This window comes from Reichenbachiella versicolor (assembly GCF_003171675.1).
GTDB lineage: Bacteria > Bacteroidota > Bacteroidia > Cytophagales > Cyclobacteriaceae > Reichenbachiella > Reichenbachiella versicolor.
Window position 1 is genome coordinate 173,015 of record NZ_QFZQ01000006.1, and the last position, 230,686, is coordinate 403,700.

180 protein-coding genes and 1 tRNA gene (1 of these 181 only partly in view) are annotated in these 230,686 nt (G+C 37.9%); 80 read left to right on the forward strand and 101 right to left on the reverse strand.

Annotated elements, in window-relative coordinates:
- The 7 genes from DKG80_RS13400 to DKG80_RS13430 all read left to right on the forward strand — a co-directional run.
- Positions 1 to 243 carry the 3' portion of an RNA polymerase sigma-70 factor gene (locus tag DKG80_RS13400; RefSeq protein WP_109831864.1) on the forward strand. It extends 336 nt beyond the left edge of the window, so the window shows 243 of its 579 coding nt (coding positions 337–579); its start codon lies off the left edge, out of view; the stop codon is at positions 241 to 243.
- A gap of 176 nt (positions 244 to 419) precedes the next feature.
- Positions 420 to 1,421: a FecR family protein gene (locus tag DKG80_RS13405; protein WP_109831865.1), complete on the forward strand. Its 1,002-nt coding sequence runs from the start codon at positions 420 to 422 to the stop codon at positions 1,419 to 1,421.
- Positions 1,422 to 1,435: 14 nt separating this feature from the next.
- Positions 1,436 to 4,048 (forward strand): TonB-dependent receptor, encoded by a 2,613-nt coding sequence (locus DKG80_RS13410; RefSeq protein WP_221409130.1) that lies wholly within the window; start codon positions 1,436 to 1,438, stop codon positions 4,046 to 4,048.
- A 10-nt stretch (positions 4,049 to 4,058) separates the two neighbouring features.
- The gene (locus DKG80_RS13415; RefSeq protein ID WP_109831866.1) at positions 4,059 to 4,886 is read left to right on the forward strand and encodes a DUF4249 domain-containing protein; all 828 of its coding nucleotides are present in this window, start codon (positions 4,059 to 4,061) and stop codon (positions 4,884 to 4,886) included.
- Positions 4,887 to 5,143: 257 nt separating this feature from the next.
- Positions 5,144 to 6,271, forward strand: coding sequence for a serine hydrolase domain-containing protein (locus DKG80_RS13420; RefSeq protein WP_109831867.1), 1,128 nt, complete (start codon positions 5,144 to 5,146; stop codon positions 6,269 to 6,271).
- A gap of 585 nt (positions 6,272 to 6,856) precedes the next feature.
- The gene (dcm, locus tag DKG80_RS13425) at positions 6,857 to 8,098 is read left to right on the forward strand and encodes a DNA (cytosine-5-)-methyltransferase (protein WP_109831868.1); all 1,242 of its coding nucleotides are present in this window, start codon (positions 6,857 to 6,859) and stop codon (positions 8,096 to 8,098) included.
- A 38-nt stretch (positions 8,099 to 8,136) separates the two neighbouring features.
- Positions 8,137 to 8,853: an Eco47II family restriction endonuclease gene (locus DKG80_RS13430; protein ID WP_109831869.1), complete on the forward strand. Its 717-nt coding sequence runs from the start codon at positions 8,137 to 8,139 to the stop codon at positions 8,851 to 8,853.
- A 96-nt stretch (positions 8,854 to 8,949) separates the two neighbouring features.
- Here the strand turns inward: DKG80_RS13430 and DKG80_RS13435 are convergent, their stop codons facing one another.
- Positions 8,950 to 9,312 (reverse strand): hypothetical protein, encoded by a 363-nt coding sequence (locus DKG80_RS13435; protein WP_109831870.1) that lies wholly within the window; start codon positions 9,310 to 9,312, stop codon positions 8,950 to 8,952.
- Between the two features lie 390 nt (positions 9,313 to 9,702).
- Between DKG80_RS13435 and DKG80_RS13440 the strand changes: the two genes are divergently transcribed.
- The 4 genes from DKG80_RS13440 (at position 9,703) to DKG80_RS13455 (ending at position 11,913) form a co-directional block, all read left to right on the forward strand.
- Positions 9,703 to 9,942, forward strand: coding sequence for a helix-turn-helix domain-containing protein (locus tag DKG80_RS13440; protein ID WP_109831871.1), 240 nt, complete (start codon positions 9,703 to 9,705; stop codon positions 9,940 to 9,942).
- Between the two features lie 232 nt (positions 9,943 to 10,174).
- Entirely contained in the window at positions 10,175 to 10,690 is a 516-nt protein-coding gene (locus DKG80_RS13445; RefSeq protein WP_109831872.1) for a hypothetical protein, read from the forward strand.
- A 136-nt stretch (positions 10,691 to 10,826) separates the two neighbouring features.
- On the forward strand, positions 10,827 to 11,393 hold the full coding sequence (locus DKG80_RS13450; RefSeq protein ID WP_109831873.1) for a Crp/Fnr family transcriptional regulator: 567 nt from the start codon (positions 10,827 to 10,829) through the stop codon (positions 11,391 to 11,393).
- A gap of 64 nt (positions 11,394 to 11,457) precedes the next feature.
- Positions 11,458 to 11,913: a DoxX family protein gene (locus DKG80_RS13455; RefSeq protein WP_109831874.1), complete on the forward strand. Its 456-nt coding sequence runs from the start codon at positions 11,458 to 11,460 to the stop codon at positions 11,911 to 11,913.
- Between the two features lie 220 nt (positions 11,914 to 12,133).
- Here the strand turns inward: DKG80_RS13455 and DKG80_RS13460 are convergent, their stop codons facing one another.
- Both DKG80_RS13460 and DKG80_RS13465 read right to left on the reverse strand, forming a co-directional pair.
- A complete protein-coding gene (locus DKG80_RS13460) occupies positions 12,134 to 12,502 on the reverse strand; it encodes a hypothetical protein (RefSeq protein WP_162555877.1) in 369 nt (122 codons plus the stop codon).
- Positions 12,503 to 12,698: 196 nt separating this feature from the next.
- Complete coding sequence (locus DKG80_RS13465) at positions 12,699 to 13,130, reverse strand: hypothetical protein (protein WP_109831876.1); 432 nt, start codon at positions 13,128 to 13,130, stop codon at positions 12,699 to 12,701.
- Positions 13,131 to 13,561: 431 nt separating this feature from the next.
- Between DKG80_RS13465 and DKG80_RS13470 the strand changes: the two genes are divergently transcribed.
- The gene (locus DKG80_RS13470; protein WP_109831877.1) at positions 13,562 to 13,969 is read left to right on the forward strand and encodes a MoaF-related domain-containing protein; all 408 of its coding nucleotides are present in this window, start codon (positions 13,562 to 13,564) and stop codon (positions 13,967 to 13,969) included.
- A gap of 99 nt (positions 13,970 to 14,068) precedes the next feature.
- Here the strand turns inward: DKG80_RS13470 and DKG80_RS13475 are convergent, their stop codons facing one another.
- Both DKG80_RS13475 and DKG80_RS13480 read right to left on the reverse strand, forming a co-directional pair.
- Positions 14,069 to 16,354 (reverse strand): FdhF/YdeP family oxidoreductase, encoded by a 2,286-nt coding sequence (locus DKG80_RS13475; RefSeq protein ID WP_109831878.1) that lies wholly within the window; start codon positions 16,352 to 16,354, stop codon positions 14,069 to 14,071.
- A 75-nt stretch (positions 16,355 to 16,429) separates the two neighbouring features.
- On the reverse strand, positions 16,430 to 17,233 hold the full coding sequence (locus tag DKG80_RS13480) for an alpha/beta hydrolase (RefSeq protein ID WP_109831879.1): 804 nt from the start codon (positions 17,231 to 17,233) through the stop codon (positions 16,430 to 16,432).
- Positions 17,234 to 17,436: 203 nt separating this feature from the next.
- On the opposite strand from DKG80_RS13480, the gene DKG80_RS13485 reads away from it, so the two are divergent.
- The 4 genes from DKG80_RS13485 (at position 17,437) to DKG80_RS13500 (ending at position 21,296) form a co-directional block, all read left to right on the forward strand.
- Complete coding sequence (locus DKG80_RS13485; protein WP_109831880.1) at positions 17,437 to 18,282, forward strand: AraC family transcriptional regulator; 846 nt, start codon at positions 17,437 to 17,439, stop codon at positions 18,280 to 18,282.
- Between the two features lie 182 nt (positions 18,283 to 18,464).
- Complete coding sequence (locus DKG80_RS13490) at positions 18,465 to 19,622, forward strand: cytochrome P450 (RefSeq protein WP_109832054.1); 1,158 nt, start codon at positions 18,465 to 18,467, stop codon at positions 19,620 to 19,622.
- Between the two features lie 110 nt (positions 19,623 to 19,732).
- Positions 19,733 to 20,041 carry a 2Fe-2S iron-sulfur cluster-binding protein gene (locus DKG80_RS13495; RefSeq protein WP_109831881.1) on the forward strand — a complete coding sequence of 103 codons (309 nt, stop codon included), beginning with the start codon at positions 19,733 to 19,735 and terminating at the stop codon, positions 20,039 to 20,041.
- 4 nt (positions 20,042 to 20,045) lie between these two features.
- On the forward strand, positions 20,046 to 21,296 hold the full coding sequence (locus DKG80_RS13500; protein WP_109831882.1) for an NAD(P)/FAD-dependent oxidoreductase: 1,251 nt from the start codon (positions 20,046 to 20,048) through the stop codon (positions 21,294 to 21,296).
- A gap of 50 nt (positions 21,297 to 21,346) precedes the next feature.
- Here the strand turns inward: DKG80_RS13500 and DKG80_RS13505 are convergent, their stop codons facing one another.
- The 3 genes from DKG80_RS13505 to DKG80_RS13515 form a co-directional block, all read right to left on the reverse strand.
- Positions 21,347 to 21,985 (reverse strand): MOSC domain-containing protein, encoded by a 639-nt coding sequence (locus DKG80_RS13505; protein ID WP_109831883.1) that lies wholly within the window; start codon positions 21,983 to 21,985, stop codon positions 21,347 to 21,349.
- Between the two features lie 15 nt (positions 21,986 to 22,000).
- The gene (locus DKG80_RS13510; RefSeq protein ID WP_162555878.1) at positions 22,001 to 22,480 is read right to left on the reverse strand and encodes a hypothetical protein; all 480 of its coding nucleotides are present in this window, start codon (positions 22,478 to 22,480) and stop codon (positions 22,001 to 22,003) included.
- Positions 22,481 to 22,929: 449 nt separating this feature from the next.
- Positions 22,930 to 25,485, reverse strand: coding sequence for a methyl-accepting chemotaxis protein (locus DKG80_RS13515; RefSeq protein ID WP_109831885.1), 2,556 nt, complete (start codon positions 25,483 to 25,485; stop codon positions 22,930 to 22,932).
- A gap of 295 nt (positions 25,486 to 25,780) precedes the next feature.
- On the opposite strand from DKG80_RS13515, the gene DKG80_RS13520 reads away from it, so the two are divergent.
- Entirely contained in the window at positions 25,781 to 27,745 is a 1,965-nt protein-coding gene (locus DKG80_RS13520; protein WP_109831886.1) for a PQQ-binding-like beta-propeller repeat protein, read from the forward strand.
- A gap of 112 nt (positions 27,746 to 27,857) precedes the next feature.
- On the opposite strand, the gene DKG80_RS13525 is transcribed toward DKG80_RS13520, so the two are convergent.
- Together DKG80_RS13525 and DKG80_RS13530 are read right to left on the reverse strand one after the other, a co-directional pair.
- The gene (locus DKG80_RS13525; RefSeq protein ID WP_109831887.1) at positions 27,858 to 28,406 is read right to left on the reverse strand and encodes a carboxymuconolactone decarboxylase family protein; all 549 of its coding nucleotides are present in this window, start codon (positions 28,404 to 28,406) and stop codon (positions 27,858 to 27,860) included.
- 102 nt (positions 28,407 to 28,508) lie between these two features.
- Positions 28,509 to 29,327 (reverse strand): helix-turn-helix domain-containing protein, encoded by an 819-nt coding sequence (locus DKG80_RS13530; RefSeq protein WP_109832055.1) that lies wholly within the window; start codon positions 29,325 to 29,327, stop codon positions 28,509 to 28,511.
- Positions 29,328 to 29,856: 529 nt separating this feature from the next.
- Between DKG80_RS13530 and DKG80_RS13535 the strand changes: the two genes are divergently transcribed.
- Positions 29,857 to 30,048, forward strand: a complete 192-nt coding sequence (locus DKG80_RS13535; RefSeq protein WP_109831888.1) for a cold-shock protein — start codon at positions 29,857 to 29,859, stop codon at positions 30,046 to 30,048.
- A 107-nt stretch (positions 30,049 to 30,155) separates the two neighbouring features.
- On the opposite strand, the gene DKG80_RS13540 is transcribed toward DKG80_RS13535, so the two are convergent.
- From DKG80_RS13540 to DKG80_RS13570, 7 genes are all read right to left on the reverse strand, one after another.
- Positions 30,156 to 30,545: a hypothetical protein gene (locus DKG80_RS13540; RefSeq protein ID WP_109831889.1), complete on the reverse strand. Its 390-nt coding sequence runs from the start codon at positions 30,543 to 30,545 to the stop codon at positions 30,156 to 30,158.
- 209 nt (positions 30,546 to 30,754) lie between these two features.
- Positions 30,755 to 32,131, reverse strand: coding sequence for an NAD(P)(+) transhydrogenase (Re/Si-specific) subunit beta (locus DKG80_RS13545; protein ID WP_317048735.1), 1,377 nt, complete (start codon positions 32,129 to 32,131; stop codon positions 30,755 to 30,757).
- 2 nt (positions 32,132 to 32,133) lie between these two features.
- Positions 32,134 to 32,439, reverse strand: a complete 306-nt coding sequence (locus DKG80_RS13550) for an NAD(P) transhydrogenase subunit alpha (protein ID WP_109831891.1) — start codon at positions 32,437 to 32,439, stop codon at positions 32,134 to 32,136.
- A 96-nt stretch (positions 32,440 to 32,535) separates the two neighbouring features.
- On the reverse strand, positions 32,536 to 33,630 hold the full coding sequence (locus tag DKG80_RS13555; protein WP_109831892.1) for an NAD(P) transhydrogenase subunit alpha: 1,095 nt from the start codon (positions 33,628 to 33,630) through the stop codon (positions 32,536 to 32,538).
- Positions 33,631 to 33,855: 225 nt separating this feature from the next.
- Entirely contained in the window at positions 33,856 to 35,802 is a 1,947-nt protein-coding gene (locus tag DKG80_RS13560) for a YgiQ family radical SAM protein (protein ID WP_109831893.1), read from the reverse strand.
- A gap of 441 nt (positions 35,803 to 36,243) precedes the next feature.
- Positions 36,244 to 36,843, reverse strand: a complete 600-nt coding sequence (locus tag DKG80_RS13565; protein ID WP_109831894.1) for a hypothetical protein — start codon at positions 36,841 to 36,843, stop codon at positions 36,244 to 36,246.
- Positions 36,844 to 37,180: 337 nt separating this feature from the next.
- On the reverse strand, positions 37,181 to 37,834 hold the full coding sequence (locus tag DKG80_RS13570; RefSeq protein WP_109831895.1) for a hypothetical protein: 654 nt from the start codon (positions 37,832 to 37,834) through the stop codon (positions 37,181 to 37,183).
- Positions 37,835 to 38,837: 1,003 nt separating this feature from the next.
- Between DKG80_RS13570 and DKG80_RS13580 the strand changes: the two genes are divergently transcribed.
- The gene (locus tag DKG80_RS13580; RefSeq protein ID WP_109831897.1) at positions 38,838 to 39,596 is read left to right on the forward strand and encodes a sulfite exporter TauE/SafE family protein; all 759 of its coding nucleotides are present in this window, start codon (positions 38,838 to 38,840) and stop codon (positions 39,594 to 39,596) included.
- A 116-nt stretch (positions 39,597 to 39,712) separates the two neighbouring features.
- Positions 39,713 to 39,991 carry a SelT/SelW/SelH family protein gene (locus DKG80_RS13585; RefSeq protein ID WP_109831898.1) on the forward strand — a complete coding sequence of 93 codons (279 nt, stop codon included), beginning with the start codon at positions 39,713 to 39,715 and terminating at the stop codon, positions 39,989 to 39,991.
- Between the two features lie 38 nt (positions 39,992 to 40,029).
- Here DKG80_RS13585 and DKG80_RS13590 read toward each other — a convergent pair whose 3' ends face one another.
- The 9 genes from DKG80_RS13590 to DKG80_RS13630 all read right to left on the reverse strand — a co-directional run bounded on the left by DKG80_RS13590 (position 40,030) and on the right by DKG80_RS13630 (position 58,390).
- Positions 40,030 to 41,391, reverse strand: a complete 1,362-nt coding sequence (locus tag DKG80_RS13590) for an FG-GAP repeat domain-containing protein (RefSeq protein WP_162555879.1) — start codon at positions 41,389 to 41,391, stop codon at positions 40,030 to 40,032.
- A gap of 234 nt (positions 41,392 to 41,625) precedes the next feature.
- Positions 41,626 to 42,504, reverse strand: a complete 879-nt coding sequence (locus DKG80_RS13595; protein WP_109831900.1) for a DUF1735 domain-containing protein — start codon at positions 42,502 to 42,504, stop codon at positions 41,626 to 41,628.
- A gap of 19 nt (positions 42,505 to 42,523) precedes the next feature.
- The gene (locus DKG80_RS13600; RefSeq protein ID WP_109831901.1) at positions 42,524 to 44,311 is read right to left on the reverse strand and encodes a RagB/SusD family nutrient uptake outer membrane protein; all 1,788 of its coding nucleotides are present in this window, start codon (positions 44,309 to 44,311) and stop codon (positions 42,524 to 42,526) included.
- Positions 44,312 to 44,324: 13 nt separating this feature from the next.
- Complete coding sequence (locus DKG80_RS13605; protein ID WP_109831902.1) at positions 44,325 to 47,159, reverse strand: SusC/RagA family TonB-linked outer membrane protein; 2,835 nt, start codon at positions 47,157 to 47,159, stop codon at positions 44,325 to 44,327.
- A 25-nt stretch (positions 47,160 to 47,184) separates the two neighbouring features.
- A complete protein-coding gene (locus tag DKG80_RS13610) occupies positions 47,185 to 48,981 on the reverse strand; it encodes a RagB/SusD family nutrient uptake outer membrane protein (protein ID WP_109831903.1) in 1,797 nt (598 codons plus the stop codon).
- An 11-nt stretch (positions 48,982 to 48,992) separates the two neighbouring features.
- Positions 48,993 to 52,157 carry a SusC/RagA family TonB-linked outer membrane protein gene (locus DKG80_RS13615; RefSeq protein WP_109831904.1) on the reverse strand — a complete coding sequence of 1,055 codons (3,165 nt, stop codon included), beginning with the start codon at positions 52,155 to 52,157 and terminating at the stop codon, positions 48,993 to 48,995.
- A gap of 489 nt (positions 52,158 to 52,646) precedes the next feature.
- Positions 52,647 to 54,149: a PKD domain-containing protein gene (locus DKG80_RS13620; RefSeq protein WP_109831905.1), complete on the reverse strand. Its 1,503-nt coding sequence runs from the start codon at positions 54,147 to 54,149 to the stop codon at positions 52,647 to 52,649.
- A gap of 478 nt (positions 54,150 to 54,627) precedes the next feature.
- Positions 54,628 to 56,448 (reverse strand): hypothetical protein, encoded by a 1,821-nt coding sequence (locus tag DKG80_RS13625; RefSeq protein ID WP_109831906.1) that lies wholly within the window; start codon positions 56,446 to 56,448, stop codon positions 54,628 to 54,630.
- 256 nt (positions 56,449 to 56,704) lie between these two features.
- On the reverse strand, positions 56,705 to 58,390 hold the full coding sequence (locus DKG80_RS13630) for a sulfatase family protein (protein WP_109831907.1): 1,686 nt from the start codon (positions 58,388 to 58,390) through the stop codon (positions 56,705 to 56,707).
- A 470-nt stretch (positions 58,391 to 58,860) separates the two neighbouring features.
- Between DKG80_RS13630 and DKG80_RS13635 the strand changes: the two genes are divergently transcribed.
- A complete protein-coding gene (locus tag DKG80_RS13635) occupies positions 58,861 to 61,308 on the forward strand; it encodes a glycoside hydrolase family 2 TIM barrel-domain containing protein (RefSeq protein WP_109831908.1) in 2,448 nt (815 codons plus the stop codon).
- A 53-nt stretch (positions 61,309 to 61,361) separates the two neighbouring features.
- Here the strand turns inward: DKG80_RS13635 and DKG80_RS13640 are convergent, their stop codons facing one another.
- From DKG80_RS13640 to crtD, 3 genes are read right to left on the reverse strand one after another with little or no spacing between them, the layout of a single operon-like run.
- Positions 61,362 to 62,501, reverse strand: a complete 1,140-nt coding sequence (locus tag DKG80_RS13640) for a lycopene cyclase family protein (protein ID WP_109831909.1) — start codon at positions 62,499 to 62,501, stop codon at positions 61,362 to 61,364.
- Complete coding sequence (locus DKG80_RS13645; RefSeq protein WP_109831910.1) at positions 62,494 to 63,156, reverse strand: carotenoid biosynthesis protein; 663 nt, start codon at positions 63,154 to 63,156, stop codon at positions 62,494 to 62,496. The genes DKG80_RS13640 and DKG80_RS13645 overlap by 8 nt, the downstream gene beginning before the upstream one ends.
- Positions 63,140 to 64,618 carry a 1-hydroxycarotenoid 3,4-desaturase CrtD gene (gene crtD / locus DKG80_RS13650; protein ID WP_109831911.1) on the reverse strand — a complete coding sequence of 493 codons (1,479 nt, stop codon included), beginning with the start codon at positions 64,616 to 64,618 and terminating at the stop codon, positions 63,140 to 63,142. Before crtD ends, DKG80_RS13645 begins: the two co-directional genes overlap by 17 nt.
- Before the next feature lie 76 nt (positions 64,619 to 64,694).
- On the opposite strand from crtD, the gene DKG80_RS13655 reads away from it, so the two are divergent.
- Genes DKG80_RS13655 through DKG80_RS13680 form a run of 6 tightly spaced genes read left to right on the forward strand, consistent with a single transcriptional unit; the run spans position 64,695 to position 69,143 of the window.
- Positions 64,695 to 65,171: a flavin reductase gene (locus DKG80_RS13655; RefSeq protein ID WP_109831912.1), complete on the forward strand. Its 477-nt coding sequence runs from the start codon at positions 64,695 to 64,697 to the stop codon at positions 65,169 to 65,171.
- Entirely contained in the window at positions 65,168 to 65,440 is a 273-nt protein-coding gene (locus tag DKG80_RS13660; protein ID WP_109831913.1) for a TIGR03643 family protein, read from the forward strand. Before DKG80_RS13655 ends, DKG80_RS13660 begins: the two co-directional genes overlap by 4 nt.
- Complete coding sequence (locus DKG80_RS13665; protein WP_109831914.1) at positions 65,437 to 66,903, forward strand: cryptochrome/deoxyribodipyrimidine photo-lyase family protein; 1,467 nt, start codon at positions 65,437 to 65,439, stop codon at positions 66,901 to 66,903. Before DKG80_RS13660 ends, DKG80_RS13665 begins: the two co-directional genes overlap by 4 nt.
- Entirely contained in the window at positions 66,903 to 67,538 is a 636-nt protein-coding gene (locus DKG80_RS13670) for a flavin reductase family protein (RefSeq protein ID WP_109831915.1), read from the forward strand. Before DKG80_RS13665 ends, DKG80_RS13670 begins: the two co-directional genes overlap by 1 nt.
- Entirely contained in the window at positions 67,531 to 67,665 is a 135-nt protein-coding gene (locus DKG80_RS13675; RefSeq protein WP_185140169.1) for a DUF2256 domain-containing protein, read from the forward strand. The genes DKG80_RS13670 and DKG80_RS13675 overlap by 8 nt, the downstream gene beginning before the upstream one ends.
- Positions 67,662 to 69,143, forward strand: coding sequence for a cryptochrome/photolyase family protein (locus DKG80_RS13680; protein ID WP_109831916.1), 1,482 nt, complete (start codon positions 67,662 to 67,664; stop codon positions 69,141 to 69,143). The genes DKG80_RS13675 and DKG80_RS13680 overlap by 4 nt, the downstream gene beginning before the upstream one ends.
- Positions 69,144 to 69,147: 4 nt before the next feature.
- Here the strand turns inward: DKG80_RS13680 and DKG80_RS13685 are convergent, their stop codons facing one another.
- Positions 69,148 to 69,822, reverse strand: a complete 675-nt coding sequence (locus DKG80_RS13685) for a hypothetical protein (protein ID WP_109831917.1) — start codon at positions 69,820 to 69,822, stop codon at positions 69,148 to 69,150.
- Between the two features lie 216 nt (positions 69,823 to 70,038).
- On the opposite strand from DKG80_RS13685, the gene DKG80_RS13690 reads away from it, so the two are divergent.
- Together DKG80_RS13690 and DKG80_RS13695 are read left to right on the forward strand one after the other, a co-directional pair.
- Positions 70,039 to 70,230 (forward strand): cold-shock protein, encoded by a 192-nt coding sequence (locus DKG80_RS13690; RefSeq protein WP_109831918.1) that lies wholly within the window; start codon positions 70,039 to 70,041, stop codon positions 70,228 to 70,230.
- Between the two features lie 437 nt (positions 70,231 to 70,667).
- Positions 70,668 to 72,830 (forward strand): PKD domain-containing protein, encoded by a 2,163-nt coding sequence (locus DKG80_RS13695; protein ID WP_109831919.1) that lies wholly within the window; start codon positions 70,668 to 70,670, stop codon positions 72,828 to 72,830.
- A 499-nt stretch (positions 72,831 to 73,329) separates the two neighbouring features.
- Here the strand turns inward: DKG80_RS13695 and DKG80_RS13700 are convergent, their stop codons facing one another.
- The 14 genes from DKG80_RS13700 to DKG80_RS21175 all read right to left on the reverse strand — a co-directional run bounded on the left by DKG80_RS13700 (position 73,330) and on the right by DKG80_RS21175 (position 90,678).
- Positions 73,330 to 74,271, reverse strand: a complete 942-nt coding sequence (locus tag DKG80_RS13700) for a DUF5655 domain-containing protein (protein ID WP_245907012.1) — start codon at positions 74,269 to 74,271, stop codon at positions 73,330 to 73,332.
- Between the two features lie 3 nt (positions 74,272 to 74,274).
- On the reverse strand, positions 74,275 to 77,550 hold the full coding sequence (locus tag DKG80_RS13705) for a DEAD/DEAH box helicase family protein (protein WP_109831920.1): 3,276 nt from the start codon (positions 77,548 to 77,550) through the stop codon (positions 74,275 to 74,277).
- A gap of 10 nt (positions 77,551 to 77,560) precedes the next feature.
- Positions 77,561 to 77,971 (reverse strand): GxxExxY protein, encoded by a 411-nt coding sequence (locus tag DKG80_RS13710; protein ID WP_109831921.1) that lies wholly within the window; start codon positions 77,969 to 77,971, stop codon positions 77,561 to 77,563.
- 21 nt (positions 77,972 to 77,992) lie between these two features.
- Positions 77,993 to 79,396 (reverse strand): restriction endonuclease subunit S, encoded by a 1,404-nt coding sequence (locus DKG80_RS13715; protein ID WP_109831922.1) that lies wholly within the window; start codon positions 79,394 to 79,396, stop codon positions 77,993 to 77,995.
- Entirely contained in the window at positions 79,393 to 81,462 is a 2,070-nt protein-coding gene (locus DKG80_RS13720; RefSeq protein WP_109831923.1) for an HsdM family class I SAM-dependent methyltransferase, read from the reverse strand. The genes DKG80_RS13715 and DKG80_RS13720 overlap by 4 nt, the downstream gene beginning before the upstream one ends.
- Positions 81,452 to 81,631, reverse strand: a complete 180-nt coding sequence (locus DKG80_RS13725) for a hypothetical protein (protein WP_109831924.1) — start codon at positions 81,629 to 81,631, stop codon at positions 81,452 to 81,454. The genes DKG80_RS13720 and DKG80_RS13725 overlap by 11 nt, the downstream gene beginning before the upstream one ends.
- A 475-nt stretch (positions 81,632 to 82,106) precedes the next feature.
- Positions 82,107 to 82,772, reverse strand: a complete 666-nt coding sequence (locus DKG80_RS13730) for a hypothetical protein (RefSeq protein ID WP_109831925.1) — start codon at positions 82,770 to 82,772, stop codon at positions 82,107 to 82,109.
- Positions 82,773 to 83,427: 655 nt separating this feature from the next.
- Complete coding sequence (locus DKG80_RS13735) at positions 83,428 to 83,919, reverse strand: helix-turn-helix domain-containing protein (protein WP_109831926.1); 492 nt, start codon at positions 83,917 to 83,919, stop codon at positions 83,428 to 83,430.
- A gap of 1,294 nt (positions 83,920 to 85,213) precedes the next feature.
- Positions 85,214 to 85,627 carry a hypothetical protein gene (locus DKG80_RS13745; RefSeq protein WP_109831928.1) on the reverse strand — a complete coding sequence of 138 codons (414 nt, stop codon included), beginning with the start codon at positions 85,625 to 85,627 and terminating at the stop codon, positions 85,214 to 85,216.
- 395 nt (positions 85,628 to 86,022) lie between these two features.
- The gene (locus tag DKG80_RS13750) at positions 86,023 to 86,235 is read right to left on the reverse strand and encodes a helix-turn-helix domain-containing protein (RefSeq protein ID WP_109831929.1); all 213 of its coding nucleotides are present in this window, start codon (positions 86,233 to 86,235) and stop codon (positions 86,023 to 86,025) included.
- 883 nt (positions 86,236 to 87,118) lie between these two features.
- Entirely contained in the window at positions 87,119 to 87,481 is a 363-nt protein-coding gene (locus DKG80_RS13755) for a hypothetical protein (protein WP_109831930.1), read from the reverse strand.
- Positions 87,482 to 87,491: 10 nt separating this feature from the next.
- Positions 87,492 to 88,511 carry a DUF6973 domain-containing protein gene (locus DKG80_RS13760; protein WP_109831931.1) on the reverse strand — a complete coding sequence of 340 codons (1,020 nt, stop codon included), beginning with the start codon at positions 88,509 to 88,511 and terminating at the stop codon, positions 87,492 to 87,494.
- A 505-nt stretch (positions 88,512 to 89,016) separates the two neighbouring features.
- Entirely contained in the window at positions 89,017 to 90,378 is a 1,362-nt protein-coding gene (locus DKG80_RS13765) for a tetratricopeptide repeat protein (protein ID WP_109831932.1), read from the reverse strand.
- A gap of 132 nt (positions 90,379 to 90,510) precedes the next feature.
- The gene (locus DKG80_RS21175) at positions 90,511 to 90,678 is read right to left on the reverse strand and encodes a hypothetical protein (RefSeq protein ID WP_162555881.1); all 168 of its coding nucleotides are present in this window, start codon (positions 90,676 to 90,678) and stop codon (positions 90,511 to 90,513) included.
- A gap of 612 nt (positions 90,679 to 91,290) precedes the next feature.
- Here DKG80_RS21175 and DKG80_RS21180 point away from each other — a divergent pair.
- Together DKG80_RS21180 and DKG80_RS13770 are read left to right on the forward strand one after the other, a co-directional pair.
- Positions 91,291 to 91,596 carry a hypothetical protein gene (locus tag DKG80_RS21180; protein ID WP_162555882.1) on the forward strand — a complete coding sequence of 102 codons (306 nt, stop codon included), beginning with the start codon at positions 91,291 to 91,293 and terminating at the stop codon, positions 91,594 to 91,596.
- A gap of 348 nt (positions 91,597 to 91,944) precedes the next feature.
- Complete coding sequence (locus tag DKG80_RS13770; RefSeq protein WP_109831933.1) at positions 91,945 to 92,145, forward strand: hypothetical protein; 201 nt, start codon at positions 91,945 to 91,947, stop codon at positions 92,143 to 92,145.
- 548 nt (positions 92,146 to 92,693) lie between these two features.
- On the opposite strand, the gene DKG80_RS13775 is transcribed toward DKG80_RS13770, so the two are convergent.
- From DKG80_RS13775 to DKG80_RS13785, 3 genes are read right to left on the reverse strand one after another with little or no spacing between them, the layout of a single operon-like run.
- The gene (locus DKG80_RS13775) at positions 92,694 to 93,506 is read right to left on the reverse strand and encodes a hypothetical protein (RefSeq protein WP_162555883.1); all 813 of its coding nucleotides are present in this window, start codon (positions 93,504 to 93,506) and stop codon (positions 92,694 to 92,696) included.
- Between the two features lie 56 nt (positions 93,507 to 93,562).
- A complete protein-coding gene (locus tag DKG80_RS13780) occupies positions 93,563 to 94,390 on the reverse strand; it encodes a hypothetical protein (protein WP_221409131.1) in 828 nt (275 codons plus the stop codon).
- A 47-nt stretch (positions 94,391 to 94,437) separates the two neighbouring features.
- Positions 94,438 to 95,253 (reverse strand): hypothetical protein, encoded by an 816-nt coding sequence (locus DKG80_RS13785; protein WP_109831936.1) that lies wholly within the window; start codon positions 95,251 to 95,253, stop codon positions 94,438 to 94,440.
- Positions 95,254 to 96,281: 1,028 nt separating this feature from the next.
- On the opposite strand from DKG80_RS13785, the gene DKG80_RS13790 reads away from it, so the two are divergent.
- The 14 genes from DKG80_RS13790 (at position 96,282) to DKG80_RS13855 (ending at position 107,577) form a co-directional block, all read left to right on the forward strand.
- The gene (locus tag DKG80_RS13790) at positions 96,282 to 97,703 is read left to right on the forward strand and encodes an SLC13 family permease (protein WP_109831937.1); all 1,422 of its coding nucleotides are present in this window, start codon (positions 96,282 to 96,284) and stop codon (positions 97,701 to 97,703) included.
- Between the two features lie 2 nt (positions 97,704 to 97,705).
- Complete coding sequence (locus tag DKG80_RS13795; protein WP_109831938.1) at positions 97,706 to 99,079, forward strand: ATP-binding protein; 1,374 nt, start codon at positions 97,706 to 97,708, stop codon at positions 99,077 to 99,079.
- A gap of 4 nt (positions 99,080 to 99,083) precedes the next feature.
- Positions 99,084 to 99,557, forward strand: a complete 474-nt coding sequence (locus DKG80_RS13800) for a response regulator (RefSeq protein WP_109831939.1) — start codon at positions 99,084 to 99,086, stop codon at positions 99,555 to 99,557.
- A 124-nt stretch (positions 99,558 to 99,681) separates the two neighbouring features.
- Positions 99,682 to 101,022, forward strand: a complete 1,341-nt coding sequence (locus DKG80_RS13805; protein ID WP_109831940.1) for a hypothetical protein — start codon at positions 99,682 to 99,684, stop codon at positions 101,020 to 101,022.
- 83 nt (positions 101,023 to 101,105) lie between these two features.
- On the forward strand, positions 101,106 to 101,681 hold the full coding sequence (locus DKG80_RS13810) for a Crp/Fnr family transcriptional regulator (protein ID WP_109831941.1): 576 nt from the start codon (positions 101,106 to 101,108) through the stop codon (positions 101,679 to 101,681).
- An 88-nt stretch (positions 101,682 to 101,769) separates the two neighbouring features.
- Positions 101,770 to 102,141 (forward strand): SnoaL-like domain-containing protein, encoded by a 372-nt coding sequence (locus DKG80_RS13815; RefSeq protein WP_109831942.1) that lies wholly within the window; start codon positions 101,770 to 101,772, stop codon positions 102,139 to 102,141.
- A 55-nt stretch (positions 102,142 to 102,196) separates the two neighbouring features.
- Positions 102,197 to 102,628, forward strand: coding sequence for a GlcG/HbpS family heme-binding protein (locus DKG80_RS13820; protein WP_109831943.1), 432 nt, complete (start codon positions 102,197 to 102,199; stop codon positions 102,626 to 102,628).
- Between the two features lie 13 nt (positions 102,629 to 102,641).
- Positions 102,642 to 103,505: a 4,5-DOPA-extradiol-dioxygenase gene (gene ygiD / locus DKG80_RS13825; protein ID WP_245907013.1), complete on the forward strand. Its 864-nt coding sequence runs from the start codon at positions 102,642 to 102,644 to the stop codon at positions 103,503 to 103,505.
- 153 nt (positions 103,506 to 103,658) lie between these two features.
- Positions 103,659 to 104,930: a sodium:proton antiporter NhaD gene (nhaD, locus tag DKG80_RS13830; protein WP_109831944.1), complete on the forward strand. Its 1,272-nt coding sequence runs from the start codon at positions 103,659 to 103,661 to the stop codon at positions 104,928 to 104,930.
- A gap of 4 nt (positions 104,931 to 104,934) precedes the next feature.
- Entirely contained in the window at positions 104,935 to 105,438 is a 504-nt protein-coding gene (locus tag DKG80_RS13835; protein ID WP_109831945.1) for a cupin domain-containing protein, read from the forward strand.
- Between the two features lie 77 nt (positions 105,439 to 105,515).
- On the forward strand, positions 105,516 to 106,082 hold the full coding sequence (locus DKG80_RS13840) for a PhnA domain-containing protein (RefSeq protein WP_109831946.1): 567 nt from the start codon (positions 105,516 to 105,518) through the stop codon (positions 106,080 to 106,082).
- 19 nt (positions 106,083 to 106,101) lie between these two features.
- On the forward strand, positions 106,102 to 106,914 hold the full coding sequence (locus DKG80_RS13845) for a mechanosensitive ion channel family protein (RefSeq protein ID WP_109831947.1): 813 nt from the start codon (positions 106,102 to 106,104) through the stop codon (positions 106,912 to 106,914).
- Between the two features lie 116 nt (positions 106,915 to 107,030).
- Positions 107,031 to 107,342, forward strand: coding sequence for a thioredoxin family protein (locus tag DKG80_RS13850; RefSeq protein ID WP_109831948.1), 312 nt, complete (start codon positions 107,031 to 107,033; stop codon positions 107,340 to 107,342).
- Positions 107,323 to 107,577: a DUF6952 family protein gene (locus tag DKG80_RS13855; RefSeq protein ID WP_109831949.1), complete on the forward strand. Its 255-nt coding sequence runs from the start codon at positions 107,323 to 107,325 to the stop codon at positions 107,575 to 107,577. Before DKG80_RS13850 ends, DKG80_RS13855 begins: the two co-directional genes overlap by 20 nt.
- A gap of 79 nt (positions 107,578 to 107,656) precedes the next feature.
- On the opposite strand, the gene DKG80_RS13860 is transcribed toward DKG80_RS13855, so the two are convergent.
- The 11 genes from DKG80_RS13860 to DKG80_RS13910 all read right to left on the reverse strand — a co-directional run bounded on the left by DKG80_RS13860 (position 107,657) and on the right by DKG80_RS13910 (position 119,794).
- Positions 107,657 to 107,884, reverse strand: coding sequence for a hypothetical protein (locus DKG80_RS13860; RefSeq protein WP_109831950.1), 228 nt, complete (start codon positions 107,882 to 107,884; stop codon positions 107,657 to 107,659).
- Positions 107,885 to 108,077: 193 nt separating this feature from the next.
- A complete protein-coding gene (locus DKG80_RS13865; protein WP_109831951.1) occupies positions 108,078 to 108,800 on the reverse strand; it encodes a LytR/AlgR family response regulator transcription factor in 723 nt (240 codons plus the stop codon).
- Between the two features lie 7 nt (positions 108,801 to 108,807).
- On the reverse strand, positions 108,808 to 109,809 hold the full coding sequence (locus DKG80_RS13870) for a sensor histidine kinase (RefSeq protein ID WP_109831952.1): 1,002 nt from the start codon (positions 109,807 to 109,809) through the stop codon (positions 108,808 to 108,810).
- Between the two features lie 158 nt (positions 109,810 to 109,967).
- A complete protein-coding gene (locus tag DKG80_RS13875; protein WP_109831953.1) occupies positions 109,968 to 110,318 on the reverse strand; it encodes a cupin domain-containing protein in 351 nt (116 codons plus the stop codon).
- 2 nt (positions 110,319 to 110,320) lie between these two features.
- A complete protein-coding gene (locus DKG80_RS13880) occupies positions 110,321 to 110,857 on the reverse strand; it encodes a GNAT family N-acetyltransferase (protein ID WP_109831954.1) in 537 nt (178 codons plus the stop codon).
- A 1-nt stretch (position 110,858) separates the two neighbouring features.
- The gene (locus DKG80_RS13885) at positions 110,859 to 111,302 is read right to left on the reverse strand and encodes a DinB family protein (RefSeq protein WP_109831955.1); all 444 of its coding nucleotides are present in this window, start codon (positions 111,300 to 111,302) and stop codon (positions 110,859 to 110,861) included.
- A gap of 393 nt (positions 111,303 to 111,695) precedes the next feature.
- The gene (locus DKG80_RS13890) at positions 111,696 to 113,456 is read right to left on the reverse strand and encodes a sulfatase-like hydrolase/transferase (RefSeq protein WP_109831956.1); all 1,761 of its coding nucleotides are present in this window, start codon (positions 113,454 to 113,456) and stop codon (positions 111,696 to 111,698) included.
- Between the two features lie 255 nt (positions 113,457 to 113,711).
- A complete protein-coding gene (locus DKG80_RS13895) occupies positions 113,712 to 115,133 on the reverse strand; it encodes an alkaline phosphatase D family protein (RefSeq protein ID WP_221409132.1) in 1,422 nt (473 codons plus the stop codon).
- A gap of 58 nt (positions 115,134 to 115,191) precedes the next feature.
- Entirely contained in the window at positions 115,192 to 116,622 is a 1,431-nt protein-coding gene (locus DKG80_RS13900; protein ID WP_162555884.1) for a S41 family peptidase, read from the reverse strand.
- A gap of 8 nt (positions 116,623 to 116,630) precedes the next feature.
- Positions 116,631 to 118,490 carry a S41 family peptidase gene (locus DKG80_RS13905; protein ID WP_109831958.1) on the reverse strand — a complete coding sequence of 620 codons (1,860 nt, stop codon included), beginning with the start codon at positions 118,488 to 118,490 and terminating at the stop codon, positions 116,631 to 116,633.
- A gap of 1,232 nt (positions 118,491 to 119,722) precedes the next feature.
- Positions 119,723 to 119,794 (reverse strand) — tRNA-Arg (locus tag DKG80_RS13910).
- An 88-nt stretch (positions 119,795 to 119,882) separates the two neighbouring features.
- Here DKG80_RS13910 and DKG80_RS13915 point away from each other — a divergent pair.
- Both DKG80_RS13915 and DKG80_RS13920 read left to right on the forward strand, forming a co-directional pair.
- Positions 119,883 to 120,365 carry a hypothetical protein gene (locus tag DKG80_RS13915; RefSeq protein ID WP_109831959.1) on the forward strand — a complete coding sequence of 161 codons (483 nt, stop codon included), beginning with the start codon at positions 119,883 to 119,885 and terminating at the stop codon, positions 120,363 to 120,365.
- 157 nt (positions 120,366 to 120,522) lie between these two features.
- Positions 120,523 to 123,243, forward strand: coding sequence for an outer membrane beta-barrel protein (locus DKG80_RS13920; protein ID WP_109831960.1), 2,721 nt, complete (start codon positions 120,523 to 120,525; stop codon positions 123,241 to 123,243).
- Positions 123,244 to 123,334: 91 nt separating this feature from the next.
- Here DKG80_RS13920 and DKG80_RS13925 read toward each other — a convergent pair whose 3' ends face one another.
- The 8 genes from DKG80_RS13925 to DKG80_RS13960 all read right to left on the reverse strand — a co-directional run bounded on the left by DKG80_RS13925 (position 123,335) and on the right by DKG80_RS13960 (position 131,369).
- Positions 123,335 to 124,597 (reverse strand): hypothetical protein, encoded by a 1,263-nt coding sequence (locus DKG80_RS13925; RefSeq protein WP_109831961.1) that lies wholly within the window; start codon positions 124,595 to 124,597, stop codon positions 123,335 to 123,337.
- A 75-nt stretch (positions 124,598 to 124,672) separates the two neighbouring features.
- Positions 124,673 to 125,224: a hypothetical protein gene (locus tag DKG80_RS13930; protein ID WP_109831962.1), complete on the reverse strand. Its 552-nt coding sequence runs from the start codon at positions 125,222 to 125,224 to the stop codon at positions 124,673 to 124,675.
- Positions 125,221 to 125,757, reverse strand: a complete 537-nt coding sequence (locus tag DKG80_RS13935) for an RNA polymerase sigma factor (protein ID WP_109831963.1) — start codon at positions 125,755 to 125,757, stop codon at positions 125,221 to 125,223. Before DKG80_RS13935 ends, DKG80_RS13930 begins: the two co-directional genes overlap by 4 nt.
- A 365-nt stretch (positions 125,758 to 126,122) precedes the next feature.
- Positions 126,123 to 126,875 (reverse strand): PP2C family protein-serine/threonine phosphatase, encoded by a 753-nt coding sequence (locus tag DKG80_RS13940; RefSeq protein ID WP_162555885.1) that lies wholly within the window; start codon positions 126,873 to 126,875, stop codon positions 126,123 to 126,125.
- Between the two features lie 84 nt (positions 126,876 to 126,959).
- On the reverse strand, positions 126,960 to 127,427 hold the full coding sequence (locus DKG80_RS13945; protein WP_109831965.1) for a chemotaxis protein CheX: 468 nt from the start codon (positions 127,425 to 127,427) through the stop codon (positions 126,960 to 126,962).
- Position 127,428: 1 nt separating this feature from the next.
- Entirely contained in the window at positions 127,429 to 127,791 is a 363-nt protein-coding gene (locus DKG80_RS13950) for a response regulator (protein ID WP_109831966.1), read from the reverse strand.
- A gap of 10 nt (positions 127,792 to 127,801) precedes the next feature.
- Positions 127,802 to 129,889, reverse strand: a complete 2,088-nt coding sequence (locus tag DKG80_RS13955) for a type IV pili methyl-accepting chemotaxis transducer N-terminal domain-containing protein (RefSeq protein ID WP_109831967.1) — start codon at positions 129,887 to 129,889, stop codon at positions 127,802 to 127,804.
- A 463-nt stretch (positions 129,890 to 130,352) separates the two neighbouring features.
- The gene (locus tag DKG80_RS13960) at positions 130,353 to 131,369 is read right to left on the reverse strand and encodes a homoserine O-acetyltransferase family protein (protein WP_245907014.1); all 1,017 of its coding nucleotides are present in this window, start codon (positions 131,367 to 131,369) and stop codon (positions 130,353 to 130,355) included.
- A gap of 113 nt (positions 131,370 to 131,482) precedes the next feature.
- Between DKG80_RS13960 and DKG80_RS13965 the strand changes: the two genes are divergently transcribed.
- Positions 131,483 to 132,664, forward strand: a complete 1,182-nt coding sequence (locus DKG80_RS13965; RefSeq protein WP_109831969.1) for an O-succinylhomoserine sulfhydrylase — start codon at positions 131,483 to 131,485, stop codon at positions 132,662 to 132,664.
- A gap of 37 nt (positions 132,665 to 132,701) precedes the next feature.
- Here the strand turns inward: DKG80_RS13965 and DKG80_RS13970 are convergent, their stop codons facing one another.
- Positions 132,702 to 133,037: an MGMT family protein gene (locus tag DKG80_RS13970; RefSeq protein WP_109831970.1), complete on the reverse strand. Its 336-nt coding sequence runs from the start codon at positions 133,035 to 133,037 to the stop codon at positions 132,702 to 132,704.
- Entirely contained in the window at positions 133,037 to 134,074 is a 1,038-nt protein-coding gene (mltG, locus tag DKG80_RS13975; protein ID WP_109831971.1) for an endolytic transglycosylase MltG, read from the reverse strand. The genes DKG80_RS13970 and mltG overlap by 1 nt, the downstream gene beginning before the upstream one ends.
- A 94-nt stretch (positions 134,075 to 134,168) precedes the next feature.
- On the opposite strand from mltG, the gene DKG80_RS13980 reads away from it, so the two are divergent.
- From DKG80_RS13980 to DKG80_RS13990, 3 genes are all read left to right on the forward strand, one after another.
- On the forward strand, positions 134,169 to 134,798 hold the full coding sequence (locus DKG80_RS13980) for an L-threonylcarbamoyladenylate synthase (RefSeq protein ID WP_109831972.1): 630 nt from the start codon (positions 134,169 to 134,171) through the stop codon (positions 134,796 to 134,798).
- Positions 134,795 to 135,403, forward strand: coding sequence for a WbqC family protein (locus tag DKG80_RS13985; protein WP_109831973.1), 609 nt, complete (start codon positions 134,795 to 134,797; stop codon positions 135,401 to 135,403). Before DKG80_RS13980 ends, DKG80_RS13985 begins: the two co-directional genes overlap by 4 nt.
- Before the next feature lie 105 nt (positions 135,404 to 135,508).
- Positions 135,509 to 138,064, forward strand: coding sequence for an ATP-dependent Clp protease ATP-binding subunit (locus DKG80_RS13990; protein WP_109831974.1), 2,556 nt, complete (start codon positions 135,509 to 135,511; stop codon positions 138,062 to 138,064).
- A 78-nt stretch (positions 138,065 to 138,142) separates the two neighbouring features.
- On the opposite strand, the gene DKG80_RS13995 is transcribed toward DKG80_RS13990, so the two are convergent.
- The 4 genes from DKG80_RS13995 to DKG80_RS14010 form a co-directional block, all read right to left on the reverse strand.
- Positions 138,143 to 140,329, reverse strand: coding sequence for a hypothetical protein (locus tag DKG80_RS13995; protein WP_109831975.1), 2,187 nt, complete (start codon positions 140,327 to 140,329; stop codon positions 138,143 to 138,145).
- A 516-nt stretch (positions 140,330 to 140,845) separates the two neighbouring features.
- Positions 140,846 to 141,397, reverse strand: coding sequence for a hypothetical protein (locus DKG80_RS14000; RefSeq protein WP_109831976.1), 552 nt, complete (start codon positions 141,395 to 141,397; stop codon positions 140,846 to 140,848).
- Positions 141,398 to 141,463: 66 nt separating this feature from the next.
- A complete protein-coding gene (locus tag DKG80_RS14005; RefSeq protein WP_109831977.1) occupies positions 141,464 to 142,342 on the reverse strand; it encodes a DMT family transporter in 879 nt (292 codons plus the stop codon).
- Between the two features lie 75 nt (positions 142,343 to 142,417).
- Positions 142,418 to 145,165, reverse strand: coding sequence for a FlgD immunoglobulin-like domain containing protein (locus DKG80_RS14010; protein WP_109831978.1), 2,748 nt, complete (start codon positions 145,163 to 145,165; stop codon positions 142,418 to 142,420).
- 123 nt (positions 145,166 to 145,288) lie between these two features.
- Between DKG80_RS14010 and DKG80_RS14015 the strand changes: the two genes are divergently transcribed.
- The 11 genes from DKG80_RS14015 (at position 145,289) to DKG80_RS14065 (ending at position 153,340) form a co-directional block, all read left to right on the forward strand.
- Positions 145,289 to 146,287 carry a glycerophosphodiester phosphodiesterase gene (locus DKG80_RS14015; RefSeq protein WP_109831979.1) on the forward strand — a complete coding sequence of 333 codons (999 nt, stop codon included), beginning with the start codon at positions 145,289 to 145,291 and terminating at the stop codon, positions 146,285 to 146,287.
- On the forward strand, positions 146,287 to 146,787 hold the full coding sequence (locus tag DKG80_RS14020) for a hypothetical protein (protein WP_109831980.1): 501 nt from the start codon (positions 146,287 to 146,289) through the stop codon (positions 146,785 to 146,787). The genes DKG80_RS14015 and DKG80_RS14020 overlap by 1 nt, the downstream gene beginning before the upstream one ends.
- A gap of 7 nt (positions 146,788 to 146,794) precedes the next feature.
- Complete coding sequence (mltB, locus tag DKG80_RS14025) at positions 146,795 to 147,778, forward strand: lytic murein transglycosylase B (protein ID WP_109831981.1); 984 nt, start codon at positions 146,795 to 146,797, stop codon at positions 147,776 to 147,778.
- 125 nt (positions 147,779 to 147,903) lie between these two features.
- On the forward strand, positions 147,904 to 148,416 hold the full coding sequence (locus tag DKG80_RS14030) for a Crp/Fnr family transcriptional regulator (RefSeq protein ID WP_109831982.1): 513 nt from the start codon (positions 147,904 to 147,906) through the stop codon (positions 148,414 to 148,416).
- 57 nt (positions 148,417 to 148,473) lie between these two features.
- A complete protein-coding gene (locus DKG80_RS14035) occupies positions 148,474 to 149,607 on the forward strand; it encodes an FAD-dependent monooxygenase (RefSeq protein WP_109831983.1) in 1,134 nt (377 codons plus the stop codon).
- Positions 149,604 to 150,041: a DUF3995 domain-containing protein gene (locus DKG80_RS14040; protein WP_109831984.1), complete on the forward strand. Its 438-nt coding sequence runs from the start codon at positions 149,604 to 149,606 to the stop codon at positions 150,039 to 150,041. Before DKG80_RS14035 ends, DKG80_RS14040 begins: the two co-directional genes overlap by 4 nt.
- A 191-nt stretch (positions 150,042 to 150,232) precedes the next feature.
- The gene (locus DKG80_RS14045; RefSeq protein WP_109831985.1) at positions 150,233 to 150,832 is read left to right on the forward strand and encodes a Crp/Fnr family transcriptional regulator; all 600 of its coding nucleotides are present in this window, start codon (positions 150,233 to 150,235) and stop codon (positions 150,830 to 150,832) included.
- 52 nt (positions 150,833 to 150,884) lie between these two features.
- Complete coding sequence (locus DKG80_RS14050) at positions 150,885 to 151,604, forward strand: hypothetical protein (RefSeq protein ID WP_109831986.1); 720 nt, start codon at positions 150,885 to 150,887, stop codon at positions 151,602 to 151,604.
- A 20-nt stretch (positions 151,605 to 151,624) separates the two neighbouring features.
- Positions 151,625 to 152,209: a Crp/Fnr family transcriptional regulator gene (locus DKG80_RS14055; RefSeq protein WP_109831987.1), complete on the forward strand. Its 585-nt coding sequence runs from the start codon at positions 151,625 to 151,627 to the stop codon at positions 152,207 to 152,209.
- Between the two features lie 159 nt (positions 152,210 to 152,368).
- Complete coding sequence (locus DKG80_RS14060; protein WP_109831988.1) at positions 152,369 to 152,722, forward strand: YciI family protein; 354 nt, start codon at positions 152,369 to 152,371, stop codon at positions 152,720 to 152,722.
- A gap of 72 nt (positions 152,723 to 152,794) precedes the next feature.
- Entirely contained in the window at positions 152,795 to 153,340 is a 546-nt protein-coding gene (locus DKG80_RS14065; RefSeq protein ID WP_221409133.1) for an SRPBCC family protein, read from the forward strand.
- Between the two features lie 374 nt (positions 153,341 to 153,714).
- Here DKG80_RS14065 and DKG80_RS14070 read toward each other — a convergent pair whose 3' ends face one another.
- Positions 153,715 to 154,983 (reverse strand): hypothetical protein, encoded by a 1,269-nt coding sequence (locus DKG80_RS14070; protein WP_109831989.1) that lies wholly within the window; start codon positions 154,981 to 154,983, stop codon positions 153,715 to 153,717.
- A gap of 524 nt (positions 154,984 to 155,507) precedes the next feature.
- Between DKG80_RS14070 and DKG80_RS14075 the strand changes: the two genes are divergently transcribed.
- The 3 genes from DKG80_RS14075 to DKG80_RS14085 all read left to right on the forward strand — a co-directional run bounded on the left by DKG80_RS14075 (position 155,508) and on the right by DKG80_RS14085 (position 158,041).
- The gene (locus tag DKG80_RS14075) at positions 155,508 to 155,861 is read left to right on the forward strand and encodes a helix-turn-helix domain-containing protein (RefSeq protein WP_109831990.1); all 354 of its coding nucleotides are present in this window, start codon (positions 155,508 to 155,510) and stop codon (positions 155,859 to 155,861) included.
- A gap of 354 nt (positions 155,862 to 156,215) precedes the next feature.
- Positions 156,216 to 157,052, forward strand: coding sequence for a helix-turn-helix domain-containing protein (locus DKG80_RS14080; RefSeq protein ID WP_221409134.1), 837 nt, complete (start codon positions 156,216 to 156,218; stop codon positions 157,050 to 157,052).
- Positions 157,053 to 157,486: 434 nt separating this feature from the next.
- Complete coding sequence (locus DKG80_RS14085; RefSeq protein ID WP_109831991.1) at positions 157,487 to 158,041, forward strand: YbhB/YbcL family Raf kinase inhibitor-like protein; 555 nt, start codon at positions 157,487 to 157,489, stop codon at positions 158,039 to 158,041.
- 151 nt (positions 158,042 to 158,192) lie between these two features.
- Here DKG80_RS14085 and DKG80_RS14090 read toward each other — a convergent pair whose 3' ends face one another.
- The 5 genes from DKG80_RS14090 to DKG80_RS14110 form a co-directional block, all read right to left on the reverse strand.
- Positions 158,193 to 158,876: a DUF2461 domain-containing protein gene (locus DKG80_RS14090; protein WP_109831992.1), complete on the reverse strand. Its 684-nt coding sequence runs from the start codon at positions 158,874 to 158,876 to the stop codon at positions 158,193 to 158,195.
- A gap of 437 nt (positions 158,877 to 159,313) precedes the next feature.
- Positions 159,314 to 159,613, reverse strand: coding sequence for a GIY-YIG nuclease family protein (locus DKG80_RS14095; protein WP_109831993.1), 300 nt, complete (start codon positions 159,611 to 159,613; stop codon positions 159,314 to 159,316).
- Positions 159,614 to 159,922: 309 nt separating this feature from the next.
- Complete coding sequence (locus tag DKG80_RS14100) at positions 159,923 to 161,797, reverse strand: ATP-binding protein (RefSeq protein WP_162555886.1); 1,875 nt, start codon at positions 161,795 to 161,797, stop codon at positions 159,923 to 159,925.
- Positions 161,798 to 161,879: 82 nt separating this feature from the next.
- A complete protein-coding gene (locus DKG80_RS14105) occupies positions 161,880 to 162,248 on the reverse strand; it encodes a hypothetical protein (protein WP_109831995.1) in 369 nt (122 codons plus the stop codon).
- A gap of 1,675 nt (positions 162,249 to 163,923) precedes the next feature.
- Entirely contained in the window at positions 163,924 to 164,640 is a 717-nt protein-coding gene (locus DKG80_RS14110) for a Crp/Fnr family transcriptional regulator (RefSeq protein WP_221409135.1), read from the reverse strand.
- 616 nt (positions 164,641 to 165,256) lie between these two features.
- Between DKG80_RS14110 and DKG80_RS14120 the strand changes: the two genes are divergently transcribed.
- The 3 genes from DKG80_RS14120 to DKG80_RS14130 all read left to right on the forward strand — a co-directional run bounded on the left by DKG80_RS14120 (position 165,257) and on the right by DKG80_RS14130 (position 168,168).
- Complete coding sequence (locus DKG80_RS14120; protein ID WP_162555887.1) at positions 165,257 to 166,966, forward strand: SulP family inorganic anion transporter; 1,710 nt, start codon at positions 165,257 to 165,259, stop codon at positions 166,964 to 166,966.
- A 106-nt stretch (positions 166,967 to 167,072) separates the two neighbouring features.
- Positions 167,073 to 167,324 (forward strand): hypothetical protein, encoded by a 252-nt coding sequence (locus DKG80_RS14125; RefSeq protein WP_221409136.1) that lies wholly within the window; start codon positions 167,073 to 167,075, stop codon positions 167,322 to 167,324.
- A gap of 262 nt (positions 167,325 to 167,586) precedes the next feature.
- The gene (locus DKG80_RS14130; protein ID WP_162555888.1) at positions 167,587 to 168,168 is read left to right on the forward strand and encodes a hypothetical protein; all 582 of its coding nucleotides are present in this window, start codon (positions 167,587 to 167,589) and stop codon (positions 168,166 to 168,168) included.
- Between the two features lie 69 nt (positions 168,169 to 168,237).
- Here DKG80_RS14130 and DKG80_RS14135 read toward each other — a convergent pair whose 3' ends face one another.
- The 3 genes from DKG80_RS14135 to lepA form a co-directional block, all read right to left on the reverse strand.
- Entirely contained in the window at positions 168,238 to 168,819 is a 582-nt protein-coding gene (locus DKG80_RS14135) for a 7-carboxy-7-deazaguanine synthase QueE (RefSeq protein ID WP_245907015.1), read from the reverse strand.
- Positions 168,820 to 168,990: 171 nt separating this feature from the next.
- Positions 168,991 to 169,860 (reverse strand): bifunctional 5,10-methylenetetrahydrofolate dehydrogenase/5,10-methenyltetrahydrofolate cyclohydrolase, encoded by an 870-nt coding sequence (locus DKG80_RS14140; RefSeq protein ID WP_109832001.1) that lies wholly within the window; start codon positions 169,858 to 169,860, stop codon positions 168,991 to 168,993.
- A gap of 1 nt (position 169,861) precedes the next feature.
- Positions 169,862 to 171,649 carry a translation elongation factor 4 gene (gene lepA / locus DKG80_RS14145; protein WP_109832002.1) on the reverse strand — a complete coding sequence of 596 codons (1,788 nt, stop codon included), beginning with the start codon at positions 171,647 to 171,649 and terminating at the stop codon, positions 169,862 to 169,864.
- 245 nt (positions 171,650 to 171,894) lie between these two features.
- Here lepA and DKG80_RS14150 point away from each other — a divergent pair, with 245 nt between their 5' ends.
- Positions 171,895 to 172,407, forward strand: a complete 513-nt coding sequence (locus DKG80_RS14150) for a DUF4924 family protein (protein WP_162555889.1) — start codon at positions 171,895 to 171,897, stop codon at positions 172,405 to 172,407.
- A 112-nt stretch (positions 172,408 to 172,519) separates the two neighbouring features.
- Positions 172,520 to 172,789, forward strand: a complete 270-nt coding sequence (locus DKG80_RS14155; RefSeq protein WP_109832004.1) for a hypothetical protein — start codon at positions 172,520 to 172,522, stop codon at positions 172,787 to 172,789.
- A gap of 84 nt (positions 172,790 to 172,873) precedes the next feature.
- On the opposite strand, the gene DKG80_RS14160 is transcribed toward DKG80_RS14155, so the two are convergent.
- The 7 genes from DKG80_RS14160 to rsfS form a co-directional block, all read right to left on the reverse strand.
- Positions 172,874 to 173,920, reverse strand: a complete 1,047-nt coding sequence (locus tag DKG80_RS14160; RefSeq protein ID WP_109832005.1) for a potassium channel family protein — start codon at positions 173,918 to 173,920, stop codon at positions 172,874 to 172,876.
- Positions 173,921 to 174,054: 134 nt separating this feature from the next.
- Positions 174,055 to 174,774 (reverse strand): DUF6048 family protein, encoded by a 720-nt coding sequence (locus tag DKG80_RS14165; protein ID WP_109832006.1) that lies wholly within the window; start codon positions 174,772 to 174,774, stop codon positions 174,055 to 174,057.
- Positions 174,749 to 175,249 carry a DUF6452 family protein gene (locus DKG80_RS14170; protein WP_109832007.1) on the reverse strand — a complete coding sequence of 167 codons (501 nt, stop codon included), beginning with the start codon at positions 175,247 to 175,249 and terminating at the stop codon, positions 174,749 to 174,751. Before DKG80_RS14170 ends, DKG80_RS14165 begins: the two co-directional genes overlap by 26 nt.
- Positions 175,249 to 176,055, reverse strand: a complete 807-nt coding sequence (locus DKG80_RS14175) for a hypothetical protein (protein ID WP_109832008.1) — start codon at positions 176,053 to 176,055, stop codon at positions 175,249 to 175,251. The genes DKG80_RS14170 and DKG80_RS14175 overlap by 1 nt, the downstream gene beginning before the upstream one ends.
- A complete protein-coding gene (locus DKG80_RS14180; RefSeq protein WP_109832009.1) occupies positions 176,048 to 176,812 on the reverse strand; it encodes a UDP-2,3-diacylglucosamine diphosphatase in 765 nt (254 codons plus the stop codon). The genes DKG80_RS14175 and DKG80_RS14180 overlap by 8 nt, the downstream gene beginning before the upstream one ends.
- A 51-nt stretch (positions 176,813 to 176,863) precedes the next feature.
- A complete protein-coding gene (gene ftsH / locus DKG80_RS14185) occupies positions 176,864 to 178,960 on the reverse strand; it encodes an ATP-dependent zinc metalloprotease FtsH (protein ID WP_109832010.1) in 2,097 nt (698 codons plus the stop codon).
- A 41-nt stretch (positions 178,961 to 179,001) separates the two neighbouring features.
- Positions 179,002 to 179,373: a ribosome silencing factor gene (gene rsfS, locus DKG80_RS14190; protein ID WP_109832011.1), complete on the reverse strand. Its 372-nt coding sequence runs from the start codon at positions 179,371 to 179,373 to the stop codon at positions 179,002 to 179,004.
- A gap of 41 nt (positions 179,374 to 179,414) precedes the next feature.
- Between rsfS and DKG80_RS14195 the strand changes: the two genes are divergently transcribed.
- The 7 genes from DKG80_RS14195 to fabF all read left to right on the forward strand — a co-directional run bounded on the left by DKG80_RS14195 (position 179,415) and on the right by fabF (position 191,578).
- Positions 179,415 to 180,179 carry a biotin--[acetyl-CoA-carboxylase] ligase gene (locus DKG80_RS14195; RefSeq protein WP_109832012.1) on the forward strand — a complete coding sequence of 255 codons (765 nt, stop codon included), beginning with the start codon at positions 179,415 to 179,417 and terminating at the stop codon, positions 180,177 to 180,179.
- 479 nt (positions 180,180 to 180,658) lie between these two features.
- Positions 180,659 to 181,960: an adenosylhomocysteinase gene (ahcY, locus tag DKG80_RS14200; protein ID WP_109832013.1), complete on the forward strand. Its 1,302-nt coding sequence runs from the start codon at positions 180,659 to 180,661 to the stop codon at positions 181,958 to 181,960.
- Between the two features lie 134 nt (positions 181,961 to 182,094).
- Positions 182,095 to 184,830, forward strand: coding sequence for a hypothetical protein (locus DKG80_RS14205; protein ID WP_109832014.1), 2,736 nt, complete (start codon positions 182,095 to 182,097; stop codon positions 184,828 to 184,830).
- Between the two features lies 1 nt (position 184,831).
- The gene (locus DKG80_RS14210) at positions 184,832 to 187,054 is read left to right on the forward strand and encodes an APC family permease (RefSeq protein WP_109832015.1); all 2,223 of its coding nucleotides are present in this window, start codon (positions 184,832 to 184,834) and stop codon (positions 187,052 to 187,054) included.
- 222 nt (positions 187,055 to 187,276) lie between these two features.
- The gene (gene rimO / locus DKG80_RS14215; protein WP_109832062.1) at positions 187,277 to 188,596 is read left to right on the forward strand and encodes a 30S ribosomal protein S12 methylthiotransferase RimO; all 1,320 of its coding nucleotides are present in this window, start codon (positions 187,277 to 187,279) and stop codon (positions 188,594 to 188,596) included.
- A 65-nt stretch (positions 188,597 to 188,661) separates the two neighbouring features.
- Positions 188,662 to 190,218 carry a bacillithiol biosynthesis cysteine-adding enzyme BshC gene (bshC, locus tag DKG80_RS14220; RefSeq protein WP_109832016.1) on the forward strand — a complete coding sequence of 519 codons (1,557 nt, stop codon included), beginning with the start codon at positions 188,662 to 188,664 and terminating at the stop codon, positions 190,216 to 190,218.
- A 112-nt stretch (positions 190,219 to 190,330) separates the two neighbouring features.
- The gene (gene fabF, locus DKG80_RS14225) at positions 190,331 to 191,578 is read left to right on the forward strand and encodes a beta-ketoacyl-ACP synthase II (RefSeq protein ID WP_109832017.1); all 1,248 of its coding nucleotides are present in this window, start codon (positions 190,331 to 190,333) and stop codon (positions 191,576 to 191,578) included.
- 90 nt (positions 191,579 to 191,668) lie between these two features.
- On the opposite strand, the gene DKG80_RS14230 is transcribed toward fabF, so the two are convergent.
- The 3 genes from DKG80_RS14230 to DKG80_RS14240 are packed head-to-tail and all read right to left on the reverse strand — an operon-like array spanning position 191,669 to position 198,566.
- Positions 191,669 to 193,471, reverse strand: coding sequence for a hypothetical protein (locus DKG80_RS14230; RefSeq protein ID WP_162555891.1), 1,803 nt, complete (start codon positions 193,469 to 193,471; stop codon positions 191,669 to 191,671).
- Positions 193,472 to 193,483: 12 nt separating this feature from the next.
- Positions 193,484 to 195,394 carry a RagB/SusD family nutrient uptake outer membrane protein gene (locus tag DKG80_RS14235; protein WP_162555892.1) on the reverse strand — a complete coding sequence of 637 codons (1,911 nt, stop codon included), beginning with the start codon at positions 195,392 to 195,394 and terminating at the stop codon, positions 193,484 to 193,486.
- 19 nt (positions 195,395 to 195,413) lie between these two features.
- The gene (locus DKG80_RS14240; RefSeq protein ID WP_109832020.1) at positions 195,414 to 198,566 is read right to left on the reverse strand and encodes a SusC/RagA family TonB-linked outer membrane protein; all 3,153 of its coding nucleotides are present in this window, start codon (positions 198,564 to 198,566) and stop codon (positions 195,414 to 195,416) included.
- Positions 198,567 to 198,890: 324 nt separating this feature from the next.
- Here DKG80_RS14240 and DKG80_RS14245 point away from each other — a divergent pair, with 324 nt between their 5' ends.
- Positions 198,891 to 203,063, forward strand: coding sequence for a hybrid sensor histidine kinase/response regulator transcription factor (locus DKG80_RS14245; RefSeq protein ID WP_109832021.1), 4,173 nt, complete (start codon positions 198,891 to 198,893; stop codon positions 203,061 to 203,063).
- A 431-nt stretch (positions 203,064 to 203,494) separates the two neighbouring features.
- Here the strand turns inward: DKG80_RS14245 and DKG80_RS14250 are convergent, their stop codons facing one another.
- The 9 genes from DKG80_RS14250 to DKG80_RS14290 all read right to left on the reverse strand — a co-directional run bounded on the left by DKG80_RS14250 (position 203,495) and on the right by DKG80_RS14290 (position 226,254).
- Positions 203,495 to 203,902 carry a hypothetical protein gene (locus DKG80_RS14250; RefSeq protein ID WP_109832022.1) on the reverse strand — a complete coding sequence of 136 codons (408 nt, stop codon included), beginning with the start codon at positions 203,900 to 203,902 and terminating at the stop codon, positions 203,495 to 203,497.
- A gap of 38 nt (positions 203,903 to 203,940) precedes the next feature.
- The gene (locus tag DKG80_RS14255; RefSeq protein WP_162555893.1) at positions 203,941 to 206,610 is read right to left on the reverse strand and encodes a WD40/YVTN/BNR-like repeat-containing protein; all 2,670 of its coding nucleotides are present in this window, start codon (positions 206,608 to 206,610) and stop codon (positions 203,941 to 203,943) included.
- A gap of 65 nt (positions 206,611 to 206,675) precedes the next feature.
- The gene (locus DKG80_RS14260) at positions 206,676 to 209,861 is read right to left on the reverse strand and encodes an Ig-like domain-containing protein (protein ID WP_109832024.1); all 3,186 of its coding nucleotides are present in this window, start codon (positions 209,859 to 209,861) and stop codon (positions 206,676 to 206,678) included.
- Between the two features lie 89 nt (positions 209,862 to 209,950).
- Complete coding sequence (locus tag DKG80_RS14265) at positions 209,951 to 213,508, reverse strand: T9SS type A sorting domain-containing protein (RefSeq protein WP_109832025.1); 3,558 nt, start codon at positions 213,506 to 213,508, stop codon at positions 209,951 to 209,953.
- 212 nt (positions 213,509 to 213,720) lie between these two features.
- A complete protein-coding gene (locus tag DKG80_RS14270; protein WP_109832026.1) occupies positions 213,721 to 214,560 on the reverse strand; it encodes a hypothetical protein in 840 nt (279 codons plus the stop codon).
- Positions 214,561 to 215,236: 676 nt separating this feature from the next.
- Complete coding sequence (locus DKG80_RS14275; RefSeq protein WP_109832027.1) at positions 215,237 to 216,895, reverse strand: hypothetical protein; 1,659 nt, start codon at positions 216,893 to 216,895, stop codon at positions 215,237 to 215,239.
- A gap of 20 nt (positions 216,896 to 216,915) precedes the next feature.
- Positions 216,916 to 218,817, reverse strand: coding sequence for a RagB/SusD family nutrient uptake outer membrane protein (locus DKG80_RS14280; RefSeq protein WP_162555894.1), 1,902 nt, complete (start codon positions 218,815 to 218,817; stop codon positions 216,916 to 216,918).
- Positions 218,818 to 218,849: 32 nt separating this feature from the next.
- Positions 218,850 to 221,945, reverse strand: a complete 3,096-nt coding sequence (locus DKG80_RS14285) for a SusC/RagA family TonB-linked outer membrane protein (protein ID WP_245907016.1) — start codon at positions 221,943 to 221,945, stop codon at positions 218,850 to 218,852.
- Between the two features lie 229 nt (positions 221,946 to 222,174).
- Positions 222,175 to 226,254, reverse strand: a complete 4,080-nt coding sequence (locus DKG80_RS14290; protein WP_162555895.1) for a hybrid sensor histidine kinase/response regulator transcription factor — start codon at positions 226,252 to 226,254, stop codon at positions 222,175 to 222,177.
- A 449-nt stretch (positions 226,255 to 226,703) separates the two neighbouring features.
- Between DKG80_RS14290 and DKG80_RS14295 the strand changes: the two genes are divergently transcribed.
- Positions 226,704 to 228,335: a tetratricopeptide repeat protein gene (locus DKG80_RS14295; RefSeq protein ID WP_109832030.1), complete on the forward strand. Its 1,632-nt coding sequence runs from the start codon at positions 226,704 to 226,706 to the stop codon at positions 228,333 to 228,335.
- 112 nt (positions 228,336 to 228,447) lie between these two features.
- On the opposite strand, the gene DKG80_RS14300 is transcribed toward DKG80_RS14295, so the two are convergent.
- The gene (locus DKG80_RS14300; protein WP_109832031.1) at positions 228,448 to 229,386 is read right to left on the reverse strand and encodes an alpha/beta hydrolase; all 939 of its coding nucleotides are present in this window, start codon (positions 229,384 to 229,386) and stop codon (positions 228,448 to 228,450) included.
- Positions 229,387 to 229,744: 358 nt separating this feature from the next.
- Here DKG80_RS14300 and DKG80_RS14305 point away from each other — a divergent pair, with 358 nt between their 5' ends.
- The gene (locus DKG80_RS14305; protein ID WP_109832032.1) at positions 229,745 to 230,449 is read left to right on the forward strand and encodes a hypothetical protein; all 705 of its coding nucleotides are present in this window, start codon (positions 229,745 to 229,747) and stop codon (positions 230,447 to 230,449) included.
- The last annotated feature ends 237 nt before the right edge of the window (positions 230,450 to 230,686 follow it).

Below are 230,686 nucleotides of genomic sequence, written 5' to 3' on the forward strand. Positions count from 1 at the left end.
CTAGAAGCTTCCGATCTTGCTCAAAGTATCCGTGTGGCTATTTCATCTTTACCCGAGAAAACAAGAGTTGTTTTTCAAATGAGTAGAGAGCATGAACTGTCTTATGACCAGATAGCTGAGGAACTAAATATCTCTTCCAAAACAGTCGAATACCACATGACCAATGCTTTGAAACTACTAAGAGAATCTCTGAGCCCCTTAGGATATTTATCCTTGATTATGACCATCTCTTATCTTTGGTAATATAAAATCAGCCCAAGAAGAAAACCACCTAACTCACTCTTTTTCAAAAAATTGAACATTAATCCCCTACCGTTTTATAGTCTTAGTTAAAATTTTTTCAAAAAAATTCCATTAATAGACTAGGGTGAGTTTCCAAAAGAGGTATTGCTACTTCGGAAACCAAAACTTAATGTCAATTGGAACACGAAAATTTAAACTTGTTAGTCAAGTACCTCAGCCATGAGTTGAACTCAGAAGAGGAAAAAGCTTTTGAAGCATGGCGACTTTCAAGTGATGCTAACGAAAAGATTATTGCAGATGCTGAGAAAGTATGGCAACAAAGTCCTGATCCTATCTCAGATGAAGAACTAATAATATCGATTGGAAGTGACAAGGAGAAAGTATGGGCAGGCATCGCTCAAAAAACCAAAGACAATCAGATATGGATATCTTCTAAACCACAAAAATGGTATTATGGAATCGCGGCTTCGATTGCGCTTTTGATTGGTTTTTTCATACTTCAAAACCAATGGGTCTCTTCTGACTCTGCACATCTGATCTCAGTCTTAGCCAAAGACAGTATTCGTCAAGTAACACTTCCAGATAGTAGTGTAGTATGGCTACAGGCTAACTCTTCATTGAGCTACTATGATTTTGAAGGTAAAGAATCTAGAGATGTTATATTGGATGGACGAGCTTTCTTTGAAGTTAAAAGAGATGAATCTAAGCCATTTTCGATTGAGACTAATAACGCATTGGTCACTGTTCTCGGAACTTCTTTCGAACTAAGTTCTACTGGAGAACTAAATGCTGAAGAACTCATTGTGACTACTGGGAGAGTGGCTTATAGTCCTCTAGAGAATAGGTCCAAGAAAATAGAACTGATCAAAGGAGAACGAGCAGTATTGACTGGCACGAATAGTCTTCCTTCAAAATCTATCAACTCAGATCGCAACTACCTTTCTTGGAAAACTGGAATCTTGACTTTTGAAAATGACCCTCTAGAAGTAGTAGATCTAGCACTGTCCAACCATTACGATGTTGATATTCGACTAGATGCATCATTACCTAGTGACAAGAGGCTGACGGCAAGTTTCAAGGACAAAGAGCTTGATCAGGTTCTCGATGTCTTATGTGCTCTCTACAACATGAAGTACAAATCTCAAAACGGAATCATTAACCTATATGTACAGCGCTAAGCGCTACTATCATCATGAAATCAAAATTGATCATATTAGCTATGCTCCTACAGGTGTTGAGCAGTGTAGCGCAGAAAAAGGATATAAGTGAGCTCCAGATCTCACTCAAGGGAAAAGGAAAGCCGACAGTGGGCTCCGTAATATCTCAGCTTCAAGATAAACACAATATAGAATGGGCATATGATGAATCATCATTAGACCTATTGTTGGCTACGAATTTGCCGACTGGCAAATCTATGAAGGTGAAATCAGTACTCAATGACTTGACGAATGTCACAGGTACTTCTTATCAAATCATGAGTAATCAAGTGATTTTGAAGAAAGACCAAACAGTCGCTGGAAAAAAATTCACCATCAGTGGACAAGTCGTAGATACGAAAACTGGTGAAGATTTAATCGGTGCCACTGTAAGAGTAGAAGGGAAAACACTAGGAGTAGTTACTAACCTATATGGCTTTTACTCATTGACATTGCCCTCAGGTTCGTACAATATATCCTGCTCATATGTAGGATATCAGAAAAAAGTTCAGACGGTTCAACTCACCAAAGACGTAGTTGTCAAGTTTGATCTATCCAACGATGAAGAAGTGCTGGACGAAGTCGTGGTAGTGGCTACGAGAGAAGAAGATGAAAATATCACCTCGGTAGAAGCTAGTGTGGAACAGGTGAATATCGAAACAGTCAAAAAGATGCCTGCGCTATTTGGCGAAATAGATATTATCAAAACGGTTCAGCTACTACCGGGCGTCAAGACCTTTGGAGAAGGAAGTTCAGGATTCTTTGTTCGTGGAGGAAATGTTGACCAAAACTTGGTACTCCTAGACGAAGCTCCTATCTACAACGCTTCTCACCTATTTGGATTCTTTTCAGCATTCAACCCTGAAGCGATCAAAGATATGAAGCTCTACAAGGGAGGTATCCCTAGTATGTATGGTGGTAGACTATCGTCAGTATTGGATATTAGAATGAAAGAAGGAAACTCAAAATCATGGGGAATGGCCGGGGGTATAGGAACTATGATGACTAGACTAGGCGTAGAAGCTCCTGTAACTAAAAAAGGTTCCATCATGATAGGTGCTCGTCGTTCGTACCTAGATACATTTGGTAAAGTATCCAACTGGGTACGAGGTAGAAAAAACAATCCTGGAGAACAATTCTTCTTCTATGACCTCAATGCCAAAGCCAACTACAGATTCAGCGACAAGGATAGATTGTTTATCTCTGGGTATTTTGGACGCGATGTGATTGCTACTGAAATAGATCAAAACAGCAAAGTCAGACTAGAATGGGGAAATACGACAGGAACGGTTAGATGGAACCATATTTTCACGCCAAAACTGTTCTCGAATGTAACTTACTACTATAGTAACTATGACTATTTCTTAGATTTTTCAGATGATGTACTTGCCGTAATCTGGGAATCTAATCTAAGTGAACACAGTGTGAAGCTTGATTTCGGAGCGTATTTAAACCCTAACAACACGCTGAAATTTGGAGCACAGACTATTCAACATGCGATCAGACCCGGTAGCATATCTATCGACACTGAAGAGAATGGATTGGACAAATATATCATTGAGAAAAATCTCTCTTATGAATCTGCTGCCTATGTCAGCAATGACCAGACTCTTGGCAAACTTAGACTTGACTATGGTCTTCGATTCTCAACACTTCAAAATGTAGGACCACAGGAAGAATACAAATTAAACTCGGAGTACGTGGTTACGGACACCGTTAAGCATAGAAAAGGAGTATACAACAGTTATTACAACTTCGAACCAAGGTTGAGTGCTAGGTATCAGTTGAACAAAACGACTTCGATCAAGTCTAGCTACAATAGAACAGCTCAATATATACAGCTCGCTTCTAATGGAAACTTTGCGTCTCCGTTTGACATCTGGTTCTCTAGTAGTCCTCAGGTAAGCCCTCAATTAGCAGATCAAGTAGTGCTAGGATGGTTCAAGAACTTTAGCAATAACTCTATCGAATTCTCGGCTGAGTTGTATTACAAGTATTTTCATAATGCCATCGACTTCAAGGATCAGGCAGAGCTTCTATTCAATGAAAACCTAGAAGGTGAGCTTCGCAAAGGAGTAGGAAGAGCCTATGGCCTAGAGTTAATGCTCCGAAAAAACAAAGGAAAGTTGACCGGTTGGGTGAGTTACACGCTTTCTAAGGCTGAACGAAAGACAGCTACTATCAACAATGACAACTGGTACAATGCCAAACATGACAAACCTCATGATCTCTCTATCGTAGCGACATATGAAATCACTCCAAGGATTTCATTGGGTACCAACTTCATCTACTCAAGTGGTGGAGCAGTTACATTCCCTACAGGAAGATACTACTACAGAGGGGCTGCCGTACCGATATACTCGGAGAGAAACGGAGAGAGATTACCAGCTTATCACAGATTAGATGCATCTCTGATCCTTAAGAACAAAAAGAACGCAAACAGAAGATTTCAAGGCGAATGGGTGTTCAGCGTATACAATGCCTATGCTCGCAAAAATGCCTTCACGATACAGTTTAGACAAGATGAAATTGACCCCAATGTCACCTATGCTCAGAAACTGGCCATCTTCAGCATCGTTCCTTCAGTCACTTACAACTTTAGATTTTAATACCTGACAGATGAAAAATATTATAATAACAATTTTGGTAACCACTGTCCTATGCTCATGCTTTGAGGACAGAATAGACTTGGATCTCAATGCCGAAGATCCCAAACTAGCTGTGGAAGGCTGGATTACAGACCTCGACGAGCCACAGTTCATCATTCTATCACTCACGGTCAATTACCTAGGTGATCAAGACCCTAACTATGTCTCTGGAGCACAGGTCACCTTGAGTGACGAAGTAGAATCCTTTACCATGGAGGAGAGAAATAAAGGACACTATTTCTTGCCATCAGACTGGGAACCTAGAATAGGTGATACCTATTCCTTAGAGATAACATATGAAGGGCAAACCTATAGAGCTACGGAAAAGATGCGAGCTTGTCCTGAGCTACAAGACCTAGACTACAAAGAGGATGATTTCGATGAGCTATTCGAGGATAATGAAGTATTTCCTCAATCATATAGTGTATCATTTTCTTTTCAAGATCCTCCAGGTATAGGTGAAGGATATTACGTCTGTGACTATGTATCAGGAACAGATGAGAGAGATTTCTTTATTAACTGGGGATATACCAACGATGAATTCTTTGACGGGGACTTCGTAGAAGATGTAAGTGCCACGTTCATAGATTACCCTCTTTTCATTGGGGATACAGCAATAGTAGAAATGTTTGCTGTCAGTACTGAAGCATCAAAATATTTAGGAGAAATAGAAAATGAGCTCTTTGGTAACGGTCCATTCGATTCACCACCGGCCAATGTAATGACCAATATATCGAATGGTGGAGTTGGATACTTCATGATAGGTGCAGTCCAACGAGATACCATCGTCTTAAAATAGTTGTTTTTTGTGAATACAAAAGGTGTGGAATGGGATCCTTCCAGTTCCTGTTCTCACCTTTTTTTAAGAGAACTTAACAGCTTAGAAGTATCCCTTCCGCGATTTCCTTTTTACCGACCGAAACAACATTAACCCATTATATGGGATCCATAAGATAATTACACAAAAAGTACGTTTGAACGGCTCAGATATAGATTTTGATAAGTCTCTCAAACGAACTTTATATAACAATTTGACAAATTAAAAATCTGTTGAAAATGATAACTAGTAAGCAAATCATTAATAATGCAAGTCTACTATTCACTTTGCTACCTCTCTTGATAGGTCTAATAAGCTGTAGTGAAGATGAAGATAGTTTTGAATCTAGCACCCTCAAAAGTGACATCTCCAATCAGACTTATGCTAATATTCTGGAGAGTAAGTTTAACAAGCTACCCAATGAAGCTGAAGTAGCTATAGCACTGGTACACGACGGAATCACCGAATACCTCGGAGTAATAAATGACAACAAAGTCCTAAAGGGTATCAATAATGAAAACAGCGTATTTGAGATAGGCTCCATTACCAAGGTATTCGCTAGTATTTGTCTCTCTGAAATGGTATCCTCAAATGAAGCCTCTATGAATGAGACGCTTCAAGAGCAGTTTGATTTTCAACTAAAGGCAGGTGGTAATATCACGCTAGAGCAACTAGCCAATCATACATCTGGCTTGCCTAGATTACCTTCTAATCTTGGTGAAATCCAAAATTTTGATCAAGAGGATCCCTATCTATCCTATTCATACGACAACCTCAAAAGCTATCTGAAAAACCATGCGGAACTAAATAATCCAAGTGGAACGAAGTATGAATATTCTAACTTAGGAATGGGTGTTTTAGGGTATTGTTTGGCTCAAAAAAAGAATACTACTGTAGAGGAAATGATGCAAAGTATAATCTTTAGCCCACTTGAAATGACCAGCACTACCACCATACTTGACAATGTAGATGCATCTAAACTAGTGGAACCAAGAGACCCAGATGGCAATATCGTTTCTCACTGGAATTTTGCCGAAACTATGTCCTGTGCAGGATCAATCAAGTCTTCAGTAACTGATATGGCCAAGTTCATTCTTAAAAACATCGAAGACGATGCAGTGTATAATTTACCTCAGAAAACAACCTTTGAAATAAGTAAGAACCTATACATGGGACTTGGTTGGCATATAGAAGAAAATGACAATGCCACTATACATACGCACAGCGGAGGTACTGGAGGTTTTGCATCTACCATTATGATTGACAAGGACAAAAAAACAGGTATCATCGTACTATCCAATGTAGAAGATTATCATAATGCTATTATCCCTGTTTGCAATGAACTGATGGCAGAAATTGGTAAGTGATCCGAGGCAAACAGAATTATCACACTAATTACCTGATAGCTTCGGATTATTTGATGGCAAACGATAGCATTATTCTCATTCTAAGAATAAATCAGCGTCATTAAATGACCATACGCTATAATTCTGTGGTCATTCGCTAAAAAAAATGACTCTACGCACTTTTGGAAGGGGTATTCGCTGTTTTGGAAGGCCCATTCGCACTTTTTTATAGCCATTCGCATGCGAATACCCCTTTAAAATCAGCGAATGGCACTCAAAAAACCGCGAATGGCCCCTGAAAATGTGCGAATGACCCCAGAAAATCTCCGTAGAGTCATTTTTTTCAGCGAACAGCCATTTTTTCTGGGTTTTTATAACTCAAAACCACTTAGCGCCATTTCTTTAGAGATTTGGTTTTTCATAAGAATAAATATTGTAAATACCTAGCTTGTAAATACTTAGTATCGGTTTATGTCATTGAACATTTAATATACAACAATTTATAACTCGATAGTCATATTGCCATTTAAAAAATAAACCCTTTGAATCAATACAAATCTCTAAACAATAAACTTAAGTTTGTAACCATGTATAAGGTTGTGCAATATGGTTATTAAGAAATATTACACTATTTCGGAAGTTTCAGAAGTTCTAGACAAAAACAAAGAGACAATTCGTAGATGGGACAGGGATGGCAAATTAAATGCTGTACGTGAACCTATGAGTAACTATCGAGTTTATAAAAAAAGTGACTTAGAAGTATTTCCCGAATTTCAACGATTGTTTAATAGTGATGAACAAAGCAATGCTGTTAAACCTTTAAAAAACTACTCAGTTTTAGAGCTATTTGCAGGTGCTGGAGGCCTAGCCATAGGTTTGGAAAAAGCAGGGCTAAATTGTGCAGCACTAAATGAAATTGATAAGTGGGCGTGTCAAACATTAAGGAATAATCGACCAAAATGGAAAGTTCTTGAAGGAGATGTTCGTAACCATTCCTTTAACGAATATAAAAATAACGTAAACGTAGTTACGGGTGGTTTCCCTTGTCAGGCGTTTAGTTATGCAGGTAAAAAACTTGGATTGAATGATGCAAGAGGCACACTATTTTATGAGTTTGCACGAGTGGTAAAAGAAGTTCAACCAGATATATGCATTGGAGAAAATGTCAGAGGACTTCTTAGTCATGACAAAGGAAAAACTTTAGAAGGAATGATTTCAATTTTAGATGAAATTGGATATCGCGTAGTATCACCAGTAAAGGTTCTCAAAGCTATTCATTACAAAGTCCCTCAAAAAAGAGAAAGACTAATCCTAGTAGGAGTTCGAAAAGATCTAGTTCAAGAATATGAATACCCAAAGCCTTTTAGTAAAATCTATAACCTCGAAGATGCCTTAAAAAAAGGCTCATTATTTAGTGTAGACGTACCTCATTCTGAAGGAGCCAAATATCCTGATCACAAGAAAAAAGTTCTAGACCTTGTTCCTCCTAAAGGCTACTGGAGGGATTTGCCATTGGATATACAAAAAGATTATATGCAAAAAAGCTTTTATTTAGGAGGTGGTAAAACAGGAATGGCAAGACGAATTGGATGGGACGAACCAAGTTTAACTTTAACCTGTAGCCCTGCTCAAAAACAGACTGAGAGGTGTCACCCAGATGAAACTAGACCCTTTACAGTACGAGAATATGCAAGAATTCAAACATTCCCTGATAAATGGGAGTTTTCTGGATCTATTTCTCAGCAGTATAAACAGATAGGCAATGCTGTCCCAGTTAACCTTGCAAAAGAAATAGGGTACTCAATTATCCGTTTTTTAAATGACGTTTATAAACAAGCCTCTGAATAACAATTTTGGTAGATTTGTTTCTTACTAAAGTTACAACTATGCCAAAATTAGAATGGATAAGCGATGTCGATTTAGAGAAAGCTGTTTCCTTCCTACTTCAAAAAGCAACAGAAGCTAAAGAGAAAACTGATAAAAATTTTGGCAAAAATGTAATTGATCCTTTTTCAGCAATATTTGAAATCGCAGGATTTCAAATCGATTATGATACCTGGGTAACTAGCGAAAAAAACAGGCAATCTCAAAAAACATTACAAAATCACATTGGTGAATTTCATCAAAATGTACTTGGTTCTGTTTCAAATTGGGAAAATATGAAGACTGGTAATGTCATTGACCTAGTTTCAAATAAACATAAAATCATTGCAGAAATTAAGAACAAGTACAATACTATTTCAGGTGGGAAACTTGCAGATTTATACTATTCATTAGATGGTCTTGTAATGCCAAAAAATAGTATCTACAAGGATTACACATCATATTATGTAGCTGTGATTCCTAAGAAAAAAGAACGGTACAATAAAGTGTTTACACCATCTGACAAATCTAAGGGAGCTAAATGCCCACCAAATGAAAAAGTTAGAGAAATCGACGGAGCTAGTTTCTATGACTTAGTTACGGGAAAAGAAAATGCTTTAGATGAAATGTATAGTGCCTTACCTGAAATAATTGAAAAATGCACAAACGGAAAATGTAAAATTCAAGATACTGATAAACTCAAGGTATTTTTCAATTCTGCATTTGAGAATATTATATAACAATTCAAAATTCAACTCTTAAGCACCGAAAAAATACACCCCCGACGCCATGGAACGAGGCAATCGAGGGCGATCGGTTATCAGCCTAATATTTTGCTAACGAAAAAGTGCTACTCCTAGAGTGCTGAAGTTCAACTCGTCAGTATCGAAATACGCAGATATATCCCATACAAATAGCCTATTGATATCCCAACTGTACAGCGGGTGATATTGAATTATTCTGATATTCGGATGACTTTGATAGACATGCTTAGCCAATTGAAGCTTATTCGTCTTGGCATCTATCTTGTAAAAAAAGCTGATCAACAAAATGTCTACAGAGTGGCTTTGTAGATACTGACATACTGAAAGACCATCGCTAGGTACCTCGACTACCTCGTACGCTCCTATCTTGGAAAACTCTACTTTGAAATGACTAGAGAGAGCCCCATTGCTCTCCAGTAATACAATCCTCTTCATACACTCACCTAACACGAAAGGCCTTAAATAAAATAAGGGTGAAACTTTAACTTGTCCGTTCAAGAGGCATTCGGAAGCCCACACCACAGACAAGCAAAGCTCACCCTATAAGGTGAGCGTATGCTTACTATATTCTTGTGGTGACGAAAGTTCCGAATTTTCTTGAACAAGAATAATACAGCTTACGCTATAATATTTTTAATAAATGTATTTCTCTATATGCTACGTATTTTGCCGCAAACATACGTAAACCAGAGAATAACTAATATTTTTTCAATCCATACCACACATCATTTTAGACTTCAAACAATAACGGTTTTAAGCAAGATAGGAAAAATCAGTGTGAGATCGCACACTACTCTACGATTTTTATTAGATCAAATTTGTTAGGTGCGAATTGATCTTAGACATAAGGATTTCTTAATCGCTTTTGGAAAGCGAATAGAAAAGTTACGTAATTCGAAAGGATGGTCCCAGTATGAATTGTCCTACAAAACGAACATCGAACGATCATCTCTTATTAAAATAGAAAAAGGAACTATAAATACTGGCGTTGCAGTACTTCCAGAATTAGCCAAGGCCTTCGACATCTCAATCCCAGAGCTATTGTCATTCGACTACGAGAGTTGATACATCACTCACTCCCCAAAAAGCAATAATGTTATTTCCCCCTTCCAAAACGAGGGCGACTTGAGAAGTAATACAAGTCAACCAAAGCCTAAGATTAAAAACCTACTTAATCTGTTTTGCTTTACTAAAAGCTTAGAAATAAATTCCTACTTGTAAATTAGATACCCTCAAGATTAGTATTGTAAATCCATATAATACATGATCTATCGTGGACTAATATACTTCTACTAGCATGAAATTAACTGACAAGCAAGACGATAACCAAAATGGTATTTTTTATCTAAACCATAAACAGGAATGGATTGATACCTCATCCATTTTCAAAATAACTGAAGAAGGTGGGAAACTCAGAGTACAAAACAACAACGTCAACTGCTTGTTCACCTCACTGACACCTGAATCATTTGACAATCACTACAACAAGTATGCTCAGCATTTGAACCTTGACTTTGAACCTTTAGAAATTCAGAGTGCTATTTATCAACTTTCGAAAACCGAACAAGAGCAACTAAAACAGAGCATTATTACTTACTGGATGTATTTCTATTCAGTGAACAATCCCAACATAAAAGTTATAAAGTCTGATTTCGAGCACCCTTGTATGGTCGATCAAGTGTTAGAAGTTTTAGATGTCAAGTATGGACCTAATTCGTCCGTAAGTCTAGCACTCGGAGCAAAAATACTAAGGCAGTCACTTAACCAATATACCGAAACAGTCAATCAAAGAAAACGGCATTATGACCGATAATACGGGAATTAAGTCCTTGAAAAGAGATATACAACTATCTAAATTAAGCTCCCTTAAACATTAATAAAAGACCAACTTAAAAACTGAATCTATTATTATATTAGGGATATAGTCATCAAACTGAAACCCCTGAAGAATGGAAGAAATTAAACAGTTCATTGACAGCATCCATCCAATGAGTGATTCTGATTGGAATCTATTTTCTTCAAAGCTCCACAAGGAAAAACTAGGGAAGAACGCTCCAATTATAGAGATGGGAGCCATCGAAAACTACTTATCCTTTATATCTAAAGGGATAGTAAGGTTTTATATCCCACATATCGAAAACGAATTGACTTTTGGATTTCTATTTGAAAATGAATTTGTGACTGCCTATGACTCTTTTATTACCCGCACTCCTTCTCCTTATCAGATAGAAACACTGTCCGACACTACGCTATGGCGAATATCATTCGACGACCTTCAAGAAATCTATAAAGAAACCAAAAGTGGAAATTTGATAGGCCGTAGAATGGCAGAGAACATGTTCTTGATCAAATCCAAAAGAGAACTGTCCCTACTCAACAAAACCGCTGAAGAACGCTATCTAGACCTGTTCCAAGAGCGACCCAAATTACTCCAGCAGATCCCATTAAAGTACATCGCATCATATATAGGTGTCACTCCTCAGGCTCTCAGCAGGATTCGCAAACGCATTACTTAACCTAGGTTCATTGTCTACTCTAATATGATTTATTCCCTTTGTAATCGAATCAAAAGAAGACAAAATGAAACCATTAGTAGTACTCCTATCAAGCTTTGTGATTGCTGTTTTTGTGATAAAACTGATTAGCAAAGATTATAACTTTACCTTATCAGCCAGAATAGCCATGTCTGTTATGCTGTGTTTTACGGCCATCGGACATTTCATATTTACCAAAGGAATGTCAATGATGATCCCGCCATTTATTCCATTTAAGACAAGCCTAGTTCACCTTACAGGACTATTCGAAATTCTTTTAGCGATTGGCTTACTCGTACCAAACCTAAAAATGGTAAGCGGATGGGCATTGATCATATTCCTAGTATTGATGTTACCAGCCAATATTAACGCTTCGGTTCACCACATCGATTATCAAAAAGGAACATTCGACGGAAATGGCCTTTCCTATCTCTGGTTCAGAATTCCATTACAACTCCTCTTTATTGCTTGGACATACTTGAGCTCTATACAAATTTTTTAAAGTAGAAATAATCTATCTTAAAATACCTTGAAAATTAAATGTCGTATTAAGGAATAAGACTACCATTACACAATGGTTCGTAGAGTAAGATGAAGGTTAGATACCAGAAACGCAATTAAATAGACGATATTGAGATTAAAACCAAAAGAGTAAATAATATGGAGCAATTGAATTCGGATCAAACGTGAATTCTTATGCAAATTAGAAAACATCTCAACTATCAAAAGTCAAGTAATAAAACAACATTGTAGTTATCATTATTGAGTGTTGTCTCAATATACCATTGAATTCCATCATCCAAGTAATTTAAACTCCCTTCACCTTCTATTGTATTTTTCCCTGCCCCAAAGCACTTCGTATCGAGAGAGTTAATCATCTGAAGTTTATAAGTTCCTTTGTTTTGGACGACTAGTATCAAATAACACATGAGATAATTATTGTCATTACTATAAATTGTAGTTACAAAACCTCCTCCATTTGAATCAATTGTTACAGGGTAAATAGGATCGTTATTACTTTGGTACCCATTTATAGTAACTAGGTTAGAAACTGTTATGCTACCTGACAGTGAAGAGAGATTATACACCATAAACTCAATTCTAGCTTCATTTTGTCTGGGTCTATACCTCTTGACAATTAGGACTGAGATAGCAACTGCACAAAACATCAGTATTAAACAGCGATATCTACAAATAATAATCGTCCTCATTGAGAATTATAAATACAATAGCCATGATTCAAATTATCAAACTTGAATCATGGCCGATCTATTCTATTGTAAAAGCTTAATCACCAACACGTGCCACGCTAACATTGATAACATAAGACAGGTCAGTTATTTGAGTTTCAAAAGCCCAAGTAAACCCTTCCCAGATGTCTGTTGTACTACCATTGTCGTTTAGTTTATACGAAGGTCCGCCATTTCCTATTTGAAAAGATGCGCTCCTTTCAGACATAGAGTTATTGAATTTTACGCTACATCCAGGGATTTCTTGAACTACGTAATTCACTTTCCCAATTATACCTTGACGAGAGGAAGTAGCTGCTCCTTCTACAGATTCCTGTCCACCGTTTGTACCTACATTCATTGGAAAATCACCTTGAGGTGTTGTTATTTCTCCTTGAGTTGCAGAAGCATTAGTAATAGACATTGTAGCAGGGTGGCCTGCTGTAGTTTGATTGGTCATTTGAACAGTTACTGTTCTTAAATTGCTCATTATTATTAAGTTTAAAATTTGCCCTACTCTATTTATTACAGGCTTTTCGGGTTCTGCCCTGTATTCAAATACAATTAGTAGCTACCGAATTGAGTATTGTTTTTGATTACGATTCAAGGTTAAGGCCTGAAGGGAGGATAATGAAAATTAATGTATGAACATCAATATATTCTGTGTGAGTGTCCGTCTTTACTGTATGTGAAGAACATATCCATTGCTAACGGTATAATCTGTAATCCATATAAGTATACTTCTACGGTAATGTAAATTCACCTTGTTTACTCAAGACAAGTAAAAAGAAACTATTACATAGTAATGAAGCTCTCTAGCCAAAGTATACAGCATATCTTTGGGATTTTATTTAATGTTCGCTCCAAGAGGTGGGGAATTAAACACAATGACCGCCCTGCGATTAAGTAACAATTGAGAATATGAAAAGAATACTTTTTGCACTGATGATCTTAGCTGCAATGGCTTCATGTAAGCGTCAGAATCAAGTCAAAAATGAACAAGTAATTGAAAAGGTAACGACCGAAAGCATAATCGATTTACCCGGAAAGACGCTAGAGTATGATTACGGAGATTATGTCTATCAAATAGACTTCAAGTCGGACAGCATCCTACACTGGGAATGTATCAAGGGAGATGAAAAAGGAGCCAATGCTGATGAAAACTATGCAACGCAGCGTCTAAATGCCCATACATTCTTCATCTCTTGGGTTGAGGAAAGTGGTCTAGGTGTAAGCCAAGTCATTAACTTAAAAGAAAATGTAATCAACTGCTACTTGAAAATAGACAAAGACATAATTCCTCTCGAAGGAAAAATTCGTGAAATATGAAATTCACGAAATGTGCTAGTAAGTACATCATGAGCTAATATGCTTATGATGTACTTATCCACTTTGACTTAATTCAAGACCAAGGTTAAACACTTTAAATCAACTAACCTTCTCTATCCTCACCTTCACTGACTTACTTATAGGTGTATTACTTTTATCCGCAAACTGATCATGAGGGATCAATACATTAGCCTCGGGGAAGTAGCAAGCTAAGTTGCCTTTTGGAATATTGTAAGGAATCACTAAGAAGTTCTCTGCTCTACGAACTTGTCTATCATAGGTACTAGTCAAATTGACCACATCAGACTTTTTCAACTCTAACTCTTTTGCTTCATCAGCATTGATCATGACTACCCTCCGTTCATTGAAGATACCACGATAACGATCATCCAGCCCGTATATAGTAGTATTGAATTGATCATGTGTTCGGATTGTCATCAACAAAAATTCATCCTTATCCAGATCATGAGCAGGTAGCGGTGTCACACTAAATTTAGCCTTTCCACCTGGCAACTTCGAGAAGTCCCCCGTTCTAGTATGATTTGGAAGGTCAAAGCCTGCCTTCTTAGCCCGCTCTGAATAATTGTCAAAACCATTAAAAACTTGTGATATTTTCTCTCTAGTCAGATCATAGTTGATCCCCAACTCCAGCCATTGGATCTTCGACTCATCACCGAAGTAAGCCTCAGCCATATTGGCCACTATCTCTGGTTCGCTCATCAAGTTATCAGACGCAGGCTGCAACCTACCTTGCGACTGATGAACACGCCCCATGCTGTTTTCCACTGTCACAAACCTCTCCTTACCGTTAGTCTTATCCGCCTCTGATCTACCCAGTGTAGGCAAAATCAAAGAAGTCTTACCTGGCACCAAGTGTGTTCTATTGAGTTTGGTACTAATTGACACAGTCAGATTACAATTCATCAATGCCTCTCCAGTGTAAATAGTATCAGAAGCCGCTGACAGGAAATTCCCTCCAAGCGCAACAAAAACCTTAGCATCTCCCTCATGCATCGCTTTGATACTATGCACTACATCCAGCCCTTCCTCAGCTGGCGGTTGAAAATCAAAAACTCTTTCAAAGGACTCGTTCAGTTTCTTAGAGACATGGTGTGTGATACCTACCGTTCGATCACCTTGAACATTGCTGTGACCACGAACGGGACAAGTTCCTCCTCCCTTGATACCTATGCTACCTTTGGCAAGAAGTAAGTTGACACAAGCCTTGATGTTATCCACACCATTCTTGTGCTGAGTAAGCCCCATCGCCCAACAGATGATAATTCGCTTATTGTTAGCCAATAGCTCTACGCATTCATCAACCTTCTCAGCGGATAGACCAGTCAACTCAAGTAACTCATTCTCCGAATATTGATCTAGCTCTGCCAGTACTTCTTCAAATCCTTGAGTCTTTTCTTCTATGAATTTATGATCAAATACACCACCCCTTTCAACATCTAAATCCGCCAGTTTTTTCAAGAGGAGTTTCAAAAGCGCTACATCTTGATTGATACGAACCTGTAGAAACAGATCCGTAATCGCAGTTCCATTAGCGATTATCCCTTTGGGTTCTTGCGGATTTTTGAATCGCACAAGCGCAGCCTCTTCCAAAGGATTTACAGTAATTACCTTACCACCCTTAGCCTTCAGTTTCTCCAGCGCTGACAACATCCTTGGGTGATTAGTCCCTGGATTTTGCCCAATGACCATGACTACCTCAGCATCTTGAAAATCATCCAAAGTCACAGACCCCTTACCTATACCGATAGTTTCGAACAATCCTGCACCACTAGACTCGTGACACATGTTAGAGCAATCAGGCATATTATTAGTACCGAATGCTCGAATGAACAGACCGTATAAAAACGCAGCTTCATTACTAGATCTCCCAGAAGTGTAAAACACGCCTTGATTAGGATCATCAAGTTGTTTCAATTCATCAGCGATCACCTGAAAAGCCTCCGACCATTCAATAGGTTCGTAGTGGTGACTTCCCGGACGTAGGATCATCGGGGCAGTGATACGCCCACTTTTACCAATTTGAAAGTCAGTCCAGTTAGACATTTCAGTGATAGAATACTTCTTGAAGAATTCTGGAGTCACCCTTTTGTTAGTAGCCTCTTCAGCAATGGCTTTCACTCCATTTTCACAAAACTCTCCTAGAGACGAACGGTGCGTAGGATCTGGCCAAGCACACCCAGGACAATCAAAACCTCCTTTTTGATTCAGCTTCGACAGAGTAGCAATAGACTTTGCAATCCCCATCTCTTTCATCGCATGACCCAAGGCTATTTTAACCGCAGGAAGTCCAGCAGCATAGTCCTGCGGTTCTTCAATTTTAATATCTGTAAAATCTGTAGGCCCTACGATGTTGATGTCTCTCATTTAATGAAAAGTTTGAAAGTCTATAAAATTAAAAATAGATGCTGATCACCTTTAAAGGTATAGTGAAGGAATACATCACTTAAGTTGGTCAAAGAAAACAAGAGTATCCACCAAGTGCTCTTGCCAATACTCCCACTGATGTCCTCCTTCAAATTCCTCGTACGTATGATCGATGGCCGCCTCAGTCAAGTCTGCATGTAGCTTTCGGTTATACTCGATAAGCTCATCTGCATTACCACAATCAAATCGCACAGGAGGAAGAGTATCAAGATTTTCCTTCATACAAGTGAAAACATCTTCGTCTTGCCTATCACTTTGGTGATAATGCTCAAGAGGCTCTTCCACAAAAATCTTCATCTGTTCAATCTCCGTGATGCTACTATGTCCAGATATCCCAGCGTACTGCTTACCATACTTAGCCCCTACTCTCAGAGCACCGAACCCTCCCATTGACAATCCTGATATGAAAAGCTTCGACTGGTCTGAGGTCTGAGGGATATTCTCTCTGACTGCGGTAGGCACATCTTCTGCAATCCACTTCTCAAAATGGAACCCATCATGAGCATTGTAAGCCGAACCATCTCCCCAAAGTCCATCAGATGGCATTGCCAATACGACAGGTTGGATTTTACCTTCGTCTATCAATCGCTGAGTAGTAATATGAGCCGCACCCATCATCGCCCAGATCCATGCACTCCCATAGACCCCATGCATCAGTGTAACTATAGGTAAATCTTTATGCTCTCCTTTAGGAACAAATACACAAATATCTCCACGACCTTTGAGATTTGGCGTTTTGACCGTAATGAAACGAAGGCCATTATCAGCTTCAAATTTCGGGTTGGACAGCTCTGTAGTTTTAAATTTTGACTGGGTCATTTCTCAAGTTTTTTGGTTGTCGTGTCTTTGCAAATTTACGAGCCCGCTCGTGATGATCTAGGAAACAGACACAGTTTACAGCACACAAAAGAGGTCTACTACTCATTCAACCTCTTTCTTTATTTTGTTTAAAAAGTTATCTTTTCTGTTTTGTTAATGATTTTTATCATACAATTGAGAAAAGAATACACAACTATTGAGCTATGAAGGCGGTACTGGAGAAGGTAATTACGGAAGATGAGTCCTCTATCCGAGCATTCAAATACTCTGCTGATGAGTTTGATGCCCCATGGCATATTCACCCTGAATATGAACTCACCTACATCCTGAAAAGCACCGGAATCCGCTATATAGGAAACAATATTTCTGACTATCAGACGGGCGAATTAGTCTTAATAGGCCCCAACCTACCTCACTGCTGGAAAAACGAAGAACACCAAAACGAAAAAGCTGAATCATTAGTCATACAGTGGCCTGCCGAACTCTCAAATTCCCTTCTTCAATACAGAGTAATTCAACATGTAATGAGTAATTCGGGCAGAGGAGTTCTATTTAGAAATGCTGATAGCATCGAAATTGTAAAAAAGATGCAAGCCATCATTGACGCAAGTGGTCTCAATCGATTTGTGAGATTTGCAGAATTGCTTCAAACAATGGATCAATTAAAGGACAAAGTCATACTCGCTGGAGAATCATATGCCTATGACCAGTCCAATGAAACCACTGACCGGATAGAAACTGTACAGAACTATGTCGACCAGCACTTTTCTCAAAAAATCAAGTTGATCGATGTAGCTAACCAACTCAATATGACGGAGCAGTCTTTTTCCAGATTCTTTAGCAAAATCATGCAAAGACCATTCTTTGTCTACCTCAATGAATACCGGGTGAATAGAGCCAGTAGATTACTACTAGAAACAGATTTACAAGTCGCTGAAATAGGCTACAAATGCGGCTATGAAAGTTTACCCTTCTTTTACCAGCAGTTCAAAAAATTCAAAGGTTACTCACCCCTAGGTTTTAGAAAGATGTACCGAAGAATCAAATAGGGTTTTCTCAAGATTTCATCCTGCTTTTTATCACACTTTACATGATTCAAATCATAATCACGACAAAATACTTACTTATTAAACTAAAATAAAGAACGATCATCGCATTTGATTCTACGTCTTTTGTATCGTCAAGTGGCTAGAAACTTGACCAACCGAAAGACAATATCAAAATGAGTGAAATGAATAAAAGTGAATTTCCTGATCCATTTGAAAAAGCGCGTGAAGAACGAGGATTTGGAGAAGTAAACGATCAGAACGATCCAGTCAAAATGTTGCTCAGACTCAAGGACGTTCGTAAGACGGCGCATAATTGGAAAACTTTCCAGTCTGGCGCTGAACCTGGTCGAATTGTTGTTCCTTCGGAAGTAAACATCAGAGACACTCGACAAATACCCTTTGAGGTAGACCCACCTGAGCACAAAGGATATAGAGACCTAGTCGAACCTTGGTTCAAAAGACCTCTCGAGGCTGAATATCAAGAAAAACTCACTGAAATCATCAGTGGTGTAATAGATGAAGCCCTAGAACAGGAAGAAGTAGAAGTAGTAGAAGATTTTTCTCTAAAACTACAATCCAGAGCACTAACATTGCTTTTAAACATCCCCTATGAAGAATCCGAAGTATGGATCGGCTGGGGAAAGCACGTATTTAGAAGTGAAGACACTGACCTAGATGCTGACAAAGCCAATATTCTATACGATTACCTAGACAAGCAAATCGACAAAGCAATGGAAAATCCCGGCGAGGATTTGTATTCTGTGCTTTTAAACTCTGAAGTTGATGGTAGAAAACTCACCAAAGAAGAAGTAAAAGGTGTAATGATTTTGACATTCGCTGGAGGAAGAGATACAGTGATCAATGCAGTCACTAATTCAATCGCTTACTTCGCCGAGCATCCCAAATCTTTACAAAGACTAGCTGCCGAACCTGAGATCATAGGCAAAGCCGTGGAAGAACTGGTGAGATATTTTGCTCCATTGACGCACATGGGTCGTGTCGTCACAGAAGACACACAAGTATGTGAGCATGCTGTCAAGGCTGACTCAAGAGTCTCTCTATGCTGGGCTTCGGCCAATAGAGATGCTAAAGTATTTGAAAACCCAAACGAAGTTGTAATAGATAGAAAAGTGAATCCTCATGTAAGCTTTGGATTTGGAACTCACAACTGTCTAGGCGCCACTCACGCCCGTCAAATCTTAGCGATTCTTTGTAAGGTATTAGCTGAAAAGGTTGGTTCTATGGAAATCACCAGCGCAGACGAAAACATTGAAGACTGGGACGAATTCAAGCGCAAAGTGGGGTTTGACAGTATCAATGTGAAGTTTAATAAGAAATAATATTTATTCCGTCACTTAGATAGGCTTAGCGAACGCTAGACTTTAGCAGATCTCTTTATAAAGTCCTCCTCTTTATTGGCGAAATTGAAGAAACATAAAAAATTACTCAAATGGCAAAAATTACATTTATAACTAGTGACAACGAAACTATCGTTGCAGAAGCTGACTCAGGATCAGTAATGGAATTGGCAGTAGCCAATAGCGTTTCAGGTATTGACGGAGACTGTGGTGGTGTGTGCTCATGTGCTACATGCCATGTCCATGTAGATCCAGACCATGTTTCTAAGACTGGCGAAGCAAGTGAAATCGAAGCTGACATGCTAGAACTAGCGGACAATTACAATGAGAGAAGCAGACTATGTTGTCAAATAGAAGTAAGTGACAAGTTGGACGGTGTAGTCTTACACGTAGCTAACTAAACCAATGTCAACAAGTACTAATGATCAAACTTGCGTCATCATAGGCGCAAGTCATGCTGGAGTCAACTTTGCATTTGCTCTGCGTAAAGAAGGCTGGGAAGGCGATATCATCATCTATGATGTAGACCCTGTATTGCCATACCATAGACCTCCTTTATCCAAGGCTTATCTTACTAGTGATGACGGAATTGAAAAAAACCTTCTCAAATCAGCAGAAAGCTACGAGAAAGAGAGTATTACACTCAAACTAGGATCTTGGGTAGAATCAATAGATCGTGAGGCCAAAAAAGTGTCTCTCAAAGATGGCGAAAAACAGCACTATGATAAACTAGTCATCGCCACAGGAGCAAGACCTATCATCCCTCCCATAGAAGGGCTGGCTGATGCACAAAATGTATACCCTCTCAGAACTGCAGCAGATGTAACCAATATTCGTCAGGCTATCAATGAAGGTGCCCAAAAAGCAGTCATCATAGGAGCAGGCTATATTGGGTTAGAGATCGCAGCTTCCATGAAGAAACTAGGTGCAGATGTGACCGTCATAGAACGTGAAGATAGAGTCTTGGCAAGAGTGACCTCTCCTGAAATGTCTAGCTTCTTTGAAACTCTTCATGCTGACAACGGCGTCAAAATAGAAGTTGGTAAAACAGTCAACAAAATAAAAGCTGGAGACTCTGGTAATCTTGTAATCACTAATGATGACAAAGAATACAAGGCCGATGTCATAGTAGTAGGAGTAGGAATCAAGGTCAATACCGAACTAGCAAAAGAAGCAGGTATCGAAATAGACAACGGAATCAAAGTCGATTCATCAGCTCGTACCAGTGATCCTCATATATATGCTATCGGAGACTGTACCTACCATCACAATCCCCACTATAATAGATACGTCAGACTAGAATCTGTTCAAAATGCAGTAGACCAAGCCAAAATCGCTGCGGCTTCGATCTGTGGCAAAGAAGTTAAATATGATGCCATACCATGGTTTTGGTCAGATCAATTTGATGTAAAACTCCAAATGGTGGGACTAGCAGAAGGCTACGACGAAATCCTAATCCGAGAGGAAAATACCGAAGGGTATAAATTCTCCACATGGTACTTTAAAGGTGACGAATTACTAGCAGTAGATGCTGTAAACAATGCAAAAGCATATGTAGTTGGCACCAAGTTCATCAAAGATCAAAAAGTCATCGACAAAACCAAGTTGGTTGATTCATCCATTGACTTTAAGCCAGCAAATCTGCTAGCCGAATAAGACAGTAGTAATAAGTAGTAATAGTTTTGAGAGCGAGTAGGTAGAAATATCTACTTCGCTCCAAACTTCTCCAATAACCTTTCACGCTTCTCTTCATTCAAGTGTACGTCCTCAGCCAGCTGTAGCAATGTATCCTCATCTATAGAACTAGCATATAACATCTTATAGACATCCACTATACTGATACCATCAACATACTCTACCAGTTCCATCTTATCACCTGCTTTGACCTCTCCCTCTTCCAGTACTCTCACATATACACCACTGTAAGTAGAATTGAGAAAGTGCTTCAAGACACCTTGATCGTCAAATCTAATTCCTAACTTAAAACACGGCTCTCGTGGCTCAGACACTTGGACCAATGCCCCTCCGATTCGATAAGTAGATCCTATCGTTATTTCAGTTTCATCCAGCCCTTCTACAGTCAAATTCTCACCAAACATCCCAAAAGGCAATTCCTTCTCAGGGTATAATTCCTTCCAGTGAGTATAATGCCCTGCACTGTAGAGATAGCATGCCTTGTCATAGCCACCATGATATTTTCTATCAATCACATGATCCCCCTTCACATCACTACTACCTAGGTAAATACCCTCTTCTACTGATTCTTTAAATATACCTGTTTGAACAGGCTTACCACGCCAGATCACTTCACGCTTCTGACCCACATTCGTCGATACGATTTTCATATAAGTAATTTAGTACTACTTCGCATTGGGATACAAAATTTGCTCAGAATTGCTCCCGTTCATTACTCCCAGATCCATGATCTTAATAGTCCCATCATCTAGTTTCATTTCACCAGATTTCAAATCAAAAGTAAGCGTCTCATTTAAATAAGCCTCACACTGATCACCATTGGCATAATGAATCAATATCACATTAAACTGAGGCGGATAGATCATAGTGATCACTTCTGGCCATAGCAACTCAAAGCTATGAGGCTCACATCCTCCTCCATACCCTACCTCCACTAATAAATCCGTACCTTCGATTCGAGCATCCATCATTTGAAAAGAATCAGAAACTTTTTCCCCATTACTTATCTTGGTCGCTACATCTCCATATAAAGACTGCCCTATTGCAGTAGACCGATCATCCTGATCCGTCTGTGAGGTAGAATCATCACATTGACTCATTGCTGCCGCCAATACCACTGCAAATACTATTTGTAAGAAATTCATACACTTAGAAATTATCAACATCATAAAGATCGCTCAATCAAACATAGTATTCAAGCTATGAATCTATACAAGGATTAAATACTCACACCCATCCACAACAACCTCCATGAATAGTCCTAAAAAACAACACTTACAACACCCTAAAGCATACTTTAATCTCCCGAGACCACACTTCAGATTCCCCAAAGCATACTTCAAATTCCCGAGACCATACTCCAGATTTCTCAAAGCACCATTCATCTTCCCATTAGCGCACTTTCAATTCCCAAATCCATACTTCATTTGCCTATTAGCTCACTTCCTATTCCCGAAATGATACTTTATCATCCTATGAGCATAATACACATCACTAATAGCATACTATCAGTATCCAAGGGCATACTTTAAAAATCAATGCTTATAATCAAAGAGGAAAATCAATTCAGAAACTATGCATTAGTCAACACAGATCATACAGCCTCAAACTCTTCCCCGTCCTTAGATTTCTTATTCTTAGTCCAATCCTCTTCATTCTTTATCTTGTGATTGATATCTTTTTCAATATCAGCCACGATATCCAAGGAGGTCTTAGCAATAGTTTTCGATGGTGCTTCTAAACCCTTTGCCCTTTCACTCAATGATGGATTAGCTTTTATTTCTATAGTCGGACCTTGTTGTGAGGGTAGCTTAAACGAAGCTACTTTATTATTGAGACCTTTAGCCACTGACGATAATTCATTAGTTCGGTCATCGAATATTTTCATACTAGAGCTCATCTGAGAAGCTGAAGCAGCTACTTCTTCAGTACCAGCAGCAGTCTGCTGAGCTACCACTACGATACTTTCAATATTATTAACAATCTCTTTGATCTCATTTTTTTGATCTTTAGTATTAGCCAAAATATCTTCAGACATACTCAAGGTATCTCTAGAAGCCATCTGCATCTCTTCAAACACCTTTCTAGCATTTCCCGAAGTCTTAGTTCCTTCCACTACATTATCGTTCATTTCCTGTATAGCTGCCGCGGCCAGAATAGTATTCTTTTGCACTGAATCGATCAGTAACTCTATATCCCGAACAGAACTTCTAGAATCATCAGCTAATTTCCGAATTTCTTCAGCCACTACCGCAAACCCTCTTCCTGCATCACCAGCCTGAGCAGCTTCAATAGATGCATTTAGAGCTAAAAGGTTAGTCTGAGAAGCAATATCCTTAATCAGTCCTAGGACTTTTGCAATTTCACCAGATTGCTTTTTCAACTTACCAATTGCCTCTGAAGTATTTTCAGAAATCACACTCATTCTGTCAAGTGTCTTTGCTACCTCATTAGACATTTGTGCGCCTAGTTCAGAGTTTTCCACCCCCTCAATAGCCGAATCATGAATACTTCTTGATTTCTCGATCATGCCTTCATAAGAATTCAAAATACTTGAAACTAAATTTGAAGACTCATCTACCTTATTCACCTGCCTCATGGCTCCAGTACTTATCTCTGAGATTGCAGCAGAGATTTCTTTCATGCTAGAGTTTATTTCTTGACTGCCCTCAGTCATTTCCTCAGATGAACTATCGACAACATTGGAAGTATCTGATATGCTATGAATCAACTCTCCTAAATCGTGTAGAGATTTATTCAGTTTGTCTTTTATTGCCTTGATATCTCCACTTGCATTCGACTCGTAGCGAACGGTCAAATCCCCTTCCGCAAGGCCATTAGCGATTTTTTCTATGGAGGAAAGAGGTTGTGCCAACGTCATGATTAGATTATTGATTCCAACGGACAACTTCTCCCATGCTCCTTGTTTGCCATCAGTATCAATTCTTGCTTTCAAACTGCCCTGAACATCTACCTCTTTGACAGTCATCTTGATTTCCTCAAGTACAGATTCGAGGTTATTCTTCATGGACAATAAACTATGCCCCAACACATCCTTTTCACTCAAGAGATTCAGTTCCATATCAAAACTTCCCGAACCTACTGCCTCTGCAAATGCAGTCTTTTCTTTTAAACCCTGAGTCAAAGTATTTAAAGCAAGGTGAGCACGTCCCAATTCATCCTTTGAGTTTACTTTTTCCTCATTAGGAATCTCTCCCTTTGCTAGCATTACCGCACTATGATTAATACGATTAATATTTTGAGTAATCTTATACACATGCTGTGTCAAAATAAAAATCCCTGTAGCAATAAGGATAACAAAAAGCCCTACTAAGCCTAATAGATTTCTTTTGATCTCAGCACCGATAAATTGATTGTTTTTTGAAATAAAGTCATCCACATAGGGTGAAAAATCGTGAATTGCGTTTCTCAACTCTCCATGCAGACCATCGTTTTCGTTCAGTCCAATCTCTTTTTGCAACCCAACGACTTTCATAAAGTCTTTTTCGTAATTGGCTATCAAAGCCAAAATCTCATTTCTCTGTGCCGGATAGTACCTCCCCACTTTATTGATATGTTCTTCAAAGTCTTTTACTCCAACACTAAACTTGTCAACATACTTTAAATCACTCCTCAAAAAGAAGTCTTTCTCATGACGACGCAGCATTAGCATATAAGCCTTGTCGTACTTCATATCCATACCTTCCACATTATGAATAGCAGATCTCAACTGACCAATCAATCCATAATCCTTGAAACCTTTAGCCCTTATCAGCTTGGCCAAATCATTGAATATAGTGATGTAGTTGTTCAGCAGTAGTTTCATACTATCTGCCTTGACCTCTGAAATAGTATGATGTTCACTTATACCATCTATCTTCAGAACAATATCTTTGGATAATTGATTAATAGAAGCCAGATAGGCACTTTCTCCAGTTTCAAGATACACTGGATTCTTTCCTTCTCGGACCAGAAAGTCCTTTTCGTATTTTCTTAGCTCAAGTGTTTCAGATTTAATCACATGCAGTACTTCTTTCATAGCATGTAAATCCAAAATACTCTGGATCGTAAAATACGTCCAAATACCAAAAATCAATGTAAGAGCATACGGAATCAAAAACTTCCCCGTCAACCCTCTAAACAAATCCATAAGCTAGTTATTATTAACTCAATAATATAGCACAAAACTAACATCGTATTAATACTATAGAGTTATGCAATTGTTAAGCATAGAAATATTATTTGCTTTAAAAAGGTTATTTTTTATCATTGACAAAAAAATCTTAGATTAGTAACATATTATAACCTCTCAAAAATGATTAACCGATCCAAACCCTTTACTAGAAACAGTAAATTGGTACCTTTTCAATCAAGAACTATATCTAATTTCTTATGTGTACTTACACATGGGGATTTTTTATACTAACTAAAATCAATTTCAAATTATGAAACAAATACACAGACTTACCTCTCTGGTCATACTACTTGTTATGACGCTAAATGTCTCTGCCCAGCAAAAAGTATGGGAAAGAGATATGACAGATTTCGCCTATCAAGTAGGCTGGATGGAACAAACCAATGATGGAACTATAATCGCTGCCGGAGCAAAAGGCCTCTTTGCCATGGACAATAAAACCGGTGCTATCAAATGGGGCAATGAAACATTGAAAGGAGTTCCAAAACAATCATTTCAAAACATCGCTTCTTTACCGATTTTCCTTGTTGACGCGCCACTGAAAGGAATAGAAGAATCTCTTTCAGGAGGTGTTGAAGCAATGAAATCAACTGCAATAGATTTACTGGCATCTGGCGCAAGAAGTGTTATCATCAATTCTGCGACTGGTAGAATCGTGTATGATACTCAGGAAACAGGCTATAGAATTAAAAACTATAGATTCCTTGAAGATAAGCTTTGCCTTCTTTTTGAAATGACTTATGAAGGCGATGCCTATATCATGAAGTTTGACTTGAAAACAAGATCGGAAGCATGGAAGACTAAAATCGGCGGTACGGCTAAAGGTGGTTTAGGCAAAGCTCTAAACACATTAAAGGCTGGAGGGTATATCAAAAACGACATCATGTTTACTAAAAGTGGAAACATGGTTTTTTGGGCAACAAATCTACTTCCATCGGAAGAAGGTGGTAAGAATGACCACATCGTAGCACTAAACTTCGAAACTGGAGAAAAAGCATGGATTACTAACCCTACAAAATGGATTGCTAATTTAGTTTACTCTCCTTTGAACAATCAACTTTACATGGGTCGAGCCTTAAGTAAAAAGTTGGTTGTTTATGATCCAGAGACGGGGAAAGATATCACTCCTGACAAGCTAAAGTTAAGAGGACAACTGATCGATGTTATTCCTGACATTGAAGGAAGAGACAACTTAGTGCTTGTTGAGACTGAAGGATTCAACCTAATAGATCCTAAATCTAACACCTTTAAGTGGAAAAAAAGTTTCAAGATCCCTGGCATGACAGAAGTTGTTCCAGATCCTAAAGGGTACATAGCTAACGGACCGACCAAAAAAGGTTCTGAAATTTCATTAGTTGATACTGATGGAAAATCTATTTGGGATAGTAAAGTAAAAGGACTTAGCTACTACGTTACTCCTTCTCCAAAAGGAGTTCTTTACATCACTAACGAAAGGTCAAACATCCTTGATTACGCAAAAGGTAAGGATTATTGGAAAAAGGATGTGAAATTTAGAGCTATTCCAGCAGTAGCATATGATGATAAAGAAGACGTAGTTATGCTTTTTGAGAATAAAAAAGGCTACAAATTTGATCTTAAGTCAGGAGATATCGAGCAATTCGCCGAAGATGTAATTTTAGAAGATGTAAACAAAAAAACACCTTTGGAAGCAGAAGCTATCGATGCGGGTTACTTTATCTATGATGATCAGCACGTGTCTTTGGTAGATAGAGATGGCAAGTTGATTTACACTAGCTATTACAAGCCTCTTAAGAGTTTAAATTATCTAGCTCTTGCTTCAAGTGTTGCGAAAACTATGGGATATGACATCGATCTTGAAGGAGCAATGGAAAATCTAAATAAATTGAAAGCTATCTCAGCTGGAGCAAAAGCACCTATGGATAAACAAGGTAGTGCTGCTAAAGTAACGAAACAATACGGCGGATCAGTAGAAGTAGATGGCAAAACTGCAGTTGCGTTAGATATCTCGGTAAGCCGATTCTTCAATTCTCAGCAAACTAAGGAAAGTGCTTTTTTAACTTCTAAAGATGACCAAGGTAAAAAGAGTATTTTCATGATTGACAAAGCTTCTGGAAAGGAAATAGGAACTATCGAATTGATAGAAAAAGAACCTGATTACGTGATTGATGAAGTTGACAACCTTGTATTTGTTTGTGAAAAGCAGAAAACAATTAAAGCATATAAAATGAAATAAACTCATTTTGATAAAATATATTAAAGCAGCTCTAATGGGCTGCTTTTTTCTTTTCAAAGAAAACCTCGAGCATACACTCGAGGCTATTCTCAACTAACCTAAACCATATATCTTAAGCTGAAGCCTCCTCCAATTCAGGAGCAGCAGGAAAATCTACAGGCACCTGAGTCGCACCATGTAAAAAGTTGCTTACCGTCTTTTCGCCTATTAATACAATCGTATCAACCAAATTCGCTTTGCTATAACCTGCAGATAAGAAGCTATCCACCACATCAGCATCAGGTTTACTTCTATTGATTACTGCATTTTTCACAAACTTTGCTAGAGCATCAATTTTCGTATCGAAACTAACTTCTCCACTTCTAATTTCTAAAATCTCCTCGTCAGAGAATCCATTCATCTTACCAACAGCTGTATGAGCTGCTAAACAGTAAGCACAAGCATTTACTTCACTGACAACTAGATTTACAACCTCTTTTTCTTTGTTAGTAAGAGTAGTCTTTCTGCTTGCAAACCCTAGATAGTCACCCAAAGCAGTTTCAGAGTGAGCGTATGATGCATATAAATTAGGAACGAATCCTAGTTGATTTTTCAAATTATCGAAGATCGCTTGATTTGCTGGTGATACTTCGTCTCTTGTAGGTACATTAAAAGTTGCCATATTACTATCAGTTTTTGTTGTGTTTAAAAGTTTTATTTTCTGATAGTATTAACTCCAGTTGTCGTGCTAGGTAAGAGGACATTTTTCCCTAGGAGTTGGTGATTATTCCTGAATTATAGATTTCCTATAATCTATTGGTGAACTTCCTGTAACCTTCTTAAACATCTTAGTGAAAGACGAAACATCTTCAAATCCTAAATCAAATGCGATTTCTTTCACAGTCATATTAGTCATGGTCAGCATCCGCTTACCTTCCAGTACGATCCTTTCATGAATTATCTTTAATGGAGTTTTCTGATTGTACAGTTTAAAAAGATTAGAAAGGGTCTTAGGAGACTTGAACAACAAATCTGCATATTCTGATACTTGCTTCAGTTCCTTGTAATTTTTATCCACTAACACATTAAACTTTCTGACAATATCTATTTGATCATTTTTCAATTCCCTAGTAATCAATTGCTCTTTTGCTAATCGTGTGCATTTAATAATCAAACGCTTCAAAAGCATCTGCAACATTTCTCCTTGAATATTATCCTTCGTTTGAAACTCATCAATAAAGACATTTAGCAAAGTCTCAAGCTTTCCTTGTTCTGTCTCATCCAATGTTAAAATAGGAGTATCCTGAGTACCAAAGAAAATTATTCCATTGCACGACACTTCTTCATCATGGTCTTGAATACAGTAAAACTCCCTATTGAATGAGAACACTAATAATTGAGAAGAATTATCTACCCATACATTCTGTAGAAAAGTACTAGTTGTTAATTGATTGGATTCTAGTTCTATTGGGACATTATCTACCGTGATGAGCTGCTTCTTACTACTCCTATTCCAATAAATATGAATGTAGTCGTTCTTAGGGATCTGATCATTTTCTGTAATTAATGATATCTGATCTGTGAGCCTAAGACTAGACTCCATAGGACGCCCTTTGTATTCGTAAAACATAGTTTCTTTAACTGAAGAGTGCGAATGTAAGTTCAATTCTTGTCTTAAAAGGCCAAGAGTTGAGTATTAAACATTGATATTCAAAGTTTAGCATTAGATATTCAATATTTCGGCCTACCTTCGCACTTAACCTAAAACTGGGTGCCCCTCTTTAGAAATACTTAATTCGTTTCTTAGTAGCTGTATCGATTTTTATGTTACAAAGACTGACTAAGTCAGAATCGAAGCTATTGAACCAAAATGAATCTCGTTTTTTTCCTTAGTATTTTGCCTTAGTCAATTGTTGATTTTTAACAATTAGTATGGCTAAATCGAATAATAGCTTTAGGAAGAGACAAAAAGCAGAGAAAAAAGAGAGTAAAAAAAACTCAAAGAAAAATAGATAAAAAAGACCAAGAAACTAGCGGAAGCCTTGAAGACATGATAGCTTACGTTAACGTAATTTGGCAACATAGTAGACGAACCAACTAAAGAACCAAAAGAGAATTAATATTTTAGAATTATGAACACAGGAAAAGTAAAGTTTTTCAACGACGAAAAAGGATTTGGATTCATTAAAAGAGATGACAACGGACAAGATATCTTTGTTCACGTGTCTGGTCTTGTTGATGAAGTAAGAGACAATGACAGCGTTGAATTCGAAATTGAACAAGGAAAAAAAGGCCCAAATGCTGTACGTGTACGCGTAGTATAAGTACAGAATATAAGATTTATTCCAGCCCTGCTTTGGTTATTCAAAGCAGGGCTTTTTATTTCCCTTCAGTGACTATGATGTATACTTGAAGCCAGAGATCTAAGTCTTTAGCACCCTTTCACACAATACTGATAGTCTGAACTTAATTGTCCTTCTTCTAAAAACTGAAATTCTATTCGATTGACATCATACTTGTTTTCAACTAAACTCTTAATATTAGTTCCTAGTTGATTCAAGATAGTTTTTGTTGGCGCAGTTTTACTATCTGCAGAATAGTAATTATAAACTTTGACGGTCAACTTAGTTCCGGACTTATCAATATCTGCCCATATCATCTCAGCATCTATATCTCCTAAAATATTAGATAAAGAAACTCTATCTGATCCAGTAAATCTTTGAGAGACTTCTACAAATTCACTTTTGAGAGTACTGGCCGAGGCTAATGATAAAACAATAACTAAAGCCAGAGCAGCTTGGGAAAGCTTACAGATTTTCATCTTTTACGATTTAGAATGTTTATGAAATTTTCAACTGGTGGTTTCTATTTCTCACATTCCACTATCAAAAGTAAGAATTTTATTCTAATCCTAAAAAACGAAAAAACCCGATAGTTCTCACAACCATTAGTAGTAGAGAACTATCAGATTTCTATTCCTGATCAACAATACCTTTTGACCTTTGGATGTTACTCGAAAGCAACTAGACATTAGTCCATTGACTTAACTTCGTCATTCAATGCTTCAATAGTAGCCTTAGCATCTCCAAATAGCATTTTAGTCTTGTCATGGAAAAATAAAGGATTTTCAATTCCTGAATAACCTTTGCTCATACCCCTTTTCAATACGACCACTTGTTTTGAATTAAGTAGCTCTAGTACCGGCATCCCATATATCGGGCTGCCTGGATCATCGAGTGCAGATGGATTGACTACATCGTTGGCTCCAACTACTAGGGAAACATCCGTGTCAGGAAATTGACTATTCGCATCCTCTAGATCTTTTAGCTTGTCATAGGAAACATCAGCCTCAGCTAATAATACATTCATATGACCTGGCATACGACCAGCGACTGGGTGAATCGCATAGTTTACATTCACTCCTCTTTCGGTCAATGACTTATCTAGTTCCTTAGCTGCTTTTTGAGCTTGAGCCACTGCCATACCATATCCTGGGATGATCGTTACATTCTTAGCATATCTCATCATAATCGCAGTATCGTTTGCTGTTGTTTCTTTCACAGTACCTTGATCTCCACCTGCTGCTGAAGCTGACGAACCTCCAAAACCACCTACTATTACATTGATCAAAGATCTATTCATGGCTTGACACATGAGTACTGTCAGGATAGTTCCTGAAGAACCTACCAAAATACCTCCTAGAAGCATCACCATATTTCCATAAACAATACCAGCTAAAGCTGCAGCTACACCTGTCAAGGCATTGAGCAATGATATCACAACTGGCATATCAGCACCTCCAATCGGCAATACAAAAGTAAATCCGTAAATCAGTGAAACACCTAAAATTATGAATGGTAGGTAACCGATTTCCCCAGTCATAATCACTTCATAAGCCATCAATCCAAGACATAGAGCCAACCAGATTAGATTGAAATAGGATGAAATTCCACTTCGCCAGTCTTTTACTTTTCCTGATAATTTTCCATATGCTATCAAAGACCCCGTGAATGCTACTCCTCCTATGAATAATGCTAGATACGTAGTAGCTATATAGCCTTTAGAGACGTCAGCAGTAAAATTGCTTATCTCTACCATGGATATTGCAACTGCACAGGCTCCCCCAAATCCGTTGAAGAGTGATACCATCTCTGGAATGGCTGTCATTTCTACTTTCTTGGCTACGACAAGACCTATAATAGATCCTATAGCTAATGCTATCAATATAAGAATGTAATTTCCATGGTCGTTTTCAATTGGCTCGACCATAGCCGTAAGGATTGCCAGTCCCATTCCGACTGCAGCAATTATATTCCCTTTGGCCGCAGTAGCTGGACTGCTTAGCCTTCTTAGCCCTACAATCAAAAGTACTGTAGAGACAATGTATAATAAACTAAGGTGCTCCATAATTATTTCTTCTTAAACATTTCCAACATACGATTGGTCACTGCATGACCTCCAGCCACATTGATCATAGCTAGTACTATACCGATGAATCCAGCGCCCAAAGCAACGTAATCATCTGAGGCTGATTGTCTCATTAGTACTATTGCACCTATGATGACAATGCCACTAATAGCGTTTGAACCGGACATTAATGGAGTGTGAAGAACTGTTGGTACTTTGGAAATCACTTCGAATCCTAAAAAAATGGTGATGATCCACAAGTTTATAGTCAATACATTATCTGTTAGATAATTTAGTATCTCTTGCATAATAAAATGAATTAGTAATGAGCGACTAGTATTAAAATCGAACTATTAGCACATTTCACCAATAGCTGAATCCAAAACCAATCGCGATAAGATTAGTTAAGCTACTACAGCCTCTTTGACTGGTACTAGTAGTGTATTTGCGACGATTTCATTGTCATAGGGTATATTATCAACACCTTCCTTCATCACAAATGACAAGAAATTGAAAATGTTGTTGCTATACACGAAACTTGACTGTGTTCCCATATGGTTATGCAGTTTGGAATCTCCTATTACTGTCACTCCTTCTACTTTAACAGTTTCATCGTCTTTGGATACTGCTACGTTTCCGCCACTGGCAGAAGCCATATCGACGATCACAGAACCTGCTTTCATGGCTTTCACTGTTCGCTCCTCTATCAAAAGAGGTGCTTCTCTTCCTGGAATATTCGCTGTAGTAATCACGATATCAGCTTTCAATGCAGTCTCGTGAATGAGCTCTTTTTGCTTAGCGATGTACTCTTCAGACTGCTGTACGGCATATCCCCCGGCACCTTTATCTTCTTGAGCTCCTTCTACTTCTATGAACTTAGCTCCAAGGCTTTCTACCTCCTCTTTTACGGCAGATCGTACATCAAACGCATCTACCATAGCGCCGAGACGCTTAGCCGTAGCGATAGCTTGAAGACCTGCAACACCTGCTCCTAGGATCATAACTTTAGCTGGAGGAATAGTTCCTGCCGAAGTAGTCATCATCGGAAGATATCCTGCAAAGTGATCTGCTGCTAATACCACAGACTTATAGCCTGCTAGTGAAGCCAAAGAAGACAATACATCCATAGACTGAGCGATAGTAGATCTAGGAAGCAGGTCTAGGCTAAAAGCCTTGAGCCCTGAGTTCTTCAATGCAGTCAATAGTGGAGAATCCACTCTAGCATTGAACTTCCCTACGACAAATGCCTCTGGGTTGAATTGCTTGATTTCATTGATCTCGATGCCACTGACTGTGGCGATAATAGAAGCTGTATAGATTTTTTCTCTAGAGACGATTTTCGCTCCAGCTTCTTCATACTGTTGGTCGGTGTAGTTAGAAGCCAAGCCTGCGCCTTTCTCCACCCATACTTCGTAATCGCTTTTTATATATTTGGCGACAACTTTTGGTACCAAGGCGACCAAATTCTCCTCAGTACACTTCAAAACACCTATTACCATTGCTACTGTTTTAAGGTATTATAAATCATACGTTACTGCCCCCAATAGATACCTCCTGTACCTGAAAGAGCGGGCGCAAAGCTATAGGTAATTCACTTAAAACTACGTAGTTAACGCAGATTTATTTATGATAACAGGGTGCTAAACGACCAGTAAACAACTGTATATCTGTAAGTTAATAGAAAAACATGATTTTAATTATCTGCGTCTGAATGACAGGAATTGTTATCGTCTTTTATTAAAGTTTTTTCGTTTTTTGGAAAAATTTGACTTCCCGTTTCGCTTGCTTGAAGCTTTTCCTGCTTTGGTAAATGGCTGCTCTTTCATGACATCATTGACAATTTGTTTGCCGAGTAGTTTCTCTACTAAATCTCTGCGCCCTTTGTTGAGCAGCTTATCTTTGATACGTTGTTGATATTCTTTTTTGTGCCAGAAGAAGAACATGTGTTGTGAGCGCTTTTCTTTCTCTGTTTTTGGCACATACATACGCTGCATGGTGTAAGGATGATATCCAGAATAGTAAATCACCGTAGCTACAGTCATTGGTGTGGGTGTGAAGTCTTGTACTTGCTCTAGCATGAACCCCATATCTTTGGTCTCTGCTGCAAGATTAGCCATGTCTTGTTCTTCACATCCGGGGTGACTAGAAATAAAATAAGGAATCAAAGGCTGATTCAACCCATGCTTTTTATTGACTTGGTCGTATTTCTTTTTGAAATCATGAAAGTGCTTGAAGGATGGTTTACGCATGATTCGTAGCGTATCATCTGCTGTATGCTCTGGTGCAACTTTGAGGCGACCTGATATGTGGCGACTGACTACTTGATCCATGTATTCGTCTATGCTGTCGTTTGCTTCTTTGTTGAAACTCTTGACTAGAAGGTCATAGCGAATACCACTTCCTACAAATGCTTTTTTGACTTTTGGATGCTTATCTACCTTTCTATAAAGTTCGGTCATCGGTGTATGGTCGGTATCCAAGTTGCTACACACTACTGGGTGAATACATGATGGGCTTACACACTTGTCACAAATCTCTTGTACTTTACCTTTTAAGCCATACATATTGGCAGATGGACCTCCAAGGTCTGAGATATAGCCTTTGAAGTCTGGCATACTGGTCACCTGATCAACTTCTTTCATAATCGACTCCTTACTACGACTAGCGATAAACTTACCTTGGTGTGCCGATATGGTACAGAAGCTACATCCCCCAAAACAGCCTCTGTGCATATTGATCGAAAACTTGATCATCTCATAGGCAGGAATGGCTCCTCGCTTCTTGTACTTTGGATGTGGCATACGGGTGTATGGCATATCAAAAGACTGATCGATCTCTCTTTCTGTCATCGTATAGTACGGCGGATTAATGACTACATTGTAGTCTCCTGCTGCCTGTACGATTCGGTCAGCCTTCAACTTATTGGACTCTTGCTCTACATGCTTGAAGTTGGAGGCGTATGCTTTTTTATCTCTTAGACACTTCTCGTGGTTGTTGAGTGCTACGGTTTTCCATTCACTATCGGGAATAGGTTCGTGCCTTGGTGTCAAATAACTGGTCTGAGGAATATTTTGTATTTGATCGAACGGTACACCTTTACCTACCAGTCTCAATAAGTCCCTCAAGGGTTGTTCTCCCATTCCATATACTAACATATCGGCTCCACTGTCTACCAAAATCGAAGGCATCAGTTTATCTGACCAATAATCGTAGTGCGTCACTCTTCTGAGACTAGCTTCTACACCACCGATTACTACTGGTACATCTGGATAAATTTCTTTTAGGATCTTGGTGTAGGTGATGGTCGCATAGTCTGGTCTGAATCCTGCCTCTCCTCCTGGGGTGTAGGCATCGTTGCTTCGTTTACGCTTGTTAGCCGTGTAGTGATTGACCATAGAATCCATACAGCCAGAGGTGACACCAAAGAAGTATCTTGGTTTACCAAACTTCTTAAAGTCTCTCAAATCATCGCGCCAATTAGGCTGAGGGATGATTCCGACCCTTAGACCTTCGCTTTCTATGATACGTCCTATCACTGCTCCACCAAAAGCAGGGTGGTCAACATAGGCATCTCCAGAGATGATAACGACATCGAGTTCGTTCCACCCTTTTTCTTGCATTTCTTTTTTGGTGATGGGAAGCCAGTCTGTGATTGGGCGATTTTGCTGCATTTTGCAAAGGTAGCTAGATACTTGACTTATTGGTTACTGTTCACGACCAAGGGGTGAGAAATAAGGTTGGATATTTGAATTTAAGACTAAGCCATCGATATCCAACTCTTCACAGTAACGTAACTTACCCTTCTAAAATTAATTACAAAAAATATCTGATTTTACACTTCATTTAAAATAAAACAATAATAAAACTGTAACGAGAGATGTTGATATCTGATTCGATAGCTTACTTTATTCTTATGTACTCTTTAAGGTTTTACAGCAAATGAAGTTAGAAGTGCAATCTCAATAGATGCCAGAAAATACTGTTGGCATTAAATTGTAATTACTAGACGTTCTATTAAATCGAGAATTTACAAGATAGGATGCAGAAATTGAATTCCTCAATCTTGAATTATTTTCTAGGTTAAACAGATTTTCCGTTGGTTATACTTAACTTCAAAAATTAGAGTCATTGTTAATTAATTGAATATCATTAAAATTAACATAAAATTCATTACTTAAAAGACCACTATAATTATAGTTTGTTCGGTCTCTACTCCAAGTTCTAGTTTTGAAGTCGTACTTATCAGACTTAGGTGGATTAGCTATTTCATATCGAGGCATAATAGAAACCCATAAATGTTCTCCATGTCGTCCAGCTTCGGTCATCGAAGAGTCTTTATCAAGACAAATTCCAACAAACGAAGATTGCTTTTTAAAAAAGAATTTCTCATGAACAGAATTAACTCTACAGAAATCTACTGTATCCTCTCTTCGATACTTAATTTGTCGTTGTTCGTAATCCTCAAGCTTTCTTCGACCCTTTTTGTAGAATTTTAATTGATAAACGTTCTTTTTTACAAAAATGGAATCCCCAATTGTCAGATTATTCCATTCATTAATTAGTTCAGACTTGTACTCATTATGAATGCTAGATCCCCAACTTACAAGTAAGACGAATATTGCAAATATGCTAAGAGTAATAATTAACAGAGGCTTTCGATAGCTATATCCTAATTCTAAAAGTTCTTTAATAAATAAAATGTTATCTAGCATAAAAGATAAGTTTAGACGTCTAAATCGATTCGAACTGGTTTTACTAAATTTTATAATCTCCCAGAATTAAAATAATGAAACCTAATCAAATCATACACAACTTGTTCCCTTTAAAAAAGTAGTCGAATTCAACCCTTAACTAACTGAATTTAAAATATTTATAATCACACTCAGAATAACGATTTGTTGATAAGGTTCGTGCTTCTCAATTCTATTCAATTTTAATTACCTCAATATCAAAAATGATCACTCTGAGTAGAGCTAAGTTTCTGAAATAAGCCTAAATAAATATGCTCTTGTAGAACCTTCTCCCTACTCAGAATGATGATAAACCTACTTACTCAGACGGCTCAACTATACCAAGTGCTTCTAGCATCTGAGGTTGTTGCTCTAGAGCGATTCGGGCGAAGACTTTGAAGTCCGACATCCAATCCATGAGTTCCTCAAGGGCATTATCTCTTAGTTGCGTGGCTTGCTGGGCTTCACCTACTTCTGTGTCTCTGCTAGCTAAGTTTTTGATCAATTGATCTACTTGGACTCTGAAGTCTTCGAAATCCTCTTGATTGATACCAAACTGTGCGTAGGTCTGCAAGAAGTTGGCATCTTCTAGGACATTGTGTACGAACTTAGCAGCCTGCTGTGTGAAGGCTGAGTAGGTTTGTAACACACGCCCTTTGATACCAAGAGCGTTGAGCGCTTTGATATCGTCTTTGAAGATGACTCTTCCGATCTGTGCGAACTTGATTAACGTTTTTCTCAATTGTGCTTGCTGGCTCTCTATTTGTCCGGTTAGGTCATATTGCTCTGCATATTCCTTTTGCTGATTGGCATGCTTGATCTTGGTATCATCGAGCATAGCCTTAGCGGCGAGAAATTTAGTCTCATCGTAGCCGTAGATTGCCATAGCAGTCTTAATAGCCTCGTTAGTGAGCGCATTGGTCAGGGTAATCTCCGTCGCTAAAAGTTTTGAATCTATCGATTGATTGTTCATAAATTGTTTGGTTAAATGAATAAAAATTATGTCTTTATTTTGTTTGTTATCTTCCAATTGTCCCTAGCTGTACTACAGTGTTCGTCTCTTAACTTTTATGCACTGCAAAGCTGATTGTATCAATTCTTCGAAGCTAAAAATGGCTCTACGCAGTTTTTGAGTAGGCATTCGCTAAAAATTTTGACTCTACGCACTTTTTGAAGGGGTATTCGCTGATTTGGAAGGGGTATTCGGGCTTTTTAGAGGCCATTCGCATGCGAATGGCACTTAAAAAACCGCGAATGGCACCCAAAAAAGTGCGAATGCCCCCTCAAAAACTGCGAATGGGGGCAGAAAAACTGCGTAGAGCCATTTTAAACAGCGAATGGCCGTTTTTTGGGCGTCCGATGCCGTTCAAAAGCAGTATTTGTTATTCTAAATAAGTAGGAGCTTAGTACACTTAGCAGGTAAACGGTATGATTTACCTCTCCTTCTAAATGATTTTGACTATGTACTTTAGAAAATGTGTTTCTTAACAGTGTTACTTGAAACTTGAAAAATTGAACTATCTGTACTTTTACTTGATACAGATGTTTATCGATTCTACCTAATAAAGTAATAGGATTTGATCGTAGGTTAATAAAGAGTTCAGTCATGTTAATATTAATTAGCTGGTGGCAAAGTTGGTTGACTTCTCTGTAATGCTGACACAATTTTGGTCAATTTCTGGGAAAAGATCAAGGAATACCTAAATATAATTCCGTTATTTGCTATAGAATGTATCTAATTGTAATTAAAGAAGGTGTTATTCTGCTAGATCTATTAAAAAAGAATGACATGGCCAGTTGAATCAATCCAATGTCGGTTGAGTAAGCTTCTAACCTATTGCCATCTCGGTGAGAGAATTGATTTTTCAAGGCAAGAATTATAGCTCCCTAATTTAATGAGCTAACACTTTACCATTAAACTATAGGCTTTGATGTCTTTGATTCCCATAATGAATAATCTTTGATATTTTCGCTGAATGTCACTAGATCAGACTTTACCACTTATATTCTTTTTCATCGCACTGCTATACTCTAGTATCGGTTTTGGTGGAGGGTCTAGTTACTTGGCCATCCTTAGCTTGACTTTGACCAATTTCTATGAAATCCGATCGACTGCTTTAATTTTGAATCTGGTGGTAGTCTCGATAGGGTCGATTGCTTATTTCAAAAACAAAGTATTTGACTGGAAACAGTTTTGGCCTTTCTTAATTCCTAGTATTCCTATGGCATATCTTGGTACTCAGCTCAGACTGTCTCAAGCTATGTTTTTTATGGTTTTGGGGCTGTTACTCTTACTTTCTGGAATAAGCCTTCTATACAAATTCTATCAATCGGCGTTCAATTCAAGGGATTTCAATAGGTTCAAAAGACTGACAATAGGAGGCGGAATCGGGTTCTTTGCTGGCTTATCTGGAATTGGCGGCGGTATTTATTTATCTCCTATTCTGAACATGATCGGCTGGAAGGATGCAAAGAAAATAGCATCACTTTCTTCAGCATTTATATGGGTCAATTCTCTAGCGGGATTAATAGGTCTGGCATACGCCAATACGCTTAAATTCAATAGTTCGTTGAGTTGGAAACTGATACTGGGTGTGTCTATTGGTGGACTAATAGGGGCTTTTTTATCTAATCAGCGTCTTAATAATAAGGCGATTGGTTTCATCACAGCACTACTTGTCATCTATGTAGGCGCCAAGCTAGTTTTAAAATACTCTCTAGGAATTCTTATTTGAATATCTGATCGTTCTTGATTTAGGTTCAATTAAAGAAATGGTTTTACTTATCTAATTAGGCTTTTAAATCTTCTTGTACTCAAGTCTGGTTAATAGACTCACTATATTTTTGCGATATGAATAAAGTTCAAATTACATATTGTACTCAATGTAGGTGGTTGATGCGCTCGACTTGGATGAGTCAAGAGTTGCTGACGACTTTCGAACAGGAGATAGACGAACTTTCATTGAGGCCTAGTACTGGTGGAATATTCGAGGTTCATGCCAATAATCAGCTTGTTTGGTCAAGAAAAGAAAAAGGACGTTTTCCTGAAATCACGGAACTAAAACAAGTAGTACGGGATGTAATAGCTCCTGATAAAAGTCTTGGTCACTCTGATAAGAAGAAAGTGTAAATAGAAATCTAATAGTCATAAAAGCTCTGAATTGTATCTCAATGACTAGTCTTATTCTCTAGATACACTACTGGATATCGCTTGTCGTTGGATTTGTCTTCTTTTCCCCAATCAAAAGCTCCTAATACAATATCTTCATCTCCATCCTGATCAAAATCAGACTGACTCATAGTAATCCATCTTCCTTTGATGTTTTGATCTAATTTGAACGGTTCATATCCATTTTCTTGATTTAAATAAACTAAGAATGAGGGTTGGTTCTGATCTGGGAAAAAGGAGATCACTGAAAAATCTAAGTCTCCATCGAGGTCTATGTCACTCGGTATTGCTTTATATATTCCTGGGATAGGAATGAATAGTTCTTCTTTTTTATTGAATTGATAATTTCCTTGATTCAAATAGATTCTTAATCCATGATAGGGCTTAGTAAAGTAATCTACAAAGTCTCCATTATCTCCTGCGGTTACTAGAATGTCATCTAATCCGTCGTCATTATAGTCAAAGAGTTTCATATAACTACTGCCATAGGTAGACGGAAACTGGATTAACATTCTCTGAGAAAATCTTCCTTGGCCATCATTGACGAATAAATATATGGCTTCACGAGCTTGTGCTAACAAGGCCATCACATCCAAGTCTCCATCCTTGTCAATATCAACCAACTCTGTACATATTGCTCCAGGCAATCCAATAATTTCATGCTTTTTATATCCATCAGAAGTATTTTCCCACCAGCCCAGTGAACCAGACCATTTTCCAAATTCACAAATGACAATATCTTCTTTAGTGTCTCCATTTATATCTCCAAAGTTTGCATTTACTGGTCGCTGTAGTCTTCCTATTGGATAGCTTAGTTTTTTAGTGACGTCTTTGGGGTATTTAGCCATCCCTCCAAGTGGTGTATCTGTCCCTATAAATACAGGGCCTATCATTGTAGTCCAAAAGGCATCTTTTCTCTCGATAAATTCGAGCACTCCCATTCCTACACTATCATACTTTGTGACTTTAAGTTGATCATTTAACTGGAACATCATTCCTGTACTATAATCAGCTACCATCAACTTAGAAGGAGCAAGAAAGTCTACCATGCTAATGGATGATTGTGGTAGATTCAATGATATGGGCTTCGTTTCGAACAGGTTTATAGACTTTACGGTACTGAAGTCATAGGCTGGCTCAATTTTTTCTGGAGATCTGGACAGGTAATATTTCTGGATAGCCATCCATTCCTCTCGGCTGATCTTAGGTTTCTTTTGGCCAAAGTAGATCGAGTTTTCTTGTATTTCTTTTCCTTTGGGATAATCCTTGAAAGAAGGGTTGTTTTCATCAATAGAATCTCTAAAACCAAGCAGATAACCCATTCGAGGAAGGACACTGTTTTTCCAAATTCGTCGTTCCAATTCTTCAGGTTTTGGTATCATATGGCAACTTACGCAGTGCATTTGAGCTAATTCTTCCCCTCTGCTTGTAGGTTGAGTTTCGCGTCTTGAGCACGATACTGTTAACATAGTTACCAGTACTATTAAAACCGAAACATTTGTAATAAGGCTTCTCATGGTTTGAATATAAAAAACAAAGGCCGCTTAAGTGCGGCCTTTGTTCTACTTGTGATAATTATTATAAACTACTCATTACTATTCTCCCCATTCTTCAAAGGACAAACCATTTTGTAGGTATACCAATGAATCTTTGACCGGCACATCAGCACCTCCGTTACTTGAATAGGTGTATTCATAAACGATACTCTTGTTGTCGTGAACTTTACCAGTCAAATCTTTTATCTCTAATACACCTGGCTTTTCTACTATCAAGTCTCCAGTAACACTACCATCATCAGCTATTGCCAATACAAGAGTCTCGCCCGGTATTTTAAGCCCTTCTCCTACATTAGGCACCGAAATTGAATCCACGCTCACTGTACTTACTTTAAACTGCGTAAACAGCCCCAAAGAATCAGATAGAACGTTACCTCTACCTTCATTGTAAGCATAAGCTATGGTATCCTCAAACCCTAGCTGAAAATAATCACCATGATATTCATTAATGTACTTAACCATTACAAAAGTTTTGCTTTGATCAACTAACAAAGTATCGGTAGTATACTGCACGATTTCCAATGGAATCACGTAGTTGTTACCTGTAGACTTAGGGTCGTCAAAGAAAGCTTGTGTAAAAGTGACTTCAAATACACCATTAAAATCACCTGCTTTGATCTCTATCAATGAATCAGATGGTAAGTTCATTCTGTAATGTGTATCTGGTAATAGTTCACCACCATCTGGAATTTGATCTTTTATCAAAGAGATGTAAGCAAATTCATTGACGTCAGAGTCCCTTTTACCACCCAAAACAACACCAATTTCAATAGTTGAGTCTGGAAGCACTACAGTCCTAACAGGCCTCTCAAAAGGAAAGTAAACCGAACTCGTATCAAAATTGTCTTTATAGTCATCATAGCAAGCAGTAGCTACTACCATGATTAGACCTAATATTACATATATTGTTTTCTTCATGTTTTTAGTACTTTATTATTTACCAACCTTCATTTTCTGTCAATGTTGGAACTTTCAACAATTCATCAATTGGCATGGGACCAAACTTCATGTGCTCATCGAATTGAGGAGTGAACAATTCTGAGATATCGTAAGAATCAGTACTTCCTGATCTAGTAATAGTCATTTTCTCCACAGTGGTATTTAAGTCACTTAAATCACCTCCCCATCTTCTCAAGTCAAAGAAATAATGTCCTTCGAAGCATAGTTCTATTCTTCTTTCATTTCTAATAATCTCTCTGACCACACTCTGGTTTGAACTGTTATCTGTTAAGTAATCATCAGAGAGAATACCACCTCTTCTTCTTACTTCTGCGATAGCATCTACTGCTGTCAAGCCGAACCCTTCTGGATCATTTTCAGGACCATATGCTTCGTTCATTGCTTCTGCATAGTTGAGGAATACTTCTCCCTTTCTAATCAATGCGAAATAATGAAATGCGTTAGTTCCCTGCCCTATGTCAGCACCTTTAGCTAACCACTTTCGTAAATAATATCCAGTACGGCTAGAATTACTTTCATTTGCTACTCCTGTAGCGCCTCCTGAAACATCTTTTCCTCCTTGAAATAAATCAACAGTTTCACCATTTTGGAATGTTACTCCATTATGAAAAACTGTTAAATCCAATCGAGGATCTCTACCGGCATATGGATTAGTAGCGTCATATCCACTTGATGGATCTGAAATTGGATAGCCATTGTCTGCCATAGGGAATGCATCTACTAGATTTTGCGTAGGATTTGTTTGCCCTTGTCCTCCAAAAGATGGCGGAAAGTTTCTAGTTTCTATGCTCCTATTTTGACCACCAATCCTAGCCATGATCATTTCAGCATTCTCATAGTTAGTGAAATACGCATCATAATCAGAATTACCAGCATCACCGTAGACATTTGGAAGAGAAGTTCCTACCTCATCCATCACTTTAGCAGCATATGCAGCAGCCATTTCATTCATTTCAGTTCTATTGTCCTGTTCATATAGTTCACTCCCTGCATAGAGATAAACTCTGGACAATAAAGCATTTGCCGCTACAGATGTAGGTCTACCATATTCTTGAGCACTATAGACAATTAAATCAGCGCCAGCTGTACCATCATAAGCCGCTGGTAAAGTATCAGCTGCTATTTTCAAGTCGGTAGCTATCTGATCGATTACTTGCGAAAATGTAGCTCTTGGAAGACTTTCTATATCTTGAGGGTTTTGAAGCTCCGTTATTAATGGGACTCCCATTACTTCTCCTGATTCATCAATACCGGCAAACCTTTTAAGCAAATCAAAATAGAAATAACCTCGTAGGAAATGTGCCTCTCCAGTCAACCTTTGTCTAAGTTCTGCATTGATGATAGAATCCTCTTCTGATGGTCCCTGAAAAAAGATTAGCAATGAATCTTCTCTCAATTCAGACCCAACAGGCTTTAATCCATAGGTAATAAACCTATTGACCGACTGGATACCTTTATAGGTATTATTCCAGTTATTCAATGGATTAATAGCCGCCTGCCATGTTTGTTCTATAGTTCTACTCAGTGCCGTATTCAAATTATTACGCACTGCATTTTGAGTAGCACAATCCAAAAAACCTCCGTAATGATCGTGGCCATTTGGAAGTACATTGTAAGCATTCATCAAAAACCCTTGAACAATTTGAGGGTTTCCTATGATCTCCTCAAGAGTCTGCTCATTTGAATACTTTGGTTCAAAGAACTCCTCTTGACAGGCACTTAAAACAATAAGTGCCATGAATAATGCATATATATATTTTTTCATTGTTATCAAGATTTTAATAAGATAGACTCAACCCTAGAGATACCGTTTTCATCAATGGACCATTACTGATACCTGAATTCATATTGTCCGCATTAAAATCTGGGTGAGATGAAATCGACAATAGATCAGTTCCTCTTGCAAATACTCTTAGCTCAGAGGCTCCTCCCAATGCATTATTAACTGCTGCGGGGAATGTGTAACTTAACTCTATGTTCCTAAGGGTAAAGTAGTATGCATCTTCTACCCAATAAGATGAAGTCACATAACTATGTGTGTTATTTGTGGAGAGTCTTGGGTGAGATGCATCTGTATCCTCTGGACTAGACCAAGCATTCAAGGCATTGGCCGCATATTTATTGTTTCCAATACCTCTATAACCAGCTACACCTAACATGTTTCTATCATACCCAGCAGCTCCTTGTCCTAATACGTATAGATTAAAGCCCTTGTAATTCAAATTGACGTTCAAACCAAAACGATATCTTGGCAATGAGTTTCCAAGCGTAGTGAAATCTTCAAAGTTGATAAGGCTATCTTTCTTCAAATCAACATATTTCAAATCCCCTCCTACGGCATTACCGTATGATGACCTATTTGGGTCTTCTTCATACTCCTCTGCACTATTATAGAAACCTGTAGAAATCAATCCTGCTATTCTATCAATTGGCTGTCCATCTAGGTTCAAATTCTCAGAAGCGAAAACAAGTCCTGTTTTCTCAAATACTGCTTCTGTGAACGTCATATAACCTCCTACTGAGTAACTCAAGTCATTGACCTTTCCACTATAGGCTAGTTCAATCTCAACTCCATGGTTACTAGCTTCACCAAAATTGATAAAAGGAACATCTTCTCCTAAATAACCTGGGAAAACTGTCTCTGGTTGAAGGGGAATATCTGATCTGTACTCGTTGAAATAATTAAACTCAAAAGACAGATTATTGAAAACCACAGCTTCCAAACCGATATTATATTCTGTCAACACTTCAAAACCAATATCTGGATTACCTGAAGTTGAAATGGTGTAGCCACTTGTACCAGGCATACTTGGACCTTGTGGACCAAATCTTATAAAACCTTCAGTATTGTAAGCACTTCTATATTGGTAGTAGCCTAGTCCTCCGTCGTATCCCATCTGACCACCACTCACTTTGAGTTTTAAATGGTTGATTTGATCAATGGATTGTAGAAAGCTTTCATTACTCGCTACCCAAGCTAAACCTCCAGCAGGGAACAATCTAAAACGATTTCCTGCTTCTAACTTATTTGATCCCATATAAGAAAGGTCTAATTCAGCTACATATTTGGAATCAAACATATAATTCAACCTACCACCTAAATTGATGTTTTTGTTAGGTTGTGCCGTACCTGTTCTTTCTCTTTGTTGGATTATAGTATTTGCGTTAGCTAAAAGGGCATGCTTGTCAAATACTCTGTCATAGGTAAGTGATGACGTGAATCCATAATTTCTATAAAACTCATCATCAAACCTCTCCACAGAAGATGTAGGATCTTCAGCAGTTACCTGTGAACTATCTTGTAAATAAGAATTGTAACCTATTTGCTTACCTACTCTTACTCTAGATAAGGCATCAGCTGATATATAATTATTCCAAGTCAACCCTTCAACTCCTATAGCAGAAAAATCAATAGTTCCTCCTAAATTCAGCTGGGACTGTCTAGTTTGGTTTTCTGTATAGCCTGCTGCTAGGAGTTCTCCTTCTACATTAATACCATCATTAGAATCGTTTGTTCCAAAGCCAACAGTACCATCTGGAGCTGTAAAGTATATCGGATATGCATTAGGTCTAGTGGAACTCAATTCATTGAAGAAACCTGTTTTTGTATTATTATTTCTAGTCCAAGTTTGATACGTCATTTGATTCGAACGAGAAAGTTCGATTCTACTAGCCATATCCATTCTCATCTTCAGCCATTTGTTTACCTGCATATCTACATTACCTCGGACATTGAATCTTTGATATTTTGTTCCTTCTCCGATGGCTTCTAACCCATCTTCCGTCAGGTAACCTGCAGAAACGAAATATGAAGTTCGATCTTTAGTATTAGTATAAGTACCAAAAACCCTTTTAAATGAAGTCATTGATTTTAAATACCTATCATAATAATCCACATCTGGTAGTGAATCACTAATTCCCGCAGTTCTAAAGTCATTAAGTACTTCTTCGGAATAAAGTGGATCTAAACCATCATTTTCTAATGCTTGATTATATGCTCTAGCATAATCGTATGAGTTCAAAAAATCAGGAAGGTGGGTTGGTTTTCTAAATCCAACTTCAGCATTGAAACTTGCTTTTTTCTCTCCTGGTTTCCCCCTTTTAGTAGTCACAAGTACAACACCATTAGCTGCCTGTGCTCCATAAAGCGTTTTAGCAGTAATATCCTTTAGTACAGTTATTGACTCAATCTCATAGTAATTCAATGACTCAAGGCGTCTATTGGCTATTCCATCGATTACAATCAATGGATTACTGTTGTTTACCAAATTGCCATTGTCATTTTGTCTAAATGAGTGAAAACCGCGAACTCCTAACCAAGAGTTATCACCTCCAGGAGCAGCCGCTCCTTTAAAAACCAATACACCCGCAGCCTTACCGATCATAGCTGATTCTACATCTAAATCAGCAGTAGCGATTTGGTCTTGAGTGATTAGGGAAGTAGCCCCTACCACTCTTTCCTTATCAAGTTTGGCAAAGGGAAGATTTACCTTCTCTTTTTGCGGAATAATGGTCGTATCCATTTCCACAATCACATCAGCAACCTGCCCGTACGTCACTCCAATAGAGGTAGCCATCGTACAGATTGCTATTAAATATTTTATATAGTTCATTTGATTCTATTTATCGATTGAGAAATTACCATCCCGGATTTTGCACAAGATTCGGGTTGTTTTGTAATTCAGTATTGGGTAATGGGTACCAGTAGTGTTTATCCTCAAAGATCCTTGCTCCTTCTACCTCAGCCTTTCCAAAAACAAGAATACCTCCATTGTCTACCAAGTCCAGTCTATAAATTTTAGAAAGAGCTTCCTTAGCTATTCTCCATCTCCTGATATCATGCCACCTGTGCATTTCATGATATAATTCTACAGCTCTTTCGTTTCGGATACGATCTCTGAAGACTTCTGTAGAACTGGTATAATCAGTATGAACATCTGGTAGTCCATCTACTCTTCTCCTTACTTCATTGATTGCAGCGACTGCAGTCCAACCTAACCCATCAGGATCTCCATTTGGTCCATAGGCTTCGTTCGCTGCCTCAGCTAAATCCAAATAGACTTGTGCCAACCTGATAAAAGGAAAATATCGATTTCTTCCAGCCACTCCATCAGTATTGTTGGAACCATGCCAGTTGTGTTTCTTATGTACATAACCTGTCCAGACACCATTCGCACTATGTTTCAAATATTGATCAGAGCCATTTACCGCATCTAAGGTTACTCCTGGATCTGTAACTAAAATTGATTCTCCATGATGATAAATATGCTGATAGAATCTAGGATCTCTATTTACGTATGGATCTTGATCATTATAACTAGGGTGGTCCTCAATAGCTTTTGCTTCCCCGCCCTCTACATGTTCAAACCAATCTACAGCGTTTTGAGTAGGAGATACAAAATTACCCCATCCTCCCATCACTCCTGGAGGATCTAACCAACCGTCTCCGACATTGGCTGCACCAGGTCGGTTATTATTACCTATAGACGGAGCCCATACTGCTTCTGTTGATAAAAGAGCTGTTTCACTATACCAATTTTCAGTATACTCACTCCAAGGATACATACTATAATATCCGCTAGCATTAGCTTCCTGTATAGTCTCAGCTGCAGATTTTGCGGCTCTTTTACAGTAATCAAGGTTATAACTATCGTCTCCATTGTCTGCAAAATTCATATTTGGACTAGCAGCATATAGTAAAACCATAGTTTTAATTGCCAAAGCAGACGTTTTAGTAGCTCTTCCTTCAAAATCAGATTCCCATCTTACTGGTAATAATTTGTAACAAGAATCTAATTCGGATACAATCCACTCAGTACACTCAGAATAAGAAATACGTTCTGGAGTGAATGGAGAGTCAGGAGAAATAGGCTCATCTATAATAAATAGACCTCCATACCTTCTTATTAATTCAAAGTGATACCAAGCTCTTAGTATTCTGAATTCTCCTTCCATATATTGGATGATTTGCTCTTTAGAGATTCCTCCAGGTAACTGAGGGACATCTTCTATCTGATCTAATCCCTCTTGTAAAGCAAGATTAGCCACTCGAATACCTACTACTGCTTCTCCGGCTGGAGTCATATCAATTCTCTGAACACGATCTTCGTTATATTCAAATCCAAACTCTGCTCTATTTCCATCTAGCCAAACTCCTTTGTTGTAAACAGTAGGAATAGGTCCAGTAAAAGATGCAGACTGAGATTCATCACTCAACGAACCTATTTCAGAGTCCCAATCTGTAGGGTGTGCTACATAGTTGTGCATTGCAAAATAGCATTGACCTAAATATTGCTGTACTGATTGGAAATTGGTAAATACCACATCTTCAGTCACCTCATCATCTGGAACATAATCCAAATATTCTTCACATGACGATATCGATGCCATTAGCATAATCACCGTCATATAGGACAAAAATTTTCTAAGTTTCATATCAATATCGTTTATAAGTTTAACCTAAACCCTACATTGAATCTTCTAGCTATAGGATATACCTCTACTCTTCTTGATTCTGGATCGAACGCGTCAGGTAGACTAGTCCATGTCCATAAATTGTTTCCATTTACATATAACTGTAAACTACTTATTGCTTTCACACTATTCATTGGCACTTGATAAGCCACCTCTACCATCTGAAGCTTCAAATAGTCTGCTTTTCTTATATAATATGAGCTAGTCTCATTACTATGCACATGACGAGTGGCATGTAGTGACGGGTGCTTTGCTCCTGGATTTTCAGGTGTCCAATGATCCTGCATATCTGAATAGGTATACAAGAAACCTTCTTGACTTCTTGATTCCCATTCCCAAAGGTATGATCGTGATAAAAGCTTATCCATACCAAAAACACCATTGAATCTAGCTGTTAGACTAATACCTTTATACTGTACTCCTCCTGAAAATGCATATGATTTAGTAGCAAACCTACTGTTACCAATAGCTACTCGATCCAGTGCGGATACAATACCATCTCCGTTAAAGTCAATATATCTCATATCACCAGGGATAATATTTTGCATATCAAATCCAGAACGTGGATTGTTATAAACATCATCCCAACTTTGATATAACCCATCTTGTATGATTGCGAATTGAGTGCCTATAGGATGCCCAGCTTGCTTCTGGTAATCAGGAGCTCCGAGTGGATCATCCTCTAGCAAAATTCTATTTTCGGTAATACTAAAGTTACCTTTCACCCAATAAGACCAATCAGCATTGATTACATCTCTCCAACCTAGGTCAAATTCTACACCTTGATTTTTAGTTTCTCCTGTAGTAGTTTCTGGCTTTTCAGGATACCCAGCAAAGACTGAAATTCTATCTTCAAGCTCGAAAGGAATGTCTGTTCTAGATTCATTGAACATATCTACATTCAATGTCAACTGACTCTTAAAAAATCCAAATTCAATACCTAGATTTTGCTTAGTACTTTCTTCCCATCCTGCCTTCTCATTGGCAATTCTTGCTTCATTCAGCTTACCAATATTCTGCTTATTTGGTCCAAAGTATACACCTCTATTATTATTGGTGTCTTCAGTAAAAGTAGTTCTGTATCCAAATCTGTTTGCATTTCGATCATTTCCTGATATACCATACGAATACCTAAACTTTAAGTGATCTAACCAGCTTTTTGTACCTTCCATAAATGACTCATTGGTCAATATCCAGCCGACAGCTGCAGAAGGAAATAAACCCCAGCGGTAATCAGGACCAAATTTATTTGTTCCTTGATAGGCTCCATTAATCTCTGCGAAATACCTAGTATCAAAATCATATGTAGCTCTACCTACATAACTCTCGATTCTATCTGGCCAAAGATTATCAGCTCCATTAACAGATTCCTGACGATAAAAAAGAGCCATACCAGTAACTGTATGCTTACCGAACGTGTTATTGTAATCGAAACCTCCTTCGTAATACAGTCTTTTGTTATATTTCTTGATCGTCTCGTTTTGTAGTTTAGGACGATTCTGAACTGACTGAGCATCTGCACCTTCAATTCTTAGACCAAGCCCTACCAAATTTCCATCTTCATCAAAAGTTCTATCTTCTGGTGCTGAAGAGTACTGTAAAGTAGTCAGTTGCATTTTTTGTTCGTACTGAACGTAGTTGTTGACAGCAAACTTTGCTCTAAGTTTCAACCCTGGAACTAAATTTTTCAAATCCTGATTTAAAGTAAAGTCAGTCCATAAACGATTAGATCTTTTTTGCACGGAACCTGACTCCTGTAGTTTAACTAAGTAATTAGCATTCGTTTGTGAATTTTCTTCTCTACTAAACTCACCTGTTGAAAACTGAGGCTGAGGTCCTACTTGCGGCCAACTATAAAATTGATTCAACTCAAGGTTATAATTTGGATCCTGATTTCCTCCTGGCGAAAAGCCAAGACCATCTCCAGTAGCTGTCATAGGATTACCATTCCAATTGGTTACCTCTCCGGCGAGCTTAACTCCTAACTTGGTGGTCTTAGTAAGCTTGAAGTCAACGTTTTGTCGAAAATTAAACCTTTTTTGTGTAGTTCTAGGATCATAGTCAGGTTGTTTCTCTAACTGGAATAAGTCACCATCATTATTGTGACCTAAGGAAGTGAAGTAAGTTACGAAATCATTTCCTCCACTAATATTCAAGTTATATGACTGATTATATCCTGGACCTAAAAGCTTTCTAGGCCAATCAGTATATGAATGTGTATCAGGATTTCTATTTGGATCTTCCCATTCTGCAATTCTAGATTCTGCTACTAGTTCTGCGTAGCGTTTATCATTAATCAATCCAATATTTTTAGCCCTCAAATTTTCTGGAAATGGGGTTAAAAAGTCAAAATCTGTAGTAGGAAGTTTTACACCAAAATTAGCAGTAAAACTTACTTTTACCTCTCCTTTTTTACCTGACTTTGTTGTAACTATAATAGCTCCATTAGCAGCTCTTGACCCATATACAGCCGTAGCAGAAGCATCTTTTAATACTGTGACTGATGCTATTTCATTTGGATCAATATTATTCATGTCACGCTCTACACCATCAACTAATATTAGTGGAGCACTATCTCCCCATGAAGCTTTACCTCGTATAAGAATATCAGCTTGAGAAGCTCCAGGTATACCTGCATTTTGCTGAGTAGTAACCCCTGGTAATAAACCAGTAAGTGCCTCAGATACGGTAGTTACACCTCCGGATTGAACAATATTTTCGCCTTTGGTGGTAACAATAGCTCCCACTACACTTGCTTTTTTCTGTTCGGAGAAACCTACTACTACTACTTCTTCCAGAGACTCTACATCCAACACCATCCCCACCTCTATTCTGGAACGACCCGCAGTGGAAACTTCTTGAGTTTTATATCCTATAAATGAAAAAGACAAAACAGCCCCTTCATTCAAACTCAATGTAAACTCGCCATCAATATCAGTAATTGTACCTGTAGCTGCTCCTTTAATTAAAACATTTACACCTGGCAGTGGATCACCGTTCTCATCGGATATTTTTCCGGATACTGTCACCTGCTGTGCTATTGCACTCTGAGGCAACATCGAAGCGAGTAAAAATAATATCATACAACATGCTCCCCATCTTGAGAAGTCACGAAGTAACTTAGTCTTTTCACGCATTTAGTTATTCTTAAGATTCATAATTGTATTTAGTCGATAAGAGTTTTGTCGTGTCTTCTTTGTGGTTCAAAAAAGTGAATCATTAGTTTTAATAAATTCATCAAGAAGACGAGAATTCCCTTAATCATCATTAACAAAAATATTTTATCCCCCCTCCAATCACCATAGATATTCTACCCGTTAAACGGGCTAAATTCGCTCTAATGATCACATTTTAAGCTATTAAGAGGGGGTATTATGTATTTTGAATACAGTTTGTATAATTCTGCATTCATTATTCACTTTATGTTTTGTACTGATAAAAGACTCACATTTAAGAAATAAGAAATCTGATCTATGAAAATAAGCCCATGCTATACGAACATAATCGAGGACCTAGATATTAAATACCATAATAATTACAGTCCAACTTAACTAGTGTTATACCTACAAACAAAAAAGGCTATCTCAGAGGGTGAGATAGCCTTTAAATTTTATTCTATAGTATTTTTATTCCTTCTTAACTCTCATATAATCGAAATACCATGTTCCCGATTGCTGCACAATTCTAATTCCTACAACATACTCTTTTCCAGCACCTAGAGCCTTTGCTCCACTAGCAGTCCATACTAGATCACCCCAAGCATTATTATATGCAGTACCAGTAGCAGGAGAACCATTTCTATTCACCCAAGAGCCTGTATTTTTTGTAACTCCCCAGTTGGTTTGAACTACTCCATTGATAACTTCATAGAAACCTACATTCACTTGAGCTACAGCACTTTCACCTCTCAGTCCAACTTCCATTTTATAATTAGACGTTCCATCTGCTATAAAAGACTGCCCAAACACAACTACTGAACTAGCATTCTTAACGTACTTAACAACACCTGTTCTTCCTTCATAAGTATCTAGGTGCTCGATTCCTGCGCTCTCCGCAATCACCACAGCTCCACCTCCATCTTTATAGGCAATCCAATCTGCTGTTAACTTTTCTTTCTCTACTGTACCATCATTCTTTGCTTCGAAATTACCACACCCAATCAAATTATCTCCTGAACCTCCACATGCTTGTATACCTGGAAAAACATGTACCACAGCCTTAGTTTCAGTTCCTGTAAATTCAGGTTTCGTGTCTTTAATACCCGAAAAGTAAGAAGTTAAAGTAACATCATATCTACCCGCTTCAAAGTAGCTAATACCAGTTACTTCTGGACCCGAAGCCGTAGCGGTTGTCGATCCCGGAAACTCCCACTCATATGTATCCCGAGTTCCTGTGCATGTTTCTAAAAAGTCCATGCTCCCCCCTACGTCAATCATATATACTGGGTCAATAGCTCCTCCATTAAGGGTACCAGATTCAAAATTAGCGGTTACGGCTACAACTGGTGTTACAGTCACCAAACCTGTAATAGTAGAATCCATTTCCATACCGTCCAAATTCCTAGAAATCTTCAATCTTACGTTGTACTCACCTTCCGTTTCATAGGTTACAGTAGGATTTTGCTCCGAAGAAGTTTCTGGATTTCCTCCAATAAAAGTCCATTCATAGGAATCTGGTTCTCCTATTGACAAATCCGTAAATGTTATTGGCAACGTTTCTGCGATAGAATAAATACCATTATCCACATCAGCATCAGCTTCTATTGCTACTTGTAAATCAGGCAAAACACTAATAGAAACTTCTCTTGCCGACCTATCTCCAGATTCATGATCTACTGTCAGATGTGCTACAAAATCACCAGGTTCCTCATAAGTAACATATAGTGTATCTATTGTTGAAGTTTGTGGATCTCCGCCATCAAACGACCATAACCTACTCAGAACGTCAGAACCCTCGTGCTTAAATTTAACCGAGTCTCCTTTAGGAATTCTTATTCGATCTGCTACTACAGCATCGACTTTTCTTCCTGGGGCTGTTCCACCTCCCGACTCTTCTTCATTACAACTCGATAAATAGACAGCAAATACAATAGCTGCCCATATCGATATTTTCAATAAAGGCTTTTTCATTACATATACAATTAGATGTCCACTAGAAAAGAATAATAGAAACGTTAAAAATGAACTCAATTAACTGCTCATTTCAACCAAACAATACTAAATTGACTAGAGCGTCTTTACTCTATCAAAACAGCTCACATAACTATATGTGACTCCCAATCCGTTGAACATTATTAAACATAAATTGCTTAGATAATGACTCACTACATTTTTAAACCGAATTCAATATCGTAAATACAAAACAAAAACAAGGTCGTAACATCAGATAATCAATGAATTTTACAGATTAACCTACCAAATTGATATAATACCCCCCTCTAACCTTCATGTTTATGAATTCATTATACAAACAAATAGCAAAGACCATAAACAGTCTTAGAAAGTAGATCTTGTAGTTAATTTGTTACTGACATAAGTCACATTTTTATTAACATGTGACTTAAATATCTCCTCTTCTCTTTAGATCTAAATTAAAAAGAATTCCTCATCAATTTAATGGGGCAGAGATAGTCTCTACATTGACATTTTCATACTTCACACAATGATTTCCTGAAGTCTTGTGACCATATCCATTGTGTGCATGACTGTATTGAGAAATAATAAGCTTACCATCCTCTTTACCATCTACAGTGTAATCATACTTAGTAAGCTTTGTTTGTCCATCGAACTCTTCTTTGACCTCTTTGACTCTTAGCCCTCCAAACAGAAAAGGAGTAAGTTCATGATCCTCGCGATTAGATTCTGCTACTTTTTGCTCAAAATGATCTGAAATCTCTTGATCAATGTGGTAAAACTCTTGATGATCAAAAGTGTATGTTACTACTCTTCCATCTCCGTACTTAATACTTTGTAAAACAGCTTCCGTTATGTGATCAAGAGAGTAGTGTTTGCTTCGATTTTCATGTTGAAGCAATTTCTCTGGTTGACTGTAGTTGAAATAATCTGAAGGAGTAATATTATACAGATCCTCTTCTCCATTGTAAAATCCCCATATATCTCTTGCATGACTTTCTTTTGGTATTATCCCAAACTTATCCTTGTAAAAAAACTCGTTTGTTTGCTGAACGCCATTGGTATTTAATACAAGCTTATCCAGCTCTAATCGTGAATAAACTGATGGCAAAATCTCTTCATCGTAGTTCCAAAAATAGGAATAAGAAAACGATGCTTTTTGAACTCTATCTCCGTTTTGATTGATAATAATAGCATCCAATTTTTGCCGTGCTTTACCGTCTCCTAAATCAGAAAATAGACGGTTTGACTTACTCATCATACCTAATTTGGGCTTAATATGATCTTGTTCTGAAAATATAAAATTGGCCGTGTATTCTCCAATATTTATTGACTTAAGATATACATCTTTATACTGACTCTGAGATATAATTTGGACATTCTCTACTTCCTCTGGAAAACAATAAGATGAATAGTGCACGTCCCAAACATCTTCATCATTAATATTCATTTTTTGGAAAGTTCCATCGCTTTTGAAGTCAGTGGCATATTCAAATTCTGCTACCACTCCGCTGGGTGAAGTGACTTTATCCAAATGCCAAGTAGAAGTGGAATTTGACTCCTGCACATCAAATTTCAACTTGTGTGAATTGTGCTTGTAATCAAAATAATTGTTCAAACAGTAAGTAGTAGATCTAGTAGAAAAATCATAAACATACCCTTCTTGATCCTCAATCTGCCAACGATTTGATCTCAAAAAATATTTTGCTGTCATGTTTTTCGGGGAAATCAACTCTACATCAATGTATTCTTTGTCAGAATCATGATCGGGAGTTAACAAAAATTTACCTTTCATCCCTAAAACATCAAAAAAGAATATATCTGGATCAGAATCTATTTTACCCTCACAAACTCCTGCATGAAAATCATCATTTTCGTTTTCCTCACAATCGTCGAAACACGGTTTTATATGCTCAAAAGGATACCCTTTAGCTTTATTTTGATCTGGAAAATCAAATAACCCAAAATCGTTTTCTCCTCTTACTATTCGAGTAATAAATCCACCAGCTTGTAAATACCATCCAAGTCCTACCCATGAAGCTTCTTCTTCTACACGGATACCTAGTGGATGATAACTCAATTGTATTGGAATCTCTAAATCTCGATCTTTCAGTGTTTGCATTGAATATTTTATATCTGGAATACCATATTCAATACCCACAGGGTGATCACAGTACTTTATTATAGCTGCAGCATCAAACGGTGGCGGTACAGCTTTATCTATTCTGAGTTGGGCAAATACAGAGGTAGAAAGGATAAGGAGGAAGAACATTGATAAAATCTCTTTCTTACTCATGATTGTTTAATGGGTCTTTTACGATTAAAAACAAAAAAGCTGTCTAGAAAGCATGAAAGTAATTCCATTTACAGAAAATAGAATATCAACTTTGATAACAGGCTTTCAGGACAGCTTATAAAATAATCACAAAGATATAGCTAGAAATTGCCAATTGCTTCCAGCGTTGTCCAAAATATTATGATATATGTCAGGTGAATAAAAAAACAGTTCAGAAATTGCTCCCTGAACTGTTTTTGCTTTCTTTAAAAGATTATTAATCGTCCCAGTGTTCATCAATAACCTTTTGAATATGAGGATAATTAATATCCTCTTCATTCAATTCTTTTCTTTTAGCAGCTAATTGTTCTTTAAGATCTGCAATGATATCTGTGTATGCAGGATCAGCATATGCATTATTCATTTCCTTAGGATCGTTTTTTAGATCGTAAAATTCCCAAGCCACAGGCGTATGTATAGTAAATGCATTACCCCAGCTTTTCTTGTTCCAATCTGCGTTCGGATCATCAGTATCCACCCAATACTTACCATAAAAGAAAATCAACTTATAATCTTTGGTACGAATACCAAAGTGTGCGGGATTTTGATGTCTATGAGCCAAATGCATCCAATATCTATAATAAGTTGACTGCTGCCACCCTTCTGGTTCTTCACCTTCATTTTCTAAGATATACTTGAAACTATGCCCTTGCATATATTCTGGCACAGTACCTCCTGCAAGTTCAATCATTGTCGGTGCAAAATCTGTATTGTTTATAATAGCGTCTGTTCTAGAGCCAGACTTGATCGAAGGTGGGTATCTGACTATAAATGGCATTCTCATAGATTCGTCATACATCCATCTTTTGTCAATGTAATCATGTTCTCCTAACATAAACCCTTGGTCACCTGTATAGATAATAACAGTATTATCCATCAAACCTTCTTCTTCCAAGTATTTGAACAGTCTTGCCAAGTTATCATCTACTCCTTTGACGCACCTTAAATAGTATTTTATGTAGTCTTGATACACCTTGCTTGTATATTCTCTTTCCTTAGGGTCACTATGATCAAATGGAACAAATTCGCCCTCTAAAACCTCTGCTGCCACGCCATATGCTCTTGACTCTTCAGTTCCTTTGTAAATATTATTTGCTTGTCTTCTGATTAAATTTCTATGAGAAACTGAAGAACCAACAAATCTGGTTAAAGAATCATTTACGCCTCTAGTAGCAACAGAACCATGATTCCCATATTCATACAAACTTTCCGGTTCAGGAATAAAAGTATCGGCTAAATAGTCCTCATATCTAGGCGCATATTCAAAGTCATCATGAGGGGCTTTGTAATGGTGCATTAAGAAGAATGGTTGATCCTTTTTTCTTCCATTTTTCAACCAATCTAATGTTAAATCAGTAATCACGTCACTCGAATGACCTTCTGTTTTGATTGTACTATTTGGCCAAGGCTTGTCTCCTCTTACTCTGAATTTAGGATTAAAATATTTACCCTGTCCAGGAAGAACTGTGTAAAAATCAAACTCTGATGGTTCTTCATGCAAATGCCATTTACCAACTATTGCAGTTTGGTAACCAAGCTTCTTCATTTCCTTTGGCAAATATTGTTTCTCAGGAAGTATATGTCCTTCTAAGTCCAAAACTCCATTTGCTTGACTATACTGACCGGTAATAATAGCAGCTCTACTAGGTGTGCAAATTGAATTCGTGACATAACAGTTATCAAAAACAATACCTTCACTTGCCAACTTGTCCAACGTTGGAGTTGGGTTTAACGAAGCCAACCTACTCCCATACACCCCTATTCCTTGAGTAGTATGATCATCTGACATGATATAAATGATATTGGGTTGCTTAGGTGCCTTCTCCTTGGTAGAACAACTCATTTGAGTCATTGCCAATAGGCCCATTACCAATACGTGAAGGACTTTAATCTTGTATTTCATAATTAGTATAATTGTCTATAATGCTTTGATCAAAGTTAGCTATGAGTAGAAACAAAAGCAGCGCATGATCGGGGGATCAGATGCGCCGCACTAAAAAACTACTATATACTTACTATTTCTTTTTATCATCTTTTCCTTTCGGAATATGCATATGTTGTTAGATGATTTCTTTAAACAAAGTTATCTCCCTACCCGTTGATCTTGGGAAATAAAAAACACTGAATAGAGGGGATAAATTATTTCAAAAGCAGAGAAAAAGAATATTTTCTCCTACTCAAAAAACCTTTCTTAGAGTTATAATGGACCTTAACACGTCATATGCTCACTAAACATGCCGTTGATCAGGGGCAAAACAGTGTTAAAACAGACCTCAAATGAAAGCAACTTGGCTTGAACCAATATGCGAGAAGACTCTGGTCTTAACTTAGTAATATAATTTTAGACTAGTAACATATAAAATTTCATAACAAATGAGACTATTATGGCATGCGGTCATCGTCCTATTAATGGGTCTTACGAGCTGCTCTACCACCTACCAACCAAACACTATTGAAAACTTTGACTTTGACTGGAAGTTTGCCAAAACCGACATCAAGGGTGCTGAAGCTATGACCTTCCAAGATGAATCTTGGGAAGATGTGGAATTACCGCATGACTGGAGTATTTCAGGTCCGTTTAGCAAAGAAAATCCTTCATATTCCAGAGGAGGGTGGCTTCCTACGGGGAAATGTACGTATCGAAAGACTTTTGAACTGTCTCCAGAAAAAAAAGGACAACGTATCTTAATTTACTTCGATGGAGCATATCGAAATTCAAAAGTTTGGATCAATGGAAACTTTCTAGGGGAACGACCTTATGGTTACGTGGCTTTTTACTATGATATGACAGAACATATCAACTATAGTGGAAAAAATACCATTACTGTAAAACTTGACAACTCTGAGCAACCAGGTTCAAGATGGTACAGTGGAACTGGTATTTATAGACATGTAAAATTGATTTCTACGAATAAGCTATACATTCCTATATGGGGTTCATACTTGGTAGCAAACGACTGTAATACAGAAAATGGAACACTAAAGGTAGAAACAACAGTAAAAAATGATTTCTCCGAAGTCAAAGATTTCACTATTAAGTATAGCCTAAAAGACCCTAGTGGTAATATAGTAGCAACTCAAGAAGGAAGTGGTAATCTATCTACTAGTGAGTCTAAAGTTTTCTCTGAAGTTATAAATGTCTCTTCTCCAAAACTTTGGGATACTGAAAACCCAAATCTTTATACTCTTACTACTACATTGATCAGTGAAGGCCAAGTTATTTACACCAAAGACAACAAAACTGGCTTCAGAAACATGCAGTATAACAACGAAAACGGTTTCATTCTCAACGGAAAGACCACTAAACTAAAGGGAGTATGCCTGCATCATGCAGGTGGGCCATTAGGGTCAGCAATACATAGGAGAACGATCCAAAGACAAATGGAAATTCTAAAAGAAATGGGGGTAAATGCTGTCCGTACCGCTCACAACCAGTTTTCAGAAGAATTCCTTGAGGTGTGTGACGAAATGGGAATGCTTGTAATGAATGAAGCATTTGATGAGTGGGAAGTTGTTAAAAAACCAACAACTTTCCACGAAGACGGTGAAAAAGAAAGGATTCCAGTTAAGTTCTATGCTCATTTGTTCAAAGAGAACAGTGACAGAGACCTGACAGACATGGTTTTGAGAGATCGAAACCATCCTTCTATATTCATGTGGAGTATTGGAAACGAAATCGATCAAATGAGAGATGAAGATGGACCTGTAATTGCCAAGCATCTTCAGGATATCATTCACAAATATGATTATCGTCCGGCTACTTGTGGGGTAAATGGCTACGCATGGGGCCAATTCCCTAATGAGGAAGCTATGTCAATAATGGATGTTGCTGGTTATAATTATATGAAAGATGAAAACATTTTGCAGCAGCGTGAAACTTACCCGGAACGTAAAATGATCATAACTGAGTGTGGTTCAGCAGTGCCATTTAGAGCAAGAGGTGAGTTCTACTTACCCTCACAGAAAGAAGGCAATACAATACTACCTTATTCTCATAAAGACACTAAAACTTTCCTAGACAGAAGAGAGGAATATGAGGCTGGTATGTATGCTTGGAGAATTGTAAGAAACAAGCCATATGTAATGGGGCAATTTATTTGGACAGGATTTGACTACTTAGGCGAGGTAATCCCTTATAGTTGGCCGGCTAGATCATCTAGTTTTGGTCCAATTGATCTTTGTGGTTTCCCTAAAGATGCGTTCTATTACTACCAAGCTCAATGGAAAGACGGAATTGATATGGTTCACTTAGCTCCTCACTGGAACTGGAAAGGTCACGAAGGAGAGATTGTTCCAGTGACAGTATTTACCACTGGAGATGAAGTTGAACTTTTCCTAAATGGCAAATCTTTAGGCACTAAGCATCACGATATCACTCAAGCAGATGCGCTATACTGGGATGTTAAATATACTTCTGGAGAATTAAAGGCAGTTGCTAAACGTGATGGCAATGTGATCGCGGAAAAATCAGTGGTAACCACAGGTGCCCCAGCTAAAATCGAGCTATTTTCACGTAGATCTACGATGACTGCTGATAGTCAAGACCTAATTTATGTAGAAGTTTCAATTCTCGATACAGATGGTAATTTGGTTCCGCTGGCTGATAACTTAGTCAACTTCGAACTTGAAGGTGAAGCTACAATTGCTGGAGTTGGCAATGGATTTAATTTAAGCCATGAACCTTTTCAAGCTGATTATAGAAAAGCTTATAATGGAAAGTGTCTTGCTATTTTAAAATCAACTAAAAAAGCAGGAGAGATCAAGCTAACCGCAACATCTAATGGTCTTAAATCAGCTATTTTAGGATTAAGTTCAAAATAAAATTCTTAAATCACAGAGCACCATCAAAATGAATAGTGCTCTGTGGTTTTAAATTATTTCTTACCAAAGAGATACCAGTTAAAAAAAGCTTTCATAAAAGGAACGGGCTTAAAAGAATTCATTATTCTAAACTCTTCAACGAAAGACGTGTTCTCATCTAAAAATTTAAAGATCAAATCGGCCTCTATTTTCCGGTAAAGTGTATCAAACAGCCGTTCACCTTTACTATTATCAGAATACAGTTGATAGAGCAATAAAGTATCGTAGATCTTAAACCTTGATTTAAAGAAGCCAGAAGATGCTTTTCTAGACTCTTTTAGATTAATCAGTACTTTATCAACAAAAATCTCTGTTCTCTTGAATGAATACCCCGTAGAAGCTTTCACCCAACCTCCAGCAGTACCAATTCGAGTATAATGCCTTCTATTATCTTCTTCAAAAGGGAAATTACTCATGGGGATTTGACCGACCTCGGTCTCTGTTATTTCAAAAGATTTAATACCTAAAGTACCTTCTATATATTCTTTTAAGATTCTGTCATACTCGGATTCATCTATAGTCTCAGGACTAAAAAAAGTATATTCGATCAGTGCAGTCTTCGAATCAAAAGGAAGCACATAATTGAACGCTGTATACTCAGGGTGTCTAATTCTATAATCCATCATGGTGAATCTCGACGGATCAAAAACAGGATCGTTGGATTTAATTACCCATCCTTTAAAATGCTGTATCAGATTTATACTCTTATCAGAGTTTTGAAATAACGGATTTAATCTACTATCGAATACCTCCTCGGCGCTCAAGCTTTCTCCATTGGATAAAACGAGTTTATTTCTACCAACACTTTCTACTTTTGCCTTTATCCACTCTACATTGTTGCATGTGGAGAGTTTGGACTTAGCAAATGAATAAAAATCTAGAGATCGTATCATTTTATAGACATACCCATTCATAGCCAGCTCAATGGAACCATTAGAAGAAAAGAAATCACCTTTTCTCCAACTACTCGAGACTATTTCATCCCACCTGCCTTTGCCTTTTTCCCAAAAACAAAAGGTTTTTTCATTAGTATTTTTATTGTCAGGCTCAATAATAACAATCTGATGATGCTTAAAATACTCATCCTCAGAAAGAGCAATGGCTAATTGTAGACCAGATACTCCTGCTCCAATGATAGCAATATCTTTATGCATACAAGAGATAAAAAAATCCAAAAAAGACTACCTGAACTAAAAAGGTATGAATTGACAATTGCTTATCTCCTTGTATTTTCTGTCCCATCAAAAACTGAATTAAATAAGCTATTAAAAACCATGAAATATAGTTTTCTAGAGGTGCTTTGTCAGTAGAAAATTCCCAAAAATCAAATTTGGGAGCAACCGGCTCAATGAAAAAATCAAGAACAACCATCAAAAATGAAGCTATTCCATACCTAATCCATTTTGAAACGTTGACCAATTTAGACAAGTCAGATGTGACTAACGATAATACCACCCAATTGATACCAATAACCAATGGGACGTCGAAAAGTTTAATCCCTAAATTATTTCCATAACTATACTGTCCAAAAGGAAATGAAGTAGCCACTCCTATAATTTCTACCAGCATTCCTATGCTAAAAGGAATCAAGAATATAAACGCTTTCCTAATGGAATTAACTTGGAAAGAATACATAGTTATTAGAAAAACTAAAAGAAGATTCAATGGAGTTTTGGTCACAAACCATTCATGATAGCCAATGGAAATTCCAATGATAGCAGATATGTGAAATAGCCAAAGAATGAATATCCCGAGAAGAATATTTTTATTTTGAATTGAAATGAGTCTTTTTTTAAGGGTGAGGAACATTTTCGGCGACTATTTTAGCAGATAATAAACATAAAGGGATACCTCCTCCTGGATGGGCTGAGCCACCGCAGAAATATAAATTCTTTAGACGAGAGGAGAAATTTGGATGTCTTAAAAAGGCTGAAAACTTAGAATTACTAGCAGCCCCATATAAAGATCCCTGATAAGAGCCGGTTTGAGTCTCAATTTTCACAGGATCCAAAACATCTTCTACATCAATGTGAGAAGCAATATCCGTTTTCAAAACGCGGCTAATTTTAGCTATCACATTTATTCTTACTTCCGTTTTTATTTGATCCCAATTTTGTCCAATATTCGTTGGGGCATTGACCATTACAAACCAATTTTCACAACCATTGGGGGCATCTGTTTTTTCTTCTTTGCTGGTAATATTGATGTAAATCGTAGGATCAGAATACATCTCTTTCTTTTCAAATAAAGACTTAAATTCCTCTTTATAGTCATCGCTGAAAAGAATATTGTGCAAATCAAGTTCTGGATATTCTTTATTGACACCCCAATAAAAAATTAATGCCGAACTACTGCGTTCACTATTTAAAACTCTTTTAGGTTCAGCTATATCAGGTAACAACTTTCTATAAGTAGGTACGACATCAGCATTAGAAACAACAATATCAGACGACTCAAACCCTTCACTGGTCTCTACTCCATTTACTTGATCGTCAATATATGAGATTCTTTTCACAGGTTCCGAAAAACGAAAGGATACACCTTTTTTCAGTGCTAGTTTATAAAGGCTTTGCGCTATGGCATGCATTCCTCCTTTTGGGAAAAAAGTACCTTCATACATCTCCAAATGTGGAATCATAGACATAATCCCAGGCGTCTGGTACGGAGACGAACCATTATAAGTCGCATAGCGATTAAAGAATTGAATTAAATTTTTGTCCTTAAAAGCCTTCCTGTTTACTCTATCAAGAGTACTATTGATCCCTAAAGATCCTATAGAGAGGATCGATTTCATCACATTTGAATGCTGATAAGTCTTGAGTTTGTGTAAAGATCTTTCTAAAAATATCGGGGCAGTTAAGTTATACTTTTGTTTTGCTAAGTCTAAATAGCTTAGTACTGTTGACTGGCTTACGTCAAAATTTTCTGCTGCCTTTTCTGAAAACTTTTGAATGTCTGCTGGAGCTGAGAACCTTTTTCCATCCTCCCAAAAATAATTGCAAACTATATCCTTTCTGGAATATTGAAACTGACTGATCTCTTCACCTGCTAACTGAAAAAGTTCAGTAACAAAATGAGGCATAGTAAATAAACTGGGTCCTGTATCAAACCGATAATCACCTAATCTTTTGACACCCATTTTACCACCTGGCTGATCAGATGATTCAAAAACAACTACTTCATACCCTAATAGCTGAAGCCTAATGCTTACAGCCAGACCTCCTATGCCTGCTCCTACAACTATTGCTTTTGGCTGTTTTGATTTTCCCATTAGACCGATTTACGAACGTTTAAGTTTTTATGTTCGAAAGTTAAACAAAACTTAGCATCAACTCGTTAGCCACTGCATGCGAAAACCTTGGAATTTGGTTAATCATCCAGTGTACAGCTTGGCTACCTATGATCATGATGTGAATATGAATATCTGCACATATGTTACACCAATTAGCCTCAAACCTAAACTTTTCTCCATAGCTGTTTACCAAAATACGAAGACGCTTGTTAACCTAAAGACTTTTAAAAAAAGAAGTGTACTTCAATATCTATCTACCGACCACCTTGATTTAATTAAACCTCTAGGTAAAAAGTCAGGAATAAAATTCGATAAAGCATCTTTTTTGACCAAAAATGATCGACTTACACATTGGAAGAAAAATCAAGTATTGAAAAACTGCTTAGCCTATGTAGAACTTGAATTACAAGATATAATTGATACTAATGGTGATCATGAATTACTACTATTCAAAGCAGCAAAAAGTGAGTCCTTCGATAACAATCAAGGATTAATGTTTCAAGATTTAATAGACCATGGACTGATCTTATGAAGAGTGAAGAAATTGATAGAGTGATAGAAATGGCTTGGGAAGATAGGACTCCTTTTGAAGCGATTGAAAAACAATTTGAACTATCAGAGGCTGATGTGATCAAATTGATGCGAAAGCATCTTAAAAGAAAGTCGTTCGAAAGGTGGCGAAAAAGAGTTCATCAGCACACTAAACTTAAACATCTTCATATAAGAAGTGCAGAGATAAAGAGGTTTAAATGCTCTCGTCAAAGGTCAATATCAAAAAATATGATTAGTAAAAGAAAATGACAAAACAGACTCTGGATATTGTCTGGCTCAAAAGAGATATACGACTTGACGACCATGCTCCACTCTATAACGCTGAACTGTCATCAAATCCTTATCTTATTATTTACATATTCGAAACTTCAATTATTTCCCACCCTGACACATCAGACCGACATTTGCAATTTGTCTATCATTCATTATTGGACATGGACAACCAACTTAAATACTATAACCGATCAACTACGAAATTCTATGCAGAAGCTATTGAAGTCTTTGGATATTTTGAGGAGCATTATCAAATTGGAACTGTATATTCTCATGAAGAAAATGGGATTCAAAAAACATGGCAAAGGGACCTTGAAATATCTCGCTTCTTCAGAAAACACGGTATTGTCTGGAAAGAATACCAAAGAGATGGAGTGATCAGAGGAGTGAAAAATAGAGATGGATGGGACAAAAACTGGTACATCACTATGAATCAACCAATTATTGAAAATAGTTTTTCTAAGTCCTCAATTGCTTTTTCTAATCCATTTCCTCTTCCTAAAAATTTCTTACTTAGAGTTCAAAAATACCCCAAATCCTTCCAACCCGCAGGATCTACTAATGCTTGGAAATATTTAAAATCGTTTTGTGAGAAAAGAGGTCATTTTTATCATATTCATATCTCTAAGCCTCGACAAAGTAGAGAATCATGTGGAAGAATATCTCCGTATTTAGCATGGGGAAATCTAAGCATAAGACAAGCCTATCAATTCATTAAATCTCATCCAAACCTTGAATCACACAAAGGTGCTAGAAGAGGAATTCTTACTCGATTGAAATGGCATTGTCACTTTATCCAAAAATTTGAAGTAGAATGTGCATATGAATACCGATGTATCAATAAAGGCTATGAACTACTGCAACGGGATAATTCACCTGATAAACTAAATGCTTGGAAAGAAGGAATGACAGGGTACCCAATGGTAGACGCCTGCATGAGAGCTGTCAAACAAACAGGTTGGATAAATTTCAGAATGAGAGCCATGTTAGTTTCCTTCTTATGTCACCATCTTGATCAAGACTGGAAAAATGGAGTGTATCATCTAGCACAGTTGTTTCTAGACTATGAACCTGGAATTCACTATCCTCAATTTCAAATGCAGGCAGGTACTACTGGAATCAATACTGTAAGAATTTACAATCCTGTCAAACAATCTATAGATCATGATACAGATGGTTCTTTTCTTTTGAAGTGGCTACCTGAACTCCAGAAAATACCAGTACAGTACATCCACGAACCTTGGAAAATGACCTCTATAGAACAAGAGCTCTACGACTTCCGAATAAGTCATGATTACCCAGCTCCGATAGTAGACTTAAAAGAAAGTGGTAAGGCAGCAAGAGATAAAATTTGGGGACATCGAAAACATCCATTGGTCAAACAAGAACAACAAAGAATTTTACGAACTCATACAAGAAGACAGAAAACTACAGATTGATGAAATTCACTAGAAAGGAAATAGATAAACTAGAACACTTAAAAAAAATCAACCTGATCAACTCAATTTCAGGTATAAAACCAGCTAATTTAATCGGAACTAAATCTGATATAGGCCAACCCAATCTGGCAATTATCAGCTCAGTAGTTCATCTAGGCAGTGCACCGCCTCTATTTGGTTTCATCATGAGACCTACAGAAGATGTCCCTAGGCACACTTACGAAAACATTAAACAAACAGGATACTATACTATTAATCATGTAAATGAATCCTTAATTGAAAAAGGCCACTACACATCAGCAAAATTCGATCGTGAAGTTTCTGAATTTGAAAGATGCAATATCGAAGATGAATATTTAGACAATTTCCATGCTCCGTTTGTAAAGGATAGCTCTGTAAAGATTGGTTTAAAGCTGGTCGAAGAACTACCGATCGCCATCAATGGAACAATAATGATCATTGGTGAAGTACAGATTATTGATATCTCCGATGATTGCTTAATGGATGGATATCATTTAGACTTATCCAAGATTGGCGGGGTTGGTATTTCCGGTCTCAACTCTTACTATGGACTAAATAAGCTACTTGATTTACCCTACGCTCGACCAGCTGAAACACCTGTTTGGGATGATTAAAAAAGGAGACTTACCAAAGAAAATATGTCCAGTCTGTGAAAGGCCTTTCTTCTGGAGAAAGAAGTGGAAATACATCTGGAATGAAGTCAAATATTGCAGCGAGAAATGTAGAAGAAATAAGAAATGAAAGAAGCTATCATCCTTTTTCCTCATCAATTATTTGATAAACTCCCTATGCTATGCTCTGGAAATCAAATTTTCTTGATAGAGCATCACCTATTTTTTAACCAATACTCTTTTCACAAAAGAAAACTGGCTTTTAATAGGGCTTCAATGAAGAAATATGAAAACATGCAGAAGAATAAAGGTCTTGATATACAATATATTGAAGCCCAGGATTCAAAAAACGACTGTAAAGTTCTATTTGAACATTTCAAAGAGCAAGGAATTGAAAAGGTTCACTGGATTGACCCTACAGATGACTGGTTGTCTTCAGAAATAAGAGAATCACTCAAAACCTATGGCTTAGATTCTCATTCATATGAAAATCCTAATTTTTTAAACAGCTTAGACGATTTAAAAACATTTTTCAAGCCCAATAAAAAATCATTTTTTCAGACGACTTGGTATAAACAACAAAGAGTAAAACGAAATATACTAATAGATCAAAACCAACAACCTTTAGGTGGCCAATGGACATACGATGTTGACAACCGAAAAAAATATCCTAAAGGTAAAACTCCCCCGAGTATTCAATTGCCAACTTCAGACGAATATTGGTCAGAAGCTGTAAAGTATATAGAACATCACTTTTCAGGTAATTATGGTTCGTTAGATACTAATCCTATTTACCCTACAGATTCAGAATCAGCAAAAGGTTGGCTAAAAGAATTCATCTCAGTAAGGCTTCTAGAGTTTGGGGATTATGAAGACGCAATAGTCAGCCAAAGTAATTTTTTACATCATAGTATACTGACTCCAATGCTAAATGTAGGACTACTGAGTCCTAATCAAATAATCGATCTCACATTGGAACAATCAGCAAATCTCGATATCCCAATTAATTCATTAGAAGGATTTATACGCCAAATCATTGGTTGGAGAGAGTTCATTAGAGGAATGTATGACAGTAAAGGCCGGTATTCACGGACTAGAAATTACTGGGGTTTTAAAAGAAAAATTCCTCAGAGTTTTTACGATGGCACCACGGGAATTCCTCCTATAGATCAAACCATTCGAAAAGTATTGGAAACTGGATATTGTCATCATATCGAAAGGCTAATGATACTTGGGAACTTCATGCTTCTCTGCGAGTTTGACCCAAATGAAGTTTATCGGTGGTTTATGGAGCTCTTTATCGATGCATACGACTGGGTAATGGTTCCCAACGTGTATGGTATGAGTCAATTTGCCGATGGAGGCCTATTTGCAACTAAGCCTTATATAAGTGGGTCAAATTATATCATGAAAATGAGCAATTATCCTAAGGGCGAATGGCAAACAATCTGGGACTCACTATTCTGGAGATTCATGGATATCCACAGGACATTTTTTATCAAAAACCCTAGATTAGGAATGCTAATCAAAAACTACGATAAAAAAACTCCTTCCCAACAAAAAATGCTCCACCAAACAGCAGAGCATTTTCTAAGTTCATTAAGGTAATTGGTCAATTATTGTAGATCTCTATGGACTTTCTAAGTCTTTTCTTGTAAGGAATTCTTATCGCAATAGAAGTTGCCATTATAGTAAGCCCAGGATAAAATATTGGAGAAAAGTTGGAGCTGTTATCACTCACTGCAGCGATGGAATGAACTATCCCTCCTGCAATCAAGGCTGCACCTACACCAAACCCAATTTTAGCTAATCGGTTCATCTTTTCAGTTTTTTCAAGATACGCTCTAGCTGCTGAATTCCCTTCCAGAGCTGGTAATAGGTTTAAATAAGAAATGGATTGCATTTCTTGATTTTGTTTCTGAAAATATCCAGCATGCTTATCCCTTACATCATCAGCAACAGTTCTATCTTTATAATACCTCTGATCTACTCGGCCATAGGTAGAAATTTCCCCTTCGGAAAATCTTACTACTCTAAACCCAGCATCAATAACAGGCATTAAATACCATTTATAATACCCCTCTTCATTTTGATAATAAGAAACCTCATCAGGACTAAACCTATCACAGTCAGCTATTAAATAAACATCATCGTAATAAATTTTATCCAAAACAATTACAGAAGGTGTTAGAACTTTCCCTGATTTTAAACCTACTTCTAGTCTCTGTGCATTAACTGTAAACGCGAAAAAAAACAGTACCCAAGTAAGTATATATAGCCTCTTCATTTTTGATTAATCTTTGTTTTTGACAAACATAACTATTTAAGACGTGCATTCTCAAAGCACTCGCGACTACTGTTGTCTTGAGAGCTTACGTAGATTAGCTTTTACCCTTTGGTAACAATTACAAAACATTGACTTTCAAAAAAATAACTGCAAACAAATTGTATCGCACAAGATTCGAATTATATTACTGACTTTATTATCAATTATTTTTATTTAATGAGTACAGGAACAGTAAAATTCTTCAATGAGTCTAAGGGATACGGATTCATCGTAGACGCAGACTCTAAGAAAGAGTACTTCGTTCACATTTCAGGTTTAGTAGATGACGTGAAACAAGGTGATGAAGTAACGTTCGAGTTGAAAGAGGGGAAAAAAGGTCTAAATGCGGTAAGCGTTAAGGCTGTCTAATAATATAAGAAGTATATATTTTAGAATGCGATCCCGACTTGCTAAACAAGTCGGGATTTTTTATTGCATCTGCATAAGGTAGACTTTATATTTTGTATTCAATTAATTATTGGATTTTCGAATACAAAATCACGAACACAATTATTGGAATAAGTTGTTCGTTGAAACAAATAAATGATCTCCTGAGTATTATACAAATGGAGAACGACACTCATAATCAAGCACCTCCAGACTTTTCTAGAGCCAGATTGAAGAGTGAGATTTCGTAATTTGAATGATTAAAAGCACTGCCAATTAGGTTTGGAGTAAGGTGAAAGAGGGGTAAATATTATCTTTCATAGCAGGGTGAATATAGACACACTCAGTATACCCCCCGCTCTCTCTTATGTTCATTCTTATATTGTCCTTGCAATTGTGTGCAATTTAATTTTTATAAGATGAGACTAAAAACGATTAAACTATCCGTAATGCTGATGCTGGGTATAACCCTATCAGTATTCCTTAATTCCTGTGATGAGGAAGAAAACCCCACTACTTCTGTCATAAATGTAATCGACACATTAGACCTAGTAGTAGATTTATCAATCGATAATGACACCATTTATATAGGAGACGTAATTGAATTTGACTTTGGTCAAGATACGTTAGCCGATTCATTTGATTTTGTATGGTTATTAGACGGTGGTGACCCTGACAGTACTTCCGAAATAGCGCCTTCAGTAAAATATGCTGCTTCGGGCATCTATGATGCCAGTGTAAGACTTACTAGAAAAGAAGACGGCAGAAGTTTCTATGGAAGCCTTTCTGAAGACGCCCCAATCGTAGTATACGATACGGCCCAAGGATCATTCTTACCAAATGAAGCCTTTACTATCAATGATGGAGAAGAAGCAACTTTCTCTACTGGAGATATAACATCTGAAAACCTTAAATGGATTTTGCCTGGTACTGAACTAGGAGAAATAGATGGACTTGCTACGGAAGTGACTGTCAAGTATAATCAACCAGGTATACATGATGTGACTCTTGTTTCATCACTTAACGGCTACGATGTTACTAATACTATAGAGGACCTTGTTACGGTTAATCCTCTGGCTAGCATTGAAGGAACAGTTTCTGGAAGTACAGGTTCATCAGAAGCCGATTTCCCTTCTGCGACGATTACTCAAGGACAGACTATAGACTTTACAGGATTGGTATCAAATGCGGTCGTATCATGGACATTTGACGAGGCTGATGATTCTAAAGATAAATCATCTACCGAAACGAACCCTAGTATTAGATTCGAAGAGCCAGGAACATTTGCTATTTCAGTAAGTTCGTCCGTACCAGATGATGGACTTAGCGCTAATGCTAGTGCGACACTAACCGTTGTCCCAGTTGTTTCAGAGATAGCAATTCCTGCAGGTGTAGATTTATCTGACTTACCTAGAGGAGCTTCACCAGCGCTTACTCTAAGTAGCAGTAGTACAGTTGACGCGACTTATCAATGGATATTGACGGACAAAGGAGATATGTCAGAAACAACAATCGGAACAGCTGCTACATTGACTTACTCTTTTGAGACAGAAGGTAATTACAGCTTAGTTTTAATTACTAGCATTCACGATATCACTGTCACCTCTGCTGCAGAAGACATTACAGTAGTAGCTCCTAAAGATGCCACTTTAAGCATTGCAGAATCTAATATAGTTGGTGATCAAATATTATTGATATTCGATCAAGCTATCGAAGATCCATCTTCGGAAAGTACTAATATCACAGTAAGTGTAGATGGTGGAGCAGCAGAAAGTATTGAGTCTGTTGCCTATGGAGACAACACTTCTACTTTGGTGGTTAACCTTACAGAAAGGTTTGCAGAAGGAACTACGGTAACTGTTTCATACAATCCTTCTATCATGACTGGAGCTGGTACTAACATGCCTACTTTGACGAATGAATCAATCACTAACAAGTCTATTGATAACCTAATCGAAAGAGCAGGGTTTGATTATACTTTTGACAACAATGGTGTTGGCTGGTCGATTTATGAATCTAAGACTAATGGAATGACGGCTGCTAACGTTACCTATGGAGACACTCCTGAAAGTGTATCTGCTATGAGTATTCGCCTACCAAATGATGGCTCTGCTTCGTTAAACCCTGGTGTGCTAAGAACAGCAGATCTAGGGGCAATTCCTGCTGGAGACTACACGTTAGAAATGAAATTCAGAAACGTCAATCCAATAAGTGACCAAAATAATGCTGGATCATTAGAGTTTAGATGGTATTTCACTGAGTTTGATAATAACTATGGAAATAATGATAACATCATCGGAGCCTTTAAGAAAGGTGGTATAAGTGCTGGTGGTGCTGTTCCAAATATTACATCTGGAACATTTACTAAGAACTTTGATGGTGAAGCCACACCATACTCTGATGGATGGACTGAAATAAGTGGTATGAGTAAATGGGTAGTAGTTAAACTAGACTTTACTGTAAACACTGAAATGAGTACTGGATCTTTCGTAGTTCAAGCTAAAATTGGAAAAGAACATGCCGCTGCCGAAAGCACAGATATGATCTTTGAAATTGATTATATCATCATAGATGAAAAATAATAGCAATCAGTCTGCCACTTAGTGGTCAGTTAGCTTAAGAAAAACAGCATTGGAAATACCAATGCTGTTTTTTTATGCCCTAATGTTTAATCAATAGAAATCCTAACTACCTGTCTGTACACCAAATAATTAGCTATTTTAAATACCTAGGAGTAGGTAAATGAATAATTATTCTTGATTGAAAATTGAACTATGGAAATAATTGAGTTGTGATTCCTATTGGATAAAAATCTAAGGGATTTTTGATCTGCATGGAACTCGAATTAGCTACGTTAATATAAATCTCGGTAGATCCAGTCGAACTGCGTCCCAGTAAAATTTGGTCATCTCCCTAAAAACCATTTCCTATCAAATAATCAGTGGCACTAGCATATTGATTGAGTAAGTTAGATTTGAGGAAAGTCAAGCTTATTCATAGCATTTAATCATTGGAAAGGGCTTCATATGAAACCAATGGAAATGTTCTGTGAATCGTAAGCAACAAGCTAGAGGATGACTATTAATTGACTGCCTCTTTTATTAAGCTTAAAATGTACTCTAACTGGCTATCGTCTTTTATATCAATTTCATAGTCACCATATCCGTAGTGTCCTTTGTTCGATACATCATTGGCAATGCCTTTGGGTTCGTTGATTTCACTCCATTTGGCATTGAGCCAAATCTTGATATTCTTCTTTTGTAAGTGCAGGTAGCAGAAGTTCTTTTTATCCTTTCTGAATGCGATATACATTTTCTGAGGTATTACCTCTATATCATCCGCAAGCGTCAGGATTCTATTTCGTACTAACTCGTAGAGTTCTTTTATTTCTTCTGTTGGCTTAATGAGGTGGTCTTCTTCTGTATAGACCTTTATTTCGTCCTGTACTGCCTTTAGTTCTTTGTTTTGCTGTGTTAGTGGCTTGATGCTTTCTGCTGATTTGGACTTTTTTATTGGGGTGATAGAAACCGTATCATTTTCAAATCGCTTAACCTCCCATAGCTCAATGGCAATGTCTTTGAAATTGGTCGCCAACTTTTGGTTTTCCGTGAAGCTGGTAGATACAAATACTACTCTGGTCTGAGACCAGTCTACTTCATCTCTTTTTAGTTGCTTCTTTAGGGATTCATTGTATTCTACTATGAAGTCCGCTTTGTTCTCCAGCATTAAACTCAGGTAAGTAAAGCCCTGATCCACTACGCTTATGTTCTTATCCCTTTTGTATTCAATGATGATGAAAGCCTTATTTTGAGCATCATACGCCAAAGAATCAATCCGTTTGTTTTTGATGGAGAACTCAGACTTTACCAACTCCAATCCCATTATGGTATTGAGATTGGATTCAAAGAGTTGCTGTATTTCCTTTTCTAGCTTGAAAGGCTTTTCTTTGATCTGGGCAATGGTTCCGTTCTTGTTAGCGTATATTCCCATTATTTTTATAGACCCTTTAAAAAGGTTTAACATTTACTATTTTTCAGTATAAAGTGATCGTTCAAAGTCATCACATAATTGATTTAGGTTGTCCTTGGTTTCTCGTAGAAAGAAGTCGCCTAAGTCTTTGTTCCTGATGGTATATTTCCTGTAAAGTCTGGAAAAGTCTGAGTAAATCTCTTCTTGTGAAAAGGCTGAACCATCATCATTGATTTTAGCGATCAATCGCTGACCCGTTTCATCTGCTTTGATGAACTCAAATAATCCACTGATTTTACTTTCGAAATCTGCAATCAATTCGGCAATAGCCTCTTCTTCCTGATTCCGTTTTTCTATGACCTTTAGAATGTTGTATTTGTACTTATTCGGTTGGTCTGAACTTGTTGGACTTGGGTTCTTGGGTTTATTTGGTTTGTCTTTTGGTTCTGCTGGGGCTACTATTCCTATCCTGTTGTCAAAGTATATCTCTACATCATCAATAATCTCGTCCTGCTTATTGATCTGATTGTAAAGCAAGTTGTATTTACGCCAAAACTCCAAGCGTAAGCTCTCACTATATTTCGGGTCTAAATCAATTACAAACTCTATCAGGTTAAGGATTTTGAAGTATTTCAAAACCTTCTCTTTCAGCTTTTTCGCTTCCTCTTTTGAATTTCTGATGTAGTTGTCTAATCCATCTTCAATTGCTCGAATCAAAGCAATATCAGGATTGTCCGTCTGGTACTCTTTGAACTGAGGGAAATGCTGTGTGAAGATGGAGTGAGCGTTCAGCTCTGCATATAACTCTGCTAACTTATCTTCATCACCTAACGGGTCAAAATCAGACACTACCACATTACTGAAATGCTCAAAAGCAGACTTGATATTTTTTACATTGACATTCTTGTAGGAGAAGTCAACAATCTTACAATCATTCTTATACTTGGTAGTCCTGTTTACCCTTGAAATGGTCTGAATGGCATTGATACCTCTGATCTCCTTGTCTAAGAATAAAGTATGCAGCTTGGGTTCATCAAAACCTGTCTGTAGCTTATCTACGACTATGATCAGTCCATTTTTTTTGTTCGCAAAGTTCTGTAATACCTTCTCCTCGCTTAGTCCACCATTAAGGCTATTTGTACTGCCATGTTCCTGACTGTCCGAGAATACAATGTATATCGGAGCATCAGCGAAACGCTCATACTTTTTATGCTGTGTGAGCTCAGCATAGTATTTCTTGATAAATCCTACATACTTTTTGGCAGCTGGTATAGAAGATACTGCCAACATACCTTTGGCTGAACCTCTGATGTTGTGATAGACGGATGAAAGGAGTCTTTCAACAACGAATTTCGAAATGGCTTCAATCCTCTGAGTGTTGAGGTATATTCTCTTCTTTCGTATGGCATACTTCTTTCCATACTTATCTATACCTGTATCGGTGTTGTCAGGTATCTCTTCAAAACCATAACCAAGGTCACCTTCAAAGCCTTCCAGCTCATTGTCTGGAATTTCAAAGTACATCTTTGCAGAAACAGGAACAATCCCTCGAATGGGATTTAGGATGTAGCCATCTTGTATGGCTTCGCGCATGGTATAGCTGTCAAATGGAATCCAGATTTTTTCTGATTCTGCGTATTTGTTGAACTCTCCAAAACGAGCTAAAACCTTATCATCTGGAGTTGCTGTAAACCCGACAATTAAATTTTTCTTTATTTGAAGATTTTGGTACTCTTTATTGCTGTCGAAGTTGTTTTGCAACTCTTCAAACGTACTTACCATCTCTTCGTTTTGAACACCGCTATTGCTTCTATGAATTTCATCAATTAAGAAAGCTACACGATAATCACTTAGTCGCTTGATTGATTCGTAATCAAGTATATTACTGACACTAGAGAACTTTTGTAAGTTGACAACTACCAAGCGTTTGTCGCTGCTCAAAGCAGATATGAAAGTCTTCTTGTCAGTTGCTTCTATGAACATTCCTTTTTGAATATTCATGTTATGCAGTTTAGAATCTAATTGATCTCTAAGCTGCAAGCGGTCAACTACTAGCATCACCTTGTCATACACATAGAGTCCCTCTCTGCGAAGGTCTTTGAGCTGCAAGGCTGTCCAGCCGATAATATTACTCTTACCAAACCCTGCTGCATATTGTAGCAGGAGGGAATAGACGGTCTTATTGTTTTGGTACTTCTGACGTTTGGCAATGAGTTCTTTAGTTTGGCTCTCACCAATGCCCTTTTCTTTTAACTCAGCCTCTAACTTCCTGATAAAGTAGTCTGGTTCATCTTCATGCTCCAGAAACTCATTGATCTTAAATAGTACTTTGTCTGTTCCAAATTTTTGCTTGGGTCGTGGTGCTATCAGCCTACCATCATTGTGCTTATATTCTTTGGTTTTGCTGCCTTCCTTTTTGATGAATTCACGCTCTATGAAGTTGTAGTAGAGAATTTCTTTCTCTATCATCTTCTTGTCGTAGAGTGCCTTGAACACCTCCTCAAATCGCTCGGTTTTTGTGGCTTCCCTGCTCCGAAGTGGGTAGGGCTTGAAGTCCTTTAGGACTTTCTTTTCATAGTTTTCAAAATCATAGCTGCCACTGGCTACCGTGTTTTTGATTTCATCAAAGTGATTGGAAATATTTCGGGTGACGTAAGTCTCTGAAATATCTGTAGAGGTAATATGTATGGCTTTCTCAAATACTTTCAGAAAGTCCTTTCGGATGGTTTGAGAGAAATCATTTTTATTAGCAATGGTCAGGTATTCCTGTACAGCATTTAAGTAGTCTTTACTTACTTTCTTTCTGCCGTTCTTTTGAGCCGTTTGGTTTGTCCAGTTGCTCTTTAACTCACTATATCCTAAAAAGATACCATTCAGGAAAAAGGACAAATCAGGGCGAAATGAAAAATGCTGCTTGCCCTCATAGCGAAAGATGTAGGGCAACTCCTGGACTACTGAGAATACATTTTGGTCAAATAACTTGTCTTCTTCAAACTCACTACCGCTTGGGTAAAAGAGGTGCAGCTTGATTCCTTCAAATGTGACGGACTTATTAGTATTGATGAAAATAGCCATGTTCATGGATGACTTTATCTTCTCATCCAGGAATTGGCAAAAGGCGTTTAGCAGGTCTTTTTCGCTTGGAAACTTTTTTAGGAGCTTTCGGTAATTGCTCTTATTCAGGTCTGTTTCCGAAATGAAATGCTTTAGGTCTTCTGTGATGAAGAACAAAGGCGAAACGGTATTTGCCTTTGCTTCCTTGTAGCGAAGGCCGTCAGGTCTTTCGCAAAGGAAGTTGACGAGGTATTTATCTTGTAGGTCTAATTCATTCATATTGTCAGAATCAGGATTTATTGATTTTAGGATTTAGAGGATGCCCTTTAGCATGATAGACTTTCTTGAATTGAAGACTCGTTGCTCCAAAGTTGATCAGCAACCCTACAGGCAACTGATATGCCACCAGATAGTTCTTGGCTTGAGCCAGATGTACGTTTTCAAGGTTGACCAATGCTTTTATTTCCACCATCACCTCATTTTCTATGATAAAATCTGCCCTTCGAGTGCCTACTTGAATACCCTCATAGTAGATCGTTTGATCTTGCTCTCTCACATATCCCAGACCAGCTTTCTCCAATTCAATTGCTAAACATCGCTGATAGATCACCTCTTGAAATCCATTCCCTAATGTATTGTGTACTTTCATAGCGCAGCCATTGATCTTGTAGGTGATGTCGTTGAGTTCTTTTTCTGTCATTACTTATTCATGTTGTCAGAATCAAGATTTAATCGGATGTATTTGATTTTCAGGATGAATTGAATCCTGCCCATCTTTTAATCCTACTGATCCTGATTCAGACACTTTTATTTTTCCTGTCACCACATCATTGATAAGCGTTTTTCTCAGCTCTTTGAGTGTGATGATTTGAGTCTGTATGTTCTTAACAATTTGATCAATTTCGGATGTCTTTTTCTCCAAGTAATTTGCAATGTCCTTCTGTTCATTTTTTGGAGGTAAACAATAGAAAAATTTCTCAAAAACATTCTGATAGAGATGTAGAATGGTTGTACCATTCTTGTTGAAGTCAACAAAATCAAAAAAGACTCTTGAATTAAGAAGCCAATACATGTATTCGTTAATATATTTCTCATGACGAGGGCGAGTGACGAAAACACCACTATTAAGAGTCGCAGGTTTAGGCAAGTTTTGAACAATTGCTGTTTTGCCAATCGAGCCATCTTTTGTTATTAGCAAGTCTCCCTCTTTAATAATGATTTTTTTATCCTGATCAAATCTTTCCTTTTCTACATGGTAACAATTACTCCAATCAATTTTACCATTAAGAAAATCAGTTCCCGTAACACAGTAGTAATCACCGCTCAACTCAAATTCATCACTTCTAAGTCCTTGCCAGCCAATTCTGGCTTTGACATAAGTGTAATCCTTAATTCTCCTAAATTCCCAATGCTCTGGTATTTGACCAATCCAATCAATGCCACTGTCTTTGAGTTTTACATCCTTATTCAGCCCTTTTGTTACTGTTTCATTAATCAGACTTTTCCTCAGTTCTTGATAGTAGGTGATCTTCTTTTCTAAAAGTTCTACTTTCTTATCAATGGCCTGAGTCTTGGTGTCAAGGTAATCGGCTATGGTCTCCTGTTCAGCCGGAGGTGGAATGGGAACACTTATAGCTTCAATAGTGCCCAGATATATACCTGGCTGGGCAGAATAATTCGTGTTTGACCAAAGGTTTTTTTGGAATCTGTTGCCTTGTATAAAATAGAACAAATATTTGTTAAGTAATACTCTCTCATTTACCCTTATAGTTGCTATACTTCTTTGGGTTGCAAATGGTTTGAGTTTTGGTACTAATGCAACCTTACCCATTGTTGCGCCAACTATTGCTAATTGTATGTCTCCTTCCTTAACTTTAAAAGACCGAACAATTGACAGGTAATCCTCTTTGGAAATCATACTGTCATCTTTCAAGTTGACAAACTTGTTATCAACAATGTTCCGGACACTTAATAAGGGATAGCCACTATCTACTCTTTGAAACGATCCATGAGTACCATCTTTAATTAGTCTACAAACTCTTTTTAAATGACTATCAATCCAATGAGTAGGGATATTACCTAACCAATGTATTTCAGAATCTCTATATGAGTCATATTTCATCATAGAGCCAATTCTTTTTCTAAGTTGGTTAAATCATCTTCCAATGCTTCCAGATCAGAATTGATTGCAGAAACTTCTCTCAACTTCTCGGGTGTGTAGAACACTTTATTGAAGTTTACTTCCACACCGATCACATTGTCCAGGTACTCGAAAGGCTTGGAGATGTATTTAGCCATGAAATCAGCGATCCATTGAAGATTCTCCGTTTTGTCAGGAGAGTAAGGAATAATCTCATAGTCTTTTTGCAGGTCTTTGGTGAGTTCTGCCGTTATGACAATACTGGCCTCTTTGGTCTTGGTAGCTTTCTTGTAGCTGGATTTGATAACTATTTTACCACAACCCAATTCTGTTTGTTTGCCTTCCGTTTCTTCTATGAGTGTATCCTTGTCAGTGTCATACCAATAGGTGGACTTTTCAGTCTGCACTTTCAAAGTTTGTTCCTTATAGTCCAATGATGCAATCATTGGTTTTACTTCCTCACCAAAACGCTGCAGTAGATTTTTGTATGTGGTTTTGTCAAAGTCGGTAATCGTAAACTCAGTGATCTTAATGTTTTCCTCGTCCTCAACTGTAATCTGAGTAGGAGACAGCTTGATTGATTTGGCTTCTACCTGCTCTCCTTCATTGTTTTCTTTTACAGGCATTTCAATGTGCTTTCCATTTTCATCCACATTGGTCAGCATGATACTCTGGCGATTGTAGTAGAAATGCCACTTGTCAAATACCTTGGAGAAATCGTTATCCTTAAACTCCGTGAAAGCCTTAATGATCTCTGCTCTGTTGTCAGGGTTCATTTGCTTTCGCTTCTTACCCTTACTTTTCTTTAGAGGTTCATTTAGCTCACTTGCATTGACGAGTATTACTTTGTCCTTTCTGTCAGCAGGTTTGTTCTTATTGAAAATCCATAGATAGGTATAAATGCCTGTGTTGAAGAACTCATCTGTTGGCATTTGGATAATACCTTCTACCCAATCATTGTCAAAGAAGTGCTTGCGGATATTGCTTTCACCGCTCCCTGCATCACCACTAAATAGCGTAGAGCCATTGTGAACAACTACGGCCATTCCTTCACTATTCAGTTTCCAGAGAATGTGTTGGGTAAATAGGAATTGTCCGTCAGAGATAGAGGGGAGTGAAACGAAACGATCAGTCGTATCATTCTTGATGTCTTTGGCATATCCTTTCCAGTCCACTCCATACGGTGGGTTGGCTACTGCAATGTGAAACTGCTTGTCAAAGAACTTACCTATCTCTGTGAGTGTATTGCCGTATTCTATCTGAGTGTCTTTTCTGAAACGGCTTTCAATCTTTGCCAATGCGAACAGGGCATCACTCCATTCTTGCCCATAGGTAGCTGTAGGTCGATTGAACATTTCCTGTATCTTATCTTCTACACCAAAGAGGAGGTTTCCACCTCCACAAGTCGGATCATAAATGGTAAGGAACTTGCCATTGTCCTCAATCTTGGAGGCAATCAATTCAGAAATCAAAGAGATAATATCATCTGGAGTATATTGCTCTCCTGCTGTTTCTGCTGATATATCTGCCCATCTACGCTTGATGTGTTCTTCAAGCGTAGTAATTTCTGAGTTGTTGAATGGAGTCAAATCAACTTCACTCCACGCCTGTACTGTCTCGAATAAGATTCGTTTCTTTTTGAGCTGTCCGCTAATGCCAGAAATGTCCAGGAACTTTTCTTCTTCTGTTCCTTTATCCACACCCAATAAGTATTTGGTTTCTGGATCAAATGATTTCAAGTAGAGGTGAAAATCAGAATCAAAGGCTTTGTCATTCTTACAAATGTCTTTTAGGGATTTGCCTTGGCGAATGATATAATCATTGTAGCCAAGTCCAGCAAGCTGAAACTCTTCTACAAAATCATCAATGTTATCCTTTCCAATTTCTTCTTCCAGTCTCTGGGCTTCCCTGATCAATCGGCTCTCTACCATGAGCAAAGCGAAATAGGGCATCATGTATTTAGGGAAATCACTCTGCTTGATTCCTGCACCTATGAGTAAGTCGGCTGTTCGCCAAACGTCTGATTCGTATTTGAGGATGTTAACACTCATCTTTCTTAATCTCTTTACTTATTATATCCAAAGCCCCATTAGCCAATGGCTCATCTTGTATCACATCTTTTATTCTATCAGCCAACCATCGGACTATGAGATCCTTTTCATTGGCTTTAGTACAGTGACAATCTTTATGATATGCTCTCGCTGTGCTCTTCTTTCTCAATTAGAGCCGTCTCTATATCAATCTGGGTTACTACTTGTCTAAGTAATAAGCCTTGTGAATTACCTAGCTCTCTGAGTCTTGTGTCGAGATAGTTCATTATCTTTTTATTGCCTTGTCACTTTCTGTCGTTGGTGTTAAATTTTGATTCCAATTCAGTCTTGATTTTTGAAAAGACAATAATAAAATCACGTGATGAAGAAAAATATTTAGCATCATTTTAGACTGAAATATATTAGTCAATTTAAATCTTCTCAAAATCCGCCTCAAGTTGCTAAAAACAGGCATAAGAGACAAGGCTTATGAAATCTAAAGAATATCTCACTATAGCTAAAAGGCGGGGTGTGTTAATGATGTCTTAAGGATGAATGGAGATATTTATCTAATATATTGAACACTGCTCTATTTCTTTACCTATTAGCTATGACACATATATTACTTCTCAATCCTTCTTTAGTCCTGTGAAGCCAACTATCTTCTAAAAGCTATTGATTATTTGAGAAAATCCTCCTTGCCAATCACCGTAGCAAGCAAATAGATAGACAAAAATAGCTATCAATACAATCGGAAAATAAACATCTCCAAATTTATCTTTTAGAAAAGAATATTTTAAAAACTGCCAAACATACACTCTAAATCCAAGTATTTTAATTAATCCTATTTCAATTGTTTCTGTATGACCTTTTTCGTTAGAAGAGTAATACCCATCAATTTTAATCTTTAGCAGAGAAACCGGATCAATTCCTAACCCTATATTTTTAAAGGATAATTTTTCCTCAAATCCGTCTATTTCTATTGTTTCTTTAAAATGCTTGGACCAATTACTTTTAAAATAGGCATGTATTTTATCTTTAATGTACTTAGTGAACCCTTTTCGAACTTCTTCTTTTTGGAGTTTGGTAAAATATCTCCAAACAAAAAATATATAAATACAATATAGACCTATATAAAATCTGCTTATCTCTGTTATCTCTAGTCCCAATCCAAGTAGGTTGAACTTGGTGATCTCGACTCTTGAAAAGGCAAGAAATATAATGACTACACTTAGTATGTTGAGGTTCTTGCGGACTGATCCAAAAGAGATATCAAAATCGCCGCTTGAGTCGGAGTTTACAGTTATATTGTTTCGTATGGGTCTAGACATAGATCAATTAATTTTTAAAAATTCGAAGTTCTTAAAATGAACGTTAAGTGCAAAGAACTTAATAGAAGAAAAATGAAATCTACCTTTTGACATTTTTAGAACTCAAGATTTATTCATTTCGAGTAGGCAAGAAGAAGTAGTTTGTCTCTTAAGACCTCTACGCTCCTCTCGGATGACAGGATTTATATAACGTAGACCGTAAGTGTCTCATCTGAACAAACACTCCCCCTTGACAAGGGGGCTGGAGAGGATTCAATTTATAAATCCAGAAAGTAGAACTACTATATCAAGAACCTTACTTGTACTTGTGTTTCTTCCCAAATCCCCCTTACCCCCTTTGAAAGGGGGAATATGAAAACTTGTTCATCATGAGCTCCCATCTCATTCGAAACAAAACATACAAAGCGTAAAATGGTAATTATCACTCCTATCCTCAAGCGAAGGGGCTTCTAAGGCCTTAGCTAGATATTTCGTGCTGCTCAACATAACTGCGTTTTTGCATCTGAATGCAGCGTCATCACAAGCAAAGTGCGGCGATCTTTTTAGGTGAGGTACTGCCTCATTTTGGCAGATTACTTCACTGCGTTAGTAATGACGTTGAAGACTCAGAATCAAAAAGCGTTATCAGTAGCAGAGCGAAAGATCTATCGAGGTCCTATCCCTGTGTTTTCTCCAGTAGTTTCTTCTGAAGTTCTATAATGGTATTTTGACAATCAAACAGTTGCTTGTTCAAGTCCTCTTTTGATTGGATCAATGCTTTGAGCATCTTCTTTAACTTATCCTCAGAGATATCGTCTAGGTATCCGAATCTTTCTCTTTCGGTGATGAAGTCAGTCTCTCTTACGTCCTTGTTATTGGGCTGTGTTGACGTTGCTCCTTTACTCACATCATGAAAGGCCATATCTAATCGAATGAATTTATTATGGTCTAGATTGTATTGAGACATGATTTCATCAAACTTTTCTATTTTCATCGCAGTGCCTGATTCATAAGACTTGATATTTTCACGAGTCAAGCCAAAGTACTCACCGAAGACCTCCTGAGACAATTTGTGTTGTTCCCTTAGAGTCTTTAAGTTCTTGCTGATATAGTTGTTTTGATTATGAATATCGGACGAAAGGTTGTGATGAGTATTTTTTGATTTCACAGAATATAGTTATCAACGATAAATATTTTACTTATTAGCATTATCAAAACTAATATAATTTTCCATGAAGACTGATATAGTTATCACCGGGATTTGCTATTCTACTTTCAAAGCAGGGATAGTGGGTCAATGGAGTTGGTAAGTAATAAAGGCCAAACAAAACATCACATATAGATCTTTACCTGAGTCCAGATGATAAAAGGAAGTGATACTTCAATCAAAAAGCTTCGTCATAAGCAGGAGGATCGACGAAGTAATCTTTCAAAGATAACAGCACCTCACCCGAAGAGATCGCCACGCTCCACTCGCGAAGACGACTATTTGTTGCTATTCATTACTCCGTCATCCCAGAAGGTTTTCTCACAATAGTGAAGAATACTATCAGGGATCACGCAGATCTAGTATCAAACTAATCATAATTGACAACAGCCTTTCTCGAAAAGATCGCCGTGCCGTGTTCGCGACACAACAATTCATAAAATACTCCCCCTTGAAAAGGGGGCTGGGGGGATTAATTTCTCAATCCATGAAGGAAAGTAATAAGCCTTGTTTGAGTTGTATTACTTCCCAAATCCCCCTTACCCCCTTTGGAAGGGGGAATTAGAAGTTGTAGTATCTGTTCAAATAATCTACCCAATTGAAGCCGCGCTGTGCTCGTGAAGACGGTTTTCATTGTGGGGTGTTTTCTATTCTTGTACTAAAAAACAACGTCTTTACGAGGAGGCACGACGAAGTAATCTTTCAAAGATAGCAGTATCTCACTCGAAGAGATCACCACGCTCCGCTCGCTAAGACGACTATTTGTTGCTATCCATTACTCCGTCATCCCAGAAGGTTTTCTCACGATAGTGAAGAATACTATCAGGGATCACGCAGATCTAGTATCAAACTAATCATAATTGACAACGGCCTTTCTCGAAAAGATCGCCGTGCCGTGTTCGCGACACAACAATTCATAAAATACTCCTCCTTGAAAAGGGGGCTGGGGGGATTAATTTCTCAATCCATGAAGGAAAGTAATAAACCTTGTTTGAGTTGTATTACTTCCCAAATCCCCCTACCCCCTTTGGAAGGGGGAATTAAAAAGTCGTAGTATCTGTTCATATAATTTATCCAAATTAAGCAATACCTTTCCTCAAATGACACCTCGAAAAGACACAACAAATCATTACCGTTAATAACGGTATGACAAACTGTAAACAAAAAGTCGCCCCCAACTTCAGCGAAATATGGGGGCATAATGGAACATCGAGTCTCTATAAATACTACCTAGACCCGAGAAGTACTTTAACCATCAAGGAGCAAGAAGCGTTCCTATCTCTACGATTTTTTCTTCTCTATACTGCTTCTGAAGCTTCAGCTCATCTATATTCACCTGCTGTAGATAAGCCTCTTCGTCAGTCAATACATTTCTACCTTTGGTCTCAGAGTCAAGCTTAGACTTTGTTTTATCTATCATAGACTGTTGTTTGTCAATCATCTGCTGAGGAGCACTAGTAGTGGTGAGGTGAGACATTAACTGTTCGGCATTGAGCAAATCATCCTTTAAGCCATCGATTTCTACTTGATCGATTTCCTGCTTAGCCAGTCTAGTGGTCAATCTATCCTGAGTACGGATGATATCACGATCCAGTTCAATAACCTCCGCAGACATTTTTTGCTTCAAATAGGTTAGTTGCTGACTATCCATTTCATTTAAAATTATCATAATTATAAAATTTTAAGGGTTAAAAATTAATTCTCCCGCTCCTTCGTGGATCGGGCATACTTAAGCGATTATTTATGTAGACGACCGCAGTCGCATATAAATAATGATTTGTTGCGTATCATTTTGATCCTGATCAGGTTTGGAGCATACCAAACTGAAGCCACGAATCCTATATCGGAATGGCTACAGTTCTTCCTCCATCTCAATGACAAACAAGAAATGTTTTGATTGTAGGGCCGTAGCCCTTTATGCAAATTCCTTAACTCTTAGGGTGAGCTTTTGCAGTACTCAGAAGATGTACTTTAATACCCTCCTGAATATATCGGTTAATTAGCATCACACTTAACGCACTAAGAACCTGTCGACTAATGTCTCGGTGCTTAGAGTAGAAGAAATTAACGAGCTAGTCTAGCCAAATCAGCAAAACTTGTATTCATGTATTCTTCTAAACGTTTCAAAACTATCGGACTAGGAAAATGTTTTGCCTGTTCTACCTTAGAGATAGTAGACTGATTGACTCTTAGTTTGACGGCTAGTTGTTTCTGATTTAGTTTTCGGAAATTCCTTACGTACCTGAATATTCTGGCACTGGCTTGGTTTGTAGTCATAGCTAATTGATTAACTGGTTGAATTAATTATGCGAATTAAGTAATGATTTCATTAAAAACAGGCCTCCTCGACAACTTTTTTTACTTTTTATTAAATATTTAATATGCGTGGTTAGGTTTTGGAAAAAAATATGCGTAATCAAGATTTAGAAAAAAATATGCGTGGTTAGGATCTGAAATAAAATATGCGTGGTTGAGTTTTGAAATAAAATATGCGTGGTTGGGATTCGAAATAAAATATGCGTGGTTGAGATTTGAAATAAAATATGCGCGGTTGAGATTTGGAAAAAAATATGCGTGAGTGGGTTTGAAAAAAATATGCGTGGTTGAGATTTAGAAAAAAATATGCGTGACTTAAAAATGAACCACGCATATATGCGTGACCACCTTACGCATATATGCGTAAATGAAAAAAAGCAACCACGCATATTTATTTCGTTGCCAAAAAAATATGCACGACTCAAAAATGATTTTTAGGCACAATGAAACTTTAAAGCAGTTAGTAGAAGAATACTATTACATATAGAGTTTCATTTTATGGTTTGTCTCATCCTCTGAACAAACACTCCCCCTTGACAAGGGGGCTGGGGGGATGTAATTAACCAATCCAGAAAGTAGATTCATATCAAGTGCCTTGCTTGACTTGTGTTTCTTCACAAATCCCCCTTACCCCCTTTTATAAGGGGGAATAAGAAAACTTATTCATTACTAACAGAGTCAGGCAGTAACTCACCTGATCAGATCGCCGCGCTCTGCTCGCGATGACGGCTCTTTAAGACTGTGCTGTTCTGGCTTCGGACACAACGAATAACCAACTAGGTTACTCAAAGTAATCTAGTTGGTTTTTTATTATGAGATCTCAGATAGTTACCTTACGATTTCTTTATTCTTGAAAGCTATCTAAGTTGACATATATACTGTCATCAGTCATGGTCACCCACAATGGCCCTTGTAAATAAATATTTCCATTAGAATAATACCCTTGAGTAGACCTCATATCTCCTACAATAAAATCAAATGACCCCTCACCTTTGGTATCTGGTGATTTCCAAGTGTAACTGACCGTATCTTCTGATTTGATGGACAATTCTAAAACGTCATTACTCAAAGTTGCTATGACTTTGAGTTCTTGTTCACGCTCTGATACATTTCTAATCCTTAATTCTAAATCTTTGGTAACATTATCATCCTTACAAGAAACGATAGCACTAAATACTGCTAAGAGTAATAAAATACTTTTTTTCATAGTTAACCTTTTATCTAAAATATACTAAACGACCTGAACTGACTCTCCTAACGGAATTAAGATCCTCGGAAACTTTAACTGCAATATCAGCCTTGAACTTTATTGAATTTTTCATAGACTCGTCACTAGGAGCTTCGAGCCATTTTTTTGTAAACCAAAAGCGTCTTTTCTTTCTCTTGATCTTACCTACTCCTTTGAAATAGTCCCGACCCACATGATTATTATGATAATCCATCTCTTGGTCATAAGATGGTGAACCTTGATCAGCATTACACTCTTCATGCCTATTGGTAAAACCTTTAGCTAAATCAATGCCCTTATCTATACTCTTCTTTTTGCCTGCATAATATTTAGCTATTAATGCATTCCACATGGCATGCCTAAACGCATCACTTCTTGTTTTGCCAGTCCTTTCTCGGTATACATTATCAACGAATTCCCATGTTTTATCAGTTGCTTTTTTTACTGCACTAGCGGCAGTTGGTCTACCAAAGAGATACCAAAACTCTTTATTACACAAACCTCCAGGATAGTACATCGCTCTTTCGTTATTAGCAGTCTGAGTACCAAAATCTGGAGTTGAAATGATATGTTGAAAAACATCAAATTGTAGATTACTATCATAGTATTTTTCTATTATCTCTATATTCAGGGCTATTTGCTCGTCAGATAGAGTTGGAAAATCATTTCGAATTAGTTCTAAGTCAGAATCATCCATTCTATGAACATCTGGGTACTTTGTCATTTCTTCTTCTTCGATCTCAGCCATGAAATCTAATGTAGGATACTCTACATTTTCTAAAGTTGCATTTGTTTTCCCATTAGAAATAGAAAATTTTGATAGATACTCACTTTTATAATCTTCTAGATTAGTAGTTAGAGCTAGTGAGCTTCTTTTTCCGTGTTTAACTTGAATACCTTCAAAATTAATTAATCCCTCTTGCTGATTTTCGAAAATGCTTATTTGATCTGAACAAGATAAGACCGTTAGACTGATTACAGTCATAATAAACAATTGAATTGTTTTCATTTTGCTATACATTTTATTTGATTACAAACACCTGACCAATAGCTTATATAGCCATTGAATTAGCGTACTTGTCCTTAGAAATTATTTTAAAGCCAATATATTTATTTTTTTCACAAACAACGTTTAGTGTTTGTTTTTAATTGTACTCTTACTATGACGTAAGTATATTTCGTCATTACGAACGCAGTGAAGTAATCTGCCAAAGTGAAGCAGTGAACAAACACTCCCCCTTGACAAGGGGGCTGGGGGGATTTAATTAACCAATCCAGAAAGTAGATTCATATCAAGTGTCTTGCTTGACTTGTGTTTCTTCACAAATCCCCCTTACCCCCTTTAAAAGGGGGAATAAGAAAACTTATTCATTACTAACAGAGTGAAGCAGTACCTTACCTGATCAAATCGCGGCGCTGTGCTAGTACGAAGGGTTTTTAAGACTGTACTGTTCTAGCTTCGGACACAACGAATAACCAACTAGATTACTTTGAGTAACCTAGTTGGTTTCCCCCTACAGTATATCCTTGAACTTTTTTGTAGCAGATCGCTGATTGAGTACTTCGGTCAAGTATTCAAAGTTTAGATTATATAGACTCTTGATCGCTATCAAAAACCGATCTCTTTCTTTGAGATAATCTACCGTGCGGCGCAGTGACGATCTCCTGTGTCTGAGCTTGATCGCATAGTAGATCAATATGACCAATGCCAAAGAAATCAATAACACTACAGTGATAAGAGACAAAACTTGGATTTGAAGAGTTATGGCTTTTTTCTCCGCTATTATCTTTTCATGCTGAATATGTACACGCTCTGTCCTGAAAGCCTCATATTGTTCTACTTGTAGTGCTATTTTCTCATCTTCGACGATAGATGCTTCATTGCAAGTTTTACTATAGTGATAAGCTGTCGATATTTCGTCCCTTCCCTCATGGTAGTCTCTTAGCCTCATGAGTGCTTCCTTGTATATTCGAAAATCTACCTGAGTAGGGTCTAGTGTAGAAGCCTTGGTGTAGTAATGTATCGCACTGTCTTGATCTCCAACTCCAGCATGAAGATCTCCTAAATCTAAAAAAGTAGCAATAATATACGGGTTACCTATTGGTACAGACAGATATAGCTCTTGATGAAAATAGCGCTTTGCTAAGTCATACTCTTTTTTCTCAAGGTGACAGGCTCCCAAATTTCCATATATTCTAGCCATGTGGGTAGTATCCTGTAATAAGTCGGCCAGGACGAGAGCATTTTGATAATAGTAGTTCGCCGAATCAAATTGGTCTCTTTTTAGAAAGCAATTTCCAATATTCAACCTTGCCATCATTATATAAGATGTCCTATCTAGACTTTGATTGATAGCTAGTGACCTGTGTAAGTAATACTGTGCGGAGTCATACTGTTCAAGACTCAAAAGAGAGATACCCATATTCATATAGCAAGATGATTCGCCTTTCTTGTCTGCTAATTCCTTTCTGATATCTAGTTCCTCTATGAAACTTTGAAAAGCTGTAGGATAGTTGTATGTCTCTAAATGGCAAATACCAATACTACTCATAGACTTTGCTAGTTGTTGATATTCATCGGTTCTTGTAAACAGCTCAGCAGCATTGTAATAACTCACCAGTGCCTGATCATATTCTTTCAATACTTTTCTTTTTATAATACCTTCTAGGTAAAAAGATTTACCAAGAAGACTGAGATTACCTGATGATTCCGCATCTTTTTTTACGCTATCGATGATCTGCAAGGCGGAGTCAGGGTGTTGGTCATAGATTTGATGTGCATGGTTAAATAGATCGTCAGACTCTGAGGTACGATCACATGAAATTAGACTTGCAAGTAATGCAAGCCACAAAAAATAAAGCGGGTTGATGTTCATTTAGCGTGATTTGATGTTGAATAAAAATGATAGAGTCTCAAATGATGCTGTCTGCAAGTTAACGGTTTCACGTTAAATAAAGTAAAGTTTACAAAAAGTTGACTGACCGAGTAGTCAACTTTTCAACCCTATTTATCGATGTCTACCATCTGGGTCTGCTGGTTTTGAATTTCTAATTCTTGTAGATCGTGCTTCTTCTATTTCTTGTTGATCTGGATCGAAATCTTCAAAGTCATCTTGACATGATGTAGCTATAGTGACTAATAGAAATAGGGCGATTTTGAAAATTGAATTTTTCATAGTTTATGTATTTAAAATATTGATTGTTTACGAGTTGATGTTGAGTGCTTGCATATATAAGGTATACACGGATGTCTAGAGCCTAGTAAAAACGTAGCTCGCTAAGATAACAGAATAGGGTCTTTTGAAGTTGACGGTTTGAGGTCTAGTGCTATAGAATTCTTAAAGAGGTGCTGCTTTACTTTGATAGCTTATGTAGACAGAATCTAAGACTTCTAATTCCCCCTTCTAAAGGGGGTAAGGGGGATTTGGTAAGTAATACAACTAAGGTTATGACTCTTACCTTCTTGGATTGAGGAATTAATCCCCCCAGCCCCCTTTTCAAAGGGGGAGTATTTTTATATTATGAATTGTTCGTTACGCACAGCACAGCGATCTATTCGGGTGAGGTACTGCTTCACTCTGACAGATTACTTCGTCGTGCCTCCTCGTAAAGACGTTGTTTTTAGTACAAGAATAGAAAACACTCCACAATGAAAACCGTCTTCGCGAGCGCAGCGCGGCGATCTCTTCAGGTGAGGCCGTTTGCCAATTATGAGTAGTTTGATACTAGATCTGTGTGATCCCTGATAGCTTTTCTTCGCTGCCGCGAGAAAATCTTCTGGGATGACGATGACAGGTAGTAGTTATGTACCGATCGACGTAACCGTCATCTCGGAAGGTTTGATAGCGAGAGCGTTCAACCCTATCCGAGATCTCAAAGTCAGAGGATGCAATAGCGAAGAGATCCCTGATAGCTTTCCTTCACTGCCGCGAGAATATCTTCAGAGATGGCGGTGTATGATTCCGGATCACTTCACATTATTAGAAGTATTCTCGAAGTGTAGTTTGTCTCATCTTTTCGGACAAGTAATAGTTAATGGTAATTTAATGACCGTATTAATAGATAGACTGGGTGTCACGTCTAGCACAGACTAGTTCATTAGAAAAAACGAACTAAAAAACCAGATCTCTAACAAATACTGCTATTAAAACATTTAAAGGCTATTAATAAGTGTCGGGTAGCTATCAGATCAAAAGGTGTTATTGACTAAAATTGTTTTTCCATTTCAAAAAAAGATCAATATATGTTTTGATAAAAAGGTAATAAAATTACCTTTGGCATTACCAGTGGCATTTGAGAGAGTTAAGTTCCATTATTATTTATGATAAGCTAAGTATAGTTGGTAACATTCCCTAGGTACGAAGGGTGACCATCTAATATTTACTTATTAGCAAAGTGGCGGCGTACCCCGCCCACTTATTGATTTTTCAAAAAATTAGTGAATGAATACCGAAAGCTTTATTGAAAAGCTCTTAGAGCTATATTCAAGATTGACGTTTTACAACATGTTTTTTAGAAACCTACCTGATCATGAGAAACATTACCTAGAGTGCGAAAAGCGTCTGGCTGAATGTGAAGCCGAACTACTTTCCTATGTCCCCGATGCTATTAGCCATGAAATCAATGAAATGCAGAATGTTTGATAGATCCACATCCATAATGAGATAAATAATGATTGTTGTAAATGGATACTCTCCGACCCAAAAGGGTTGGAGTATCTTTTCGAATCATTTTTTCGCTATTTTATGCTTTGGACTATATATACAGCCAAGTGAAAACCGAATACAACACAAAAGCCCGATAAAAAATTGACTGGATTTTGCATAAAAGGTTTAATGAAGATCCTGAAAATGCTTTCGGACAATATATTGATTTGAATTTTGGATATAATTTCATCAAGAGATGAAGGAACTACTCAGTTTGATTTACTTTCTGAATCAAAAACAGTTTTAAGCTTGACACTTTTTGTGTGGTAATGAAATTTATCGCTAAACTTCATTGTATCTGATCATCAAATGAAAGGTTTAAAATTTTACCTCTTTCATTACGAACACTGTCCCTTGTACTTAGAAAATAGCTGTAAATGGAATTTGACTACTATTGATGACTGATTGAACAAATAAAAACGGCCTCTGATTAACTTATGCTAACCAGAGGCCGTTCACTTTTGACCTTTTAATAAATTGAGTTATCAGTTTTTACTGATCACATTCAATTCTTCATCTAGCTTCATCCTAGTTCCATCTTTAAACCAGAGATCATAAAATGTATCTTCTGGTTTAGACACCTTTTGAATCCAACTAAAGTTCTCGATACCTCCTTTTTCATCTACAAAGAAAATAAGCTCGAAAGGTAGCTTGGTGTAATCTCGCATGTAGATATTCGTAGATACCCATTGTCCATCGGTCGTATAGGTTACTCTTGCCTCTTGATTGACAGAATTATCTCTTCTATACAAAATGTAGAATTGTGGATAGTTACCACTTGAGTAGCCTGTCAATATCACAGGGTCATCAAAACGATGTTTTAAGTCTTTTCGAACAGCTGGGGTCAATTCAACACCTTTGTCCATCACTCCTCCTTTAATACGGTGATAGTTGTCGTCAAACAATACAATATATTCCTTGACATCTTTTATGAAGTAGTGATTTTGTCCATCAGCTCTCTCTACGTATTGGATATTGTGAATCTCTTCTAACCCTGCTTTTTTCGTTGCATGAGCCAACTCTTTTGACAACTCATCTTTAAGGTAAAACCTTGTTTCTTCCCACTGATTTTTTCGAGAAACACCAGCGCTACTATGAACATAGTTGCCAAATTTTTTACTTCTAAACTGAATATTGTAACCTCCCCAGTTTCTAGCACTTGCACTTTTAATAGTGGCTTCGGGGTATTTTTCTAATATTAAAGCCTTGGCCTTTTCTAGTTTTGGGTCCTGACTCTGTGCCATAGCAGTAGATGCCATAAAAACCAAAGCCATCATGATTAGTTTAATTTTTCTCATTGCTTCCATAGTTATTGAATTCCTCAATTGCCATACTTCAACGTCAGAATAATCCTTTAATTGTTTATTGGATTCAAATTTTCGTCCAATTTTAATGTGGTATTATCTTTAAACCAAAGATCATAATAGGATTCTTCTGGAGAAAAATATTGCTGAATCCAGTCGAAGTTTTCAATTCCTCCTCGTTCTTCGACAAACATGATCAACTCTAGAGGTAGCTTCACATATTCTTTCATATATACAAATGTAGAGACCCAATCACCGTCTAAAGTATAGATGACACGGCCTTCTTGATTATAAGAATTATCTAACCTATAAGTGATAGATAGCTGAATATCAGTTTGTCTACCAGAATTAAATTTTTTACCCGAGAGGATAAATGGAGAGTCAAACCTATGATGCAAATCTTTCTTTATTTTCCCTGTTAACTTCAACCCCTCTTCCATCGGTCCCATACGCAACCGTTTGAAATCTTCATTAAAGAGAACAATCTTATCCTGAATATCTTGAACCAAGTAGTAGTTTTGACCATCTGCACGTAGTGTGAAATTTTTCTTTTTGATAGTCTTCAGGCCTAGAGACTTTTCTCTATCTACTATCTCTTGAGGAAGCTTCCATATCCAATAAGAGATTTCTATTAGCTCTCCTTTTTTATCAAATGATCCAGAAGCTGAGCATCTGCCCCATTTTGTTTCAGAGGTTTTAAATTGAACAGAGTAGTCTCCCCATTTTCTCTGGACAAAGTTTTTAAATTCTGCATCTGGATGATTTTGCTTAATGTATTGTTTGATTTTAGTCTCCGCATCAGTGCTGTTCTGAGCGGTAGCCTGATTCATTAAAAAGCAAGAAAACAATAATAGAAATACTCTTATTTTACATTTCATAATTCAATTACAATTGTTGTTGGTTAATGTTTTTGATAATCTATTCTCTAATTTTTACTTAAGTCATTTAATCCTTCATCCAGCATTAGAGTAGTCCCATCATTGAACCATAGTTCGTAATAAGACTCAGTAGGAGAAAACCTTTGCATGATCCAACTGAAGTTCTCCATTCCTCCTCGCTCATCTACAAAAATGATTAGTTCTAAAGGTAATTTTACGTATTCACGCATGTAAGCTTGGGTAGAATACCACTCCTCATCCCTGTACACTACTCTTCCATCCTGATAGTAGGAGTTATCCAATCTATAAACGATATCTAACTGCATAAGACCCTGATACATCTTTCCTTCGATGATATATGGGGATTCGAACCTCTCTTCAAGGTCTTTTCTGATCTTTTCGCTGATAACCAGCCCCTCTGATAATGGACCTTGCTTTAAGACTTTATAATTTTCATCAAATAGAAGCACCTTATCACTTATGTCTTGAACTTTATAATAATTCTTGCCATCAGGCCTTTCTGTAAAACTGCCTTTCTTTACTTCCTGTATTCCTTCTTTCTTAAGTTTTGCTGTTAGTTCTTCAGGGAACTTTTTTTGTACCCAATACATGGTTTTTATCCATTCACCAGTCTTAGAGAAGTCAGCCGCAGCTGAAGCCTTTCCCCATTGTGATTGTTCGGTTCTAAAACTAGTCATGTAATCTCCCCATTTCTTTTTCTCAAACCTTTTGAACTCCGCATCAGGATACTGAGTCAAAATAAAATTCTTAATCTTAGTCTCCATCTCAGCATCAGCCTGAGCAAAGACCAATTCTCCAACAGCCAAAAAGGCCACTAGAAAAGTAGTAGTTAATCTAATCATCCATCTAAAATTTAATAATCAAAAAAATCGGTCAACCCGACGAGGTAATAAAGGTAATACTGGATTTACGAGATAATAGTTTTCCGAAGTGAATAGCAAGATAATAATAATCAACGAGTTATCCCGCCTTGACAGTAACATAACTAGCCGAATGAACTGATCATAGTCAAGAAATTGTTCTCATGTCCAGTACGTATCTAGGAAATGTAGGGTCTAAAAAGTCCAAACGCCCCGCTGACACTTTTGTCAGACGAGGCGCAGGCAACCAATCAACTAGCTTCTTAAATATTTTTAAATGTCTAAAAATGGTCAATCAAGGATATCGCTTTGAGTAGACCTTCCTCAACCGACCATTTTACAAACTAAATCTAACATGCTTCTTTAATTCTGTGCTGGTAGCTGGATCGAAGCTTATGAGTGCTCGGTATAATTGCCCGATCCAACTAATCACAAACTAAGACTATCTAAACCAACAATACACTGACCTAGATTAGGGTCTACAAATGATCTTCGTTAGGAATTGACCTTACTAAACAATAAATCAAACTAAATCCATTAGTCAAAACACATTCCAGAGCTTCTACACACTGAATATCAAATTATTACAGAATTGAATGGTCGTATCGCTCCAAGAAATACTGAATACAATATTCGCCTTGAGTAAAAGTGATTTGTGAAAAATAATTCTAAAAAGCAGCCTATCCACTCTATATAAACTCCATTCTCAACCCAATAATTAAAGAGCATTTTGTGGAAAATTTCTTCATTAGGCTATTGTGTAATTAGAATGATAACATCTCAAATGTGATAGACTGATCGGAACGAATTTTCCAAACTTTTGCCATACCTATCAGTTGTTACTTTACACGTTACTGTGTAAGTCACCTATACCTATATACATATAAATTCTCTAAACTACTTTAAAATCAAGCTGATTAAGGTCAGTCGTTGAAATGACTTGTGACACAGTCCTCAGTATGGCTCAAGTCTACTTTTGCCTTATCATTTATAAACAAACACCGCACGTCATGATCAACAAAAAGACAATTATTTGGATCATTTCACTAGCACTTCCAATTATAGTACTCTTATTACCGACCTCTTCTTTTCCTATAGAGGGTATGACAGTAGTGGAGCAGCGAGTGATTGCACTATTCGTACTAGCAGCACTTTTCTGGATATTGGAACCTATTCCGATCTATGCTACCTCCATCCTAATTATAGTTCTTGAACTTATCATGATATCGGACAAGGGACTCAATTTTCTTATTGCTGATAAAGATGTAGAGGGCTTTGGTACGCTACTCAGTTATAAATCCATCTTCGGGACGTTCTCTTCACCGATCATCTTACTATTCATGGGAGGCTTCTTCCTAGCGATGGCCTCCACTAAATATAGACTTGACCAAAACCTAGCTAGAGTTCTTTTAAAGCCATTTGGCACTAAGCCTAGTATGATAATCATGGGACTAATGGCTATTACAGCTGTATTTTCAATGTTCATGAGCAATACGGCAACCACCGCTATGATGCTTTCCATCATCGCTCCAGTTTTGGTATACTTCGATCAAGACGACCCTGGACGAATTAGTCTAGCTCTTTGCATTCCTGTAGCTGCAAATATCGGAGGCATGGGTACTCCTATCGGTACTCCTCCTAATGCTATCGCATTGAAGTACTTAACAGGGACAGATGCTATTAGTTTCGGTGAATGGATGGCGTTTGGTGTACCGTTTGTATTGGTATTGCTGACCATAGGTTGGGTATTGCTGAACACATTATTTCCTGCTAGAAAAAAAGAGATTAAGCTTGAGATCAAAGGTGAATTCCTGAAGACTCGTAAAGCAATCATAGTTTATATCACTTTCGCTGGTACAATCTTAATGTGGTTATTTGATTTCGTACATGGAATGAACTCATACATAGTCGCCATGATCCCTGTGGCTGTATTCTTGATGTTCAACATCATTACCAAAGAAGATTTAAAGAAAATAAGTTGGGATGTACTCTGGTTGGTCTCTGGTGGTATTGCCTTAGGCTTGGCTCTAGGTAAAAGCGGATTGGCTGAAAATGCTGTAAATAGTATTCCATTCTCAGAGTTCCCTGCGCTTCTGATCATCGGTTTTGCGGCTCTTTTAGCTACTACTATGGCTAATTTCATGTCTAACACTGCTACTGCCAACTTGCTACTTCCAATTATCGCAGCGGTCGGAACTACTGTGATCAGTATAGAACCTCTAGGCGGGTCTAAAATGCTCGTATTAGGAACTACACTAGCGGCTTCATTAGGGATGGCGTTGCCTATAAGTACTCCTCCTAACGCTCTTGCTCATGCTACTGGGGCAATCAAAACTGGTCAAATGGCTAAAGTTGGATTGATCATGGGGGCGATTGGACTGGCTGCGGTATTCGGTTTATTATACATTTTGAACATGGTCAACTTCTTTTAAGTATGACAGACGCTCAACATATCAAGGAGCATGATGGACCAAGTCAAAGTTGGTTGAAAGAGAATTTATTCTCCAACCCTGATCAACGTATGGTACTCGAAAAAGGGGATATCATATTGACACAGGGAGTCCAAAACCAAAGACTCTATTATCTGGAATCTGGTCAGTTATCGGGGTATTATCAACCAGAGAATGATGAGGTCATGAATCTCTTCACGATCAAACCGCATATGTTGGCTGGCATTTATAGTTTTTTCTATTCAAAAGGCTCCAGCTATACAACTGTAAAAGCTGATAAACCAAGTATCGTTTATTACTTCGACAAGTCTGATCTATCGGAAGAGGGTAGTGAACAACACAATGAATTTTTGAAACATATCTTACCGTCGATTGTCAATGAGATCTACTTTAGACAAATGCGTCTGGTGCAAAGTACGACTGAAAAACACATTGCACTGAAGCAGTTGTATAAGGCGGAGAAAATGGCCACTTTGGGTCAATTGGCTGCCGGTTTAGCTCATGAACTGAACAATGCCATCGGGGTACTTCACAATAAGACCAATTGGATTACTGAAAAAGTAAAGGCTTACTTCTCTTCTCAACTGGACAAAAATGTTTACAAGTACTTTGAAAAAGGGTTACAAAACGGGCAAGAACTTTCTACTTCCGAATTAAGATCCAGAAAAAAGGCCATTCAAAAGAAAGTCAAGATGGATGATATTGCTGCTAAAAAAGCAGCTCGTCTGGATATTGAAGATCAAGAATTAAATCAAATAATCCATAATGGAAATATTTCTGATCTAGAGCAAATGAGCAACTTCTGGGAAGTTGGCCTTGCTCTGCACGACATGTCTATTGCTGCTGATCATACAAGTCATGTCGTAAAGTCTATCAAGGAACTGGGTGCTCAAGATCATAAGAAAGCTGAAGAATTTGATCTCAATGTGAGTATTTCAAAAGCTCTGGCTTTAGTAAAATCGCTTACTAATAATATAGAGGTAAAACTGGATTTGGAAACCAATATGCTCATCACTGCTAATGAGGGTAAATTCATTCAAGTCTGGATCAATTTAATCAAGAATGCTGCCGAGGTACTCATCCAAAATAACACCACCGATCCAGAAATAACCATAACTAGCCTAACACGAAGTAATGAATACGACATATTCGTACACGACAATGGCCCAGGTATCCCTACTGATATTATGACCAACATATTCCAACCTGAGATGACTACCAAAGTCAGTGGCATCTCATTTGGCATGGGCCTAGGACTGTCTATCGTCGAACGTATAGTCGTCGCAGCTGGAGGAAGCGTGACCGTTTCTTCTGAGCCAGGTAATACAACATTTAAAGTCTCTATTCCAAAATCTTAAAGTCATGGAAAAAATATATATCCTATGCATCGAAGACCAATCTGAAGTACTACACTCAGTACTAGAGCATCTTTCGTTTTTCGAAGGCCATATAACTATCGAAGAGTGTGAGTCTACTGCTGAGGCTAAACAACTGATCAACGAAATAGATGGTGAAGGTGACTATGTAGGTGTGATCGTCTCTGATCATGCTATGCCAGTTCAAACTGGAGTCGAATTCTTAATCGAACTTAACAATGATTTCCGATTTGTTGACACAAAAAAGATTCTTTTGACTGGTCAAGCCACTCACATGGATACTATCCAAGCTATCAATCAAGCGGCTATCGATAAATACATCGAGAAGCCTTGGAAAAAAGAACATTTGGTTGAATTAGTAAGTACTATGCTGACGGAATTTATCATTAAGAAGGGGATTCCATACGAACCATTCCTTCAAGTATTAGATAAGCCAAGGTTATTCGAGCTACTGAAATAATATAAATACATCGTGTGCACTATCTTCTATGTCACCTCTCCAAAGAGATGGGTGTAGAAGTGTAGTGCCTTAGAGTCCGATCCAACCTTGTTTTTCAATCTATCACATTCAAAAAACAAACATCATGACCATATCATATGCGAAGCGACTCATTTTCACTATAGTCTTATTCGCAATACTTGTACTAATTGGTTTAAGCCAAAAAGCAGCGGCTCAGTATAGAGATACTTACAAACTACCTTCTACTCAAATAGGAGACCTTGGTAAAATAAAGTACTTCATCGGTACTCAGCTCTGGATGAGATACACCGACATGAACCCTGGTACTACCATAGGCGAGGAATCGGTCAACCAATCATTTGATATCTCGATGAGAAGATTCCGAGTTAATGCAAGTTCACAAATGGGAGATATCTACTGGAAAGTTCAGTTTGGCATCAACAATATGAACCAAACCTATAATAGACATGAATTATGGCTATTAGATGCTTATGCAAAGTGGACAGCTAAGAAGTACTTCCAAGTTGGACTTGGGAAAAGCATGTACTATGGACTAAGCAGATATTCTGCTTTAAGTACGAGTACTATGATAGCACTCGAAGTGCCTCTTACCGCCTTAGCGACTATCAATAAAACAGACGATATCATTCGAAGAAATAGCTTATTCGTAGAAGGTCAGGTAGGAAAATTCGACTATTGTATGGTTTTTGCAAAGCCTTACATGTCCCCTGTTTCTGCTCCATCTCCAGAGCCAAAATTTGAAAACCCTGACTACTATAGACACGATGGGTTTCAGCCTTCTGGATATTTCGTGTACCGATTCAAGGATAGTGAGGCCATGGGGTCAGCTGCTCCCGGGTCATATCTTGGCAAAAAAACGCTTATAAATCTTGGTGCAGGATTCTTGTTTGAAGATGAGGCCATGTGGAGTGCTAGTCAAGAGGGGGATGTATATGATACTCTTACCAACGATATCAAACATTGGGCGGTTGACTTCTTAATAGATATGCCTCTGGATGCTGACAACAACACCTCCTTTACTTTCTATGCGATGTACCTGAATACCGATTACGGCAAAGGCTATGTAAGAAATTCTGGTACTAATAATTTTGCAACTGGATCAAACGGATCTGCTTTCAATAATAAGGGCAATCTATATCCGACTATGGGTACTGGAGATGTTGTTTACGCTCAAGCTGCGTATAGATGGAAAGCTAAAAGCATAGAAAAAATGGACTCATTCATGCCTTTTGCTACTATTAATTATGGCAATTTCGATGCGCTATCAGACCCTTCCATACTATACGAATATGGAATCAACTTTCTACTGAGAGGACACTCTTCCAAGTTGAGCCTAGGAGTTCAACACCGGCCTATTTTTGAAGCAAATGAATCTGGGGATTTAAAGCAAACAGATTATAAAATGTTAGCGGTACTTCAATATTCAATCGTCTTAAAGTCTTAAAGATCATACTTCTATATTTAACACAAAGCCTTCGCAGCGATGGGAAGGCTTTTTCTGTTTCTACAGATTGACTAGATTCGAAAATGTCAATTTCGTCTCTAATCGATCACCTTCAATCTAAAGTCTCCCTTTCTGCTCTAGAAGAAGAGCATATCAAATACGCTTTTGAAGAGTTTCAACTACACAAAAAACAACGACTGCTATCCGCTGGAGACCACTCTAGGTACGCCTATTTCATTACTAAAGGTTGTATGCGTTCTTTCTTTATTGACGAAAAAGGTGTAGAACATGTCTCACAACTGGCTTTTGAAAATCATTGGATATCAGACTTACATGGTTTTTTAACTAGCTCGTCTGCCACTCACTTTATCGACTCCATAGAGGCGAGTACCATTCTTCGAATTTCATTAGACCGATTAGAAAAATTATACCTAGATGTACCTGCTATGGAACGTTACTTTCGACAACTTTTCCAGTCTGCGTATGTAGCTACAGCTCGTCGTCTGGACAAATCACTGACAGAGACGGCAGATATACGATATGCTAAGCTCATCAAAGAACAACCTGATATCGCACAGAGAGTACCTTTAATCCATATAGCATCATATCTTGGAATCACACCAGAAAGCCTGAGTCGAATACGTAAGGTTAATCGATAAGCCTAAATCTGCTTTCTTAACATACATCAAAAAATCACTCTAACGGATTATTCACCTTTGTTTCATCACCAATCAAAAAAGTGAAACAATGGAAAGTAAATTAATCGACACAAGTCTAAAAGATAGAGTAACAGCGCTCAACAGGATGATCATGAATGGAGAAATATTGACCGCATTTGACAAATTCTATGCAGAAAACGTCACTATGCAAGAGAATGAAGACCAGCCTACTATAGGAAAAACTGCTTGTCGTATAAACGAAGAAGTATTCGTAAAAGGAATCACAGAGTTCAGAAGTGCTGTAGTCCAAAACGTAATTATAAGCGATGAAATATCAGTTGTAGAATGGAAGTTTGACTTCACCCACAAAGACTGGGGAACTCGCAACTTCACTCAAGTATCTATACAAAGATGGTATGACGGTCAGATTGTCAATGAGAAATTTTACTACAATAAATGATCACACGGTCTCAAAGCTGGCCTAAAACCAACTTTGAGACCTAATTCAACTACTAATGCTGAAACTTAAAGAAGCAATATCACTTTGTGATAAAGTAATAGCCTACGGAGAACACCGTCAATACAACCCCTTGACAGCAGTAGTACTCGACAGAGGAGGCCATATATTATGTACTCTCAGACATGAGGACTGTGGCATCCTGAGATTTGATATAGCGTATGGAAAAGCTTGGGGAGCACTAGGGATGGGATTTGGTACCAGAGGATTTGCCAACATGGTTCAATCTTCAGAAAAGATGCAATCATTTGTACATTCACTATCTGTGATGTCTGGAGGTAGAGTCGTCCCCACCCAAGGAGGCGTACTAATAAGAAATAGTAATGGAGATTTACTAGGTGCTATAGGAGTCAGCGGTGATTCATCAGAGAGAGACGAAGAATGTATACTTCATGCGGTTCGTTCTATGGGAATGATTGCTCAACCTTAAAATTTTTCAAGTAATGAATAGAATTGATTTTATAAAAACGATGGGGGGCACAATATTGACAGGTATAGGTGTGAAAGGACTAGCGAAAGCAGCTGAAGACTGGGGTGACACCCCAAAAATGCCTGCATTCTTTGTAGGACATGGTAACCCTATGAATGCGATATTAGAAAACGATATCACGATGGGGTGGCGATTGATGTCCAAAGGTATGCACCCAAAAGCTATAATGTGTATTTCAGCGCATTGGGAAACTAAAGGGACTAAGGTCACAATGGTAGAACGACCAAAAACCATTCATGACTTTGGAGGTTTCCCAAAAGCTCTATTCGACATGCAATACCCTGCTCCTGGTTCGCCTAATATAGCTCAATCTGTAATTGACAAAATACAATACCGAACAGTAGAGGAAGATCATGAATGGGGTCTTGATCATGGCACTTGGTCAGTACTAGTCAAAATGTTTCCTGAAGCTAACGTACCCGTTTTTCAACTTAGTCTTGACTACAGAATGTCTCTTGCTGAACATTTCGAACTAGCCAAAGAACTCGACTTCTTAAGAAAAAAAGGAGTATTGATAATCGGAAGCGGAAATATTGTACACAATCTCCCTTATGCAAAATGGAACTCTGACGAACCTTATGACTGGGCCATAGAGTTTGATCAAAAAATTAAAAACTCTATCGATCAAAGAGATATTAACAGTTTAATACAAATAAACAAGTATGGAATGAGTGCAAAAATGTCTGTTCCTACGATGGAACATTATTTACCTATGCTCTATATAGCAGCTCTTTTACAAGAGTCTAACCAAGTTCATTATTTTAACGAGTCAATAGAAATGGGGTCAATGTCTATGAGATCTTTTATTATATCTTAATAACACCACAATATTCATTAAACCAACTCCAATCACGAATAGAGAAAAAGTTTATAAAAACAGCTCTATCAACGTTTTTAATGGAATTCATCATACTATCAACTATGTAGTTTTGATAGCTTTGCGACTTCATTTTACTACTACATTATTTAAATGAATCCATCTTCTATCATTCTCATCGCCATTTTTGCGATTGGCTTTCTATTTATCGCTCTCGAACACAAATTTGAAATCAACAAAAGCTGGATAGCTCTATTCATGGGGGCTACTATGTGGATGGTCGTCGCGTATGGCGAAACCCATGACGAACTTCATGGTCCCATCAAACATTCTTTTGCGGAAATATTTGAACTGGTTTTCTTTCTAATGGGAGCCATGACTATTGTAGAAATGCTCGGTCACTTCAGGTTCTTTACTTGGGTAGAGGTCAATCTGATGAAGTTCAATATCTCGAACAGGCTACTATTTTGGATACTTGGTTTGATCGCATTCTTTGCATCTGCGATTCTTGACAACTTGACGAGTACTTTAGTCATGATCCATATCGGACGATATCTGTACATCAAAAAAGAGAACTTCAACATATTCGTGATCAACACTATCATAGCTGCCAATGCTGGTGGAGCCATGTCTCCAGTTGGTGATGTCACCACAATTATGCTTTGGCTGGCTGGTAAGTTCACCGCTTGGCAAATTGTGATTTACGGAATCGTACCTTCCTTAGTAGCATGGATCGTTCCACAAGCCATATTAACTGCACAGGTTCAATATGAAGAGCGCGAAGGACAGGATCACAATAAAGACTTACCTACTCAATGGGGATTGATTATCGCCGGTTTTGCAACATTTGGCATTGCAGTTTTGATCAATATACTTCACTTGCCTCCTTTCTTTGGCATCATATTCGGCATGGGGATCGTAGCGATAGTGATCGACTATAGATTGAAAAGAGGTAAGCTCAAGAAAAAGGCTGGAGATATTGTCAACCTTGTAAAACACATAGACATGGCTACCATATTTTTCTTTGTAGGAATATTGTTGGCAGTGGATGCCTTGAAGTATGCAGGTATTTTAAATCTTATCGCTGACGGTATTTTTGGAAACAATGTTCTTAATGATCCAAATGCCATCATAACAGGACATACAACGTTGGGTCTTTTATCTTCTTTATTTGACAATGTGCCTTTGACCGCGGCTGTGATCAAAATGCTACCTGAGGGGATCGACTTCATATATTGGATTTTACTAGCTATCACAGCTGGTACTGGTGGTAGTATCTTGGTGATAGGGTCTGCTGCTGGTGTAGCTGCTATGGGGCAAGTAAAATCTCTGACTTTTAATGAATACCTAAGAAGAGGTTCTATTCCAGCATTGTTAGGATATCTTGGAGCTGTCGGTACTTGGTATTTAATGTATTATCTCTAGAATTATGACTAATAAAATCAACGAAATTGTAAAAACGCTAGATCTCCTTCCTCATCCTGAGGGAGGTTTTTACAAAGAGACTTATCGTAGCTCTGGAATTATTAATCCTGCAGACCTTCCCGATACAATCACCGAAGAGAGAAACTATTCTACTTGTATTTACTTTTTACTCACCTCAGAAAATTTCTCGGCTTTCCACAAAATCAATCAAGATGAAATCTGGCACCATTACAAAGGAGGTAGACTAACGCTTCATATGATCTCTCCAGAGGGTGTATATTCATTTGTACACATTGGAAAATTCATTAGCGATGGTGAAGTTCCTCAATTTGTCGTACCTGCTGGATATTATTTTGCGGCTGAGATCCCCGAGAAAGACTCCTACGCTTTGTGTGGATGTACTGTCTCTCCAGGTTTTGATTTCAGAGACTTCTCGATGCCAACTCGTGATAATATGCTCAAACTATACCCTGAGCATCAAGACATCATTGCTCGCCTATCAAGATAATTTAGCTTACAGATAATTTCGATGACATAGTCATTACTCATTTCCGCTTGGTAGATTTGTCTATCTATCAATAGAATATGAGTTTAGAAAAAGAACTAAAACAACGAAGTTCAGTATGTGAACTTTGTGGTAATGTTGAAAAGCTTACCGTACATACCGTTTCCCCTAAAAAGAACGACCAACCAAATCACAGTGCCTTGATTTGTGAAACTTGTGAGCATCAAATCAAAGATCCTCAAAATATTGAAATCAACCACTGGCACTGTCTCAACGAAAGTATGTGGAGTGAAATACCTGCTGTTCAGGTATTGGCATACAGAATGCTACACCATTTGCGATCTGAAGGCTGGGCACAAAATGCTCTCGAAATGCTATACCTAGACGAAGATACACTTGAATGGGCACGGGATGGAATTACTGATGAAAATACTCCTGTGTACAAAGACAGTAATGGTGTCATACTTCAGCATGGTGATTCTGTTGTCGTAACTAAAGACTTACCAGTCAAAGGAAGTAGCATGGTAGTCAAGCGAGGGACTGCAGTTAGAAACATTACCTTAGCTCACGATGACCCTACACACATCAGTGGAAAGGTCAACGGACAAGAAATCTATTTAGTCACCAAATACTTAAAAAAACAATAATCCACTAAAACTAAAACATATGGACCTTAACAACTTAATACAAACTTTCATAGAATATGCTACAGCATACTTGCCCAAAGTAGCTGGAGCCTTAGCTGTTCTTATCATTGGATTGATCGTAGTGAGTGCTATCACTAAAGGAATATCTGCAATCATGAACAGCAGAGAACTGGATGGCTCTTTGAAGTCTTTCATTACCAGTCTTGTATCGGTACTACTAAAACTAATGCTTGCTCTTGCAGTAATGGGGACGCTAGGTATTGAGGCTACTTCTTTTGTAGCAGTACTTGGTGCAGCTGGCTTAGCGGTAGGTATGGCACTCTCTGGAACTTTGCAAAATTTTGCTGGTAGTGTAATGATCATGATCTTCAAGCCATTCAAGGTTGGGGATTTCATCGATGCTCAAGGGTACATGGGTAGCGTAAAGGAGATTCAAATCTTCAATACCATCTTAACTACTCCTGATAATAAAACTATAATCATTCCGAATGGAAGTTTGGCTAATGGATCAATGACTAATTTCTCTACAGAGCCTACTCGAAGAATAGATTGGGTATATGGAATTGGGTATGGAGATGATGTCCAAAAGGCTAGAGAAATCCTAGTGAGACTGGCTAATGAGGACTCAAGGATCTTGAAAGACCCTGAGTTCTTTGTAGGGCTTGGTGAACTTGCGGATAGTTCGGTCAATCTTACAACTCGTGCTTGGGTCAATGCAGGTGACTATTGGGATGTTAACTTTGAGATGAACGAAAAAGTTTACAACGCATTCAATGCAGAGGGAATAAATATCCCATTCCCACAGATGGATGTCCATGTTCAAAATCAATAAGATTGGACTATTCTATTTTCATATTTACAAAATCAATTAGGAATGACGGCAGTATATGAGTTACTGCCGTTTCTTTGTATTAGAAATTAATTGATAGCCATTAACACACTAACAATATGATAGAATTAGCAGAAGATAACCTAGACCAAATAGTAGCAGAAAATGAAATAGTAATGGTTCAGTACGGTGCGAGCTGGTGTGGCAACTGCCGATTGACTAAACCAAAGTTCAAAAGACTGTCTGGTGAAAACACCAACATCAAATTCGTATATGTAGATGCTGAGAAGCTACCGAAGTCAAGAGATTTGGCTGAGGTAAATAACCTCCCGACATTTGCAGGATTCAAAGGAGGAAAATTGGTGCAACAAGCACAAGGAAACAAAGGTGAAATCATAAACGAAGTTCTGAATGCGGTTACCTCTAATTAAGCATGTAGTCCAATTCATCGAAGAAAATGATGAGGACTGGGTGAACGAATCCATCGAGCTTTTGGAGCATCTGGCTGATGCTCCTGGTATTAAAGACGAAGAGCTAGATGTAATTGGCGAGTTATTATCAAACCTATATGGGTCTATTGATGTAGCCAAGGAAATCAAATCTGGTGCAAGTCAGAAAGAGGCTTTGAATTCATTTATGAAAAGGGTCACAGGATCAATTTCATAAGTAATTGAAATTGAAGAAATAAAAATGCCCCGCATCAAATTGATACGGGGCATTTTTTATATTCTTATATTGATATTAATCAATCGTATATCATAAACTTGGTCAACTCAACTCCCTCAGCAAGATCATTATCAAGCAAGAAGTCTACCAAGTCGGTAACCATTTTCTTGATCAAAACTTTTACATTAGGGTCTTTCACATTAAGATATAGTTCAGAAACTAGTTCTAAACTACTGACGACTTCGTTGGCTGTCGAGCCTATCTGAGCGTCTTTGACGGTCTTAAGAATGTCTTGCTGGTCTGACATAAAAATAAGATTACAAATGGATATAGTTAGATTTTACAAAGGACAATAATAAATGAATAATTTCAATAATGAAATTCCTTCATGTTATTATTTTATTAGTTAACACACTGATGTGCAACACCTTGACTATTAAACCATTGAAAAAGCGTTCAAATAACATTTTATTACCACTTTTTGAAGATCCATACTTTTTTTAACTCACCCCGAACATATTCATTACCTCAGATCGATAGCTACTACCTACTGGAAGTCTTAACTCTCCTACTTCCAGCATATTACCCTCGAGACCTGTGATATCTTGAATAGATACAATGTAAGATTTGTGGATTCTAATAAATTGATCGGATGGTAAGGATTCTTCTAATTCCTTCAATGACAAAAGTGCCATGACTTTCTTCTTAGCATTCGTATGAAAAGTGACATATGCTTTTTGTCCTTCTACATATATCAAATCGTCAAAGTTGATCTTGTAAAGCCTTCGATCTGCTTTCACTGTCAAATAAGTCTGCTGAATACTCGCTTGCGACTCTATTGGTAATAATGGCTGCTCTTTTTGGTTTTCAAATTTGTCAATGACTTTATTGACGGCTTGAAAAAAACGCTCAAATGAAAATGGCTTGAGCAAATAGTCAACTACGTTAAGATTAAACCCTTCTAGTGCATATTCCTGATAAGCTGTTGTAAATATGATTTCAGGTACAGCCTTGAGACTCTTGACGAACTCTACTCCTGTCAAACCAGGCATCTGAATATCCAAAAACACTAAATCAACTTTTCCAGATTTAATGAGGTCCATTGCTTTGAGTGGAGAATTAAAGCTATCAAGCAAGTGAAGTTGAGGTACTTTATCTACATAATTTTTCAAGTAATCTCTTGCCAGCTTTTCATCATCTATTATTAAGCAGTTAATAGTCATGGCTTTCTTAATTCAAGTCTATAGTTAAAGCTACCAAATACGTATTTTGCTTTTCTGAATTACTCAAACTGTATTTGTTTGGGTAGATGATCCCGAGTCGGTGTTGTACATTTTTAATGCCCATTCCACTACCAGCCTGAGCCCTATTAGATGGGATACTATTTACACTCAAAAAGTTTAGCCTGTTGTCATTCACTTCCAAGGTAATTTCTACAAAAGCGTCTTCATCTTCTTCTATTCTACTATACTTAAATGCGTTTTCTATAAATGGAATAAACAACATTGGTGCTACTTGTACCTGACCTATTCCTTCACTGAACTTACATACTATATTCTGGTCATGGTCTGACTTCATTTTTTGAAACGCACTAAAGTTCTCAATGTATTTGTACTCAGAAGCTAGTGGTACTTTGTCCTTGCTACAGTCGTAAAATACGTATCTAAGCATCTCTGAAAGTTTCAACACTGACTCCGGCGCATTATCCGCCTTCATATAGGTGAGTGAATAGATGTTATTGAGTGCGTTGAATATGAAGTGCGGATCGATCTGGGCTTTCAGTAGTTTCAGTTCAGTCTCCAGTTTTTCTTTCACAAGTTCCTTTCCTCTTTCTTCTAAATTTCGATTTCGCCTGTACATCACGAAAAAGGTACCAAAGAGATATGCTACGATATTCATCATGAATAGCCTGATGAAATGAAAGGTCATACCACGAGGCTTTTTCAGCATTCTCTTGGGATGAGGAAGATATTCCATCTCTATCAACATATATACTGAGGTGATGGCCAGAATTACAAATAGAGAAATTAAAATGTATACTGTTAAATTTTTATGGAACTTAGGATATACCCAGTACACATTAGTCATGTAAGATATTGCTAGGCAAACTGAGGTAGCAAAAGCAAAAATAGCCGCCGATTCCATAGGCATAAACCGACTATTTAAACTCAAGAATAATCCTAGGATCACTAACCACCCTAGCACTCCGTACCAATTTTTATTTACTTTCATGTACTACATTGTAATTCAGACATGTAAGTAAACATTCTCATGCCAAGTATCCCATTTTAATGAACGAAACTGGGAATTTCCTAAACGAACGGACTTGCAGTATCTATGGATAACAGAATCGAATGCTACCTACAAGAATATCTTAACTATGAATATCCTTACTTTTCGAATGGTTCATCAATTCTATCTCCTCGGGTGGTAGGACTAGATATAACAATGAATTCTAGCGGCACATCGCCATTATTCAGGATTTTGTGCTTGATCTCTGGTTTAATGTGGAAACCTTCTTTTTCATGGATCATGATAGTCTCATCTTCCAGCTCAAAAGTTGCGGTTCCTTTTAGAATCTGAAAGAATTGCTGGGCAGTTTCATGATAATGTTTTACCTCTTCTGTCCCTGGAGGCATTCTTTCTTCGATGATGCTTAGTTCTGATGACTTGACTAAATGCCAACCTTCACACCCATCTCCCCAATAGTAGTGCTGGCTATTTTCTTTAGTTCTTTTCAATTCTAATTACGGTTTATTTCATAGAGTACACAAGTCTCTAATTCCTTATATTGAGAGAGTAGTGGGTGATTAAAAAAACCCACTTTCTTCATTCCTATCTTTTTCATCACACGCTCAGACCTTTCGTTTGTAACTGGACAAATAGATTTGACGCTATCTAGTCCAATCTCATCGAATGCGTATTCAAGACATCTTTTTGCGCCTTCTGTTGCATATCCTTTTCCCCATTCTCTCTGGGATAGCCTCCACCCTATGTCGACGCATGGAGTAAAATCGGCCTCAAAGTTCTGTTCTGAAATTCCTATAAAACCTATGAATTCATTATCATCCAATTTGTCTACTGCGAAGTAGCAAAATCCATTTTTAGCGAATTGATCTTTCATTTTATCAATGAATTCATCCGTTCGTTTTTGTGTCTGAACAGCTGGAAAATACTCCATTACGATAGGATCTGCATTAATCATACCCAACTTGGGGTTATCACTTTCAATCCAATTCCTAAAGCCCAGCCTTTCTGATTTGAAAATGTAATTCTTCATTTTAATGCATGATTTGCTTGAGGTGGTGTACAAGGTGGTCTACATAATCGACCATGAGGAACCTCAAATCAGAAAAAGTATCTTTTTCCAATTCAATTTGATAGTCCAATGTTTCTTCGGTTTGAATTTTCATTAAGTACATAATTCGATTATTAATTGAATTCCAAAAGTCAAGCATCTCGTTGATTTCTGCATTTTGATAATCATTGGCTATTACCAAATCATCTTGATTGTACTTCCTGATTGGGTAAGGTTTATCTTCAAATTGAATTTCTGTAAACCTCTGAAGGTTATTAACAGCCGAGTCTATCAAGTGCCCCACTATTTCTTTTTTTGACCACTTTTCTGGAGACACTTTATCTATCAGTTCAGATTCTGAGACTTGGTTTACATAAGTAGTTCCTTCTCTTAAAGCTTCTTTTAGCCTGTTTATAGATTCTGTCATATTGGAGTTGTTATAAATTCATTAGTTGTAGCTCATTAGTACAAGTAGATTTCCGAACAAACTTACCCCAAAAGGTAAAAATTGCAATTATCTGTAGCCTTGCCCTATATGGCTAGCAGTACGCTAAAGACTTTTATTAGTTGAGCTCTTAACAAGCTAAGTATAGAAAACAGCTTTGTACAATCAAAAATGGTTTTGAAAATTGGTTGTACAAGCATTGATAATAAATGGGTGTACAACGGAATTTCAAAATGAAAATCCATTGTACAAGACTTGTACACCCAAAATCCATTTTGAAATTTCGGTGTACAAATCAGGGATTAAAAAACCCGAGCAAGTCGGGTTTTACTTACATCTGTAAAGGCTAGAAAGTTGTCAGAGTTATTTATTTGATCAATGACTTTTACCTCTCTTAGAATTTTTCACGAGTTGTTTTAAAACATCATAGTCATCAGGAACAGGGATTACTCCATTCTCTTTTTGATAGATGTGGTATGCCTTTGATAGTTCATCAACAAGTTCTGGAAAATCAGCTACTAAATTATTCATTTCCGAAGGGTCTTTAACGATATTATATAGCTCCCATTGACCTGTCCCTTTAGTTCGTGGATTGAAAACAAGTTTATAGTCACCTTTGAACACCGCTCTACTTCCTGCTAGCTCAAATCCAATAATCTCCTCGTCAGCATGCACTGTGACTTCTTCTTTCATAGCGCTCCACATGCTTGTTCCTGTAATTGGGAAAATTTTCTTTCCTTTATATGTGCTACCACTGTTTTCTATTCCTGCGATTTCTAATAGAGTTGGTGCGATGTCTTTCACGAAAGCGAACTGATTAGTCACTTTACCTGCTTTTAGCAATTTAGGATACCAAGCGATGAACGGAACTCTCAATCCACCCTCAGTAGAGAACATCTTGTAATAACTATTAGGTGTATTGGACGCTGCTGCCCAGTTAGGCCCATAATCGGAATATGATCCTTTTTGTCCTACGGCATTATAGTCCTCTTTGTAATCTTCAAAAGATGAATATTGATACTTTTCTTTGTACCAAGATTTGAATGCTGGATTTAATGGTAGTTGATTAGGGTCTGCACCATTGTCTGAAAGGAATATGATTAGTGTATTATTATATTCTCCTATGTCTTGGAGGTGTTGCAGCAGCCTGCCAATGTTGTAGTCCATATTGTCTGCCATTCCAGCATAGGCTTGCATTCTTCGGGCGTTGAATAGTTTTTCCTCCTCAGATAATGATTCCCAGTCTGAAAGTTTCCATCCTGATACGGAGGTAGCTGAATTTTCAAAGTTCAACTCGACACTCTGAGAAACTATGCCAAGCTCTTTTTGTTTTTTCAAACGTCGAGTTCTGATTTCTTCCCATCCATTGTCATACACTCCATTGTATTTGTCAATGAAAGACTTGGGTGCTTGATGAGGATAGTGTACTGCTTGATAAGACACATAGGCGAAAAATGGTTTTTCATCGCCCTTATTTGAGTCTATGTAGCTCATAATTTTGTCAGTATAATAGTCTGACGAAAAGTAGTTTTCTGTAGGAAGACTTACTTGCTTGTTATCTTCAAAGTAATGAACCTTGTCATTCAGAGGAAGGTATGGCTGCTCTACCCAGTTGTCCGCTCCACTCTCCATCAAAGCAAAAGATCGTTCAAAGCCTCTTGCATAAGGGATCGTTGTCTTTGACTTCCCTAGGTGCCATTTGCCTGTCATATATGTATGATAGCCTCCATCTTTTAGTCGTGTAGCTATTGAAACGACATCATTGTTTAGATAACCTTCATATCCAGGCTTTCCAAACTGATTATCTGCTTGGATTTCTACTAGATTACCTATCCCTGCCCTATGATTGTCCACACCGGTCATTAACATGGTTCTGGTAGGTGAGCACGCAGCTCCTACATGAAAGTTAGTGAACTGAATACCTTCATTGGCTAACTGATCTATGTTTGGTGTACTTATTTCACTTCCATAAACTCCTATGTCCCCATAGCCCATATCATCTGCCAAGATGATTAGAATATTAGGCCTTTTCGATTCGTTTTGCTGACTACTTTCTTTTTCAGCCTTCTTAATAGAGGACTGACAACCTACAAGAAATGAGGCTAGTAGGAAAATTGTGATTTTGAAAATTCGCATAGAATTGACTTTTGATTTTTAAGATATCTTTTCAGTAGTAGTAACAAATCGTACGGTGCTTTTTCATAAACACCGACGCTTTGGTACGAGTCAAAAAACTGATAGTTTCAATTGATAACACATAATTCGATGATTCATTTAGAAACGAACAACCTTTAACAAATTATCTACCTGATAAACAGGTATTAACTCTCTTAACATGATTTTGATCAGAATAAGATATTTCTCAACCTTGCTTACTTAAGATAATAGTGATTAATCAAGTCTTCTTACGATCGATTCTTTGTTCACCTCATTACCTTCTACATCGTAATGAATGAATTCAGCTACCGTTTTAGTCTTTGATTTACTAGATACCTTCACTGCCAAAAAACCACCCTTGACTCTTAAAAACTTATGTTCTGGTTTAAGGTCATTTTGATTCCAACCTTGAGCATGATAGTCACTTACTGGGCCTGCACTGAACTCCATCAAACCTGATGCTCGATCTTGAGATACGTACTGCCAATGTCTATCTCCATTTACAACCAAAACATCCTGATCGGCCAAATATTTTCGCAACCACTCTCCTTCGGTTTGGAAAGAATCATTGGAGTGATTGTCAATTTTACCTTTTTTGCGATCTGGACCTACAATGGGTGTAGCCGATACTAGAATCTTGAAGGTGGCATCTGATGATTCTACGGTTTCTTTGAACCACTGAATTTGTTCCTTTCCCCAAATAGTCTTGTTGGCTCCATCTGCTGCGTGATTATCGCTTCTGTATTCTCTATTTTCTACCAACCATATTTGAAGATCCTTTCCCCATCGCTTTGTACGATATGGTTTGTCTACGATGGGAACTTGTTCTCTCCATATGGCCAAGCCATCTTCATAGGTCAATTGTCCAAATGGAGTTGAATAAGGTGTAGCATCGTCCTTTAATAAATCATGGTCATCTTTTTGAAGATACGTAGGTACCTGACTGTAAAAATCTCTTAATGATGGCCAGGAATTCATAGCATGCCACTTGTGTCTAGCCTTCTCTACAGTGTTAGCCATTGGCCCAGGTTTGTCATAGTAGACATAATCTCCCGTCTGACAGTGAAAGGCTGGGTCTAACTCTAACATACTATCATACATTTTAAAACCTCTGAGACTGTCATCATGAGACCAGTAATATTGACAAGTAGAAACTGTGAACAGAATCGACTCTTCTTCATCTTCATTCGGAGCAGTTTTAAAACTTCCTTTTATTTCTGTAATTGGAGCTTCTCTTGTTTTTCTACCATAGATCGTGATTTGGTAATTTGTATTCGGCTTGAGTCCAGTTATTTTTTTCTTGATGGTAAAGTCCCGATAGGCTGAGACATATTCCCAATCTGTACTAATAGTGTCTTCAGAAACAAGAGTAATTTTTACTTGACCGGCTGAGCCTTGAACTGCACCATCCATTTTCTCCACAGGCATGCTATTGTCAAAACGAATCGGGTGCCTGAACTTAATGTCTTTACGTTGGTGCCATGTAGGAATTGATTTAGGAGATTTATTGAGGCGAGTATGTATCACTACTGAAGAGGAGGTGACTTCTCCCATCTTAAAGCCAGTAGTGAAATAGACCTGACCATTCTTTTGAGCATAGATGCTTTGCAAAAAAATGAATGATATAAATAGGCTTAATGAATGTCTTGTCTTCATAGATATATTCTTTGGCACTAATTTTCTAATTTCTATTTATGAAAAATAGCTAAGCTTTTTATTTGCTATCAATTTGCTTCAAGACATAGTTCAACTGAGTATCTCTCCCTCGAATCAAGTCTTCTACAGTAAGGTATACTTCGTGATCTGGAATGATTCCCTGACCTCTTTTGATCGTTCTATCTTTTACAAATCGGGCAATTTTCACGAAAGATATCAATATTTTGATCTGAGAGTTGGGCAAGGTGTATATCATAGGATATCCTCCTGTTTGGGTGTAATACCCTCCGCCTGTTTCTTCCCCGATCAGTGAAATCCCTTCATTCTTGCAGAACAATGCAAAGCTAGAGCCTGCTGAGAATGTTTTCCCGCCAATCAAAACATATACCTTACCTTCAAATTTCTTTTTGTTTGGTATCATGAAGGGTTCGTTTTCATCCTGATCAAGTATCCATTTACCTTGCTGTCTTTTTGCATCCTTATAATATTTATTGAAAAAGCTCTCATAGGTAAATCCATTGACCAAGTTTTGGCTGTAAGGTTCCTCTGGCAAAGAAGCAGTAATAACCTCAGAAGATAGTCGTTGCCTGAATGGTTGACTAGCGATGTAGGAGAAAGAATTGATGGCATTCAAAGGGTATCCACCTTCGTTTTGCCTGATATCAATGATCAGATGATCACTTTTCCTTTGCTTGATCTCTTTAAAAATGTCTTTTAAGGCTTCTTGAAACTTTTCTCCATCCAAACTGAAGGTATTCATTGTCAAAACAGTAGTATTCAATGAATCTATGAAGTATAAAAATGGCTCTTGCTTGCCCAGTGTTTTCTTACCGAAAAATGAATTTCTATTACTATAACGCTTGCCTATGCTTTCAAAAGTTTGGCTTTCGACACTCCTAACTGTTTCTTGATTAGAAGGGGTTTTATACTTCACCTTGTATCGAGATTTTTCCCCGAATTCATAGAAATGTAGAATACCAAACTCTCTTTCTACTTGCCTTTCTTTTTTGGATGTATTGAACCCATCTGAGGGGGCATATTTCATAAATTTCTTTATGAGTTCAAACCCATCTACTCCATCGATAGATACTATTTCTGAACCTAATGGAATTCCAAAATCTTCTGTATCTGTATACAGTTTGTCATTTATTATTTTCAACAACAAAGGGAAAAGTTTGGGAATAGAAGTCAGTTGGGGACGCATGATGATCAAGTGTCCATCTCTGGCATAGTCGGTTAGTTCAGTAATTGATTTGTACAAGTCATTGTCGCTATGTATGGTCTTTATTTGGTTCTGTTCGAAATTTGTAAACAGACTGTCCCACTCATTTTGAGAAGTATATTCATACAAACTAGGATATCCCTTTGTCAGAATGTTTTTTAGAATTTGATAGTCTTCAGTGACCTGTTCTTTAGTTAAAGAGTTTTGACCAAAGACTATATATGGAAATAGTAGTGCTAGGAGTAAGGAATAAAATCGAAGTGTCATTTGAATCATTATTTATCTACATAATGATTGATTAGGTCTACTAGTTCGTTCAACTGAGAATCTTCTTTCCACAAGACTTGTGACAGTTTCGGTTTAAGTTCTATGTCTGGTTCTGTACCAAATCCGTCGAGGATATTGCCATCTTTCTGAAATGAAACCATGGTGCTGATTTTTACCTTGATCCGTGAGTTGGACAAATAGAAACTCTTACTATTTCCACTAGACCCATCAGTAGATACACCTACTAGAGTGACATTAGGAAGTCCTTTGAAAACTGTCGCCAACACGGATGATGCGCTAAAACAACGTTCGTTGACCAATATATAAACAGGTTTATCGTAATAATACCCATCTTCTTTTCTTAGTTTATTTCCATTGAGAACGAAGAAGTGTGGGGCACTAAATTTCAAAGAATCTAAGTCATAGATTGGTTTAAATTGACTTAAAAAAACATCAATTTGACTCTGTTCTTGTTCATCAAATTCTTCTTTTGGAAACAACCTACGGTAATCAAGGGCTCCCTTATATTCTTTTGATAAAAGAAGGGAACCTCTTTGTTGAGCTACATTCACTACATGAATAGAATCTGGAGAAACTATGTACTTAGCCAATTCAATAATGAGTTCTCGATTGCCTCCAGTGTTACTCCTGATATCTATAATAAGCGCTTTGCTATCTTTTGAAGTTTTCATAAATTCATTAAACTCTTCAAAAAATATAGGCGCTTGTTCTCTATTGCCCATAGATGGAAATCGAGCATATGCGATGTTGTCCCCTTCCATTCTGAAGAGATGACGGCAAAGGGTTTTATCATTCAGGGCTTCGTATTTCTGTCCATAAAATCGAGCAAATTTTTCTTCCCACGGAATGGCTCTATTTCTTATTCCCCCCATAGATATATTGACAACTGTATCCTTGACCTGATTTCCAAAGGTAAAACTCACTTCATTGGTAAGCTGCTTTTTAAGTATCTCATAATTTTGTTCTATGTAGTGCAATTGCTTGACACCGCGAGTAAAAAATGCAGCAGCTGGTGCCTTAGCTTCTTCAAGAGAAATTTGTTGTATAAAAGTTCTAATTGGTATTCCATCAATAGCTGTTAAAAAAGGGTACTTAGGAAATAATGGGACGTGAACTGAGTCTTCTTCTATGTAATCAAGTGCTAGCACTTTCCCATCAAACGGCGCTACACTAAAAGGCAAAAAACGTTTATTGGGCAATCCAAAATTCCAAACATAAGAATGTCTATCTCCTATTTGTCCAACTACCTTCATTAAGAATAAACCGAAATCCATATTCAGGATGCTGTCACCCAAATTTGATTTGAACTGCTGTACTTCTTGGAGGACATTATATCCATTCAGCCCACTGTAAGAGGAGTACTTGTTTACTATAGTCTCGAATTCTTCTAGGTCTTCTAAAGTCTGCGCTCTACTCAAGTATCCTATGATAGGCTTCCTGAATTCTTTATTTAAACTATCTCTATAGTCTTTTATTCTGGATCTATTATCTCTGGTAAAAGTTCCAAAATGAACTGTCGATTTACCATTTGTCTTGAGTAACAGCTCAGCATCATCTACTATTGGTATTCCCATTGAAAGCAATACTTCTAGGAGGTCTTCCGAAAACCTTTTTTGCCATCTTGATGAGTAAGCCTTTTTACAATATGCTATGATTTCATCTTTCGATACTCCTTCTATTTCCTCGAATTCATACCAAGAGTTTTGAAATCTGACCAACGGGGTTTCATTTCTCCATTGTACCCCTGTGAATATTGATCTCTTTACTGAAGGATTTCTCTGTTGACCATATAGGCTAGTATACAGTTGTAGAAAGATTATTAGTATAATCGGGAATTTGCTTATCATATTTTAAAAATAATGAAGCCTCCAATCCTAACTCTTAGGGAATTAAACCTAATAGGATATCGCCCTGCGATTAGACCTAACATTTCCCCTTATGAAGCACCTACTGCTTACTAAGACTTGCTTTCAACTTTTATCAGGATGCCTCTCAGCCTCTGCTATTGTCTGTGTGTCTTGTGCTTATCTCGACTTATGGTCGATACTAGCCGACAGTAGTACTAATAGTGTCGACTTCTAAAAATATGCGTAGTCAAGATTTACAAATAAATATGCGTGGTTAGGTTTTTTGAAAAAATATGCGTGGTTGACTTTTCAAAAAAATTATGCGTAAGTGTGTTTGAAAAAAATATGCGTGGTTAAGACAGGGTACGCATATATGCGAGGTGTTTAGGGTACGCATATATGCGAGGTCAATATGGGTCGCATAATTTTAAAAGGTCAAATTTATTTTATGCGTGCTATAAAGGGGTCGCATATATGCGAGGTAGGTAGGGGTCGCATATTTTTTTCGCCTGAAAAAAGATATACGTGGTTGATCTCTGAAAAAATATGTCTAGTCAGGAGTTCAGTTTAATCATTAAATAAGTTTACAGAATGAACTCCTCGGCCTAAGACAAGGTATCCTTGGAAACTCACTTAAGCTCTTTCCCGCTGGTGTGAGATAAACAGCCTTACGTATTCATTGTTTTGAGAATTTCTCCCTACAATTCTCTTTCCATTCTTTGATGGCTAAAAAGTTTTGCCCTTTCTCTCGCACGCATAGAAAATTGTATTCCTTCCTAATCCTATGCGTCAGAACTCTATAATTAACTGAAATGAAGGGTTAAAAAAGAATCATCACCTTTCCAGGACGCCTCAAACTATCTCCATGTCTGGCATGAAGGGTGTTGTACTCGACATGGAGGGGTCAAAGTGTAACATGGAGGGTAGCCTTACGAACATGGAAGGCTCATATACCTACATGGAGGGTGTCGTACTCAACATGGAGCTTACTTATGGTAACATGGAGGGTTAAACATTTGCATGGAGCTTAATATAGAGTGAAATAGGTAGCTTAAACTGGCTTTAAACTTAAGAATCATGACTTACCATCTACGAATGTGTCCATTTCGTTCACAAACAGCTTGATATAGATTCTGATCACGTTGATTCATAAAGAAAGGGTGTTGGTACATTAAATTTCTCTCTACCAATTATTTGCGTGAGTATTACATTGAGATTCACGGTCAGAATAGTGGCCCCTCCAGGACTCGAACCTGGATCTAAAGTTTAGGAAACTTCTATTCTATCCCTTGAACTAAGGGGCCTGATTTTCAAGAAGTGAAATTTAATATTTATTGACTAAAAGCGAATAGGAATATCGCTTGATCATGTAAAACCAAAAATGTAATCAATATGAAAAAGACTCTTTTAATGACAACGATGATGGTAATAGTTGGTCTTGGTGCAATGGCTCAAGGCCGCCGAATGGATCCAAAAGAAATGGTAGCGCGCGAAAAACAAAATATATACAAGAAGATCACCGACTTGAGTAAAGATCAAAAAACGCTCATTGATGGTATATATGATGAGCTGGCTAAGACGATGGACGAAAACATCAAAAAGATGCGAAACGGTGATATGCCTCGTGAAAAAATGCGCGAAACTATGATGAAAACTCGCGATGAGAAAGATCTCTTGATGGCTGATGTTCTTAATAAGGATCAGATCAAGATATATGATGAGCTAATGGCTGCCAACAAGAAAAGAATGGAAGAAATGCGCAAAAAAAGACAGCAACAAGGAGGGTCTGGTGGGCCGAATGGACAGAGACCACAAGGTAGAGGCCAAGGGAACTCAGGATCTCAAGGTCAGGGAACACCTCCTCCAGGACTTTAATCACAGGGAATTTACCTCTAGGTGGATCCCATTTATTTTTCTTGAGTTATTCTTTCAGTCACTCGGTCAGCGCTAAATCATCTGGTAGTCTAGATACAAAAATGCTATGTACTGAGTGACTGTTTATTCTACTTCCTACAATTAAACACTCCCCAAGTTGAAAAAAACGCTTTCTTCCATATTTACCTTGCTAGTAATTCATGGTCTAGCTCTAGGACAAGCTGCTAACATTTCAGGGGCGCTATTTGATAGCTCCAACGATGAACCCATCGTAGGTGCTACTGTCCTAATGCTGAATATCAAAGACTCTACTCTATCCAAGTATTCAATCTCAGATGCTGAGGGGCGTTTCATCATTCAAAACCTTGATAGGGCATTTTACAAACTACAAATTCAAAGTGTGGGGTACATCACGTACAGACAGGTGATGAGAATTCAAGGTATCGACGCCAATCTGGGCTCAATCAAAATCAAGCCTGATGTAAAAGTTTTGAGTGATGTGAAAGTACAAGGATTCATAGCTCCTGTAGAACAAAAAGGAGATACTATTCAATACAATGCTGCTGCCTACAAAGTAAATCCAGACGCTAATACTACCGACCTTGTGAGTAAAATGCCTGGTATAGTGATTGACCAAACAGGGGTCACTGCTAATGGAGAGAGTGTGCAACAGGTACTGCTGGATGGCAAACGTTTTTTTGGTCAAGATCCGCTGCTTTCGCTCAACACTATTCCTGCTGAAATTGTAGATAAGGTTGAAGTATTTGACCAACAAAGTGAAAGATCACAGTTCACGGGTGTAGACGATGGCAATACGACCAAAACCATGAATGTAGTGACTAAAGAAGATAAACGAAATGGTCAGTTTGGTAATGTATATGCTGGCTATGGAACCGATGATCACTATAGAGCTGGTGGTACAATCAATAGTTTCAAAAAGGATCAAAGGTTGACTGTACTTGGTATGAGCAATGATATCAATCAACAAAACTTCAGCTCAGAAGATTTAGCAGGTCTTAGTGGACAAAGAAGAGGATTTCGAAGGGGTGGCAGCAACAGTCTAATGGTAGGGACTCAAGATGGCATCACTCAAACTCACGCTGCTGGGGTTAATTTCACAGATGACTGGGGAGACAAAGGAACATTCGAAGGAAGTTATTTCTTCAATCAGTCTTTCAATGATAATGACCAGTTAACCAATCGTGAAATATTTCAAAGTGATAGTACTCAGTCTTATTTAGAAGACTTAGACTCTTACTCTGAGAATCTTAATCATAGACTACGAGCAAGGGTAACTTACAACATCAATGAAGACAATAAGGTTATCTTCAGACCTAGCATTAGCTATCAAGACAATATGAGTCGTCAATACACTTTGGCGAATACAACTAACGAAAGTGGAAGCCTTATCAACCAAACGGACAACAATTACCTGAGTCAAAATACCGCATTCAATCTCAACAACTACTTGAGCTGGCAACATAAGTTTGAGAAAATAGGTCGCTCTATGATGATAGAGATTCAGACTCAAAACAGAAATACTGATCGTGAAAACTACTATGAAGACATGGTTCAGGACTCAGTCACACAATATTTAACCGACGAAATCAACAATAGCATATCTACTAAAATAGAGTTTTCCGAACCGGTTGGATTAACTGGACAGCTTTCTGGTAGCTACAAAATCAAATATGATCAAAGAAACTCTGATAAGCGAACCTATTTGATTGATCCTAACACTGAAAACAAGGCGCTCAGTTCAGCACTATCCAATGATTTTGAAAGTGCCTACATCACGCATACTCCTGAGGTCTCTTTCACCAATAACAACATGGGGAAATTCATGAGATTCAGTTTGGCGTATCAACATGCTACACTTAATAATGATCAACTTCTTCCTGAGCAGACCAATTTTGAACGCAGCTTTAATAATTTCTTACCCATGGCAATGGGTAAAATAGACTTGAAAAACGGACATATATTCTTGCGATACTCTACTTCTACTACTGCTCCTTCTGTGACTCAACTTCAAAATGTCATCAACAACTCCAACCCAATATTCATTTCACTTGGAAACCCTAGTCTTGATCAAAGCTACTCTCATAGCTTCATGATGAGGATCAACGCTCCTAATACTGACAAGAATAGAACCTTTGCCAACTTCACCAGAGCTACTATGACGAGCAACTATATCGGCAATCAAACAACATTTGCTCGACGAGATAGTGTCGTGGCTAGCAGTGTATTCATACAACGAGGAGCACAGATCTCTCAACCTATGAATTTCGATGGCTATTGGAGCATTATGAACAATTCGACTTACAGTATTCTCCTTGAAAAGCTAAAGTCTAACATCAACCTTTCGCTTCGACTAAACTATCAGCGCATTCCTGGGATGACCAATGGTATTAGCAATATCGCAGACTCTTATTCTGGAAATACTAGAGTATCATTTGTCAGCAATATCAGTGAAAAAGTCGACTACAATCTCTACTATCAAGTCAGTGGCAATCAAACCATCAATAGTTTCCAAGAAAATTCAAACACTAGCTACTATACCCAAACTATTGGATTAAAGTCCAACTTTATTTTCTGGAAGGGATTGGTATTTAGAAACAACGTGTTTTTCGAAAAGTATAACGGTATCAGCGATTCTTTTAACTCAGCATATATTCTTTGGAATATGAGTGTGGCTAAGAAGTTTTTGAAAAATGATGAAGCGGAAATTGAGCTATCTGTCTACGATCTTCTAGGTCAAAACCAAAGCTTCTCCCAAACGGTCGGGGCAGGGTATGTAGAAGAGATTCGGACGCAAGTACTGAGACAGTACTTCATGTTGACACTTACTTATCAGCTAAGAAGGTTTAAGACTAAATAATGTAAAATATAAACTATAGTGGAGCGAAAAACCTGAATTTAGACTTCAAACCTAATTCACTTTCAGGTAATTCGCTTCACCCAATATCCTATCACAAATTCACATTACAGAATGGGCAGTTGATCGTTACTTCTATAGCATCTCCAGACCCAGAGCGCTTCTTATAGAAACCATCTGACTTCTTCTCTAAGTCTCCTTCATTACGAACATTCGTGAATTTACCATCATTGATGTATACATCCATATTTTTAACATTCCCAGTCCCAAGACTTACTGAGGCATGGGAATTCTTGACTTTCACCACCTTGATATTCTCTCCTAGATCTTCTACCGAAATGTTGGAGTGACTGGCTGAGATGACTACTGCATCTGTTATTTCTTCTACTGAAATATTGCTGTGAGAACCTCCTCCGACTCTTAGACTTAAAATGTTCTCAAGCCTAATCTTGCTATGCTGAGTTCCATCTACTTGTACATCCCCTGCATTTTCCATGATCAAACTTGAGTGCTGAATGGTATTTGCTTCGATGTTTTTGACATTCTCAGCACGAAGTGTTGAATGTTGAAGGCTACTAACTTCTATATTTCCTGCGTCTTCCATTTCCAGTGTAGAATGCTGCATATTCACCTTAACATTCCCTGACACCATATCCAAATTCAAAATACTGTGCTGAGCAGAAAGAGTCATACCACCTATCTTGAGACCATTAAACCTTGAATGACTCATCTTCATACTAGCATCTTTCTCGATATTTCCTACCCTTGTCTGAGAATGGCTAGATTTTATGATTAGCTCCTTCATGTCACTGGCTTTTAGATGTGAATGACTGACTTTGATTTCAGCGCTATTGGACAAAAATCCCAATTCTGCATTTGAATGACTTGCATCCAAACTCATCTTGTTTGATTTGGGAATGTACACTTTCGCTCTTAAATCAAATTCTAGATCATCATTAAAATCCATCTTATGACCATTCTTGAATACTACTTTAGCATAATTAGATCCCCAAAAACTTCCACTTGAGGTAAAGGATTTGAAAGGACTACTTACGTCCATTTTCACGCCTTCGCTAGTAGTCTCGATCTTGTATTCTACATTTTGAAAAACCTCTTCTGCCAATTTCGCATCATCCAAATCCAAGGTCAAAGTCACTACTATCTTAGCTTCCTTCTTGTCCGTGGTGATGATATTCAGATCCTTACAGTGAGAGGTTACTATTTTCATCAAGTCGCTATTAGACACTTTCTTTGAATCCGTAAACTCACGACTAAATTCTCCTGCTTGCGCGGCAAGTATTGCGAACAGTGCTACAATCGTGATCAGTATGTGGTTAAATCTGTATAGTGTTTTCATCTCTGATAATATTTTTAAGTAGTCAGTGAAATTCTTTCATTCATTCTTGTCAGTGAGACACTGATAAGGTTGAATTCATATTATTATCTCACCTGTACTTTCCATTTTTTCGTGGTTGTTCAGTTTTTTAATTTCTCCTTGAAGATTTTCTAGTAACTCAAGTCTTCGCTGGTAGTTATCAATGATCAGCTCCATCATGATATCATCACAGCCTTCTTCTACTACTATCTTTTTATACCCTTCATAAGCCATCTCTAGTGCTTCCAGTCCATTGAGATAAGAGGCAGTTTGCTTCTTTACCTCTACAGAGGTTTTCATATTAGCAACCAACTGTGTAGAGTAGCGAATCGATTCTTGGTACTCCTGCTCTACTAATCCATACTCCGTCGAGTACTTCGCCAGCGGTAATTCTAGAATGACCTTCGGGTCTCTTTCTACAGTTCTAAACAGCGCGGTAGCTGCCAGCAACAGTGCAACGACTGCTGCCGACAGTTGAATCCATTTGAACTTTGCGTTTCGTTTGTTTTCTAGCTTTTGATCGATCTTGTCCCATAGCTCTCGCCTTGGTTCGAGTTCTCTCTTCAGCTCGTTTTTGTTTTCCTTCAGATACTTTTCAAAGTTGTTCATATCATGATGGCTTTTAATCTCGTTCTCAATTGCTTCAAGGCTCGCTGATACTGACTTTTGACAGTGGAAACCGATACTCCCAAAAGCTCTGCTATCTCACGATGCTTCATATCTTCTATCAAGTAAAGCGTAAATACTTGTCTACTTCCGTCAGACAAGCGATCTATCTCATCATTAATTTGATCAAAGGATATACCCTCAAACCAATTCTCTCCTTCACCCTCATCTTCAAAATCATGCTCTTCGACTTCTTCGAAGTGCCTTACTTTTTTAAGCTGATCCATGCATTCATTCAAAATGATACGCTTGATCCAACCGCTCAGCTTCTTTGGTTCTTTGAGCTGAGGCAATCTCATAAAGACCTTGATAAATCCGTCCTGCATCACGTCTTCTGCGATATACCGATCTCCCATCATCCGGACACATAGTGAAAGCATAGCTCCACAGTGCTGTCGATATATCTCCTGCTGCGCGATGCGGTTTCCTTTTGCAGCTTGAGAGACGAAGGTTGCTATTTGGGTTTGTGAGTTCAAGTCTTTGTTTGTCCTTAAGACTGCAAGAAGTGAAAAAGGACGGAAAGAAATTTAGAAAAAATTTCAATTAATACTGAATGGACCAGATTAGGGGTTTTATGCTATTGAAATTTTGCTCTAAAAGGAACAAAATATTACTACTTATCTAGCTGGACGAAATATTAGAAAATGAAAGCTTCCTTAACTAGAAAGACATAGTTATTGCGTCAATGACAATATTTCAACAAGTATGATAAAGTTAGGTTAGATCAATTTGCTTAAAGACTTTCAATTACTTCAACAGATAATTAAATAGATGATAGCTTTAAGATTATCGGTTCGATTCAATATACCAATTAAAGAATTATCCAGAAGTTTTAATTTGTTCAAAATCTAAGACCTATCAATAGCAAGTCATCAAGCGGTTCATTTGATCCTGACCAATGATTGAAGAACTTCTCCATTTGAGCTTTCTCTTCTTTTAACGTCGTTTCTTTTTGGCACTTGACTATTGCTTCTATAAGACCACTCAATTTAAGTTTCTTATTTCTTGGCCCTCCAAAAATATCTGTCGCCCCGTCGCTAAACATATAACAACTAGTCTTCTTAAGTTTCCGAAGAGGAATCTCTGCATAACTGTAACTATGCTCAATGTCAAAACGATCTCCTACCTGTACTTTACTTCCTTCGATCTTATTAAATTCCTCTTTCTGGATATAAACGAAATCCATCCCAGCACCTGAAAAGTATATTTTCTTTCGACTCTTATCTAAGACCATTACTCCCATATCAGCACTTTTGCCCACATTAAGATTGTTCTGGTGATTTACCCAATCATTCTTAGCTGACTCATGTACAAAGTCCAAAATTGACGATGGCATTTTCAAACCTTGTCCTTTGATAGCTTCGGTGAGAATATTGGCATAGTATCTAGTCATCATAGAAGCGAACCTTCCGTGTCCAGAACAATCATAGACTATCAAAAAAGCAAAACCTTCCTCATCTTCATATGCCCAATAACCATCACCTCCTACTTCACTCATAGGCCAATTGATCACATAAGTTTGACCAAATAGCCTATTTAAATATTCTTCTGATGGAAAAGAAGAGTGATAATTTTTTACACTTAAATCCTCCATAGCTTGGGGGCTATGTTTGGCAAAAAGTTGACTTTGGCTTTTGTTTATATTTATTCTAGTGGATATCATTTTTCAAAAGGGTAATTATTTCAGCCCGATCACCATATACGCTTCATGACCATCCCAATCAAAGGGAATCACATAAATGGGTACATCTTTTGGGAACTTGAGTTTATCAGGACTTCCCTGAAAAACAATAGGAATCGAAATCATAAACTCACGACCATAAGACTCTCTTACATTTCCTGCGACTACATTAGATAATTCTCCTGCCATATCTAGCATATCACTTGTCGTTGGCTTTTCTAATCCTACATATTGGAGAATCAAATCTCTAAAAAGCTCCATACCTCCAGAGATATATACCAATCCCATCTTACTTCCAGAAATACCTATCATACCAGTACATTCCTTGAGAACAAGATCATCCGGTTGTTTGATAAAAGGTGGGTGAGTTTGGATAGGTGTGTCGGTCAATTTATTGAAATATTTTTCTATTGAATTGATGAACACATTTACAGTCTTCTCAAATTCTAGTTGTTTGGTATCCATATTAGTGGTGGCTTATCATTGAGTCAAATCCTTCTTTTAGCTGCTCTGGCGTTACAGGCTTGTACAAAAACTCACGTGCGCCCTTTTTCAGTGCCTCTAGACCAGTATACTTGTCTGAAAGAGCAGTGATGATCATCACCTTAGTGTCTGGTGCTATCTTCATGATTTCCTCTAGACATTCAATACCATCCATTTCAGGCATTGTAATATCTAATGTGACAAAATCCGGTCTCTTAGCAGTCACCAACTCTAAGGCTTCTCTTCCATTTCCTGCATGACCTACTATCTCAAATCCGAAATTGTTGAGATGCGACTCTATTGTCGTTCTCATCATTGATGAGTCGTCAACTATTAATAGTTTCATCTAGTAAAATTTATGCTGATTGAAGGACTCTGCTTTTGGGTAATGATATACGCATCATAAAGCTTTGTCCCTTTTTAAATCCGACTTTGTACGTGCCATTGTGTTTTTCAACTAAAGACTTAACCAATGTCATTCCCTGTCCCCTACCTGAATACTTATCTGCTGTCAGAGTAGTAGAGAAGTCTTTTTTGAATATTAAATCAATGACATCTTGACCCTTGAGATTTGGAATTTCATCTCTTGCTATCAAATTGTTCTTTATGGCTTTGGCCAAAATCTTTTTCATATCTAACCCCTTACCATCATCTGCATAATCAAATGTGTAACCATTAGGGTGCTCTTGCAAAGCCATACGAATTGTGCCTATTTCAGACTTTTGATTCATTTTACGTTCCTCAGCTGTTTCTATTCCGTGAGCTATAGAGTTTCTAATCAACTGAGTAGCTATATCTTTCATGAGTGCTACGTACTCCTCTGGCAGATCCACTTTAGTTTCGGGAAAGTTAAGAGTGACCTTCTTACTAGTTTCACCTGAAATTCTCTCTAATCCTGTCTCTACAGCGTTTTTAATCTGCTGACTAGACGATACTTTTTCTTCGATTATTTGTGAACCTTTACTATAGACACTAGCAATTTTGTCCTGAAGCTCAACCATATTATTCAGCGAAGTAATCACCTCAGCTATCTGATAGATAATCTTCAAGAAGTGCTTTCCTTCTATTTGAGACTTGTTCTTCAACTCAACAATAGTATCTTCCACCTTATGTAAGGAATTAGATATCATTTCAAGACCAATCAAAGATGCATTACCTTTTATACTGTGAACGGTCTCATAAGTAGTCTGAACCAAATCAGAGAAATTGCGATAATCCTTTTGCTCATACTTTCTTGAGATACCATTTAACCCTGTAACAGATTCATTTAAGAATGATGTCAGAGATTCTGGCTGTACCTTAAGAATTGCCAATAGCTGAGAGTAATTTTCTTCATTTTGAGCATCGGACTCTTCGATTCTCTGACGCATCCTTACTGTTTCAGTTTCATCAAGTACTGTCACCAATACTCTATAAATCTCTCCATCACGCATGATCCTTGAAAAGGTCATTTGAATGTATCTAGGATCCATAGAAACTGACCCCTTGTCGGGAAATATCTCGACTTGCTCCACTGGATTGAGACGATTCACTACTGTCTCACGGATACTTGGGTTAAAAAGGTGATCTACAAACATTTCTAGCGCTTCAAGATCTCTTTTGACCAATCGTGGCCTCATTAATTTGAGAAAGTTAGTGTTTTGCAGACTTGTAGTTTCGAAGATTTCATCGGTCTCTTTAGAGTACATATCCCCAATCATCAAGTTCTTGTCTATCAAGAATACTCCTTGTTTTACATTCTCGAAAATAGATTCGGACTGGTTATTAAGATATTCCTCTTTCCTCAGAGCCGTACTCAGTTGAGTAGTATAATCATTGATACTTTTGATAGCCGGACGGAAAATGAAAGCTCCTTCCATTACTAGAAGGAAAAAAGCTATAGCAAAAAGAATATACTCTGTCACAGAAAGAGATTTGATACGACCTGTAGATTCAGCATCGTATTCAAAAGTGATATCGTTCATCAGTTTTAGAAACTGACCTTCATTCGCTAGTATCTGCTGCAGTCCAGCTTCAAATTCCAAAGATTGAGTCTCCTGTAATGAATCCGTTTTTAACAATTGCAATACAGCTTTTTCAATAGCTACGTAGTATGGTGAAATTTCCTCAAATAATTCAAGAATACTTTCTGAGTTATTAACATCCACCAAACTCATAGATTCATCGCCTGCTTGTAGAGCCTGATGAGATTTGGACCACAATGTATATGCTTTTTCTAACTCCCCTTTTCTCGTAATAAACTGTTCATCGTTTTGTGCAGCACGCATAGCTAAAGATGCTTTAGTAATCTTCTGTGAAAGCATCCTTTGACGACCAGAAATATTAATGGTACGCGAATCCGAACTACCTCTCTTGATAGAATTCTGTACCAAAAACTGAGAGAAGCCTATTACCAAGGCGATAATAGTTAAAGCAACCAGATAGGTTTTAGTAAGATTATTCATTCCAATAAGCTGTTTGATATGTAACTAAGGAGTTATATTCTCAGTACAAAATTGCGTATCTATACGTAATTATAAAAGTACCTCTCCTAATAAAATACGTAACAATTATACGTATTTATACCCAAAACAGACTTCTATTTAAACTAGGACGTGATTGTGCTCAATAGACGAAATAAAACACGGAGTAAAAAGTATATTTTAATATGTAATCAAGAATAAAAAAAAATGCTTTACACCATATTTAACTATGTAAATGAAACATTAATGACTCAATGTATCACTCAAACGTTTTGAATTGGAATTTGAGAAACAATCAAAAGCATAAGGCAACTTAAATAGCCTTCAAACCGAGTGAGTTTTTAATAAAACTTCATAGAAATGAATAATGAACTATTCATTTGAAAGGAAAAACAGCATTTACAAGTACGATAATAGCCTATGAATAGCCAGCCATACCGTTTTTTCAACTAATGAAATCCTCAATAATACTATTGAGTTTTTCTGTTTCTGTCAAAAAACCATCATGACCATAGAACGAGTCAACCTCTTCATACCTCATATTCGGTATCCAATCTTTGAAAGTTCTCTGCTCTTCAATAGGAAATAAAAGGTCTGTGGTGATGGCAATTTGTAATACTTGAGACTTTAAATTTTTGAAAGCCTCTTCTATACCTCCTCTACCTCTTCCTACATTATGACTATCAAGGGCCTTAGTTAGGTTCCATAAAACATAACCTTGAAAGTTTCTTTTAACTAACTTTTGACCTTGGTACCTGATATAAGAGTCAGCATTAAAATCGTCTAACTTTTCGTTGTCATCAGATTGTGTCTTTCCAAAAATATCATGGTTTCTATAGGACAACATTCCAATGGCTCTTGATGTAGCAACGCCAGCCGATCCAGCATCCACCTTATGATCCCTCCAAGTAGGATCTGCTTCTATAGCCAATCTCTGAGTAGCATGAATTGATATTCTCCAAGGAGACTCCTTAGGCGCCGTACCGATTAGGATAATCTTTTCAAAGGTATTTGGCTCTTGAACTGCCCACTCATAGGTCTGAAACCCACCCATGGAGCCTCCAAGACCTATCGCAATTCTTTCGATATCCAGATGATCTCTCAAAAGTTTGTGCGCTTCCACCATATCACGAATAGTAATTAGCGGAAAGTCAGTGAAGTAAGGTTTACCTGTTGTAGAATTAATAGTTAATGGGCTACTTGTCCCATAGGGTGACCCCAATATATTTGCACAGACAATGAAATGCTTCTTAGGATTGATCGCACTGTGAGAGGTAAAAAGACCTTCCCACCAATCCATACACTCGGAATTGGCAGTCAAAGCATGGAATACCCAAACCACATTAGACTTGTCAGAGTTAAGCTCGCCATAGGTATGGTAGGCAACTTCTAGTTCTGCCAACTCTCCTCCACGCTCCAATGCAAACGGACTTTGCGACTTGAATATTTTCTTTTCTGACACCATAGATATTTCGAGGCGCAAACCTAATTAAAAGAACTAGAATAGTTAGATACCCGTCTTCACTTTCAATTAGGAAAATGTGATATTTGCCGTTCATCTAAACCCCGATGTCTATGAGTGAAAAGAAGCTACATTTCGAAACTGAAGCAGTCAGGACTCAAATCACTACTACACAAGCAAAAGAGCATTCAAACCCAATGTATCTTACTTCTAGTTTTGTGTTTGACGATGCAGAAGAAATGCGAGCAACTTTTGCCGATGAAATGGATCGCAACATTTACAGTCGTTTCACGAATCCAAACACGTCTGAATTAATAGATAAGGTAGTGAAAATGGAAGGAGCCGAGGCTGGATATGCTACGGCTACAGGGATGGCCGCGGTTTATGCTACTTTCATGACACTTTTGAATTCAGGAGATCATATGTTATCAGTGAGATCGGTATTCGGATCAACTCATACCGTCTTAAAAAAATTCATGCCTCGTCATGGAATTGAAAACACATACATAGACCTATCAGAAATTGATAGTTGGCAATCATCAATCAAAGACAATACAAAACTTCTGTATTTGGAAACTCCAACTAACCCAGGTGTTGAGTTGGTAGATTTAGAATTTGCGGGCAAGTTTTGTAAAGAAAACGATATTATTCTAGTAGTGGATAATTGCTTTGCCACTCCATACCTTCAAAGACCAATAGAATTTGGTGCTGATATCGTAATTCATTCTGCTACCAAGTTCATGGATGGCCAAGGCCGAGTAATGGGAGGAATCATAGTTGGATCAGAAACATTAATAAAAGACATTTTTACTTTCTGCAGAAGTACAGGCCCTGCAATGTCTCCTTTTAATGCTTGGATCATATCAAAGAGTCTTGAAACACTTGCAGTACGTATGGATCGCCATTGTGAAAATGCATTGAAACTTGCAGAATGGCTTGAAAAAAATACCAATGTAGAATGGGTTCGTTATCCATTTTTACCTTCACACCCTCAATACGAAATTGCTAAAAAGCAAATGACCCTAGGCGGAGCGATGGTATGCTTTGGGATAAAAGGTGGACTTGAAAGAGGTAGAAAATTCCTTAACAGTATTGAGATGTGTTCCTTGACTGCTAATTTGGGAGATACAAGAACAATAGTTACTCACCCTACTTCTACTACTCATGCAAAACTTACGGATGAAGAAAGATATGCTGTAGGAATCACTCCAAACTTAATAAGAATTTCTACTGGTTTGGAGCACATTAATGACATTATTGCAGATATTGAACAAGCCATTGAAAAGAGTAAGTAAATGATTTGAAGACTCTTTCAGTTCTATCCTATTTATTCTACAACTCCAACTCCTTAGAAGGATCCCATACCAGTTCTTTAAAGCCTAATATTTGATCCTTTTCTATCTCAACCCCCTCAGCTTCCAGAAGTTCTTGCATCATTGTTGGAGTAGCGAAATGTGCTTTTCCTGTAAGCAGACCATTTCGATTGACCACTCGATGTGCGGGCACATCGGACAATCCGTGAGCCGCATTCATTGCCCAACCTACCATTCGTGCAGTGAGCTTGGTTCCTAGATAATTTGCAATTAAACCATAACTCGTTACTCTCCCTTTCGGAATCAACTTTACTACCTCATAGACGTCGTCAAAGAACGAGTATTGTTTAACCATTACCTGTAGATTCCTGCTTTATTCATTGCACGTTGGAATTTGGCGGCATTGCGACTATGATCTCTCTGATTAGTGGCAAAATTGTGATAACCAGAAAAATCCTCCTTAGCACACATAAATAGATAATTGTGTTTCTTATAATTCAATACAGCATTGAGAGAACTAATCTCAGGCATATTAATTGGACCGGGAGGTAACCCTTTGTGTTTATAAGTATTAAAAGGGGATTCTATTTCTTTATGTTTGTTCAATACTCTACGAATTTCAAAATCTTGTGCAGCAAATACTAAAGTTGGGTCTGCCGCCAAAACTTCTCCTCGTTTTAATCGATTAAAGTATAAACCTGCTACAATTGGTCTCTCATCTGACATGACTGTTTCCGCTTGTACTATTGAAGCTAAAACAGATACCTCTTTAGGTGTCAACCCCATTTCTTTTGCCTTAGCTATACGTTCATCATTCCAGAATTTGTCATACTCATTCTTCATCTTTTTAAACAACCCTTCCGGTGATACATTCCAATACATCTGATATGTGTTTGGAATGAACATCCCAACAATTGTTAAGCTATCAAAACCATTGGCTTCAAGTAACGAATCGTTATCCAATAGCTTCATAAAATCCTCTTCACTTATCTCAAGATTTTTAGTGATTTTTTCTGGCAAATCCGGAGTCATCCTTACATTATTAAAAGTAACATTAACTGGAACCTGCTCCCCCGCTCGTAGCATTCGTACTACTTGCATATTAGACATCTTCTTTTTTATCACATAAAGCCCTGGTTTTACAGACTTATCGTAATTCATTAGCTTGGATAGGAAACTGAATGAAAGCAAGTCCGAAACATATCTACCATCATGCACTAGATTCTGAACATCTTTAAAAGTCGCCCCAGTAGGAATCATTAGAGGTCGATCTTCTTCCTTTACCAAAAAATTGGGAGAAAAGATCATTGAATGGAAATAAAGTCCAAATGAAGAGAGCATCACCGAAAAGGCAATGATTACAGATGCTAGAATTACTTTTTTCTTATTCATAGTGGCGGCAAAAGTATGGATCTCTCTCGAAATATAAACTCTATTCTTGTTTCGGTTTTCACTTACCATTCAATTCCACCTAACTTTACATTCTATGCGGACAGAATTCATCAAGCTATACCCTGAAAATCCAGATCCTAGAAAAATCGATCAGGTAGTCAAAATCCTCAAAAACGGTGGAGTGATCATTTATCCTACAGACACTGTATACGCATTGGGATGCGATGTTTTCAATACTAAGGCTGTTGAACGTATCAAACAAATCAAAAATATCAAGTCTAGAAAAACAGATTTTTCATTTATCTGTTATGACCTGAGTCACATCTCGGAGTATACTAAATCTCTTCCTACTCCTATTTTCAAACTCATGAAAAAAGCTCTACCAGGCCCATTCACCTTTATCTTAAACTCAAGTAATAAGGTTCCTAAAATATTAAATGCATCAAAAAAAACTGTAGGCATAAGAGTGCCCGATAACAATATTCCAAGAGAAATTGTCAAATTTCTAGAAAACCCAATAATCACTACCTCTATTCATGATGATGACGAAGTACTAGAATACTCGACTGACCCAGAGCTGATCTTTGAAAAGTATGACGGCAAGGTAGACATGGTAATAGACGGCGGATATGGTCAAATTACAGCTAGTACCGTAGTAGACTGTACGGATAATGCACCCTTGCTAGTGAGAGAAGGTTTAGGTGATATCGAACAGTATTTATGAAAACAGTAATCATCGATAGTCACTACTTCCCATGCATAGAGTACTTGAGCTTTATAGATGGGCAGGATAAAGTTCTAATAGAATCGAAGGAGTATTTTGTAAAGCAAACTTATCGAAACCGCTGCTACATAATGACAACTCATGGTGTACAGCCACTGTCAGTCCCTGTCAAAAATGGGAATAAAAAAGTACCCATGGACGAAATAGAAATTGATTATAAGGAAAAGTGGTTAAATACGCACTGGCGAGCTATCATTTCCGCATATAATAAAAGTCCATATTTCGAATACTACAAAGATATCTTACACGACATTCTTTTTGTTAAACATGACAGGTTGCTAGACCTGAACAAAGAAATCCTGTCATTTTGTCTAAAATCAGTCAACATAGACACAGAAATTTGTTACACAAATTCTTACGTTTTGTCTAATGAAGACGATCTAAAAGATATGAGATCTGTAATTCATCCCAAAAAGGAACATTTCCAACGAAATATCTTTCATCCCAAAACATACATGCAGATATTTGGTAACATTTTTGTTCCTAACCTGAGTGTTCTTGACTTGGTCAGTTGCAATGGACCTACATCAAACACGTACCTGTAAAAACTTTAGTGAGTTTTTGAACGTATTTAAGGTTCTCCTCGTTTTTAAAGTAGCCCAAGTTTTTATAGATTATAGATCGGAATTTTTAACGCAAAGAAGTAGCGTATGGAAGCTAAATTTTCAAATAGAGTAAAAGAGGTTATTTCCTTGAGCCGCGAGGAAGCTCTACGTTTGGGGCATGACTATATTGGCACCGAACACCTCATCCTCGGCATGATCCGAGAAGGAGAAGGAGTAGCAGTGAGCTTATTAAAGAAACTAGGGGTTTCACTTGAGGAATTAAGAGCTTCGATTGAAAAAGCTACAAAAGGTTCTGCTACACACAATGTAAAGAACCTAGCAAACATCCCTCTGACAAGGCAGTCAGAAAAAGTTTTGAAAATCACATACTTGGAAGCAAAAATATTCAAGAGTCAATTAATTGGTACAGAGCATTTATTGCTTTCTATTCTAAGAGATGAAGACAATATAGGAACTCAGATTTTGGACAAATTCGATGTAGCCTATGACGTAGTCAAAGAACTACTTGAATATCAAACTGAAAACCCAATGGCTTCATCAGACACTGATGATCCAGATGACGATTCTGGAAGACTATTTGGTAGCGGCTCAGGTGGAGGAAGTAGTTCTTCCAGTAAAGAAAGTTCAAAAGGTGGAGAAAAATCAAAAACACCTGTATTGGACAACTTCGGAAGAGACTTGACCAAACTTGCCGAAAATGATAAGCTTGATCCAATCGTTGGTAGAGACGAAGAAATTGAGCGAGTAGCTCAAATATTATCAAGAAGAAAAAAGAACAACCCTATCCTCATTGGTGAGCCTGGAGTAGGAAAAACAGCCATAGCTGAAGGCCTTGCTTTAAGAATTATCCAGAAAAAGGTTTCAAGAGTATTATTCGGCAAAAGAGTAGTTACTCTTGATTTAGCTTCTTTAGTAGCTGGTACTAAATATAGAGGTCAGTTTGAAGAAAGAATGAAGGCTGTCATGAATGAGATTGAAAAATCTCCTGAAGTGATTTTATTCATTGATGAGTTACACACTATTGTTGGCGCAGGAGGAGCATCAGGTTCTTTAGATGCCTCTAATATGTTTAAACCTGCTCTAGCAAGAGGTGAGATCCAATGCATCGGGGCAACGACTTTAGATGAATATCGACAGTATATCGAAAAAGATGGAGCATTGGCGAGAAGGTTCCAGATGGTGATGGTAGAAGCTACATCTGTAGATGAAACCGTACAAATTTTGAATAACATCAAAGAAAAGTACGAAGATCATCATAATGTCAATTACACCGAAGAAGCAATTCAAGCTTGTGTGAAGCTGTCAGATAGATATATCAGTGATAGACATCTTCCCGACAAAGCCATAGATGTATTGGATGAAGCGGGATCTAGAGTTCACATCAATAACATCTATGTTCCTGATGAAATTGTAAGCTTGGAAGAGGATATTGAGAATATCAAAGTTGAGAAAAATCAAGTTGTAAAAAGCCAGAAATACGAAGAGGCTGCTCAACTTAGAGATAAAGAGAAAAAATTAATTGAGCAGCTTGAACTAGCTAAAGCTAAATGGGAAGAGGAAACCAAGTCTCAAAGATTTACGGTGGACGAAGACAGCGTCGCTGAAGTAATCGCTATGATGACTGGAGTACCTACTAAACGTGTAGCACAAAATGAAAGCAGCAAATTACTTGGAATGAAAGATGACCTCAAAAAGAATGTCATCGGTCAGGATCAAGTAATAGATAAACTTGCAAAAGCGATTCAGAGAACAAGGGTAGGACTAAAAGATCCAAAGAAGCCAATTGGTTCATTTGTATTCTTAGGACCTACTGGAGTCGGTAAAACAGAATTAGCTAAAGTTCTTTCCGAATACTTATTCGATAAGGACGATGCGTTGGTTAGAATTGATATGAGTGAATATATGGAAAAATTCTCCGTATCAAGACTAGTAGGAGCGCCTCCAGGTTATGTAGGTTACGAGGAAGGTGGCCAATTAACGGAGAAAGTTCGAAGAAAACCATATAGTGTAGTACTTCTTGATGAAATCGAAAAAGCTCACCCTGATGTATTCAACATTCTGCTTCAAGTATTAGATGATGGGATATTGACCGATGGACTTGGAAGAAAAGTAGATTTCAGAAATACTATCATTATCATGACTTCGAATATAGGAGCTCGTGACTTGAAAGATTTCGGCGCAGGTATCGGTTTCGTAAACAAAGCGAAACAAGATAACATGGATGACATTATGAAATCGACAATTTCAAGTGCTCTAAAGAAGGCATTCTCTCCAGAATTCTTGAATAGACTCGATGATGTAATCATCTTTAATAGTCTTGAGCGACCTGATATCCATAAGATTATTGACATTAGCTTGATGAAACTTTTGGAAAGGGTAATAGAGATGGGTTACAATATTGAGTTGACTGAAGCTGCCAAAGATTTCTTATCGGACAAAGGATATGATAGTGCATATGGCGCTAGACCATTGAACAGAGCGATTCAAAAGTATTTAGAAGACCCTATTGCTGAGTTTATATTAAATGATTCTGTAAAAGAAGGAGAAACTTTAATTGCAGATCATAAAAAAGACAGCTCTGAATTGACAATCACGGTCAAAAAGAAGAAGGCTAAGAAAGAGCCTAAAGAAGAAGAGTAATCTTTAGTCTCACTTTTAGATATAAAAAAACATCAAGTGCATACTCGATGTTTTTTTTTGCGGTAACATCAAATAATGCTAATTCAAAAACTTGAATTTTTGAACCTTACCATCAACAATTAAAACCGCTATCAATAACTGCCCTGAGTCAATTTTTAAGTCCACAAACATTGAACTATTAGTTATTTCAACTGCTTTATCAATTAGTAACTCTCCTTGTAAATTAAACACTGACAAGCTAGCTAGCTGACCGAAAACTTTAGAACTCTTAATGACTACTTCACTAGTAGTAGACGAAAAATAAACCTTGTAATCTTCGTTTAAAGAAATTGAAACCACATAGGAATAATCATACTCTCCATCATAATCTACTTGTTTCAGTCGATAATACTTTGCTGGACTCGTTAAATCCGTAAATGAATATTCCAAAGTACGATTTGATATTCCAGCTCCATCTACAAATCCAATTTCTGACCAATAAATACCATCTGCACTTTTTTCAATAAAGAATCCTTTGTTATCAACCTCTGTTGCAGTTGACCAGGATAGCTCCACATGGCCTGCATATAACATACCTTCAAAACTCAACCATGTAACTGGGAGTGTATTATCTTCCGTACTAGATCCGAATGTAAACGGACTAAATGTTCCTGTTGTGTTTGAAGAGATAGTACCTGCAGTAGTAGTTCCAACTCCAGTTCCTCCGATGTTATCCCAATCTGTACCATCATGATGAACCACGCGAAGATCTGCCAAATCCATAATTCCTGTCCCAGTTCCGGTCTCCCAGTACAATGTAACTGTAACATCACTACTAGTACCTGTCCTATTTAAATTCCAATATTCGAAAACACTTACATGATCAATAGAAGCTGCCGAACCGGCATCAATATCCGTAGACCCTAAGCCTGAAGCAACATATTCTGCAGTAAACTCTACAGTAGCATTTGCTGGATCAGAAATTGCAATTCTGGCCCAATTCGCACCATCACCTGTTGGAAATACAAATGCTCCTTGTCCTATTTTTTTAATTGGACCATCTATATAACTATCTGCAGCTCCTTCATTGGAAGTAGCTCCATCTGCGATGACAATCATAGCTGATGATGTGGTGGATACCACACCTGTTGTAAGTGTAAACTGATTGGTTACCGTACAATCCCCACCTGAAAGAGAAATACCAGAGGAATTATTAACTACAAGGTTAAAAAACGTATTCGCATTTGAAATAGCCTGTGCAGAACTTCCATTAAATGTAGCAGTACCCGTATTAGCGGTAAAAGTACTTCCTCCACTTACTGTCCAATTACCAGCTACACTAATATCGATACTTAGTACCAATGCAGTAGCCACACTATTTCCAATTTGAACAATATTAAAAGATGCATTTTGATTTCCACTAATTGTTTGAGTACCTCCATTAAATTGTGCTGTACCCCCAGCTGCTGTGGTAAATGTGCCATTATTGAGAATATTACCTTGAAAATTGGTAGTACTACTCGCGCTTATATTCAATACACCTCCAGGGTTAATTATAATATCCTCGGTAATCGTTTCAGAGACAGTATTAAGTGTTGCTCCATCTAATACAGTAATTACACTAGATCCATCGATAGTCAAATCACCACCATTTTCATTCACTTCACTATCTGCTGCTGGATCAACTATTTCTTCTACAGCTAACGAGCCACCAGTAATATTTACCACATTCCCCGTTAACCCATTAAAATCAATCTGTCCAGATCCACCAGCTCCTACAGAAACAGAGCCACCAGAAATATTAATAGTACCTCCTGTACCGTTTGTGGTTGCATCCCCAGTCAAATCCTCAAACTTGATATCATCGTCAATTTGAAGATTTGCAGTACCTGAAACATTCAGTGTACCTCCATCAATTTGAAAATCGTCAAACCCCGAAACTGTACCTGCTGCGTGATTAATTACTGCTCCATTACTTACACGAATATCAGCAGCATTTGTACCATCACCAGTAAGATTACCCTCAATATCTAAACGACCTCCATCACGCACCAATAGTAGCTTAATGTTTGTTAAATATGCTGAACTGATTATCGGATAATTTGCAGCAGCATACTGGTCGCCATCTATTACCGTATTTCCCGTCGCAGCTGATGGAACTCCGTTATTCCAGTTCGCCGGATTAGTCCAATCATTGTCTGCTGCAGTTCCTATCCAACTGGTTTGGGAATAAACTGATCCTATGGATAAAACAATGAAGAGTAGTGTAGTAGAAATTTTTCTCATGCCAATTGTAGTATAAACAGCTATTTTAACAAAAAACACCTTATACACACAATAAGTTCGACGAAAATTATAATATGTTCGACGACAACTTAATAGACTTAACACTCTGAAAACTTAACACTTACACTAGAGATATGCAATACTGAAAAAATTGACATGTAACTCTGGCTCCGCGGGATGCCAATTTAATCTAGACAAGAAACAAAATTGACATTTTACAATTTAATATAAGTTTTTTAATATACCATTAAACTAATAGAAATGATTTTATAATAACAGCTTAAAAAAACCCGTAATAGACGTAAAAATTATTAGAGAGCCACTACATCAATTAGAATTGAAACTCTTGAAGTAACATACCTTCTTCAGAACTGCCGATAACTTTTCTTGGAAAGAAACTTTTATGCTTAAGATTTATAAATACTCTTTAGTCTATTTTCCAGCCGATACATTATTGCCTTCGATGCTAGTAAATTCTCTCACAAATAGAACTGATTAAAACACGTGATTAAATTACTATTCCCACATCATTTTAATCTCAGTATATTCATCTCCTCCAGCTATAGATTTTGGAAGAGAAACCTTGAGATTATGACATCCACAAATCTCCATGGCTTTTTCCATCCAACCTGCAATACGATATTCTATTATTCTGTCTTTGATAGGGAGTCGAGTAATGTGAACTGTCATAGTCGTATCCGAACTTTCGATAAGGTGAATTTCTGTATCATCATAAAAAGTTGGAAGCATTCTACCAGCTCTCTTGATAATAAAACCAGGTTTACTTACTAGGACAAAAACTTTATATACTCCCGTTAAGGCGATTTCAGCACTATACCTCCCAGACTCCCATGAGCCTTTCTTTTCATTAACGAAGAACATATCGCACATTGACCTTGTAGGCTCTATCACAGCCTCCTCCACTGGATACCACTGAGAAGACGCTACTTTATTGTATATATTCTTAGAATCATCCGATAACGTATCGTACCATAGAGCGTACTTTTCGGGAAATTTCTTCTGGACAAAGTCATTTATTCCACTAACTACATTTCCTCTTACTTTCATCGTAGATTGATTGGTTTATTATGCATTGATTTTGTATATCAATAATAAAAAAAGTTTGATTTGATATCAACTCATTTTATTTCTCAATGCTAAAACATTCCCAACTAATATCAGACTCACCCCTATTATCACCCAAATACTCCACTGATACCCTTCAAAAACACCTGAAATAGACATTGATATAACTGGAATTACCACCAATGAATAGCTTGCGCGATCAGCACCGATTTTTGCGATCAAAGTCAAATATGCTCCAAAAGCTACGACGGAACCAAAAACTGCTAAGTACATTAAAGAAGCTACATAACTCACGCTAACGTCAAAAGAAAAATCTAATCCCATTAGCCAAGCTAAGGCACTCATAAGAAAAGCTCCATATAGCATTCCAAAAGCATTGGCTTGCAATACAGGAATACCATTCTTCGAGTTACGAGCTGAAGTAATCTGACCAAGAGAAGCAATCGTCATAGATAGCATCGCTATCAACATACCCTTTATGGTAGCAGGAGAGAAATTCACATGTACTAATTCTGCACTAAAAATCAATATCGTTCCTACCAAAGCAAGCATGGCTCCCAAAATGATTTTTCTGTTGATAGGGATTTTTAAAAACACTTTGCCGAATAAGGAATTGGCAAAGACTATACATGAAAAAGCTATAGCCATCATACCACTAGTGATATGTACTTCCGCTTCATACGCCGTCCAATAGTTTAGCCCAAATAAGAATAACCCTTGCAATGCCATGAAAAGATGCTCTTTTAAGTTAAACTTCATATTAGCTCTGGTAAGCAAACAAAATATCAGCATGATTAAACCTGCTAACCAGTAGCGATAGGAAACGGAAACCAAAGGATCTATAGTCCCAAGTTGAAACTTGATAACATACCAAGTAGAACCCCAGATCAAAGCTGGAATAACGAATAGTGGTATAGTTTTATTCATGTAATAGTAAATAGCTAAAGCTGTAAATACGAAAACTATAGAAAAGGTTGGATGAACTCAGTGCATATTTAACACTTAAGTTCCAACAAACAACACCTTGGCATACCTAGACTTACCATTAAAATGAATTCTTATAAAGTACAATCCTGGTTTGACCTTTACACCTTGTTGATCTGTACCATCCCACTGGATGGAGAGTTCTCCTGAAAACTGATAGGTACTATTATATTGTCTAATAAATCGTCCTGAATTATCATAAAAAGCCGTCGTGACGGCTCCAGGCTCTCCAATACTTACTTTTACATTCACTTGATCTGTGAATGGATTAGGAAAAGTACTTACAAATTGCTGTCCTTGCCTATTAGACTCTGGTAACATTATTTCTTCCGCATTTAATATCTGATTTTCAAAAACTCCGTTGCCATGAGTAGCTATTACTAAGGTCCCGTCAGAAGAACGGTAATCAATATCTCGGATTACTGAATTACCTATGGTCGACTTACCTACTTGATTCCATTTTGTATTCATCCCGTCTAACTGGTTAACTGAAAACAATCCTGAGCTGGTTCCTAAAAGATATAATCTACTTCCGCCGTTTAAGGGGATAATTTTAGAAACTCGAACACTAGGTCCACTTCCTGATCCATCATTTACCTCTTCTAGATTCCCTCCTACAGGAATAACATTTTCACCTCCGTCGGTAGTCACATAGACGCTTTGTACACCATAATTACTATATGTGTACAATACATGATCTGCATTTAAAGGATCAATACTAATAGAACTTACATATTCACCGATTCCTTGAGCGATCCTCACGGGTGATGAATAAGTAAGATTAGCGTCTTCTAAACGAAAAACATCTCCAGAACTATTACCATAATAAAGAACATTTGCTGGAAAGGTCGAAATATCCAAAGCAGTCACTTGCTGTGTAGAGCTTCTTGTATCTTCAATCTCAAACCAATTCACTTCAGTAGGCTCTTGTTTGCCTGATGGAATTTGATTGACATTATCATTCCTCCAAATCAGTTGTCCTCCTGCCAAATACATCCGATTATAATTATTAGGATCTAAAACAAATGGATTAATAAACAAATACCCAGATCCTCCAGCTGGATCAACTTGTGCGAAACTTCTTACATCTCTGTCATCATCCAATATTACTCTAAAAATATTAGACTCTTGAAATGATATAAACCAATATCTATCTCCAGGTGTCGTAGCACAATAAGCACCATCACCTCCTAATAGTCTAGACCAATTAGCCGTCGACACAATAGAAGATTTGATATATGTGCCATTGTCTTGTATTCCTCCTAAGACAAATTCAGAACCTTCATCCTTAGATATCGCTATAGAATAGAACTGTGATGTTAGATAGCCATTATTAAGGTTGGTCCACTTGACCTCTTCCTCTAAATTGTTTTCTGTGACTCTGACTCCGCCATCTGACCCACTAAGCATTTTATTCTCATCCGAATCGTAAAATACTATCGCATGTTGATCTGGGTGATGGTTTTCATATAACTCTGCAGAACCCTCCTCTTCATAACCGCCTATCAGTGTGGTATTGTTGGAGGAAGAAAAACCATCGGTAGATCGATATAAATTGGTACCTCCTATAAAAACAACACTCTCATTGTCTGGATGGACTTTGATTACCATATTATAGGAACTCTGTGAGTCAAGACCTTCTGGCAGATTAGCTGTTAAATTTTGTTTTTCAATAAGATTTCGTTGATCATTTACTTTGAGCTTGTAAAGAAAGTTTTGAGAGTTCTCAGAAATATAACAGTATATCACCTGATCATCCGAAGGGGTATAATCCATTACAACACGATCAAAGAGTATTGGAAAAAATCCTAATCCAATATTTAATCTACTCCAATTGACTCCATCATCACTAACATAAATACCAGCACTTGAATAAGCCTCCCCTGTAGTCGTAGCTGCACTTAATGATGCATAAAGTCTACCGCCTGATGTAACTATTACATTAGTAAAAAATGGAGCTATTACAGTATTCAGATCCTCTTCTTCAGAGTTAATCAAATCTTCACCAAGTACAGTAGTCCAACTAGCTCCTCCATCTACAGATCTAACGATACCTCCATAGATAGCGGCATATACTTCCGATTCACCGCTACCAGTATCTTTTAAACCTATATTCCAACTGTAATTAAAAGGACTTTGGAAAAAACCTTCCTCTTCGATAGTGGTAGCTGGCAAGGCCTGCCAGCTTTCCCCATTATCTATTGATTTATAAATCCCATTTCCTCGATAGGCAGCTCCAACTTCTCTAGCGGAGTTCCCTCTCAACTCTCCTGTTCCATAATACCAAATATTATTATTACCAGAAGATGGATCCTGTGCCAAACAAGAGATGCTATTCACCTCAGTAGGAATGGACTTTCTAATCCATGAAGCACCAGCATCTATTGATTTCCAAAGTCCTCCGCTAACTCCTCCTGCTAAAATAACATTTTCGTTATCTTGATCTATGGCTAGTGCTCGAGTTCTTCCTCCTACATTGTAAGGTCCGATAGATTCCCAACTAGATGCAAAATCATTTGATCTTTGATTTGAAGCAGTTCTTATTTTATTGATGTAGGACAATTCTAAATTTCGAATGTTTGGAGGTAATTGTCCTGTTACAGGATCTTTGACCATTGTCATTTCATAATCATACCTAGCATTAATATTCTCTCGAGAACTGATGGCAGAAGGTGCTGATATTATCTTCGTTGGATGTTGTTGAAGATTAGCTTGTTGTTCACATGCAAACATGGCAAAAGCCGACAAAATCAAAATGTATTTCATATCCCAAAATTGGCCAGTGACCAAAGTAATCAAAAGCTCTTTAGTTCAATAGTATATTAAGTCTCAAAGGGTATTTTTTATGTTTAGAGACTTATTGTAATTTTAGCACGTAAATTCTACCTCATGGCTAAAAGACAACGCGTAAACAGTCGAAACTTTATTTGGTACGCTCTTCCTATGATGATTTTCTTGGGTTTAAGCTGGTTATATGAACCTTGGTTTTACCAAAGGTATATTGCTAGTGACGACCTGCACAATATTCGAAAAAGAGATTTCAAAGTAGTAGGACATAAAGGTGCATCCGGATATGCTCCAGAAAACACATTGGCATCTTTTCAAAAAGCAATCGATCTAGGTGCGGACATGATAGAGATCGATGTTCACTATACGAAGGACGGAGAGGTAGTGGTTTTCCATGACGAAGAAGTATCTAGAACTACCAATGGCCAAGGGCTTATCCACGAGTTTACGCTGGAGGAGGTAAAGCAACTAGATGCTGGATCTTGGTTTGATCCTGCTTATGCAGGAGAAGAGATCCCTACGCTAGAAGAAACACTTGATCTGATTCATGGAAAACTTGAATGCATTATTGATATCAAATCAAAAGGCCATCAGTATTATGATGGTTTTGCTGCTCGAATCATAGAAATCATTGAAGAAAAAGGTGCTAAAGACTGGTGTATAGTTCAAGCCTATGATGAACAATACCTTGAAGATGCTTTTACTGCAGATTCCTTGATTCTAGCTTCCAAAGGTTCTTTCCATCCAGACTCTACGATAGAGATGAAGAAAATAATGATGGGTGAAGAGGAAACACATTTATTGGCATTCTATATCAATGCTAAGCACTTCACTGATCATAGAAACATGCATGAATTTTACACTACACTGAACCCGCACTACACTACGCTTTCTCAACGTAGAATCTTTAGATTCAAAGCTAGAGGCTATAAGGTCTTCACTTATGTAGTAAACGAAAGAGAAGATATGCTTAAAATGCTAAGCATGGGTGTAGATGGGATTATTACTGATTTCCCAGATAAAATGGTACGGATCAAGCACCAGCTCGATAGCATTGACAGAGAGCTCCGTATCGAAGATGAGAGAGAAAAGGCTCTTTAATGACTTTGAAATACAGAAATGGAGAAGAATATTATAACAGAATTTATTTATTCTTCAATGCAACAGTAGCCGTAACCATTTTACCACTGGCGATACTTTTACTAAAGAAGCAATCGAACCAACTCATCCCTATTCTTCCTGAAGTATGGATGCAATGGAGTTTAGCTATAATACTTAATCTAACCATAGCCGCTACCCTATATTGGTCGATAGGTCAATATAAAACTGGGCTATCGCAGGTAAAGAAAAAAACAACTTTGAGATCTATATTAGATACTTATTACAAAGTCTCTAGCAAGAAGTTTTTATCTCTGATGCTAGTTTGTGGTATATGTGTTGCTGGGTACTATACTACTGTCAACGGACTTTTCATAGTGGCTTATGTGATCACTATGATTTTCCTATCCCTAAAACGTCCTACTCTTAATCTCCTAATCGAAGAATTGGAGCTTTCTGAGGATCACAAGAAGATACTAGTCGACAAGCTCGAGATTGAATAGAAACATAATGAATTATTTTAGAATCGTTTTATTACTGACTTTAACAATATGGAGTCAGCAAAATTGTTTTGCCCAAGTAGACCAAGAAAAGGTCGACGAGTTTACCCGTAACTATGCTTACCAAAACGAAAGGTCTTTAGCTGAAATAGAAGGGATAGTTGGCCAAGCAGAATTCCTCCCTAAAATCATTGAAAAAATGACGCGTCCTGCTGAAAAAACGATGACATGGGAACGATATCGTGGTATCTTCATGACGGACGAACGTATAGCGGCTGGTGTAGAGTTTTGGAATGAAAATGAAACGGTCTTAAATCAAGTCAGCCAACAAACAGGCGTGTCCGTAGAGGCGATCATCGGTATCATCGGAGTAGAAACTTACTATGGACAGCGAATGGGAACATACCGCGTACTAGATGCCCTGTACACATTAGCATTTGGATACCCCAGACGATCTTCATTTTTCAAATCTGAACTAGGAAAGTTCCTTGAGCTATGTGAAAGCGAAGGACTAGACCCACTCAGCATCAAAGGCTCATACGCAGGTGCGATGGGATATGGTCAATTCATGCCTAGTAGTTATCTAGCGTACGCTAAAAGCTTTGACAGTGAAACCGGAGCTGATCTGATGAATGAAGTAAACGATGCTATAGCCAGTGTAGCAAACTACCTTAAGGTTCACCGATGGGTCGAAGGTGGTCAAGTAGCTATACAAGGTGTCAAAAAAGAAAATGCAGTTACTCTCTCCAAACAAAGTGTTAAACCATCAAAAACAATTTCTTACTACTCACCAAAAGGATACGAGCCTTCAGAACCAATTGCTCCATCAGAGTATGTTTCATTGCAAGCAATGGAAATGAAAGATGGTAGCCATGAACATTGGTTCACTTTCAAGAATTTCTATGTCATCACTCGATACAATCATAGTCCCTTGTATGCTTTAGCCGTGTTTCATGTAGGAGAAGCAGTTAAGAAGAAAAGAACTGATAACTAGCCATATCATCACTCCATTTTGTAGATTGGTAGTTACTTCTCTAACGAACTCCTGTAATCATCGAAACGCTCAAATATGCTGTAAATCAAATCCTCCCCATCCAAGACAAAGATTGGGAGGAAATAGTGCCACACCTTTCTATTGTAGCATTTGAAGAAGAGGAGCTTCTGCTTTCTCCTCCGGACTCTTGCCAATTCATCGCATTCATTTTGTCTGGGTCATTAAGATCTTATAGAAAAAATGAAGATCTAGTCGAGACCAACTTGCTTCTAAGATCTAAATATGAATTCATCACAGACTATGAGAGTTTTGTAAGTCAATCTCCTGCTTCTCTTTGGATACAATCAATGGAAAAAGGAGAAGCTATTTTCTTGAATAGAAGTGGTCTGAATGAACTCTACGAAACCTCTTTTTATTGGAACAAGTTTGGAAGAATAATGAGTGAACTCATATTCATCAATAGTAAGCAACGAGTAGAACAATTACTATTTCTAAACCCTAAAGAACGCTATCTACACTTAATAGAAAATCAGCCCGACTTCTTTCAAAAATACCCTCTCAAACATATAGCCAGCTATCTAGGTATCACTCCTCAATCTCTCAGCCGAATCCGCAATCAAGTCTCAAACCGTAATTAACGAAAGTTAAGTGATGACCTGACTCCTCTTCTCCATTTTTGTCCTAAACAAGTACTTATGGAAATAGACATCATAGGAGCCGGAATAGGAGGTCTGACTACAGCCATTGCCTTAGAGCAAAAAGGTATCACGACTAGAATCTTTGAACAAGCTGACGAACTGGCACCCGTCGGAGCGGGGATTATTCTTGCCAATAACGCCATGCAGATCTATGAAAAGTTAGGATTGCGAACTGCAATTGAAGAAAAAGGCAATCCTATTTCTTCTATGAACATCACGTCTATGGATCTGAAGTCTCTATCTAAAGTGGATTTATCCTACTTTGAGCAGAAGTATGGAGTAAAGAACATAGCTATTCATAGAGGGGCATTACAAAACATCTTACTTGAAGAGCTAAACTCAACAGGTCTAAATCTGGGTCACGCTCTTGATCAAATAGTCGAACTTGATAACAAATGGGAACTTATTTTTAAGAATGGAACTCAAACTACTTCATCAGTATTGATAGGAGCTGACGGGATTCACTCAGCCGTTCGTAAATCAATATTCTCTAAGTATAAAATCAGAAAAGCCAATCAAATATGTTGGAGAGGTGTAGCTGAAATACATCTGCCTTCGAACTATCATCATGAGCTCAATGAAGCTTGGGGTAAAGGTGACCGTTTTGGTTTTGTCCAAATCGCAGACAATAAAGTCTATTGGTATGCACTAAAGTCGTTTAAGAGTCAAATGAGCGAATTTGATATCAGCGAAATCACTTCATACTTTAGTCAGTATCATCCAATGATCAAGGATATTTTGGCAGCGACGGTACCTGAAAACATTTATACTGCTGAGATAACAGATCTGAAGCCTACTAAGGGCTGGCACAAAAACAATGTTTGCTTAATAGGAGATGCCGCTCATGCAACTACTCCCAACATGGGACAAGGCGCCTGCCAAGCCATCGAAGATGCTTTCATACTAGCAGAGTGTCTAAATAAGTATCCTCTGGACCAAGCTTTCTCAAAGTTTGAAAAGTTAAGGATAGCGAAAGCACACCAAGTAGTAAAGACAAGCTGGGCTATCGGGAAAATGGCTCATATTTCTAATCCATTCCTATCGAAACTACGCAATCAACTAATGAAGTCTATGCCTGAATCTATGAATAGAAAACAGACTGAAAAAATATTTAAACTAGAAACGCTATGATCATCACATATCTTTCCATCCCACTTTTTATCCTTTTTGCCGCACTCGGCGGAATACATATTTATTGGCTTTTTGGTGGACATTGGGCTTTAGATAAAGTCATTCCTACTAAAGAGAATAGAAAATTTACCAAGCCTATTGCTATCCCCAAGTTTGCGACATTGTTAGTAGCTATTGGTCTTATGCTCTGTGGAGCAGTTTACCTGAGTACATCGAAGCTTGTGACATTTCCTTTTCCTTCTTGGATCGTTGACAATGGTATTCTTTATATACCAATCGTATTTACCTTGAGGGCAATAGGAGAGTTTAAATATGTAGGCTTCTTCAAAAAGGTAAAAAACACTGAATTCGCAAAAATGGATACTACTCTATTCTCCCCTCTATGTATCGGAATAGGCATCATTGGCGGCTTAGTATTTTGGCTGAGTAGTTGATGTCAATTTGGCTAGAGACATGATCTATCTCTACTTAGGTAAGAAAATCAGAAAGCTGCTTTGCTTGTACCAATTAATTAGGAGCTTGAAGGCAAAACTTCAGTAAGGATCAGAGTAATTATCTTATAAACTGCATGTAAAATACTTCCTCAAATATTCCTAGTTTAGATGCTTTATTAATCCACTACCCTATGTCTACACTACAGGATTATTTTATTGGGCTCATACCAATGCCTGAAGCCAAAGCTGATCAAATCGCCACATACTTCAAGGAAGAAGAATTCACTAAGGACTCTTTAATGATCAAAGAAGGGCGTACTAGTCGGAAATCTTACTTTTTGCAAAAAGGAATCATCAGGTGCTACTTGTACAACTCTGAGGGTGAAGAGATCACCACCCGGTTCTACTCTGCACCCGATTTTCTCAATGACTACTATTCTTTCTTCAAACAAAGACCTAGCATCGAAAACTATCAGGCGCTGACTGATTGCCAAGTTTGGAGCATCGATTTGGACAGTGTGCAGTATTGTTTTCACAATATCCCCGAATTCAGAGAATGGGGTCGCATGCTTCTGACGATGAACTATGTCACTATTCACGAAAGTATGATCGACTTGAGAAAACTCAGTGCTATGGATCGATACTTGAAATTTCTAAAAGAGAAGCCTGAAATTGTCAAAGAAATCCCTCTGAAGTTCATTGCCAGTTATCTAGGGATCACCAAGCATTCATTGAGTAGAATACGAAAAGAATTGGCAGAAAAAGAAATGTCTGGAGAGAAGTTGTCATAGGGTAACTCCACAAGTCGAATAGTTGTGTTGCTTTGTCAAAAACCAAGAAACTATGCAACTACATATCACAGAAGTCCCAGCGTGGGTTTCCATTTCTTTCGTTCTCTTCTTTGCTTTCATCCCTACTGGCCTCATATCACGAGCTGTAAAACGATCTCTAGAGGGCAACAATCAATTTGACGGACAAAAAATCTCTTTCAACATCAAGATCTTTTATACGGTATACTTAGTCATCGTAGGAATAGCTTCTATTTTCGGACTGTTCAGCGTGAACACACTGCCACCGAGGATCATTATATTTTCGGCTATTCCGTTGATGATTTTCTACCTTCTATACATCCGAAAGAGAGACTGGTTCAAGGCCGTATATGAAAACATCACGTTGGATCAACTGATCTTCATTCAAGTATTTCGGTTTGTAGGTGTGTACTTTTTTCTTGTCAATCAACATGGAGCCATTCCTGATCTATTTGCACAGTTAGGAGGATATGGAGACATCCTGACTGCTGCCTTAGTCTTTCCTACTGTATACCTCCTCAAAAAGAACTCCTCGATGGCGAAGTCAATGGCTTGGATATGGAATATCATCGGACTAGTAGATATACTCTTAGTCATGGGATCTGCCAATCTAATCACTGCTCAGGCGATACAAAGTGGTGAAGAAGGTGTAGCACAATTCGGAACATTTCCTTTCAGTTGGATACCGGCATTTGCCCCGATGACTATCATATTCCTCCATATCCTGACTTTCAAAAAACTGATAAAGGGATAGAGTCAAAAGCATTTCGAATTATGAACAAAAAAGAATTCCTCAGCACAATATTCAAACCTGACAATTTTTCAAACGATGATTTAGAAACGATATTGGATCAATTCCAAGAGCATCATTTCAAGAAAAATGAAAACCTGTTTAGACTCGGATACACGGCTAGCCATTATTATTTCATGGAATCGGGATTTGCTAGATCATATGTAGTGGACCTTGACGGGAACAACGTGACTTCTAAGTTTTTCACCGCTGGTGATATCGTGATAGACTGGCATTCTTTCTTTTTGAAAAAACCTACAAAAGAAACTACACAAGCACTCTCTGATATTAAATGCTGGAAAATCAAATTCGAGGACTTCATGAAACTATTCCATATCGAGGCATTTCGTGAAGTCGGTCGAACCAGATTAGTACAAAACTACTTCGAGCTAAAGCATCACTCGGTCTCTATGGTGACCGACGAAGCTAAGGATAGATATCTGGAGCTGATGAAAGACAAACCGGAACTGATCCATAATGTCCCATTGAAACATATCGCGACCTATCTGGGTATTACAGACACTTCACTGAGTAGAATCAGAAAAGAACTGGCTAATTCGGGGCTATAATGGTTTCTTGTCATATGGCAAGACTTTCGATTTCGCCCACCTCTAGTTTTGAATCATTGTTATACGTAGCTGAGACAGTCAAATAGGACTCCGGAAAAACTAACTGTAGTTTTTGTCTTCGCTCCTGATTAGTCTTTTATAAACCAAAAACACAAAGCAATGAGACAAGAACAAAATTTCATGATGCTATTCAGGTTCACTCCTGAACTTGACAAGCAGCCTACTGAGGATGAAAAAAACCAAATGAAAGAGGCCTGGGGTGGATTCATTGGGCAGATGGCAATCTCTGAAAAACTGGTTAGTACTTATCAATTAGGGTTTGAAGGAAATCAGATCCAATCAGATAAGCAGATCACCGATGGTATTCTGATGATAGAAGGACAAACTCTTGGTGGCAATATGATCGTGAGAGCTCACTCTCTAGAAGAAGCCACTGAACTGGCCAAAGGAAGTCCTATTCTGGCTATGGGTGGTACTGTAGAAGTCCGCTCTATCATCCCAATGGAAAACTAACAACTCAAAGGGTACGGGAGAAGGTATTTACGCTGTCCTGTTGCCTCAATATCAAACTTTACTTTATATAAAATGAAAAGAACCATGACACTATCGATAGTAGGTATTTTGCTAATCAGCGTATTTGCGGTAAGCTATACCAATGCCAAAAAGCTAAAAGAAATAAACATCCGTAAGGAAGTTTTGATTGACGGAAGTCTTGACAAAGTATATAATCAAGTAGTATACCTCAAAAACTTTCCCAACTGGTCTCCTTTTTTAGAAGCAGACCCTTCTCAAAAATATGAGGTGAAAGGTACGGATGGACAAGCAGGTGCTCAATATCACTGGGAGGGCAACAAGGGTAAGGATCTTGGTTACCAAGAAATCAAGGAGATCAGACCAAAGGAGTACATTCGAATGGAGTGCGATATTCAAAAGCCATACGAGGTGAACCCTGTGTTTGAATACTCTTTCAAAGAAGTAGGTGGTCAAACGAAAGTAGTACAAGAGTTCAACATGAAGTCTAGCAAAACGGATGCCTTCTTCATGTGGGTATTTGGAGCTAAAAAGGACATCAGCCGAATGAACGAAAGGGGCTTGGAATTGCTCAAAGAGTACGTGGAGAAAGAGAATTGATTTAACTGAAATTGAATAATTATACTTTGTTGGGTCATATCAATCCCCCTGCCCCGTTCAAAAAGCAGCATGGCACAATAAAATAACCGTCATCCTGGAAGTTTTTCTCACGATCGTAGAGAAAAGCTATCCGGGATCTGATCGATTCTGCTTGTAGCTACTTTGAGATCCTGAACAACTAATTCTTACTATCGTAAAAATTGATTTTAAGGATGACGCCTGCTGAAGTGCAAAGACTATACTTCCAAAGGGGGCTAGGGGGATTTGGGAAGGACCACAAGTCAAACATCTTAGATGACAAAATAGAAATAAAATGCTTCAAGCAGCCCTAAGAAAGAATCTAGGGCTGCTTGAGCATCAATTATTACATAACATTATTCAATCGCATACTTAGGAACATACGTCAATCCATAGAGTCTTGTCAGACTTCTAGAATACTCCGATAGCACACCTATATCACTTACCTTACCATTGGACGGATCGATTGTGACCAAATACTGAACTGGCCCACTAGTTGGATTTGAAGTAGACTCTATGATAGCATATAGCGTCCCAGAAGGAGTCATCGTCATATCCGTGATGTAGTCAAAACTCTCAGGTATAGAAGAGGTTTCTGAAAAGTCCAACGCTGTAAAACCTACATATTCTCCAGATATCTTATTGGTGATAAACCCATAGGTATAAATCGGGTTTTGTCCATCACGGAAATCACTCTGCTGCACACCCAATAGCAGATCAGTTTTGGAAGAATTGATACACATCCCTCCTCTCAAGTCTACGGAAACATTTGCAACACCTGTATTTCTGCTCAGCTCTGGAGTGCTCGTAGATTCACCACTAGACTGACTAAAATAGAAGATATCATCACCCTCACAGCTACCTACTGCTAAGACTTCCTCGCCCAGTACTTCTACACCTCTGGCATCGTTCCATCCATTGCAGGAAGTACCTCCTGCGATGTCTTCGCCACTGTAAAACAAAGAAGACTTTTTAGTAACCAGATCAAACTGACCGATCAGGTCTCTGAAGGCCATTTGCCCACCATCTCTTACGAAATACAATACATTATCTTCCGAATCATATCCCATGGACTCGGCAGTATAGTCTATGGAATCAGAAAGCAAAGTCTTAGAGGCATCCGCCAAATTCAATTCATACAGTCCTCCTTCAAACCCTTCATCATCTAGTCCCGAGACGATAAGTCTAAAAAGTACTTCTATTTCTAAATCAATGAGGATATCATCTTCATCCAACACGAACTTGGCTATGTTGTCCACGACTTCGATCGGTTCTACACTCGACCCCGACCAGTCGATATTGAAATTATCTTCAGTGATACCCAATTCCGAATTGATCACTCTAGCCCAAATAGACGATCCCGACTCCAAAGCCGTATCAAATGGAGGTTTCCAGCTCGTACCTTGATCAAAAGACAACTCAATAGTAGTCTCTCCTGTGACTTGATAGGAATCTTTGACTGCAAAATCAAACGCTAATATATCAAAGGTTGGTGTCTGTACCTCAGGATCGGTTTCCTCCTCATCTGTAGGGTCTTCGTCAATAATTTCTTCTTCTGCGCCGCTGCATGCAGCCATCATTAGGATCAACAACCCCATTAGGGCTGATAAATACGGGTTTTTCATTATGGTGGGATTTAAGTTATAAGAAAGATTTAAAAGATTATGTAAAGATAAAATTGTCTTTTACTAAGCTCACATCTAATCGACGAAGCCTCACCACCTTTCGACCAAAACAAAATACCTCCTACAAAACACTACTGTCCAACACTTTACAACCCAGCAAGAGGAATACTACACAGTTGCCCTACACTTACTGACAGCGAAGAATTGTTTCTCACTCAACCTTATGAAAACCCGAAAGAGACTTTTTAAAAAGAGAGTAAATTATCACAAGAAAAGAGTTATCACTATTCTGCAAATACTAAATACCTATAAACAAATACTTAATACCTATTATAAAGTAGTTAGTACCATCTTAAAAAAACTAATTACCATTTGTTAAGTAGTAAACTCAATAGTATAAATAGTAATTACCATTACTTAAATACTAAATACAATGAATAAAAGAGAAATTATGATAGAACTAATAGTTATGTGTAATAATCATGTAGTTTTACAACTGAAATAATTACCAAACTTAGTAATTCATGTTAACCTACAATTTCATTAGAGTTTTGAAAGCTCGAGGCATCGACAAACCTTATACTTTCCTTAAAAATTCTGGTTTCTCCAACAACTTTGCCGTTCGCATCAGTAAAAATCAAGTTAAACATGTGCCGCTCAAGCAACTGGAGCAACTTTGCAAGGTGCTACACTGTACTCCAGACGATTTGATGGAATGGATTCCCGAAGATGAAACTAGCATCCCCGTTGATCATCCTCTACACAAGATCAAACGAAGTGATAAAATGGTTCACATCCTCAAGACACTTAGCAATGTCCCTCTCGATAAGCTAGATGAGATCGATCGACTGATTCGTGAAAAGGTGGAGGATAAGTAATAGTACTTCCCATTAAATCTTCTGTTACTTACTCGGAATTGCCAAAGTCTATGACATCCTACTAGTCAAGAGGTAGAACCTTTCTTTATACTCATACCTTTTTTTGTATAATGTGACCGTAAGTATCTCGTCCATCACGAACAGAGTGAAGTGATCTGTTCAGGTCATGCAGCTGCTTCAATTTGACAGATTACTTCGTCGTGCCCCCTCGTAATTGACGCTGATTCTTTGAAGCAGTAATCTTGTTCTTCAATGACACCTCCTAATAGAATTCAGCATTAGGATATCAATCGATGAAAAAGAGAACTAGAATATATCCTAAGTTTGTGATAAGCATCAGCAACAATAATAAGTTTGAAAACCATCACACTACCAGAAGCTCTAAGCTCTTTTGACGAGACAGACATACAGGTACATGACTATCATGCGCAGGCAGAATCTACCAAACAACAGGTAGACCTATCCATGAATACCTTCAGTTTCCTTCAAGAAGGGTACAAAGAAGTCCATTCGGATGTCAAATCCATCGCCATTTCGAATGATGACTTTCTACTGATGAAGGCTGGTAAATGCCTAATGACAGAAAAACTTACTGGTGTAAACAATACCTATCGGAGTATTTTATTGTTCTTTTCTAGTGATTTGGTTTCTCAGTTTATCAAGAAATACTCTATTTCGGTTTCCAATAATACCCCTAGAAAAACAGTTCAGTCCATCCCCTATGATGGATATCTGAGATCATATGCTGAAAGTTTGACAGACCTGAGTCATTTGTCTCCTTCCAACAGGAACAGAATCCTACAAGTCAAGTTCGAAGAGTTGATGCTCTATCTACTGGACAAGTTCGGTGCTGATTTTTTCAATTCTTTGAAGGTCAAAAATGATGCTGAAGCTCATTTTAAGGAAGTCATTGAGAATAATAAACTAAACAAGCTTACGCTAAGTGAACTGGCTTTTCTCTGCAATATGAGTTTATCCACCTTCAAGCGAACTTTCGAAAAGCACTTCCAACTACCTCCCAGCAAGTGGTTTCAAGAAAAGAGGCTAGAATATGCTGCCTACCTTCTGAAAAACGACGAAAAAAGAGCTTCTGATATTTATCTAGAAATCGGATACGAGTCCCTCACCAACTTTGTGAAAGCATTCAAGGCTAAATACAATGTGACTCCGAAGCAATACCAATCAGGTTGAACCTCAATACCCGTCATAACTAGAAGACACCTAGAAACAACCTGTCAATTGTAAGTCTGACCAACCGTCACCCCAGAAGTTTTTCGCAGGGCAGTGAAGAAAAGCTATCAGGGGTCACAGTGATTTGGTATTAAATACCCACAGTTAACATAGAGATCCCAAACAACCAATTCTTGCTTTCGCATAATTGATTTTTGGGATGACGCTTTTGTGTAAATAATCCTTCATCAATCAGGTACGAAGAAGCAATATTTCAATTGTATGACCGACCAACCGTCACCCCAGAAGTTTTTCGCACGGCAGTGAAGAAAAGCTATCAGGGGTCTCGCTGATGTAGTATTGAACTTTTAGCACTACTTTTTGGTCTAATGACAGTAAATAATAGATGTCGAAACCCATGAAATTTGCTTTATAGTTTAAAAACAAAACAACAAATGAAACAGACAATCTTACTTATCGCATTCAGCTTAGTATCCTCCTTTATATCTGCACAATCGACCTTTACACTGTCTAGTAAAGATATCGGTGGACAAGCTACATTGACCGAAGAGTTTAATGGTTTTGGCTGTGTAGGCAAAAACCTATCTCCTCAACTAGAATGGAAAAACGCTCCAGAAGGAACCAAGAGTTTCGCTATCACTATGTATGATCCAGATGCACCTACTGGTAGCGGATGGTGGCATTGGGTGATGTTCGACATCTCGGCTAGCACTTCCGAAGTAAAAAGTGGAGCTGGAGACATCTCATCCAACCTAGCACCGAAAGGCGCTATTCAAAGCATCACAGATTACGGTTCGCAAGGATACGGTGGCCCTTGTCCGCCAGAGGGGCATGGACTTCATCAATACATTATCACCGTATATGCTCTGAAGACAGAAAGTCTAGGGCTAGCTAAAAACACTAACCCTGCTGTAGTTGGGTATTATCTATGGAACAATACCATTGCCAAAGCTAGCATAGTAATGTACTACAAGCGTGAGGCTAAATAAGGTATTCATAGGAAAGTAGTCATTAGGCGGCTATCAAGTCATCACGTTGAGCAGAGCGAATCTCCCATTATGGTCTAAAGAACGATTCGGCACTCAATGTGATGATTTTCTTTTCAAGACCATCTTTACTGATACTTACATAATCAGACGATCACACCAACAGTTCTTCTCCGTTCAAATCTGTCGTGAGAATTTCGCTCATATAGTCAAAGAAGGGGCGCATGTTATTGAACTGCTCAGCCATCCGACTAGCAAAGTCTGGTTGCATTACCTGCTGATCGGTAAAAATATGACTTAGTAAATATTGCTTGTACCTGAGCCAGTGTATAGCCGGATCATCTACCGAAAACCCTTTAGGCGCTTTTTTGAGTTGTTCCCCACCCAACTGCCCAAAGGCATCAATGAATTGCTTTGAATTGACGATCTCTTCCAATCTCTCAGGCTCTTGAGCGATTTGTTTTCTCACATGCAGTAGATCAGCAGCATTAGGCCCCCAAAAACCTCCGCCTATCATAGTCTTGTCGGGCTCTATATGGAAATAATATCCACCGCGATTGTACTTAGTCGCCCGACGTAGATGCCCAGAGAAGTGCTTCTTATATGGCGTCTTGTCTTTCGAAAAACGAGTATCGCGATAGATACGATATAGGCTTTTCTTACCCGAAGGCGTTTCTATCTCATCTACTTGCTTCATCTCAGACAGTAACTCATCCGCAAACTCTATCATTTGCTCCTGAGCCTCTAAATATTCTGATTTGTGGTCATTGAACCATTCTCTGTTATTATTAGAAGATAATTTCTTCAAGAAAGAATATGCTATGTCAAGATTTGCCATGATTCAAACTTAAATAAAGTGAAGTTCCTCGACCATAACGGATAATAAATCTTTGGGATTTTATTTCTCACGTGTGAAGGAAAACTAGTTCGTAGTGAAAAAGAATGATGTAGAAATATTAGTAATCCTGTGTTAATTAATACAATTCCATAGGGTTTTCTCACGATATTGTACAAAAGCAATCAGAGACCCGATTCATCTGGAGACCAACTATTCAACGGTAGCATAGAGATCCCAAATAACCAATTCCTGCTATCGCACAATTGATTTTTGGGATGACGACTTTCTGAAATACTACCCTCAAAAACACCCGTCATTGCGAGAAGGAACGACGAAGCAATCTGCACCCACTGCATAAAACCTCCTTCCTCAAGAACCCTGAAATGACAACCTTACGACAAAAGGATGTGTATAGAAAAATATCTCCACCTAATTAATCACCACTCCTTTATTTCATCATATAAATCATTCCACTCAGGGTTAGTAGAGTAAATCAAAGCTTCCTTCTTTTTTCTAGACCCTGATTTAATTTGTTTCTCTCTGATTATAGCCTCTTCAATACTATGAAAACCTTCATAATACACTAACCTATCAACATTGTATCTAGCTGTGAAGCTGTTAGGGTGCTGTTTATTTCGATGTTCGTACATACGAGATATTAGGTCAGACGTCACACCAGTATATAATACCGTCTTGTTTTTATTAGTCAGGATATAGACTGCTCCTCCTTTTTGCATAGGTTAAAATTCTTTCTACAAGATTACTCAATTGGGAAAGTTCTTTCCAAGTTTAAAACATCACATCTTTAATCACCGTCATTGCGAGAAGGCACGACGAAGCAATCTGTAAGAATGAAGTAGTACCCCTGTAAAGATCGCCGCGCTGTGCTCGCGATGACGACTTGACGAGCATAACCTCAAAACAACCTTCATTGCGAGAAGGAACGACGAAGCAATCTATAAGAATGAAGTAGTATCGTACCCGAACAGATCGCTTTCCCGAAAAGTCGGGACGAGCAGTACCCCGCGATGACGATTCGAAGAGCATCAAGCCAAAGGCAGGTAAACCTTGAAAGTAGTTCCTACTCCTACTTCACTATCTACTTCTACCTTTCCTTTATTGAGGTGGACAAATTCATGAACGAGATTGAGGCCGAGTCCTACACCTTTTTCACCACTTGTTCCCCTACGAGTTCTTTCACCTGTAAAACCGAATAACTCCCCGATCTTCTCGTCTGAGATGCCTATCCCTGTGTCCGAAATGTAGATCACACCATATTCACCTTCTACATCTATACGTAGATCAACTTGCCCTCCATTGTCTGTGAACTTCAGTGCGTTGCTCATTAGGTTTCTAATGATAGTAGATATAGTGTTCCTATCTCCTCGAACCTTCACTAAGTCTTCGACTCTCTCAGTCATCTTGATGTCTTTGGCAATAGCATTATGCGAAAGCATATTGAGAGAGATGTTCGCCACTTGCCCCAAGTCAATTTCTTCTTCTCTGAAAGGTATCTTGCCTTGCTGACTCATCGCCCAACTTAGTAAGTTGTCTAATACCGAAGATAGCTCACCAGCGGTCTTCTCTTGTAGCTTAGCTACTTTCTCGATTTCCTCCCATTCTTGAGCCTCTACATGCATCTGTATGAGCATAGCGATACCATTGAAGTTGTTGACTGGCCCACGGATATCATGTGAAATCAGGGAAAAGAACTTGTCCTTGGTTTCATTGAGCCTCTGAAGCTCATCTCGCTGATCAGCTACGATCTTTCTTCGGCTTCTAGCGATTCGGATCAGTCGCTCTTTCAATTTCATGACCTTCAGCCCTGCATAAATCAACGCCAATAATAGAAGTACAAAAATGGTAATACCTCCTAGCAATAGCTTATGGTTTCTACTCTGAACTGTTAAAAGTTCCACTTCGGCATGTTTGAGGTCAAGTTCGGTCTGCTTCTGACCTATTTCATATTCGGCACGAAGATTAGCGATTTTGCGGATGTTAGCCTCATTGTTGATGCTATCTCGGTAAGCGATATATTGACACTGGTGGTGGTAGGCTTTTTGATGGTCATCTAAACTATCATAGAGCTGAGAGAGTTTGAGGCTGGCATCTCTTATTCTTTCTTGTAGGCGATCTTCTTCGGCGTAGGCTAGGGATTCTAATAGCAAGGCTTCGGCGGTTTTGAAGTCGCCTTTAACGATGTGGATGGAGGCGAGTTCTGTTTGAAATTCGGTGAGTGCGTAAGTGTCTCCTAAATCTTTAAGTATATTAATTGCCTCTTGTAAATTTCCTTGAGCCAGAGTCAAACTATCCAATTTCGATAATACTAGACCCAAATTTCCCAAAGCATATGACACTCCGATTGAATAATTTAGCTCCTGGTACAACTGACTCGCTTCAAGAGTATGCTTATATGATTTCTCATACTTTCCTAACGTATAATAATCATATCCGGTATTTAATACAGCCGCACTAAGGGATAAACTATCATCAGAAACAAGCCTGAGCTTTTCTATAGCTTCTTCGCTCATAAAAAGTGCAGTATCATACTTATTATTCAAAAAGTACAACTGTGATACCTCAAGTAATGTAATTGCTTCTAGATTTTTTTTATTAAGCTTCTTAGCAAAGTCAAGGCTCTTCGTAAATGCATCAAGGGATTCATACCATTTCCCAGACTCTCTAAGTGAATTCCCCAGTTGAAAGTAGCCATCAAATAGTCCCTTTGGGTTATTTTTGGAATTAGCTAACTCAATAAGTTTGCGAGAATATTCTTCACTAACTTTTGAACTAGTCTCAAAATGAGCAATATCGAGTAACAGTTGCATTATTTCGTACTCATTATAATCTCTTGTTTTTAATAACATTTTTAAACTATCTGCAACAAATTGATCTTGAGCAACAACCAATTTAGATGACATAAAAAAAACCCATGTCATTAAGACAAGGGTCTTCAATTTGTTTCTAGTAAAAGTTGACATTAAACGTATTAAAAACCTCACTTTAACTCTTTGGTTTCGCTCTTATTTTTGGATCAATAGTGATCTCTTTTCCTGAATTGGTAACATATACTACAGTATAATCTTCAGTTGCTTCACAAGTACTTTCCTTCACCTCTGCAGACCATACACTACAATCTGCATTAGGTTCTGGGTTTTTGAACACTTTGTCAGTACCACTTTTAGGTATAATTGATTTGATGGAGCTTACCCCATCCGCTGCAAACCATTGTACTCTTCCGCTACCATTGCTAAGAGCATTGGTTTCAAAGCTCTCTGGTGTAGAGCTTATATTTCCTTCGTTGTCTAAAAAGACAGACTTGCCATTTATATGCTGCACAAAAATCGCAGCATCTACTTTCATGTTGCTCATTTAATTTTTAATTAATTTGTTTCAAATAACCTGCTGATACATATTAGTCTCATCGAGGTTGGTTGGCAACCTATTCACAGAAAAAGGCATTGCTTGAAATTATACAATTTATATCGGATACACAGGACTTCAATGCAATAAGTTTTGTTGTTTATCGTTTTATTACCTCAAATCTTGATGGAAGTTTAACGAATATCTTCTCACGACTTTTTGAAAAAGGGATCTGGATTCTTGGGGAGCTACCGTATTTTGAAAGATCACTTTCCCGAAAAGTCGGGACGAGCAGTGCCTCGCGATGACGGCTATAAATCAAAAAAACAACGTCATTACGAACACAGTGAAGTAATCTCTCAAATGAAAGTAGCAACGTACCTGAGCGGATCGCCGCGCTATGCTCGGATGACGGTCATTTTACGTTAGCAACAAAGCCTATCATAGCCAAAAAATTAACCATCACCCTGAGCCCAAGCGAAGGGTCTTCTAGGACATAGCTAGATATTTCGCTCTGCTCAATATGACTGCGTTTTTGTTTAATAAAGACCGTAAATATATTTCGTCATTACGAACGCAGTGAAGTAATCTCTCAAATGAAAGCAGCAACGTACCTGAACAGATCGCCGCGCTATGCTCGCGATGACGGGTCGAAAAGCATCATGTCAAAACTAACGTCTTTGTGAGGAGGAACCACATGGCAATCTCTCAAAATGAAGTAGTACCATACTCGTATAGATCGTTCACGATGACAGTTATAAATCAAAGAAACAGCGTCATTACGAACGCAGTGAAGTAATCTCTCAAATGAAAGTAGCAACGTACCGGAGCAGATCGCAGCGCTGTGCTCGCGATGACGGGTCGAAAAGTATCATGTCAAAATTACTACCGTCTTTGCGAGGAGGGACGACGTGGCAATCTCTCAAAATGAAGTAGTAACATACCCGAATAGATCGCCGCACTGTGTTCACGATGACGGTTATAAATCAAAGAAACAGCGTCATTACGAACGCAGTGAAGTAATCTCTCAAATGAAAGCAACAACGTACCGGAGCAGATCGCAGCGCTGTGCTCGCGATGACGGATCGAAAAGTATCATGTTAAAACTACCCGTCTTTGTGAGTAGGAACCACATGGCAATCGCTCAAAATGAAGTAGTACTATACCCGAATAGATCGTTCACGATGACGGCTATAAATCAAAGAAACAGCGTCATTACGAACGCAGTGAAGTAATCTGTTCGTTGAACCACTGTATGACCTAAACAGATCGCTTCATTCCTCGCGATGACGATTCGAAAAGCATCATGTTAAAACTACTACCTTTATTGAGAGAAGGTATGGTGATGGTTTGTCAATTACATTTTTCAGAATGGTCTGGCTGATGTCCTCAATTTTTTTTCTTTTCCCGGCATCTACTGACTTGAAGTGCACAAATTTTCATTTTTGAATTATCCAACTGACTTGAAGCAAAAAAGAATTTTTTTCTAATAATCCAGCTGGAGTGGAGCTCGTAGATTTTTTGCGTGCTTCAAGTCAGTGGATGTAATGTGAGAAAAATTTTAAATAGTACAAACAGGACATCATTCATCTAGAAAAAATCACTCAAGGATTGCGTAAACAAGTCATCTGAACTAGGAAGTATATTTCTACCTTAAACATACAGATGGCAACTTTCATATAGCTCAATGTGTGTATTCGCTACTGGCTATTCTTAGAAGCTTTATTTCATCTACTACATGAATGGCTCTACCTGTGACAGTAATCAAACCGTCTTCTTTCAACTCTTTTAATAATCTGCCTAAACTTTCTCGTACCGTACCTATAAGATTAGCTAGATCTTCCCTAGAAATGAGTATACCTGCATCGTCATACTTCTTGGTAAGTATCAAAAGATATAATGCCAAGCGCTCACGAACTTGCTTCTGTGCTAGTACTGTAATCACATTTACTAACACCCCAAATTCATGGCTCATATTATGAATGAGTAAATCGTGCAGTGAGGGAATCGTTTTCATCAGTTGTTCAAACCGAGACTTGCTGATAAAAGCCACTTCACAATCCTCTATCGCTTCACACGAGTCTTCAAAATTCTCATTGCAGAGCAAGGCATGATATCCCATTAGGTCTCCTTTGTTATATATATAAAAAATCTGATCCTTCCCCATCAATCCTGTCTTGAATATCTTAGCTCGTCCTGACAGGATAATAAATACACCTGTAGGAATACCATTTTCGTAAAATAATAGTTTACCTTTTTTGAACCGAAGTGTCTCAGCTTGATTCATGATTATTTGCTGATCTTGAGCAGACAAAGACGAAAGTATCTTATTGCTTTCAAAATCAAACTTCCTAAGGTCAATTTTCATAAATGTAACATGAGTTGTTTTCAAATGTAACATTTATCACATTTATATGTATCGGATATCCTATTTTAAAATATGTTACTCGATTTCCTTTGCATTGTGATACGGAACAAAACCATATTATCCATAGTCGCACTTACTGTGTTACTTTCCATGACTACTGCAGATACACTGTACTTGTTTGTGGAACCTAAGGATTTGAAGGCCTGTGAATTTGAACTAGAGGAGCTCAATGAAAGTGAAGAAGAAGAAAAAAATTCTTCAATTAGTTTTGAAGCCCCCTTAGAGTTTGACATCTGCATCAATGTTATCCTTTCCAGTACACTTAGTCTGCCCCTAAACCAACTTAGTACAAAAAGATCGTCAAGGTCATTCTTTAAAAGTAAGACACCACTATGCATTTTATTTTGCAGTCTTAAAATAAACTGCCCCCCCTTTCTTTAATCGAAGCTATTCCCCTTATGCTAGTGGTGTAAGAATCAATAACCTATAGAGTGGACAGACTCTAAGTACTCTTATCGGCACCGTATAGAGTCTATTGCTTCAACAATTCTTTTATCAAAACAGATTCTATGATGTATAGAATCAAAATTTCACCGGACAGTTGATCCGTTGACAGGCACTGTATTGCCTTTTCAAATCATAATAAATCATGAAATCAAGATTAAACGAATCCATAAAAAATATAAGAAGAGATGCTATGGCTGGCATCGTCACGGGAGTAATGGCCGTTCCATTGACCGTAGGTATATGTTTGATGTCAGACTATCCGGTCATGACAGGGTTATACACTGCGATTTTCGCTGGAATCATTAGCTTCATCACTTACCTATACAAACCTGGTAATTATACTGGCATGCCTGGTGTGGCTGCTGGTCTTGCTCCTGCTTTGGCATTAGGGGTTCATACTTTTGGTATGGAGAATATGCCATTTGTTATTCTCTTGACTTCGATATTTCAGGTCATAGTATGGAAATACAGACTAGAGAGTTATATACTCAAACTTGTACCTCATTATTTGGTTGAAGGTCTGCTAGCAGGTGTAGGTCTGAAGATAGCGCTGAAATTCATTCCTTTTTTATACGACATCGAACATGAAACTGATGTATGGCTTAACTATGAACGAGAGATAATTCTAGTACTAAGTTTAATATCTTTTATCTCATTCGTATTGCTTTACAAGTATTACAAGAAGAAGATGCCGGCACTACCATATTTCGTTATTATGGCTAGTGGGTTTGCATTGAGTTTTTTCTTACCTCTACCTAAAATCAGTATCAAACATATTGATTTTAACCTCGTACTGCCATTACCTCACTTTGAACACTTGGATACTCCTGAGACTATCACTCTAGTGTTAAAGATGGTGATGTATGCTATGATGCTAGGTACAATTGATATCATCGAGCAGGTCATGTCAAATGTCGCTATCGAAAAAATGGACCCTCTCAACAGAAAAGCTAATACTAATAATAGCTTATTAGCTATCTGGATAGCCAATATAGGCGGTACATTTTTTGGCGGCATGACTAATTTGGATGGTCTGGCAAAAAGCACTACCAACACTGTAGCTGGCGCCATAACTAAAACTTCTAACCTATTCACCTCCTTATTCATTCTTGGTATTGTACTCTTCCCTGAAGTACTGAGTCATATGCCTGAATATGCTCTCGGCGTCATCATGGTGTATTCTGGCTGGAAAATGATTGCCAATATCGCTCATGTACGCACTGAGGGTAGATACGCTCTGATTATGGCTGGAGTATGCGGATTCCTCGTTTTTGAGCTTGGTATTTTTGAAGGTCTTCTGCTCTTACTGGGAGTACATGCTGTGATTCAGTTCATATTCATGAAAAGAATTGGCAAATCTTACAATGAAATATGGAGAATTTTCGTCTCTACTTTTCACCAAGGTGGAGATCCTGCAGGACTGGATTTTATCGACAAGCAGCAAGAACCAAGTGTCCCTGTTCTAGACAAATGGCTAGATACGATAAACTCTCACAATATTGATGCTCTAATGAAACTCTATGCGGAGGACGCCATGATGATACCTGCACTTTCGACCAGAGTTCGTCGAAACATCGATCAAATAAAAGATCTATTCCGAGATCTATTCGAAAAAGACGACTTGAACTTGACTCTGTATCAAGTATCAACTCAAAAGATCAATGGATTAAAAGTGGATAATGGTCAATATAGAATGAAATGGACCTCTCAAGGATTTGAAGAGAGCATTTACCTTAGGTTTTCGTTCGTAATTAAAGACGGAAAAATAATCAGTCACCACTCTAGTATAGAACCTTCCGAAAATATGACTGTATCTCATCCCAAAGCTTACGATTTAGATTACGTAGAATAATACCACTATGAGCAATTCTTATATAAAAAATGTAATCATAGGAGTCCTTTTTCTTTTGGTACTCGGTAGTCTTGATATAAACCATTCAAAATTAATCAGAAAACAAATGAAAGAGACACTGATTTCTTCAATAGATCAAAGATTACTATTGGATTCAGCTATCATCAGAAAACAATGTGTAATACTCCAAGATGACTCTACTGCCGCTGTGTATATAATAAACCAACTAGAACTATCAGAAAATACAGGCTATTTGATACTCGAAAACTTAAAGCGTCATTGCATCTTAGATTCTACTACCTACACTATAGCTAGGTCTAATATGAAGACTCAGAACTTTGTTAAAAACTATCTGTGATTTCACTTTTTCTACCCCGGATAAGACCTAAGAATACTATGTAACATTCAGAGGCCTTAGAATCAGTTTCAATCTCAAGTTCATTATAGAACTTTAGATAATCGACATCATAATGCACAATCAATATTTATCATTTGTAGACCATTGGCATGAGATCGCCGTAGTATGGAGCCAAGTGGCGTTGTACTCCGCTATAGCTATATTTCTTTATTATAACATTATGGTCTTGAAATGCAAACGGGCTGCAGCAAAGCACCAATACATGTCAAAAAGGGAAATTCAATACTACTGGCTGACTGCGCTCACTTTATGTATCAGCTTGATATTCTATTTGAATTCCATAATGGTGTGGGAAAATACTCCCGAAGCAGAATTGATATGGTTGTTTAAACTTTTTGTTAGTATCAGCATTGGTCTAGCTATTGCCATCTTTACCAATAGGTATTTTTATATCTACCATCCTTTTAACTTGGAAAAGAAGTTGCAAAAATTGCGCTTCAGACCGAGAGTTTCCCCCGTGACAGGACAAAAGATGCATTTATTAACTGAAGACGAAGAAGATGTTCATTTGACACTAGATATGATAGAACATGAAAAAATCAATGCATTCGAATATGATGTCTGGATAGATGATAGTTCAGGGTATAAACTGATCGAGGTCTATAAAGGCAACCTATATCTCGACATTTGCAAGAAATGTAACTATAGAACGGCTCATGAAACCAAAGAAGAAATAATTTTGGATGACTATGACCTTTTAGTGCAAAAACTGATTAAACACTATAGGTGCTACTATTGTGATCATGAACAGACTAAAACTGCAAAGTTGGTCATTGAAGGATAATATCTCATCCTCCTCAGTGTTGTTTTAGAGATGTGTTATATATACGGACAATCGCTGGAATATTTATTACTAGCGTATATCTAAATATTTGTGCGTTTGGAGTGAAATGTTCCAGTCAGGGTTGGATTTTACATAGTCTATGATCGACTGATGTACTTGGGAGGCTTTGCTCCACTCGGGCTGTAGCAACAGTACACAATCGTCATTAACCTTAGTTCTATGTTCCTCTGCAAATTTGAAATCTGACTTATTGAAGGCTATTACTTTTAGTTCATCTGCTTCTGAATAAATGCTCTCGTGTGGTGCTTTGAACTTCTTAGGGGAAAAACACACCCAGTCCCATGAACCAGTGATTGGATAAGCGCCAGACGTCTCGATATTGGTGATATAACCTTCTGATTGAAGCCTTTCTGTCAGTTCCGTCATATCGTACATCAGCGGCTCTCCACCTGTGACGATTACCAGACTCGACTCATAGTCTTTTATTTCATGGAGAATCTCGTCAATAGTCTTGAATGGATGATCCTCTTCGTTCCAAGACTCTTTGACATCACACCATACACAGCCCACATCACAGCCTCCTAAACGTATGAAGATAGCTGGCTTACCGGAGTGGAAGCCTTCTCCCTGTATGGAATAGAATATTTCCATAATGGGAAGTTTGGGTGATATTTTGGGTTGATAGTCCATTTATTGTTTTGACATCCTGACGCAAGAAGGGGCTTAGCGCGAAAATAATAAAGCAATCTATTTAGGTGACGTGACACGTTACGCTAACAGATTGCTTCGTCGTGTTTTCTACTTATGACGAGTATTTGTTTTTTACAATTTCGCTTTTGCTGCTCTCAGAGTATTAATCATCAATGAGGCAATTGTCATCGGCCCTACTCCTCCTGGTACGGGAGTAATATGGCTTACTTTCTTGGACACTTCTTCGAATTCAACGTCCCCTGATAATCTATACCCCGACTTACGTGTGTCATCTGCTACTCTGGTAGTTCCCACATCGATGACTACTGCACCTTCCTTCACCATATCAGCTGAGATCAATCCTGGCTTACCTACTGCTACTACAAGGATGTCGGCTTCTTTAGTATGCTTAGCTAGATCTACCGTATATTTCTGACAGGTAGTGACTGTAGCTCGACCATCATGAGAAAGCATCATAGACAGTGGAGCTCCTACTAACCTACTCGCTCCTACGATCACTGCATGCTTACCTTCTGTATCGATATCATATCTTTTCAACAATTCCATGATACCATATGGCGTAGCAGGCATCAATAATTGATTATCCGATACAATGCTTCCAAAGTTCTCATTCGCAAAACCATCCACATCCTTTTCTGGAATAATGGCATCCGTCACCTTATCTACAGAAATGTGATCTGGTAATGGCAATTGAACAATAAAACCATCAATATCTTCGTCCGCATTGAGCTGTTCTACATGTTTAAGAAGCTTTTCTTCAGAAATAGTAGCCGCAAACTGCAATAGGGTATAATCAAAACCAACTGCCTTACATGCGTTGATTTTGCCATTTACATAGGTATGACTAGCTCCGTCATCTCCTACTATAATAATAGCTAGATGTGGGGCACGCTGTCCATTAGCTTTCATCCCGTCTACCTGAGACTTGATTTCAGCTTTGATATCTGTAGATATTTTCTTTCCGTCGATGATAGTCGGCATATTAATCGAGTTTAAGTACCGCCATGAAAGCATCTTGTGGAATCTCCACACTACCTACTTGACGCATTCTTTTCTTACCTTTTTTCTGCTTATCGAGCAGTTTACGCTTACGCGAAATATCACCACCATAGCACTTCGCCAATACATTTTTACGCATAGCCTTCACGGTCTCTCTAGCAATGATTTTATTTCCAATAGAAGCTTGAATAGGAATTTCAAACATCTGTCTTGGGATCAGTTCTTTTAGTTTTTCACACAGTCGCTTACCCCACTCGTAAGCCTTATCCCTGTGTACGATAGCTGATAGTGCATCTACAGCTTCACCATTCAGCATGATGTCCAGCTTCACCATCTTGGAAGGTCTCAAGCCTACCAATTCGTAGTCCAATGAAGCATACCCTCTAGAAATCGTCTTCAACTTATCAAAGAAGTCAAATACAATCTCCGAAAGTGGAATGTCAAAAGTTAATTCAACTCTCTCGGCTGTCAGGTAAACTTGGTTCTGAATAGTTCCACGCTTATCCATACATAGGGAAATGATAGGACCTACGAACTCTGCTTTTGAAATGATCTGAGCTTTGATGTATGGTTCTTCAACGTGTTTAATCTTAGATGCATCTGGTAACTCCGAAGGTGCGTTCACTTCTTGCTCTGTTCCATCTGTCAATAATGCTTTGAATTGTACAGATGGGACAGTAGTAATCACTGTCATGTCAAACTCACGCTCTAGACGCTCTTGGATAATCTCCATGTGAAGCATTCCTAAGAATCCACACCTAAAACCAAACCCTAGTGCTGCTGAGGTTTCTGGTTCCCAAACTAAAGAGGCATCGTTCAACTGAAGTTTCTCCATTGATGCTCGCAGCTCTTCGTAGTCTTGTGTATCTACTGGGTAGATTCCTGCGAATACCATTGGTTTCACATCTTCGAAACCTTTGATCATCTCTGTAGTCGGACGATCTACATGTGTAATTGTATCCCCGACTTTTACTTCTTTGGCTACTTTGATTCCCGAAATAAGGTAACCAACATTACCTGCACTTATTTCCTTTTGTGGCTTTTGTTCTAAACCTAATATGCCGATTTCATCTGCATCATAAGTCTTTCCTGTAGCGACGAACTTTACTTTATCGCCTTTTTTAATCGATCCGTTGAATACACGAAAGATTACTTCGATTCCTCTGAAAGAATTGAAAACTGAATCGAAGATCATCGCTTGAAGTGGCTCGTCTAGCTTGCCTTTAGGAGCAGGGATTCTATCTACAATAGCTTCCAAAATATCATCTACCCCTATTCCTGTCTTTCCACTTGCGTGAATAATTTCTTCTTCGTCACAGCCTATCAAATCAATAATTTGTTCAGCCACAACCTCAGGCATAGCTCCAGGAAGATCTATCTTGTTTAAGACAGGTATAATCTCTAAATCGTGCTCTAATGCTAAGTACAAATTAGAAATGGTCTGTGCTTCGATACCTTGAGAAGCATCTACAATCAACAACGCTCCTTCACAAGCAGCTATAGAACGAGAAACTTCATAAGAAAAATCGACGTGACCAGGTGTGTCAATCAGGTTAAGAGTATATTTTTCTCCTTTCAAATGATAATCCATCTGAATAGCGTGACTCTTGATGGTAATGCCTCGCTCTCTTTCAAGATCCATATCATCCAACAGCTGATCTTGCATATCTCTATCCGCTACCGTACCTGTATGCTGTAGAAGTCTATCAGCCAAAGTACTCTTACCGTGATCGATATGTGCAATGATGCAGAAATTCCGTAAGTGCTCCATTAATTTTATTAATTGTTACCAGCTAACTATCAAGACCTTCTTTTCTAATGACTAATCAGCTATTCTCTATTCACTTCTGGTTTGACCCAGTAAAAAAGAGTGCAAAAATAGATGAAATCTTGTTTTAGCATGTTCAAAGTCAAAAGTTTAAAATTGAAAAAGTTGGCTATTCGCCTTTTACCTACCGAAATTTGCTCATCTAGAACAGCTGGGTAAAATATCAAAGACTAATAATAACAGTGAATTTGGACGCTAAACAGAATATATCTGAATACATCATAGAAATGTATCGAAAGGAAGACTTAATGAGGGCTTACAAGTTTGATCTTGAAAAATTCGGTACTCAAGTCATCAACTTCTTTCCTGTTGACCCAAAAGAAAAGCTAGCTGCGGTCAATTACTATGAAGAGCTGATGCAAAAAATGCAAAAACAAGGAATCGAAATATCTGGACATTTAGATGAGGTAAATGAGCTAGTAGATAATCTTGAGGCTCTCCATATTTCGCTTAAAGAGTCTGATGAAGCGTATCTAAATGTGTATCAAAAGGCTTCTGAGTATATTCAAAACAACTTAAAAGAGGCTAAAGGGATAATCAAAGGAGAAGTTCAAGTTTGTCTAAACGGGGTCTATGGTTTCCTGCTTCTTAAGATCGAGGAACGTCCAATCAAACCTGATGAACAATCAATGGTAGATGCTTTTGGTGACTTGCTCTCTTTGCTGAGCTATAAATATCAAGAGAAGGTTGAATCGAACTAATTAAAAGTACTATCAAAATAATATAGTGTTCCAATATACTTCTGGAGCGTTACTTGTTATTCTTCTAATTCTTCATAGATTTGTTCAAATTTTAACTTTAACATTATAACTTATGAAGTTTAATATCAAATTAGCCGCGCTTCTATTCGCTGGTTCTTTAGTTTTTACAGCATGTGACGAAGAAGATGAGGTCACTACAAAGTGTGAACCATTTCAAGTATGTGAGGGTGCAGAAATCGAAGTTTGTGGAAGTTCTGACAACACTGTTTCTTATTCATACGGGGGAGAAACTTGGACTTGTACTGATCCAGAATCTAGTGAATGCGAAGAAGCTGCAACAAAAGCAAGTGAAGCTGCTGTTGCTGACTGTCTTGGAAGTTAAAACAGTCTAATTTTAGAAGTAAATATTGTTTTTTCAGTATTTACTTCTATGACTATTTACAGAACTTATGACCATTATTCCTTCTTAAAATAGATACTCTTCCTTAAACGACTTAATCTGACCTACATGTCCAACAATAATTAGTACTGATTTTTTATTCAGTGTCGCCTTCGGATGAGGGTTGAACTGAAAATTATCATTTTCATCTTTAAAGCCTATTATCGATACTCCTGTCAACCTTCGTATATCTAATTGCTCAATGGTCTTGTCTCTATAACTGTCTTTCAAGTTTTGGACGTGGATCTCCTCAAGAGTCAGTGCTCCTCCTCCTGAGAGCATATCTAGATATTCGATCACCACAGGCTTGGTTATATGCTGTGCCATATGCAATCCTCCTACGGCATCTGGCATGATTACATGTGTAGCTCCTGCACGTACCAATTTTTTTTCTGAGCCTTGCTGAGAGGCTCTAGCTATAATCTTAAGGTCTGGCCGTAATTCTCTTGCTGTCAGTGTAAGGAAAACATTTTCCGCATCACTTGGAATCGTAGTAATAATAGCCTTTGCAGTAGAAATACCTGCTTCGTGTAAAGTTTCGTCGCTAGTCGCATCGCCTTGAATGGTTCGATAACCGAAATGCTGTTCTATGTATTCAAGGATTTCTTCGTTGTTTTCTATTATTACGAACTCAACTCCTTGACTTGCTAACTCTTCACAAGCTTTGTGACCATTGCGACCAAAACCAACTACTATTACATGCTCTGACATTTTTCTTACAACTTTAGTGAGGCGGTGTTTTTTATACAGTTTTTTCAATTCACCATCGAAGAGATAGTATGATATCACAGATACGACATACGCTACTACTCCTAAATTGAAAATAATATAAATACTTGTGAATAGACGACCAATATCCGAAAGTGGGCGAACTTCATTGAATCCTACAGTAGAAACGGTAAGTACCGTCATATAAAAAGCCTCTGTAAAAGTAAACCCCTCTATGATCATAAACCCTATCACTCCGAAAAGCAGTGTCATGAACATCAGAAACATAGCAAACGAAAACCTTTTGAGTTCCCACCTCCTAAGGAAGATAGTTGCAAACGTCGACTTGGTCTTGTTTAGAGCCATATTTTAATCTTAGGCGTAACCCTTTGGTTAAATATCCGACCTTTGGGCCGAGTAGTTTATTAAAATATTGAAGACACCCCTTACATTAAATTGGGAGACTTCATTTTTGAACTTCTATTTGAGTCAGATTGGTTTTACTGCGGCTTTTCTCCCGGCCTCAGTGGTACTTTTTTATTTCGAAACCCTAGCTTATATGTAATATGGTAATTAAATCCGAAACGACCTGTTCGATCGGCTCTGCCGTAGCCTGGAATTTCCCATGGGTATAATTCACCTGCCCCTTTCACGCTTGGAGCAAATTTGAACCTCAAGACGTACCCCATATACAGAGGACCTACTATATGAGCACTCAAACCAAAATTGGCTTCAAGCCAACGAGCCTTTATTCTTTCATTATCCAAACTTATTGGTTGCTCATTTGGTGACACATATATGCTATTGGTATTTTGATATTGAATCTTATCTTCAAACCTTGACCAGCCATACATGAAACCGAAATACAATTGACTCCAATCTTTATTATATGGCATAAAATCTACTTGAGGCCCGACTCTATAAAAAAGACCGTTTGATTCATAATTGAAATTAGAGCCATCGCCGATTCTATCTAAGTCAGTTCTTAAGTAGCCTGCATCTATAGTTAAGAAAAACGAATCGAAATCTACTTTCCCTTGAAACTCAGTTTGAACATTACCAGGAGTCGTCAATCTAAGTAAACCTGCCAAATCCGCAGAAAGAAAAACTTTACTTGGCACCCAATCGCGCGCTCTTTTCAAAGGTTTTAGTTCCTGGTTTTGGGCGAATACGCCCATGCTCAAGAATACCAGACTAATAAAAAATCCTAATATTCTCATCTACCTGAAAGTTTACCAATGGATCATTAATTACAACAGAATCTAACGTAGTCGATTCGGTCAGTTCAAGCTCTTCATATCTATGCATCGGCCCACATTCTTCTGATAACCATTCGAGCTGCTTTTCATATTTCAAATGCAAAAAAGTCGTATCTACTAACTCTCTAATCGCAACTAATATCTCAGGGCTATTAGGGTTTAATTGAACTTTAAAGTTGAAATATCCTGAATCCTGTGAGTTGGCAACATAATATGCTGAGTCTTCATAAAAGACTTTTACCCATCTGATCGGCATTTCTGAAGTATCAATTTGGGTCAGAGTTTCTGTTTCCGCTTGATACAAACCAATAGAAACTAAATCATAAGGTCTTTCATTATCGCAATCTGGTTCTTGGGTACATGCCCAGACGAGAGAAAAAGAAAGTAAAACAAGTCCAAACAGGAACCTACTTTTAGGAATCATTCGCCAATTCATTATTCGCCGCTAAGATACTTATATATCTCGAATCCTTGCTCTGTTATCAATACGAGGTTATTTCCAGCATAAAGAATCTTAGAATATTGTTCGTGAGGTAGAACAATCTCACTTTGACTATCATCATATAGATGTCTTAATATCAGCCTTTTACCATTTGACAGGTATAAATAGTCACGATAAAACCCTTGAAGCGTACCGTACGACAGCTCTATCTGCTTGATAAAATTACCAATATTATCAAACACTAATAATCCTTGGAATCTGTCATTCAAATACATATTTCCTTGATGAAACCTAAAGTTGAGAATATCAGCATTTTCTCTATCTAGTACCTGAGCTAAACTTTTATTTTCTAAAACTTCATTTCTCCTTACATCTACCAACGTTAAGGCAAACTCATTGAGATCAACTACCCATAATTCGTTCTGACGATTAATGGAGACATTCGTCACAAAACCCAAATCATAGTCTCTAAAAGGATAAACAACAGGTTTGGCTAAATACCGATCCAAAATCACATATTCCTGTAGTCCTTCATAGAAAAGTAAAACCTTGAGTTGACTAGAGGCATCTATGTTGTGAATACGTCCATTTTTAACTGGAGAATATTGGAGTTGTATTTCACCTGTCAAACTATATTTTAATACCTCTCCGTTGTATTTGGAGATATAAATATTGCCCTTAGTGTCTATATCAGACCGATCTACTTCTTGTAAATGAATTTCTTTCTGAAGAATCCATTGCGCATGAGCAGTTGTAACTATCAGGTATGTGAAAAACAGAAAGAATATAACCTTATTCATCAAAATAATTTAGCTGAAAACTACTCCCATCAAATACACCGAAACTCTTCTTTTTGATCCACTCTCCAAGATTCACATAATGACTTGAAGAATTTATCTCTACGTAAGCCTCTTTGTGGACATCACCATAGAGATAATAATCATGATGCTCTTTTTTCTCAATTTCAGAACTGTATTCAATGAGTCGCTGTTCTTTAGCAGGGATCTCATTGTCTTTGGCTTTAGCTTTACTGTACTTAGACCATAATTTTGCCAATGAAATGCCTAAATCCGGATGAACCCATTTGAAAAGCCAAATACAAAGCTTATTCGTAAAAAAGGATTTTAAAATTTTGAACTTCGTATCTCCCTTTCCTAGTCCATCACCATGGGCAATGTAAAACTTCTTTGTCCCGAGTTGATAGGTTTGAGGTTTATAAACCAATTCTATATCAAATTCCGAATGCAGATAATCTCTATACCAAATATCATGATTTCCACTAAATAAGATTATTCTAATTCCTTTATCTGATAGCTCAGCCAATTTACCTAGGAATCGAATACTACCTCTAGAAACTACGTGATTGTACTCAAACCAAAAATCAAAAATATCACCAACTAAAAATAGTACTTTGGCATCCTCTGAAATCAGGTCAAGCCATTTTAATATTTTGGATTCACGCTCTTTAGACGCCTCAATATTTGGAGCACCTAAATGAAAGTCGCTAGCGAAATATATCTTGTCCCCGTGAGTAAGCTGAATGTTTTGAATAGACATGTACTGAAAGAAAAAAGGCACCTTTCGGTGCCTTCTAAATTAGTTTATGTTCTAGGCTGTTTTTTCAACATCCTTTGGGTCATCACCTTTATCGGGTTCTGCCTCAGACTCTTGCTCTACTTCAGTCTTAATAGTTGACTTTAGCTCCTCAAGGTCTTTTTCATTTTTCACCTCTTGCGGTCCTTTTGGTCCAAGTGACCCGTTGGTAAATGCCTCATAACTTGTCTCTTTTTCAAAAGGTCTCTTTCCTATCAGCTCTTCTAAGTCTGATTGGAAAATAATTTCTTTCTCCAGAAGCTCTTGAGCAATTTTTTCTAATTGCTCTCTCTTATCACTAAGTAAGTCTATTGTTCTTTGATACGCATCTGCTACGATCTTCTTAACCTCTTTATCTATCTTCTCAGCAGTAGCATCAGAGTAAGGTTTGTTGAAGTTATACTCAGATTGCTTAGAATCATAAAAAGATATATTACCAATCTCATCATTCATCCCATATACTGTGACGATGCTATAGGCCATCTTAGTAATTCTCTCAAGATCACTCAATGCTCCTGTTGAAATCTTACCAAAAACAATTTCCTCTGCAGCTCTACCTCCCAATGCCATACACATTTCGTCTAGTAGCTGCTCTGTCTGGTACAGATACTGTTCTTTTGGTAGATACTGCGCATATCCTAAAGCTGCCATACCTCTAGGTACTATACTAACTTTTACTAATGGATCCGCGTGCTCTAAAAACCAACCAGCCACTGCATGACCTGCTTCATGGTAGGCTACAATTTTCTTCTCTTCTGGCGAAATGATTTTACTTTTCTTCTCAAGACCTCCGATCACTCTGTCAATTGCGTCTTGAAAATCTTTTAAATCAACCGCTTTTTTATCTTTTCTGGCTGCAATTAATGCTGCCTCATTACAGACATTGGCAATTTCTGCACCTGCAAATCCAGGAGTTTGTGCTGCCAGTTTCTTAGAGTCTACGTCTTTAGTAGTAGTTATAGGTCCTAGGTGAACCTTGAATATCGCATCTCTGCCTACAATATCTGGCTTATCTATACTAATCTGTCTATCAAATCTACCTGGTCTCAAAAGAGCAGAGTCTAATACATCAGGTCTATTCGTTGCCGCTAAAATGATTACGCCTGAATCAGTAGCAAATCCATCCATCTCTACAAGTAGCGAGTTCAAGGTATTTTCTCGCTCATCATTAGATCCTGGCATCTGTCCTTTCCCTCTAGATCTACCTATAGCATCTATTTCATCTATAAATATGATACAAGGAGCTTTTTCTTTTGCCTGCTTGAACAAATCTCTTACTCTAGCTGCTCCTACACCTACAAACATCTCTACAAAGTCAGAACCAGAAAGAGTAAAGAATGGAACTCCTGCCTCTCCTGCTACAGCTTTCGCTAGCAATGTTTTACCTGTACCGGGAGGGCCTACAAGCAATGCTCCTTTTGGAATTTTACCTCCTAACTTGGTGAATTTGGTAGGACTTTTAAGGAACTCTACTATCTCTTTTACTTCTTCTTTAGCCTCATCTAATCCAGCTACATTGTCAAAGGTAATTTTGACCTTGTTTTCAGCATCGAAAAGTGCTGCTCTAGACTTACCTATGTTAAAAATTTGACCCCCTGGGCCTCCGCCTCCTGTCATTCTTCTCATCAATAACCAAAACCCAATTATGATAATAATGAAGAATCCTGAATTGAGAAAAAGGTTGGTCAAATCTGATTCTTTCTTGATCAAATACTCGTAATCGGCTCCATCCTTCAGCTTAGCGTCCAATTCTGCCTTTTTCTTTTCGAAGGCATCTGGACTAGCTATTTCAAAATAGTAGTGAGGTCCGACTGAGGACACCCCTCCCCATCTACTATTCTCCTCGAGCTGGATTTTATACTTTGAATTAGCAAGAGCGTCTGGTTTTAATGTAACTCTTACTCTATTCATATTCCTCACAAGAGTGACTTTGCTGACATCATTGCTGAGCACCATGTCTTCAAACTTCTTGTAAGATATTTCAATAGCTGTATTGCTGTTTGAGAAATATGATATTCCAAAGATGAATGTCATCAATGCTAGGATTATCCAAAGCTGATAATTTGGCTTGCCAGCTGGATTTGGGATATTCTTTTTCGGTTTTTCCGCCATTATCTATTTATTAATTGAATGCTAGAACGCTGATTTTAGGATTATTGTTCATCGATTTTGGTAATGACTGCGTCACCCCAAAGCTTTTCTAGCGCATAGAATTCTCTTTTGTCTTGTTTGAAAATGTGGACTACTACATCAGCATAATCGATTAGTATCCACTCTCTGTGTTCTTTCCCTTCCTTTCTCCAAGGGTTGGTTTCTGTTACTTTATATACTTCTTCCTCTACAGCATCTGCTATCGCATCTATCTGAGTATCTGAAGTACCAGAGCAAATTACAAAATAATCAGCTACTGCTTTAGGAATTTTTCGGAGATCCATCACTACGATTTCTTGAGCCTTTCGCTCTTGCATCCCCTTTACTACGAGTTGACTTGTCTTTTGCGAATCAACTCCTTGTACATCTGTCATGCTTTGTTTCTAAATTTGACGTCAAAAATAGTTATTTCTAGTTGTATAAATATTTTGCCAAAACGCAATTCCTTGGAAAAAGAGTTTTTTTTCTGTCACAATGTCATTCAACTAATGATGAAGCTGCCAAGTATGCTAAAGAAACTCCAGACTTTCCAGAAGGAACAACCTTCATCACTTCTCACCAAACCAACGGCAGAGGTCAGCGTGGAAATGAATGGATTAGTCCTGCTGGACAAAATGCAACATTCTCTTTTCTACTAAAACCAAAGTACATCCCTATTGACCAACAGTTTGATCTTAACATCATAGTGTCACTTGGTATCAGGAGAGCTCTACGGAAATTTATTGGGAATAGGCTAAAAATTAAATGGCCTAATGATATTTATGTCGGCGATAAAAAAATGGGAGGTATTTTGATCGAAAACACGCTCAAAGGAAATAAAATCGAATCAACTGTAGTGGGTATCGGACTGAATGTAAATCAATCATCGTTCGAAATAGATAACGCTACTTCTTTCAAGCTTGAAACTTCTAAATCTATTGAACCTAATGAAATGATCGAAAATATTCTCATTGATCTAGAGGAAGTATATGCTTTTGCAAGAGTGAATGGACTAGTGTCTCTTAAAACTGAATACCTTAATTCACTTTATAGGCTAAACGAAATAAGTTTTTTCGAATCTAGAGGAGTAAAGTTTACGGGTACAATTTGGGGTGTTACTGATTCAGGTCAATTACTTATAAAGAGTGACCATAATGTCACTTCATATGACCTTAAGGAAATAAAGTACTTGAACGATTAAGCATTACTGGCAAACAGTACTTCAATCTATCACTGCTAAATCCAATTTGAGCTCATCAAATTCAAATAACAACTTAAGTTATTACAATTCCATACCGTAAAAACACAAACTCCTATTGTAATATTATAATTACATATAAACATATTGCAATTCAGTATAAACAGATTAATATTCGTTGTTAGAATATCCACATTCTAATCAATGGAATTAAGATTGCGGATCGATTGACTCATCGTAGTAACTCAAATAGTGTTCATCGTGCTAGAATCTTCAATCATCATTTACTTCACTAGAAAATTGACAATCATACCATTCTAACGACAACTGATCTAGTCCTCTAGCTCAACTTTTCAATTATCTTTGCATTCGAAAAAACGAAACTTTGAAGTCTAAGATTCATTTTGGAGCGTTTTAGTCTTCCTGACTGATTCCTTATTTGTCGTCTTAGCTTCAAACAAAAAATTGTAAACAAGATTATCATGATTGATACTGAATTGAAATACAAAGTGAAAGACATCAGTTTAGCTGACTGGGGTCGCAAAGAAATTAAACTGGCTGAAGCTGAAATGCCTGGTTTGATGTCATTGAGAGAGGAGTATGGTGCTAGTAAACCATTGGCTGGTGCTAGAATCGCTGGCTGTCTTCATATGACTATTCAGACTGCCGTACTGATCGAAACATTGGTAGAACTAGGAGCTGAGGTTACTTGGTCGTCTTGCAACATCTTCTCTACTCAGGATCATGCTGCCGCTGCTATCGCTGCTGCTGGTATCCCTGTTTACGCTTGGAAGGGTTTGACTGAAGAAGAATTTGACTGGTGTATCGAACAGACTCTTTTTGCATTTGAAGATGGTAAGCCATTGAACATGATCTTGGATGATGGTGGAGACTTGACCAATATGGTTTTTGATCAATTCCCTGAATTAGTAAAAGACATTAAAGGTCTATCTGAAGAAACTACTACTGGTGTTCACAGACTTCAGGAAAGAGAGGCTAATGGTACTTTAGTTATGCCTGCTATCAATGTAAATGACTCTGTGACTAAGTCTAAATTCGACAACAAGTATGGATGTAAAGAGTCATTGGTAGATGCTATCAGAAGAGCTACTGATGTGATGATGGCTGGTAAAGTAGCTGTTGTGGCTGGATATGGTGACGTAGGAAAAGGTTCTGCTGCTTCATTGAGAGGTGCTGGTGCTAGAGTAATCGTAACTGAAATCGACCCTATCTGTGCGCTACAGGCTGCGATGGATGGTTTCGAAGTGAAGAAAATGGATGATGCTGTTGCTGAAGGTGATATCATCGTAACTACTACTGGTAACAAGGACATTATAGTTGGTCGTCACTTCGATAAAATGAAGGACAAAACTATTGTTTGTAACATCGGACACTTTGATAATGAGATCGATGTGGCATGGTTGAACGAAAATGCTAAGAAAACTGAAATCAAGCCTCAGGTTGATTTATATGACTTGAATGGTACTGAGATCATTCTTTTGGCTGAAGGTAGATTGGTAAACTTAGGATGTGCGACTGGTCACCCATCTTTCGTAATGTCTAACTCTTTCACTAACCAAACTCTTGCTCAATTAGAGCTTTGGGCTAATAGTGACAACTATGAGAATAAAGTCTACATGCTTCCTAAACACCTAGATGAGAAAGTAGCTAAGCTTCATTTAGCGAAAATCGGTGTAGAGTTAGATGTACTATCTGAAGAACAGGCTGAGTATATCGGTGTAACTGTAGATGGGCCATTCAAACCTGAGTATTACAGATACTAATTAGTTAAAACATATTTACGAAGCCTCGTTTCGACTTTATCGGAGTGAGGCTTTTTTTATTTTTGGAGAATGCTTGTATCAGCTGACCTTGCATTAACCACCTCCTCCATCTAATTTTCAGCAAAAGTTTATTTGTGAAGAGAACCTTAATTTTTTTATCGATTGTCGCGGTACTAGGCGGTGCTGGGGCTACTTATTTGTTTTGGTGGAAACCAACTAATATTAATGCATGGTCTTTTATTCCAGATAATGCCATAGCAGTATATCAACCAGCTGAGTTACGTGAATTACTGAAATCAGATGATGAGCGTAAAATTGTAAGGAACCTAAAAAATCTACCAGAGGCTCAAGTCATTGTCGAAGAGTTTCAAACCTTAGACTCATTAGTAGAGACTGTATCTAAGGACAGTCAATTTCTTGATAGGTCACAATTATTGATCTCTATTCATCCAGGAAGTGAGTCGGCGGTCTCTCTTGCTAACCTTTATATTCTTGAAATCAACTCTACTTCATTGCAGCAGCTTTTCCAAAGTATAGAAGAGCATTTGATTGCAAATAATTTCAAGAAATCAATCAGATTATACAATAGTAAAGAGATCATTGAATACCAGAACGAGGACACGCAGTTTGCTTATATCCAAATTCAAGACTATCTGATTGCTAGCTTTTCTCCTTTCCTAGTGGATGATGCCATTCGAACGATGGAAAAGAATATTCAAAGCCCGACCTTTTCTGACCCTGAAATACAACTAGCTATCAACCAGAAGCTGGTCGGCAATGGAAGGTTGTATTTTAACAATCAATACTTTTCTAAATACATTAATAAGTTAATAGACTCTGAACGTCACAATATTTCTTGGCTCAAATGGTTTTGTAAGCTTCTACATTTAGACTTATCTGTTTCTGATGACAGAATTGATCTGGCAGGGTTTGCCGTTTTGGACGCTGAAAAACCGAGCTACTTAGCTACATTCAAAAATGTGAGAGGTGTCGGTTTTGAAATGAAAAATGTCATTCCTGACCATGCTAATATGGTTATTCACATATCTGTAGACAATATTAAAACATGGCTTACTGATTTAAAAAAATACTGGCGAACCTACCAACCTAGTTATCTATCCAGAATCGGAGAAATCGAAAACAAGTATTTCTTTGATTCTCAAACTTTTTTCAGTTTGTGCAAGGACGAAGTAGGTCTGTTCGTATTGGATGCAAAAAGAAGTTTTGTTCATGAAAAAATTCTGGCTATAGAACATAATGATGCCATAGTCATGGAAAAAATCCTAAGTGAACTGAGTAATACTTTGATTGAGGATTCTGTATTCGTACAGAGTGAGTATGCTGGGCGCCGAATTGGCTACCTACCACTTGATGATATACCTTCTCGTCTATTTGGTGAGATGTTTTCAGGGTTTCCTGAATCCTACTATTGGGTATCGAATAGATTCGTATTTTTAGCTACAAGCCAACATGCATTAGAGGTGTTGATAGATGATATTGACAATGAAAATACTTGGCAGCAGTCTATTCGCTCCAATAGATTTTTGGAGTCTACGAACGACGATTCCAATTTCAGCATATTCACAAAAGGGCAGGGAGCATGGAAAATGATTAATAATATGCTTCAATCTGACTGGTCTGGATATATAGACGAAAATCAATTGGTTTTTAATCAGCTTGAATATTCTACTGTCCAGTTTACCAAAGTGGATAATAACTTTTACACAAACATTTCTATTCAACACCCTGGAAGACTGCAAGAGAAACAACAAGCTCAAGATTTTGAATTGGTCTCACAGCTTTCTTTTGATGTCCCTCTGATTTCAAAGCCTTTCGCAGTAAAAAGTCACAAGGACAAATCTTTAGAAATGATGGTTCAAGACTCTCTTTACAATCTCCATTTGGTAGATAAAGATCAAGAACTTGAATTGACTATCCCTCTACCTGGTAAACTCCAAACACCCGTTTTTCAAGTTGACTATTATAAAAATCGAAAACTGCAATATTTGTTTGCCTTGGATCATAGTATACATATTATAGACAGAACGGGGACTTACATTCCGGGCTTTCCTAAGGACGTACCTACTGACCCTCCTGTCAAGTTTCTATCATTAATCGATTATGATAAGTCGAAAAACTATAGGTACATGGCTGCAACAGAAAAGAGCTACTACTATTTGTATGACAGAGAAGGCAAAAGACTGAAGGGGTGGAACCCTAAAAAACTGACTGGCAACCCTGTGATGCCTGGACAACATTTGAGAGTAAGAAATTCTGATTTCATGCTTTTCTTACAGGATGATGGTATCGTTCATGGTTTAAGTAGAAAGGGGTTAGGTAAATCGGGATTTCCGATAGATCTAAAAGGGAGTGTATCTAGTCCGTTAAACATCTCAAAAGGTGCTACATTAAAAGATACCGAGTTAATAGCTGTCACTAGCACTGGAGAACTCATTGAATTTAATCTAGAAGGTCAAATTCTTCGAAAAGATCAGTTTTATAAAGAAAGTATAGAGGATCTTTTTCGATTGGTCAATGCCAATGATGCAAACGACTTTATAGTCACTAAAAAGTCTGGTGCTAGACTTACAATATTTAATAGAAACCTTGAGGAGCTATTCAGTATTCGAGTAAATAGCGATAGTCTTGAAACACAATATTATAAATTCACTCCTGGTAGTGAATTGATTATTATTTCTGATCCTGAACATGATTTGAATTACTTATATGATATCAATGGTCGCTTGTTACATAAAGAACCTCTTCAAAGTGGACGCAAGCTAGCTGTGCTATATCATGAAGATAAAAGTCAGTATCAGATATATTGTAGTGCAGGCAATAAAATTCAAGTATTAAATCTATCGTTCTAATATGGCCAAACTGATTAAGAAAGAAACCAAATTCGGTACACTTCCTGTTTTTCTGACTGCTATATCTACCATCTTAGGAGCTGTGATGTTCTTACGATTTGGGTATTCTGTAGGTAGCGTAGGTTTCATCGGAACTATTGCCATTATATTCATTGGTCACTTAGTGACAATTCCTACTGCCATGGCTATAGCTGAAATTGCTACTAACCAAAAAGTAGAAGGTGGTGGAGAATATTACATAATCTCTAGGTCTTTCGGAATCAACATAGGTGCTGCGATAGGAATTGCTCTTTACCTTTCTCAAGCTATTAGCATAGCGTTTTATATTATAGCTTTTGCCGAAGCTTTTGATCCAGTTATTGCTTGGGTCTCCGATAACTATGAAATAATCATTAATGACAAGAGGTACATAAGTATCCCAGCGGTACTGTTTTTAAGTATTCTTATGCTGACTAAAGGTGCTGACCTTGGCATGAAGATGCTTTATATAGTAGTCGTTACACTATTTGCTTCCCTATTGTTATTTTTCATGGGAGAAACTGGATACTCGTCTCAAGTCGCAGAGGTGAGCTTTACTGAAAGGTTAACTGATAACAACAGCTTTTTCATTGTCTTTGGAATAATCTTCCCCGCATTTACTGGTATGACAGCTGGAGTAGGTCTGTCTGGAGACTTGAAAGATCCTAAAAAATCTATCCCTTGGGGGACACTCTCAGCTACCATAATCGGTATGGTCATTTATGTATTTATTGCATTCAAGTTATACACAAATGCAAGTCCAGAAGACCTAATCAATGATCAGTTGATCATGTCTAAAATTGCCCTTTGGGGACCGATCATACCAATTGGATTGGCAGCAGCTACTATTTCATCTGCCCTAGGGTCTATCATGGTAGCACCTCGAACTTTACAAGCGTTAGCTTCAGACAAAGTTTTCCCAACCGCAAAAATCAATTCCTTTTTATCTGCTGGTAGAAAAGACTCTAATGAACCTATCAATGCTACGCTCATTACAGTAGGATTAGCCTTGTTTTTCGTGGCTATGGGCAGTATAGACACTGTAGCACAAGTGATTTCCATGTTCTTCATGGTTACTTATGGTGCTATTTGTACTATCTCGTTTTTCCAGCATTTTGCTGCTGACCCTTCTTACCGACCAGCTTTTAGATCGAAATGGTACATATCGCTTCTTGGAGCTTTTATGTGTCTGTTTTTAATGTTCAAGATGGAGCCTGGATATGCTTTTGCTTCAATCTTCATTATGATATTAATTTATCTGGCTCTGTCGAAGACCAGTGAGGATAAGGAAGGTATGGCTAAGATATTCCAAGGGGTCATTTTTCAACTAATTAGGGAAATTCAAGTTTTCATCCAAAAAGCAGAAAAAGATGATGACAACTGGCGACCATCGGTAATTTGTATATCTGGAGATTCGTTTGAAAGACCAGCTGCTTTCGAACTCATGAGGTGGATATCTCATAGATATGGCTTCGGTACCTATCTTCATTTCATCAATGGATATTATTCTAAAGAAACAAAGGAGCTTTCTCAGGGGGAATTGAAAAGACTCATTCGAGCAGCAGACCTTTCAGACAGCAATGTTTATGTTGACACAATGGTATCTCCAAGTTATACCACGGCAATTGCACAAGCCTTGCAGCTTCCAAGTGTATCAGGTAAAGAAAATAACATGATCTTGTTTGAGTTTTCTAAGCAAAATCCAGAAGGTCTTGAAAAGATCATGAACAATTATTCGATGGTTCGTACATCGGGGTTTGACACCTGTATATTGGCTAGTAGTGAAAAAGGTCTAGATATCAAATCTGAAATCCATATTTGGATCAAACCTTCAGATTATATCAATTCCAATCTGATGATTTTATTAGGCTATGTGATCATTGGTCACCCTCAATGGAAAAAAGCAGAGATTAAGATTTTTGCTATCATGCCTCAAGAAAAAGTGCATGAGGAAAAAACAGAATTACTCAATTTAATCAAGGCTGGGCGACTTCCTATCTCTGCTCAGAACGTCAACATTATTAAAAAAGAAGAGCATAAAAATATAAAGGCTATTATCAACGAATATTCTAAAGATTCTGATTTGACCATCGTTGGGTTTAGATCGGAAGCTATCAAACAGCTAGGCGAAGAACTCTTCCAAGGCTATGATGATATAGGTAATGTACTGTTTGTAAATAGTACAAAGTCTAAGATAATATCATAACTGGGAAGCTATTTGACACAAATAGCTTGTCCTTTTAAGTAGCATCGTTTCAATTGGATGTTAAAATTGCTATATTCGTATTGTTGTTGTGGATTAAGAAGTAATTAGTCCTTTTATTTTGAGTTTTTGACCTTGGGGTTCATGTATCAGGTACATGAACCCTTCTTTTTTATATACGCCTCAAGTCATCTACTTTTGCACCTCACATTAGATCATGAAGCGTTGAAAACAAAAGGAAGAAGAAAAGAGAAAGTCAATATTGTCACATTAGGTTGTGCAAAGAATTTAGTGGATTCAGAAGTAATATTGACGCAGTTGAAAGGAAATGATATCGACGCTGTACATGAATCCAAAAAAAATGATGCAAATACAGTAATTATCAACACTTGTGGATTCATAGAAAATGCGAAACAAGAGTCAATTGATACTATTCTTAACTTCGTAGAGGCGAAAAAAGAAGGAATAATTGATCGAGTATTTGTAACTGGGTGTCTATCTCACAGATATAAAGATGACTTACGATCTGAAATCCCTGATGTAGATGATTACTTTGGCACTACAGATCTTAAGGGGCTATTGGCAAGATTTAAAGCTGATTACAAGCATGAACTGATAGGAGAACGCCAAAGTACTACCGCTTCCCATTATTCACATCTTAAAATTTCAGAAGGCTGTGATCGTCCTTGTTCTTTCTGTGCTATTCCTTTGATGAGAGGAAAGCATGTCTCTCGACCGATTGAAGAATTAGTAACTGAAGCTAAAAATTTAGTAAAGGCAGGAACGAAGGAAATTTTGCTAATTGCTCAAGACTCTACCTATTACGGGTTAGATATCTATGGAAAAAGAAACTTGGCTGACCTAATGAGACATCTATCAGATGTAGAAGGCCTTGATTGGATACGACTTCACTATGCTTTTCCTACAGGATTCCCTGTGGACGTACTTGATGTGATGACCGAAAGACAAAACATCTGCAACTACCTAGATATTCCTCTTCAACATGGCTCTTCCAAAATCTTAAAACTAATGCGTAGGGGAACAGATCGACAAAAGACTGAAAAACTTCTTGACGAAATTAGAAATAAGGTGCCTGATATTGCTATTAGAACAACATTAATAGCTGGTCACCCTGGAGAAACAGAAGAAGATTTTCAAGAGATGATGGATTTTGTGGAACGATCTAGATTTGATAGAATGGGGGTATTTGCTTATTCACACGAAGAAGATACTCACTCTGGTACAATGAATGACGATGTTCCTGAAGAAATAAAGGATGAACGAGTCAATGAGTTAATGGACTTACAGGAAGGCATTTCTGCTGAAATCAATGAAGGTAAAATTGGAAAAACTTTCAAAACACTTATTGACCGTAAGGATGGAGAGTTCTTCGTCGGGAGAACAGAATATGATTCACCAGATGTAGATAATGAGGTTCTTGTCAATGCAAAAGATAATTACTTACGAATTGGTGATTTTGTAAATGTAAAAATCACTGATGCTGAACCTTTTGATCTTTACGGAGAACCATTATTTAAGAAATAATCGAAGGAACAGGTATCTTCTGTGACGATCAGTCGTAATAGCTTGATGTTTCAAATCACGTTTATATGAAATTCAATAAAGTAGATCTAAAAGACACTAATTCTTTCTCTCAATTCTTCCTAGATTATCTGAATCAAAAACCAGATTTAGACAATTTTTACGGATTATTTCCAACTCTAAAAAACCTAGGAGAACAAATAAAAAAAAAGTCACTTAGTGAAGAAAGTCGATCTATTTTAACCGAGGCTCTAAAAGAACAATACAAAAGTTGTTCACCTAAGTCTACAGTAATTGAAAACATAGACCTTCTTAAGAAAGAGGATACTTATACAATCACGACTGGTCATCAACTCAACATCTTTACTGGGCCTCTTTATTTTATATACAAGATCGTAACTGCGATTAATACTTGTAAACAATTGAAAGAAGCTCACCCTGATAAGAATTTTGTGCCAGTATATTGGATGGCATCAGAAGACCATGATTTTGAGGAGATATCATATTTTTATTTATTCAATAAGAAATATCAGTGGGAGTCTCAACAAACAGGCGCTGTAGGAAGATTCGATCCAAAAGAGTTGTCTTCTATTTTAGAAGATATGCCTGAAAAGATAGATCTATTTGAAAAAGCGTACGGTACTCATGATACTTTATCAGACGCGGTAAGATATTATATCAATGAATTATTCGGGGAATATGGTGTTGTCTGTATTGATGGTGACGACAGACAGCTTAAATCCTTATTTACTCCTATTATAAAGGAAGATATTCTTTTACAATCGGCTTACCCCATTGCATCTTCCTCCAGTGAACAATTAGAAAGACTTGGCTACAAGTGTCAAATAATGCCACGAGAGATCAATCATTTCTATCTTGATGATGGTATTCGTGAGAGAATTATTGCAGATGAAAATCTGTATAAGGTTAACAATACAGATATTAAGTTTTCAAAAGAAGAGATAGAAAACTTGATAGACGCTAATCCAGAAAAATTCAGTCCTAACGTTGTCCTTCGACCAGTTTATCAAGAGGTCATTTTACCCAATCTTGCCTATATAGGGGGACCTGCTGAAATGATCTATTGGCTACAGCTTAAAGGCATATTTAATAAAAACGAAATAGCTTTTCCTATTCTGCTTCCTAGAAATTTTGCAACTATCATTCCTTCAAACCTCAATTCTAAAATTGAAAAACTCAATTACTCTGATGAGCAATTATTCATAGAAACAGCAAGACTTCAAGAGAGGTTTGTGAATGAACATTCTACTACAGAGATTACTATAGAGGAAGATTACTTAGCATTGAAAAAAGCCTTTGATGATTTGAGTGAAAAAGCTTTGCTAGTGGATGCCTCTCTAAAAGGATTCATAGGAGCTGAATACAACAAATCACTTAAGAGCTTTCAAAATATCGAGAAACGTCTCAAAAAATCTGAAGAACGTAAACACGAAACAGAACTCAACCAAATCGAATCTGTTAAGAAAAAGCTATTTCCAAATGGAAGTCTTCAGGAGCGTCATGATAATTTTATGAACTTCTACTTAAATCACCCTTCTTTTATTCAAGACCTTGTTGATGGAATTGATCCGCTTGACATCAAAATGTATGTTGGAAGGTATTAAGGATCATCTTAACTATTCAATTATACAGGTACAAAAAGCTTATTTGCTTAGTAAATCCTGTTAGAAATAGTCCCTCGCTTGTAAGTTTGCTGTCAAAATAAGACATACAAATATGAGCGATATAAGAGTAGTAGTGACCGGCATGGGAGCTGTCACACCGTTAGGAAACGATGTAGAAACGTTCTGGAACAACGCTGTAAAAGGAGTTAGTGGAGCTGGCATGATCACTAGGTTTGATGCCTCTAAATTCAAAACTAGGTTCGCTTGTGAGGTTAAAGATTTCGACCCTAAACAATACTTGGACCGAAATGAAATTAAGAGAAGTGATCTATACACGAAGTACGGACTTCATGCGGCTGGACAAGCAATAGAAGATTCAGGATTTGATTTCGAAAAGATGAACCCTTTTGATGTGGGCGTTATCTGGGGCTCTGGACAAGGTGGTATTGAGACTTTAGAGAAAGAGGTTCAGTCATTCACTCAAAATGGTTTTGAACCTAAATTCAACCCTTTCCTAATCCCTAAAATGCTATCGAATATGGCTGGAGGAATGATCTCGTTGAAATATGGGTATATGGGTATCAACTATTCTACAGTGTCGGCTTGTGCTACATCAAATACATCCATTATGGACGCTTACCATTATATCAAATTAGGTAAGGGTAAAATCTTTGTAACCGGTGGATCTGAGTCTGGAATAACTGAAGCGTCAATTGGTGGCTTCTCTGCCATGAAAGCTTTATCTACGAGAAATGATGATCCAGCTACAGCTTCAAGACCGTATGATCCAAATAGAGATGGCTTTGTCATGGGAGAAGGAGCTGGTTGCTTGATCCTAGAGGAATATGAGCATGCTAAAGCAAGAGGGGCTAAAATTTACGCTGAAGTAAGAGGTGCATCTATGACAAATGATGCTTACCATATGACTGCAACTCACCCTGAAGGGTTAGGAGCGTATCAAGCTATGAAATCTGCTCTCGAGGAAGGAGGTTTAACTCCTTCTGATGTTGATTATATCAACACACACTCTACTTCTACTCCAGTAGGAGATATTAGTGAACCTGCAGCGATTAGAAGGTTAATGGAAGGCTATACAAATAATGCTTCAATTAGCGGTACTAAGTCAATGACAGGGCACTTATTAGGAGCAGCAGGTGTAATAGAGGCTATCCTATCGATCAAAGCAATAAATCACAATATCATCCCTCCTACTATCAATACTGAGGTAATAGATCCAGAAATCGGAGATGATCTGGATATAGTGATCAAGGAGGCCAAAGAGAAAGAAATAAAAATTGCCATGAGCAATACTTTTGGATTCGGTGGACATAATGGAATTGCAGTGTTTGGAGAGGTTTAATTAGTATTAGTTCGTTTAGTCACAGCGTAAAAAAATAAGGCAGTCGATTTGACTGCCTTATTTTTTATTGCTTGAAAGAATTTAATCTCTCTAATTCTTAATTACTCTGAAGTTATCGAAGTAAACAGAAACTTTTCCTTTTCCAGTTAACTGAACAAGACAACGTAAGTCTACTCCATCTACAACCGCACTATTAGCTGCTTGATTTTTAGTACTACTAGCCCAATCCTTAGTAACCGTTAAGTTAGTATAAGAATTCATGAAAATTTGTGGATTTTTAGCCGCTCCATCTGCAGTCATTCGAGCCACAAGATTTGAATTAGCTACAGCACCAGTAACAGGTTGAGCATCAGCAGGATTTAGAATAGCATCATCACCTCCATCTTCATCAACCACGTAATAGTCTATAGATATAGTATAATTAGCGTCTTTTTCCATACCAGCTATAGGAAAATTAACATTATCCGAATTAAGCCTTGCTTCTATACTTTTAAACTTAGCTGCTTCCGCTACATCATTTTGAACAATGTTAGGTAATGTTATTTTCAATACTTTACCCTTCACTCCTAATGGATCATCCACAACCGATACTGTTACATCCTGTCCTTGCGCTCTTGCCGTAAATAACTCATCTAGCAACCATCCTTTTCCATTGTTAGAAAAATCCCAGTCAATACCTGCCTGAGCTAAGATATTCTCATCATATACAGCTACATCCATACTAAAAGGGTCTAAGGATCTAAACTCCGATGAGTTTTTGATACTTGAGGACCCATCATAACTCAAAACAACTTCATCAAGGTAGTCATAATCAACATCTGTGGTAACCAAAATAGAATTTGTTCCTTCAGACGAAACATCTAAAATATTTGCCGTAGCATCAGTACCATTGATAGTCATCGTAAAACCACTCGCACCAGTAAATTCTTTCAAATCAACCGTACTAGTAATTGTGATTACACCATCATTTTCAAACTCACGTGCATCATTATTTAAATCAAATGGCTCTGTTGAGAAATCAACATCAACTATCATAGGAATACTTACAGAATCAGTACGACCAGGAACTATAACACCATCGGCATCCAAGCTTTTACCCTTTCTACTTGCAAAAAACACCATTCTATACTTGGCTTTTTGATTGAAAGTAAACTTGGCATCTCCACCTCCTGTTGCATTTCCAACATGTTCATCAGTTTCTAAATCATACACTTTCAAAGATCGTCCATCAGGTCTATCCCACTCTGTATGGTCTCTAAATGTTAAGAAATCTCCTTCCTTAATTTTTAAGGTATCAATTTCATTAGGAATAGTATCTGTCAGATTTTGATAAACTACATCTCCTGTCATATCAAAAACTTCTATTAAGGGAGTAAGCGTATCATAAACCGACACTAAAAATGTTTGGTCAATAACCCATAAACCTAAACTATCACTCCACTCAGAACCGACAACTCCTGCCAATCCCACTTCATCAGAAGCTTTATCTGGACTACCTCTAAAAGTTACAGAATCCTTAAAGGTGTTAAACAATCTAACCTTAAGAGTATCTCCACCATAAGAAAAATAGGTAATAATAGTAGACTCTGAAGTAACTGTATCCGTAGTGTTCTTAATAAACTTCTCAATATTTGGCTGGTTTCTTACTAACCCGCCATCCATAAAGAAAATACCACTATCTACCATCCAATAATGATCCACTGCTCCTTGCGATAGATCCACAAAAGTTTCATAACTATTTCTAGCTTGTAATGTTCTGAGGTGAGTCTCTCTAAAATGAGATGTATACCATCCTACATCAGAAAACTCTGTCTTTTCTATTGCCTCTTTTTCACAAGCCATAAATAGACCCGAGATTAAGGCGAACACCAATATTATATGCTTATTATTCATGGTTCTATTTATTTATCTTCCAAAAATGAAAGGGTTAGCAGTTATTTCTCCATTAGGAATCGGAAGATAGGCATGATCTTCTTCTCTAAAGTTTTCAGAAGCAGTTCTATAATCTGCATAAATACGAGTCCACTCAGCCCTTTTAGTTTGATCTGGATCAAGCCCTGGGAATATAACTACACCAAATTTTTGTCTAGATACAAACTCCCCGCTCTCTCCTCTTGTTTCGTCAAAAGCTAGGTATTTATGATCTTCACTATAATAAACACTGTCCTTGAGTCCATCAAATCTCTCTTTTAGCACTCCCCATCTTCTTAAATCTCTTTGTCGAATAGCATGTCCTTCAATGGCTAATTCTAATGGTCTCTCAACATACATTATATGTTGCATCAATTCTTCACCATCCGTAATAGACTTCCAAGAATCAAAAGCACCACTTCCATCAACATTATAATAAAACCTCTCTCTATTAAGAGCATCATCTCCATGATCATAATCTGGATTTTGGGCAGGACTTCCGATTAATTTAGCTCCTGCTCTAAATCTAACCCTATTAACCAAAGCCATAGCTTCAGTTAAACTTCCATCAGATAATTGCAGTAAAGCTTCCGCATGCATTAGATAAACATCTGCCAATCGAATCAAACTAAAATTCAATGCAGATCTACCAAGCACATTTGATACATCATTTTCTGATCCGAAATTTTCCCAATTAGAGAATTTTTTGAAATAGGCATATTCACTTCCATTAAAACGAGCTTTTCTAGCGGGAGAATCTTGATAATAATCAATTGAATCATCGTCAACCAAAGCTATTGAGTATGAAGTCCTCAATGAGTAAAAATTCTTTACCTGTCCTGTAATGTGAGGATCAGTACCCATTCCTTCATCTAAATCTAAATCGCTATACTGAGGATGTTGAGTATAAACTGGGTTAGACTTATCTATTGAATCTTTTTTATACTGTACGGCCAACCAAGCAGATGGATAAATAGATCTAAACCCACCTACTGGAGACACTAATCTATTATAACTGTTTGAAATTTGGTTTGCATCGTTAATTCCTAATTCAGACTTCTCAAAAAGAGCATAGTTAATCTCTAATATTGATTCAGAATTATGTTCTCCAGCTATATTGAAATTATCACCATAAAACGGAGTCAATGAATAGCCATACTCATAGGTCTTTTCAAAGTGTTCAATAGCTTCTCTCCAATTGCCTTCATATAGATGTACTTTTCCAATCAATGCTGCTGCAGTTCCTGCAGAAGCTAAACCTTCTATACCTTCTAAAGACTCTGGACCAACTAAATTATTCATTGCAAATTCTAAATCCTCAAGAATAAATTGCACTGTTTTCTCTTTGTCCCTGTTGACAGTAGGATATAGCTCTTCTTCTGTTTCAGGAATTTTATCTACAACTACAACTTCTCCATTATTGAACGAATTGTAAGCCCAAAAATGAAACAAGCCTCTAAAGAACCTTCCTTGCCCCATTAAAAAATTATAGTTTAAAGTATCCGCCTTAGTAGGTAATTGACTTGCATCCATATTCTCTAGAGCGGTTATTACTTGATTGGCTTGAAATATACCCGTATATATTCTAGAATATTTGTTATTAATATCTCCAGAAGCCTCATTAAAGTTCTGATTATAAAATACATTCGTAGTATTTGGACGTCCAAAACCTGGCCAAGTTAAATCAGATCTATCTGACTCATATCTAAACATTACTGCCTGAGAATTAGCTAAAGTTCTGTAACAAGCAAATACTCCATACTGAACCTCATTAAGTGTTTTCCAAAACTCTTCTACAGGAATCCTGTTTGGGTTTTTTTGCTCTTCAAAATAGTCTTCGCATCCGGTAATAGAAACCATCAATACCGACGCTAACATGATTGTTATTGTTTTAAATATTTTCATTTTATTCGGCATTTAACTATTAAAACTGAATTTGGATACCTCCTCTATACACGGCACTTAATGGATAAGTCCCCTTATCTATTCCTCTTGAGGCAAAAGACGACCTTCCGGCTGTACTATCGTATCCTGCAACTTCAGGATCAAACCCTGAATACTCAGTTAATGTAAGTACATTCTGACCTGAGGCGTAAACTCTTATTCTTGTTAGCTTAATAGACTCTACCCACCTTTTAGGAAGCGTATATCCTAATGAAATAGTTCTTAATCTAATGTAAGATCCGTCCTCTATCCAATAATCAGAGAAACTTCGAGCATTAGGATGATCTTTTGAATAGAATACCGGTACTTCAGTATCTGGATTAGAAGGAGACCATTGGTATAATAAGTCTCCATGCCTTTTCTCTTTGATAGCAAAAGCTCTATTTCCATTAATCAACTCAGAACCAACAGAAGCATACCAGTCCATTGAAAAGTCTATACCTTTCCAATTACATCCAAAGTTCAAACCTAAAGTGTAATCAGGCATCCAGCTACCAGCATAATACCTATCATCATCATCGATGATGCCATCTCCATTGCGATCCACAAATTTTAAATCTCCCATTCTAGCTCCTTCATCTAGCTTCTGATATTGTTCTAATTCTACTTCACTGTCAATCAAACCATCTGTTTCAAGTAGATAAAATGATCCAGCCTCTCTACCTACTTGTAAAGCAGAAACAACATCCTCACCAGCTCCATTAATCACTGTACTTCCTGCTAAATATTGTCTATCAGCAAGGCCACTGATTTTGGTAACTTCGTTACGGATAATACTCAAGTTGACACCTATATTATAGGTAAAATCCCCTTTCTTTCTATAACTAGCAGCTAGTTCTACACCTTTATTGACCATATTACCCACATTTCTAATAACTCTACCAGTGTTTCCTGTACCAGCTCCTGCTGATAAAGGCAATTGCACAGGCATCAACATATCTGTTTTATCAGTATAAAAAACATCCGCGTTAACTTGAATTTGATTGTTAAGCATATACATGTCCAAACCTAAGTTTCTTTGAACTGTTACCTCCCATTTGATATCTTCATCAACGTAACTTTCTTGAACTCCTCCGAATCCCAACCTAGCATTATCATCTAAGCCTATTGGATAATCCTTACCTAAAACGATTACTGGCTGATAAGCATAGTCATTGATACCTTGATTACCTACTGTACCATAACTTGCTCTAAGCTTAAAAGTATTGACCACCCCAGCAATAGGATCCCAGAATGGCTCATCAGAGACATTCCAACCTAAGGAAGCTGAAGGAAAATAACCAACATTATTATCTGGTGAGAACCTAGAAGACTGATCCCTTCTCATACTCACACTCAAAAGGTACTTGCTCTTATAATCATACTGAACCCTTCCTAACATACCCACTATTGTAGAAGTTCTATTGTTGTTAGACTGTACTCTTGGGTCAATTAATGCTCCATCAAGAGCTGTCACTTCATTACTTACTAGATCAAATTTTTCACCCCAGAAATTTTCTCTTGTATACTTTTCAGTTGAAAAATTCACCAATGCAGTAAGCTTATGCTTTTTGTTAAACTTCTTCGTATACTGAGTATTAGTTTCCCAAACTGTTTTAGTATTTCGATTATGTGTATTTCGAACTCTTGATCGACTTTGTTGCGCTTGTAGCTCACCATCATCATTAAATACTATAAAAGAAGGATTGATCAGCTTTCTTAAACCATCATCAAAAGTGCCCGCCAGTCTAGTAGTAACTGTCCAACCTGGCATAATAGTATAGCGAGCATCTATATTTCCATTGAATTGATTTCTCCTTTCGGTATCACGTTGGGAGAACCTGTAAAGTACATTATTGAGGTTATTGAGCTGTCCATCAGATATATCACCTTCTACTAAAAAGCCTTCTGGTATGATAGGGTTTTGAACATCTATACTCTCTCTAAGTGGATTATATCTAATTGCAGTTTCTAATGAATTGAATGGAACTCTTTTCTGATCAGATATTATGGTCATCAGATTAGTTCTGATCATCCATTTTTTATCCTTATAAGTCATATTGGCACGTGAATTGAACCTCTCATACTTTGATTTCAGTATAGTACCATCCTGAGTAAAATATGCTCCACTTAAGTTGAACCTTACTTGATCTGTACCACCTGAAACATTTACTGAATGATTCTGCATAAGAGCATTGTCAGAAATAACATCTTCTGCCAATTGGGTATTTTGAGTCAAATTAGCTGCATTGTTTTCAAGGTTCATCCACTCTGTTTCATATGTAGCAGAAGGGCCCTTTAAGTTAAATTGTTGCTGAAAATCTACATATAACTGCTCATCAGCTTGAAGCAAGTCTGTTCTAGACTGTATATTTTGAATACCTACGTAAGAATCAATATTCACTTTAAGTGAACCTGGCTCACCTTGTTTCGTCGTAACAAGAATTACACCTGCAGCTCCTCTTGATCCATATATTGCCGCTGACGCTGCATCTTTCAAGACGTCAATGGATTCGATCTCATTGGGAGAAAGTCTTGGCTCATCACCTCTATCATATGGAACACCGTCTACTACCCATAATGGAGCATTTTGGCCAAAAACAGAAGTTACACCTCTAATTAAGATGTTAGCAGTTGAACCAGGAGCTCCAGAGGAGGCTTGTACGTTTACTCCTGCAATTTGCCCTTGAAGTGCTGTAGAAACATCTGGTGTAGCAGATCTGAGAAGCTCTTCTTTTCCTACGCTTGCAACCGCACCCGTCACTTCCTTTTTTGTCTGTTCACCGTAACCAATCATTACGATCTCTTCTAGCATCTCTGTTTCAACTTCCAACACTACATCAACAACGGCTTGAGCACCGATTTCTTTGACTTGTGTAGCATAACCAATAAAACTGAAACTTAGCTGGGTAGCGCCTTCTGGTATTTTGATAGAGTAATTACCATCAATATCCGTGATCGTTCCCGTAGTAGTACCTGGTATGGTAATGGTAACCCCTGGTAAATCAGAATTGTCTTCGGAGGCTTTTACCTTGCCTGAAATCACTCGTTGAGCGAGTGCTGCTGGTGCCGTAGCCATGAATAATAGTAGCATAACCACTATACTCTTGAGGCTAATTGCTGGATACACCGAGCAATGTAGTCTTTCTCTCATAAAGAATAATCTTAGTTTTTATTATCATACAATTGTTGAAAACAAATTTATCTTGGATCGATAGTGCTCTTGATAATAAACCAGCTACGATAAGAGGGGAATCTTCTTCAATCAGAGGGGTATATTCCCCGAATATACAGGTGTATATCAAGCAATAATGCCCAATACTCTTAATATAACGACATTTCACTTCTACATCACACCATTCTCTGTCGAAGTGTCTAAAACGATGTTCGATTTTATTATTATATTATTTTTGATTTACCTCTTCATTTTAAGGTTCATAACTAAATAACTAGCTCTATTGATGGAGTTAACAAGCATATGAGAATTCTCTTAATCAGTATTATAAACTTTATAGTGATGGCTTCTGCTTTTGGTCAGACCATGTACTATGATAATTTCATATCCTACACTACCAAGGATGGTCTTTCTCAAAATGATGCCATGTGCATAATTCAAGATCTCGAGGGATATATCTGGATAGGGACTCATGACGGACTAAACCGCTTTGATGGGTATAGTTTCGAAACTTTTGTCAATGACAACTCTGATCCTAACTCAATCGGTTGCAATCTGATCTCAGATTTGGCTTTAGACAAGTTTGGAAATATCTGGATAAGCTCTTGGGATAACGGAATCAGTGTATACGATAAAACTACAGGTACATTTCACAACTACAACAACTCTATATTTCCAGACCTTTTTCAATCAGATCAACTACATACTATACTGGTGAGTCATGAAGGAGAAATATGGGTAGGCGGCTCTCAAGGTCTTGAGAGGTTAACAATATCTAAAGATTACAAAATAACCAACGTTACTCACTACAATACGGATCCTAGTAACTCTCCTGTCATTAGCCATCTGTATATCAACGACCTTTTTCAAGATTCCCAAGGAAATATATGGGTTACCACTTCAAGAGGCCTCAATAGGTTCATTAATACCGCTGATGGTAGGGGACAATTTATTCAATATCCGGAATTGAATAATAAAAATATCCACGCGATTATTGAGAAGGACAACGGAATCGTTATTAGTGCCGAAATCATATACTATATATCCTATCAAAGCATAAATGCTAGTGCCCCAACCTTGAAACCTTTAACCTTCTGGAGAAATAGTAGGAATTTAATTATTACAGGAGATAATAAAATGTGGGGCTGTACTACCAAAGGGGTATTTGTTCAAGACTATTCTCTTAAGTCTAGGAGAAAACCCCATGATTTTAGAGCTCATTGGGCCAATAAACGTTCATTGAGTAGCGATATTACGACATGTGTTTATGAAGATAATAGCGGGATGATATGGATTGGAACTACAGGTGGTGGAATCAATAAGTACAATCCGAAAATTAATTTTAGACATTATACTAAAACAGATAATGTCACTAGCTTAAGGAATTCGAAGGTAAGAGCAATTTTCGAAGATTCAGCTGACAATTTATGGTTTGGCGCTATTCAAAACGGCACTAACGTTTTGACTAAAGAAGCCAGAAAAAAATCGTATGAAAAGGGGATGCTCAATGGAAACAATACCCCTTCTCTTGATGAAATGCATTTCAATGTATGCATTGATGAAATGAAACTTGGAAATAAGAGTCACATAATTCTCGGTGGAGGATACCCAACATTTCTTTCTATTGGCACTTTCGATTCTAGAAATAAAAAATTTAATTCTAGAATGGATATTCCAAGTACTGAAAAAGCTGTTTTCAGCACTCAAGTTATTGGAAATAGTCTTTGGCTTGGTACATTTCATGGAGGGCTTTACCGATATAATTTTGACGATAATGGAAAGTTCATTGACAGAGACGAGTTCAAGAGTGGCGATGGCACAATTTCATCGGATATAGTTCGGAGTCTTACATTGGATCTTGACAGTAATCTATGGATCGGTACTGACAATGGTCTAAACAAAATTCTAAAAGAGGATCTTTTTAAAAAGAAGCCGAGATTCATCCAATACTTTAATGATCCAGAGTTTGAATATTCTCTCTCTAGAAACTACATCCTACCCATTTTTGTCACGTCTGATAATGAAGTATGGATCGGAACGATGGGCGGTGGGCTGAACAAAGTCATCAAAGGTGATAAAGGAGACAATGATCAATTCTTACGCTATAGCACGAAAGATGGACTTCCAAATGATGTGATCAAAGCAATTCTTGAGGATAAGGATGGAAGTTTGTGGATATCCACTAATAATGGTATTACTCACTTCGTTCCTGAAGAATTGGCAATTACTAATTATGGACTCAGCAGTGGCCTACAAGATTTGGAGTTTGGAGAGTTAGCAGCTTGGAAGACTCGAGAGGGTGAAATGCTGTTTGGTGGAGTGAATGGATTCAATGCATTTTATCCATCTCAAATCAAAGTGGATACTATTCCTTCAAAAGTGACTTTTGATAAATTGAGTATATCAAATACACTTGTCAAGGTCAACGATACTTTGAAAAATAGAGTCGTTCTAAAACAAAGCTTAAATCAAACCAAAGAGATTAAGCTTAAACATACTGAAAACAGCTTTTCATTGGAGATGGCTGCTCTACACTATGCTGCTCCTGAGAAAAATAGATACAAGTACTTCTTAGAAGGGTTTGACGAAAAATGGATAACGACAGATGCCTCCAATAGAATCATTCGATATACGAACCTTCCTTCTGGTGAGTATACACTACAAGTAAAAACTAGCAATAGTCATGGGTACTGGAGTAATCCAAAGAAATTGAATATTAAGATAGCCACTGCTCCATGGTTATCTAGTTGGGCTTTTTTAGCCTATGGTATACTGTTCGTTATTTTTGTATTTCTGTCTAGACGATTTACGCTTATCAGGATTGAAAATAAAAATGAACTGGTACTTAAAAGTATGGAGCGTCAAAAATCGGAAGAGCTACATCAACTGAAACTCAAGTTTTTCACTAATATTTCGCATGAATTCCGAACTCCTCTGACTTTGATTTTGGGATTCACAGAGCGGTTGATGGACAAATCGATTGATGTTTCGGAGGATGATCGAAGTACGTACTATCAAAAGATCTACCGAAATTCAAAAGTCTTATTGAATCTTGTAAATCAGCTTCTAGGGTTTAGGAAGGCTGAGCAAGGTAAAATGAAGATCCGAGCGTCGAAAAATGACTTGACGAATTATATCCAGCTACTGGGCGCTAACTTTTATGAACTAGCTAATCAAAAAGAAATTGATTTCAATGTCTCTTTTCCTGAGCGAATCGAAACTTGGTATGACCCAGAGGTCATTGAAAGAATCATTTTCAACCTCCTATCGAATGCTTTCAAACACACTCATAATGGGGGTAAAATTGATATTATCGTCGAAAGAAACGAGGAATATGTTGAAATCTCTGTCATAGATAATGGCGAGGGTATACCCGAAGATATGTATGACAAAATCTTTGAAAGGTTTAATTCTCCTGTGGAACGTGGGATGTCTGATTCGGGGATTGGTCTTTCATTTGTCAAGACGCTGGTTAACCTTCATCATGGTCAAATAATATTTGATAAAAACCGTGAAGAAGGTACTGCTTTCATTGTCTCTATACCTAGTGAGCTAAACTATTTTGAGGAAAGTGAAATCTTCGAGTCAAATGACTATGAAATCAATGAGGAAGAAGTCAACTGGTTGATCCCTGCTGAAGATGACAAGGCGGGTACTAAGGTGATCAATGGCAAGAAGGATAAAACAATTCTTATAGTAGAGGACAATGAGGATATTCGATTCTTCATCAAAGAGAATTTTGGCAATGAGTACAACATTTTCGAAGCTCCTGAAGGCGGTGCTGCTCTTGAAATATGTATCAATAACAATATAGACCTTGTCATCAGTGACTTGATGATGGAGGGAATGGATGGACTTGAGTTTACTGACAAGCTTAAATCCGACGAACGAATAAATCATATTCCTGTGATCATGCTGACTGCCAAAGATACACCTGAGGATAAGCTCGAAGGGTATAGTCATGGTGCTGAGGCTTACATTACCAAGCCATTCAGAATAGAAGAACTAAGAACTAGAATGAAGACTATTCTTCAAACTAGAAACAATATAGTAGGTAAGTTCAGAACGACTAGCACTCAGGATTTGTCTCCTAGCGAAGTAGGTATGACGAGCATTGATGAGAAGTTCTTGCAACGTGTCATGAAATACATTGAAGAGAATATTTCTAACTCGGAGTTTACTATTGAAATGCTGGCGCATGAATGTGGGCTGTCTCAGCATCACCTGAACAAGAAACTTAAAGCTCTAGTAGGAAGCACAGCTAATGCTTTTGTAAGGTCGATAAGGTTGAAACGAGCGGCTCAGCTATTGGTAAGAAACATGTACTCGGTCACTGAAATCATGTACGAGGTAGGGTTCAATGACACGAAGTATTTCAGATTCTGCTTCAAAAAGGAATTTGGAATGACTCCTACGGATTATCAACGTGAGCATTCTGAAAACCCTGACAATGTAAAGGAAGAGGACGAACAGTAGAATCCACCCGACAGTCCGCTGCAAGCTGCAGGAAAGTTTCGGATCTACCCGACGAGGCGCTGCAGGCTGCAGGAAGGTTTCGGGTCCACCCGACGAGGCGCTGCAAGCTGCAGGAAGGTTTCGGGTCCACCCGACGAGGTGCTGCAAGCTGCAGGAAGCTTTCGGGTCTTCCCGACGGGGCACTGCCGGCTGCGGGAAGCTTTCGGGTCTATCCGACGGGGTGCTGCAAGCTGCAGGAAGCTTTCGGGAACTCCATGATTGTATGATGCGGACTACAGCAAGGTTTCAGATGTCCCTTGAATGTCTCCTACAGGCTGTAGGAAGCTTTCAGATGCTCTAATATCGATGAGACAGAGAGTCTGGCTCAAAATGAAAAGCCCTGATTTGTTAACAAATCAGGGCTTTTTTGTATCTATTTGGTATATCTGGTACTACATATCTACTCTACATCCGCTCCATTTCCATCGATAGATCTCCTTTGGCTCTGGAACTACTGAAGTACGATAAATCCCTGGTCTTGGCTTGGACTGTGAGCTACCTCCACATTCCTTAGGTATATCTTCAAGGACATTTTTGTTTATTTTCCAATATCTAGCACCCCAGTAGATTTTATCTCCCGGCTTCTTGTTCTTGATTTTCACTTTAGCCTCATAGATTCCATCTCCGATATGTTCTGTTTTAATTGGCCCTGCCCAATCATTGATATTGCCATGAATTTCGGGGGCTTTGAATTTGCCTTCTACCTCTGACATATCGATCTGAAATGTAACCTTCGTCTGCGCTGTTGCGACAGTCAAGAATGACATTGCTACCACCACTAATGCAACCATCTTTTTCATACTACTTACTTTTATTGTTTCTGCTTTTAATAAATTCTTTATTCCACTGGTTCTTGTAGCAATGCGGTGTATATACCTGAAGACTCGCATGCTGACCAGACTCTATTAGGGTCTCCACTATCAAAAGAAATGTCTCCTACCATCATACTGCCTCGACCGGTGTTGAACTTCTTCCAGCCGCTGTTATCTCTTTCAGATCCTCCTGTCAAGGTATAAAATGTACCAGCATCTTTTTTACCATTGCTATACGTTTCCCTAGTTACTACCAATAAGTGTTGGTCGTTTGTAGGGCTAGTTCGTACATGAGAAGTAAATGGATGATGAAATATCTTCTTCCAATCAGAAACTTGATATTGACCATCATCTCGATAGTCTGCTACCCATACTCCTCCTTCTCCTACTTTATCTATTGAGCCATTGTCTCCGCCAGCGATATATATTTTCTTGGCTTGACCATCTACTTCGTGTAACCAAACATCCCAAAGTGATCTTATTCCGGAAGGAATAGCCGCTTGGTTCCAGTTTTCACTACCATCGAGTGAAAAATACAAACCTCCATCTACCCATCCCGACTTACCTGATGGTGCATAGTATCTCTTGATGGCCGCGTATAGGATATCGTCATCAGCAGGGTCAACTATTAGTGTCTTGACACTAGCGCTCACCTGTCCTACTGGCTTACCTTTGGAGTTTCTGCCACCTGCTGTTTCTGGCAACCCTTTGTTGAGACACTTCCATGTTTTACCTGCATCTATTGATTTGTATATTCCTTTTTCAGGCTCTGGGTTGAATATTCTTACTTGTCCCATTGGTCTGTTATCATTATCAATGATTTCAGCAACGGCATACATAGTAGACCCATCTCCGACGATTCGTAGATCACTCCAATAGATACACTTCATCTTTGGTACATTGATGGTATTAGGAACTTCGATTGGTTCACCAATAATTTCAAGTTTCGTTCCGTTTTCTGATACCTTCATCAAGTCTCCCGAACGTGATGACATAGTGTAATACACATCTGGGTCAGTTGGATGATTAGCGATAGTCACTGGTGAGTAAAATGGCTGACCTGGTGCCCAAGGTTTTCCGATGTCTACTAGAGCAGGAATTCTTCTAACTCCAACGATACCTGGAAAATCAGAATGTGTCTCCCCTGTTGACTTATACAACGAAGCTTCATACTGTAGTAGAAACATCTCATTTGGATGATGTTTATCAGGTATAACCGCAAAAGCTCCTGTATCAGCATTGCCATGACCATAGAATAGATCCCCAACTCTAGTATTGTCTATATCAGTCCAATAGTCCGTCTTGGGATTGTATTTAAGGGTTAAATATCCTTTTTTGGCTGAGACATATACTGAACCGTCAGCTCCTACAGAGACGGAACGAACTCCTCTGTCATCATACTTCACAAAATCCGGAAACTTGTTTTCTGCTACTCCCAAGTCTGAGTTTCGCTTCAACATATTAGGCTGTTTGGACGACCAGTAGGTGTCTTTCTCATATCCATTTCCTAATCTCAATGCGGCAAACCAACTCTTCCCTCCATCTTTGGTAGACCATACAGAGCCTGCTATGGGTTGGAAGATAGATCCTCCCCAAATCGTTAAATATGCCCGATTAGGATCAGTAGGATCACATACGATCTCCGTGTAGTTCTGAAGATGATTTGTAGGTATTTTAATTCCTTTACTTTCTTCTTTTTTAATCCCAAACCAAGATTCCAGCCATCTTTGGAATGCATGTTTTTTGATACTCACTTTCGTGTAATCGATTCTCAGTCCTTCACTTTCATTACTCCATTGAGAGGACTTAGTGATAGTCTCTGGAGTAGTTGTTTTAAATACTCCACCTTCAGAGATTAATTCAGAACCTTTGATGGTATAGTCGATTTGCTTCAATGCATAAATGGACAAAGTCTTACCATCCCAGTTGTAATCTGCCTTAGTGCAGCCATCTAGAATTCTCTTCCATCCTTTCTTCTTTGTTTTTCTGTAGACTCCTGTGGAAGTAGCTGCGAAAAGCATATCAGGATAGTTTTTAGCATCGGGATGCGCGATGATATCAAATACAGCTGTAGATGATTCCATTCCTCCATTATCTATAGCCTCTATGGTACGTGCTCCGTTGGTAATATTGGTGATTTTCCAAACCTTCGGCTGGTTGACATCTATTCCTTTGAGAGGGTTTGGCTTTTGCCCTGTTCTGAGATATTGATTTTCTAGACCATTGGCTACATACCAAGTGCCTGACTCTGATGGATGGGCTACGGCTGTATACCAGGTAGATTTTGGCTGTGAGCCTGATCTATATGAAGTAATGGGAGCAAAAGTTCGTCCTCCATCTGTACTGAGATCAATAAACTTCCCTCTGAGACTAAGTACAATATTGTTGTCCTTTGGATCACTGACTATGCAGTCATCACTTAATCCGTTTCGTTTAGTCCATACACCGTCAAATGGCACAGTTCCTTCCCAGTGTTTTCCCCCATCAGTAGACATGTAATCATTACCCATGTCTGGTGCTACCCAGACTTTATCAGGATCTACTTTATCTGCATAGATCCCTCTATTACTTCCTGCCATACCTGGTGCGACTTGTCTCCATCGTCCTGATACGCCTTGAGCATGTGATCCTGTAGTTGACAACATGGTAGCCATCACTATCAGTACTAATAACAACCTCTTACTTCGTTTCTTCATTACTTATTTTACTTTCTACTTTACACGTTTCTGCTGTGCTACAGCCTCTTGACTAAAGCTTGGATCTACTTCTTAATAAATTTAGCAGATTGTCTATGGCTATTGAGCAAATAGTACATTCCTTTTTGTAAGCTATCTACATCGATGCCTACTTGCTCAAAAGTTCCTTTCATGATCAAGTTTCCTAGCACATCATAAATTTCGTATCGTTCGCCTGGTTGCATATTGGTTACAAACAATTTTCCTTCTTCTATTGGATTAGGGTGTAGTTGAATATTGGCACCTCTATTTTCCTTTATTCCTTCGACTACGTCCGAGGCAACTAAACAGGTATCACTCATGATCTTGCCTCCTTGACTGTAGACTGCTACCACTTTAGCTTCTTGTTCTTTAAGTTTTGTCACTACCCCATCTACAGATACGGTAGCGGCGCTTTCATCTAAAGATTTCCACTCTACGTCTATTGCAGTAATCCCTAATGGATAAGCATATGCTTCTACTTTCTTCTCTTCACCGATTTCCAATTGAAGGGTTTTAGGAGATACTTCTAGCCTATCGATATCTCCTATTTTGGTTGGCTTGATGAGTGCGGTATAGATACCTGACGACTCACATGCAGCCCAGACTCTGTTAGGGTTACCACTATCGAATGATATATCACCGACCATCATGCTGCCTCTGCCTGTATTGAACTTTACCCATCCGCTGTTGTCATTAGTAGAGCCTCCACTGAGTGCATAGAATGTACCGGCGTCCTTTCTTCCATTACTTGAAGTCTCTCTTGTCACGACCAGCATCATGTTTTTATCCGTCGGACATGTTCTGATGTGCGAGGTGAATGGGTGATGAAAGATTTTTTTCCAGTCAGTCGATGTATAGCTGCCGTTGGCTTTATAGTCGGCTACCCATACTCCTCCTTCTCCCCAATCTGCCGTAGAGCCTTCTCCACCGCCTGCTATATAGATCTGTTGGGCTTTACCATCTACTACATGCATTTGCACATCCCAAAGGGATTTAATACCTGAAGGAATCGTGGCTTTTGACCAACTTACACTACCATTGGTTGAGAAATAAAGACCTCCATTTACCCATCCTGAAGTACCTGCTGGTGATCTGTATCTCTTTACTGCTGCGTATAGGATATCGTCATCTGATGGATCTACTATCAGCGTCTTGACACTGGCACTATTTGTTCCTACTGTCTGATTGGATGAGTTTCTTCCTCCTGCTGTTTTTGGTAAGCCGCTATTGAGACATTTCCATGTCTTGCCCCCATTGGTTGACTTGTATATGCCTTTTTGAGGCTCTGGGTTAAAGATTCTGACTTGTCCCATTGGACGATTGTCTGTATCTATTATTTCAGCTATGGCATACATAACTGAGCCATCGCCTACTACTCTGAGATCACTCCAGTAGATGCATTTCATATTGGGAACATTGATGGTATTGGGTACTTCGATAGGTTCTCCGAGTATTTCCATCTGAGTACCATTATCAAAGATTTTCATGATGTCTCCTGTACGCGATGACATTGTATAGAAAATGTCAGGGTCTGTAGGGTGATTTGATGCGGTAACTGGAGAGTAAAATGGTTGTCCCGGTGCCCATGTCTGTCCAATATCAATCAATGCTGGAACTCTTTTTGCCCCAACGATGCCTGGAAAGTCCTCGTGAACATGTGGCGTAGATTTATACAATGAGGCTTCGTACTGAAGTAGGAACATTTCATTGGGGTGATGGATGTCGGGAATGACTGCAAATGCTCCTGTATCTGCATTACCATGTCCGTAAAATAGCCCTTCATGGTAGGTATTATCAATATCTGTCCAGTAGTCTTTCTTTGGGTCGTACTTGAGCGTCAAGTAACCTTTTTTAGCAGCTACATAGACCGCTCCATCTGCGCCTATTGCTATGGATCGAACTCCTCTATCGTCGTACATGACGAAATCGGGGAATTTATTGTCTGCTACTCCTAGCTCTGTGTTTTGATTATTCTTCCCTGGTTGTTTGGTAGCCCAATAGGCATCTTTTTCATATCCATTTCCCATTCTCATAGCTGCAAACCAAGTTTGACCTCCGTCTTTGGTAGCCCAGACAGGGCTTGTCATCGCTCTGAAAATAGAGCCTCCCCAGATAGACAGATATGCTTTGTTTGCATCAGTAGGGTCACAGACGATATCGGTATATTCTTGAAGGTGTCTTGTGGGTATGTTTAGTTCTTCTTCCTCGCCTTTGGTGTAGCCAAACCAGATTTTGACCCAGTTTTTAAATCCGTGTTTTTTAATGGTCACTTTAGTGAAATCCATCCAAAGACCATCACTTTCGTCATTCCATCCCGATGCTTTACTTGCGGTCTCTGGTGTAGTGGTCTTAAATACTCCTCCTTCGGAAATCACTTCTTTCCCTTCTACACGATACTCGATTTGTTTCAAAGCGTAAATGGTCAAAGTTGTACCATTCCAGTTGTAGTCTGCCTTGGTACATCCGTCTAGTATTTGCACCCAGTCTTTCCCGTTTTCTTTTCGGTACAGACCTGTTGACGTAGCAGCAAAAAGCATATCAGGATACTTTGTAGCATCTGGATGAGCGATGATATCAAATACTGCGGTTTGATTATCCATTCCGTCGTTGGGGATAGCTACTATAGTTCTAGCACCACTCGTGATATCAGATATTTTCCAAACTTTTGGTTTGCTGGTATCAATGCTATTCAAGGGATTCTTATTTACTCCAGTTCTTAAATACTGATTCTCTAGGCCATTGGCTACATACCATGTACCTGCTTCTGATGGATGCGCTGTGGCTGCGTACCAAACAGAGTTTGGTTCTGAACCTGATGCATAGGAGGAGATGGGTGTAAATGTATTTCCTCCATTGGTACTGATATCAATATCCTTTCCTCTTAAGCTCAGAACAATTTTATTGTCTTTAGCATCACTAACGACACAATCATCGCTTAATCCTTTTCTCCTAGTCCATACGCCATCAAATGGGACTATACTTTCCCAATGTTTTCCACCATCGGTAGATAGGTAATCATTTCCCATATCTGGTGACACCCATACCTTATTGGGGTCAACTTTATCGGCGTAAATACCTCTGTTGCTCCCTGCCATTCCGGGTGCGACCTGTCTCCATCTTCCGGACACATCCATTCCATTGTTTTTGGGTTGGGCTTTTATTCCTGTTGAAGAATGGAATCCAATTATTATACCTAGCAATATTTTGACTAATCCACTTCTACTATTCATTGTTCTGTCGCTTTTTTGATTGGGTATTTTTATATCTGAAGAAAGGAGTGTAGACCAACTCTACACTCCTTTCTATTGATTTAATCTGTTTATCTAATCGCTAATCTTTCTAACCATATCTCTCTTTCATTCTCTACTCGTATCATGTACATTCCTTTGGTGTAATCTTTGACGCTTAGATTTACTGTTTCTGCATCTATCGTTTCTTGATACACAACTTGGCCAGACAGGTCTGTTATGGTTAAATGGTTCTTCTCAGCACTTGGAAATTTGATATTCAAAAATCCATTCGTCACTGGGTTTGGGTACAGAAGAACATCGTCTTCATTGCTCTCTGCTCTCAGTTCATCAGAGAGAGTTCTTGCTCCATTACCTGATACTGTCACATTTTCTTTTCGCACTATTCCTCCTATTCTACTGCTCCAGTTCCCTCCTTTTGGAGTCATATAGGACTCTAGGTAATAGCCACTTTCGCTAGGAGCGTTGTTAGGAGTTATGTTAAAGTTGGCAGTTCCTGATCCACTGACAGTTTTAATCTGATAGCTATAAAGCGTTCCATTACTTCTTTTGAAATTGACTCGAATGTCTCTATCAGTAGTGGTTGAATATTTGACTTTAGCGGTAAATACTGTCCCGCTTTGAACAGTATTAGGACTACTAATATTGATGAGTTCATCAGAAGGGGCTATGACAGTCATATTTCTCTGCTCCACAACCTCTCCGATTTTATTTGCCCAGCTACCATTTACAGTAGTCATATAGCCTTGCAAGTAGTACCCTGATCCCAAAGGAGCATTATTGACTTTTATTGCAAAATATGCTGTCCCCTCACCGCTGACTGACTTGGTTTGATTGCCAAATACTGTTCCATCTGAGCTTTTGAAGTTCACGCGAATATCTCTGGTAACCTTCGTAGAATAGTCTACAGCTACGTAAAAGTCATCATTGCTATAAACTGTAGTCGAACTACCTACTGAGGTCAACTTGTCTTCATTGTTATTACCTATTGGTAGCAGTGCGGTATAGGTACCTGAGGATTCGCAAGCACTCCAGACTCTATTTGGAGTACCTCCATCGAAAGATATATCACCAATCATCATTCCTCCTCTACCAGTATTCAGCTTAGTCCATTGGCTGTTATTACCTCCACCAGTAATCGAATAGAATGTTCCTGCGTCCTTTCGGCCATTGCTAGTTGATTCCCTTGTAGCTACTAATAAGTGGTTTCCATTAAAGTAGCTGGTACGAATGAGTGATGCGAATGGGTGATTAAATACCTTCTTCCAATCGGACGCTTTGTAACCTCCTCCTGATCGATAATTGGCTACCCATACTCCACCTTCTCCCCATTCAGCTTTGGTTCCTTCACCACCTGCGGCGATATAGATTTTTGTGGCTTTGCCATTTGACTCATGTAGCCATACATCCCATACAGACTTGATTCCACTAGGTATCGTCATCTTTGACCAGGAGTTACTTCCGTTTGCAGAGCGATATAGTCCACCATTGACCCATCCTGAGGTTCCTTTGGGTGCTCTGTACCTTTTTATAGCGGTGTATAAAACATTATCGTTTTCAGGAGCCATCACCAAGGCTTTTACACAAGCTCCATTAGTTCCTACTGTTTGGTTTGAGGAATTTCTACCGTTTGCGGTTTTGGGTAAGCCAGTGTTTTTGTTGATCCAAGTCTTACCTTCATCGGTGGACTTGTATATTCCTTTTTGAGGTACTGGATTATAGATTCTGGTTTGCCCCATCGGCCTATTGTCTGTATCTATAATCTCAGCAATAGTGTACATAGTCTTGCCATTGGAAGCTATCCGAAGATCACTCCAATAGATGCATTTCATGTTGCTGACTATTGTCGTATTTGGTACAGGAATTATCTCTCCCAGAATGGTGAAGGACTTTCCATTGCCTGTGACTTTCATCAGGTCTCCTGTACGCTGCGATATTGTATAGAATACAGATGAATTAGTTGGGTGGTTGGCTATGGTCATTGGTGTCAGCATTGGTTGACCTGGTGCCCAAGTTTCTCCAATATCGATCAAGGCAGGTATTCTATCTACCCCAACAATACCGGGAAAATCTGATCTAGTTTTTGTTGTAGACTTATAGGCTGAGGCTTCATACTGTAGGATAAACATTTCGTCTTTTTTGTGTTTATCCGGTATCACAGCATATGCCCCTGTGTTGGCATTTCCATGACCGTAAAAACTGTCTCCTACTTGAGTATTATCAACACTGACCCACTTATCCGTGGATGAATTATACTTTCCTGTGTAATATCCTTTATTAATTCCTACGTACAAAGTACCATCAGCAGCCACTGCCATAGCACGCGCACCTGTTCGGTCATATTTGACAAAGTCTGGAAACTTATGATCATGCACTCCAAGAGGTACGTTACTATTCGTCTTACCAGCCTGCTTAGAAGACCAATAGGTCTCTTTAGAATATCCATTTCCCATTCTTGAGGCAGCATACCAACTACTACCTCCATTAGTCGTAGCCCATATACCTCCATATACTGGTTTGACTACTGACCCTCCGTAAACTGATAGGTATGCTTTATTCGCATTAGTAGGGTCACATAGTATATCTGAGTAATCTTGTAAAAAAGATGTTGGTTTTGCAATAGAGCTCTCTTGACCGTTTTTATAACCAAACCAAGCTTTAAGCATGGATTTGAAGTGATTGTTGTTCACTTCTACCTTAGTCATATTTATATGAAGACCGTTTGTGATATTTGTCCACCCTGAAGTCATTGTCTCAGGTACGGTGGTTTTATAGACTCCTCCTGACGATACTAATTTGTTACCGTTTACGCTGTAGGTTACTTGCTTCAGTGCATATAAAGTCAACTTACTTCCATTCCAATGATAGTCTGCCTTCACAGACCCATTCATTATTTTGACCCAGTTTTTTCCTCCAGTCTTTCTATATAGTCCCGTAGAGGTGGCTGCAAAAAGCATCCCCGGATATTTGGTAGCATTGGGGTGACAGATCAAATCAAATACTGCTGTGTTTTTATCCATACCTACACCTGACACAGCGGAAATGGTTCTCGACCCAGAACTGATACCTGTGATTTTCCAGATTTTTGGCCTATTAGTGTCTATATCTTTTAGAGGATTGGGATTGACTGCGGTTCTTAGGTATTTATTATCAAGTCCATTGGCTAAATACCAAGTATCCTTTGCTACTGGATGAGCAGCAGCAGTGTACCATACAGAATTGGGCTCTGAGCCTGATGCATAAGATGTGATCTTGCTGAAGTTTTTCCCTCCATCTTTACTCAGGTAAATGTCTTTCTTGTTCAGACTAAGTACTATTTTATTGTTTTTGTGATCACTAATTACGCATTCGTCGCTTAGGGTATTTCGCTGCGTCCACACTCCGTCATTTGGAATAATGGTCTCCCAGTGTTTACCTCCATTCGTCGATAAATAGTCATTGCCCATATCAGCGGCAATCCATAATTTCTTAGCATTCACTTTGTCTGCATAAATTGCTCTATTGCTCCCAGCCATACCAGGTGCTACTTGTCTCCAGACTCCTTCTGTTTGCCCTGTGACTTCTAGGCTTATTTGCATAAAAATCATAGCGGATAAGAATCCGATAAATAATCTGTATAGTCTATTCATAATAAAATAATGTTTGATTTAGTTAAGAGGTTTTTCTCATTGGTTCGGTCTCCTTTCTGCACTTAGAGACTTCACTTCCACAATGAATCGGTGCTACACTACCGATTTCGGTTCATTATGGGAAATAATAAAACTGCTTCAACCACTCCTGCACGATAGGCGATTCACAGTTTCTTTTGGTAAATAAGATTTTAGTTTTCGCTCATAAAAAATCAGTTTTGAGACACTGAACCGTTCTTAAGTTCTTCTAGATTTTCATCTAGCTTAATAACTTTTCCGTTTTTATACTTGATTTTGTAGAACACTCCAGATTGGTCTAGGGTCTTGCTAATCGCCTTAAATTTTTCAATGCCTCCATTATCACTTACATACATCATCATCTCAAAGGGAAGCTTGTCATAGTTCAACATATTAACTACCGAATTGACCCACTGCCCGTTTTTGTATTTGACATTGGCTATGCGGCCTTCTTGTTCTTCAGTATCGAACACCACTATGTACATATTGACTCCCGCACTCTTCACCCAACCACCTTTGATTTCAGGATTTTCAAATCGACTAGCCATATCTTTCAGTATAGCGGATGAAGGAGCTAATCCTTCTTTCAATGGTATTATCTTCAAGTGCTTTTGATTGGCATCAAAATATTCGAATCGATTATTGTTAAGGCTAATTGTATAGTAAGGGTCTAAATTTTTGCTAACTGTATAGATTGAATGCTTATAGCTCTTATTCAGCTTGTGCATTTGTTTTTGGATTTTTTCTGGTAGCTTCTTGCCTAGATGAAACTCGTCTCTCATCCAAGCTTTCTTAAGACTGTAAAGAGCACTGGCTTTTACTGTTCGACTTGGATCGGATGGTAGTTTTGCCATGAACTTAACATCATAGGTAGTTCCGTATCTCTTAGTTACTTGTTTTACTTGAGCATCTGGATAGCGAGACACTACATTGGCTGTCAATTCTTTATTAGTAGTATCGTCTTGTGCATTGGAGGTTGGTGAGAATATCATCGACATTATCCACGCGATGAAACACATTTTCAGCTTAGTCATAATCACTCATTTTAATTCACATAGTAAAAGAGCGAACTCTTAATTCTTCGGGAATACGTATGAAAAACAGGCATAAGGCTAAAAGACACATATAAGAGAGTCCATAATTAGACCCTCTTATAATGATGATCTGTTAACTACTAAAGCAAAGAAACAATAGCTACTTTGAGGACTAGGACATATTCTATTCCGAATAGGACTCATTTGTATTTTCCACCTCTATTGACTGGAAACGAGGTATCTGTCTAGGAAAACTCTAGTATATGTTGAGAAATTATATAAGTCAGTAAAGGCTAAAACATCTAAAAATTAGACCTTTCATATTCATCAAACAACTTTGTCCTTACTAAACACAATGTGAGCGTAAAGAACCCTCCTACAGCTACTCTAGTTCTTAAAGAACAACTCGCTTAATGTTTGAAAGGCTGTTCATCCACTCTTAAATACAAAAACTACCGCAACTATTCTCGAAAGAATGATTGACGGTAGTTTATACAATTGTGTGATAATAAGACTAATTGCGCTATTACAAGTAGTTTCTTTGAACAGAGAAATATTACTCTGTTCGTTATTCTTTTTAATTCTTATAGTTCATTTTAATTAATTATTAAAGCTTCAACTGTTGTAGAGGGAGCCACAATGACTCCCTCATCTCTATAATGATGAACTATAATTTCTAGTCTGCTTCAAAAATGATGATATCATCAATTTTGCATATAAGAGGGAAAACATTTGCTCCAGCAAGTCTAAAATCTCCATTTCCAAACCTCAGATTATAATTATTGGCTGTTTCAACTGGTGTAAACTCTGCTGAAATGAGAGCATAATTAGCGCCAGGTGTAACTTTCATACTAATCAACACTGGAGACTTTTGGGCAGCACCCCCCTTAAACATGAAGACTTGTAACTGAGCATTAGGAGCAATACCATCTGCTGCTTTTATGTACGCTTCAAACTTGTATTTTTTATCCTTCTCTAAAGTAAAGAATGGACTGAAAGCATACTTAGCATTTCCAGAATCATCACTCTCAGCAAAGATTCCACTTAACGAGCCTGTATTCGCATCAGCGTCTGCGGTCATGGTAACACCGCTCAAAAATCCCCATTGATCAAAGTCTGCGGCAGTGCCACTTGATGGGAAAGTGCCAGTTTCAAAATCCCACTCAAATGCTACTCCGAACTTACTTGTAGTAGACACTGAGATTAGATTGTCATTTCTCTTCTCGGCGTCTTCAGTTTCATATACTGACTTCAGAGTATTCTGTTGAATGGTTATATCTACAACTGCCCCATATAATGGAATACTGGTAAGTGTCAAGATGAGTGTTGACTTGCTATCCTCATCAGGGTAACTGATCTTGGTAATAGGGTTATCTACTGCATCTACTTTGATATTAATATCTGAATTGTCAGGAATCAATACTCCTTGATTAAAAGATAGTACTAACTGACCATCACCATTCACCGAACTTCTTAAAAACTCTACGTTAGCACTTGGTGGTATTACCTTTATTTTCAAAGGAACAGTTTCCGAATCAGATGCTCCTGGCAAATCATCTCCGCTTCTTCTACTAGTAAGTCGTGTGGTCAAATAGCTATCACCATTTGTCACATTGGTATAAACTGTTTTGACTTCTTCTTGTGTGTTAGATGCAGGAGTACCTCCACTTAAACTCCACGTACGACCATTTGGTCTTCCTATAGTAGTCTTGTCAATAAAGGTCAAACTCTGACCTACTTCTACAGTAGTGGTTACCCACTTGTCAGTACTATCAGTCTTAACCAATTCAATCTCATTTCCGTCATGATCTTTCACGGCATAATCAGCAACAATCGAGTCATATACATCTACATAAAACGTAGTATCTATCACCCAAAGCTGGAGAGCTGAATCAAATACCGATGTCTTAGTTCCTCCTGAAAACATAGTAAAACCAACTGAATCTTCATATGTATTGTAAAGTCTCAATCCTTGCATTCCTCCTTTTGTGTAGAGAACTGCAACTCGAGCTTCTTCCGTCGAATTCCCCATAGCTTCGTCTATAAAGCCGTAGTAGTTATCTACTTCACTATCTGGAGGTAGATTTGACTTCAAAAAGAAACATCCACTCGTATCTGCAAAACTCCATTCATGAGACACTTCACCTTGGGATAGGTCCATAAATGCAAAATACCCTCCTACGTTAATCTTGGCATTGACCAGCTCATCTCTATGCCACTGTGGGACATACACCTCAATATCGCTAAACTCCGATGGAGCTTCATACTCGTCTTCACATGCGAATAGGATCGCCAGGGAGGCTATCATCAAGAATATGTATTTTATTTTTTTCATCTCTTTAATTTTTTAGTTCCCTATTGTTCTTCACTTTCTTCTTCATCCGTCTGAACATTTGGATTCACACCAGATTCATTCGTAGGAATAGGATAATAATTATGAATCGCTTCGTTGTGATTATTCGCAGCAACTACCCATTCATTTCTAGTAGAATTTGGATTTGTTGGATGCTCTCCTGTATTAACTACCCATGAACCTGAAGTACCCGTAGTACCGTCTGATTTTCTGTAGGTGTAAGATGGACTATTGACATAGTATGGTCTTTGTGCTAGATCTTCAAGACGACTCTTTAGGATACCCCATCTTCTTAGATCTATTTGTCTTGAATTATAACCTTCTAAACATAACTCTAGCGGACGCTCTACAAACTGTATATGCTCCATCAACTGAAGTGCTGTGTAGGTAGTCTCGTTGTGCTGAGCTGTTGGAAATTCAGCCAATGGATTTGTAGATTCTCCTAGCAACTCAAGGGCTGCTCTCCTTCTTACTCTATTGATAAATACAAGGGCTTCGTCTACTCCACCATCATTAGATCCACCATTGATCAAACACTCTGCATACATCAAGTAAACGTCCGATAGTCTCATTAATCTATGATTGATACCTGACCTACCTCCATTCAACTCTTTCTCATCTGTTGTAATATCCCAGTTTGCAAACTTTCTAAAGGCACCATATGGCGCTTGAGCAGATCTTCTTTCTGCTAGTTTACTTCCATAAAATAGTTTGTCTTCGTCTTCGGTAATTGCAACAGACATTGAAAGTCTCAGATTCACTCGATTGATATGTGATGCTGATAGACCTTCATTCCCTCTGTATCTCACAAAACTTCCTGCATCATCGAGTATCTGGTTTCTCTCGTCAGTTAGATCCATAGGATCCTCTTTATAAGCCATGATGGTCCAATAGCTTGGAACTATTGTCGTAAATGCTCCTTGAGCTCCAACTGAAAAATAACCAGCCCATGTAGCTCCATTTAGGTAAACTGATCCTTCTGCTTCTTTATAGCTATTGTCATAGACTATTTCGAATATCGATTCTTCATTCAATTCATCTTGAGTAGTACATAATGTGCCATTTGGAAGGTTTTCATCTGGCTGATATTCTACAAGAGAATAACCCGAATTCATCACTATATCAAAATAATGCATTGCTGAATCATAGTTGATATCACCCGCTTGACCTACTCCATTGGAATAACTGGCTTCATATAAGAAGCTTTGTCCTAAATAAGCTGCAGCTGCACCTCTTGTTACTTTTCCTAGATCAAACTCAGAACCATCATCACCTATCCAAGTTTGAGGTAACAGAGACAGCGCCGCACGTAAATCCTCTCTAAAGAAGGCTCTTACTGAATCTGGAGAACTTAATGCCCTATAGTACTCATCGATTTCTCCTTCAGGAGTTTTATCTACTATAATCACACTTCCCTCATTATAAGTAAGGTAAGCCCAGTAATGAAACAGCCCTCTAAAGAATCTAGCTTGCCCCATCAGTCCATTCCAACGCTCAAGGTTTTCAACGTTATCAACAGTATCTGCTACGACTCCCTCAAGTCCTTCTATGACTTGATTAGCTCTGAATATACCTGTATAAAGTACTCTCCACTTGTCCAAAACATCCCCATCACTTGAGTTGTATGTTCTTTGATAGTAAATGCCAGTTGGAGCCGCGTTTTGCTTACGCTCTACAGGTACACCAATATCTGCTCTACATGGGTCAATTCGTAGATTGACCAAATCTGGATTTCTCAAACTGTTGTATACTGCTATGATACCTGTCTCAGCATCATTCAAATCTCTCCAGAACAAATCCGCTGTAATTTCATTGGGATTCGTTTCTGTCAAAAACTCCTCACAACCACCAAGCGTCAATAAGAAGCCCATAGTGATCAATGGTATTATTAATATTTTCTTCATCATCTTATATCTTAATTGATTCACTGGATTGATTAAAATCCTATTTGCACACCTGCTCTATATTGTGCTGCTATAGGGTATCTACCCTGATCCAAACCTCTTCTTGAAAGGCCGTTGCTACCTACTTCTGGGTCAAATCCAGAATACTTTGTAATCGTAATTGGATTGTCTGCTGCTAGATAAAATCTAGTCTTTGTTAATCCGGTTCTTTTGACTAACCTACTTGGTAATGAATATCCGAAGGTGATGTTTCGAAGTCGAACAAATGACCCATCTTCTAACCATACGTCAGCCCAAGCTCTTGCATTTAACTGACCTGTATTACCTGTTTTAACTACTGGAATATCTGAATCTGGATTTGCTTCTGACCATGAGTACAAAAGATCCTTGTGGTTTCCTGTCGTATATGCGAATGCTTTAGATCCATTGTACACTTCATTACCAAAAGAACCGTACCACTGCATTGCCAAGTCAAACCCTTTATAATTACAGTTCACATTGAATCCCATTTCAAAGTCTGGCATACCACTTCCCTTATAGACCCTGTCAGCCTCATCAAGCTTACCATCTCCATTTTGATCAACATAGAAAAGATCTCCTTTTTGCGCTTCTGGCAAGTAAGCTTGAGCTATTTCTAGATCTTCATCAGTCTTAATTACTCCTCTGGTCTCCATCAAGAAGAACGCTCCTGCTTCATATCCTCTTGCCACATAGGTTACCCTATCCTCGTTGCCTTGCACTTGAAGTATCCCTTGTGAATCAGAAAGTGGTATTCTATCTGGACCTACCGTTCTGGTCACTTCGTTTCGGTTCATCGTGAAGGTGTAGTTTACACTCCAAGTAAAATCACCCTTGTGACGATACCCTAAAGCGTACTCCATACCACGATTGACCATATCACCTATATTCAAGGCTACACTACCTCCATCTACAGCACCGGTGGATGCTGGAAGTAGCAATGGGAAAAGCATATCAGTTTTAGAAGTATGGTAGAAGTCTGCTGTAAACGTTACCTTATTAGCAAACATTGCCATGTCTAGACCTAAATTAGTTTGTTTTGAAGTCTCCCATTTTACATCTGGGTTAGCAAACTCTGTCTGGATGCCTCCTGCCCCAAGTCTAGAATCTTCTTCTCTCCCAAACGGATAATCTATAGCTGGAGTAATAGAAGCTGTATTACTATAGTATGGTATGGATTGATTACCTGTCGTACCATAACTACCTCTTAGTTTGAAATTACTAACAACATCAGCTATCGGATCCCAAAAGCTTTCACTTGAAACATTCCATCCTGCCGAAAACGATGGGAAAATACCCCACTTATTAGCGGAAGAAAACTGTGAAGAACCATCACGTCTTACACTAGCACTAAACAAATATTTAGACTTGTAATCATATTGTGCTCTAGCAAGTGTTCCTATCAAGGTATAAGCATAGTCTCTGTTTCTCCAGTTGTTTCCTCCAGAACCAGATCCCATAAACTCAGCAGATCCTCCATTCAAAACTTGAATAGAATTGTCCGCTATATCAAGACGCTCTCCATAGAAAGTAGCAAAAGAGTATTTTTCAGCAGTTGTACCTATTAAGAAATTCAATTTATGCTGACCAATTTTCTTTCTGTAATTCAATACTGATTCGCCTACCCAACTTGTTCGCACATCATCTGTATATCTAACTTCTGATCTTTGAAAAGGACTAGGAGGTACTAATTCTCCATCTTCGTCATAAATGAACAAGTTAGGCTTCAAAAACTTGGACAGCCCATTAGTGAGTTTACCTCCACCTCGTACAAACACGCTCAAGTCTTTTGTAATCTTATAATCAACTTTGATGTTACCTGATAAGGCTCCACTTTTTCGATTATTAATGGTTTGAGTCTGTTGGATAAGCTGTCTGGAGTTATTCAGATCTCCTCCTCCTCCAGGTACAGTGATCTCACTCGCATTTGGATCGAAAGGTGATTGATATGGGTTGTATCTATATCCCACATAGAGAGATGTATTTCTATCTCTTTCATCTAAAGTCAACCCGATACCGGAAGTAACCGTCAATTTACCCTTTTTGAATCTAGAATTAGATCTAACGTTGAATCGTTCATATCCAGAATTGATGATCACCCCTTCCTGATTAAAATAATTCAGAACCATACTGTGTGTCAGATTACTTTTACCACCAGACATTCTCACACTATAGTTTTGAATCACTGCATTATCTACCTGTATTTGATCCAATACATTGGTACTGTTTGTTACATTTCGTTGATTCTCTTGCAGAGGTGTATATCCTTGAGTTCCTTCGACACCATCAAAATGCTGGGCTCTTTTGAAATAAGAATAAGTCCATTCCTCGGTATTCACTAATTCCATTCCTGAAGTAATGCTCTGAATACCGTAATACCCATCAGCTGTGACTTTCATCTCACCTTCCTTAGCTTGCTTGGTTGTTATCAAGATGACTCCTCCTGCTGCTCTTGTACCATAAATACTAGCTGCTCCTGCATCTTTCATAACTGAAATCGATTCGATCTCATTATTACTCAGATTGGGATTGGATTCTTGAGGGATACCATCTACTACATATAGAGGCTCATTGGAACCGAATACGGAAGTCACACCTCTAATTTGGATGTTCGATGCTGCTCCTGGCTCTCCAGAACTCATCTGAACGTTTACCCCAGCAATCTGACCTTGGAGGGCAGCTCCTAAATCGGGAGTTGCAATCTTATTCAACTCTTCTGATTTAACTGTGGCTACAGCGCCTGTTACCTCCTTCTTCTTTTGAGTACCGTAACCGATCACCACTACTTCTTCAAGGGCTTTGGCGTCTAACTCCATTTTAACATCTATAGATGTTCGCCCATTTAACGTGATTGTTTGTTCTTTATAGCCAATGAAACTGATTTTTAATTGACTATTAGGAGAGGATGTTTTTAGATTGAACTTACCGTCGATATTAGTTATCGTCCCGTTGGTAGTTCCCTGCTCTAAAATCGTAGCCCCAGGTAGAGGCTCTCCTTCAGCGACTACTGTACCGCTTACTGTGTGTGACTGAGCGCTCAGCTCCATCGCAAACAGCATGACGCACGGAATCAGCAGCACTAACCGCCTGCTTAGCTTTTGTCTTATCATAATACTGTCTTTACATTCAATAGTTTATTGAATTCAAATGAACAGCATCTATTTACCTACTTAAGACTCATTCTATTTCATTACGAACACATTTGCAAAACATGCTCTTTGAGCAAATAGAAGGCATTAATCTTCGGGTAAAGGCAACATTTGTGCTTGGTATTTCAAGACCAAAAAGCACATTTATATCTTGATTTAATAAGGCATCATTAATACTCTTTCCGAAATTTCATCTCTTTTTGTACTCACTGGGCGAGACACCAAATTGCTTCTTGAAACACTTTGCAAAATAGGAGGTCGAGGAAAATCCAGATTTGAACATAACCTCTTTGATATTTAATTCTGTATTATCAAGATATTGTTTGGCTCTTGTTAATCGAAATCTTCGAATGTAATCAACACCTGACATACCTGTCAAGTCTTTGAACTTATGGTAAAAATGTGAACGACTCATACCCATCCTCGCTACCAATGCGTCTACATTAAACTCAGAATCCATCAGGTTGTCTTCTAAGATGGACATTACATCGTCCAAAAAGTCTTTATCCGGAGAGACCATCTCTATTTCACTAGGTTGAATAACTGACTCTGCTTTAAATTCCTCTACTATCATAGACCGATAGGTAAGAATATTATTCAGTTTTTGAATTAGAATATTCATGTTAAAAGGCTTGGTAATATAGTCATCTACCCCCCTCTGCAAACCGTCTAGTTGACTTTCGTCAGAAGTCTTAGCTGTTAGAAATATGAAAGGAATATGGTTGTAGGCTTTTGATGCTTTGACTTTTTCTGCAAACTCAATACCATCCATTATTGGCATCATTATGTCACTTATGATAAGAGTCGGCATCTGTCGTTCTAGAATTTCCAAACCTTCATGCCCATTTGCGGCTTCTACTATGTCAAACTGATTACTTAGTCCTTCCTTGATAAACAATCGCATATCTTCACTATCCTCTACCAATAGCACTGTGGGTAAGCTACCTTGTGCTAAAGATTTTTTGATAGCTGGAATTGGCTTTAACTCTTCTTCGTATTCCGACATTCCATTTTCAATGGCCTCGACTGTCTCTATTACCAAATCCTTTTCAACAATGATATCATGCTGATAGTTATCCTGATTCATAGGTATCTTGACAATAAACCTTGCCCCTTGTTTGTAAGCTTCATCTAACTCTATCGTCCCGTGGTGAAGTTCTACAAGATGCTTTGTAAGAGATAAACCTATACCCGAGCTGTGATCACTTTCTGACACTTTATTCTTGGTGTGGAAGAATCTATCAAACAGTTTACTTCGACTTTCAGTAGGGATACCATCACCAGTATCTCGAATCAGAATAGCGAACAAATCATCTGAAATCTTGATTGACAATTCTACTACGCCTCCTTCTTTATTGAACTTGAACGCATTGGAGAGAAGGTTATATACGATCTTCTCAATGGCATCTGCCGAGAAATAGAAGTTGACCGAATATTGAGGTAGATTAACTTTAAAATCGACTCCCTTGTTTCTTGCAAGCGAGAAGAAAGTCTTTGCGATATCATCTATAAATGATACGATATCCCTCTTTTCATATTCCAGTTCGTAGTTTCCACTTTCTACTTTTCGAAAGTCCAGTACTTGATTGACCAGCTTCATGAGTACAGAACTATTCTTCTTCATAAGAGCATACTGACTATGACGCTGTTCCTTAGTGAGTCTATCATCATTTTGATATAGATACTCTAGTGGTCCATTGATCAAAGTCAATGGAGTTCTGAATTCATGCGAAATATTAGTAAAAAACTGGATTTTCATGTTGTGTATAGCGTCTTCCTTATCACGCTCAATAGCAGACATCAACTCCCGTTTTTTGAGTGTCCGCCTACTCATCACTACTTTAGCTATCACTACTGCAATCAATAGTAGTATCACAACGTACAACAGAAATGCCCGAATAGTCTTCCAGAATATAGGAGCTATTTCAAATTTAACCTCAGCGATCTCTTCACTCCAAACACCATCATTATTGGATCCTTTGACTTGAAAGACATATCTACCCGAAGGAAGATTAGTATAATTCACGAATCGACGATCAGCAGATTCACTTATCCACTCCTCCTCCAGTCCTTTGAGCCTATATTGGTATTTATTATTCAATGGTGAAGAATAGTGCAATGCTGCAAATTCAAATGAAACACTATTTTCATTGTATCGGAGCTTGATTTCATCTACATGGTTGACATCGTTGTCCAGTAACTTTCTTCCTCCAATTTCCTCTCCTGCCTGAACATCTTGATTCCAAAGGCTAAAAGCTGTAATGGCAACCTTGGGAGCGGTATTATCTACAACAATCTCTTCAGGATGAAACATATTGAAACCATTGATACCACCAAAAAGTAATTGTCCATCATCCAACTTGATACAAGCTGCATCTTGAAATTCATTTCCCTGAAGGCCATTGGTTTTATCATAACTTGAAAAAACCTCTGTTTCAGGACTAAACTTAGATATTCCCAGATTGGTTGATATCCATAGGTTGCCCTGTTCGTCTTCGAGTATACCCTTGATAGTATTGTTAGACAAACCATCATTAGTTGAATAGTTTTTGAACTTCCCCTTGCTCTTAGTATCTAAGATTAGATCAAACCCTCCGCCATAGGTTCCTACCCATATATTTCCTTTCGAATCCTCAAACAACGATAAGACATAACTATGACTCAATGAAGATGGGTCTTCAGGGTCATTTCTGTATACCTTGATTTTTGGTCTATCACTAGACTTATCAGACCTAGAGATCATCACTAGTCCCATATCTGTACCAATCCATAAATTGCCATAACTATCTAATAACAGACTACGAACTATGTTAGATGGCATTCCATGACTATCAATGGTGAAACGAGTAACTCCATCATTTAAGGGGTCGTATCTTACTAAACCAGTATAGTGTGTACCAAACCATATAACGCTATCCTGATCTTGAATAATCGTAAATGCTCCTCCTTCAAAGTACTTGAATTGCTCTATTGCATATCCTGACTTTTCTGAAGTATCATGAGTAATAATATATGGTCCATAATTATTTGAAGTACCTACAAGTATGGCCTTTCCTTTTTTGGTATTGACCTCAGTTACACAAGCTGAAAATTCCGTAATTTTAAGTCGTTGAAAGTCTCCAATACCTTTATCCAAATTATTGATTTTAACAATATTAACTCCTCCACCTCTTGTAGCAATCCAAAGGTTATTTTCACTATCTTTAGCAAAGCCCTGAATATTATTATGTGAAATGCTGTTTTCTTCACTTCCTTTCTTGAAATACTGGAATTTTTGCCCTTTAACGTCATATTTACTTACTCCTCCACCTATCGTGCCTACCCAAAGCAATCCAGTGTAGTCCATAAACAACTCTTTGATATTGTTTGAGCTAAGACTTGCCGAATTATCATTTTCATGACTAAAATGTTCAATTGACTGAATTTTAGAGCCTACGTGTTTAAACAGATGAAGTCCTCTAGTATTGCCTCCCCAGAAAGTATCATTTTGATAATCACACAAATTGGTAATAGGGTATTTGTACAGTCTTTTAAATCCTTTATTAATACTCCCTACATGTATTCCCTGTGTATTAGCAAATAGTAGTTCGCCATTTTTGAATAAGATATCATTGACATTGAACAATTCGAGTAACTTATAAGCCCTTAGTTTTTCGTTAGTACCAGATTCAACAACATGCACTCCATTTATACACCCTGCGTATATCCTACCTACATTGTCAATTTCTAAGGCTAATACTCCTTTTCTCCCTACTTGCTGTTTATTAATCACATTCTCTATTGCATATTTTTCCTTTTTATTATCATAAACAAGCATATCCAATCCTCCTTTGGACCCCACCCATACGGTATCTCCTTGAATCAAAAGCTCTTGAATGTAATCATTACTTATATTGCCGTATCTGTTTTTGGAAGTAGTCTTGAGGTAGGTGATTTTATTTTTCTGCCTATCAAAATAGTTCAACCCTTGACCAGTAGTTCCTATCCAAAGATTGCCATGTCGATCCTCGCGTATACTATTGATGATGTTGCTACTGAGTTTGATTCCTTTCTCTTCTCCAATGCTGTATTTTTGAAATCTATATCCATCGTACCTATTCAATCCATCATTGGTTCCTAGCCAAATGAACCCTTTTGAATCTTGAATGATACTCAGTACATCATTTTGACTCAGGCCATCGTCACTAGTGATTCTCTCAAATCCATCACTGGATAGGGCTGTTCTCACCCAACACAATAGCATTAAGACTATAGATAGAAAAATCTTCATATACATTATTTAAACTCTATTTCGACCATTCTCAAGAAAGCTAAACAGTTTAGTATGGGTCAAAGAGCGTTACATAAATATAGCTGAGTTTTAACTCTTCTATTGCCCTTAAAGTCCAAGACTGAACATTTGTATCTTATAATCTTACTTTTATTTCCTTTGTACAAGGGTTAGGCTTGCTCATTAACAAAAGAACCTATGCCTGATTTACACGGGGTATTGAGTGAAAAAAAATCGTTCCTAATAGAGGTCACCTGTATAGATTCCTACACTGGTATTATTCAAAAGAGTCTAAAATACACACAGAGTATTCACCCTTTTTGAGTTTTTAATATGATCGAGTATTCCTATACAAACATTATACAAAGCTGATATAGCATTCAAAATAGAAATTGAGCTGTATTGATTTCAATATCTTAGCATAAGAGTACCTCAAACACTTCAAACAATTGATTATTAATTCGTTAAAACAACTACTTTTTAGCGCAGTCTTCTTTTTTCTTTCTCTAGAGCTTTCTGGAGAACCGACTACCAATAGCGTAGACTCGTTACCCTTTTATACAAACAGGCTAAACAAACTAGACAAAGACAAAAGATTCTTCTATGAGGAATCTTATGATGAATATTTGAACTGCTACAATTTCTTCTTAGTTCAAAAGGATACGGTCAACATTTTAAAGAGCCTATTTGGAATGTCTGAATCAAAACGTGCGTCTAGAGATTATATCAATGCCTTTGATTATCTCTGGAAGATCCAAATCTATTTGGAGAAGTATTCTTATGGGAATTATAAAGCTCGGCTGCATCGAAAGCTTGCCAACTTATACTTGCAGTATGGTATAGGTTCTCAAGTGCTACATCATTTAGAGCTTGCACTCGAAGAGTCCAAATTACTTTATCAAAAAGATTCTGTAGCCATTCAGCAAGTAAACGCTTGCTATGTTGCTCTAGCTTCAAAATATCGAAGAGAAGGTCAGTTTTATAAAGCTTTATCTTATCTTGATTCATGCCGTATTAATGATCATTTGATCAAAATAAAAAGCTATACCATCCCGATCATATTATCAGAAAGAGGTTTTACACAATCCGAAATAGGTTTACACAAAAAAGGGCTTCAAAACCTTCATCAAGCCGAACTTATTGGAAGACAACAAGGAAATGAATACTTATTGACTACCTATTACTTTCTGGGAAAAGTGAAACAGACACTTAAGGAATATGATAGTGCTATATTATTCTTCGAGAAAAGTCTAAGGCTTTCTAAAGGGTTTAAAACCAAATCTGCTATTTCGGCAATGAACCTTAAAGAAATGTCCAAAGCATATTCTGCTTTAAACCAACCTCATAAAGCTTATGAACTTCTGTATGAGGCTAACATTATTGAGGGTAAGCTGCTGGAGATCCAAAAAGCTACTTTAAGTGAGTTATTCGAATTAAAAAATAGATATCAAGAATCTATTCAGAGAAAAGATATCCTATTGAAGGAACAAAACGCTACTATCAAAAAGAATGAAGAGAGGCAATTTAAACTAGTCATTACTTTGGCTCTAATCATCATAATTGTCATTGTCACTCTTATCGTAGTTCGTATGCGCTATCAGTTGAGAAAAGCCACTCTTCAAAAGAAAGACGCGGAGATAAAGAACCAACTGCTAAGGGAACGTAACAAAGAGAAGGTGGCCTTAAAAAACCGAGAGCTTACCTCATATACGCTACAGATAATAGATAAAGACTCTGCAATCAATGAGCTACTAGAAGTCATCAACAAAGAAATACCTGAAATGGCTAAGTCCATGAATATGAAGTTTGGCAAAGGTTCTATGGATCTTTGGGATGAGTTCAATATGAGGTTTTTGGAGGTAAATTCTCGATTTTACGAGCAACTGAGTGAGAAACACCCTAGCCTAAGTTCTACTGATCACAAACACTGTGCTTTGATCAAACTAAAGTTTTCTACTAAGGAAATGGCTCGTATTCTCAATATTGAGACACATAGTGTACATATCTCTAGATCGCGTATCAGGAAAAAAATGGGGTTGAATAGAGAGCAAGGGTTGGAAGAGTATATTGATGGTATATAGCAAGCAATCTACCTTTGTATTTCATCTAAAAAGCTATTGGGCAAGTTACTCTCTATTCTTTCCACGCATTCGGTGATACACTTTTTCCTGAACGCTATTATAACCTCATTGACTACTTTCCTAGCATATACTCCAAAGGTATGCGTAGTCTAACCTTCCAAGCATCCTCTGTGTGAGCTTGTCCGGGAAAGTACTCCGTAGTCCAATTGGCTTTAGAATAGCCCTTATCAAACATTACTTGATCCACCTTTCGTTGGATATCTGGATAGAGTGCATCAAGTGTTTGATCTCCACAGTCAAAATAGATTCTATGACTATTTGGGTCTGGAAGGTTATCTTTTAAATACTGTATAAAAGCAGCAGGAACAGGATTGTTTTCTAGTACGAATGTACCTGGCCAGTGAGTGGATAGGCAAGCAGCAGTCCCAAAGATATCTGGATATTCGCAGATGGCATACATAGATATAAGACCTCCCATACTGCTTCCCATGACATATGTATTGGATCGATCTGTATGTACAGAATAGTTTTGGTCTATGTATGGTTTCAGTTCTTTCGTAAGAAACTTGAGATAATTGTCCGATTGAGTAGCAAAAGGCGGTGACTTGATGATTTGAGCTTTAACAAGTTGCGCCGTCACTGTATCAAGCTCTACTTTAGATAGTGATTCAAGTGGCTTCTGAGGAAAGTAATCAGGATGTCTAGTTACTCCTCCATTCCAAATTCCTACTACTATAAAATCCTTAACCTTTCCTTCGCTCATCAACTTAGAGGCGGTATCATCTACGTCCCAAGATTGTTTGTTCCAGCCCTGTTCGGCGTCATAGAGCATTTGACCATCGTGCATGTAAAGCACCGCATACTTCTTAGCCTTAGAGTAACTATCCGGAAGCCAAATATCAACATTTCTAGCAGTGACGTAGTCGGATGTGAAGTTTTCTATTCTTTCTATTTTACCACTTACGACCTTTGGAAGTGGAGACTGAGAAACGCAGGCTACAGCCATCAATAGGCCTAGCACAAAAAGGGAAATCTTTCTGATGTGATTCATAATTTATTAAGTCTTATCGGGTAGACACTGGGGTCTTACAGCGTTAAAGGTAACTAAGGAAGATGATTCAAAAACATCTAATTGATCATAGAATTATAAAACGAAAAGAATTAGTCTATTTCTCCACTTAAAGTGGATTAATATCTGATTTCTTTTCAAAGGATAGGAAACCATGAAATCAACAAATTCCGTTTTGTGACATTCGAATCCTGCCATTTGACTTTCGAAACTTGCCAATCTTCATCTAGAACTTGAAATGTTCATCACAGCTTTGGAGAGTTGGTTTTCACCTTCTAATTTCAGCATCTGGTCGGCAAGGTGCCGACCGCTTTATTAATAACCAAAACCAAATCATACAATGTCAAAAGAACATTATGATGCTATGGTATCAGTGATCTTATCACTTCCTGATACCGAATCTAAATCTCCTAACATGCCTATTGATAAATTCATTCAAGAAGCTGCCGACTTAGAGATATGGAGTGCAATAGACCTGCCTAAACTCTTAGCTGTAGGGGTACCGCAGGAGACCTTTGATAATCTTCCCATCTTGACAGGAAGTCTTCGATATGCACAGAGCCAGTGGAACAAAGACCGGTTCACTAAAGAGGAGGCTCGAAAAGAGTGGAATGAGAAACAACCAGCAGCGATGGATCACAAGGATGAACTTGAGCATAGTTTCAGATTTGCTTTTCGCAAAGTCCCAGAACTATTAACGAAAGTGAAGTATATAGAAGAAGGCAGCGGTCATGCTGATTTAGTACAGGACTTGAGTGACTTGTCTGTGCTAGGCAAAGACAATACTTCTATGCTGGAGGCGATAGGTTTTGATATGAACAAACTGGATATCGCTGAGAACTTATCGATAGAAATGAGTGAATTGCTGGCGACCATGAATGGTAGTATTGGAGACAAAAATGCAACTAGAGTGATCCGTGACAAGGCTTACACTTTACTCAAACGATCTGTTGATGAAATAAGAGAGGCTGGTAGGTTTGTTTTTTGGAAAGACAAGGATAAACTAAAAGGCTACCGCAGTCAGTATCGCTCCCAGTGGAAATAAACTACTCCCCTCGGAGTTAGATTGGTACCCACGATACTTTTAGGCCTTCCCACGGCGTGGGGAGGCCTTTTATATGCGAGGGAAGTAGTGAATTTGACGTGGGGAGCATTTAGTTCTTGGTAGGGAATTAACAATTTCACGAGGGTATAATCAAAATTTCAGAGGGGAGTAATCAAAGTAACGATTCAGTAGTATAAGTTGATGAGGGAGACATATTCTTAGCCAATTAACGGTCAT

Bases quoted from the DNA above. Each gene is read 5' to 3' on its own strand.
- DKG80_RS14170 (WP_109832007.1), bottom strand. From the start codon at position 175,249: ATGAATTGGCGAATGATTCCTAAAAGTAGGTTCCTGTTTGGACTTGTT.
- DKG80_RS13600 (WP_109831901.1), bottom strand. From the start codon at position 44,311: ATGAAAAAATATATATATGCATTATTCATGGCACTTATTGTTTTAAGT.
- DKG80_RS14210 (WP_109832015.1), top strand. From the start codon at position 184,832: ATGGCCAAACTGATTAAGAAAGAAACCAAATTCGGTACACTTCCTGTT.
- DKG80_RS13770 (WP_109831933.1), top strand. From the start codon at position 91,945: ATGAATACCGAAAGCTTTATTGAAAAGCTCTTAGAGCTATATTCAAGA.
- DKG80_RS13905 (WP_109831958.1), bottom strand. From the start codon at position 118,490: ATGATAAGCAAATTCCCGATTATACTAATAATCTTTCTACAACTGTAT.
- DKG80_RS14305 (WP_109832032.1), top strand. From the start codon at position 229,745: ATGTCAAAAGAACATTATGATGCTATGGTATCAGTGATCTTATCACTT.
- DKG80_RS14260 (WP_109832024.1), bottom strand. From the start codon at position 209,861: ATGAATAGTAGAAGTGGATTAGTCAAAATATTGCTAGGTATAATAATT.
- DKG80_RS14015 (WP_109831979.1), top strand. From the start codon at position 145,289: ATGGCTAAAAGACAACGCGTAAACAGTCGAAACTTTATTTGGTACGCT.
- DKG80_RS13775 (WP_162555883.1), bottom strand. From the start codon at position 93,506: ATGAGAAAAATTAAACTAATCATGATGGCTTTGGTTTTTATGGCATCT.
- ahcY (WP_109832013.1), top strand. From the start codon at position 180,659: ATGATTGATACTGAATTGAAATACAAAGTGAAAGACATCAGTTTAGCT.
- DKG80_RS14020 (WP_109831980.1), top strand. From the start codon at position 146,287: ATGACTTTGAAATACAGAAATGGAGAAGAATATTATAACAGAATTTAT.
- ygiD (WP_245907013.1), top strand. From the start codon at position 102,642: ATGAATAGAATTGATTTTATAAAAACGATGGGGGGCACAATATTGACA.
- DKG80_RS13515 (WP_109831885.1), bottom strand. From the start codon at position 25,485: ATGGATTTGTTTAGAGGGTTGACGGGGAAGTTTTTGATTCCGTATGCT.
- DKG80_RS14120 (WP_162555887.1), top strand. From the start codon at position 165,257: ATGAAATCAAGATTAAACGAATCCATAAAAAATATAAGAAGAGATGCT.
- DKG80_RS13430 (WP_109831869.1), top strand. From the start codon at position 8,137: ATGCCAAAATTAGAATGGATAAGCGATGTCGATTTAGAGAAAGCTGTT.
- DKG80_RS14160 (WP_109832005.1), bottom strand. From the start codon at position 173,920: ATGGCTCTAAACAAGACCAAGTCGACGTTTGCAACTATCTTCCTTAGG.
- DKG80_RS13995 (WP_109831975.1), bottom strand. From the start codon at position 140,329: ATGAGAAAAATTTCTACTACACTACTCTTCATTGTTTTATCCATAGGA.
- DKG80_RS14290 (WP_162555895.1), bottom strand. From the start codon at position 226,254: ATGAAGATTTTTCTATCTATAGTCTTAATGCTATTGTGTTGGGTGAGA.
- DKG80_RS13840 (WP_109831946.1), top strand. From the start codon at position 105,516: ATGAGTTTAGAAAAAGAACTAAAACAACGAAGTTCAGTATGTGAACTT.
- DKG80_RS13475 (WP_109831878.1), bottom strand. From the start codon at position 16,354: ATGAGAGACATCAACATCGTAGGGCCTACAGATTTTACAGATATTAAA.
- DKG80_RS14000 (WP_109831976.1), bottom strand. From the start codon at position 141,397: ATGAAAGTAAGAGGAAATGTAGTTAGTGGAATAAATGACTTTGTCCAG.
- DKG80_RS14275 (WP_109832027.1), bottom strand. From the start codon at position 216,895: ATGAAAAAAATAAAATACATATTCTTGATGATAGCCTCCCTGGCGATC.
- DKG80_RS13510 (WP_162555878.1), bottom strand. From the start codon at position 22,480: ATGAATTTCTTACAAATAGTATTTGCAGTGGTATTGGCGGCAGCAATG.
- ftsH (WP_109832010.1), bottom strand. From the start codon at position 178,960: ATGGCGGAAAAACCGAAAAAGAATATCCCAAATCCAGCTGGCAAGCCA.
- DKG80_RS13580 (WP_109831897.1), top strand. From the start codon at position 38,838: ATGTCACTAGATCAGACTTTACCACTTATATTCTTTTTCATCGCACTG.
- DKG80_RS13800 (WP_109831939.1), top strand. From the start codon at position 99,084: ATGGAAAAAATATATATCCTATGCATCGAAGACCAATCTGAAGTACTA.
- DKG80_RS13655 (WP_109831912.1), top strand. From the start codon at position 64,695: ATGCGAAAACCTTGGAATTTGGTTAATCATCCAGTGTACAGCTTGGCT.
- DKG80_RS14255 (WP_162555893.1), bottom strand. From the start codon at position 206,610: ATGAAGAAACGAAGTAAGAGGTTGTTATTAGTACTGATAGTGATGGCT.
- DKG80_RS13880 (WP_109831954.1), bottom strand. From the start codon at position 110,857: ATGAAGAATTACATTTTCAAATCAGAAAGGCTGGGCTTTAGGAATTGG.
- DKG80_RS13605 (WP_109831902.1), bottom strand. From the start codon at position 47,159: ATGAACTATATAAAATATTTAATAGCAATCTGTACGATGGCTACCTCT.
- DKG80_RS13790 (WP_109831937.1), top strand. From the start codon at position 96,282: ATGATCAACAAAAAGACAATTATTTGGATCATTTCACTAGCACTTCCA.
- DKG80_RS13695 (WP_109831919.1), top strand. From the start codon at position 70,668: ATGAGACTAAAAACGATTAAACTATCCGTAATGCTGATGCTGGGTATA.
- DKG80_RS13455 (WP_109831874.1), top strand. From the start codon at position 11,458: ATGAAACCATTAGTAGTACTCCTATCAAGCTTTGTGATTGCTGTTTTT.
- DKG80_RS13845 (WP_109831947.1), top strand. From the start codon at position 106,102: ATGGACCTTAACAACTTAATACAAACTTTCATAGAATATGCTACAGCA.
- DKG80_RS14075 (WP_109831990.1), top strand. From the start codon at position 155,508: ATGTTAACCTACAATTTCATTAGAGTTTTGAAAGCTCGAGGCATCGAC.
- DKG80_RS13970 (WP_109831970.1), bottom strand. From the start codon at position 133,037: ATGGTTAAACAATACTCGTTCTTTGACGACGTCTATGAGGTAGTAAAG.
- DKG80_RS13610 (WP_109831903.1), bottom strand. From the start codon at position 48,981: ATGAAACTTAGAAAATTTTTGTCCTATATGACGGTGATTATGCTAATG.
- DKG80_RS13675 (WP_185140169.1), top strand. From the start codon at position 67,531: ATGATTAAAAAAGGAGACTTACCAAAGAAAATATGTCCAGTCTGTGAA.
- DKG80_RS13525 (WP_109831887.1), bottom strand. From the start codon at position 28,406: ATGGCAACTTTTAATGTACCTACAAGAGACGAAGTATCACCAGCAAAT.
- DKG80_RS14060 (WP_109831988.1), top strand. From the start codon at position 152,369: ATGAGACAAGAACAAAATTTCATGATGCTATTCAGGTTCACTCCTGAA.
- DKG80_RS13670 (WP_109831915.1), top strand. From the start codon at position 66,903: ATGAAATTCACTAGAAAGGAAATAGATAAACTAGAACACTTAAAAAAA.
- DKG80_RS14050 (WP_109831986.1), top strand. From the start codon at position 150,885: ATGCAACTACATATCACAGAAGTCCCAGCGTGGGTTTCCATTTCTTTC.
- DKG80_RS14245 (WP_109832021.1), top strand. From the start codon at position 198,891: ATGAGAATTCTCTTAATCAGTATTATAAACTTTATAGTGATGGCTTCT.
- DKG80_RS13620 (WP_109831905.1), bottom strand. From the start codon at position 54,149: ATGAAAAAGCCTTTATTGAAAATATCGATATGGGCAGCTATTGTATTT.
- DKG80_RS13415 (WP_109831866.1), top strand. From the start codon at position 4,059: ATGAAAAATATTATAATAACAATTTTGGTAACCACTGTCCTATGCTCA.
- DKG80_RS13795 (WP_109831938.1), top strand. From the start codon at position 97,706: ATGACAGACGCTCAACATATCAAGGAGCATGATGGACCAAGTCAAAGT.
- DKG80_RS13535 (WP_109831888.1), top strand. From the start codon at position 29,857: ATGAACACAGGAAAAGTAAAGTTTTTCAACGACGAAAAAGGATTTGGA.
- DKG80_RS13815 (WP_109831942.1), top strand. From the start codon at position 101,770: ATGGAAAGTAAATTAATCGACACAAGTCTAAAAGATAGAGTAACAGCG.
- DKG80_RS13480 (WP_109831879.1), bottom strand. From the start codon at position 17,233: ATGACCCAGTCAAAATTTAAAACTACAGAGCTGTCCAACCCGAAATTT.
- DKG80_RS14235 (WP_162555892.1), bottom strand. From the start codon at position 195,394: ATGAAAATATTTAAAACAATAACAATCATGTTAGCGTCGGTATTGATG.
- DKG80_RS13925 (WP_109831961.1), bottom strand. From the start codon at position 124,597: ATGAAAACACTATACAGATTTAACCACATACTGATCACGATTGTAGCA.
- DKG80_RS14300 (WP_109832031.1), bottom strand. From the start codon at position 229,386: ATGAATCACATCAGAAAGATTTCCCTTTTTGTGCTAGGCCTATTGATG.
- DKG80_RS13945 (WP_109831965.1), bottom strand. From the start codon at position 127,427: ATGGATACCAAACAACTAGAATTTGAGAAGACTGTAAATGTGTTCATC.
- nhaD (WP_109831944.1), top strand. From the start codon at position 103,659: ATGAATCCATCTTCTATCATTCTCATCGCCATTTTTGCGATTGGCTTT.
- DKG80_RS13965 (WP_109831969.1), top strand. From the start codon at position 131,483: ATGAGTGAAAAGAAGCTACATTTCGAAACTGAAGCAGTCAGGACTCAA.
- DKG80_RS13470 (WP_109831877.1), top strand. From the start codon at position 13,562: ATGAAAAGAATACTTTTTGCACTGATGATCTTAGCTGCAATGGCTTCA.
- DKG80_RS13450 (WP_109831873.1), top strand. From the start codon at position 10,827: ATGGAAGAAATTAAACAGTTCATTGACAGCATCCATCCAATGAGTGAT.
- DKG80_RS13485 (WP_109831880.1), top strand. From the start codon at position 17,437: ATGAAGGCGGTACTGGAGAAGGTAATTACGGAAGATGAGTCCTCTATC.
- mltB (WP_109831981.1), top strand. From the start codon at position 146,795: ATGAATTATTTTAGAATCGTTTTATTACTGACTTTAACAATATGGAGT.
- DKG80_RS13850 (WP_109831948.1), top strand. From the start codon at position 107,031: ATGATAGAATTAGCAGAAGATAACCTAGACCAAATAGTAGCAGAAAAT.
- DKG80_RS13860 (WP_109831950.1), bottom strand. From the start codon at position 107,884: ATGTCAGACCAGCAAGACATTCTTAAGACCGTCAAAGACGCTCAGATA.
- DKG80_RS13505 (WP_109831883.1), bottom strand. From the start codon at position 21,985: ATGAAAATCGTATCGACGAATGTGGGTCAGAAGCGTGAAGTGATCTGG.
- DKG80_RS13915 (WP_109831959.1), top strand. From the start codon at position 119,883: ATGAAAAAGACTCTTTTAATGACAACGATGATGGTAATAGTTGGTCTT.
- DKG80_RS13595 (WP_109831900.1), bottom strand. From the start codon at position 42,504: ATGAAGAAAACAATATATGTAATATTAGGTCTAATCATGGTAGTAGCT.
- DKG80_RS13530 (WP_109832055.1), bottom strand. From the start codon at position 29,327: ATGGAGTCTAGTCTTAGGCTCACAGATCAGATATCATTAATTACAGAA.
- DKG80_RS13745 (WP_109831928.1), bottom strand. From the start codon at position 85,627: ATGATAATTTTAAATGAAATGGATAGTCAGCAACTAACCTATTTGAAG.
- DKG80_RS13720 (WP_109831923.1), bottom strand. From the start codon at position 81,462: ATGAGTGTTAACATCCTCAAATACGAATCAGACGTTTGGCGAACAGCC.
- DKG80_RS14005 (WP_109831977.1), bottom strand. From the start codon at position 142,342: ATGAATAAAACTATACCACTATTCGTTATTCCAGCTTTGATCTGGGGT.
- DKG80_RS13710 (WP_109831921.1), bottom strand. From the start codon at position 77,971: ATGACAGAAAAAGAACTCAACGACATCACCTACAAGATCAATGGCTGC.
- DKG80_RS14010 (WP_109831978.1), bottom strand. From the start codon at position 145,165: ATGAAATACATTTTGATTTTGTCGGCTTTTGCCATGTTTGCATGTGAA.
- DKG80_RS14135 (WP_245907015.1), bottom strand. From the start codon at position 168,819: ATGGAAATATTCTATTCCATACAGGGAGAAGGCTTCCACTCCGGTAAG.
- DKG80_RS13930 (WP_109831962.1), bottom strand. From the start codon at position 125,224: ATGAACAACTTTGAAAAGTATCTGAAGGAAAACAAAAACGAGCTGAAG.
- DKG80_RS13490 (WP_109832054.1), top strand. From the start codon at position 18,465: ATGAATAAAAGTGAATTTCCTGATCCATTTGAAAAAGCGCGTGAAGAA.
- DKG80_RS14040 (WP_109831984.1), top strand. From the start codon at position 149,604: ATGATCATCACATATCTTTCCATCCCACTTTTTATCCTTTTTGCCGCA.
- DKG80_RS13565 (WP_109831894.1), bottom strand. From the start codon at position 36,843: ATGCTAGATAACATTTTATTTATTAAAGAACTTTTAGAATTAGGATAT.
- DKG80_RS13950 (WP_109831966.1), bottom strand. From the start codon at position 127,791: ATGAAACTATTAATAGTTGACGACTCATCAATGATGAGAACGACAATA.
- DKG80_RS13870 (WP_109831952.1), bottom strand. From the start codon at position 109,809: ATGAAAGTAAATAAAAATTGGTACGGAGTGCTAGGGTGGTTAGTGATC.
- rsfS (WP_109832011.1), bottom strand. From the start codon at position 179,373: ATGACAGATGTACAAGGAGTTGATTCGCAAAAGACAAGTCAACTCGTA.
- DKG80_RS14140 (WP_109832001.1), bottom strand. From the start codon at position 169,860: ATGCCGACTATCATCGACGGAAAGAAAATATCTACAGATATCAAAGCT.
- DKG80_RS13465 (WP_109831876.1), bottom strand. From the start codon at position 13,130: ATGAGCAATTTAAGAACAGTAACTGTTCAAATGACCAATCAAACTACA.
- DKG80_RS13820 (WP_109831943.1), top strand. From the start codon at position 102,197: ATGCTGAAACTTAAAGAAGCAATATCACTTTGTGATAAAGTAATAGCC.
- DKG80_RS13630 (WP_109831907.1), bottom strand. From the start codon at position 58,390: ATGAAATACAAGATTAAAGTCCTTCACGTATTGGTAATGGGCCTATTG.
- DKG80_RS14105 (WP_109831995.1), bottom strand. From the start codon at position 162,248: ATGAGCAACATGAAAGTAGATGCTGCGATTTTTGTGCAGCATATAAAT.
- DKG80_RS14055 (WP_109831987.1), top strand. From the start codon at position 151,625: ATGAACAAAAAAGAATTCCTCAGCACAATATTCAAACCTGACAATTTT.
- DKG80_RS14125 (WP_221409136.1), top strand. From the start codon at position 167,073: ATGAAAGAGACACTGATTTCTTCAATAGATCAAAGATTACTATTGGAT.
- DKG80_RS14240 (WP_109832020.1), bottom strand. From the start codon at position 198,566: ATGAGAGAAAGACTACATTGCTCGGTGTATCCAGCAATTAGCCTCAAG.
- DKG80_RS13635 (WP_109831908.1), top strand. From the start codon at position 58,861: ATGAGACTATTATGGCATGCGGTCATCGTCCTATTAATGGGTCTTACG.
- DKG80_RS14070 (WP_109831989.1), bottom strand. From the start codon at position 154,983: ATGAAAAACCCGTATTTATCAGCCCTAATGGGGTTGTTGATCCTAATG.
- DKG80_RS13550 (WP_109831891.1), bottom strand. From the start codon at position 32,439: ATGCAAGAGATACTAAATTATCTAACAGATAATGTATTGACTATAAAC.
- lepA (WP_109832002.1), bottom strand. From the start codon at position 171,649: ATGGAGCACTTACGGAATTTCTGCATCATTGCACATATCGATCACGGT.
- DKG80_RS13835 (WP_109831945.1), top strand. From the start codon at position 104,935: ATGACTAATAAAATCAACGAAATTGTAAAAACGCTAGATCTCCTTCCT.
- DKG80_RS13585 (WP_109831898.1), top strand. From the start codon at position 39,713: ATGAATAAAGTTCAAATTACATATTGTACTCAATGTAGGTGGTTGATG.
- DKG80_RS21175 (WP_162555881.1), bottom strand. From the start codon at position 90,678: ATGAAAAATTCAATTTTCAAAATCGCCCTATTTCTATTAGTCACTATA.
- DKG80_RS13765 (WP_109831932.1), bottom strand. From the start codon at position 90,378: ATGAACATCAACCCGCTTTATTTTTTGTGGCTTGCATTACTTGCAAGT.
- DKG80_RS14180 (WP_109832009.1), bottom strand. From the start codon at position 176,812: ATGTCTATTCAAAACATTCAGCTTACTCACGGGGACAAGATATATTTC.
- DKG80_RS14270 (WP_109832026.1), bottom strand. From the start codon at position 214,560: ATGACTAAGCTGAAAATGTGTTTCATCGCGTGGATAATGTCGATGATA.
- DKG80_RS13435 (WP_109831870.1), bottom strand. From the start codon at position 9,312: ATGAAGAGGATTGTATTACTGGAGAGCAATGGGGCTCTCTCTAGTCAT.
- DKG80_RS13940 (WP_162555885.1), bottom strand. From the start codon at position 126,875: ATGGAGGATTTAAGTGTAAAAAATTATCACTCTTCTTTTCCATCAGAA.
- DKG80_RS14090 (WP_109831992.1), bottom strand. From the start codon at position 158,876: ATGGCAAATCTTGACATAGCATATTCTTTCTTGAAGAAATTATCTTCT.
- DKG80_RS13750 (WP_109831929.1), bottom strand. From the start codon at position 86,235: ATGACTACAAACCAAGCCAGTGCCAGAATATTCAGGTACGTAAGGAAT.
- DKG80_RS13730 (WP_109831925.1), bottom strand. From the start codon at position 82,772: ATGTCTAGACCCATACGAAACAATATAACTGTAAACTCCGACTCAAGC.
- DKG80_RS13985 (WP_109831973.1), top strand. From the start codon at position 134,795: ATGAAAACAGTAATCATCGATAGTCACTACTTCCCATGCATAGAGTAC.
- DKG80_RS13805 (WP_109831940.1), top strand. From the start codon at position 99,682: ATGACCATATCATATGCGAAGCGACTCATTTTCACTATAGTCTTATTC.
- DKG80_RS13865 (WP_109831951.1), bottom strand. From the start codon at position 108,800: ATGACTATTAACTGCTTAATAATAGATGATGAAAAGCTGGCAAGAGAT.
- DKG80_RS13555 (WP_109831892.1), bottom strand. From the start codon at position 33,630: ATGGTAATAGGTGTTTTGAAGTGTACTGAGGAGAATTTGGTCGCCTTG.
- DKG80_RS13495 (WP_109831881.1), top strand. From the start codon at position 19,733: ATGGCAAAAATTACATTTATAACTAGTGACAACGAAACTATCGTTGCA.
- DKG80_RS13885 (WP_109831955.1), bottom strand. From the start codon at position 111,302: ATGACAGAATCTATAAACAGGCTAAAAGAAGCTTTAAGAGAAGGAACT.
- DKG80_RS14285 (WP_245907016.1), bottom strand. From the start codon at position 221,945: ATGATAAGACAAAAGCTAAGCAGGCGGTTAGTGCTGCTGATTCCGTGC.
- DKG80_RS13700 (WP_245907012.1), bottom strand. From the start codon at position 74,271: ATGTTAAACCTTTTTAAAGGGTCTATAAAAATAATGGGAATATACGCT.
- DKG80_RS21180 (WP_162555882.1), top strand. From the start codon at position 91,291: ATGACAGGTAGTAGTTATGTACCGATCGACGTAACCGTCATCTCGGAA.
- DKG80_RS13810 (WP_109831941.1), top strand. From the start codon at position 101,106: ATGTCAATTTCGTCTCTAATCGATCACCTTCAATCTAAAGTCTCCCTT.
- DKG80_RS13685 (WP_109831917.1), bottom strand. From the start codon at position 69,822: ATGAAGAGGCTATATATACTTACTTGGGTACTGTTTTTTTTCGCGTTT.
- DKG80_RS13410 (WP_221409130.1), top strand. From the start codon at position 1,436: ATGAAATCAAAATTGATCATATTAGCTATGCTCCTACAGGTGTTGAGC.
- DKG80_RS13625 (WP_109831906.1), bottom strand. From the start codon at position 56,448: ATGAGTAAGAAAGAGATTTTATCAATGTTCTTCCTCCTTATCCTTTCT.
- DKG80_RS13545 (WP_317048735.1), bottom strand. From the start codon at position 32,131: ATGGAGCACCTTAGTTTATTATACATTGTCTCTACAGTACTTTTGATT.
- DKG80_RS14175 (WP_109832008.1), bottom strand. From the start codon at position 176,055: ATGAATAAGGTTATATTCTTTCTGTTTTTCACATACCTGATAGTTACA.
- DKG80_RS14280 (WP_162555894.1), bottom strand. From the start codon at position 218,817: ATGAAGAAAATATTAATAATACCATTGATCACTATGGGCTTCTTATTG.
- crtD (WP_109831911.1), bottom strand. From the start codon at position 64,618: ATGGGAAAATCAAAACAGCCAAAAGCAATAGTTGTAGGAGCAGGCATA.
- DKG80_RS13785 (WP_109831936.1), bottom strand. From the start codon at position 95,253: ATGATTAGATTAACTACTACTTTTCTAGTGGCCTTTTTGGCTGTTGGA.
- DKG80_RS14035 (WP_109831983.1), top strand. From the start codon at position 148,474: ATGGAAATAGACATCATAGGAGCCGGAATAGGAGGTCTGACTACAGCC.
- DKG80_RS13665 (WP_109831914.1), top strand. From the start codon at position 65,437: ATGACAAAACAGACTCTGGATATTGTCTGGCTCAAAAGAGATATACGA.
- DKG80_RS14230 (WP_162555891.1), bottom strand. From the start codon at position 193,471: ATGAATAATAAGCATATAATATTGGTGTTCGCCTTAATCTCGGGTCTA.
- DKG80_RS13715 (WP_109831922.1), bottom strand. From the start codon at position 79,396: ATGATGAAATATGACTCATATAGAGATTCTGAAATACATTGGTTAGGT.
- DKG80_RS13680 (WP_109831916.1), top strand. From the start codon at position 67,662: ATGAAAGAAGCTATCATCCTTTTTCCTCATCAATTATTTGATAAACTC.
- DKG80_RS13755 (WP_109831930.1), bottom strand. From the start codon at position 87,481: ATGAAAAAAAGTATTTTATTACTCTTAGCAGTATTTAGTGCTATCGTT.
- DKG80_RS14085 (WP_109831991.1), top strand. From the start codon at position 157,487: ATGAAACAGACAATCTTACTTATCGCATTCAGCTTAGTATCCTCCTTT.
- dcm (WP_109831868.1), top strand. From the start codon at position 6,857: ATGGTTATTAAGAAATATTACACTATTTCGGAAGTTTCAGAAGTTCTA.
- DKG80_RS13690 (WP_109831918.1), top strand. From the start codon at position 70,039: ATGAGTACAGGAACAGTAAAATTCTTCAATGAGTCTAAGGGATACGGA.
- DKG80_RS13500 (WP_109831882.1), top strand. From the start codon at position 20,046: ATGTCAACAAGTACTAATGATCAAACTTGCGTCATCATAGGCGCAAGT.
- DKG80_RS13955 (WP_109831967.1), bottom strand. From the start codon at position 129,889: ATGAATAATCTTACTAAAACCTATCTGGTTGCTTTAACTATTATCGCC.
- DKG80_RS14155 (WP_109832004.1), top strand. From the start codon at position 172,520: ATGAAGTTTAATATCAAATTAGCCGCGCTTCTATTCGCTGGTTCTTTA.
- DKG80_RS14065 (WP_221409133.1), top strand. From the start codon at position 152,795: ATGAAAAGAACCATGACACTATCGATAGTAGGTATTTTGCTAATCAGC.
- DKG80_RS14250 (WP_109832022.1), bottom strand. From the start codon at position 203,902: ATGAAAAAGATGGTTGCATTAGTGGTGGTAGCAATGTCATTCTTGACT.
- DKG80_RS14100 (WP_162555886.1), bottom strand. From the start codon at position 161,797: ATGTCATCTAAATTGGTTGTTGCTCAAGATCAATTTGTTGCAGATAGT.
- bshC (WP_109832016.1), top strand. From the start codon at position 188,662: ATGAAATTCAATAAAGTAGATCTAAAAGACACTAATTCTTTCTCTCAA.
- DKG80_RS13640 (WP_109831909.1), bottom strand. From the start codon at position 62,501: ATGCATAAAGATATTGCTATCATTGGAGCAGGAGTATCTGGTCTACAA.
- mltG (WP_109831971.1), bottom strand. From the start codon at position 134,074: ATGAATAAGAAAAAAGTAATTCTAGCATCTGTAATCATTGCCTTTTCG.
- DKG80_RS13660 (WP_109831913.1), top strand. From the start codon at position 65,168: ATGAAGAGTGAAGAAATTGATAGAGTGATAGAAATGGCTTGGGAAGAT.
- DKG80_RS13560 (WP_109831893.1), bottom strand. From the start codon at position 35,802: ATGCAGCAAAATCGCCCAATCACAGACTGGCTTCCCATCACCAAAAAA.
- DKG80_RS13705 (WP_109831920.1), bottom strand. From the start codon at position 77,550: ATGAATGAATTAGACCTACAAGATAAATACCTCGTCAACTTCCTTTGC.
- DKG80_RS13445 (WP_109831872.1), top strand. From the start codon at position 10,175: ATGAAATTAACTGACAAGCAAGACGATAACCAAAATGGTATTTTTTAT.
- DKG80_RS13780 (WP_221409131.1), bottom strand. From the start codon at position 94,390: ATGAAATGTAAAATAAGAGTATTTCTATTATTGTTTTCTTGCTTTTTA.
- DKG80_RS13615 (WP_109831904.1), bottom strand. From the start codon at position 52,157: ATGCGTGAAAAGACTAAGTTACTTCGTGACTTCTCAAGATGGGGAGCA.
- DKG80_RS13645 (WP_109831910.1), bottom strand. From the start codon at position 63,156: ATGTTCCTCACCCTTAAAAAAAGACTCATTTCAATTCAAAATAAAAAT.
- DKG80_RS13460 (WP_162555877.1), bottom strand. From the start codon at position 12,502: ATGGTGTATAATCTCTCTTCACTGTCAGGTAGCATAACAGTTTCTAAC.
- DKG80_RS13520 (WP_109831886.1), top strand. From the start codon at position 25,781: ATGAAACAAATACACAGACTTACCTCTCTGGTCATACTACTTGTTATG.
- DKG80_RS13900 (WP_162555884.1), bottom strand. From the start codon at position 116,622: ATGACACTTCGATTTTATTCCTTACTCCTAGCACTACTATTTCCATAT.
- fabF (WP_109832017.1), top strand. From the start codon at position 190,331: ATGAGCGATATAAGAGTAGTAGTGACCGGCATGGGAGCTGTCACACCG.
- DKG80_RS13420 (WP_109831867.1), top strand. From the start codon at position 5,144: ATGATAACTAGTAAGCAAATCATTAATAATGCAAGTCTACTATTCACT.
- DKG80_RS13895 (WP_221409132.1), bottom strand. From the start codon at position 115,133: ATGAAGACAAGACATTCATTAAGCCTATTTATATCATTCATTTTTTTG.
- DKG80_RS13570 (WP_109831895.1), bottom strand. From the start codon at position 37,834: ATGAACAATCAATCGATAGATTCAAAACTTTTAGCGACGGAGATTACC.
- DKG80_RS14265 (WP_109832025.1), bottom strand. From the start codon at position 213,508: ATGAATAGACTATACAGATTATTTATCGGATTCTTATCCGCTATGATT.
- DKG80_RS14110 (WP_221409135.1), bottom strand. From the start codon at position 164,640: ATGTTACATTTGAAAACAACTCATGTTACATTTATGAAAATTGACCTT.
- DKG80_RS13890 (WP_109831956.1), bottom strand. From the start codon at position 113,456: ATGCGAATTTTCAAAATCACAATTTTCCTACTAGCCTCATTTCTTGTA.
- DKG80_RS13980 (WP_109831972.1), top strand. From the start codon at position 134,169: ATGCGGACAGAATTCATCAAGCTATACCCTGAAAATCCAGATCCTAGA.
- DKG80_RS14095 (WP_109831993.1), bottom strand. From the start codon at position 159,613: ATGCAAAAAGGAGGAGCAGTCTATATCCTGACTAATAAAAACAAGACG.
- DKG80_RS14165 (WP_109832006.1), bottom strand. From the start codon at position 174,774: ATGAGAATATTAGGATTTTTTATTAGTCTGGTATTCTTGAGCATGGGC.
- DKG80_RS13540 (WP_109831889.1), bottom strand. From the start codon at position 30,545: ATGAAAATCTGTAAGCTTTCCCAAGCTGCTCTGGCTTTAGTTATTGTT.
- DKG80_RS14130 (WP_162555888.1), top strand. From the start codon at position 167,587: ATGTCAAAAAGGGAAATTCAATACTACTGGCTGACTGCGCTCACTTTA.
- DKG80_RS13760 (WP_109831931.1), bottom strand. From the start codon at position 88,511: ATGAAAACAATTCAATTGTTTATTATGACTGTAATCAGTCTAACGGTC.
- DKG80_RS14045 (WP_109831985.1), top strand. From the start codon at position 150,233: ATGTCTACACTACAGGATTATTTTATTGGGCTCATACCAATGCCTGAA.
- DKG80_RS13990 (WP_109831974.1), top strand. From the start codon at position 135,509: ATGGAAGCTAAATTTTCAAATAGAGTAAAAGAGGTTATTTCCTTGAGC.
- DKG80_RS13855 (WP_109831949.1), top strand. From the start codon at position 107,323: ATGCGGTTACCTCTAATTAAGCATGTAGTCCAATTCATCGAAGAAAAT.